Origin of the sequence: Lactobacillus juensis, assembly GCF_036246285.1 — a bacterium.
GTDB classification, from domain to species: Bacteria; Bacillota; Bacilli; order Lactobacillales; family Lactobacillaceae; genus Lactobacillus; species Lactobacillus juensis.
Genome location: NZ_BTTS01000002.1, coordinates 173014 through 403699, shown reverse-complemented (window position 1 = coordinate 403699; position 230686 = coordinate 173014). Strand labels below are relative to the sequence as shown.

Sequence of the window (230686 nt, the reverse complement as noted above, 5' to 3'; positions counted from 1 at the left end):
AACTTGCTCATCACCATATTTGTCAGCAGTAGCTTTCTTGTTTAAGCCTTGCAAGCCGCCATAATGACGTTCGTTTAATCTCCAGCTCTTAGTTTCTGGAACCCAAAGTTGGCCACTTTCTTCCAAAGCATAGTGTAGAGTCTTAATGGCACGAGTTAAAACAGATGTATAAGCTTGATCAAACTGCAGACCATGTTCCTTAATTAACTTACCTGCGTTCTTTGCTTCTTCAACGCCTTTTTCTGATAAATCTACATCAATCCAGCCAGTAAATTTATTTTCAAGGTTCCATTCACTTTGTCCGTGACGAATCAAAACTAATTTTGACATGAAATATCTCCTTTGCAAATTAAATGTTTCACTTACTATTTTACACATTTACATTTTGTTTTCATAGGGTTTAGTGCTAAAAATCGTTTTTTAAATACAAGTTTTACGATACAATAGATATAATGATGATTATAAGAAAAGAGAATATCTAACTCACTATGAAATTCAAAAAATTATTAATGGGCTTGAGCCTAATTGCGGCACTTGCTGCAGGCGGATGCTCCAAGCAGAAAAAGCAAAGCGAACCAATTCTAACTAAAAGCCAAGTAATCAAATGTTCACAGAAATCATTTAAAAGTGGCCAAGCCAAGCAGGTCGTAACCTTAGGAACCGATACTTCCAAACAAATTGTTACCACAACTGCTCTTTTTGGTGGCAACCCTACTGTATTTCAACTCAACTACCAAACTCAAGCCAAAGGTAAAACACAATCTTCGCAGGAGTGGGTTGATAATTCCAATCACGTTTATATTAACGGCTCAAGTGACTGGTATAAAGCTGATTTTAACAAATTAACGGGGCACTCTTATGCTGATTTACTGGATTCTATAGTTAATAATTCAATGTTAATGGATCCACCTAAGGCTCTGACTAACGCTTATAAAATGACTAGAAAAGGCCACACTTATACTTTAAAAGCGAACATCACAGACCAGAAAACGATGAAAGATGCATTAGATCCGATCTTTACCACCAACACTCAAAGTCCCAAGCAAAAAACTATCTATCATAAATTAGTCAAAATGGGTAAAATTAAAGGCATGACTGCCAAACTTGTGGTTAAAAATAAAAAAATGTATAGCTTTCAATACCTAGTTAAGGTTAAAGTAAATAAACTAATGCAATTCAGTGCTGGACAAAGTTATGGCAACATGGGCAGCAAAGACTTCTTAAAGATACCTACCAATGCCCTTAATGCCAAACCGCTGCCTAAAACAAACAAAAAGAAAAAATAGTTCTAAGTAAAATATAACGATTACTCCGAAACGAAAAATTTCGGAGTTTTTGTTATACAAAATACCTAATATAGTTGATGACCCAGTGGTAAAACCCTGATTTGCAAAATCTAATTTATGTAAAAAATTAAAAAATCATACTCTCATTAATATACAAAACGATTCTTATCATTTTTAAACTCTACTAAATCAAGGATGCAATTGTTACGCTGAAAAAAATCGGACAAATTTTTATATCAACTTGACTAAAAATGCTATATAATTTCCTTAAGGTAAAATAAGAATATTAAAAAGGAGATGTCCACAATGAAATTGAAGAAATTTTTGACGGCTATGTTATTGTCTGCCACTTTAGTTGGTGGTGGTCTAACTCATGCAAAAACAGTCGATGCAGCATTATCAAAAAAGCAGGCTATTGCAATTGTTAAAAAGAAAGAGAGCAACCAAACTAGTGGCCAATATACTACCAGTACAAAGATTAAAAGTGGTAAGCAAAAAATAAATTTCGACTCTCATGGTGCTTTTACCACCAAGCCTGAACTAGTTCAAGCCACTACCAAAGTAAAATCTGGCAAACACGCTGAAACAGTAGAGCAATGGATTGATATGGACGCAAAACGTGTCTACACCAAAGCAGATGGCAAATGGCAATATACACCTATTGCAGACGCTGATACTGCCAAAACTGATATAAAAAAATATAGCAGCGATCTGAAGAAATTTGCTAAAAGCATCACTACTGATTTGAGCAAAAATGCCAAACTTAGTCATAAAGATGGAGTTTATACCCTCAAAAGTAACGTCAATATTACTAAGGCAAGTAAATTTCTGAACAAAATTTTTAAAGACTATAAGGTAGATCTCAAGTCGTTCAAAAAGCACGTTAAACTCAGCAAGTGTAATGTTACTTTTAAAATCAAAGATAAAAAAATAACAAGCACTGCTACTTCTTTTAAAATGAACTACGACAAAAAAATGCCAGCTTCATTCAACTTTAGAATCTTTGGCTTCGGTAATTTCGACTCTTTGAAGTTACCAGATGAAGTCAAGAACGCCACTCCAGCTTCTGCAAACTAATTTGAGCAATAAAGTAAAGGTCTTTATATGAAAACAACTATTTTTAGTAAATATTTAACTATCATAATTATGGTGCTTTTAGGTTACTTAATGAGATAAAATGACTATAGAGTCGTTTAAATATTTTCATTAGTAATCGGAGGTCCAAAAATGAAATTAGGAATTATTGGCAGTGGTAAAATTGTTCACGATTTTTTAACGACTGCTGCTAAAATTAAAGGCCTTGAACTTGCAGCAATATCCACTACTCAACGTAGTCAGCCTATTGCCAAAGACTTAGCTAAACAATACAACATTAAAGAGGTATTTGCTGATAACGGGCAGTTGTGTCACGATGAAAATGTCGATACAGTTTATGTAGCCGTGCCTAATTCTTTACATTATGAAATCGTAAAAGAAGCTCTTCTTGCAGGCAAAAATGTTATTTGTGAAAAACCATATGTAGAAACTGTTGCTCAAGCTGAAGAACTTAAAGAAATAGCTGATAAAAATGGTTTAATCATTGTTGAGGCCATCACAAATATTCACCTGCCAAATTTCAAAGCGATTAAACAGCAATTAGCTGAAATTGCACCTATTCACATTATTTCTTTAAACTATACGCAATATTCCAGTCGCTATGATGATTTTTTGCAAGGAAAAATTGCACCTGTATTCGATCCTGCTAAAGATGGTGGAACTCTCACGGATTTGAACATTTACAATATTCACTTAGCAGTTGGTTTGTTCGGTAAGCCGGAAAAAGTGCAATATTATCCAGTAATGCAAAAACAAGTTGATACTTCGGGCATACTTAATTTAGTTTATCCTGATAAACAAGCAGTTTTAATTGCTGCAAAAGACAGCTATACTACTCCAAGATCATTTATTGAGGGTGAAAAAGGAACTATCTACTTTGATGGTTCAACTGGTGTTATTAAAAGCTTCATGGTTGAACACAGACATGGTGATAACAGTAAGTTCAACTTCAATCAGTTTGATCACCGAATGGCAAGTGAGTTTACAGATTTTGTGAAAATTATTGATACCCACGATACACAGAAAGCAAATGATTTGTACGAGCATAGCATAGCTGTCATGGATGTATTAGCTAAAGCAAAGCAATCTGTTTCTAATAATTAATATTAATGACTAAAAAACGCAATCAGTTCTCCAGTTGAGAAAGTTGCGTTTTTTTGTATCAAAAAAGAGGCCGGAGAATTTTGAAAAAACTGTAAAAGCAAGTTTTTCAAAAAACTTCTAAGACCTCTTTAATTATGATATTAAATTTACTCAATAATTTAATATAAAAAGCAAATTAATGATTACTCATTACTTAGAAGGGGTTGAGCTAGCTGAACCGTTGGATCCGGTTGAACCAGTTGAACTGTTGGAACCAGTAGAACCGTTTGAGCTAGTTGAACTATTTGAACCAGTAGAACCGTTTGAGCTAGTTGAACCATTTGAACCAGTAGAACCGTTTGAGCTAGTTGAACCATTTGAACCAGTAGAACCGTTTGAGCTAGTTGAACCGTTAGAACCAGTAGAACCATTTGAGCTAGTTGAACCGTTAGAACCAGTTGAACCATTTGAACCAGTAGAACCATTTGAACTAGTTGATGGGGTTGAAGTTGGTGTTGTTTCAGTCTTCTTCTTAGCTAAAGCACTTGCTTTAATGTATCCTGCTGAAGTTGAGTAGTACTTCTTGCCCTTAATTTTGACAGCCTTACCAAAGACTCTAACCTTTTGTCCCTTGCGAACCTTACCGTTCTTCAAAGCCTTGCCACTTCTGGTAACTAAAACTGTGTTCTTAGCTACTTTAGCAGCCTTACCAGTAACATTAACAGCCTTAATATATTGGTTCTTGCCAATCTTGTAGTAAACCTTGCCTTTAACAGTCTTTTTGCCAAGAACTGTTACTTTTTGACCAACTTTAACTGTTTTCTTAGTTTTAACTACTTTCTTGCCCTTTAGCTTGTAAACAGCAGAATTGGCGCCAACCTTCTTGGTCTTAGCGGCCTTCTTAGCTGCACTAACTTCAGTTGGGGCACTACTTAAAGCGTTAGTTGGTAACTGATTAACACCAACAGCTAATAATGTTGCACCAGCTACGGAAACTATCATTTTCTTATAAAAATTATTTTTACTCATTTTTCTGAGCCTTCCTTTTTCCATTGACAAATTCGACGCCCCTAGCTATACAGACTTAAGAACGCTATAACTCTTATTGAGTTACATAGGATTTATTTTAGCACTATAAACACCCAAAAAAAAGACTAGAGTTTTAATAAATTATTATTTTCTGTCATACGTGTTCGCAAAAATTATTCTAATTTTTGCTCTTTTAATAGTAAGTGTTTTGTATATTACAATTAAGTAATTTGCTTTTTAATAATATTAAATTATTTCCTATAGTTTTACAATTTATCAAAACGTGTCAGTCAAAAAGGACTAACTCTTGTGCTATCCTTTAAGTTATTCCGTAGTTAAATTCTAATAAAGTGTCTCAAATTCAGTTATCATAACAGCAAACCGCTTTTTAATTGATAAAATTACTTATTGCCGATAACTCTGCGAATACGATCAGCAACCTGATACTTAGCAGTAAATATCAATTCGTCTCCCATTTCAATAACCGTATGTCCATGCGGGACCAGCCATTCTTGTCCTCGGCGAATACGACTGACAGTGATGTCACTTGCTATATCCCAATCCATTAATTGAAGGCCTGAATACTGCCTGTTGCGGACAACAACAGAATAGACCGCATTTTTGGTATCGCTCAGCACATTATAAACAGCGGGCGATTCTATCAGTGCTCGCAGCAATGAAGAAGTAACATTGCTTAAGTCAAAGACTTCCATGCCGTTGCTGCGCAATTGTTCAACCTTGGCAATGTCAGCACGCTTCTGACAAATAATAATCCGTTTGAAATTACCTTTAGCTTTTGCCAGTTGTCCCAGTCGTAAATTGGTTTCGTCAGATCTCATAGCCGCAACAAATATATTCCCGGTAAAAACATCAGATTGACGCAGATTTGCTTCATCCAGTTTTGGTAATAATTTTAAATCCGGCACACGACTCTTATAAATATTATAGTGTTCATTACTAGTAGTATACATTTGAACTGAATACCAATTATCATGCAAATCAAGCATGACTGGAACTGTTAAAGCATTGGTGCCTAAAATCACCACTTTTTCCTTGATACGATCCTCAGCTTTTAACTTAAATATTGCATTAAAAAGTATCGGACAAAAAATGCAAACTATTACTGCAGCCAAGATAAAAACATCTGATTGCAAGCGTGTAATAACATTTAATTTTCTGGCCACTGCTAAAGTTGGTAAAACAATGGTGATCGTAGTCGCGGTCAAAAAGCCACCCGCAAAACCATTTCTTAAACCAAACTTTTTGGCATAAACTAACGCAACAGGCAATTTTGCCAGAAATAAAAACAGCACTAATATTGGTAACAGAATTAAAGAGTTGGGATGTGCCAAAAGTGATCTTAAATTGAGTTTAACCCCCGTCATAATAAAGAAAATAGGAATAAAGAAGCCATAACCAATTGAAGTCAATTTATCAGCAGTTTCCTGACTAGGCTCCAACAACTTCATGACAATGCCAGCTAAAAAGGCCCCTAAAATATTTTCTACTCCGACTCTTTCAGCAACTGTTACCAAAGCAAAAATTAAGAAAAAGGCTAAACGAACATCTAACTGCGTAGTTGACTTAGTCACTTTAACAAACCACAGATATGGCTGCTTAAAGTGCCACAACAGCAAAATAGCTACGCCAAAAAGCAAAATAATAAGCCACAATTGTCCGGTATTGCCACCATTAATCGCAGCATAAACCGTCAATAGCATTAACGGAATTACTTCTCCTAATACTGCAGTTAATAAAATCGTCTGACCTATCGGCCTATTTAAAATGTCCTTTTCTTTTAAGGTCGCAATTACTACTCCCAGTGCAATCGTCATGAAAATAATGGTTGCAAGCATCGTATCGCCAAATAAACCAAACCATTTTAAAACTAATGCCAGGCAGACAGATAACAGGGCTACGCCTAAAAACGCCTCTAATGCAATTTTAAAGGGTGAAATTTGATCCTGCTTTTGTTCTTGCTTATGCTTTGGTTTTAGCAAATCAAAATTAATTTCCATACCCGACAAAAACAATAGCAAAATGACGCCCAAGTTTGATAAAAACGCGAGATCATGTGTTGGCTGTACAATGTTAAAACCACTGGCACCAAGAATAATACCAATGATAATTTCGGCAACGGCCGTAGGAACAGCATTTACCTTTAATCGTGCCATTAAAATAGGAACAATTAGAGCAAACAAAACAACTAGGAATAAAGACAACTGTGCCACCAGGATTACCTCCTCATTTATTCTTAGTCGATTATACAAAATATTGACGAGCAGAGAAAATAAAAAGGGACAGCAAGTATTCAATAAATTAAAATCTGCTGCACATGCACATAAAAACAGGTCACGATAATTATCATGACCTGTTTACTTAATTAAAAATTGGCTGCTTTAACAAAGCGATTAGTGTCAATTGGATAGTACTTATTACCATTAATATTGACGCGGCCGCCATATGTCCGAACGGATTTGCCCTGCAAAAGCTTGGTAGTGCCAATACGAATTCCGGTAGTATCGTAAATATAAGCATTATGAGTTAACACCCGCTTGGAACCAACAATATTGCTAGCCACAACGTATTCATTTTCCCCAACTTGGAGGTATTTTTTACCATTTATTATTTTTTCTTGTGCCACGGTTACCACTGTCCCGGCAGTTTTTAATGCTGCATCAGTACGTTTACCTTGAGCATCATATGTATAAGCATCATGCATCAAAGTTTTCTTACCAGTCGGCGCTTGAGAAACAGGGTCGGAATCAGTAGCAGGAGTATTCGTGGATTCAGTTGAATCAGTTGGGTCAGTTGCATTTGCTGGATTTGACGAATCGTCAGTAACTGTGCTGTCATCAGGAACGTTGGACGTGACGGTTTCTGCTGCCTGCAAATTGTAATAGTGCTTCAAAAGTGAGTAAAAGTCATTCATTGAATAACCCCATTTTTTGAAGTAGCCGTCAGGATCGGTATGGTTAGTACCCCCTAAAAAGCGCGATACAGCATGATGGGACCAGATTGTCCCTTTACCAGTATTAGATGCATTAGAAGGCTTGATGTTATAGCGGTGCAACAACTTAGCCGCATAAATGGCATCGTTATTCACACTTTTAGCAAATTTCTTTCTGCTAGTTTCTTGACAAAGTTCAATTTGAATAAAACGGTTGTTGGCTACTGCTCCAGCGCCCCAGACACCATAGTTAGGAGTCATCATTTGGATAACCTGCTTGTGATCTACAAAAGCGTGAACATAGGAGTACATATTTTTCCATTCACGGTTAAAATAAATGGCCTCATTATATGCGGATGCCCCGGGGGTTGCAGTTTCATGAATAACAATACCCTCCGGCTTTCCTTTTCTGTACTTAATTTTATTCCCATGAGCGTAAAACTTATTATACTTAATATTCTGCGTTTGGAGCATTTTATGTAAGAAAGTAACGCCAACATAGCTGTTTTGTTTAGCAATTGAGTTAATGGAGGCAGCCTCTACCATCTGAGACTGATTAACGTTAAAAATAGGTGCAACTAAACCTACTCCGATAGCCACAGTAGTTATTAGTTTCTTTATCTTCATCTAATTTTTTCATTCCTTATTTTTGCTTGTTATAATTTAACTTTGTCTAGAAATTGCCTTTCTTAACATACTGGTGAATACCTACCCGATAATACTTAAGTCCATATATTGAAACTGCTTCACCATAGGTTGCGACAGATTGACCCTTCTTTAACACCTTTTTATTGTCACGATTGCCGTAATCGTTGTAAACAAAAGCATTTTTCTTGATCAATCTCATAGTGCCGTCAATATTACCACTGGCAATGTACTGATTTTCACCAATGCGATAATATTTTTTACCCTTAATAGTTTTAGTGCCGTAGGTAGCAATCACCTTGCCGGTATTGCCTACTTTAATTGCCTTGGCCTTTTTTACGCGTTTGCCTTTAGAATTGTAAATATAAGCGTTATGCATCAAGGTCTTGTTAACTTTCTTTTCACCTTTTGGAGCTTGAGAAGCTGGTGGAAGAGCACTGCCCATATTTAAAATAGTATCGTTAACCCAGCCTTTACCAGCAATATACAAGCGCTTTTTGCCATTATAAAAAGTAATAGTCTTAGTTACAGTAACTGCATCACCTTTAGCAACTGAATCGGTTTTGGCAGATACTGAGTGGTCAGTTGGCCAAGCATAAGTGGCACCTGCTTTTTTAACAACATAGGATTTACTAGTGTTCGAAATCTTAGGATCGTATTGCGTTAAGTTCGAAGTTGTTATCCTAGTGTTTAAAATAGTGTTGTAATTATTGGCGGTAGCGTATGTACCAGTTAGAGCCTTGGTGGCATCTGCATAAGAAGCAGCATTTTCAAGCCATGCTCCTTTGTAGCGTTCTGGCTGCCAAGTAACACCTAAGCGAAGTTTTTGACCATTATCATCAAATGAATCCTGATAAGTATTGTATTTCCTAAACTTCGCTGTCACGTAGTAGCTCTTGCCATTTTTGTCTTCTTCACGTGTTTTAGAAGAATAGGTTGCTCCTTGCCAGCTGTCATCAGCCTTCATTCCGAATAAATTATTGGCATTAACAGCCAGACCGGATTTGCCCCAGTTAGATTCCACAATTGCCTGTGCAATCATAACTGAAGGGTATAACCCATATTTTTTAGAAACTTTTTGTGCCTGCTTAACAGCAGTATTTAAAAAGGTTGTTTCATCTGCGCTGGCTGCAGATACTGTCTCAGCTTTTGCTGGAGAATTGGCAATTAAGTTGTTGGTAACTGGCATCAAGAGCGATGCACCAAGCATAGCCGCTGAAAAGCCAGTGATTAGTCTTTTTTTCATAAATAAAATTTCCTCCTTAACCGACATCTTTATTGTATCGGGCAATTAAAGTATTAACAATAGAATCCGCTTATTTGTAGTCAAAAAGTAATATTGCTGATTTTAATATTACAAATAGTAATTTATTTGTCTAAGACTTTCCGTAAATGATACAAAAGATCTCGTTTTAATCTTTGCAGCTGCACTCGATTGATACCTGTCTTTTCAGCTAAAGCACTGATTGTTTGACCACCGAGCAAATGATCAAAAAACAACATAAGTTCTATCTGCGTCATTTGCGCTAGCTCTTTTTCAAGTGCCAAATGATTATTCCAGTTAGCGAGCAAGCCAACCTGCTCTGCGGAATCAAAAACAATTTCTTGCTCAGTTATCCGTTTTTGCTTACGCAATAAGTCCAAAGTATGCCAGATAATTTTGCGAAAACTAAGGCGATCAACTTCAGTTCTTTTTCTGCCTGTTAACCTCGTCAACATTTCTGCGTAAATTATTATACCCTCTTGCAAAAAGTCTTCGTAATTAGTATAGTCCATTCTGACGTGGGCGGACCTCAGTGCGCCTCTGACTAATTTTTGATTGTGCCAGGCAGTTATAAATGCTTCTCTACTAATCTTCATTGGTGACATTCCTCTATTTCAAATATGTCACAAGCGCTTGTGCTCTTATAGATTAGCAAGATTGCTTAAAAATTAAAAAACACAATATTAAGTTTTTAACTGCTAGATTAACAAGTATTTAACTTTTACTTTCATTTTCTTCAGGCTTGTCTCATATATCATAGTTGCAATAAATTTACGGGTAAAAAAAGAGTAAAAAAATACACGAACTTCGTAAAGATCGTGCATTTTCTTAAAATAGAGTATCGGGACGTTTACTGTTTGAATAGGCAGATTTGTGAGCATCAGAAATTAACGGTAATTCATAATAATCAGCCAAATAATTGCCATATCGCGCATGCTTTTTATCTAATAATTCGGCCATTACCTTTTTTAATGATACTTCTTCTAGAGATTGGTGGGGATGAAAGTAAGAAGATTGGTCAATGAGAGAATCTCCGACAGAACTTTTAACCCGCCAACCCAAATTACTTTTTAAATGTACTGTACCCAGAAGGTAAAGTGCGTGATTAAAAAATAAACTATCGCTTACTTTACGGGGAATGTAACGACTGCAGTTATCATATGTAAAAATATAGCTAAAGCGATTAGTGGTTACAGATTTAAAAGCAGTTACATTATTTCGCAGTGACTCAAAACTTGCCATATTATGCAAAGCAACCCAGTCAATATTACCAGTATTGTAGCTACGCAAGGAAAAATACGCTAAGCGACCTGTGGCAATCACATTGTGCCCAACTAAATTAATCTTACGCGAAAATTCCCTTTGAAATTCTAGCCCAGCCAATAGACAATTCTGAGCAAAAGACGTTAGGTGCGCTTGAGTGCTACGGCAGCTTAAAACAATCCCCAAATTATAATCAAAAATTACGCTTTTGTACTTGCCTAAAAGTGGCTGTTTCTGAAACTGGTATAAAGCAATAGTTGCAGGATTTACACAATAAAATTCATCTTCAACCAAGTATTTATCTATTTCCTGATCTATGCCAATTCTCTGACGTAAAAGCTTTTGCGACCAAAAACGATATTTATGCCCACTAGGCAGGTTCCAGATATCACTTTCTTTTTTTGACAATTCATTCCTCTCCTTTAATTAAAGTAGACGAATACTATTATACCGGAAATGTTATCGCTTGCATAGCTCAATCACAGGTAAACATATTTAAAAGCACAAAAAAACAGAAGCGATATAATCGCTTCTGTTTCTTAATTAGCTATAAGACTAATTATTTAGCAAAGTTTGCAACCTTAACGTATTGCTTAGCAGGTCCACCAATTCTGTAGTAAGCCTTACCATTCTTGAATGTGTAAGGTGAACCATAAGTAGTAACTTGTGAGCCAGCCTTCAATACTTTTCTGTTAGCACGCTTCTTGCTGGTCTTGTATACATAAGCGTTGTGGCTTAATGTACGTGAAGTACCATCAATGTTGTCAGCCATTACGTATTGGTTGTCACCAATTCTGTAAACTAAGCTGCCATCAGCAAGCTTAGATGCTTTACCAAATACATCAACTGTAGTGTAAGCAGCTAAAGTCTTAGTACCAACACGCTTGTGATCCTTGTCGTAGATGTATGAGTTGTGCATAATCGTCTTAGATTCTTTAGCTGCTGGTTGGTAAGAACCATCAACATATTTACTTTCTACGTAAAGGTTTGAATCTGAGCTGTTAACACGAGTGTATGACTTGTCGCCAACCTTGATTGGGTCACCAAATGTAGCAATGATGTCACCATTCTTAACAGTAGTCTTAGAATCAGTTACAGTGTTACCTTCAATCTTGTAAACTGGAACATCACCATCAGATTGAACAGTCTTGTATTCTGCACCCTTTACACCAACAGTCAAGTAGAATACAGCCTTAGTAGTCTTACCTTCAGCGTTAGTTGCACTTACAGTAACTGGGTATTTACCAGCAACCTTAGTGTTAACTTTACTTACATCAACAGTAGGTGTCATTGGAGTCTTGTCAGTAGAACTTACGGTTGTTGCAAATGCTTTAGCAATAGCATCAGTGTCTACAGTACCGTTAACAGGAACGTAGTTGAATTTAACGCTGTCTGGAAGCACATCAATGTTCTTAGTACCATTAAATGATTTGTTACCGTTGTAGTCAGTAAGTGTCATTGCTGGGAATGAATCGTCACCCTCAGTTGGGTTAGGATTTACTGTTACCAAGAAAGTGCCAGTCTTACCATTTGTAGCATAGAAGTGTAAAGTAACTGGGAATGAAGCTGCAGGTTTGTCAAAGCTCTCGTTAGCATCATTCTTAGTAGTTACACCAACAGCTTTAAGAGCGTCACGAACGTCCTTCTTTACGTCAGTAAAGTGAGCTGTTGCTGGTGTAGTACCATTAGTAGTAGTAACGCCAAGAGTGTACTTGTTCTCAATAGCTTGAGTAACTCCTAAAACGCTGTAGCTGTTTGATGAAACATCAACAGATCCAGCATCTACAGCTCTACCAGTAGTTATGTCCTTAACGTAAGGAGCACCAGTAAGGGCTGTGTTAGCAAGATTAAATGTATCACTTACTACAGGAGCATTAGAAATAACACCTGATTTATCTGACTTCCTGGTATATTCAGTAGTGCCAGACTTAAGTGTATAATCAGTTTCAGCCTTTAAGCCAGTAATAGTTACATATACAAGAGCGCGATAAGTTTCTTTAACAGAAAGATTATTAGCATTCTTGCTGTCATCAACATCAGCTGCAAATGCTGGTGTACCATCTGATTTAACACCAGTCAATTGGGTACTTGTAAACACCTTAGCTGATGAAGTAGATACAGCAGCGCCAGCTGGTAATGTTGGGTTTGCTAATGAAACAGTTAACTTAGATGCTGGATCACCATCTGTCAAACTCAATGGGTTAGTAACACTAAGCTTAAAAGCTGCTGTAGTAGAACTATTATTAGTGGTTCCACCAACAACAGTAACATTAGTATCAGCAAATACTGTTGATACACCGGTTGCAGCAACTGGAGCAACAGCTAATAAAGCAGCTGCAGCAGCACTAACAATTCTTAAATTTTTCTTCATGTGGTCTTTCCTCCTTGTGTATATACAAAATAGTAATAGGCTATAGGTTCAGTCGTAATGAGCCTACATTGTTACAACACCCTTCAAGCCGAATTCATAAGTTTATAACTCTTATGAGGTAGCTTTCGAGCTGAAGAACGCGCATGCGTACAGGCTTCGAACCTGAAGCATAGCTATTACTTACCACATTTCTTATTGTACCTACCTTTTGCTTAAATTGCAAGACATGTAGTTATTTAACATACTTTTGTAATAAACGCTTACAGCTTTGTAAGCCACTTTTAATTTTACCAGAATTAACAAACCCCTTAACAGCAATACATTCAATGTTTTTCTGCACTAAAAAAGTTATTTTATTTCCAATTAAATTTTACAAAATAATAACAAAATAATTCGGAATAAAGTAAAAATCACGCCAAACTTGCCTTGACGTGATTTCCTATCTGTACTGATTATTTTTGCCTAAAAAACTGTTTGATTTTAATTATCGTTTCTTTAATCGTCTCCAAAAACTGCAGGTTACATTGACTGACCCTGAGTATTATCGAACAAACCAGTAACAGTTCGTTCAACATATGAAGCAGATTGTGGAGTTTTATACAGATCCACTCCTTCTTGCGCAAATGCTTTTGCATTTGCTATTGTTTCCATTGCATTCTTTACCTCTGTACCTGCCAAATTTGTGGCAGCATCCGGTAAAGACAAATTAACCTTTTTGTTTGCACCGTTTAGAAATACTAATTGTAAAGTTTTGGTCTTAGTTACCATATTATTTGCTCCTGTCTTAATCATTTTTTGTTGCGAAATTTTATTATTCATCACCAATAGGAATACCCTGTCTTTGAATTAAAGTCGCTGCACCCAGATCATCACCCTGCAATTGTGCTAAAGCTGCACCTACTTTAGCCAAACTGCCAGCTGTTGCTCCTTCTTTAACGTTCTTTAGAATTCGTGATTTAGTACCGTCTTTGCTGTATTTGGAATTTAAAAATGTGTATTGGACTGATTGTTCTAATAATGCAAAATTCATATTATTTTTTTCTTCCTTTTCTTAATAGTGTAATCAACCCGCGCGCCAGATGTCTTACACTATTACTAACGAAAATGGACGGCAAAATGTAACATTTTTTCTTAAAAAATGGTCACGTAAAGGTGAAAAAACACCATTGAGTAGTCAAATCTGCTTAAACCATCTATAATTAAACTAAGTATTAGTAAGGAGGATAAATTCCTATTATGAAAAAAACGACAATTGGTACGATTGTAGCAGTAGTAATTATCGCTATTGGTGGCGGCATTTTTTATGCAACACAAAAATCCAATAATGATAAAGTTGAAGCTTCCTATAATAGTGCAATGACTACTGGTAAAAATGCGGTTGCTGATAAAGACTATTCAGAAGCAAGCTCTGCATTTGCCAAAGCTTTCAGTATCAAGAAAACTGACCAGGCTAAAGCTTATAAAAACCAGTCGGACAATATGATTTCCGCAATTAGCGCAACTAAAAAAGGCAAATATAATGATGCGTTAAATGAAACTGCCAATGTAATTCAAAGAAAAAACGGCTATGCAGTCCTAGTAAAACAAGGTAAAAAATTAAAGACTACTATCGAAGATGTTCAGGATAATTATGAACATGAAATTCAACCAATCTTCCTCGCTGCATCCCAAGCAGAATTAGCTAAGCAATATCTTAAAGCAGCTGACCAATACCAAAAAGTGCTGGATCTGCCTTATATTGATGAACAATATTACAGTCAGTACAAGAAGAAGGCCGAAAAGGGATTAGCAAATAACCAAAAAGCTGCTAAAGAAAATAATAATGGTTCTTCAAGTCAAAGCTACAATTCAATTTCAGGTAAAGGACCAGATACTGGCAATGCTGGTAAAACCGGTGAGGGTTCCATGGGCAACCACAAGGTACATGGTAAAACAGTTACTAATAAGCAAATAGCACAACTACGTAAACGTGTAGGCAAGTTTGGCTATGATTCAATGTCTTGGAGCCCGCAAGATTTGATTGATCTTTACAGAAAGTCTGGTCGAACTAAACCAAGCAAAATTACCAAACAAGATATTCAAAACTATCTTAAGCCGTAACAAGCAGTAATAGACTAAACTTAATATACTGAACCGTCCCGATTACTACATGGGACGGTTTTTATTTAGCCGGTTTATCTATTTTATTGCAGTTGCGCAAAATGCTATAATTTTATTAATATAATTAAAAACTACCATATATAAGAGGTTAAATTGCTTCAATAGTTGCTTTTATAGCCTAAACTCTGTAAAATGACTATTGACTTTCACGTTTCCTATTTTTATTAAAGGAGTGTCTGCTTTGACTGAAAAAGAAAATAATAGCAAAGAAAAAGATAACGAAAAAGAACAAGAAAAAAAGGATAAAGAAGAAGAAATCAAGGTTGTGATGCCTGACGCTGAATGGACTACCATGCCAGAAGAAGAGTTTAAAGAGCAACCCGATTACCTTAAAGTTTTCGCTGACTTTTACATTGCTCAGTTTAACCAACGCGATTTGGAAATCATGAACTTATATGATACTAATTCCAACATGGTTGACATCAACCACTATCTGCTTAATAACATTAAATTTACTCGCAAAGAATTGGTTAAACATGTTTTGCAATATCATGCTCAGAATTTCCAAAGCATAATTGACGAAATTGCTGCTAAAGATGGTGTTGATGCAGAAAAAATGACATCATATAAAGACTGGAATAACTGGTACGAAGAGCGTCGCAGTAAAATTTCAACTTCTTTATCATAATTTACTTGTACTAAAGCAAAAAAAAGAACAAAATAGATACTTGAACGAGAATGCCACATTGACATTCTCTTTTACTTAAAAATGAATATTTCAATATTGTCTATGGGAGCACATAATTACTATGGATAAAAAGAAGAAGCGGATTTCGGCTGCCGGTCTGTTAATTACCATCGGTATCGTTTATGGTGATATCGGAACTAGTCCGCTCTATGTAATGAAGTCAATTGTTACGGGTAACGGTGGGATTGCCAATGTTGATCGTGATCTGATTTTAGGATCAATTTCACTAATTTTCTGGACAGTAACATTACTTACCACCGTTAAATACGTTATGATTGCGCTCAGAGCTACCAACCGTGGTGAAGGTGGTATTTTTGCATTATATGCTTTGGTACGTAAACGAGCCAAATGGCTGGTCATGCCGGCACTGATCGGTGGGGCTGCCCTCTTAGCTGACGGGACATTGACGCCGGCCGTAACTGTCACAACCTCAATTGAGGGACTGAAGAACATGCACTTTGGTTCCCATGTTCCCGTTCCTAATCAGAATGCCGTCATCATTATTACGATCGCTATCCTGCTGGTACTTTTTTCAATTCAAATGCTTGGTACCAGCAGCATTGGTAAAGCATTTGGTCCTATAATGTTTGTCTGGTTTACGTTTTTAGGCGTTATTGGTCTCTATAATATGGCTAATGACTGGTCAATTTTAGAAGCACTGAATCCTGTTTGGGCTGTTAAAATTCTTTTTAGTCCATCTAACAAGGCCGGCATCTTCATTTTAGGTTCAATCTTTCTGGCCACTACCGGTGCAGAAGCACTCTATTCTGATGTCGGTCATGTTGGTAAAGGCAATATTCGCGGATCATGGCCTTATGTTTTTCTCTGCTTATCTTTAAACTATCTGGGCCAAGGTGTTTGGATTCTGCAAAATCCACATTACCAAACAAACGGTGGTGAACTGAATCCATTCTTTGAAGCTGTACCAGGAGATTTACGACTTTTTGCCATCATTTTGGCTACGGTTGCCGCAATTATTGCATCTCAGGCACTGATTACCGGTTCATTTACATTAGTATCTGAAGCAAGTGGTCTGAAATTTTTACCACGGATGAATATTAATTATCCTACTACTAAGCATGGACAAATTTACATTCCTTCCGTAAACAAAATGATTTGCGTGGCAACTATCGCTATCGTGATTTTTTTCCGGACTTCAGAACATATGGAAGCAGCTTATGGTCTGTCAATCACAGTCACAATGTTAATGACGACATTGCTGCTCTTTGAATACTTAGGTTCAAAGCATCACCCATTAATTTTACGCCTTTGCTTTTTACTAGCCTTTGGCTTTATTGAAGGCATGTTCTTGATTTCCAGTTTGACCAAGTTTATGCATGGTGGTTACGTCACTGTTTTAATTGCCGGTTTCATTGGCGTCATTATGTTCATCTGGTACTTTGGCAATAAAGTGCGTGACAAGCATGAAGGTGCTCATACCTACGTTCGTTTGGACGAATACACTGATATGCTGACGGATCTAAGCCATGATGATGATTATCCCACATACGCTACTAACTTAGTTTATATGGCAAAAGTTAAATATAATAAGTTTGTCAAACGTGAAATCATGTACTCCATCTTGGATAAAAGACCTAAACGTGCTCAGGCCTATTGGTTTGTAACTGTCAACATTACCAATGAACCTTTCACAGCCAGATATGCTGTTAATACTTTTGGCACTAAGAATGTCATTAACGTTCAGCTCTATCTTGGGTTCAAGAAACAAACCAGCGTTAACGTTTATCTGCGCCAAATTGTCCATGATTTAATTAAAGATGGTACTATCGAGGCACAACCGCAGGAGTACACTACAACTCCCGGTCGTAAAGTGGGTGACTTCTCATTTGTAATTGTTAATGAAGTCGTCAGTCCTTTAACCAGACTTAAAGGCTTTGAAAAAGTTATGCTAAAGGCACGAGTTTGGTTACAAAACCTGTCTTCTAATCCAGCCTCATGGTTTGGGTTGGAATACACTGACACTGTAGTCGAGGAAGTACCTCTCATTTTAGGTAAACCAAGACACAACTTACACATTAAGCGGGTTGCACCACGTGACTATTCCAACTTAAAGAATAAAGAAACTGAATAATATAAATAGCCGTCCACGACTTGTTAGAGTCGGGGCGGCTTTATTTTAAGCAAAAAGCGTTTATAATAAGTATTATGAAGAAATCATAACTAATTAGTAAAAGTCTAGTCAAACAGATAACAGTTGATCAAATTAAGATAGTGAGTTGTAAGTACAATGGATAGAAATATTTTTCTTAAGCAAATGATCGCATTTGCTGTGAGTAAAGGCATAAATGAAGACCAAGCCCAGCGAATTATGAATAAATATATTGATAAGCTTGAAGTGAGTGACCCCATTGTACAACACATTGGACCTGAATATTATGCTTATCAAATATTAATTAAAGAAAAACTAGTAGATTTTGTAGCTCTTTAATTTTCAAAAATTAATAAAACAATGAGAAGGCACATTGGCTCCATTCAGAGTAATGTGTCTTTTTTAATACAATAAATATCAAAAAAGAAGGATTAAAAATCCTTCTTTTCACGTATTGAGTTTCACCTCACGCTAGATATGCCCTATCTTACCTCAAGGGTTGGTAGTCCTGTCATTCTTTCACTTCTATCTGAAGCCCACAGGCGGGTGCAAGTTATATCCACTAACCCACAGATTTATTTACCGCAATACTAAATAAAAAATTTGTCAAATTGTCTGATACTTTTAATATTAATTACCAAATATGTACTCGTTTCTCTGGGTCAAGCCACATGCCATCTTCAGGCTTAACATCGAAGACTTTGTAAAAGTCATCTTGACATTGGCTTTGAACGTTGGCACGTAATGGACCAGGTGCGTGAACGTCAACAGCGGTTTGACTCTTAATTGATTCAGTCAGTTGCTTATTAGCCCAAATGCGTGCAAAGTTTTCAAACAGTTTCTTCAAATCATCATTTTCATTCTTGGCAGCTTCAACAGCAGCAGTTAAACCACCCTGATCAGCAATATTCTCAGAAACTATTTGCTTACCATTGAGTTTAACTGGTCCATATTCTATACCGTCAAACAAGTCAATTTCAGCTTGTGTCCGCTTCTTGAATTCAGCATAATCCTCATCAGTCCACCAATTAGTCATATTGCCTAATTCATCAAACTGTGCACCATTGTTATCAAAGGCATGGGAAACTTCATGAGCAATTACGGAACCAATGCCGCCAAAGTTAGCTGCTCTGTCTTGCTTCAAGTCATAGAAAGGCTTTTGCAAAATGGCTGCAGGGAAAGTCAGATCATTTCTTTGAGGGTCATAGCAGGCGTTGACTAAGTTACCCGGCATTGCCCAAACGGTTCTGTCTACTTCCTTATGCAATTGTTCAAAATTATATTTTTGCTCAGCAATCGCAAAAGCACGTTCATTAGAATAAAGACTGCCACCTTGACTAGCTGGAATAACCTTTAAACGATTATAGATCTCTTCAATTTTATCTGGATAACCAATCTTTAATACCAAAGCATCGAGTTTAATGATTGCGCGTTTCTTAGTTTGCTCAGAAAGCCAATCGTTATTCTGCAGGCGTTCTTTGTAAACATCAAGCATACGGTGAATCATGTCTTCAACGTCTTTTTTGGCATCTTCACCAAAGTAGGTTTGGCCGTAATAAACCCCAACTACTTCGCTAAATGAACCATTTGCAATGTGATAAGCTTGTTTTTCACCACTTGACAATTGTGGTTGACCGTTAAGAGCCTGAGTAAATGGAAACGCTGCTTCACGAAAATCTTGTGACAAAACATCGGCAACATCATTAATAAAGTTGACCAGCATCCAGCCTTTAATTTCGGCAAAATTGTCCTTATTGATGATCTCATTAATATGATCCAGGTAGCGTGGTTCCTGCACAATAATTCTGTCAGGTTCTTCACCAATTACTTCCTTCAGGAAATAAGAAATTTGGAAATCTGAGAATTTAGCCTCAAAATCGGCAATCTTCATTGGATTATAAGTAGCTGGATAATCTGCCCATTCTTCTGTAGACTTAACAATCTTAGATAGCTTAGCATCAAACTTAATAGCATCTTCTGCATATTTTTCTGCCTTTTCTTCAGCTATACCTGCCATAGTTAACAGCTTAACTGATTGCTTTTGCAAAATATCTAACAATTGAGGTGCATCAGGAGTTTGATAAGTTGTAGTGTCAGGCAAGAAAGTTCCAGGACCTGCAAAATTCAACGCATTAACTTTGGTGTTCTTCATGTCAGGCTCAACATCAAGACCAAAAGGAATTGCAACAAAAGTTACTAAATCTGGTGCATTTAAATTAAAGTCAGAAAAATCTTTTAAACCATCAAGAAGTTCCAAGTCTGACTTAATTGGTGCAGCTCCATCAGCGTTTCTTTTATCGAAATCTCTAGCTAATTTGTATAACTTAACGGCTTCATCAAAATTAGGTACATTTGGTAATTCTTTTTTTCCAGCAGCAAAATCAGCAAAATCTTGCATCAAATGCTTCTCAACGTCAACATCGATACCATCAAACGAGGCCATTCGTGACCGGTCTTCCGGAATCTTGGTTTTTTCAATCCATTCTGAGTTAACAGCCAAGTATAGGTTGTCCTGCGGGCGTGCATCAAGCTTAGGTTCGATGATATTACCACTACCGCCTCGAACTGCGAAGTTTTTATTCATTCAGAGAGTCCTCCCTTTTCTATCTAAATTAAAAATAGACTAAATTAATATTATCATTCTAATTATACCCTTAACATTAAAAAAATTTTACAAAATTACTTATAAAGCGTGATATGCTTACGCAATTTTGCGTGCAAGGGCAATAAAAGCAATACCATCAGAAAAATGCCACAGGCGGCAATAATGAAAAACGGAATGTAACCCGCACGATCAATTATCATACCGCCAAATAAGGGGCCAAAAGCCTGACCAATGCCACGGGCAACATTAATTTCACCTTGATACTTGCCCTTGCTGTTTGCCGGAGATAAATCGTTAATGTATGCCGGAACCGCTGGAAAAGCAGTTGCTTCACCCAAAGTCAGAATAAACATTGATAGTGCAAAGTGAGCAAAATCTTTGGCAAAAATCAGTGTGGCAAAAGAAATGGCAAACATGAGCGTGCCAAAAATAATTTGTTGGAACAAGTTCTTAAATAAATTAGGATAGCGGGCTAAAATCACTTGAATAATGACTATTACGGCACCATTTAAAGTCCATAACAAGCTATACAAATGGAAAGGTATTCCCAGTGAAACCATGTAAACCGACAGGTTTGACTCCCAGTTCATGTACATTAGCCATGTCACAGCCAAGGAAACCAAGAATCCGACCATTAACATCACGTTGTATTTGGGCATAGGATCAACTTTTTGTTTTGCACCCTTTTTAACACCGTTCTTTTTACGCTTTTGGTGAAAAGTATTAATCGGGCGGTAATGAATCGCTGCATTAATACAGGCGATGGCAAACAGTGAAGCTGCTAAAATAAATAAGAACTCAATTGAAAAGTCGTAAAGATATCCTACCAACAGTGTTCCTGTGACAGTACCGACATTTTGGGCAAAATAAATTAGGTTAAAAACATAACGCCCTGAATATTTACGCAAACTTGTTGCTATTGAGTTAATTAAGGTACCATTCCAACCACTGATGCAACCGGTGAGAATAAGCCAAAACCAATATTGCGGCCAGCCATGGAAAAAAGCCATCATGAACAAAACAAAGGCATCCAGTCCTAATCCTGTAACAATTAAGGGGTATGGGTTCAGACGGTCATATAAGCGGCCAGCTAAAAGGGAACCCAATACATTGCTGGCACAATTGCAAAATAAAACAACCCCTATTACAGAAAGGCTGATGTGTAATTGCTTGTTTAAATAAACCGAAGTCAAGGGCCAAACAAAACTCGACCCGATCCACGTGGCCAGCTCCCCCAGTAAAAGCCAGCGTAACTTAATTTCTGTTTCTTCATGAGATCCATGTTTAAGTTTCATTTATTCAGTCCTTTCTCTTTTTAGTTTCCATTTACCAGTTTAGCAAGAAGTATTAAAAAAGAACACCCCCATTTAAAATAGCTGAACTGATATTTTACATACAAAATAATAATTTTATTCTTAGAGAAAAAAGATGATCACCAGTAATTTGCTGCAATCATCTTTATTGCTATTTAATTAATGCAGGGTTTAAAAGAATTGACCCTTATTTTCTTGATAATACTTTTGATAGCGTCCTTTATAATTATGGAACATATATTTCAACAGCAGCCACCGTTTAAAATTGCGGTCATGATCATAAAAGACTGTTGTACCATAACGGCCTTCATGAATTAGCTCCTCAGCCATTCTCTTTGCTTCATTATCAACGGCGTATTGCTTAAACACATTGACAGGTATGCCTAACCACAATTTATGTTTTGACTTTAATTTATTACCGTAAACCGGCTCCTTATCGTTTAAGCTGTCATAAACATAGTCATCCACATACCATTTTGCCAAATTATAACCATTAAGAGTCACATAAAAGCTTGAACGACCTTGGCGCAGATTGATTTCAAAGAATTTATATTTACCATCTCGCGTATCATACTTAATGTCAAAGTTGGCCATCCCCGTATAATTGATTTTTTCCAAGAATGATTCAACTTGCTCGTAAAGTTTTTCGTCATAATCAGGTAAAATTGCCATATAATTGCCAATTGACTGTGGTGTCGGATCCTCCAGCAACGGGTGACCCATGCACATCATCTTGATATGATGTTCCTTATCAACATAGGCGTTTAATACTCGCATGTAGGAATCATCACCGGGAATGAAATCCTGCAAAATCAAGTCTTCTTGATAGCCATTTTCATAAATCTTGGTGACAATGTCACGCAATTCAGTTTCATTATGAATGGTAAAAGCTTTTTTACGACCTTCAAACTGCACATCAAGCCAGGAAACAGGATCTTCCGGCTTGAGTTCCAGAGGATAGCCAAAAGGAAGTGCCAGATAATTTTCTGCCTTGTAATCAGCCAGCGTCACAATCTTGGTTTTAGGGTATGGCAGACCACATTCTTCAGCTATCTGGTAAAAGTTTTCTTTTGAAATTAGTTTTTGTAATAAATCGTAGTCAACATAGGGAACTACAAAAACTTGTTCCAATTCTGCTTTATGTTTGGCAAGCAGTTCAGAATAGCCGTCTCCACACGAAATCAGAATTACCGGTTCTTCATGATCCTGGTAAATTTTCATTTGCTCACGCATAACTTCAATAAAAGTAGGATCCTCACTGAAGCCATGATGTAACTCCACACTGACAATTTTAGAATAACGTGTTGCCGCCAGCTGACTGTCAGCCAGCGCCTTTACGCTAATACCGTATGCCTCGTTAAACGATCGGGCCATGCCGTAAACATTAATGTCACTGCCAAGTAAAATTGGCGTAAAGTTTCGTTTCATTAATAAATTGTTCTCCTCATTAAACCAACTTGCCCTGCTTAATCAAGCTGGCAACTTCTGGTTGAACATGCTGGTATTTGGCAACTGTGCCGTCATAATCAACAAAGAATAATTTATACCATACCAAAAATGTATAAATAGTCCAAATTTGTCGACGATGGGAACCGTCACCCTTGTAGTTTTCATCAAGCAAGGCCAAAATTTTATCCTGCTCAAAAACGTCTTGTACGAAGTCTTCACTGAATAATTCACGCACTTGTTTATAAAAACGAGGTTCTTGCAACCATTCTTTGATTGGGGTTGGAAAGCCTAATTTTGGTCGTTTAGCCCATTCATCCGGTAAAACTTTTTCTGAAGCCTTCCGCAAAGCATACTTAGTGTCATGCTTGTTCACCAAGTAATCAGTTGGAATTGAATTGGCTCTTTCTGCAACCTTTTTATCAAGGTATGGCACCCTTAACTCCAGGGAATGGGCCATAGAAATTTTATCCGCTTTTTGTTCAATATCATTTAGCATAAAGTGGTGCAGGTCAATGTACTGCATCTGCCGGACATTGTCGAGGTCTTTTACCTTTTTGAAGTCACTCTGGTAAATCCCGTTGACAGTTAATTTATTCCGATAAGATGGCTTTAAAACACTGTTAGCATCTTCAGATGTAAAAATAGTCGGGTAATCCATGTCATAAATTACTGATTGACCAACGTAAAATTCACTTGGTTCAGCTAAATTGGTGTACAAATGAACTTTCCCTGGGAAGTTCGGCATTTTTTTAATTCTATGTGCCAGTTTAACCCTGGTCTTCTTCGGCAACTTTTTGCATTGGGAAGTAAAAACTTTAATAACGCTGTTGTGCGTGTGCATCCCGTAGTTAACGTAACCTGCAAACAACTCATCCGCACCTTCGCCAGACAAAGCAACTGTCACATGTTTACGTGCCATCTTGCATAAATACCATAATGGAATTATTGACGGGTTTGCATCCGGCTCATCCATATGGTACTGCATTTCCGGGAAGTCATGCATGGCCTCATCTGCCTTAACCTTGTCAGAAAAGAAATGCCAGCCCTTCATATCAGCCAAGGCTTTGGCTTTAGAAGCTTCATCATAAGTTGCATCATCAAAAGAAATTGAGAAGACATCATCCGGATTTAATATACTAGTGATATAACTTGAATCCACGCCTTCTGATAAGAAGGCACCAACTGGGACATCGGCAATATGGTGCAATTTAACTGACTCGTGTAAATCTTCGTCAATTTTATTGACAGTTTCTTCAAAACTTAAAGTATTGGCCTTATATTCTGCATCCCAGTACTGATGGGTTTTCATTTTACCATCTTTATATTCGAACCAGTGACCGGCAGGAAATCTATAAATTCCCTTGAAAAAAGTTTCATGCAAATCATTATACTGGTTCATCAAATATGGTTTGACTGCTTCAATGTTTAAGCGGCGCTTAAAACCAGGCATTGCCAAAAAGCTTTTGATTTCTGAGCCTATCGTTAAATGACCATTCTCATCACTGTAATAAAGTGGCTTAATACCAAAGAAGTCGCGCGCACCATATAGCGTCTGGGTATTGTCATCCCAAATCGCAAAAGCAAACATGCCGCGAACACGCTTGAGCAAGCCATCCATGCCCCACTCTTCAAAGCCATGCAGAAGAACTTCTGTATCGGACTTAGTGGTAAAAGTATGACCCGCAGCAATTAATTCATCTCTCAATGGCTGGAAGTTGTAGATTTCACCATTGAAGATAATGGCCATTGTTTTGTCTTCGTTGTAAATTGGTTGACTGCCGCCACGCAAATCAATGATTGATAATCTTCTAAACCCTAAAGCAACTTTATCGTTGGTATAAAAACCATCTGAATCAGGACCACGATGCATAATTGCCGCCATCATTTTACCGATAGCGGCTCGTTTATCATTTATTTCTGGATTATAAAATGCAACAATTCCGCACATTGCTTATCTTCCCTTAATTTATGTTACTTTGTATATTTTTGTCTTTAATTTAACTTTTCTATTATATGCTAAAAGCCGGGCAATTTCCAAATTGCCCGTCGCGATTTTACTAAATATAAAAAATTCTGCGTTTGCTGGCAGCACCATAACCAAAAGCCTGAATATAATGCCTTTGTATGTCAATATTCACAATATAACCCGCAAATTCGGTTTGGTGATCAATTTGTCTTTTCCAATTCTTGTTATATTTAGTGGTTAAAGCATGATTAGGACCCATCAGTGCCGAACAGTTAAACAAGATATACTGAATTCCGTTAATGCGGTATTGGTCTTCCCTGTGTCTATGACCGCAAAAGTAGGCAATAATGCGCGCATTTTTCACATTAGTAAAATCAAAGTCATTAGCTAAACGAAACTCTGGTGGAATTCCGTGGCTGGAATGCATCTGCCCTTTTTCACCCTGATTAAAAGCAACTAGTAGCTCGTGCAGAGAACGGCCATTATACTTTAAAGCATTTGAACCCTTACGATTAATCGGATTAGCATGACTCATAAAGATAATTTGCTTATTTGAGGACTGCTCCAGTATTTCAATGATTTCTTCAATTTGATCTTCTCTCACAGCCAAAGTAAGTTTCACATCATATTTTTTTCTGCCTTGTGCATCCAAGTAGTAAGGCAAATCAGACGTATTAACGGAAATAAAACGCAAATCGTCCACATCATAATAAGAAACTCCATGTTGCCGGGTAATATAATGAATGCCTTTTTGTTTATACAAAGCAGGCCACATAATCCCTTCAAACTCATTTTCAGGAAAAGAGGCGCTTAAATCATGATGTTCATCAAATTTGTCATTTTCATCATGATTTCCCTTAATAAGCATATAAGGCACTTTGTCGGAAACAAATGAATCACGCAACTTAGTTAATTCACTTTCACCCAAAAAGCCAGTATCAGAGCCATCAATCCAGTCGCCCAAATGAACTTTTAAACTTAACAATCCTGCGTCGTCAAGGTAAGAAAATTCGTTAACGTGAGTTAAGCCGTTCCAGCCATAAAAGTCCATACTGTTGCGGTCTTTATAATGGGTATCAGTAATAACGCTGACATTAACAGAGTTTTTTCCTGTGCGAATGTGGCCTTTGACTCTTTCAACAAAGCGATCCAAGTATTCTTCTACAACGTAGCGTCTGCCAGTTTTGCGGTTGACAAAAGCACGGTAGCGCTGCAGTTCAGGACTGAACCTGCGGACATATTCAGGTTCTAATTTATCCGTACTTTCCAAGCTGAGAGCTTGATGCAAAATTTTTTCTTCATCTTGGTAAACTGTCAGAGTATACGGCTGATCATTAGGTGTACCCTGTTCACCATCAACATGATACTCTCCCACAGTTAAATAATTTTGCATAGGATCAAGCTGTGCATCTTTTTTCTTAAATAAAGAACGTAACCTAGCCCCGTTTATCTTATCAGCTAATCCTTTAGTATACTTTAAAACACCCATATTTTGCCTCAAGCAGAAAGAAAAAGAGCTGAACACACATTCAGCTCTAAAATTATAAACTTTTTTCTAAAGCGTGTGCCGCTAAACCAATTGACAGAAGTGCATCTTTAGACAAAACCCCTTGTAATGTTTTTGGCGCTACTTCTTCAACGGCTCCAATTACTTTTAAACTGTAACTAACGACATGAAAATCTACCAAGTTATTGTAAAAACCATCCTCATAGGGATTTTCATGATTATAAGTTAAATTAATTTCATTTTTATCAACAAAACCATCAACATGGTTAGTTAAAATCCGATCCTGCAAATCGGTTAATTGCTCTGATAACTTAATTAAAGTCAGTTTATGATCACTTTCAGTGTCGTAGTATTGTTCTTGAGTCATGCCGAAGTATTCTTTTATTGGCTTATGCAAAACGTGCAAATTATCAATTACACGATAAACTGCCTCGGCATCAAAATCTGTTTCTTTATTTAAAATACTTTCTTGATTTGCGGCCAAGTCATCGGCCAAAGTTATTATTTCTAACTTCTCCATGGTATCCTCCTAAAGTTCATTATATATTATACCAAAAAAACAGCCATTGCACTTTTTGAAGGAAAAGTTTCTGATATTTTAGGAAAAAGAAAACAATTAAAAAATTCCAACCAACAACTGACCAAATTGTTTTTAAAAGAATAAAAATCTTTTGGCGTATTTATTTATGAACGTTAATATATATTTAAGGAGAATAAGACATGAACAATATTACTCGTTGTCCTTGGAGTGACCACGATGATTCCTTACTTAAGGATTACCATGATCATGAATGGGGTAAATTAAACTTAGATGAACGCTATTTATTTGAAATGCTGGTGCTGGAACTGTTTCAGTCTGGTCTTAGTTGGTCTACAGTTTTGCATAAACGGCAAAATTTTCGGCAGGCTTTTTGCAATTTTATTCCCGCAGAAGTTGCACAAATGACTGAACAGGATCAGGCGCTCTTATTGCAAGACAAAGGAATCATTCGCAATCAAAGAAAAATAGCCGCTGCAATCACCAACGCACGCGCATTATTAATTATTGACGCTAAATACGGCAATTTTGCCCATTATTTACAAAAATTTATTCCCACTCCTATTATTCATCATCCTCAGACAAGTGATGAAGTACCAACAACAAACAAGATTGCCCAAAAACTAGCAAGGCAGATGAAACAAGACGGTTTTACTTTTGTTGGTCCTGTAATTCTATATTCATTCCTGCAGAGCGTTGGCCTAATCAATGATCATTTAGAAAATTGTCCCTTTAAATATCACGGCTAAAAAAAGTGAATCAAGCTGAAATTTACATACTTGATTCACTATATTCAGATATTTTCGTTTTTAGACTAATTTTTTACGGATCCAGCCCGAAATCCAGTCAATGATCACAACCATAATGATGATACCGAGTAAAATGATACCAACTCGGTTCCATTGACGGTACTGCAACGCAATGATTAACGGGTAACCAATACCACCGGCTCCAACTAAACCTAAGATAGAAGCAGACCGAATCGAAACATCAAACCGGTATAACGTGTTTGAAATTAAAGCCGGCATTAAATTAGGCAAAGTAGAAAACATAATAATATTTGTCTTTGAACCACCAACAGCTGTAACTGCTTCGTTAGGACCATCCTCCAGGTTTTCAATTGCTTCAGAAAAGAGCTTGGCCAGCATCCCCACTGAGTGAAAGCCTAGTGCCAAAACACCGGCAGCAGAACCTGGTCCGACAGCTTTAATAAACATTAAGGCTAAAACAATTTCTGGAAATGATCTGATTACTGCCAGCACAATCTTGCCTGACCGTGAGACATACCAGTGCTTGTGTTTAGTATTTGCGGCCCAAAAAGCAAAGGGCAGTGAAATAATGGCAGAAATGAATGTTCCTAAAAAGGCAATGCAGACAGTTTCCCATAATTGCGACAGCAGGTCTTCACCTGAGCCGTTATAGACATAAGACCAATCAGGATGAAAAATGCCAGAAAAGATCGCACCGGCAATTTGTCCGGCTGTTTCTTTGATTCCGCCAAAATCGATTCCTGTGCATGACCAAATAATTAAAACTGCGGTAACAATTGCTATGAGCCAGTGCAAAACACGTTTTTTAACATCTATGGGCCTAGGAGGCAATTTTTTCATACTTGTATCCATTATTGCATCAACGCCTCCCGTGATTTAGATGAAACATAATCAATTAGTACCACTACTATAATGATCACGATAATAATTGTACCCGTCTTAGGATAATCAAAGATTTGCAGTGTCTGTTGCAGATACAAACCAATACCACCGGCACCGATATAACCTAAAACGGTTGAAGCACGCACGTTAATTTCAAATGCATACAAGCAATAGGAAATAAAATAGGTAATAACCTGAGGCAAAACCGCAAAGACAATGATTTGCAGCTTATTAGCACCAACAGCAGTCAAGGCTTCAATTGGACCCGGATCAATAGTTTCAATTGCTTCGTAAAACAGTTTGACCACAATCCCGAACGTACAGATAGCCAGGGCTAAGACACCGGCTACTGGCCCTATACCGACAATAGCTACGAAGATAGCACCTAAAAGCAGGTCGGGAACTGTTCTGATGATATTCATAATGATCCGCAATATCCCCGTAAGTGCTTTGTTTTTCACAATATTGCGAGCAATAAGCAAAGAGTAAATAAAAGCAATTACAGAACCGATTGCTGTACCCAAGATCGCCATCTTAATAGTTTCCAGCAAAAGTGGTACTACTGTACCCAGATAAGACCAGTCAGGATGCAGCATTTGCAAGAAAATGTCGGCAAACTGCCCAAAGTTGGCAAACAAGGCGCCTAAGTCAGTTTTGGTTTCATTAGTAGAAATGAATAATCCAGCAATAAAAAGCAGTACCCAAAGCAAATTTAAGATTTTAAACTTTTTCTTAGGCAAAGCCTTCAGCTTTTCTTGCTCTGTGCTACTCATCTTGATCACCACCGGAATAGATCTGATCAAACGTTGTTGCTGGAGTATCAGACATCTTGCCGTCATAGATAATTTCACCAGCACGAACGCCAATGACCCGCTTGCCAAATTCCTGTGCCAGTTGCACGCTGTGCAGGTTAATGACAACAGTCATGCCATGCTTTTCATTAAGCATCTGCAAGTCTTTCATCACCCGGCGTGAAGTCTGCGGGTCAAGTGAAGCCGTTGGCTCATCTGCCAGAATAATATCCGGGTTTTGGGTCAAGACACGCGCAATCGCTACCCGTTGCTGCTGTCCACCGGACAATTCATCAGCCCGAGAGTATACTTTGTCTTCAAGATCAACTTGTTGCAAAGCGTCATAGGCGCGCTGTTTATCTTCTTTAGTAAAAAGGTTGAGAGTGGACTTCCAAGTGGGATAATATCCAACTCTGCCAGTTAAAACGTTACGCATCACACTTGAGCGCTTTACCAAGTTAAAGCTTTGGAAAATCATCCCAATATGACGACGCAAAGTTCTTAACTTTTTACCTTTGGCCTTAGTAATAGATTCACCATTAATTAAAATATCACCCTCGGTAATATCAATTAAACGGTTAATCGACCGCAAAAGCGTTGATTTGCCGGCGCCAGATAGACCAACAATAACGACAAATTCACCTTTATTGATAGTTAAATTGACGTCTTTTAAACCAACAACATCTTTGCCATAAACTTTTTTAACGTTTTTTAATTCGATTATTGGCTTAACTGCAGAATCTGCCATTATATACTTCCTTTGTATTCCCTATTTTTTGGTCGATTCAATAACTTTTTCATATTTACGCACAACGTTAAAATCACTGTCTTTAGTGTGAACGTATCCTTCATGGGTGTAAATACTCTCGATGACTTTTTTACCCTTCTTAGACTTGCCAATATCGATAAATGCCTTGGCCAGCTTCTTTCTGAATGAATCAGACATGCTGGGAACAACGGAAATAGTATCGTTTGGAATAGGTTTAGTAAAGTAAATTGGTACTACTTGACTCATGATTTTAGGATTGTCATCTTTCACAATTGTCCGTGCATCTTCAAATACAAATGCGGCATCTGTGTCACCATTGAGGACATTCAAAACAGCTTGATCCTGACCAGTCACAGTGACTAATTTGCAACTCTTGCGTACATCAAGACCTTTTTCCTTCAACTCGGCAATCGGGAAAACGTAGCCGGCTGAAGAGGTTGGGCTTTGAATAGAAATTGACTTGCCTTTTAAATCTTTCCAACTCTTAATTTTAGAATTTTTCTTAGCTACAATCTCAGCACGATAGAAGTTAACCAGTTCCTTTGTTGGACGTCCGTTTGGTTGTTTAACCCCATATCTTTGTGCTTGCAGCAACACATCTGCTGCTCCTTGCTTATGAGCTAAAATGTAACCATTTGGCGGCAAAAAACCTACATCAACTTTCTTAGACTTCATTGCTTCTACCACGGTGTTATAGTCGGTAGACATTGAAACGTGAACTGGAATACCTAAACGGTCTGACAGCATCTTTTCCAGTGGCTTTGCACGAGACTCCAACTTAGTTGCTGCCTGACTAGGAACGAATTGGACGTTCAATGATTTGGGCGTGCCGCTATCTTTGCTCTTTTCCTTATTTGAGCAAGCAGCTGCCATTAATGCTACTAAAAAAACAGCAGCACAAGCTAATATTTTTCTAAATTTTCTCATCATGCCCTCCCAGACATAAAAAAAGACTTTAGCCAAAAACACAAACGTGAATTAAACTAAGTCTTTCAATAACACTTTTACTAAAAAAGCGAACAATACCTTTTTGAAAGGAACGAAAAGGCTTTTTTGCAAAAACTTCAATGAACGCTAGGCGCCGTTGATATTTTTGCATTACCTTCACTCTCCTTTCGCCATACTGTATTTATTCTATCAAATAATAGCAGAAATGTTTTATTTAGAAAAGAGAATTGACTATAAATCTTATTTTGTTTAAGAAAGTTTATTTAATTCCTATTATGTAGCCTTTTTAGATTTTTAAAATATTGGGCAAACTATTTCTTAGTAGAAGCAATTACTTTATTATATTGACGAATAATGTCGTAGTCACTGTCTTTTGCGTAAGTATAGCCTTCTTGGTTATAAACATTTTCAATAATCTTCTTACCTTCTTTAGACTTGCCGATAGCGATAAATGCTTTAGCCAATTTCTTCTGGAAGGATTTTGGCAAACTTGGGATAACTGAAATAGTATCGTTAGGAATACGCTTGGTGAAGTAGATTGGTACTACCTTGCTCATAATCTTTGGATCATCATTCTTAACATTATTACGTGCATCTTCAAATACGAAAGCAGCGTCAGTATCACCGTTTAAAACGTTTAAGACACCTTGATCGGCACCCTTAACAGATACAGTCTTGCAACTCTTGGTTACATCTAATCCCTTTTGCTTTAATTCAGCAACTGGGAATACATAACCAGAGTCGGAAGTGATGTCTTGAACAGAAATTGACTTGCCTTTTAAGTCCTTCCAGCTCTTAATTTTTGAACCCTTCTTAACCAGGATTTCACCACGGTATGAATTAACTAATTCTTTGGTTTGAACACCATTTGGTTGCTTAATACCATAACGAACTGATTGTAAAAGCAGGTTAGCTGCTTTTTGCTTGTGAGCCATAATGTATGCGTCTGAAGGCAAGAAACCAACATCAACTTTCTTTGACTTCATAGCTTCAACTAAGCCATTGTAGTCAGTTGACATTGAAACATGGACTGGGATGCCAAGGCGCTTGGACAAAAGTTTTTCCATTGGCTTAGCCCGTGCTTCCAACTTATTGGCAGCTACGCTGGGCACAAACTGAACGTTAAGTGATTTTGGCGTATTACTACTTGAACTAGACTTCTTACTTGAATTGGAACATGCTGTCACACCGACTGTTAGTAACAAAGCAAAACATGCTATCAGAAACTTTTTAATTTTGGTCATTTGTTTTTTATACTCCTAATCAATATATGCTTACGATATTTCTTGTTTTTGAGCATAAACTTAGTTGTCACATTAATGGCAATACATTTATGTAGCTTTTCAAATAAAATTGACCTGAATTAACTTCCACTGCTATTTTCCATTGCACCCTCCTAAAATTGAGCAAATAAAAAGGCAAAATATGACTATGTCATATCATGCCCTTGAAGATATTTTGAAAGAAAAACGAACGGTTAACGAAGCTAGTTGAAAAGTATACAAATAGGAAAAGATATTAAAAATTTTTCCATTTACTTTCATTGCCCTCAACCTTCCAAACAGTATAATTACGTTCATTCATTGAAAATGATACCATAAATATTCGCAAAAACGCAATAAAATATCGGATTTTATTTTGCTTTTGTATTATGAAAGTTAATTTTACGAACATCAATAATACAATATTTTTTAAGGTTCCTTATTTTGCACAAAAAAGACACACGAATTATTTATCGTATGTCTTTTATTTTAGAAACCTATTTGTTGTCCTTTCCTGGCTTAATTGGATTATTGTCAATATCCGTTCTGACAATTAAAACATCAGCCAAAGCATGTTGATTAACATATTCTGTAACAGAACCCATCAACATTCTTTCAACTGCATTTAAACCAGTTGCACCCATAATAATCAAATCATTATGATGGTCTTTAATAAAGTCATAGGAAATAATTGCTTTCGGGCTGCCATAACGAATGTGGTAATCAATATCATCAAAACCCAAATTGTCATGAGCCCATTCCTTTAAACTCTTGAGGTATTTTTCCGAATCTTGCGTCATCTGATAAACGGTGTCGCCTGTAATCAGCGTATCTTGCATCTCACCTAAAAACTGTCTGGTATCAATTACGCTTAAAACATCAATGTGGGCATTTTCCGTCATTGCAATTTTAACTGCTTTATCAAAGGATCTTTCTGCCGACTCTGAACCGTCGACTGGAACTAAAATACTAGCTTTTTTCGTTTCCATGTTCTCACCCTTTTGAAATATATTGTTCTTTTGTTTATTTTACCATAATTTCGATATACTCTTGGCTTTTTTTATAATTGTTTATATACTTGTTTATTGCTAAAATTAGGTGTAATCGTCAAATGTAAAGGTGGAGGTATCATGACCCAAAAACTAAAAAATCAATTAATTGGCGTAAAAAGTGGCCGTAATTTTCGCGAGCTTGGTGGCTATCAAACTAGTAGCGGCAAAACCGTCAAAATGCACAAATTGCTTAGAACCGCTAATTTGGCATCGCTTGATAAGACTGATCTGAAGTTTTTACAAGATTATGGCGTAAAATACGTTGTTGACTTTAGGAGCAAGGACGAAGTTGACCGCGAACCTGATCGTATACCTGAAGGTGCTATTTATAGCTTTGATCCAGTATTTAGCGAAGATTTGACTGAATCTTCTAAGGGAATTGATGAGATTCTCAGCGAAAAGCATCAGGATCCTAAAGCTGGATTTGACCACATGTTTTTAGCCTATGATGACATGATTAAAAGTGAGTCTGCCCAAAGAGCCTATCGCCACTTTTTTGACGTGTTGCTGGCTAATGACCAGGAAAATCAAAGTGTGATTTTTCATTGTACTGCTGGAAAAGACCGGACTGGTTTTGCGGCATTATTAATTTTATCGGTTCTTGGTGTGCCCTTTGAAACAATCAAAAAAGATTATCTGTTAACAAACGTTGCCACCAAAGACTTTGTTCATAATTTTTTACAAAAAGCTAAAGATGAAGGAGCAAATGACGCAACCCTAAACATCTTAAAAGACTTGCAAACTGTGCATTCTGAATACATTGACTTTGTACTTACAACTATAAATAAAAATTATGGTAGCGTTGAAAACTACTTACGTGATATTATGAGATTAACTGATGATGAAATCAGTAAGTTGCGTGAAATTTATTTAAATTAGGTTTAATGGTAAGGAGAAATTTTATGACTAAAACAAAAACTGTTTATTTTGGTGCCGGTTGGTTTAACGATAAGCAAAACGATGCTTACAAAAAGGCAATGAAAGCTTTAGAAGAAAACCCAACCATTGACCTGGAAAACAGTTATGTTCCTTTGGATCATCAATACAAAAACATCAGCGTTGAGGAAAATCCTGAATATCTGCGTGATCGTGAATGGGAAACTGCAACTTACCGTGGCGATTTAACCGGTATTAAAGCCAGTGATGTTATGATCGGAGTATATCTACCTGATGAAGAAGATGTAGGTCTTGGTATGGAACTGGGCTATGCTTTATCACAAGGTAAATACATTGTGTTGGTCATCCCTGATGAAGACTACGGCAAACCAATTAATCTAATGAGCTGGGGCGTTTGCGACATTGCCCTTAAAGTGAGTGAATTAAAAGATTTTGATTTTAATAAGCCTCGCTTTGGCTTTTATGATGGTGCTGTTTATTAAACAGAGCTGTGTTTAAGCAAAATTAAATAAGACATATAAAAACCGTTTCTAGCGAAACGGTTTTTGTGTGAGCAAGCTATGATTGTTCAAGGCACTTTAGCTTAGTGCGTAAGATTAACTGCATATTGTTAAATTAATGCTAGCTTTGAAATTTAAAATGTCTTTATTAATATTGCTCTATAATACTTAATTGCACCATAAAGGTATCCATGCTAGAATACATATGTAAGAAAAAGGAAGACTTACGCCATAAGTCTTCCTCACGTAGAGCCGCCACAAAGGACGGTAACTGCGCTTATAATATTTTTTGTTTTACATTAAAACCGCCCAGCTAGTATCTAGGACGGGTTTTTGATGCGATTATTTATCATGATGCTTGTCAATAAAAACCGTTTCTAACGAAACGGTTTTTGTGTGAGCAAGATATGTCTGTTCAAGGCAGTTTTGCTTAGTGCGTAAAATTAACTGCATATTGTTAAATTAATGCTAGCTTTGAAATTTAAAATGCATTGTATTCTTTTACGCTATGAATTCTGCTCTAATACTTAATTGCACCATAAAGGTATTCATGCTAAAATACAGTTGTAAGAAAAAGGAAGACTTACCTCAATAAGCCTTCCTCACGTAGAGCCGCCACAAAGGACGGTAGCTGCGCTTATATTAGTTTTACATTAAAACCGCCCAGCTAGTATCTAGGACGGTTTTTTGATGCGATTATTTATCATGATGCTTGTCAATAAACATTAACAAGGTCAAGATAAACATGCCAAAGTTAAGCATTAAACTTAACGCTTCGGCAGTGCTCATCAACTGCTGCTCCTTTCTTTTGGGAGACTGAAGTATGAATCAAAATTGTTCATAGGCCTCACTTCCTTCATGAAAGCGGCAGCTACCGTCCTTTTAACTTTTCTACGCTAATTAAATTATAACAAACCAATCTCAAATATTAACCAGATTTTAGAAAAATTACCTATAATCATATACACCAGGCCACTAAAATGGTTTGGTTTTTATTTTGAAGGTTATTTCAGTAGTTACAATACTTATTAATGCACGCCCCAAATGCTAATCATGCCTCTGCCATGGTATCTGCCGTTTATAATTTTGAAGTAAGGTCTGCCCCAGCAGATAGTTCGTTTCTCGTAGTATAGCAATTAAAGTTATGGGAACAAATAAAGCGACACTCTTTAAAACAAATTTTCTATATCTAAATTATTTATTCTGTCAAATAATCTAAAATGCGAAACATTGCCCTTTTATTTTCCTTAGGAACAGGATGCTCAATAATTTGCTTAGCTGTTTGTTTCAACACCGAACCGGATAGATATTGCGCGTCGTTGACCACAATTTCTTTGATATTATCTGTTTCTGGTTCTAAATGAAACTGCAAACCAACAGCTTGTTTTCCCAAGACAAAACCCTGATTTTGTAAATTATCATTGGCAAATAAGACCTCAGCTTCTTCTGGTATTTCAAACATCTCTTCATGCCAATGTAATACTTCTAAACTTTCAGGTAAACCGCTAATTAATTTGGACTGCAACTTGACCGGACCCCAGCCCACTTCTTTAACTGGGGCCTTTTTAACCTGATAGCCTAAAGTTTTAACAATTTGTTGTGCACCAAAGCATACTCCTAAAACGGGCTTTTTTTCTTGAAGTAGCTGCTTAATTAACTGACGCTCCTGCTCAATCCATGGCAGATCATCATTTGGACTCATAGGACCGCCTAAAATAACTAGTAAATCTGTTGTGGCAGCAGTAGGCAAAATGCCAAATTGGTAGGGATGATATACATAAAAATCATGCTCATGCAAGTTAGCCCATTCCTGAATTGAACCGGGACCTTCGTTTGGCGTGTGTTGTAATACATTAATTCTCATTATTTTGCTCCTTTTAAAATGATTTAGCATGATAATGTTTTTAATAAAATATTATAATAATGTTTTAATATTATTATAATTTAATGATAAAATCAAATTTAAGTCTATACAGTAAAAAGATTAATTTTTTATTGCGTAGCCTTATTAAATTTAATTTGAAAGGTTCAAATCATGCTGAAATATAAACTTAATCCTAAAATTGCCTTATTTTTAATGGGCATTTTACAATTTTTAATTGGTATTCTTTTTATTTATTATCATAAAGATAAGATAGCTATATATACTTACTTTTTCTTTGGTGTTATATTACTGATAGGCGCTATTTTCATAAAAACCACCCACCCTGTAAAAATTATTCAAAAAGCTAATCTGGATGGCGGAGAAAAGTTTTTCAAGTGCTTATTTTTAGCAACTTTGGCATTTTCGCTTCTAATATTAATTTTTGATAGGAATAATCTAACTTCGTATATTCCACAGATTGATGCATACTTATTTTTTATCCTATTTTAACCTATTGGTTCCAGGAAAAGTAGTAAATAAAAAGTACTGCAACAGCTCAATCAAAACATATAATACTTTTTAATTTCCAATTCCAAAACGAATTGGATTTTTTTTGCATATAAATCCCAACAGCTTTATTTTTGATACTTATAACATAATAGCCCCGTTCTTTAGTTCCACCTTGAAACTCGCTAATTTTCTGGCAGCGATCACTTGCTTTAAGAGAATGTAAAAATTCCGCTGTTTTTCTATTAGTTGCTACCTGGTTAATTTCTCGTGTATCATGATTCCTTATTATGTGATTAACCTGGTATTGTGCTACGTCAGGTACATAATCATTTGATGCCCAATAGTAAAATAAAAAAAGACAAACGGCAACAATACATGTAAATATAACCAATTTTACTTTTCTAATCATAGGCAATCCCTCATTTATAATGTTGAACAAATAATAATTCATTTTATTAAAAAAGCAACATATAAAAATGACTGGCTATCATTCGCATAATGATAGCCAGTCCTTAACTATATATTGATAAGCTATTCTAATTAGTAGAAAAGTTTCCTTTAAATTTTATTAATTTCAAATTTAACTCAGCCAATTATCTATCTTAGATGTTCTAAACATATCCGTTCCCTTAGGATCCAGCGCGTTTTCTATTTCTTTTCCAGATATTTCGTTCCCATTTTCTTTTATTTTCTCAAGCTTATCTTTGTTAACTATATTTATAATGAACTGATACCCACCTTTTTTATTATCCCTATTTACATATTTATTATCTACTTTTTTATAAATGGTAAAGTATTTTCTAAAGCCAAAATTTTTTTGTTCTCTAACTAAGTTATATCTTTCGTCATTATCTATTTTTGCTTTATAAAAGTGATAGCACTCACTTAACCTTCTTATGTATTTTTTTCCTTTCTCCCCGATACATTCCTCAGGATCGCCAAAAATCCTATTAGACTTTTTTTCGTTGCAAGGCTCACAAACTAATGCCCAGTTTTTATAATAATCATTGCCGCCCTCTTTTTTAGGGACAATATGATCTATTTGACTATCAGTAAAACAAAGATCTTTACTACAATAAGCACATTTTCCGTCATATAAGTAATAAACAATTCTTTTTTCTTGTTCATTTAAAGGCGGGGTATTATTAGGAACTTTAAAACCAAACCTGCTGTGATATTCTGCTGCCCCAATAATTTTGCAGCCATTTTCTTTCATTCTATTGAGAATCGTATTTTGATTTTCAAAGTCTGCTTTTTGCATATCTTTTAAGACGTAATCCTCTTCAACAACAATAAGAAGTTTACAATCTGCTTTGGTAGAAAAGTCTTGAATATCTTCAAATACTTGCTTTACATGAGATGCAGTTTGACTTTTACTGGATTTCGTGCATAATATTTCGCCATTATGAGTGGAATATAAATAAGAAGAATTCCTCCCCATATAGCCAATTGCATTAAATTTTGTTAAGTCAATGTCATTAATTTCTTTAATCTTGCTACAAGGTAAACTCGAAAAAGACATATTCCTTAATTTGTGTAGTAAATTAATTTTTTTATTGCACTGAATCATGACTATCACCTGTTCTTAAATTTGGATTATTATTTTGTCACTTTTATAATAGCATATTATTACTATACATGTATTTAAAACGCTTATTTTGATTTTTTATCAAAGTTAAATAGCTTTATTTTTATCATAGAAAAAATGCTTCTTATAATTAGATTACTAATCTATTAATAGAAGCACTTTAACGTTAAAATTCTTATTACAAATTATTTTATGCTTTTAATAACTAATCGTTCAAAGCAACTTTTCTGAATATAAAATATACTGCTGCTAGTGCACATACCTGAACTACTCCAAGAAGAATGCTGACACTGTTTAAAGCAGTAAAATTCTTAAATAGCAAGTAAGATACAACTGGGGGTATAACAATAATTGCAACCGCTACACCCGCAAAAATTTTGTTAAGAGCTTGCAGTTGCTCTCTTCCTGTATATTCCATTCCAGCAAATAATACAAGAAGTAAAACCATAATCCACAACATTTTTTACCTCATAAATACTTTATCGTTTATTTTGTTGATCGACGATCTTTAAACATATAAAAGAAGCCTAACAGAATAAGCAAAACTATTAGAGAATAAAAAGACGGTATAATTTGGCCAAATTGAAAATTATGTATTACTAAGTCATAGGCTAATAAGGCAACGGAGGTTAATATCAACACCATCCCGCGATTAGTTTTAAGAAATTTGATTATTGGTTTATCTTCATAAATTTTACCAAAACACCAACATGCAATGATCAAAGCTGTAGTTGCTATAATTTCAGTCATGTATTATCCTCCTTCCAAACAAATGTATAAAAGACATATTCTTACGTCGTTATATGTAAGATAACGACTTTTTAATCAGCGAAATAAACCAAATATAATTATTGATTTATTTCTAAACTAAGAATAACATTAAATCATTATTAATAATGTGCAAAATCAGCACATTGTTTTAAGAGTAATAAACTTAAAAAGAGTGCAACCATGAGTAATTTTGGCAAAACAATTCATAAACTTAGAACTACACGTAAAATGACCCAGCAAGAATTAGCACAGGATTTGTTTGACCGCAGTACAATTTCTAAAATTGAAAATGCTGAATTATCAACGACTTACGAAAATGAACTTAAATTAATAGAACGATTGGGTCTAAACCCTAATGAGTTTGAATATATTAGTAATGGTTATCATATCAGTACCAAAAATCAGCTATTGCATCGGTTTTTAAACCTTGACGGCAGCATTGATCAAGACGAAATAAAAAATTTGCTAGAGGATTGCCTTTGGGTCAAAAACGATAATGATATTAAACGTATTGCCATTATCCTTAAATCCCTATTATTAGTTGATAAACCAAAGGGATATACTCATGCACAAGAACTTGTTCAACCAATCTGGTTCGACTCCCTTAGTGATCTCCAAGTTTTCACAGTTACAGATATTACAATCCTTAATTCCATCTTATTTGCTTTTGATTATCGAACAGCAAACGAAATTATTGCCAAGATTATTGCAAATATAGACAATCATTATCCGTTTATGAAAACTCTGAAAACCAATACGCTAATTAATCAGGCAATAATACAAATGACGCATCACAAATTTAAGTTAGCTGTCACTACTTTAAATAGTTTAAAACCTTTATTAAAGAGTCTAAGACAGTATGATAAACTACTTGTTGTTAATGCTCGAATTGCAATTTGTCAAAAGCACAAATTAGAAGCACTAGAACAGATTAGTTTATTAGAAAAAATTGGTTCTGATAATTTAGCAAGGCATTTAAAACAGGAAATCGCAGAGTTTTTTTAAATAAAAACATTAATGCCCACTTCTAATGTTACTAACAAAAGCCATCTAAAAATAAACCTTTGAAATTTCAAAGGTTTATTTTTTATCTTAAAAAGTTAATGGCACAGTAGCTAATCGTCATCAAAATGAAACATACCTTTTTTTATTTACTATTGCCTATCACCTAAAAAATCTAATATCATATATTGTATAATATATGTGAAGATAGTATAATACTGTTAATAATAAACAAGCAAAATTTTTATTATTAAAAAATAGAATATGTTTTCATACTATCGTAATTGATTTAACTAACTATTGAAAGTCAGCTCGTTTAAATTAAAATGAGGGGGTAATTATAATGAAAAAGATTTTTAAAATTGGCATTTTTTGTGGAATTGTTGGTTTTCTTACATTCGCAGGTTTGAAAATAGATAGTGCCTTACAAAAGCCTCAAGTAGCAGAAGCCAAAACTAATCAAACTACCAAAAGAGTTTACACAGTTAAAAAATTTAATAAAATTAAATTTTCTTCTTACAGACCCAATACTATTGTTACTTTAGGTAACAAATACCAGGTCAAAATTAAAGCTAAACGTGGTGGAAATGCACAAAAAATTAAAACCAAAGTAAAAAATAAGCAACTGACTATTTATGATAAGTCAGAAAAGCACTTTAAGGATGGCTATTATGAAGTCACTGTTACTGTACCAAGTAAAAACGCTTTGAAAAAGGTATCAGGATATTTACGAGGAGGTTCCGTGTATTTAGAGAAGTTAAATGTCCCAGTAATAAATCTTAAGTCAAACATTGCTTATTTAGCTCTGGATCATATTTCTTCTCAAAACGTTAAGTTAAAGATTAAACATCAAGTTTTAGACATAATGGATTCAAATTTACAAAATTCTTCCATTAACATTGGCAAAGGCAATATAGCTTTTAACGATAGCAAGATCAAAACTAAAGTATTCATTGCCAAAGGCGGCATGCTTATTAATGATTGTACTTTCTTGGGTGATAGCTCGTTTACTCTTAACAAAGGAGTATTTTCGATGACCGGTGCGCCAAAAATCAGTTATGATTTGCGCGTTGATCCTAAACATAAAATTGTAACGGATACTAAAGATCATCGTAATCGGCTTCTTATATCCGTACCAAACAAGCCAACCGTTAAAGTAACCAGCAAAAATGCAAATATAGAATTTTTTAAATAAGCTTTACTTGTTTAAATTTAATATAAGTATATTAAGGAAATAAAAATGAAAAAGATTTTTAAAATTGGCATTTTTTGTGGAATTGTTGGTCTTCTTATTTTCGCAGGTTTGAAAATAAATAGTGCTTTGCCAAAGAATCAAGTTACAGAAGCTCAAACCAATCAAATTACCAAAAGAGTTTACACAGTTAAAAAATTTGATAAAATTAAATTTTCTTCTTACAGACCTAATACTGATGTTACTTTGGGTAACAAATACCAAGTCAAAATTAAAGCAAAACGTGGTGGAAATGCACAAAAAATCAAAACCAAAGTTAAAAATAAGCAACTGACTATTTATGATGAACCGGAAAAACACTTCAATGATGGCTATTATGAAGTAACTGTTACTGTACCAAGTAAGAATGCTTTGAAAAAGGTATCGGGATATTTACGAGGAGGCTCCATATATTTAGAGAAGCTAAATATACCAGTAATAAATCTCAAATCAAACATTGCTTATTTTGCCTTTGATCATGTCTCTTCTCAAAATGTTAAGTTAAAAATAAAACATGAAGTTTCAGACATAATGGATTCGAATTTAAAGAATTGTTCTATTAATATCGGTAAAGGTAATATGACTATTGATGACAGTAAAATCAAAGCTAAAGTGCACATTAGCAAGGGTGGCATGACAGTTGTTGGCAGCACTTTCATGGGTGATAGTTCCTTCACTCTTAATAAAGGATTATTTTTGATGACAGATGCTCCTAAAATAAGTTATGACCTGCGCGTTGATCCTAAGCATAAAATTGAAACTGACAATAAAGATTATCATAAACATCTATCTATTATCGTACCGAACAAACCAACTGTTAAGGTAATTAGTAAAAATGCAAATATAGAATTTTATAGATAGATTCAGTTTGTTTTAATTAGAAATGAAGAAATTAACTATGAAAAGATTATATAAATTAGGCAGCTTTTTAGGAATCGCCGGATTATTGGTGCTCATTGGCTATAAGGCAAGTAATTTCCTACAAAATTCTCAGTATCAAGATGACAAAGTCGTTTTTGCCAAAAAGTCAAGATCTCAAAATAAAGTCAACAAAAGTTTTAATGTTAAAGATTTTGATCAAGTCAAACTTAACACTAATAGGCCTGATATCAAATTCGTTGTAGGTAAGACTTTTAGTGTACAAGCCAACGGAACTAACAGAGCTCATATTGAGCTTACCAGAGTCAGCGTTAAAAACAGAAAACTAACTATCTATGACAAACCTACCGGTCATCATAATTATGGCGGATATACAGTTACCATAACGGTTCCTAATAAGAACTCTATAAATAAGGTTACTGGGAATTGTGATATCAGTGATATCTACTTCAACGGTTTGAATATTCCAAGTGTTGATGTCAAAACAGGCTATGGCGATGTTATCCTTAATCACGTCAACTCTGAAAATGTTAGTGTCAAGCAAACAAATGGTGACTTGAAAGTCTTAAATTCAACAATTAAAAATAGTACAGTTAAATTAAGCGTTGGAGATTTAATAATTAAAAATAGTAAATTCAAAACAAAGGCCAATTTAGCTTTAGCACCTGACTTCAAATATAGTAGTGTCAAAATTCAAAATTCCAGCCTTTTAGGAAATAGTTCAATTAATTTGGCTATAGGTGACTTTGTTATGACGGGTGCTCCGAAAATCAGTTATGATTTGACAACTAAACCAAAAGGTAAAATCAAATTTCAAAGCAGACATTACACTCATCAATTTTCTAAGACTGTTCCTGATCAACCACTTCTTAAAGTTAACAGCAGAGGAAATATTAAAATAGATTAATTAAAATGAAGGTAAATTAGAAATGAAAAAGTTTTATCAAATATGTGGCAGTATCGCTACTTTAGCAGCTCTTCTTTTTGTAGTTGGCAAAGCAAACAACAATTTTTCGAAAACTGGAATCGTTGATGCAAAAGCCAGTAAAACTACAAGAACAAATAGTTACAAAGCAGTTGTCACAACAACTAAGAAAGGCAAAATCAAAAAAACTTATGCTGTTCCTCAATTTAACAGAATTAAGCTTGCCTGTTACAGACCAGATGTAGTCGTTGATTTGGGCAAAAAATTTAAAATCACTGTTATAGGAGAAAAAGGAGCCGATGTTAATAAAATTAATACAAAAGTGGACAACAATCAGCTTACTGTTTATGATGAACCCGAATATAAATGCAACGATGGTGACTATCAAATAAATATTACCGTTCCCCACAAAAATAGCGTAAAAGAAATAACTGGTTTCAATTATGAATATGGTGTCATAATAGATAAATTGAATATTCCCAGTATTAATTTAAGCTCAACTGCAGGATCCCTTTTTATTTCAGATGTTAAAGCAAATAATGTGACCTTTACAGTTAAAAACTATGACGCCAAACAAAATCATGACAAGGATAATGAATGCATAGATGTCTTTGATTCTAAATTAAAAAACAGTAATTTCAATGTAAATAAAGGAAACATTTATATTTATAGTAGTAAGCTAAAAACTAATACTTTTATCAATCATGGCAATTTTAATTTTGGCAGCAGTAAAGCTATTGGCCACAGCACAATCGATCTAAATACCGGTAATTTTAGTATGTTCGATATGTTTGATTTGCCAAAAATCAATTGTGACCTTACAACTGATTCTACACAAAAAATCAAAGTCGGTAAAAAATACTATTCTCATCATTTTTCTACTTCTTCCCAAGCAAACCCATTGCTTAAAGTTACCAGTAAAACTGGCAAAATTTCAATATCTAAGGATTAAGCTATATAGTCTAGCGTCAAAACTCACACAGTAAAATTAATCAACTCAATTTGATATTCATTGCACCTATTTACAAACTAAATATAAAATAGAATAAAATCAGAATTTAGGAGACCAAATTGATCATAGATACTAAGAAACTGCAAAAAGCAGTCATGGAAAATAAGAAAAAACACGGTTTCAATACCACGGATATTGAGTTCGAATTATTACGATTACATGGAGAAGCTAATGAGTTATTTGAAGCCTGTCGCAAAAATGATAAACAAAACATTAATGAAGAATTAGCGGATGTGGGAATATTCTTATTAGGCATTGCGGAAATGCTTGACAGTGATTTGGGCGAAGACATTGTTAATAAAATGAAAATAAACGAAAAAAGAAAATACAAAAACGGTGTTAAACGCAGTCATCATTAATTAGGAAGCAATTAAAAATTTTGTTGCTTTTTTAATTATCAGGGTTTAATATATCCAAATATAATATAAATACCATCTTTGATATCAAGTTATATACAAGATTATTTGATAATAGAGAAAGCGTCATAATGTTATGGTTTTAAAAAACTTATCTTATAAAACTAAACATATAATATCTGGTTTTATACAAATTCTGCTAGGCCTCTTTGCAATTTTTGTTTTAAAACACAAATTTTATGTCATAGTCATATTTTTAATTCTTGCTCTCTTGGATTTTGCAAATGTTCTTTTTGAAAAGGATCCAGCCGATAAACCTAAAAAATATTCTGAAAAAGTCTATAGGAATAGGCAGATATTTTCGACTTGCGCAGGTTTAGTTTTGCTTTTTATGGCTCTAATAGAACTTATAGATAACCCGAGAAGTGGCTTAGGTCTTGTCTATATGGAATCCGGCCTGCTATGCGTACTATTCCCCTAATAAACATTTAGAAATAGCTATTTTAGAAAAATGCAGTCTTGACTGAATAGTCTTGAAGAATTATTTTTTATAGACCAACAAAAAGACATTGAGTTTAATGCTCAACGCCTTTTTCATATACATTTCTTCTTAGTCTTGACACTGGTTTTTTTGCATCTTAAATGGATCTATGTATAAAATTTGTGAGTCTGCCCTTCTTTATATGATTAATAATCTAATTTTTTAAATTATTTCGTTCTATTTATATTTCCAATAGCACTTTAGTTTTATGGTATGAAAAAATGTAGATTAATCCATAAACTATTAAAAATAGTAAATATGTTTCAATAATTGGCTTCCCCACAATTTGAAAGCTTCCTATGAGTTCCACAACATCATTTTCCAAGAAACTGTATCTAAAGCCAATAAAAGCTATTAGTCCATTTAATAGGCCCATCACTGCGGGAGGAACGAAAAGCAATAAATTACTAGCACTAGCTATTTTTTTCAATTGTTTTCTACTATAACCAATATTATCTAAAAATCTAAACTCGTCAGTTACTTCTATAGTTTCCATTAAAGTAGTAAAGTAAAGAATACAACCGATAAAGACAAAAAATAACACAGAAATGAAAGCTTCCATTAAAAATGTTGCACTATTATTGTCAACCGCATCTTTATTCTTTTTATAAGCGCTTAAAAACCTAATGTTCATATGCTTAATATCTTGATAAAGCTGCTTGTTATCTCGTAGATTAGGCCCATTAACCGTATAAACCATTTTAGCTGAATGATGTTTACTTATTTTTTTAAAGTCTTGATTGTTCAGCACTATATATGCATAGCCATATCCAGCATTCATAGGCCACATGTGCATTTCTTTTAAATTAAGCTTGATACTATTAATATTTACCTTCCGCCAAGATTTGTTTGGCTTATAAAAGGCATAAATATATCCAGTTCCCTTAGTAAATGCAAGGTTTGGGACTTGCTTATTACCTTGTAATTTAAACAGCTCTTGATAATCCTGTTTATTAATAACTTTGCATTTTTTGGTTGACTGCTTTTTGTTTACCATTATTGGTTTATCAGAAATCAGTTTAATTACCTTTGTTGCTTTAAATTTACCATCATATTTTCTAGTTATTTGTTTTACCTTGGTTACTTGATTAGGTTCAAGTTTCTGATTAATTTCAATAGCCGAAGGTATAGTTTTCATAAACGAAGCTTTTGGATAAGTTAAAAGCATGAAAGTCGTGCTGGCAAGACCAATAACAGCTGAAATAACTAAGGACAGTACAACCAATAAATTTGATTTAGTTTTTAGTTTAAACAGTGATTCTGGTAAAAAGATATTGTTTGTCGGTCGGTACAACTGACGGTGATTATTAATTTTCCGATTAATAAAATAAGCCAAAGTGCTTTTGATAATTAAGAATGTGCCAATTATTACCAATACTAATGAAATCATTGCCATTGGCGCAAAACCAATTTTAACCCATAAAGATTGTTGCTGTTTAACGAGATCTAAAACTAAGAAATAGGCTGTTAATAACGAAACTATTCCTAAATAAGCTGTCCAGGACTTGGTTTTGACTACTTTTTCGCTAACTTGATTTAAATTAGAAATATTTAAGATAGATAAGCGCTTAATCAAATGGTAATTATCAAAAAAGATAACTAACAACATAAAAATTGAAAGTACTACTGTAATTATGAATGGTGACAAGGTGAAATGTGTTAAATATGGTATATCAAGCTTTAAAGCTACAATCAAAAGTACTTTTATTAAACTATAAAACAAGATACTAATAAGCATTCCAACAAAGCAGGCAATTCCAATAATAATGGTGTTTTCTGTCATTAAAATCGAAGTAATGTTCTTCTTTGACATACCCAGCATTGAATAAATTCCCAGCTCTTCAGCACGTTGCTTTAAGAAAAAGCGGTTAAAGTAAATAATAAAGAAGATTGTAAATAAGGTAAACAATACCGAAGTAACATAAGACATGAACTCCACTTTGGCTGAGCTCGATAAAGAATCTGCAATTACATGGTCCTTGGCGAAAATTTGCAGAGTGTTGAATAATCCTAGAATTAAAGAAAGCGATATAAAATAATTTCGGTATAGGCCAAAACTATTTTTGATATTATTTTTAGCTATTACTTTGTAATTCATAATTAATTTCACCCCCTATGCTTCTACTTCGGCTAATTTCCTTGCTAGCTCCCGTTGAAAGGCATCATTGCTATCTTTTTTAACGATTTGGTCAACAATTTTGCCATCTTTTAGAAAAATAACTTTATTAGCGTAACTAGCTGCTAAGCTATCATGAGTAACCATTAAGATAGAAGTATGAAATTTTTGATTTACTTTTGCTAAATACTCCATGATTAATTTTGCTGCTTTTGAATCTAATGCTCCTGTTGGTTCATCAGCTAATAATAGTGCGGGATTTTTAATGATGGCTCTAATAATTGCTACACGCTGTTTTTGACCACCCGATAAAGTAACGGGGTATTTTTCAAGTTGATTACTTAATCTAAAATATTCAGCTAATTTATCAATCTTTTGATCTATTTCTTGGTCATCCTTACCCAGTAATGACATAGGAACGGCAATGTTTTGTCTTACCGTTAAGCTTTTTAATAAACGATAGTTTTGAAAAACAAAGCCTAATTTTGTCTTGCGAAAGTTGGCAGCTTCATCATCAGATAATTTTGAAATTTCATGGCCATCAACATAAATTTTGCCACCAGAAGCTGTGTCTAAAGTCGAAATCATATTAAGCAGAGTAGTTTTGCCTGAACCAGACGCACCCATGATTGCCACAAATTCGCCAAAGTTAATTCCAAAGCTAATACCTGATATTGCCTGATATTGTTTTTCATAAATTTTAGTAACATTACTTACTTGCAAAATTTCAGCCATAGCTAATCCTCACTTTCTGTTCCTTTGTACTATTCATCTAGTACACTAGATCTAATAAAAAGCGTTGTCAATAAGTACAATTAAAAAGATGACTAAATTTTAAAAAGCTTTACTTTGAATCATTAAAAATTTAAAAAAGGTTCAAAATTAATTTGATGAATGTATCGAAATTGAGTTAATTTTGGGATATATTAATACTAAATTTATCAACAAGTATTCACAGCAATACAAATAAAAATGCACCCAATAGCTGATTTTTACTATTAGGTGCATTTAAATTATTTAGTTCTCTTAAAATTATTTATTTGGCCGTCTTTGGCTTAGCATTTTGCTGTGCTTCTTCTGCTGTATTAATTGGGCTTAATTTGACACCAGCAATAAATCTAACATCACTCGCTTTTACATAGCCGTCACCAACATCAATTGAATCTGGTCCTTTACCACCTGGTAGGTCAGAGGCATAAAACTCATGACCTTTTAAATGGTAAAACAGTTCTGCTTTATTTTCAGCTGGCACCCAAATGTAAAGCAATTTATCTACCTTTAAATTTCCGCCTTGTTTCCTAATTCTTTGTCCTTTGTGATCTTGCTTGGTGCCATCGGCATTATAGACATCTGTATCTTGATAAAATCTAATATAAGAATAGTGCTCATAATCATAGTAATGAGAAGGCAAATCTTTCTTAACTTTAACGTCTAGGCAATACAGCCAATTATTCGTCCCTTTAATACGATAAATAACTGCATTTGGTATAGCCAATTGGCTAATTTCTTCAGCGTATCCTTGTTCTTCAGCACGATCGACTACGAAGGTAGTGCCTTTTTTTGCCTTTTTAGTAGTTTTAAGACCATTATTGATCTCATAAATTGGAGCACCACCATCTCTTGTTACTGTTGCGATCGTTTCTTCGGTGTTTGAAGCGGTGATTTTGCCCAAGTTGCTGGCTCTTACATATTGCTTTGCGGGACCACCAATGCGGTAATAGCGCAGACCGTTCTTAAACTTCACAGTACCGCCATAAGTTGTAATAGAAGCTCCCTTTCGAATTAAGCAGTAGTTAGCCCTGCGTGAGCTGGTAGCGTAAACATAGGAATTATGCTTAACTGCACGTTTAACACCGTCAATGTTATTAGCTTTGATAAATTGTTTTTTACCGCTAATTCTATAATATGGTGCGTATGGTTCAAAATCTAAGATAACAGGTTTTTTATCAACTTCAATTCGGCGAAAAGCTAGATACTTAGCATCTGCCTTTTGTCCGTTCTCATCGTATGCTTGTGATGTATACATAACGGTTCTTATAGTGCTGGGAATCTTTGCTTGAACAGTATGGGCTTGATAATTAAATGTCCAAATTGCAGTAAGTCCTAAAAAACCAGCTGCTAAATAATGAGTAAGTTTCTTATTCATATTTTTTAACCTCTCTTCTCAAAAAAATGCTATCTCTATTTTTGATTCTCTAATTTCTGCAATCAAAACAAGAAATTATATAATTTCATTCTGTACCTTTCTTAGTGATTAATGAAGGTAAAAAATGATGAATTAAATTAGGCAAATATCTTAATAAAAAATGCATCCAATAGCTGGCTTTTACTATTAGGTGCATTTAAATTATTTAGTTCTCATAAAATAATTTATTTGGTCGTTTTTTGCTTAACAGCTTGACTTGCTTCTTCAGCTGTGTTGATCGGGCTTAGTTTTACGCCGTCAATAAATCTAACATCACTCGCTTTGACATAGCTATCACCAAAATCTACTTCACTACCGCCACTTCCGTCTGGCTTATTAGTGGCATAAAACCAATGACCCTTCATATGATAAAACAGTTCGGCTTTATTTTCGGCTGGTACCCAAATATAAAGCAATTTATCTACCTTTATATTACCTCCCTGTTTCCTGATTCTTTGTCCATCATTATCTTGCTTGGTGCCATCAGCATTATAGACGTCTGTATCTTGATAAAATCTAATATAAGAATAATGCTCAGAGTTATAAAAATGATGCGGAAGCTCTTTTTTAACTTTAACGTCTAGGCAATTGAGCCAATTATTCGTCCCTTTAATACGATAAATAACTGCATTTGGTATAGCCATATTGGTTATATCGTCGGCATATCCTTCTTCTTGAGCTCGGTCGACTATAAAAGTAGTACCTTTTTTAGCCTTTTTAGTAGTTTTGAGACCATTATTGATCTCATAAATTGGAGTCCCACCGTCTTTTGTCACTGTTGCGATAGTTTCTTCAGTGTTTGAAGCAGTGATTTTGCCCAAGTTGCCGGCTCTCACATATTGTTTTGCAGGACCACCAATGCGGTAGTAGCGCAAACCATTCTTAAACTTGACGGTACCACCATAAGTTGTAATTGAGGTTCCTTTCCGAATTAGGCGGTAGTCAGCCCTGCGTGAACTGGTAGCATAAACATAAGAGTTACGTTTGACCTTGCGTTTAACGCCATCGATATTATTAGCTTTGATATATTGTTTTTTCCCGCTAATTTTATAGTATGGGGCATAGGGCTTGAAAGTTAAGATTAATGGTCTTTTTTCAACTTTGACCTGATGAAAAGCTGGATACTTAGCTTCAACCTTCCGTCCATCCTCATCGTATGCTTGTGATGTATACATAACTGTTCTTATAGCACTAGGAATCTTTGCCTGAACAGTATGGGCTTGATGATTAAATGTCCAAATAGTTGTTAAGCCTAAAAAACCAGCTGCTAAATAATGAGTAAGTTTCTTATTCATGTACTTTAACCTCTCTTCTTCAAAAAGTTGCTATCTTTATTTTTGATTGTCTAATTTCTGCAATCAAAACAAGGAATCATATAATTTCATTCTGAACCTTTCTCAGTAATTAATGAAGGTAAAAAATGGTGGGCTTAATTAGGCAAATATCTTAATAAAAAATGCATCCAATAGCTGGCTTTTACTATTAGGTGCATTTAAATTATTTAGTTCTCTTAAAATAATTTATTTGTCTGCCTTTTGCTTAGCGTTTTGCTGGGCTTCTTCTGCAGTGTTACTCGGACTTAATTTTAGGCCAGCAATAAATTTAACATCTTTTTTCTTAACATAGCCATCACCAACATCTATTACAGAGGTTCCTCCTCCTCGTGAGGCAGAGGCGTAAAATTCATGGCCCTTCAAGTGATAAAATAATTCAGCTTTCTTTTCAGTTGGTACCCAAATATAAAGCAATTTATTTACTTTTAAAAACCCACCTTGTTTTCTGATCTTTTGTCCGTGATGATCTTGCTTAGTACCGTCTGCATTGTAAACATCTGTATTTTTATAAAACTTAATGTAAGAATAATGTTCAGAATCATAGTAATGTACAGGCATTTTCTTTTTGGCTTTAACTTCACTGCTCAATAACCAATATTTTGTACCCTTAATATGATAAGTAAATATTTGGGGATCATCTTCATCTCCTCCATTATTTTCAGCATAGTCTACCGTAAATTTTGTACCCCTTTTGGCTTTCTTGGAATAAGTATCGTCTTTAATAAAATCATAAAGTCCAGCTCCTTCTTTTGCAGTTACTGTCACAGTTGTTTCTTCTGTATTAGAACTAATAATCTTACTTAAGTTGCTGGCTTTCACATATTGCTTTTTTGGTCCACCAATGCGGTAGTAACGTTGCCTGTTTTTAAATTTGAAGGAATTGCCATAAGTTGTTATTGTCTTGCCCTTTTTAAGCAAACGGGAGTCAGCCCTCCGAGAGCTTGTAGCGTAAACATAAGAGTTTCGTTTGACCTTGCGTTTAACACCGTCAATGTTACTTGCCTTGATATATTGCTTTTTACCTTTAATTTGATATGCGGGTGCAAACGGCTTAAAAGAAAATGGAATTGGTTGATCATCTAACTTAACCTGAGTGTAAGCTGCATATTTTCCTTTTACTTTATCACCGTATAAATCATAAGCCTGGGCATCGTGCATTACGGTTTTAACAATACTTTTAGCTTCTACAGTATTAGTTTGTTGGTTAAGCACCAGACTTGCAGAAATGCCCAATATAGCAACTGCTAAATAACGAAAAGGTTTTTTAGTCATATAATTTTTACTCCTTTCTCTTAAGACAGGCACTGTTGTTACTGCATCGCTCTTATTTCATAAGAATGCAAAATAAATGATAGCGCAAACATACTCGCTATAATTCATTCTGAACCTTTCTTAGTGATTAATGAAGGTTAAAAATGGTGGGCTTAATTAGGCAAATATCTTAATACAACAGGATGATAATTAATCTACAGCTTTTCTAATAAAAAGAGATACTTGATGGCTTTAAATCATTTGAGCATCCCGCAAACACATAAGTATCTGCATCCGTAGCTGGATCAGATTGGGATAAAACAATGAAAAAACCAAACAGTTTGTTCGCTGCTTAGTTCTTTTCATTTACTCTTTATCAACAAGATGTTTGACAAGAAACTCGTATTTATTTAATTGACAGTTTTAATTTTGCCAGTTGTCGAACACTTTTATAATTAACAAAGTTATAACCATAGTTAAAATTAACGGAATAATCATTTTCCAAGCCGTCAGAGTTTGTACTTGACTGCTAATCGTAGCTTCCCAAAAAGTGATTAATCTTATTTGCCATGCCCAAGGAATCACGGGCCAGATAAAATCAAAAAGACTGGTAATGCTTAAGCCTGAGATTACAACACCAAAAAAGCCCAGAATCATGGCACCACCAACATTAAGCTTTAATACTATCCATTGAGCAAGCTCGTATTGAATAAGACCCAAAAATGCAAAAATAAAACTGGTTAGTAAAATTTTAATAAAGGATATATTATTTATCTGAAAAGCAAATCTTAAAATAAAGAAATAAATTAAACTCATTCCGATAATTTCAAAGAAATATAATAACCAATAATAAAATAGCTGCAGCCCAATAGTTAAGCCTTTTTTGCCGGAATTAGCCAACCAATTTTTACAATGACCAGCTTTTTCTTCGCGATCAAAAACCAGACCGATAACAATGCTAATAACTAGCGGAGAAATAAGCGCCAGCAATTCGTAAAAAGTTATTATCATAACGGATGAGTTTACAATGTTTTTTCTTGTACCATAATAAAATCCCATTAATAATGGATAAGCAATTAAAGTTAACAAATGTAAATATAATAAAAAACTCCGCTTAAGTTTAACGTTTTCTGACCGAAAAATATTTTTAAGCATTTTTAATTACCTGCTTCTTAAATGATCTGGCAGCGAGATAACTGAGCAAAATGAAAAGCAGAATAGCTGCTGCTATAATCCAGTAATTATTTGAACCTGCCACATTATGACTTAGAGGTAATCCGTTAATATTCATTCGTCCAATCAGAACAGTTTAGACGAGAATAAGATAAAAATAGAATCAAGCAGTTTATTAGCTACTTGATTCTTTTCATTTACTCTTTATAAACAAAATTTGACAAAGAAATGTTTTTGCCTTTTCTTTCGGATTTTAAAGTAATAGCAAAAGTTGCAATTTCATTTTGATCTCACATACTTAAATGAACACTTTCCTTTCTCAAATGATATTCTATTTGTACTATTATTTGAGTACTACTTATACTTCTTAGGTTCTTTTTAAATAATTTACTTGGCCGTATTTTACTCAGAAATTATCAGCAAATTTTATATTTAGTGAAATTTGTAAAGTCAATTTATATGGTGGTATTAATTTTTATTACTTTATAAATTTTAATATATATACAAATTAGCTATACTGATGCATCTTTGTATAACTGACACTTTTCTTGTGTTACCATAGGATACAATGAAAGTGCTACAAACGCTTTCAGATACTGATAAAAAGGGGATTTTTTCAATGAATCAAAAAGTAGTCATCATTGGTGCTTCTCATCCAGGTCATGAGGCAGCCATCGAATTATTAGACAGATATAAAGATCTTGATGTCACTATTTATGAAGCAAGTGATTTTGTTTCATTTATGTCTTGCGGAATGAAGCTCTTTTTAGAAGAAAAAACTACCGGACAAGACAATGTACGCAATTTTTCACCTGCTGATCTGGAAAAATTAGGCGGTAAGATTATCAATAATTCACAAGCAGTTGCGTTAAATCCGGCAAATAAGCAAGTTACAATTAAAAATACCCAAACTGGTCAGACTGAAGAAGTTAATTATGACAAATTAATCTTGTCTCCAGGAGTTGATCCACTTCAATTACCTGTTCCAGGGGCAGATTTAGACTACGTTTATTTAATGCGGGGTTACAGTTGGGCTAAAAAGATCAATGAAGCTCTTCATAATGATGAAATTAAAAATATCGTTGTGGTGGGTGCTGGTAACGGAATCGCTGCCGTTGAAGCTGGTGTTTTAGCTGGTAAAAACATGACCTTGGTTGATGCCAGCAACCATATTTTGGCTAATTATTTTTCAAAAGACTTTACCGATGTTTTTGAACAAGAAATGCGCGACAAGGGTGTCGATTTAAAGCTTGATACCAAAGTTACTGGTTTTACCAATGATCACCTAGTCCAAACTGATCATGGTGACATTAAAGCTGATTTAGTCATAGTTGCTGCCGGCATTGTTGCTAATACTGACTGGCTTAAAGATACTATTAATTTAAACCAACGCGGTTATATTGAAACAGACGAATATTTGAGGACTAATCAAAAAGACGTTTATGCTTTGGGTGACGCTATTTGGCCACTGTCAATCCCAGCTAATAAAAGGATGCCAATCCCTTCAGCAGTCGCTGCTCGCCACGAAGCAAATTACTTAGTACAACATTTGTTTGAAGAAAAACCAAGCCGTCCATTCCCAGGTTTAGTGGGCGGACAATTACTAGAATTTGGTGATGTACATGCGGTAGTTAGCGGCCTCCCACAAAAATCTGCTGAATTTGCCGGCATTAATGCTGCAACTAGCATCTACATCGATCATTTGCGTCCAGACTTTATTCCTGCAGATGATAATCCGTTAGGATATATTTCCTTAACTTATAATAAGGACACTCATCAGATTCTGGGAGGTTCAGTTATGTCCAAACATGATATCACCGCTCAAGGCAATGTCTTAAGTTTAGCAATTGGTCATAAATTAACATTAGAAGATTTAGCTGAGCAAGACTTCTTCTTCTCACCAAGTTTTGATCGGCAATGGAATATTTTAAACTTAGCCGCACAACATGCGCTAGGTTTACACAAGTTTTAATTAATTTTAATAGGTGCTAAACCTTGTAAAATACCCCATTTTAGTGTCTTACTATGTTTAGTAAATTTAATAAAAAAAGAAGTTTTGCAACTCTTTAAAAATAATTAGCCACTTGATGTGTGGTTAGTTGATGAAGAAATAAAAGACTGTCCTTAACTACGAAATGAGTTCCGAAAGTTTTCTAACTCTCGGGACTCATTTTAATGATTTTCTTTTTTTCTTCTTAATTTGGATTATTTATCATATCACATATTTTTGTAAAAAAGTTTTGATACAACCTTCTATTTTTAAATAGTGACTTAATTATTTTTTCCCATAACTAAATTATCAGAATTAGCAATCAAAATCCGGTATCATTTCACTGCTGTACTTTTAACTAATTGGGATTAGCTGCTTATCTTCTAATTTGTAGGCATGGGTGAACTTACTTTGCAAGTCCTCTGGAATATGGTGATCAATCTCAACCACTGTCAAGTCGGAAGATAAAATCATTTCATGAATTTCATGAGCAGTTTGTGGGTCAAGGGATGCGGTACCCTCATCAATCAGTAAAAAGTTACGATTATATAAAAGGGCACGAGCAATTTCTATACGTTTCTTTTCCCCACCTGACAAGTTAGTTCCGTCTTCTTGAATTACGGCGTCAAGGCCAATCTTTTGCATTAATGGCGTTAAACCCGCTTCTTGAATGGCATGCTCAATCTCTTGGTCAGAAAAGTCACGCCCCAAAGTCAGGTTAAAACGCAAGGTATCATGAAAAATATTCGAATCCTGGTTGACTTCTCCAAAGTAATCAGGCTGAGGAGAAACAACCTTACCATTTGGTTCAACTAATTCCACTGTTCCCTTGTTCGGTTGGATAATATTTGCCATTAATCTGAGCAATGTGCTTTTACCCTGTCCGCTGCGGCCAGTCAGCAGAATTTTATCACCACGATTAACCGTCAAGCTGGCATTTTGAATAATAGTCTTATCCTGATAGCCAAAAGTCACATCATCGAGTTGCAAGTCTTTGAAATTTATTGTCGTCATCTTGTCACTCAGAGTAGATTGTGGTAATTCCTTGATATCAGTCAGCTTTGTTAACAAAGGTTTAGCCGAGTTAATCGTTGTCATTGACCGGTTGATTGCTAAGATAGAATTCACGATCCAAGAACTGGAATACTGAACCATAATAAAGGAAGAAAGAGGCAAGCGCTTGTCTAAAACAAATAAAATACCAATCCCAATGGGCAGAAAAGATAAAGTATAAGCCAAAATACCTGCCAATAAATTGCTCATGGCAATCGTATTTTCCCGTTTCTGCTTCGCTTCAGCTGTTTCAGTAATTGCCTTCTTACCTTTCAGTAAAAAGAAAGGCATCGCATTATAATCCAAGATTAGGTCAATGTGCTTGAGATAATCCGACATAAATCCTGTGTATTTGCCCACACTAGCACTCCAGGCTTTAGAACTTTCCATAACCCGTTTGGCCATAATTTTTGGGGCAATTGCTGAAATAACTGAAAAAAGCATAAAAACAAGAGTTAGGATAAAGTTCGCATTGATAGCCATAGCCAAACATAGCAGCAGGTTAACAATACAAGTGATTAAATTAAATACTTCTTTGACGTAATTATTTTCTACCAACTCTAAATCATTGGTGACAAATGACAATTTATCAGAAACTGGTCCTTGCTGTTTAATAAAATCTGAAGATAGCAGATCACTGCGCACGTTTTTATTGAAGAGGTAGATGTTCCGATTTAGCGTCCTCTCGTAAAAGTAGCGGGCAACAGTTAATAAGAAAATAATCAGAACAATCAAACAGACTTCTAGAACTACTCGTCTTTTATCACCAGCTTCAACCATGGCAAAAATTTGCGAATAAGACCACGTATTAAAAGGAGTAGCAAGACCTACGATCAGGGTCAACAAAAAACATAGGATTACGCTTTTGTTATCAAAATATTTTTTCATAATTGTTTTTACCTTTCATTTATATTTAACATATTTTGCTAAAATGGTCTTGTTCCATAGAAGCAATATGATCTATCTTGTTTAAATCTTTTCCGTTACTATTTGTTCTTTTAATTTAATCATAATTTTATTTTAAAGTATATATTTATTTTCTAAGAGGTAATTTTTAGTGGCTAAGTGGTTATTACTAAAAAGCTTCCAATGTTAAAAATAAATTTAACCATCAGAAGCAATTAGGAGTTGTTTAGTTCAAAAATACTAACGTTTACCTTTAAAATTTAAATATTATATTAAAAATCATGATTCTAATTACCAAGATAATTTAGGCAAAATAATACACTCAAATTTATTCTAAATTTGAGTGTATTATCAAGACCTATAATTCTTTTTTAGTTTAACTTGGTAATTTTTCTGCTACTTAGTTTATAAACATTATCATGTAATGCCGCAATTTTTTTGTCATGCGTGACTGTCAAAATTGCTTTTCCTTCATCTTTTATCTTTTTAAATAAATCAATGATTGTCTTGGCATTCTCTTCATCTAATGATCCAGTAGGTTCATCCGCCAATACAATGTCTGGATCGTTAATTAAAGCCCTTACTGCAACGGCCCGTTGCTTTTGCCCACCTGATGGGGCTTGCAGGAGAACTTTTTCCCCGGAATCAATTTTTAGATTAACATTGGCAAAAATTTTCTGTTTACCCTGACTAACTCCAGCATCAGTCAATTGTAATGATTGGAACGTATCTGAAGCAGTTGCAGTATTGCTGCCCTGCGGCTTTATCAGCAAGTCGATTTTTTTGATTTTTTGCAAAATCGGTTTTGCCGTTTTAATATCGTTAACTGACCCAAAAATACCAACTACAGGATTAATAAAATTATTAGCCAGTTGTGCGATCATCATAAACGTGCCTAAAGTCAGCCGACCGCTAACAATGAAACTAATACCAATGGCAAAAGGAAGGAACATACTGAAAATATATGCTACTATCATAGTCATCTCATTAGACATACCTTTAGTCCAATTGGTTTTGAAAAGAGCAGTTTCCATTAGCTTCGCTGCTTTAATCAGCCTGTTAACCATTGAAAATTGAACATCATAGATGTTAGCCATTTCTGCTCCAGAATGAGTTTCAATAACAGTATTTGTATAGTTGCTATTGGATTTTTCCCACTTTTCAGAATTTTTTTCGATCTTAGGGCCAAAAACAGACTGAATAACGGCAGGAGTAAATGAAGCCATTAAAAATACCAGCGCAATAATCCAAGAACTAACAAATGCAGAGATTACAGCTGCCAAAAATTGAATTAAATCAGAAATGATTGAAAGCTCTGCCTCAATACTATTAGTTTCAATTTGCTTGAGATCATTAGTCATAAATGAACTGTCAATTTCGTTATGGCCAGCATAGTTATTAACTAAATAATTGGCAGATGCACTTTTTAGGTTAAGATTAATTTCTTCTATAATTTTATAATAGAAATACTGATATATAACGCCGACTATTCCAAATATTAGCAGACCACAAACAGCAAAGACAGTCAGCTTGATTAAGCTGCCTTGAGGCTTTTGGGCGAAATCAATAAATTTTTGAAAAATGAAGGCAACAAAAACAACCTGAAGCGATTTCAAAAAAGCAAAAAAAACGTATAAGGCTATTTTCCATGGGTGTGAGTATTTTATAATCATAGTTTTCCCGTCCAATATTTTTTAAATAGCATTTTGTTAGTCTAGTTCTTCGCTTATAGTATGTATACTCATTTTTAAATTCAATATTGCTCTTAAGCTTGTCCAATAAGCCATGTGAAGAAATTTTTAGCTTAATTATTAAAACTCAGGCTTTTAAATTAATAAAAAAATAAATATTAGATAACCAAAATAATAAGGTTTTAATCTTTAAAAGTCAATAAGATAATTTTATTTTCTTTTAATATTTATACTGAACAATTTCCCGTTAGCACTAATTTTTTCCTTAATCCTATTTTGTAACTGTTAAAAAGAAGATTATAAATGGCAACATGCAATCCCTGACTCAGTCCACTTGTGCAAAATTAATTCAGTCATGATATAATGTAATCATAAAGAAAAGAGGCCTTGCCACTAACAAGACCTCTTTGAAAACAAGCAGCCGCTCTAAAGGCGGTTAGCTGCGTGAGAGATAAAGACTATCCCCAACTTGCTAAAGTATTATTGGGACGGTCTTTTTTATTTCTTGTGATTATTGATATAATCCAACAACACAATAATAAACGTGGCGAATGCCAACATTATTTGTAATGCCTGGTAAACGCTCATTAACTGCTTCTCTTGCTAGCTATGCTAGTCCTATGCTAGTCGCAATCATTACTCAGCCCGTTGTGCAAAATTAATTTAGTCATGATATAATGTAATTGTAAAAAAAGAGGCCTTGCGCTAACAAGACCTCTTTGAAAACAAGCAGCCGCTCTAAAGGCGGTTAGCTGTCTAGGTAATAGAAGACTATCCCTAACTAGCTAAAGTATGATTGGGACGGTCTTTTTATTTCTTGTGATTATTGATATAATCCAACAACACAATAATAAACGTGGCGAATGCCAACATTATTTGTAATGCCTGGTAAACGCTCATTAACTGCTTCTCTTTCTAAAAGATTTCGTGCCATAGGCACCATCTCCTTTCCGGATCAACAGCCAACCGCCCTCAAAACAATTTGCTTGAATTCTAAATTAATTATAACAAATACTGTTTGCATATTGAATAAAAGAAGAGCCAGATAATTAACTAAACGGCTTGGTGTAAATAACTTTCACTCACCTTCACCTTATTAACTTAGTATTAAACTGTTTGAAAACCTATTCAAAGACAGGCTATTATTCTATACTGTATGTAAGGTATTTAATCAATTTTTGAGGTGATTACATGAAATTAAATAAAAAGTTTGTTTATGCTTCCATAGCAAGCATTCTTGCTATTAGTCCTATGATACCCGCAGTAATGCCAAGCAATACAGAAGTATTAGCTGCTAAGACTGATACTCTCACGTTGAATCATAATTCTTATGTTTATACGGCTCAGGGCAAGCGTACTTATTATAACGGTAAAGGAACATTGCGTATGGGCACCACTGTAAACGGTAGTGCCAAAACTACTTCTATTAATGGTAAAAGCTACTATCCTTTAACCGGTGGTGCCTACGTTAAGGCGGCTAATGTTGGTGTTGTCAACAAACAGGTACAAGATGGCAACTTGGAGCTCAATTACAATTCTTATGTTTACGATAAGAATGGTAAACGGCTATACAAATTCCGTGGCAGTAAAAAGAATACGCATTTGCGCAAAGGCACCCCTTTGAAATACTCTGGCTCTGTAGAAAAAATTGACCGGAATAGCAAACAGTATTTCCTAGTCAATGATGACAACTATAATCAGTCATGGCTCCCTTATAAAAAAATTGGCGGCAAATACTACTACAATATTGGAGCCGGTGGCTATGTTAATGCGGCCAATGTTGGGCAGATAGATAATAAACCACTTTACACAACTGATGTAAGTGTGAAAGTTAATACAACTAGTGCTATACGGGTTGGCACCGGTAAAGAGCGTACAAGTATTAAGCCTGGAGAAAAGGTCAAAGTTGATCGCGTCTCTCAAGTATTGTCTGGACCATCATACAGAGCTAGTTATCGCATAAGCGGAACAAAGACAGGCTTTTTCGCCACATCAATAGTAAACAAAAAGCCAAGACAGCAGCTTCTTAACTATACATATTTTACTTATGTTTCTGCCAGCAAGAATATCGATGCTTATGATGCCAACGGACAGGCTCGTTCAAACCTAACGGCAATAAACGGTGCAACTACTTCTTTTGCTAAAGGCACTTTCATACCCGTTGATGAGGTACTATACATTTGGAATAACAAGGAAAACAAGGCTGAGTTATATTACCACCTTGCTCCAAATACAACTGTGAGTGACATTTCTCTCCAGACAATTAACAAAGACAGTATGACTTTTGTTAAAGCAGCTGACAGCAAATTTGTTTCTGGACCATTGTTAAAGCCTGTTAATACAGTAAATGAAGCCAAAACAGATGCCAAGGCAGCTACTGAAACTGATAAACAAGACTTGCAAAAAGCAATCAATCAAGATGAAAAAGTTAAAGCAAGTGAGAATTATCAGCAATACAGACATGAAACATATGATGCAGCTTTAGCATATGCAAAGCAAATTAATAGTTCAAATACAGCCAGCCTGCAAGAGGTTAAACAAATTACACTCACCTTAAAGAATCAACAGAATAGTTGGTTTCTTCCAGCTGATGAATTAAAAGTTAATAGTATGCTGGCTTTAACGAGACCATTGTAAATACTTTTTACCCAGTTTGATAAGCAAAATTATCAAAAATTTAGTTAGATGAGCCATAAAACAAGTTCACATTTTATTAAAAGGAATAATTTTTTGATAGTGTGCTGTAATTTGGGACTGTTTATTAGATTCCAATTGAGGATTAATTTCCGATATTTAACGAAGTTAGTCCTTGAAGTGACCTCCAAATTTAGGACAAATTTGGGGGTTATTTTTTAAGCTTTTTAAAAAATTTGCGACATTCATTTTTGAGCGAAAAAAGAAATGAGTTTGGCAGCTAGATCATACAGCTTATCGCCAAGAAGTTGCCCATTTGATAGGGAATCAGGTGTAAATAAAATATACCCGAGGGCAATAAAAAGGTTTACAAGGATCAAATCAGGCAAGCTGATGTTAGTAGGCTAAAAGAGAATAAAAAATAAATATATAAAAAGCGATCCTCGTGGACCGTCTTAGACGTCTTACAAGTGACTTAACTTGCTTACACGTTTAGTTAAACATGTCTGACGTTATCTAATTCTCTTGTATCATGTAATTACCACAATTCGAGATGTGTTTAATATCGTCAAAGATATTCTTAACGAACTACTTAAGTAGTATAAAAGTGAGACCTAAGATTTTATCTTAGGCTACTTTTATAGGTGTAAATAATTGAGCAAAATTAATTAAAGATATATAATCTCTATATTAAAATATTAATTTATTAAAATGTTATATTATTATAACATTTTAATATACATTATAGGAGAATTAATTATGAAATTTAAGTATATTGTTGGATTAAGTGTTGCTGCTGCAACCTTTGCGACAGTTGCAACTCCATTAGCAGTAACAAGTGTCAAAGCTGAGGCAACAAGTGATAGTGTAAGCAATAACTGTGTATCTGTTAAAGCAGCTAACGCAAGCGATACAAAGACTGTAGTCAATGATAAGGGTGTGTCTGATAAAGCATGGTCTAACAAATTGACTAAAGCTGGTTATGTTTTCAAGTTAGCTAAAAATGTAGCTACTGCTGATGGCGGATTGTTTCAAAGAAAAAATGGCTTACTTAAAAAATATAGTTTGAAGCATGCTAAAAAAATTTTTGCTAAAAACATGTTATTCAAAATAGATCGTGTTGAATCGGAAAAAAATGGTTCCTTAGTTCATATTGTGTCGCAAAATGGCAAATATAAGTTTTGGACTAACTTTTTAACTGGGACATACAATGTAAATGGTCTGAGAAAATCGCTTAAGCCATTAACAAAAACCGAAGCAGAAATAATCAATAATACTTCTAAAGAGAAAATAGCAAAGAAGCTAGTCACTGCTGAAAAATTGGCTAATAAATTAAAGGGTTCAGATAAAAAATTGGCTCAAGAATCAATTACTCAATTGAAGCAATGGATTGATAACGAAGTTTATGCTAATATTCCTGTTCTTCTAATTGGTAACCTGTAAGATAAGTGAACAAGTTTTTTATTTACTGCTGCTATCAAAGTGATTTCTTATTAATTTATGAAGCACATGGAGCAGCTTAAAGTTGAAGGATTAAAAGTAGCAAATAAGCTGAAATGAAGCAATTGGTCTAATTGTGAAATTACCAGGTAACGAAAAAAAGGGAAGACTGATTTAACAGCCTTCCCTTTTGCTATATGGCTTAAAATCCACAAGTATTTATTTGCGCAGTTTTAAGCCTTGTAGCACTAGGTTTCGTAGCAATTTCGCTTAATGAGTATTATGAAAACTAGTGATTGGTCTAATTGGGCTTTTAACTTTTTAATTATAGATTGAAAAGAATATGTATGTTGAAATAAATGGGAATTAGTAGACATTAAAGAAAATAACTATTAAAATTTTAACAGAGAGGTAATTAAAATGAGAAAAAAGAAATTATTTATTAGCATAGCAGCCGGAATATTGGCAGTGACTTCTATATCTACTGTAGCAATAGATGGATACCAAGCTCATGCAGCACAAACTACTAACCAAGATGAAGATGAAAATCAAGAAGTACTGACACTAAATCATCGTACACGAATTTATAACAAAAAAGGCAAAAAAGTATATTCTTACCTTCGAACTAACGGTTTATTACAAAAAGGTAGCTCAATTCAGTATGCTGGTAAGGTTCAAACGACAACTGATGCAATGGCTGAACGTTATTCATTTCATGATATTAACTGGAATTGGTTTTATTTACCTTATGTAACAATTAAAGGTAAAGAGTATTATAATATCGGTCATGGTGGTTATATCAAAGTTGTCAATGTTGCAAAAATAAATGGCAATGATTTATATACTAATGAAGCTTCTGTGACTACTAAGCTCTGGTCAACACAAACTAAAATACCTCTTTACGATAATCAAGGTAAACAGCTTGATAAATATTTAAGTGGTGGACAAAAGATAGTTCTAGATAAAGAAACTAATTCAGAAGAGTTTGGTCCAAAACGTATTAATACTCCACCTGCTATACAAAAATTATATCGGATTAAGGGTACAGATGAATTTATTGGTAATGTCTATATTAAGACCACTCCAAGACAGCTATTACCTTTTTATAGTGTTTTTACACAAGTATATGCTGTAAACGATGCAAAATATTATGATAAAGATGGCAAAGCATTTACAGGTACACTTCTTCGAAAGGGAACAAGCGTATCAGTAAGTACGGCTATTAAAATAATTAATCCAGATAGCAAAAAAGAGGAGCTATATTATCAGCAGGCAGATAATCCTAGATGTTTCTTTAAAGCGTCAGATATCAAGTATCTAGCTGGGCCTAAATTATCGGAGCCGAATAAATAGTTTTAAAGTTTTAACTTTTAATAAAAGGCAAGAAATTTTCATGAAATTTCTTGCCTTTTTGCTTGCTTAATTGTGGATCTATGATCAACAGGAATTTAAGTAAATCTCCACCAATGAACTTATATGGTTCAGGTGCTTATAATGCTGGTGGACATACTCAAACTTAGGAATATACAAATAGATCAAGATCATGGCTGGTAAGTACTAAACCTAAAGACAGTTGGTAATCACAAATTGCTAGAGTTCAATTTCCTTCTTCTAGCAGAGTAAGTCATTATTATAATACTGAAATACCAAGATTATCTTAGCTTAATCGTGCTAGTCGAGAATTTGGTATTAGTTATCAAGACTTGCTTATTGCGTTATCAATGCAAATAAAATACCTTGATTGCCAATGAGGATAATCAGGGTATGAAAGAAAGCTAATCTCTAACTTTTGCAGGGTCATAGATTAGCTTTATCAAATAAATCAAGTATAACAAAGATACTAAAAATTCAAGTAATGAAGTTAAAAGACCTACTTATCACCTATCATTGATGTGTGTACCCAAGAGATTATTTCCTATACTATTTCTTTTAATCCTAATCTTAAGCAAACAATGGACATGTTAAACTGGGCTTGGTACAAATATCCGGTCTAGAATGGTTTAATCATCCACACCGATCAAGGCTGGCAATACCAAAATGCCCAGTTTCAAGCGTGGCTGAAAAACCATGGCATTAGCCAGTCATTGTCACGCAAGGGCAATTCGCTTTATGATGGGTTAATGGAAGGCTTCTTCGGGATACTCAAGCGAGAAATGTTTTATGGATTTGAAAAGCAGTTTAAGAATCTCACTGAACTGGAAGATGCAATCAGAGACTACATTGAGTATTACAATCAGAAAAGAATCAAGATCAAACTAAAAGGACTAACTCCGCTTGAATATCGGCAGTTAGTTCTCACTTAGCATTTAATAAAATGTCCTAATTTTAGGGTTCAAATCACCTTTTTGTTTTGATCTAGTTCCTTTCAACTGAGACTTTTTATAACTATCCACTTGCTATTTACAATAAAAACAGAAATTAGCCTGATCATTTGATTATAGATTGTGATCTCCAAAATTAGGAGAAGTTTGTATCATCTAAATAGGTTATTTGTTTAATTTTAGGTTGGTTTTTAGATTATTTTGACTTTTAATTATTTATCTGCCTATAATTTATCTATTAACCACAGGCTAGTTATATTAATATGTAATTTTATTTGTAAGGACTTACTTATGGCAAATAATCAGAATAACGAAAAAAATGAGAAAACAAAACAATTTTACGATTTTTTAAAATATACAATAGTCTTATTTGCGATTTTTATTTTAATTAATTTTTTGCTGACAAAATATTTGATAGTTAAGTGTTCCGTGTCTGGCATCTCGATGCAACCAACTTTTGAAAATCAAGAAAGAGTTATAGCTAATCGCAATAGCAAATTGAAACGAAATGAAATTGTCATTTTAAAGGCTCCGGATGAACGTAATTCCTTTTATATAAAAAGAATTATAGGATTACCGGGTGAAACTGTTACTGGAAAAAATAATAAGATTTATGTTAATGGCAAAAAAATAAATCAAGACTATTTAAAACCAGGATTTAAGCTGACGGATAATGAAGACGGCTTTTATGGTACTAAATATTCTTATACTGCTGACTTTTCAATTCGTTCTTTAGCAAGAACAAAAGAATATAAAAGTATTTATTCCCCTTCTCAATTAAAAGAAATGAAAAATACTAACAAAGTTCCCAAAGGTTCATATTTTGTAATGGGTGATCATAGGAGCGTTTCAAAAGATAGTCGTTATATAGGCGCAATCCCTAGAAGTAAAATTGAAGGCGTTGTTAAATATCGCTATTGGCCACTTAACAGAATCAAAGTATATTAAAAAGGATTAAGTCCAAATTTAGGACTTAATCCTTTTTCCTTTCACTTTTTATAACTCTGCTAATCGTTTTTCATCTAAATGAAACATAATCATGCAATAAAGTAATAATATTGCAGTCATAAACACCACCACATAGATGTTAGTAGTTCCAGGAAGTTCACGTAAGAAATCAGCCGGTGAATAACTTATAAAATATGGCAAATGGATAGTTGCATTCATTAATAATAAAATTATCTGCAAAACTAAACCTGTACACATGGCAGCAAACTTATTTTTAATCCATAAAGAAGTAACCATTGCAAATACAGAGAACAATCCACCCCAAAGAGAAGAAAATATAATTGATAAAATAGCGTGGACAACCGGATGGGAATAATAAAGGGAGACAAACAGCATAGTAAAATTCATAGCACCAATATTAATATTAAGTAAGTTATCGGGCTTAATATTAGGTAATATCATAAACCAAGATAAGAAGTTAAACAGTAAAGGAACAGCGATCACAATAAAACCTGTCATAAATGCGATTTCTAGGTATCCTAACAAGATTTGTTTAATGGACTTCCCCATCTTTAATTTATAAAAATAGCCGTTGGTAAAATCTTCTTTTAACAATGTACTGGCAGGTAAACTTGCTATTAAAGGTAACAAGATAAAAAATATAGTAGGAACAAAAGTAAATCCATCTATTGATATCCACATAGTATAAGGTGAGTTTGCCGCAGGAATATTCTTAGACACAGAAACAGCACATTGTACAACGCTAATACTTATTCCTATTGCCAATGCCAAAAATAACCATAATTTATTCAAACGTGACCACAAAAATTTCATTTTATTCTCCCTATTCTAGCAGAAGCGAATATTTGACATAGTGTTTCTTAGTTGGTACCAAGAAACTGAAACGTAATTTTTGATTGCGCATGTCATATGAATAACGCGGAATGGTAAAAAATATTGTAAAAGGCTGCTTGCCGTGTGCCAATGCTTTATCAGGATTAATACTGTGGAGACTTTTGTCATACAATTTTATTGAGGGATTGCTTATACCATAAGGATTATTTAGATACATATTTTCTCTAAAATTAGGATTGTTCTTTTTCTCGCCATAGAATGACTGACCAGTTTGACGTATATGAAATTTGACTTTGGCTTGTACAGCGTCCTTACTTTTCTTAACTGCAGCTTTATGAACAATAAAGTCAACGTGATAGGCTTTTACCAATTCATTTTTGTGAAAAAGCTGTTCTTTATTCACACCATACTGCTGAGGATGGGCGTTTACCTGGCGGTAGCGATAAAAGCCCACGCAGCCAACTACAATTATTATTACCACGAAGAAGCTCCATAATATTTTTTTATTTTTCATGATTAATTGTTCCTTCTTGTACATATAGCTTTTGCGTGGCGACTTTGTTCACAAATTCATGATCATGCGAAGCAATAACAAAGGTTGAACCTTTACGGTTATAGCCGTCAATCAATCTGATTAATTTACCTATACTTTCATGATCCAGCGCATTGGTGGGTTCATCCAGAATAATTAACGGATAGGCTCCGAGAAAAGCCTGTGCGATTCCTAATTTCTGCTTCATCCCCAGTGAAAATTTCTTAACTTTTTGTTTAGGGAACCTGGTTAAATCAAAGTACGCCAATAAATCATTAATCTGCTTTTCTTGAATATCTGGATCTAATTTCGCTAATAGTTCTAAGTTTTTATAAGCAGTAAATTCTTCTATTAAACTGGGATTTTCAATTAAAATTCCCGCTTTAATTGGATAAGGCTCTTGGACCTTCATCTTCTTACCATTAACTATGACTTCCCCACTAGTTTTTATTAAACCTAAAATTGCTTTTAAGATTAACGTTTTACCAGAACCATTTATTCCTTCTAAAACAGTGATACTGCCTTCTGTAATATCTGCACTAACATCATGCAATAGTGGCCGTCTTTTCACTATTTTTCCTACTTCATTTAATTCAATAAAACTCATTTTTTGCTCCTTACTCTACACTAAAGAAATGGTCAATAATCCCATAAACAATCACCATAATCAAAGTTGCCAGCAATAATAATAAAAAGCCAGGGAAATTAAATCTCATGATTATCAAGCAATTCAAAGGATTTAATTGCCATTTTAAAAGAGATGTCATTATCAAAAGTGAAGCTGGAATAATCAGACCCAATGCCGAATTAAACTTTCCAATTGTACCTTGCAAAAGAAGCGTCAGATATATTCCCAAAAAATTGTTTATGAAAAGTAGTGGGATTGCCTGCCAGTCAGTTAAATCAAAAAAAGACAAAGAGGGCAATTTAAATAAATCCGTAACAAGCAACATAACTAAAAGTGTAACAAACACATAGACAAAAGCTATTACTCCCATTAATAACATAGTGACAACAGTAAAATTTTTCGGTGGAATTTGTAATCCTCTTAGGTGCATAATGGTAGTTTGCCAAAGCAGTTTAAAGCTATTTAATACAATAAGCAGCGGTATTAAGAAATAGACCAGCCACAAAATAAAATTAAAAGATGCACCTTGACTGGTATCGGCAAAGAAGAGATTAAATATAGAAGTATTTGAACTGTTAATTAGCTGCGCACTGAGAAAAATAATTGAAAAGCAGATCAAACTTAGCCAGCAAATAAAACGGAAGCGGATTATTTGCCATAAATATAGTAATTGATTCCAAAACAGACGTTTCATAAAGACCTTCTTTTTAAGAGTGAGGACAGCCGCAACAATAAAGATAAATTAATTTGACTATTATAAATAGCCAGTTTTTGTTTCTTAGTTTTTAATTATCGTTTAATTCTATACGTTCATAGTACCATTTTAGAATTATTAAAAATAGTAGAATTAGACTTTTAATAATCCGGTTCACTGTAACGGTCAGTAATTAAATAGACAATTAGCATTAATAGCGTTGTAGCTAATAACAGCAGAATATTGTTCTTATTGACCCGCAACAACATTAAACTATTGAGCGGATTATATTTCCAAGTGGTGTAAACAGTCATTATAAGCCAACTAAAAGGAATAATTATGCCCAGTGGAGCATTGAAGCGACCGATAGTGGCCTGAATTATCAACAACAGAAATATTCCTAAAAAATTGATAATAAACAATACTAATAAAGCTGGTAATCCGTGAAATTGTAATAGCTTAAAATTTCTTAGCCAGGAATAATCAGTCACTAAAGCCATAATTCCTTCTGTTAGTACCACATAGATGATGGTGATTAATCCCATTAATCCAACGTTAACTGCAGCGAAACCTAAAGGAGAGTATCTGAGTCCTCGCAATTGCATTCCCCTTGCTTGCCACAATTGTTTAAAACCGCTTAAGACTATTAATAGCGGTACTACAAAATAAACAAACCAAAAAACAGGCAAAATAACTTGGCGTGATTTAACAGCGTTAAAATCAACACCCATGAAAAAAATAGGAACTATAGCAGAATTCGGCATTAATTTCAACATCAGTATTACAAAGCTTATTAAGCCTAACCAAAAAAGAAAGCGCGATTTTATTAGTTGCCACAAAAATAAAAATTGGTCCCAAAATAAATTTACAAGAGATGCTTTTGAGTCTACCGCTTTAGAATGCAATTGTTCTCTCCTTATTTGTTTACACTCGCACTAGTCAAAAATGAAAAAGCTTACACTAATGATACCACTTGTTCAGAATTAAAAAAACACTATTAAATTTGGCAGTACAACTTTAATAGTGCTTTTATTATATCTAGACATACAAAAGAGCTTCCTAATTATTATTGAGAGCGCTAAAATAACTTTAACTCATAAAGCAATAAATATAAGAAAGGAATTTTCATGATTAGAAAATGTGAAGTTGCTGACAGTCCAGCTATTCAAAAAATCAATCAAATTGAACTAGGTTATGATTATCCTGTAGAAAAAACGGCTGCCAACATTAAAAGGCTGCTAAATGATCCTGCGCATCATTATCTCTGGGTCTTTGAAGATGATAATACCAAAAAAGTTGAAGGTTATTTGCATGCAGAAGTTTTTGAAGAAACCTATTTTGACCCCATGTTCAACGTTTTAGCTTTAGCAGTAGATTCTTCTGTGCAAAAGAAAGGCATTGGCAGTCAACTTATGCATACTTTGGAAAAACAGGCTAAAAATTTAGGCATGAAAGAAATTAGGTTAAATTCAGGAGAATCACGTTTAGGTGCTCATAAATTTTACGAAAAACTGGGCTATACTAGCAATAAAATGCAAAAACGATTTGGTAAAAAGTTGGATTAACAACTTAATAATATAGCACTTTAATTTAAAATATTTTCCAAACAAAAACCCGCCTTATCTACATGATCAAAGACGGGTTTTTATAACATGAATTTTTATTAATTATATTAGCATTTGCGTGATTTCCAAAACTACTGGTACAACTATTACGAATAAAACTGTTGAGGTAGTCACAACGTTGGTAGCGTATTGCACATCTCCGTGCGATTCACCCACTAAGATTGGCAAAACTGCCAAAGCAGGAGTAGCAGATTGCACAACTAAGGTTTGTTTAGCTAGACCTGTCAAGGATGGCAACCAATTTGCACCAACAACAATTAAAATCATCATTAAAGCCGGTACTAAGATAAAGCGGCCAAGCAATGCCCAAATGGTATCGCGGTCAAGGTGGATTGACTTCAAACCGGCATCTGCCAATATAATACCAATATAAATCAGTGACATTGGCGTGACGATGCCGCCAACCATGCTCAATACAGCCGTAATCCAGCTAGGAATTGGTACTTCAACTAATAAGCAAATTAAGGCAATGAGAAAACCGACTAATGGTGCTGGCAACAATTTTTTCCAGTTGAATTTTTGCTGTTTTCCTTTTTGTTCAGTTGGGTCATCGCTAGAAATGAAGAAGACACCAATTGCCCAGGTAGAAACCGTATTTAACACATAATAAATTAAAAAGTACGGCATACTTTTTTGCCCAAATAAGGCAATGTTTAAAGGCAGCCCAATAAAAATAGTATTGGCATTCGTAATGGCGTTAATGAAAGTACCGCGGCGACCTTTGCGGATCCGCAAAACCTTACATAATATCCAGGCGAACAAATAGCTGAGAGCAAAACAGATAATGGCATAGATCAATCCGCCTGTTAAGCCAAACAATTTTTGCCGGTTCAAGTATTTTAAGACCGAAACAAAAATTGAAGCTGGTAAAGCAATATTCATAATTAAATAGGAAATATTGCCCTTAAACTGATCGCCCAGTTTGCCACTGGTTCGCAGCCAATACCCTAAAGCAATTACAAGCAACAGTTCAACAACGCTAGTTAATGAAGTAATAAAGGCTTGCATTTATTCTCACTCCTGCTCATCTTTATATTCAGGCGCCCAGCGAAGTGCAGCCACTGCTTTGTCACCATCTTGAAAATCATTTTGATTGAGGTGATCGGCAATTGCCTTGTTAGCCACAGCTTTTGCTACAGTTTGAGAAAAGACATTTAGTTTTTCAACTGGTGGCAAAACTGCTGCGCCTGGTTTACTGGAATCAACAATGCCGCCAAGTGAGTGGGCCGCTACACTAATCATTTCATCACTTAAAATCTTAGCATTAACTGCCAGAGCGCCAAGGCCAAGTCCCGGATAGACCAAAGCATTGTTGGCTTGTCCAATTTCATACTTAGTGCCCTCATAATCAACTGGATCAGCAGGAATACCAGTTGCTACTAAAGCCTTGCCTTTAGTCCAATGAATTAAATCTTCTGCTTTTGCCTCCGCTAATTGAGTTGGGTTTGACAATGGGAAAATAATTGGCCGCTCGGTATGGGTTGCCATTTCCGATACAATATCCTGAGTGAAAGCACCTGAACGAGTTGAAGTTCCCACTAAAATATCAGGATGAACTGCTTCTACAACACTCTTTAAATCTTTAAGCTGGTCAGCATTGCTGAATTCAGAACGTTTCCTGACAAATGGTTTCTGAGCAGGTGTTAGTTCAGGCGTATCTTCAAAAAGCAGACCTTGTTTATCTACCAAGTAAAAATGCTTGCGCGCTTCTTCAGGTTGTAAGCCTGCTTGCAGCATCTCGGCATAGACTTGCTCAACGATTCCTGTGCCAGCTGTTCCGGCACCAAAACAGACATACTTTTGATCTGTTAATTTCTGACCACTAATCTTCAATGCTCCGAGAATTCCGGCCAAAACAATGACACCGGTGCCTTGAATATCATCATTAAAGGTTAAAATATGATCACGATAATGTTTTAAAATATTATCAGCATTATCCCGGCCAAAATCTTCAAAATGTAAATATAGTCCCGGAAACAATTTTTCTACAGCTTGTACAAAGCGATCAACAAATTGATAATATGGTTCACCGCTTACGCGACGCTGATGATTACCTAAATAAAGGGAATCATTAAGTAATTTGTCATTATTAGTGCCAACATCTAGCACTACTGGCAATACACACGCCGGGTCAACACCAGCTGCAGCAGTATAAACCATCAACTTGCCAACAGAAATGTCAACTCCCTGTGTACCCCAGTCACCAATTCCTAAAATTTCTTCACCGTCAGTAACCACTATTAGTTTTATATCACGGCCATCAGCCGCATTTTTCAAACTATCTTCGATTTGATCAGGTTCATTAATTGACAAAAATGCGGCATATTGCGGATTTACAAACAAATGACTGTAATTTTCGATAGTCTCAGCTATCGTCGGGTCATACACAATCGGCATAAATTCGGTAACATGCTCACTGAAGACCTTAAAAAACAGCACTCTATTAGTATTAAAAACAGTCATCAAAAAAATGCGCTTTTCCAAATTAGTTGATTTTTCCTGATACTGCAGGTAAACTTCCCGCGCCTGCTCTTCTAATGACTGCACCTTAGGAGGTAACATCCCTGCCAGCTGATACTTTTTTCGCTGTTCTTCTGTAAAAGCAGTACCTTTGTTTAAAAATGGGTCATTCAACCTATCTTGTCCTGTTTTAGCCATTTTTTCACTCTCCGTCTATTTAATTATTATTAGCACGTACTATATGATTAGACTATAACCAGCATGTAAAAAGTGCAATTAATTAAGCTTATATTAACAGCATATAGTATATAATATGTGCTTAAATATAGTTTTTATAAAAAATTGTGCAAATAAAAAAACCAGTTCAAGTTAATGAATTGGTTTTTTATTCTATATAATAATTAATAAGCTGCTTTATGCCTGGTAGCGTGACTCACCATTTAAATAAGTTTCACTTAAAGTCATGTCAGGGTTTAATACTAAGAAATCTGCGTCCTTATCAGGTGCAATTGAACCACATTTATCGAGTACGTGCGCACTCTTAGCCGGAACATAAGAAGCCATCATAACAGCTTCTTCAGGGGTAGCAACATTCCAGTCAACAACATTCTTGACCGCAGTCTTTAATTGCAAAATACTGCCGGCTAAATTATTGCCACCTTTCAAACGAGCCATGCCCTCTTTAACATAAACGGGCAATTCACCTAACATATAGTCACCGTCAGGCATCATTCCAGCTTCCATACAATCTGTGATTAAACAAATGTGTTCAGCACCTTTAAGCTGAACCAATGCTCGCACCATTTCTTTTTGAACATGGTGACCGTCACAGATCAACTCATCAGTAACATTATGCAGAGCCATCGCAGCGTTAGAAATTGATGTATCGTGGTGTGAAGGATCAGGCATTCCGTTAAAAGTATGAGTAAACATTGTTGCACCAGCTTCAACACCGGCTTTAGCTTCTTCAAAGTCAGCACTCGAGTGCCCCAAAGAAACAACTACACCCTCTTTAACAGCAGCACGGATAAATTCCCGGGCACCTTTTCTCTCAGGCGCAAGAGATATTTTATTCAGCAGCCCTTTAGATTCTTCACGCCACTCATTAAATTGATTAATATCAGGATCAATCAAATATTTAGGGTTTTCTGCACCAGCATGTTCTGCAGTAAAGTATGGTCCTTCAAAATGCAGCCCTTGAATTTTGGCCCCAGTTTCTTCACCCTTATGGGCGCCAAACATCTGGCAAATTTTGCTTAATGTATCTGCACCGGCAGTATAAGTCGTTGGCAGCCAGCTGGTAACGCCAGACCGTAAAAAGCCTTCTGACAGACGGTTGATTCCCGCCCAATCACTTTTCATCACGTCTTCTTTTAGTGAACCGTGCACATGTGTGTCAACCAGTCCTGGTGCAATCCATTTGCCTTTATAGTCTACTATTTTGCCTTCAGGTTTTTGATCTTCAGTATAATAAAAGCCAAATTTGCCGTCATCTTGAACTTCTAGGTAACCACCTTGTTCTGTCACATTTTCAAGAAAGAATTTATCTGCATGAATATAATAAGTCATAATATTTTTGCCTTTCTTTTTAAAATAAAACTCGTATTTATAGCTTAATTTTAGCTTAATCAACTGGTCTTTACCAGTTCAATTTCAAATAGTACAGAAACTTTTTATTTTTTAGTTATAATAGTGGTATAGGTAACTAATTAGGAAACAAGAAATATGATTCAAAATATACAAACAAATCAACATCAACTAGGAGCACTTACTGGTGCCAGCAAGTGTGACCACTATTACGAATTACATTTTGCCACGGGCGAAATTGCGCGCTTTTACGTCTTAGCTGACGGCATTTTTCGTCTTTTAATTGATCCAGAGCAAAATTTTACTGAAAATCGAACGGAAACTATTCACTTAGCCCAGTTTGATAATTCTGCCTTTGCAAAGTCGCAGGTCAGAGCCACCAATGATTCCTTAATTATCCATAATGGCAATTACCAAATTATTTTTGGACAAAATCCAGCTGTCATAAGTATTTTTGATGAATCTTTGCACCATAACAGGATGCATCAATCTCAACCACTTGAACTTAGTTCTACCAGGACCCGTGAGTTTTTAACAGAAAATAAAAATGAATTTTTTTATGGTGGCGGCTTGCAAAATGGCTATTTTAGTCACAAAGGGCACAAAATCGCAATTAAGCATGACCAAATAACCGGTAAAGGTGGCGTCATTATGCCTGTCCCCTTTTTCTGGTCGAATGCTGGTTATGGCGAATTAAGAAACACTACTGCAGCCGGAACTTATGATTTTGGCAAAACTAAGAGAGGAGTTACTGTTCTCACCCACCAAGATGCAGTTTTTGATGCATTTTACCTTCTTGGTACTAATCCTCAGGAAATTTTGCAGCACTATTATACTTTAACGGGTAAACCAATGTTACTGCCCAAATACGCCTTAGGCTTGGGTCATATTGGCAATTTCTGCACAACCTTATGGCAGCCAAGTCAGGCTAAAGAGCGCAATGCCAGTAAAATTGGCAATAATTATTATACTCGTACAAAAGATGAAAAAGCCGCATCGGGCAAAGCTTCACTTAACGGCGAAGAAAACTACCAGTTTTCCGCGCGGGCACTAATTGATCGCTATCACGCCATGCATTTTCCTTTGAGCTGGTTTGTGCCCAATTATGGTGTTCAAGCCAACAATCAACAAGCTCTCAGTTTCTTTAATGAATATGCGTTAAACCAAGACGTTCATCCCGGATTTTGGCACCAAAGCGAAGTCGAATTACCGGAAAAAACTGCTTTTACTTTTACTACTAATGAAATAGCGACTAAAGATAAAGCACAGCTTCAAAGCGATTCACAAACAAAGCGTTCACTAATGCTGGCTGATAGCGGCAGTACCGGCATGCAAAAAAACGCCGCACTGATCTTCGGTGATGTTGGCGGCAACTGGGGCAATGTTGCTACACAAGTAGCTGGTATGCTCGGAGCAAATCTTTCAGGTCAACCTTTAGTTGGTGCAGCGGTTGATGGACTAGAAGGCGGTGGCAATGCACAAATCAATGTCCGTGATTTTGAATGGAAATGTTTTACCCCACTGCTCTTTAACTTCGATGATCAGGGCAACTTCAGTAAAAACCCATTTGCTTATAATAGGAAAATAACCGACATTAATTTGGCTTACCTCAAATTGCGCCAGCATTTGACTAACTACCTATATACACTAAATGAACAGGCAAAAAATGGCGCGTTAATCATGCGTCCCCTTTTCAGTGACTTTCCAGACGAGCTGGCTAATTACACAGCACAGTTTGGCAATGAATTCATGTTAGGCTCCGATTTGTTAATTGCACCAATTACTAATGGCCGTGAAGATGAAAACGGAGATTCACGCAAAGATAATCTGTATTTACCCGGGAAGAAGACAATGTGGATTGATCTTTTTACAGGTAAAAAATATGCCGGTGGCAAGGTCTACAATAATTTATCTTTTCCATTATGGCACCTGCCAGTCTTTGTTCGCGGTGGCAGTATTTTTGACTGGGGCAATCGTGATTTTCTGCTTTACCCACAAGATCAAAGTGAGACAGTTATTTACAACGATAACTCTCAAGCCGCTGAATCCAATGGTTCTACCACAAAAATTTTCAGTAAAACTGAAAATGAAACGTTGCTGGTAACTATTCCACCAGTTGAAGGCAACTGGGAAAACCAAGATGTTGAACAGCCTACTAAGTTGACTATTTTGTGTGATTCTTACCCTGATCGCATCACTATTAAAATTAACGATCAAGTTGTCCCAGTGGAAGAATACGGCTCGCTTGACGCTTTCAACCATGCTCGTGAAGGTATTTTTTACAATACTAATTATGGCTTGGATGAATTTAAGCAATATCACAAGAACACGCAAACTGCCCTGCAAATAAAATTAGCAAGTCGAGACATTACCACAACTAAAATCGAAATTACAGTGCACAATTTTAATTATGGCAAGAAAGTTTTAGTACATGAAATTACCAGTGGCGTATTGCCTTCACCTAAATTGCCGGCAGTTGATTCAAGTAAAATTTCAGCTCATTCGTTCGAACTTGCCTGGCCTCATGAAAGTGCAGTTCAGATAGAAGTTAATAATCTCCTTTATGTGGGCATTACCGGCAAAAATTTCACTTTTCACGAATTAACTCCCAATACTCGCTATATCATTAGAATGCGGTATGTAATAGGAAATAAAGTTTCTGAATGGTCTGATCTTTTCGGCGTTATTACCAAGCATGCTGCTAAAGATTATGCTATTGAAAACATTGATGTGACTAGCAACTATACCAGCAAAGAAAATCATCCCCTGTCTTATTTAACTGATCTTAAACTGGCAAGCGAATGGCAAACTAGGCAAACTGTTTCACCTGAACAACCACTGGAACTAACCTTTACTTTTGAAAAAGTTGAGAAATTAAGCAGAATGGTCTATGTGCCACGAAATATTGATCATAATGGTGATCCTCTTGCAATATCAATTGCTGTTTCAACGGATGGCGAGCAATATACTACCTATGCAGACCACTTGCAGTGGAAAGCTGACACGAAAAACAAGGTGGTTGGTCTGCGAGATGTCCGTGCTAAAAAAGTGCATTTGACTATCTATCAATCATCCGGTCCGATCATTGCTGCAAGAGAAATTATCTTTTTCAGAGCAAAAAGGTAAATAAATATAAACACAAAGTTAATATGTACTGAGCCTCCAAAAGTTGTCCTAAACTTGGGGCTCTTTTATTTAAAAAATATATTAGACATTTAATTAAGCTTTTGGCTCATGATTTGTCTATGTATTTTAGTCTTAAGGCTTTATCGCATTGAAAATATTATATTAAATGTGCTAAGTCGCTATTAAGACTATATTGCTGCTTAAAATCAAGATCACCTAAATTTTCCAGAGACATAATCGAAATCTCATCGGGTGCGGTGTATACTTGTACTAACATAAATTAGGGAGCTAGTATTAATGAAAAAGAAACTGGGTAACTTTGTTGCTAGAAAAGTTGGTAATTCCATAGTCCTCACGGTTCCAAGTAAGGCGGGGGTTAAACTTGGTGAACGATTTGAATTGTTTCAAAAAGATAACGATACTTTAATCTATAAGAAAGCTATTGACTCTAATCCGTGGTTTAATGGAGAATACGACGATATTGATTTTAAAAAAGAAATTGAACAAGTAGGTAACCCTGATACTATGCAGGCTGGTAAGGAGAATATTCCGTGGTAGCACCCAAACAAGGAGATATTATTTAAATAGATGCTGAATCACATGCAGGACGAGAAGAAGGCGGTCATAATTCCCAATCTGGCAATATTCAAAGACCAGCGATAGTTATATCAAATAATGCATATAATCAAAAAACAGGACTCGTTATCTGCATGCCTCTTACTCATGATCTTAAAAAAGATAATCGTGGTCTATACTATCGTCTTGCTGATATCGGCAGTGGGATATCTGGTAGTGTAGTTACTTTTCAAATGCCTAATTATGATTTTTCCGGTCGAAATGGTAAAATTGTTGGACATGTTAGTGATAAAGACTTGGATAACTTGCTATCTAAAGCATATCAAATTTTAGATAAGCATTAATTTTTATCAAAATATTGCTTAATTCAAACAACTCAAATAATAAAAATAGTTTCACTTTAAAAGCACCTCAAGTTTAACCTGAGGTGCTTATGTTTTTTTACTTATCCGTATTATTTTTTGAAAAACCAGTGATACATTTTCCCATCGAGAAAGTCACCAATCACAAATATCAACGTCCACAAAACAATTCCAATAATGCGCACAAACAAGGATGTTACATAATTATTCCAACTATTATCATATGGCAGAAGAAATAAAACAACAGGAACTACAAGGAAGAAGTACTTAACTTTAGTCCACCGTAAATGCTCCTTCTGATAAAATTGGATAAGTTTAGAATTCTGCGGTGTTCTGTGTGTTAATCTGATGCAAACTAGATATATTAAGTAAATAGCATCCACTATTAGCAAAATCAGAACAATATCATTAAGCATAAATAATCCCCTCCTATTTACAATTTAAGTCAAAAAAAATTTTAAACAGATGATATTTTTATTATTTAACTTAATTCTAAAGACAAACCTATACTTTTACAATATTAAGTAAAAATAAATTTGGTATGCAAATATAATAAACTGCTTTTTCAAAGCAGTTTTTAATTTAAAACTTTTTCTGGTTTTAAACGAATCTGTCCTTTTTAATTACCCGGTAAACTGAAATAACTAAAACTAAAATTGCGCAAAGCATTGCCACATAGGCCATGGGTCCGACACTAATGGCAGCCTGAGCTTGACTGCTGGCCATACGATTTTCGACAGCGTATTCTACAATCCACTTACTCAATAAACGAGGAGTTAATACAAAGCTGACAGTAGCTATGATTGAAGCTACCAAGGCCGTATTGCGCGAATATGGTTCCCGAAAAAATTGTGCTAAAACGCAAAATGCCGGTGCAATCATTAAGAGCAGAACCCACATAATAATTAAACGACCTGCGCCACTGCTCATCATTTGCGCACTGTTAGCCGCATAACGATATTTACCCCACAGCTGTCCACCAGTTAGGGTATTTAATAAACTCAAGAAGTATGATCCCTGTTGACCATAAACGCCACCACGATTAGACAAGATGCCCTGAACGACTTGCAAGCCATCAGTCGAACCAGCTGTGGAAAAATTAACTGTTGCCACTTTTTTCATATAAGTAGCCAGAAACATGATAATCGAGCCACCAAATTGCAAAGCTCGTAACATGCTTAATTTCCGGGATGACTTCATTTTAAATTCGAGGCTAAGTACACGGTTAGGATGATGACTGCGGCCAATCACAAAGATGCCAATTGCGACCACAATTGCCAGCGCAGCAAGAAGCCACCAGAGTTTAGCCATAACTAAGAAAATAGCCAAAACAACTATTGCCACCGCGATGTATGGCCGATCTGCAAAAATATCCCAGAAATTTAACTTTAAATGGCGGTAGTCGGCACGAGTTTTAGAAGTATTATTTTCTCTAATCGTTGCCTTTGGCGCCTTGTTTGTGTGCGACTGGGATTTTTGGCGGTATTTTTGACGGTATTCCTGCCTAGTTAAGTGCGAATCTCTTCCCATACCAACATCCCTTCCTTTCAGAAATAATATCCTAACATGTTTAATATGAAAATATCATCTATTTAGCAAATTCTTAGCAAATTTATTGTGCTAAAATAGAAAAGATATCATATTTTTTAGAAAAATATTAAAAAGAAAGCGAGGACGTTTTGACAGTTTCCGAAAAATTTCCGGCTGGCTGGCATAAAGCTTTTGTCACTTTATGGCTAGGCTGCTTTATCACAGGCATGGGCTATTCCATGACAATGCCCTTTATCTCACTATTTATCGCTGATCTGGGTCACTACAGCAAGTTGCAGATTAGCATGTATTCCGGTCTTGCATTTGCCATGACCTTTATTGCTCAGGCAATTGTTTCACCTTATTGGGGCAACTTGGCTGACCGCAAGGGTCGTAAATTAATGTGCATGCGGGCCTCTGGCGTCATGGCTTTAACCATTACTGCTACCGGTTTTGCCCCTAATGCTATTTACATAATTGTCATGCGTTTTATTCAGGGTGCTTTTTCCGGCTACATTAACAACGCTACCGCCCTGATCGCAGGAGAAACTCCCCACAGAAAAAGTGGCTGGGTAATGAGTCAAATGATGACTGCCGGTACTGCTGGAAACTTAGTCGGACCACTTTTAGGTGGTGTTTTGTCAAATTTCTTCGGTAATTGGCTTGGTGGAGTCTGGGGCTACCGGATTCCATTCTTCATCACCGGCTTTTTGATGGTGCTCGTCTTCTTAGGGTCGACATTCTTAGTTCATGAAAACTTTACCCCAATTTCCCGCGAAGAAATGAAGCCGATGAAAGAGATCATGCACTCTCTACCCAATGTTAAATTGATTGTAGTCATGTTCGTGACTACCCTGTTAGTGCAGGCCGCTAACATGTCAATTGATCCAATTGTTTCTTTGTATGTCAAATCGATGATGCCTAATAGCAAAAACATCGCCTTTGTGGCGGGGATCGTAGCCGCAACCCCAGGTCTCGGAACGCTGCTGGCTGCTTCAAAAATCGGACACAAAATGGATGAAATTGGACCACTAAAAATTTTACGCCTAGGTTTAATAGTAGGAGCTGTTCTCTTTATTCCTATGGCCTTAACTCATTCGCCTTGGGTGCTGGCAGGATTGCGTTTTCTGCTGGGAATTGCCAGTGCTGCAATGTTACCGGCTGCACAGACTGTTTTGACATTGAACACTCCGGCCGAAAGTTTTGGCCGTATCTTTAGTTATAATCAGTCTTTCCAAGCAGTTGGCTCTGTGTTTGGTTCAATCATGGGTTCCACCATTTCCGGTCTGTTCAACTACGCTACAGTTTTCTGGACTACAGGTTTCACGCTACTGATTAACTTTATTCTGATTATCTTTTTCAGCTTGAGAAAAAGTGTTAATAAATAAGAACTAACTTACAACTAATTAAGTATCCTAATTTTGGTGGTCACATCATATTCCGTTCAGGATACTTTTTTGTCTGATCTTTGTAGATAAACATTGTATAATTTTTAGGATATACATTGTTTATTTTTTTCAGGGGGGAAAATATGATTAGAGCTGCCCTATCTAATAGCGTAAATCTAAAGACATGCTATTAAGCCAAGCAGTCTTGCAAGCATTAAACGCTACTTTAGGAGATCATTTAAACATTAAAATTGAGGACATCAAAGTAATAATGGCAAAACAAGAAGATACACATGTTTTAACTTTTGAAGAACTTTTTAAAGATTATTCAGGGAAAGAATTTGATACCAAAATTAAGTTACCGAATGAGAGAAAAGGAAATGAAATGTGGTAATTAAGCAAGGATCTATTCTATTAATGATTTACGCCTTAAGCAGTGGCATGAACAATCTAGCAAACGACCTTATTTATATTTAAGCTATAAAGAGGTTGAAAAATACGCTCATATTGCTGTGTTTGCTCCTATATCAACTACTAAAAAACGCTACCCATTATCCTGCTGCATCTCAAACAAAGGGCGTAGTCATGCTAGATCAGCTAGTTACAATCGATTATCATAATCGACCATTTCAGTATTTAGAGCAACTACCTGATGACTATATGGGAAAGATACTCAAAATTGTAAAAGTAGTTTTTCAGAAAGATTAGCAAGCAGTTTTTCTGTAGATAATTCCATAATGTGTTGTGAAGCTAACAATGGTCTTGTTTTTAAAAAACACATATTAATTGCAATAATCTGAAAAAGGGAAAAATTATGATTGTTCAAGCAAAAATGATATCTAAAAACCAAATTACGATTCCAAAAGAAGTAAGAAAAAGACTGCCTTTGAATAAAGCAGTGATGTAAACCCTAAAATTAGAACACCTTATTAACTACTAACGGAGAACTAACTTTCGATATTCAATCGAAGTTAGTCCTTTTAATTTGATCCTTACTCTTTTCTGATTAATAACATCCAATGTCGCAATATCGGATTAATGCGTCATTTTATATTGAACTCTTTTCAGATTAAAAGAAGCAATATAGCCAAGATTTTCAGCCGAACAAAAAACCATCCAACTAAGTTAATAAGCCAGATGGTTCCAAAAATCGTACGCAAATGTTACAATGTTACTAGGAAATTAATTAACATTGTTAATCAATTAGGCTGGCAACATTTGGCACGTTAGCGCTCTTGATTTTGGTGTACTGAAGATACACCACCAGCCAAGCGCATAAAAGAACGTCCCCAAATAGAGTCACGACCTTTCTAAGTTTGCTTGTGCATTGGTGGTCGCCAGTGCACTTTTTTATTATAGCAAAAATTATCCTACACGAAATATTACACTTCATCAGGATATCTTTTTATACTTATTAATATTTTTTAGAAAGAAATAATTTTGAGTGTAAAAACAAGAAAACTAACAATCCATTTAAATCCGAAAAAAATATAAAAAAATACGGTGATTATGAGTCCCTTTAGTTTTGATTACAAAACTGCTACAATAGCTAACTGTAAAAGCGGTAATACTTATCATAATGCTAAAATTATATGACCCCCGAATTAAGACAATTTCAGAGGTCTTATTTTTATGCCTAGATTAGCCAAACAAATAGAATTGAAATCAATCATATTTGTAATGATTAACAAATTAGATACTTCAAATTCACCAGCCAAATGGTTGCTAGTCCCCTTTTTGTGCGGATTTTCTCATCACCAATAAGGTAATTACAAAGAGCAGAATACTGACGATAAACAGGCCCCAAAGAGAATAGATGACGCTTGTCACAGCCGATAAGGTAGTAAAAGCAGTTGTCATTAAGGGACTGGCAATTAATAAAATCGTATTAATCAGACCAACAGAGGACGCCAAAATTTTATGATCAACTGCACCTACCATCCATTGGGTTAATTTTGGAGTAGCAGTTCCTGCAAAGAAGCCTAGGATACAATAAGTTATTAAACAGAACCAAATTTGTTTACTTAAAATGGCAATTATGACACTTGCTCCAGCAATATTGGCAAACATAATGATGATATAAAGGCTAACATTTTTAAATAGATTAGTACCAAAAATACTGCCTAAAGCAGCGCCAATTCCCGCCATAGCACCGATTAACGCGATTGTAAAACTATAGGTGCCAATGACCATCACCTGACGATTGCCCGCAATGACAATAGAAATCAAGGGCTCGATCGTGCTGAGAACTCCGTTTAAAACGGCGATAACCAGTACGGTAGTAATTAAGCCACTAGCCTTTTTAACTTGCTTTAATGCTAAGGCCAAGGTGGACCAAAAACCACGATCATCGACTTCTTGTGTAACAGTTGAATTGCCTTTTTTACGTTTACTCCTGGCAATATTGCAATAGATCAACCCTGCCACAACGAAAGTCAGACCGTTAATTACAGCCAGCGCAGAATATGACATAAACAATAAAAGACCTGATCCAACAAACTGACTAATCAAAGTGATTACTTGCGAAACACCGCTAGTAAAACCTTCAGCTTCAGCGATCTCATCCTTTTTAACCAGACTAATAATTAGTGGTGTAGTCAGTCCACCAGAATAAGTTCCAGCTGTATCAGAAATAAAGTTGATGATAATCACCATAATTACCAGATTCCAGCCAGCGATGTTCTGGCTAAAAAGAAAGCCGACTAGTAAATAGAGCGCTCCTCTGATCATAGCCATCCAGACTATTTTTTGAAATTTATTCTGTGTCCTGTCAGCTAGATAGCCACCAACACTGGAAAACAGCCTGGGAACTGATTCCGAAATAGCAATTAATGATAAAGCCAGCGAATAATTTTTGAGCCGACTGGCATAAGTCATCAGCGCTAAATAGAATAAAATATCTCCCGCACTGGATAAAATACTGGCAATTGAAAACTTGCGATATTCTTTGTTTTTAAAAAAGATAGTCATAATTTTTTCTCCCGTTTAACTCTCTTCTTTTTTAATTGTACTTGAGCTAAAATTAAGAATAATAAAATTTCATATATGACACAAAAATTGGCAAGTGAGGTAAATTATGACTATTGGTGCGTTACTTAAGCAGTATCGTCTAGAAGCTGGCAAAACTCAACGCGCATGGATTGGTGACGTTATCAGCCCCTCTTTTTACTCCAAAGTAGAAAAAGATCTGACGCGCATTTCAGCGGCAGACCTAATTGAATTATTACGGCAAAATCACGTTGAAATTGCTGGCTTTTTTAAACAACTTGATTACCAAGCTGAAAATGAGACTAATTTAAAAAATAAGATTGATACGCAAATTATAGATGCTTACTATAATTTTGATATTAAGCGCCTAGAAGAAATCAAACAGGCAATTGCCAATAGCAGGCTTGCTAGTAAAAATGAGTTAATGCTAAGTGTGAATGCAATCTTAGCTATTATAGATGGTACCAAAGAAAAATTAAGTACTGCAGAAATCCAACAATTAAAAAATAAATTTTTTAACGAGGAGAACTTTACTCGCAAAACACTCACAATTTTCCTGAATTGTATGTATTTCTATGATTTTGACAGCAACTTGATTATTACTAACAAAATTTTTCACCAATTTAAAGACAGCGATAATAATAAGGTACAGTTTACGGTATTGGGAGTTCTAATCAATATGATTAGTATGTGCCTAGATAAAAATAAATACCAAGAAGCCAGGAATCTAATAGCAAAGTCCCACGAAATTCATACTCAGCCAATAACTTGCTTTAGTAAAATGTCACTTTTAATTTTAGAAAATATTATTGACTATCATTTTGACCCTAAACAGGTTTATTTGGATAATTGCGCAAGACAAATAGAAGAATTTTACTTAATTGGCATGACTGAACTTAGTAAGCAATGGCAAAAAGTGGTAGATGAGCAAATTGGCAACTAAACCCTATTTCACATTTGCCATCAATTTAATTTTTGAGTAAAACAAAAACCAGGCTTTCTAAACGAAAAGCTTGGTTTTTCTACACGCAGCAATATGTTCTAACGTAGAAATGTGACGTAATAATCAATTATTTTTTAACAAACAACTGCGCTACTTGATCTTTAGCAGCAACTTTACCATTTTCTAAAACTTTGACATCTAACAATCTGTCAGACAGAGTAGCTACGAAAATAACGTCAGTTGCTTTTCCAGCAGATTTAATTTCTGTTAAATTCATCTCTGCCAGTTTGTCGCCCTGATGGACTTGTTCTTTTTCAGAGCAAAGAATTTTGAAGCCTTTGCCTTTAAGCTCAACAGTATCTAATCCCATATGCAAAAGATACTCAATGCCATTTTCATCTTTCATGCCAATTGCATGTTTGGTAGGAAAAATAGATGTTATTGTGCCATCAATTGGAGCATAGATATTGCCGTTTTCAGGCAAGACTGCAAAGCCTTTACCAACCATTTCTTTAGAAAAGACCCCATCATTTAAGGTTGGCAATGATTCCAATTGTCCATCAGCAGGAGCAAATAGTGCGATTTCTTGACTCGGACCCGTTTCAACTGACTTTTGAACTTTTTTATCGTCTGAATCTAACTTCAAACTTTTTACTGGCTTAACTGCATTTGTAACATTTTTTGGCGCTCTGCCACTATTAATCAAATCCATTACATTTGTTTTAATGTTGCCGACAGTGGTGCCATAAATTACCTGAACAGACGCACCGTTAACTACTGTTCCGGCAGCTCCCGTTGAGGTTAAGGTTTCTTTATCTACTAAATTGCCGTCTTTAACTGTTACCCGCAGCCTTGTGGCACAGTTGTCAACATTCACTAAATTATCAGTTCCACCTAGAGCTGCTACTATTTCATAAGCTACTTGCTCATCCTTAGTTAGAGCAGTGAATTTCTTGTTATCAACATAATCTTTCTTGGTTTTTAAAGTAGTATCTTCTTTACGACCAGGCGTATTGAGATCGAACTTAGTAATTACAAATCTAAACAAGAAGTAGTAAACAACGAAATAAGCAATACCTAAGAAGATAACTGGAACCCAATTAGTTCTAGCATTTCCGGGTAACACACCGTAAAGAATAAAGTCTATTAAGCCACCGGAAAAGGTAAAACCTACTCCCACTTTCAGCAAGGTCACAAAGACTGCAGAAAAAGCGAAAAGTACACAGTGAACGCCAAAATATAAAAATGGTGAGGCAAATAAAATAGTAAATTCCAGTGGTTCGGTAATTCCAGTTAAAATGGAAGTTACTGCAGAAGATACTAAAAGTCCCTTAATTTCACTTCGTTTATCTTTACGGGCTACAGAATACATTGCCAGGGCAGCTGCTGGTAAACCAAAGATCATTTCCGGAAATTGGAAGGAAAAGAATCTGGCAGCTTCATACGAAATCTTACCGCCAGCAGCCAATTGTGCAAAGACAATGTTTTGGGCACCTTGTACGGTATGTCCAGCAACAACAGCCGTTCCACCTACCGCTGTTTGCCAAAATGGCAAATAGAAAATGTGGTGTAAGCCAAATGGTATCAACATTCTGTAGATTAATCCGTATAGAAAGGAACCAACTACTCCTGATTTAGCAATAAAGAAGCCCAAAGTAGAAATTCCTGCAGCAAAATAAGGCCAAATATATGAAAGCAAAATTCCTATTATTACGCCAGAAACCGCAGCGGCTATTGGCGGAAAGTGAGTACCGCCAAAAAATGAAATTACATCAGGTAGTTTAATATTGTAGTACTTATTGTGTAGCCATACGACTATTAAACCAATGATAATGCCCCCAAACACTCCCAGGTTCATGGTATTGTTAAAACCCAACACATTTGTAATTAAGCCATTAACCTTTTTTAGCTGACTCAGGTCTCTGAGATTTTTAATTGAACTGGTTAAGGAAGCGTACATTAAAAAGTAGCCTACAACCGCAGAAAGCGCAGCGACCCCTTTTTCACTTTTTGCCATTCCCAACGCTATAGAGACAGCAAATAGCAACCCTAGATTGTCGAAAACAACGGAGCCACAGTCATTTAAAATGCTTAAAAACCTATTTAACGGCATCCCTGGCGATAAAATGCTCTCCAAGTGATACAACTTTATAAAAGTCGGACCGGTAAAAGAAGCACCCAATCCTAGAAATAATCCCGCTATCGGAAGCAACGAAATTGGCAACATGAATGTCTTGCCAACCTGTTGCGCCTTAGCATAAATTTTTCCCTTCATTATTTTCCTCCTGTATCTGTTTAAATACTCCAGATCAGATGTTCTCATTAAGACAAAATATAAACAATCCTTTGTGAATCGTAAAAACTATTTTTTTCTGTATTTATAATGAAATGCTTTTTCCTATGCTTAATATCCTTCAAATTAATACTAACCTGACCTGCCTATTTTTAAAAAATCTTTCTATAATTTTTCACGCAGAACTATCAAAATAACTATTATTTTATAATTTTAAAAAATATAGCTATATTTTAAAATAGTTCTTTCGCTTATAAAATATTTAGCATATAGCGAGAAGACATAGAAGAATTTAAAATAATTAACTACTTTTACTTATGTTTTTTAGAATAGAAAGGATGTTTATATTAATAGAAAAGTGTAAAAAAGGTACAACAACATTGTTAAAGTGATTGATGATCACTTTTGATTTTAGAAAATATTATTGACTATTATTTTGACCCTAAACAAGTTTATTTGGATAATTGCACAAGGCAAATAGAAGTGTTTTCCTAATCGGCATGACTGAATTTAGTAGGCAATTGCAGGAAAAGACCGGTGACAATTTAGTATAAACAACAGTTAGTTTCACCATTTAATTTGGAACTAGCTTTTTTTAATTAATAATATTTTTTCTAATTACCTGTTCCAGCACATCACTAATCCAGCCAGCGTTACCTGGTTCATCGTCTCTAAGATAAGTCAGCCCATAATAATAAATACTTTTATATTTTAAGGGGCGATAGGAGACAAAGTTAACATTTTTGTTAATGCAAAAATTGGGAATTATTCCAACGCCTTGTCTTGCCTTAATAAAGTCATACATTAAAAAGTACTCATCCACCCATTTAATCTGATCAGGTCCTAATTTAGACAAAACTGTTTGATTAAGCTGATAAATATCTGGCAAAGAACGGTCAGTATACGGTAAAAGAATTTTTTGACGACAAAGTTGGTTAAGGGAAATAGTTTCATACTTTTCTAGAGGATGGCCAAATGGTAATGCAACCCAATATTTGACAGGTACATACGGCTTAAAAACGACATCATCTGAGTCCTTAATTACATCACTGGTTAAAAGTGCCAAGTCTATCTTGCGCTCTTGCAACTGGGATAAATAATCAACCAAAAAATTAATGATGAAAGTAAAGTCGTAATCCTTACACTGTAAATTAAATTTTTGCAAAAACAAAGGGATAATGTAGTGTTCTAAGGGATTAGCCGCCATCCCTATCCTTATCTGAGTGAGATCAGCAGATGCCGACCTATGTTGTAAATAATCTACAGCACTATCTCTTTTTTTTAAGATATCTAAAGCTATTTGATAAAAATATTTGCCGGCATCTGTAACCATTAATTTATGGGGAGAGCGATCCAGCAACTTTACATTAACTTCTTTTTCCAACTCCTTGATGTTTTTGGAAATAGCTGACTGTGAAAAGTCTAATTTACGAGCTGCCACGGTAAAACTTAAATTGTCGACAACATAGATAAAACAGCGCAATTGTGAAAAATTCATATTTTATTATTCCTTTTTGTACTTTCTTATTCCATTATGCGTTAAGAAAGTGCCTTTAGCAATGATACTATGTGATTAAATTCATTAAGGAGGTAATTTTAATAAATGAAACAGAAAGTTTATCCGTGGCTAATTGTCCTGTTTTCCGGATTGATGTGTGCGGTGATTGCCAATACTTATACTGTCATGATGAGTCTCTTTTTAGACCCATTAGTACATGCATTGCATGCACCTTTATCAGCAGTATCATACTTCATGACTATCACCATTATTTCAATGTCATTTGGATTCGTTCTGGTAGGTCGCTTTATCACAAAAGTCCATTTTAATTGGGCATTAGCATTAGCCGTCATCATGACAGCCGCAGCGGTAGCAGTTTTATCACAAGCCCGCAATCTAATCGTATTATATTTAACTGCTGTAATCATAGGATTAGGATGTGCCTTCACGGGTTATATTGTTCAAGGCATTTTGGTTAATAATTGGTTTGTTGCTAAGAAAAACTTTGCATTTTCATTGTGTGCCGTTGTTGTTTCTGTTTATCTAATGTTTTCTAGTTCTTTTACTACTATCTTAATCACCAAACTGGGTTGGCGTTCTGCACTTCTGACACTAGGATGTATTAGCCTAGTTATTGGCTTACTTGGCGCTTTCATCATGAAACTTCGGCCTGAAGATATCGGGTTAAAAGCATATGGAGCTGAGCAAGTTCAAGGTAATACAGAAACAGCGTCTATTCATGCAGCACCGCAAATTAAAACCAAGTCTGTTATTTTTTCAGCAGCTTTTGTTTTGGTGTTACTATTCTATGCCTTGGTCGAATTTGGGGGCAATATTCAAAGTTTAATCCCGGTTTTTACAACTCGTAGTGGTTTTGGCCCTACTGCAGGAGGATTAATTATTACTCTAATCAGTGCAGCTGAAATTTTTGTTACTCCCCTTTTTGGGATTACTACAGATAAATGGGGTAGCAAAGCCGTAGCTGCTTGGCTGATATGTCCAATAGCAGCAATGTTGCTCTTCATTTTAGCTGCTAACACAAAATCTTTTGTTTTACTGTACTCTGCTGCCTTACTAACAACTGCTTGTGCGACAGTCATGGGAACTGGTGAGCAAGTATTTGGTGCTGAAATGTTTGGGCCAGCGTTTGATATTGGCTACTCTAATGTTAGTGCCATCACAGGTGTTATAGGAGCATTTGCCACTCCGATCTTTAGTTACATTTATGAAGGCAGCAATTCATTCATAGTAGTTTTCATTGTAGTAGCAATAATTTATTTCATTGCTTTAATCATCCCTCTAATTGGACCAAAATTCCGCTTAAGATTTGAAAATAAAGGAGAATAAATATTATGACTAAAAAATATGACGTGATTATTATCGGTGGTGGTCTTGCAGGTTTCGCAGCAGCCACAGATGCAGCAGACAGAAATTTAAATGCCCTAGTGCTAGAAAAAGGCAGAACAACTGGCGGAACTGGTAATTATGTTGAAGGTGTTTTTGCTGCAGAATCAAAATTGCAAAAAGAGGCAGGAATTGATATTAAGCGTGAGCAAATTCTTCAGTTGGAAATGGACTATTCACACTATAAGGCTGACCATGAAATGTGGCGCCACTATATTGACCACTCTGCAGAAAATGTCGCTTGGCTCCAAGAACACGGTGTTCAGTTTGATAAAGTTACAGAAATGGGCACTGATTTGCCAACTTGGCACTTATTCACAGGTCATGGTAATAAGGCAATCCATGAAGCATTAGAGCCGTACGTTGAAAAAAATAATATTGCGATTAAAACTTCTACTCAAGCAGTTGACTTAAAGCATGACGCTGACGGCAGTTGGACTGTCATCGCTAAAGACTTAGCAGCAGGCAAGGATATTACTTTACAAGCTAAAAACGTAATTTTAGCTACTGGTGGCTATTTAAATAATCCTGAAATAATGAAGAATGCCAATAAATTCAACCCTGAACGGATTGTACCAGTTAACTCTGGCAAATCTACAGGTGATGGTCTAAAAATGGCATGGAAGCAAGGAGCAAAACACTTTTTTACCGGCATGACAATGAATTTTGGTGGTCAAATTCATGACTCACAAACTCCGACATTTGAATTTGCATCATGGGATCTGGGCAGCGCTGTCTGTGATGAACCTATTTTATGGGTAAATGAAGCTGGTAATCGTTTTACCAATGAGTTTGATTGCGTAAGTAATTGGGCTAATGAAGGAAATGCTATGATTCGCCAAGATCGCGTTTTTGCCATTCTAGATCAAAAGACTATTGATGATTTTACTGACAAAGGATTTCCACTAGATTTACACCCCTTTTATGAATTACCCAATTATCCGCACTTGCGCGACAATGTTAAAGAAGCCATCACTAAAAACTACGACTTTATGAATTCTGCTCCAACGCTAGCGGAACTGGCAGAGAAGATCGCCGCTCCTAATCTTGAAGAAACGATTAATCATTATAATGATCTTGCTGAAAAAGGCGTTGACACTGATTTTGGTAAGGATAAGAAATACTTACTGCCAGTTGCACAAGGTCCGTTTTACGCAATAGAATTGGCTGTGGGTGCCTTTACCACCGGAGACGGTTTAAAAGTTAACTTGAATAATGAAGTATTGAACGACAAAGGTCAGCCAATTGAGCATTTATATGCAATCGGCAGTGACGGCTCAGGCGTAATTTATGGCGATACCTATGGCGTTAAAGTTCCTGGTAGTCATGCCGGTTACTGTGTTTACTCAGCCAGAAATGCGGTTAAAAATTTAACGACTAATTTGTAAAATAAGCACTGATTAAGATATTTAGAAAATAAAACCAAACTTTCTTATTGAAAAGTTTGGTTTTTATTTTTGCGGGAATTAGACAGACAAGTTTTAAACTTCGTTAATTAATGCAAAAATGCTAAAGCATTTTACTATATCTAATCAAAATTGTAGTTACCATACCATTAAAATAAATATAAATATTGCAATATTTTAGTAAGCTGACAAAACTTTTCTTTTTAAAATATAAGCTTCATTAATCAATACTTAAAATTGATAATAGTTGTATAATATATTCATATAAGGAGTTTAAGATTAAGGAGTTAAAAATGAAAAAAGTAAAAATAAAAAAACTGTTTTCTCTTGTGATTATCTTTTTCGGGCTCGGTACTTTAGGTTTAACAACTGCGGTTATGCGTGCAAGTGCAAACGGTGAAAATAAAGTAGAAACTGGTAATAAATACGGGTATTTAAAAAAGCCCGTCTTTCCTAAGAGCTGGAAGGGCTATTGGGGAGGAAAGAGTAATTACCGCTATATTATCCATGAAAAATATGGTGATATTCTTGGTAATTGTGGTATTGCAGAATACGGTTATGTAAAAGGGACTCATAAATATCCTTGGCAGATGTCTGCAGAATGGAAAAGAAAATGTACTGAAAAAAGACTATTTCTTCACGCTTATCGGAGAACATGGACTCATCATAATGGAATCAAATGGGCTATTTTAGGTAATCCTTTATCTAAACCTATTCAAAAATATGATTTTGCTATTACCTGTCGCACTGAAACGATTAAAGGCAAAAAATACCGTGTGTTATTTGAAGCTAGCCCAATAAGCTTCAAGACAACTAGTCAATATTTCAGAACAAAAAAATTAACAAAAAAATATGGTCATCATCAGTTTAAGGATATGAAATATTCAGCTAAATTTAAATAATTATAAAGCAAAAAGGGCGGCAAAGGCCGCCTTTTTAGTTGTAATTATAACTTTTTATTTTGGCTTTATTTCACTAAATTTAAAAAGCAATTGAACCTTCTGAATTTATCTTCAAGACCATGACAACTAAAAAGCCCCGAAATTGAGATGTCTTAGTTTCGGAGCTCTTATTAATCTGTCAAATTTACCCTAAATCAGCACCGTTAGTAGAAATAACCTTCTTGTACCAGTCAAAAGACTTTTTCTTGTAGCGCTTAAAGGTTCCGTGGCCTTCATCATCTTCATCAACATAGATAAAACCGTAACGTTTCGACATTTCACCAGTTGAAGCACTGACCAAATCAATACAGCCCCAAGGAGTATAACCCATAACATCAACGCCATCGTCTATTGCCTGGGAAATAGCTTCGATGTGTTCACGCAGGTAGTCAATCCGGTAATCATCAGCCACATAATGATTTGCATCAGGCTTGTCTACTGCACCCAGACCATTTTCAACAACGAAAACTGGCTTTTGATAGCGATCGGACAATTGGTTTAAGGCAATTCTTAATCCTGTTGGATCAATTTGCCAGCCCCAGTCGCTGCTCTTTAAGAATGGGTTCTTAACGCCGCCCGTTAAGTTGCCGTTAGTAGTTTCTTGGTTTTCATGGGTAACGTCAACTACAGATGACATGTAATAGCTAAAACCAATATAATCAACTGGGTATTGAGCTAGCAATGCCAATTCATCATCAGTGTAATCAATGTCAGATAATTGCACACCTTGACGAGCTAATAAGCTCTTAGTATAAGCAGGATAATGTCCTCTTACTTGAACATCGGCACAGAAGAAGTTATTAGCCTGATTATCTTGCAGTGTAGCCAATTGGTTCTTAGGATTTGAATCATAGCTGTAAGTAGTAGCGTATAAAATCATGCAACCGATTTTCATATCAGGATTGAGTTCATGGCCAATCTTAACAGCCTTTGCACTAGCAACAAATTGGTTATGCCATGACTGGTAAATATTTTTCTTATCGTCAGCGCCATTACTTGTCGTTAAGCCTTGACTCATTATTGGAAAGTGAGCAGCACTGTTAATTTCGTTGAAAGTCATCCAGTACTTAACTTTGTCTTGATAACGAGTCAAAACGGTGCGGGCAAAGCGCTCATAGAAGTCAATTAATTTCTTATTCTTCCAGCTGCCATACTCAGTAATTAAATGAAGAGGTAATTCATAGTGAGAAATAGTAATTACAGGCTCAATATCATGCTTTAAGCATTCATCAATTAGTGAGTCATAAAACTTAAGTCCCTCTTCATTAGGAGTTTCTTCATCCCCATTAGGAAAAATTCTGGACCAGGCAATTGAAAAGCGGTAGCACTTAAAGCCCATTTCGGCAAAAAGTGCAATGTCCTCTTTATAATGGTGATAGTGATCAATACCAATGTGGTTAGGATAAACATAATCTGAATTAATCTTAAAATCAAAATCAGGTGAAGCAATGATTTTCATTCGGTCCTTACCGCCAGGTAAAACATCTGGCAAAGATAAACCTTTACCTCCTTCTTGGTAAGCACCTTCTAATTGATTGGCAGCAGTAGCACCGCCCCATAAAAATCCTTTAGGAAAATTATTTGTAGTCATTGTTATCTCCTTTCGTTATTTCAGGTCTAATAATGGATCCCCGATAGTTATTGTACCATTCGCAACGGTATTAACTTCATGGTAATTATTAGAATTAGTAACAATTACTGGTGTTGTAGTTTCAAAGCCAGCTTTTTTAATAGCTTCAAGGTCAAAATTAATAAGAGGCTCACCTTTTTTGATACTCTGACCTTTTTTAACTAAAGTAGTAAAGCCTTTGCCATCAAGCTCAACAGTATCCATACCAATATGAATCATTACTTCTGCGCCACTAGTCGATTTAAGACCAATTGCGTGACCGGTAGGGAAAACCATTACTACTTCTCCATCAAGTGGTGAACATACTTTACCTTCTTGTGGTTCAATCGCAACGCCTTTACCCATTGATCCACTGGAGAAGACTTCATCTTTAACCTCGCTTAATGGCACAACCTGTCCATTTAACGGAGCTACCAATTTTTCTTCCTTATTATATGAAACTTCTGGTTTAACATTTGCGGAACTTGCAGAATTGTTTGCTGCAGCATTATTATCTGTACCTGCATTTGTAGCTGTCGCTAAGGCAGTTTGTTCAGTTATTGGTGCATCAACACTGTTTTTACCAAATAGCATTTGGAAAGCAAAGCCTAAAATTGTTGCTATAACCATTGCTAAAATTAAACCATAAACGCCAGTATCAATACCATTTTTACCAATAGCGTCTGGAATTGAGAAGATTCCCATTCCGGCCATCTGGAATACTTTTACTTGGAAGAAGCCAATGATGCCGGCCCCAATTGCAGATGCAATACAGCTTAAAATGAAAGGCTTCTTTCTTTCAAGGGTGACACCATAAATAGCCGGTTCAGTAACCCCAAAAATACCAGAAACAAAGGCTGGAATTGCAATACTGCGGGTTTTTTCATCTTTAGTTTGGAAAATAATTGCTAAAACAACGCCTGTTTGGGCAAATGAAGCTGCTAAAGATAAGCCTAAAATTGGATCATAACCTAAAGCAGCAATATTGGTCATCATAACTGCCACAAAGCCCCAGTGAACGCCAAAGATAACAAATACTTGCCAGAATGCTCCCATTAAAATGCCGGCAACAATTGGGCTGAAGTGGTAAACAGCACTGACAGCAGCTGCAATAGCGTTGCCTAACCAGGTAGCAACAGGACCAATGACAATAAAGGTAACAGGAATAGTAATTAGTAAAACCATAAATGGCACTAAGAAAGTTTTGACAACATCAGGAATAATCTTTTTAGCCAATTTCTGCACTTTAGAAGCAAACCAAATTGACAGGATAATTGGAATGACTGATGAAGTATAGTTCATCGAAATTACCGGAATTCCCAAAAAAGTCATGTGAATTGGTGCTTGGAGAATAGTACCCTTAAATACAGTAAACAGAGTGGTTTTACTGCTGGCCATTGCGACAATTGTAGGATAGCAAAGTGCAGCACCAATTGTTGCACCTAGATAGCCGTTCATGCCGAACTTTTTAGCTGCTGAAATTCCTAAAATAACTGGCAGGAAGTAGAATAAACTGTCACCAATGGCATTTAAAATAATGTAAGTACCAGAAGTTTGTGCTTCCCAGCCAAAAGCTAAGAACATAGCATTAAAGCCCTTGATCATACCGGCAGCACACATTGGCCCTAAAATCGGGTTGAAAATGCCAGAGATTAAATCAATAAACTTATCTGCTAAACTCATGTTGCTGGTATCTTCATAATCATCGGGTACGCTGCCGCCACCAGAAAATCCGCCTACTTTAACCAGCGTGTCATAAACATCAGCGACATTATTGCCAATCACAACTTGGTACTGACCACCGGATTTCACAATAGAAATTACGCCATCAGTGGCCTTTAATTTGGCATCATCAGCCTTTTTCATATCTTTTAATTTAAAACGCAAGCGCGTAGTACAGTGAACAACACTGATCACGTTATCTTTACCGCCAACATCAGCGATAATTTCACGACTTAGATCCTCGTAAGCCATTTTTTCCTCCTAAATATCAAAACCCGAGAACCTCAAGAAAGCACCTCACTAATTTGCTGTGAGATTTTCACCTGAAGTTCTCGGGTTAATGCCTGTAAACAGTAACACACCGTTTAAACTTATAAATTATTAAAATATAGTAAATTTAATTCTTCTGCGATTGAGCATCTTTTTGTCTATGCGTTACCCGCCAGACATGAAGAGTTAAATATACCTGATCGTCAGGCTGCAATTGCCAGCCTGCCTGCTTGTATAAGTACGTGCCGATTTTTTGAACAGTATCATACGCCTTTTTGTACTTGACTTTCATTAATTCAATCAAGGAATGATCAAGCTCACTGCCTGAATCCTGGTCGCTTTCACCACACATATGCCTTACCATAAAGGCACGTAAATGGGTCATGAACCTGTTGAAGTTAAACGATTCAGTATCTAGCTGCATTCCGTATTGATATTGAATAATATCAATTACTCCCTTAATCAGTTTAGTAATTTTAATCGTGTCCTGCAGCTTTGTTTGACCAGAACCTGCATTAATGAAGTGATACGTCAGATAAGCTGCTTCGCTTTGAGGAAAATCTAGCTTGGTTTCTTCCTTCATTAACTTTAAGGCTTCCTGAGCCGTGCCATATTCCTTAGGAAATATTTTTTTCATTTCCCAGCCAAGCGTATCTTGGCCTAATTCAATATTTCCTGTAGCACGGGTTAACATAAAATCAATGTGATCAGCTAATACCAAAAATTCATAATCAGAAAAAGTGATCTGTAATTTTTGGCTTGCCAAATTAATCACTTCAGTCGTTAACTTCAAGGTTCGCTGATCAATATCTTTCACACTGTCAATCATCTTAATGTTCTTTTCAACAGCTACGAAACGGCGTGAAATTTTGTCCTCATCAATGGGATCGCCGACTTTTTTGCCAAAGCCAATCCCGTTGCCAATCACCACCCAATCTACTCCAGCCTTATCAGACACCAAGGCAGCGTTGTTGTTAAAATTTTTAACAAATTTCACTTCAACTACTTCCTTTCCAATAAAAAAACCTACAAACAGTACCAAAAAAGTATTGTTCATAGGTAATGCCTGATCAAATCAGTAACACGTCTACTTACAGCTGATATTATAAATCAGTATTAAAGCGATTTCAATACTTATTTGATTATTTTTTTTAAGTGTTTCAATTCGAGATAAATAATTGTACTTTACGCAAATTTATACTTAAATAGTAGCAGAAGACTAATAGTAGTTTAAAGAAAAGGGATCAAATGGCAAGTAAAAAGCAAGCAAAATCTTCAAAACAGCAAATATGGTCTACTATTCGAGTGTTACTTTTAGGTGCCCTTTTTTATCTGGGCGTAACTTTAATCTTTTTCGGCTCCGGTTTTGGCAACTCATATGTAGTTCAGCAAAATGCGGAAAAAGCAAATACCACTTTAACACAAAAGAAAGCAGATAGAAATAAAAAACGCAAAACAAGTTATGATGCCAGCAAAACCAAATCAGTTAGCGCAGCCAGCGTCCTTAGAGCCAAGCAAATCAAGGCATACGCTATTGGCCGCATTGCTATTCCTGCTGTTAATATTCATAATCCCCTTTTTGCCGGTTATGGCGATCAAAACCAGAACTTGGAATACGGTGTCGTTACCTGTCTGCCGGATCGCGTCATGGGCGGCGCTAATAATTATGTGCTTGCAGGACACTATATGGGGTCTTATGGTCCTGCAGTTTTGGATAATTTGCATCTGGCTCACCCTGGTGACCTCATCTATGTCACAGACTTGCATCATATTTATGTATATAAAATAAAAAGGATGTCTTTTGCCATCAAACCAACTCAAGTTGAAGTTGAAAACAATGTGCAGGATAAGAGTATGATTACCCTAATTACATGTTCAGACTTTAACACTTCCAAATACGGTTACGGTCAACACCGTACAGTTGCACAGGGCGACTTGATCAGCAAAATGAAAGCAAGTCAGCATAATTTAGCTCTTAGCGAATTGACTGCTAAGCCAAAGCATAGTAAAAAAGAACATCAAGTATCTTTGAAAAACAATAAACAGCACAAGAAAATTAACAAGGCTGTTCAAGTCCGCGCAAATGCTAAACCAAAATTTTATCAAAATATGACTTTCATCAGAGCAGTAATTATTATCTTTAACATTGTTTTTGTCCTGGCCATAGGCTGGCGATTTGTTCACATCTGGTTTTTAAGATAAAGATTAAAAGGTTAACTATATAATAGTAGTAAAATTATCTATTTCGAAATAGTCATCTTTGTTAATCCATGCTATACTGAGGTTAACACAGTATTATGAGGATAGTATTTGGTTGCGGTTACTTTGGTGTAAATAATTATGTTTATTTTTACAAACTTCTTTAATTTAATCATTATAATAATCATGTTATTTCAAAGTAAGCGTTCTATTAAAAGAAAAAGCCAAATTTACTGCTATTTGGATTAGTAAAGAAGATGATGACTAAATGACGACTAAAACCCGAGAATCAAGCGACTTGAATGATACAATTGAGCCTGCATTTAAACTGCAAAATTCTGTCTCAAATTCCAACACACTTGACAGCTGGATGCCAGATAAAGTTTTACAGAAAATCGTGGCCGCTAATTTAGGTCAACCAATTAAGCAAATTACCAAAGAAAGTCTTGCCAATCTGACAGAACTCAGCTTAATCGCACCAAGCGAAATGCCTATCGTTCATGGCAAACGGAAATATGCTATTTCCCCTGCTGAATATCGCTTGCGTTTGCGGCTTAAATCACTGGCCGGATTAGAATATGCAACTAATTTGGTTAAAATAAATCTGGCTCCTGACCGTCAGCTAAACAGTGATTGGTGTCACCGAGCTGTTATTAATTCAACTTTAGCGGATATTTCTGCTTTAAAAAATTTGTATAAATTAACCAATATTAATTTAGAAATGTGCAACTTGCATGATATTTCTGCCTTAGCAAATAAGCCACAATTGGTTCAACTAAATCTCTCATATAATGCAATTACTGATTTTTCACCATTAAAATCGAATAAGCAATTAATTGAAAGTGGTAGTCTAAAGCTAAGAAAACAAATAATATTGGCAGAGCCAGTTCACCTAACTGCAGGAACTACTTCTTACACGTCGGGCCCTTACCAGCTGCTTGATTTTAATGGCAAAAACATGACACTTAAGGTTGAGACTGGTAAGCACCTTAGTTCTAAATATCCAGTCAAGCAATATTCCAGCAATTGGAGTGATCATGTCGGTCAAGTCAATGGTAAACAAACCGTAACATGGGATCTTTCAGGATTACAGTCAGATGATAGTGCAGCAATGACCGTTAAGTTCTGTAGTAGTAATTCAGCGCAAGAGCCAATAATTTCAGGCTGGTACATTATCCCGTTTAGAATTGTCAGCGGGCAACCTATTACTATTCACTTTAAAGATGACGCGGATAATACCATTGCATGTCAGCAGAAACTATATGGTGATGTTAATACCAGCAGTACTATTACTATTCCGACATTTACTGGTTATTCAATTAGTGCCAAAGCAGTTGATGGGACTACGACACCAATTAGTCAGGGCTCTGTCACTGCTACTATTACCGCCCAACCACAAGAAATCACTCTAATTTATACTCGTAACAAGGCAGCAGATATCACCGTCCATTATCAAGATGAAACTGGTAAGCCAATCGCTCCTGAAAGCACAATTAGCGGCGTCTTTAGTGAACAAAAAATAATTCAACCGCAGGATATTTCTGGCTATACACCGAGTCATTATCAAATTGACCACAATGGTATTTCACACCATCCGGGAAGCGTAGCCATTGTACTTAACAATCAACCGCAAGAAATTACCTTCTATTATAATAGGGAAAAAGTTTCAAATGTGATTGTTCATTATCAAGATACTGCTGGCAAAAAAGTTGCTCCAGATGAAATTTTAAGTGGCTTTGTTAATGATCAGCAAACTGCTTCGGCATTAAAACTGCCAGGATATACTGTTAAACTTAAAGACTTTAACGGTTCACATATTGATACTGATTTAAATACAACTGCAATTACGCTTAAGCAAAAGCCACAGGAGCTAACCTATATTTATAATAAAAATATCTTAAGTAGTAACAACACCGTTAAAGAAGAGAAATCGCAAAAATATAAACATAGGCAAAAGACTCATATTAATAGTAAGATACAATCAATAGTTAATAAGAAAAAAGACGTTCGCCAACCTAGTGCTAAAGCAATAAAAGGCTGGCAATTAGGACTGTTAGCACTGGGTTTAATATCATTATTCAGTGTTTTAGGATTAGCTATTATTTATTACAATAGAAAAAGCAAACATTAAAAATTAGCACTCTATAAATGTACTTATAGTGTGCTTTTTATATACAATTTTATCATTACTATGCAAGTACTTAGGACAATCTAGGTGTAATAAATAGTCAACAAGTAACTTGAAATGTAAACAAACTTACACCTAATATACTAGTGAAATGTTTTACATGACAGTTGAATACACAGGTTCAGCTAGTGAAGGTGGTTGGTTAATAGTTCCATTCATGGTAGTTGATTAATTTAGACTATTAAAAAATTAGTCATGCATGTTGTCTCTTTTCATCATATTTAGTAAAGAGCACATAATTTAAGATTCATAAAATATCACTGAAACTATAGTTAATTAGACTGCTGTGTAAAAGCACTACAAAAAGTATCCGAATAAGCTATCCAAGTCACAAAAATAGTAGGAAAATACTTAAAGCAGTCAATATGAGTACTGGGTTTTTAGTCTAGCCTAGCTGAGTTTGACTTTTGCCTAAGCCAGCCATATACTAAACCTATATTAATATGCAGTTTAGAAGAGGAATTATATGAATACACATAAGAATGCTAACAAGCAAGGAGAAAAAATATTGCTCGGCGGCGTGGCCGCAGCTGCTTTAGGCTTAATTAATGCCAAACCCCAGACGGTGAAGGCAGCTAATCAGAATGGCACGCGTGCCACCAAGAAGACTGTGAGAAGAGCAGTCAAGACTAAATTAAATTACCAAACAGAATCCACTGGAACCAATTCGGAAACTGAGGGTGAAACTGCTACTGCCGATAACCCCACTGATCAAAAGAGCGACAATCAAGCAGCTGATAGCGAGACTAATGCGGGTACAGGTAGTATAGGTATCTCAAGCAATACTTCAAAAACTGGACAGAACCAAGCTGATGTTAATAACAGTTCAGCAAGTGAAAATAATCAAGACACAACTGCAGGCAATACCAGCTTTTCAGGCACAAAAGACAGTATAAAAACTGAAAAACTTGAAAAAGCTGTCAAAAGAGATAGCGGAAATCCTACCATATTAACTGGTGTTTGGCTTGGCGTAGATGTAACTTATCAGCCAGGACGTGGAATATACACCATTAAAGGTAATAATCAAACTATTGATGGCATTCCCGGTAATTCTATTAATATTTTTTCACTAGCAAAAGATGGTCCTGGTCTTTTTGCTCACCCACTTTTTTCAGATAAAAACCAAATTAAAGAAGTTGATTTTACAGGTCCTCTTAACTTTAGAGGTACGATGCAAAGTATGTTCTTTGATTTGTCAAGTTTAACCAAAATTACTGGATTAGAAAATCTGAATACATCTAATGTAATTAGTATGAATGGCATGTTTGCCGGTTGCTCAAGCCTTAGTTCAATTGAGGGAATAAATAAATTAGATGCTTCCAAAGTAACTGATATGTCCTATATGTTTGAAAACTGCGGAAGTTTAACTAGCTTAGATTTAAGTGGTTTAAATATCGGTTTAAATATTAACAAGAATGGTAATAAAGATGATCCTATTACCATGAAAGAGATGTTTAGGGGTTGTTCTAACCTTAAAAACCTAATTTTACCAGATAAAATCGATACTTCTCAATTTACTGATATGACAGGTATGTTTTATGGCTGCTCAAGTTTAGATTCTGTAAGTTATCCAAGTTCCAATAATTCAGCAGATCCAGAAAATCCAAAAGTAGACCTAACCAAGTTTAATACTAATAGCCTACAATATATGGCTTACATGTTCAGTAATTGTTCTAGCATAACAGACTTAGATTTATCTAGTTTTGACACTAAAAATGTCACTTTAATGGATGACGCATTTAGTGAATGTAGTAGTTTAACTGTGTTGAATATTGCAAACTTTAATATGGAGAGGGTCGAACATTATGTATCACTTAGTAATCTTCTAAATAATTTGACTAAGTTGAAAAAACTAGTGTTAGGTAAAAATTGTAAGTTTACAAGTGAGGATAAAACTGCTGGTCTTAATACTCCGGGAACGTGGGTTAATGTTGGTAACGGTAACGAAAAGGATCCAGAAATGAGTAAAAAATGGTCTTCCACCGATTTAATGAATAATTATAATGGTGAAACTGATCACGATACTTATATCATGTTCTATGACGGCTACCCTGTAAAAATTCATTACGTATACCTTGATAAAGAAGAAAAACAACACCCAATTTTAGATAAAGATGGAAAATCATATGACTATGTAGTTGCTGGCAATAAAGGTGACTCCAGCAAACCTATTGAGACTAAAAATATATATGGCTATACTATCCATTCCATTTTGGTCAATAAACATGAACAATCTAGTAATGACAAAGTCACAGTCACATTTACTGATCACGAACAAGATGTTGATTTCGTTTATGAAAGAAAACAAGGTAAATCTATTAATGTTAATTATTTATACTATGTGGATGATAAAGGCCATACAAAACCTCTTCTTGATAAAGACAATAAGCCGATGAAGGAAAATGTTGCCGGGGTACTTTATGGTGATCAGAAAGATATTATCCCTAAACCAGTACCTGGTTACACGATTAAGCAAATTAACATCAATGGCGCTAAACAGCCTGGGACTGATAAAGCAACTGTTAGCTACTCTGAGAAAGAGCAAACTGTCGACTTTATTTATGAAAGAAAACAAGGTAAATCTATTAATGTTAATTATTTATACTATGTGGATGATAAAGGCCACACAAAACCTCTTCTTGATAAAGACAATAAGCCGATGAAAGAAAATGTTGCCGGGGTACTTTATGGTGATCAAAAAGATATTATCCCAAAACCAGTACCTGGTTACACGATTAAGCAAATTAACATTAATGGCGCTAAACAGCCTGGGACTGATAAAGCAACTGTTAGCTACTCTGAGAAAGAGCAAACTGTCGACTTTATTTATGAAAGAAAACAAGGTAAATCTATTAATGTTAATTATTTATACTATGTGGATGATAAAGGCCACACAAAACCTCTTCTTGATAAAGACAATAAGCCGATGAAAGAAAATGTTGCCGGGGTACTTTATGGTGATCAAAAAGATATTATCCCAAAACCAGTACCTGGTTACACGATTAAGCAAATTAACATTAATGGCGCTAAACAGCCTGGGACTGATAAAGCAACTGTTGGCTACTCTGAGAAAGAGCAAACTGTCGACTTTATTTATGAAAGAAAACAAGGTAAATCTATTAATGTTAATTATTTATACTATGTGGATGATAAAGGCCATACAAAGCCTCTTCTTGATAAAGACAATAAGCCGATGAAGGAAAATGTTGCCGGGGTACTTTATGGTGATCAGAAAGATATTATCCCAAAACAATTATCTGGTTACACAATTAAGCAAATTAACATCAATGGCGCTAAACAGCCTGGGACTGATAAAGCAACTGTTGGCTACTCCGAGAAAGAGCAAACTGTCGACTTTATTTATACTAAAAAGCCAGACACTAACAACCCTAATACTAATAAAGTTAGAGCAGCAGATGTAACTGTTCACTATAAAGACGAATTTGGTAATACTATTGCTTCCGATGAGATACTGAGTGGCTATGTTGGCGATGGCTATACTACTGAAGCTAAAAATATTTCTGGCTATACCTTAAAGACGAGACCAGATAATGCCACGGGACTCTTTAGCACTTTCCCGCAAGATGTAACTTATATTTATACTACGATAGGTACAAACAAGACACCAAATATTAATGAGCCTACTACTCCTACTACTCCTAATACCCCTAATACCCCTTCTAAAACGCCTAAAGAAAATAATCGGAAGGTAAAAAATGAGAAGGAAAACAAGAAAGAAAAAAAGAAAAAAGCTTTCAAACCAACAGTAAACAACAATTTGTCTCAAAAGCAAGGCAGTTCAAGCGTTACTAAAAATCAAAAAACTGCTGCTTTACCACAGACAGGTACTAATAAGCATTCCAGTTTAGCTATGCTTGCAATAGGAAGCTTAACTTTAGTTGGTGCACTAAGTGCAGCCTGGTTTAGTCGTAAGAAAATTAAATAAAACTCATCAGTAAAAATATGAAGTGAAACTAAAAAGTTAGACATTTTAATATTACGCAAAATTCAATGCACGATTCCGATATTTGATCGGAGTCGTGTATTTTAGTTTGTTTGATCTTCTAATATGATTGAACCAGTAAACATAATCATGCAGTACTCCCACTTTTCTTCTAGTGAATTGATCTTAGTTTTCCCGGTGCATTATCATGACAATTGCCCTTGCGTAATATGCTTTGCTTACGTCAGTCAAAGAGTTTTGGCGCGCGAGATGCTTACAAAGCAGTTGTATATTTAGTCATTAAAAAAGTACTCCCAATAGTTAGATTTATGTCTAAATATTATGAAGCGCTTCAATTTTAACGGGTGCTTTTCTTTTATGCAGTTTGACATTGATTTAGCCGAGCCATATACTAAACCTATATTAATATGCAGTTTAGAAGAGGAATTATATGAATACACATAAGAATACTAACAAGCAAGGAGAAAAAATATTGCTCGGCAGTGTGGCCGCAGCTGCTTTAGGCTTAATTAATGCCAAGCCCCAGACGGTCAAGGCAGCTAATCAGAATGGCACTCGTGCCACTAAAAAGACTGCGAGAAGAGCAGTCAAGACTAAATTGAATTACCAAACTGAAGCTGAGGGTGAAGCAACTTCTGATGATGAGCCCACTGACCAAAATAGTAGCATCCCAGAAACTGGACAAGTCCAGGCTGGTACCAATAGCAGCACAGCAAGTGAAAATAATGCAGATGCACGCAATACCAGCGATCCAAGCACTACAGACAATGCAAAAGCTGATTCTGCTGACTCTGCACAATTTAATTCTGTTAACGCAATTCGTGACAGCAATACTATCTTCTCAAGTACTTGGGAAGATATACCTCTCACGCTTAATAATGGTGTTTTATCACTTGGTGAAAAAGATAAAACCTATACAATTGACAATTCGGCCAATAACAACATTAGCATTAGCCAAAATATTAGTAACATAACACCAGACGATATCACTGAAATTGATATTAATGCCCCTATCACAATTAAGGGATCGGCAAGTCAGCTTTTCTATAAATTAAGCAATCTAAACGTAATTAAAAATTTAAACAATCTAGTTACTAATGATGTAACAGACATGAGTTTTATGTTTGCTAATTGTCTTAAGTTAGCAACCTTAGATCTTTCTACTTTTGATACCACTAATGTGTCTAACTTCAACGGAATGTTTGGTGGAGATACTGATTTAAGTAGTATAAATTTATCAAGCTTCAAAATTACTGATAATAGCAAAATGAACACCATGTTTCGTTTCTGTTCAAATTTAAAAAAATTAGTCTTGGGTAGTGGCTTTAAAATTCCAGAAATTAAAGGAAAACCAGATTCATTTTTGCCTGATTTGGGAACTTGGGTAAACATGGGGGTTGATCAGGGCTCTCCAGCCAAAGGCACTAATAAGTGGTCTTCAGCCGATTTAATGACCAAATATCAGGGCTCTACTGATCACGACACTTATGTTTGTTTTGCTAATCTAGGCGGTACCGTTACTGTCCATTACCAAGATGAAGATGGCAAGCAGCTAGTTGATCAAGATGGTAAGCAAATCCCTGATGAAAAACTTTTCGGTAACATTTCAGACTCAGTAACTGTTGACACCAGCAAGGAAATTGCCGGTTACACCTTCAAAGAAAATAAAAATTCAGATGTAAAAGCATTTATCTCTGACCCGCAAGATATTACTTTGGTCTACTCTAAGAGTAAAACTGATAACACTTGGGAAGGCGTTCCTTTTACCTTTAATAATGGCATCTTATCACTAGGTGAAAAAGGCAAAGACTATTTAATTGACAACATCGCCGAAAAAGAAATTGGCATTAATAATAATATAAATAATATAAATACTGATAATATTACTGAAATAGATATTTTGGGAAAAATAACAATTAATGGGCCAGCTGATTCATTATTTGATACTCTTCCTAATTTAACTCAAATTAACGGCTTAAATAACCTCATTACTTCAGATGTCACTGACATGAGCTACATGTTTGCCAATTGTCCAAAATTAGTTTCATTAGATCTCTCAAGTTTTGATACTAGCAAAGTTGCATTCTTTTCTTCTATGTTTTATGCAGATACTGACCTATCTAGCGTAAACTTATCTAGTTTTACAATTACTGATGATGCTGTAGATTATAGTTTGTTTGATTCATGTACAAATTTAACTAAATTAGTTTTAGGTAAAGGTTTTAAATTCACTACAACGAATGATCTACCAAATGATTCACTTCAACAGCCAGGAACTTGGGTAAACATGGGAGTTGATCAGGGCTCTCCTGCTAAAGGAACAAATATATGGTCTTCAGCTGATTTAATGACCAATTACCAAGGTGATAGAGACCATGATACTTATGTTAGATATACTGGTGGCACAGTAACTGTTCATCGCCAAGATGAAGATGGCAAGCAGCTAGTTGATCAAGATGGTAAGGAGATTCCTGATGAAAAGCTTTTCGGCAACAGTTCAGACTTGGTAACTGTTGACACCAGCAAAGAATTTGCTGGCTACAAGTTCAAAGAAAACAAGAATTCTGATATAAAAGCATTTATCTCCGATCCACAAACTATCACTCTAGTTTATTCTAAAAATAAAACTGATAACACTTGGGAAGGAGTTCCTTACACCTTCAATAATGGCGTCTTATCGCTAGGTGAAAAAGGCAAAACCTATACAATTGACAACACCGCCGGAAATGAAATTGGTATTAATAATAATATAAGTACTATAAATACTGATAATATTACTGAAATAGATATTCTGGGAAAAATAACAATTAATGGGCCGGCTGATTCATTATTTGATACTCTTCCTAAATTAACTCAAATTAACGGTTTAGATAACCTCATTACTTCAAATGTCACTGACATGAGCTACATGTTTGCTAATTGTCCAAAATTAGTTTCATTAGATCTCTCAAGTTTTGATACTAGCAAAGTTGCATTCTTTTCTTCTATGTTTTATGCAGACACCAACTTATCTAGCATAAACTTATCTAGCTTTATAATTACTGATGATGCTATATTAGATGGCTTGTTTGATTCATGTACAAATTTAACTAAATTAACTTTAGGCAAAGGGGTTAAATTTCCTCTAGACGGAGAACAACCTGAAGATTTACTTCAACAATCAGGTACCTGGGTAAATATGGGTGAAGGAAATGGTTCTCTGGCCAAGGGTACTAATCAGTGGTCTTCAGCTGATTTGATAACTAAATATCAAGGTGACAGAGACCATGACACTTACGTTAGGTATACTGGTGGCATCGTTACTGTTCATCGTCAAGACGAAGACGGCAAGCAGTTAGTTGATCAAGATGGTAAGGAAATTCCTGATGAAAAACTTTTCGGCAACATTTCAGACCCAGTAACTGTTGACACCAGCAAAGAATTTGCTGGCTATAAGTTCAAAGAAAACAAGAATTCTGATATAAAAGCATTTATTTCTGACCCGCAAGATATTACTTTGGTCTATTCGAAAAATAAAGCTGATAACACTTCTGACACTTCGGATGGCTCAAATGGTTCCAACAGCTCCGATAGTTCTGATAGTTCTGATAGCTCAAATGGTTCTAACAGCTCTGATAGCTCTAATGGTTCTAACAGTTCCAATAGCTCCAACAGCTCTGATAGTTCAAATGGTTCCAACGGCTCTGATAGCTCTAACGGTTCTAACAGCTCTGAAAGCTCAACCGGTTCTGAAGGCTCGACTGGTTCCGAAGGTTCAACCGGTTCTGATAGCTCGACTGGCTCTGAAGGTTCAACCGGTTCTGATAGCTCGACTGGCTCTGAAGGTTCGACTGGCTCTGAAGGTTCGACTGGCTCTGAAAGCTCAACTGGTTCCGAAGGTTCAACCAGTTCTGATAGCTCGACTGGCTCTGAAGGTTCAACCGGTTCCGAAGGTTCGACTGGCTCTGAAGGCTCACAAGGCTCTGAAGGTTCAACCGGTTCTGATAGCTCTAACGGTTCCAATAGCTCTGATAGTTCCAACGGGTCTGGCTCAAACGGCTCTGGTTCTAATGGCTCAAATGCTTCTAACACTACCGGTTCAATTGTCAACAGCCCAGCAGCCATAGCGCCTGCCGTTACTGTTCACTATCAAGATGAATATGGCAACACCATTGCCCCTGACCGCGTAATCCAAGGCCGGATTGGCGATGGCTATACTACTGGTGCCGAGACTGTTTCTGGCTATACTTTAAAGACTCGGCCTGATAATGCGACTGGTTTCTTCATCAACAGTCCGCAAAGCGTGACCTATGTTTACAGCAAGAATGATGGTAAAACTAATAACTCCACCACTGCCCCAGCTGGAAACCAGACGCCGACTGACAATGAGCCGACTCCAATTCCGACTAGCAAAAAGAACAAGAAAAAGAAGGCACCTAAGAAGGCAATTAAAGGCCTTCATGCCAATAAACAGAGCAAGAAAGCACCTGCCAAATCAATCAAAGGTCTCACAGCTAACAAGCATCAGGCTAACCGCCCTGCTAAACTGGCGGCTGCAGATCGCAAATTAAACAAAAAAGGCAAGCTGGATCAAGACAGCAGCACTGATGCGTTGCCGCAAACTGGTGCCGAGAAGCACAACAGTTTAGCCATGCTGGCACTAGGCGGTTTGGCCTTGGCCACTGCTCTGGGTGCTGCTTGGTTTGAGCGTAAGAAAGACTAAATATATTCCGACAAATAAAAAACGTTCTATATTATCAAATATAGGGCGTTTTTCGGTCTAGCCTAGCTCAGTTTGACTTTTAATAAACTCAGCCATATACTAAATCTATATTAATATGCAGTTTAGAAGAGGAATTATATGAATACACATAAGAATGCTAACAAGCAAGGAGAAAAAATATTGCTCGGCGGCGTGGCCGCAGCTGCTTTAGGCTTAATTAATGCCAAGCCCCAGACGGTCAAGGCAGCTAATCAGAATGGCACTCGTGCCACTAAAAAGACTGCGAAAAGAGCAGTCAAGACTAAGTTGAACTATCAAAGTGAAACTGGTTCAGAAACGGAAGGCGAAGCAGCTGATGATGACCATACTGGTCAAGACAGCAGCAGTCAAACTGCTGGCAATGAGAATAATGCAGGCACTGCAAGCAGCGCCCCAGAAACTGGACAGGGTCAAGCTGGAGCCAATAGCAGCACGGCAAGTGAAAATAGTGCAGATGCAGGCAATACCAGCGATCCAAGCACCACAGACAAAGCAAAAGCTGACAAGCAAGAAGCAAGCTCTTCACAATTTGTTCCTGCTAAAGCTACTCGTGATGGCGCAATTTCAAGCAGATGGAACGATATCCCCGTTACAGCTGATAATGGTATATTAAAAATTGGTTTACCTGACAAGCAATATACTATTAAAAGTGATAGTTTACTTAAAAAAATTGGCATTAATAACAACATACCTTGGGTAGACACATCAAAAATTACAGAGATAGATATATTAGGAACATTAGAAATTGAAGGATATGCTAATAATTTATTCTCTGGACTTTCTAGTTTACAAACTTTTAAGGACTTGGAAAACTTAAAAACAGATAAAGTAACACGGATGGACGATATGTTCGATAGCTGTTCATCACTAACTTCCCTGTCCCTTCCTGAAAGTTTTAATACAAGTAAAGTAACTAATATGGAAAGTATGTTCGGTCAGTGTACTGCTCTAGAAACTTTAGATTTATCATATTTTGATACTTCTAATGTAGATGAAATGATGGATATGTTCAACGGGTGTACTAATCTAAAAAGCTTAAACCTGCAAAATTTCAATACCGACGAGATAGATGATTTTAATGGCTTAAGTTCTATGTTTGAAAATTGTACCAATCTTGAAGAACTAAATATAGAAAACTTTAATATTCCGTCTGCTAAGTCTAGTGATTCAATGTTTGATAATGACCCTAATTTACGAAAATTAGTTTTAGGATCTAAGTGCGATATTTCAAATTCTAATCTTAATGTTCAAGGCACTTGGGTAAACATGGGTCTAGGAAAAGATTCCCCTAAAAAGGGTACATGCAAATGGTACTATCCACAGGCATTCTTAGACGAATTTAATCCTTCGACTCAACATGATACCTATGTATGTTTTGCTGATCTTGGAGGACCAATTACAGTTCATTATCAAAGTGATAACAAAGATATTGCTGATGCAGATGAGCAATTCGGGGACATAGATACTAAACTTGTCAACGACAACTCATTCACTGCTTTTAAGCCCAAAGAAATTAAGGGTTATAAGTTTGACCACGCGGACTTCAATGGATCGACAACGGATATAGATAGCTTTCTGTTCACAAGCAAGCCTCAAACCGTTAATCTCATATACACCAAAAATGGATCATCTACTCCTAATGGCTCTGAAGGCTCGACTGGTTCCGAAGGATCACAAGGCTCTGAAAGCTCAACCGGTTCTGAAGGCTCGACTGGTTCCGAAGGATCACAAGGCTCTGAAAGCTCAACTGGTTCTGAAGGCTCGACTGGTTCCGAAGGATCACAAGACTCTGAAAGCTCAACCGGTTCTGAAGGCTCGACTGGTTCCGAAGGATCACAAGGCTCTGAAAGCTCAACCGGTTCTGATAGCTCGACTGGTTCCGAAGGTTCAACCGGCTCTGAAAGCTCAACTGGTTCTGAAGGCTCGACTGGTTCCGAAGGATCACAAGGCTCTGAAGGCTCAACTGGTTCCGAAGGTTCAGCCGGTTCTGATAGCTCAACTGGTTCCGAAGGTTCAGCCGGTTCTGATAGCTCAACTGGTTCCGAAGGTTCAACTGGTTCCGAAGGTTCAACCGGCTCTGAAGGATCACAAGGCTCCGAAGGCTCGACTGGTTCCGAAGGATCACAAGGCTCTGAAAGCTCAACCGGTTCTGATAGTTCTAACGGTTCCAACAGTTCCAATAGCTCTAATAGTTCTAACAGCTCTAACAGTTCCAATAGCTCCAACAGCTCTGATAGTTCAAATGGCTCCGATAGCTCTAACGGCTCTAACAGCTCTAATAGCTCCAATAGTTCTAATGGCTCTAATGCTTCTAACACTGCTGTTTCAATTGTCAGCAGCCCTGCGGCCATAGCGCCTGCCGTTACTGTTCACTATCAAGATGAATATGGCAACACCATTGCCCCTGACCGCGTAATCCAAGGCCGGATTGGCGATGGCTATACTACTGGTGCCGAGACTGTTTCTGGCTATACTTTAAAGACTCGTCCTGATAATGCGACTGGCTTCTTTATCAATAGTCCGCAAAACGTGACCTACGTTTACAGCAAGAATGATGGTCAAACTAATAACTCCACCACTGCCCCAACTGGAAACCAGACGCCGACTGACAATGAGCCGACTCCAATTCCGACCAGCAAAAAGAACAAGAAAAAGAAGGCACCTAAGAAGGCAATTAAAGGCCTCCATGCAAATAAGCAGAGCAAGAAAGCACCTGCCAAATCAATCAAAGGTCTCACAGCTAACAAGCATCAGGCTAACCGTCCTGCTAAACTGGCAGCTGCAGCCGGCAAATTAAACAAAAAAGGCAAGCTTAATCAGGAAAGCAGCACTGATGCACTGCCACAAACTGGTGCCGAGAAGCACAACAGTTTGGCCATGCTTGCACTAGGAGGTTTGGCCTTAGCCACTGCCCTGGGTGCTGCTTGGCTTGAGCGTAAGGAAACTAATTAAATTCTGACAAATAAAAAACGTCCTATATTATCAATATAGGGCGTTTTTAGTCTAGTCTAGCTGAGTTTGACTTTTGCCTAAGCCAGCCATATACTAAACCTATATTAATATGCAGTTTAGAAGAGGAATTATATGAATACACATAAGAATGCTAACAAACAAGGAGAAAAAATATTGCTCGGCGGCGTGGCCGCAGCTGCTTTAGGCTTAATTAATGCCAAGCCCCAGACGGTCAAGGCAGCTAATCAGAATGGCACTCGTGCCACTAAAAAGACTGCGAAAAGAGCAGTCAAGACCAAGTTGAACTACCAAAGTGAAACTGGTTCGGAAACTGAAGGCGAAACAGCTGATGATGGCCATACTGGCCAAGACAGCAGCAGTCAAACTGCTGACAGCGAGAATACTGCAGGCACTTCAAGCAGCGCCCCAGAAACTGGACAGGGGCAAGCTGGTACCAATAGCGGCACAGCAAGTGAAAATAGTGCAGACGCAGCTGCAGGCAATACCAGCGATCCAAGCACCACAGGCAAAGCAAAAGCTGACAAGCAAGAAGCAGATCATGCACAATTTGATCCTGCTAAAGCTACTAGGGAAAGTTTCCCAACTAAATGGCAAGGGATAGATATCAGTTTCAATGATGAAGGTGATATATTAAAAATTAGTGGTGGCACAATTGATAACAGTGATAATCATTCTATCAGCCTATTCCACTATTTAAATAATCAAAGTCCAGTGTTAGCCGCTGACATTAAAGAAATTGATATCACTGGCAAACTCAAAATTATTGGCTCTGCAAATGATCTGTTTAATAGCCTTGGGGTATTAGAAACCATCAAGGGGTTAGACAATCTTGATACTTCTGATGTTACCAGCATGGAAAACATGTTTAGTGAAAATAAAAAACTAACGAATATCGATTTATCTAGTTCAACTTCTTTCATAACCACAAAAGTGACAGACATGTCATACATGTTTTATGGTGACGAGTCTTTAACCAAGTTAGATTTATCTCACTTTGATACTTCAAATGTCACAAACATGGCGCATATGTTTCAAGAATGCAGCGGACTTCGTAGCTTTGCATTCCCAGCTACTTTTAAAACAGATAAAGTGACAGACATGTCATACATGTTTTATAACTGTAATCAAGTTTGGTCTATTGACGTAACCAAATTCAACACTTCTAATGTTGAAAACATGGCATATATGTTTTATAGTTGTCAAAGTTTTCTTACGTTAGACGTTTCAAGCTTTGATACGTCAAAAGTGACAGATATGTCATATATGTTTGGTGCTTGTCGTAATTTGCTTAAATTAAATCTGCCAACTACCTTTGTTACCGATAGTGTTCAAAACATGAAGGGAATGTTTAGCGGTTGTGAGTACATAACTGAGTTAGACTTATCACTGTTTAATACTGCTAAAGTAACTAATATGGCCAATATGTTCGGAGGTTCTAGCAGATTGACAGACATTAAAGTTTCTGATAACTTTACTACCGCAAATGTTACTGACATGAGTAAAATGTTTTCTGGTATCCCAATTACTACTGATAGTATAAACAAATTAATATCCAAATTTGATACTAGCAAAGTCACAGATATGACGGGAATGTTTGCTTCCTGCTCACAAGTAACTTCACTTGATTTGTCAAAATTTGATACTGCAAATGTCGGAAATGTTTCTGAAAAACTTTCTCGTGCTGGTATGGCAAGTATGTTTGGTAGCTGTGGTAACTTAACTACCTTAGACTTAAGCAATTTTGATACTAAAAATGTCCGTGATATGAGCCGGATGTTTTACTACGACAAAAAATTAGCAAGTATAAAATTTAGTCCTTCTCTTTTCAATACCTCTAACGTTATTGACATGAATCACATGTTTGAGGATTGTCAATCATTAACTAACATTGATGTTAGTCATTTTGATACTGCAAACGTCCTTGATATGAATAACATGTTTAATGATTGTTTTAAATTAGCTGCAATAGATGTTAGTCATTTTAATACTGCCAAAGTAAGTAACATGTCGTATATGTTTGTAAATTGTGAGTCTTTAACAAGTTTAGATGTCACTAGCTTCAACACGGCAGCTGTGAGTGATATGACTAATATGTTCTGGCAATGTTCAAATTTAACCAGTTTGGATCTACACAACTTTAATACCAGAAAAGTTTCTAAATATGATGCCATGTTTCGAGGCTGTGATAAACTAGCAAAACTTGATCTTAGTAGTTTTGATATACAAAATTCATCATCTATTGTTGATATGCTTAGGGTTCTTCCATCCCTTGAAGTGCTTATGCTAGGCAGAAGAAATGATTTGAAAAAAGTCGTAAATACATATGGGGACGGTGGTTTAGGTCACAATCAGGACGGCCATGATGAAGAAGATATCTGGGTTAACATGGGAGTTAATGAAGATAACGGTGGTCTTCAGCCTAAAGCTCATTATTGGACTGGTGCTGATTTAATGGAAAATTATGATGGCAGTAAGGATTATGATGTGTATGTTAATATTAATAAAATTCCAAATCCTTGCAGTATCACCATTAATTATCAATTTGAGGACGATAAAACCGCCAAACTCTCACCAAACGATTATCAATTCGGTACTGCTGGTAATGACGTGGTTATTCCAATCACAGCCAGAAAGTTGCCTACCTATAAACTTGCTTACGTTGAAATTAATGGCAACAAATACGCTACTGATAAATATGAAGATGCGTTGAGTAAACTAAAGTTTACTAATGATCCTCAAACTGTTACCTTTGGGTACGAAAAGAGTAATGCTGGTAAGGGTAATGACTCCGGTACTTCCAGTGGTTCTAACGGTTCTGACAGCTCTAACGGTTCCAACAGCTCTGACAGCTCTAATGGTTCTAACAGCTCCGATAGCTCCGATAGCTCTAATGGTTCCAACAGCTCTGACAGCTCTAATGGTTCCAACAGTTCTGACAGCTCTAATGGTTCCAACAGTTCTGACAGCTCTAATGGTTCCAACAGTTCTGACAGCTCTAATGGTTCTGACAGCTCTGACAGCTCTAATGGTTCCAACAGTTCTGACAGCTCTAATGGTTCTGACAGCTCTGACAGCTCTAATGGTTCTGACAGCTCTAATGGTTCCAACGGCTCCAACAACTCTGATAGCTCTAATGGCTCAAACGGCTCTGAGAGTTCTGACAGCTCTAATGGTTCCAATAGTTCCAACAATTCTGACAGCTCCGATAGCTCAAATGGTTCCAACGGTTCTGAGAGTTCTGACAGCTCCGATGGCTCTAATGGTTCTAACGGTTCTGATAGTTCTAACAGTTCTGACAGCTCCGATAGTTCTAATGGTTCTGACAGCTCTAATGGTTCCAACGGCTCCAACAACTCTGATAGCTCTAATGGCTCAAACGGTTCTGAGAGTTCTGACAGCTCTAATGGTTCCAACAGCTCTGATAGTTCAAATGGCTCTAACAGCTCCGATAGCTCAAATGGTTCCAACAGTTCTGACAGCTCCGATGGCTCTAATAGCTCTGACAGCTCTAATGGTTCTAACAGCTCCGATAGCTCAAATGGTTCCAACAGCTCCAATAGCTCCAACAGCTCTGATAGTTCAAATGGCTCCGATAGCTCTAACGGTTCTAACAGCTCTGATAGTTCAAATGGTTCCAACAGCTCTGATAGCTCTAACGGCTCTAACAGCTCTAATAGCTCCAATAGTTCTAATGGCTCTAATGCTTCTAACACTGCTGTTTCAATTGTCAGCAGCCCTGCGGCCATAGCGCCTGCCGTTACTGTTCACTATCAAGATGAAGATGGCAACACTATTGCCCCTGATCGCATAATCCAAGGCCGGATTGGTGATGGCTATACGACTGGTGCTGAGACGGTTTCTGGCTATACTTTAAAGACTCGGCCTGATAATGCGACCGGCTTCTTCATCAACAGTCCGCAAAGCGTGACCTACGTTTACAGCAAGAGTGATGGCCAAACTAATAATTCCACCACTGCCCCAGCTGGAAACCAGACGCCGACTGACAATGAGCCGACTCCAATTCCGACCAGCAAGAAGACCAAGAAAAAGAAGGCAGCTAAGAAGGCAATTAAAGGCCTTCATGCAAATAAGCAGAGCAAGAAAGCACCAGCCAAATCAATCAAAGGTCTCACAGCTAACAAGCATCAGGCTAACCGCCCTGCTAGACTGGCAGCTGCTGACCGCAAACTAAACAAAAAAGGCAAGCTGAATCAGGACAGCAGCACAGATGCATTACCGCAAACTGGTTCCGAGAAGCACAACAGTTTAGCTATGCTTGCACTAGGCGGTTTGGCCTTGGCCACTGCCTTAGGTGCTGCCTGGTTCAACCGCAAGAAAAACTAATTAATTTAAAAGTTCATTATTTGAACATAAAAATTTTCCATGAGACTTAAAAAGTTACATGGAATTTTTTATAATTGCCATTAATATATATTTAATTTTACTTTACAACTGCCATAATATAGCTATACAATATATGTGTAAATAATTAATGCTATTTTGGAATTAGAAAGGTTTAAAATATGAATAAACATAGCAAGCAAATGCTATTTAGTGGTTTAATTGCCACTGCCCTAGCATTAGTTGCTGTTGGTCCACAAGCGGTTAAAGCTGACAGTGTATCAGGCAGCACATTAGCAGCAAGTCGTTTGAATATCAAAGCAACTGATAAGAAGCAAGTTGTTGGCTTGAATCAGACTCTTGATAAAAGCTCAGAAAATAACACAGTTTTAATTAATGGAAAAAGCTTGAAAAAAGAAAGCAATCATATGCTTCCTGAACAAACTCAAAACCAAAAGCCAAAAGTTGCTACTAAAGCAAGTGAATCGGTTGATTCCTGGATGCCTGATAAAAATTTGCAACGTATAGTTGCCTACAATCTTTATTCCAAAGATTCACCTAAATTCATGCAAAAAATTAATAAACAGGATTTATCTCAGTTGACCACATTAAGGTTAACTGGTGATTATGAACGCACCCACCAAGATTACTATTCTGCTGCCCTTAACATCGAATCATTAGAGGGACTGCAGTATGCAACAAATCTAGAAGTGCTTGATCTTTCCCCTGATATTGATTCAAACATTAATTTCTTTGGAACAGCATATTGGCACAGTCACTTACAAGATATTAGTGCATTAAAGAACCTTAATAAATTAACTGATGTCTACATGGAAATGTGTAGTATTTATGATATTAGTGCTCTAAGCAACAAACCTAAATTAAAGAATTTGGGAATTTCATATAATGGTGTCACAGACTTTTCTCCTTTAAAAACTGATACTAAACTCCCAACTTATGTTACAGCTTACTATCAAACAATATTTAATCCGCAAATAAAAGTTGCTCAATTAAGACCTTATATTACTGCAACTTATAATTTTAAAGATATAGATAGTAGCAACATGCCTATTCGTATAGCAAACGATGAAGATAAGGATTATTATGTTTCAAACTATTTAAGCGATTGGAAAAATCCTGGTACGATTTTAGCTGATGGTAAAACTGTAGAATGGGATCTTTCTAAGTTACCAGTCGGATACAAAGGATATATGACTGTGAATTATGAAGGTAAATTTTTGGGCGAGCCGGGTTATGAATCTGGTGGATGGTTAATTATTCCATTTGTAATTACAGCCAACTAAGGAAAAATATCTTATAAAATAATATTTTTGACAGACTACTAAGAAAATTATTTCTATAAAGTTATCAAATTAAAATAAACAAGAACATACTAATACAGGTGTGAATTTTCCTGCATTCAGTATGTTCTTATTTTTCTTCTGCCATATTTTTGCTGTAGTATACTAACTTTCCTCACCTTGATTTTATTTATTTATGACCATATACTATATTTAGATTATTGTATTGTTAGAAGAGGAAAAAATTTTTATGAAGACACATAAGATTGCTTATAAGCACGGAGAAAAACTCCTGTTAGGAAGCGTTGCCGCTGTTGCTTTGGGTCTTATTAATGGCAAGACTAAAACGGTTAAAGCTTCTGCTATTCCCAGTAATGGCTCAGCCCTGAAAAAACCCAGCAAGACCAGGCTAAAAACTAAACTTAACTATCAGACTGCTCGTTCTAAGCTGGTTAAAAAAGCAGCGGCTCTTGAAGCAAGCGATGAACAAGACACTGCTGAAGCCGCTACAGATAAACCAACTCAGGCACAGGCAGCAGAAACTGATACAACCACTACTGATCCAGCTGACGATCAAGTCTCTGAAAATAATCAAACCGGCTCTGCCACCGGTAATAAAACTCAAACAACGGAAAAATCAGACAAGACTGACATCCCAGAAAAATTCGATCCTACTCAAGCTACTAAAGCTATCCGTCATGGAGACATTAATTCTATACCATTTACTTTTGACACAGATGCTGGAACATTTACACTGATATCTGAAGAAGGAAAAGTAACAGACTTTGGAAAATTCACGCCAGTCATTTCAGGATCAAATATATATGATGGGCAGTCTTACACACCGTCAAAAGATGTCAGAAATATTATTTTTAGCGGCAAGTTTAAAGCAAATCAATCTATTAAAGGAATGCTCGCAAATCTTCCTAAATTAGAATCAATTACTGGATTAGACAACATTGATTTTGGTGAAGTAGCTGATATGCAGGATTTGTTTAAAGGCGATACTAATTTAAAGACTATTGAAGGGTTAGATAATTTAACAAAGGCTTCCAATGTACATGATATGTCTGGAATGTTTCAAGAATGCTCAGCAATTACCTCGCTAGATTTATCCTCAATCAACTTTAACATGGCAACAAGTTTTCAATCAATGTTTGCAAATTGTTCTAGTTTGAATAATTTAATATTGCCTGACAATATCGACACTTTTAATGTAACCAATATGGCCTCCATGTTTGAGGGATGTTCAAAACTATGTACTATAACATTTAGTAAAGCAAATAATGCATCTCAACTTTCTGATACACCTATTAATAACGAAAAAAGGTTAAGCTTAACACGTTTCGACACATCAAATGTGACTGACATGAGTAATATGTTTAAAGGATGTACTTCTTTAAATGGTCTAGATATTAGCAGCTTTAACATGTCAAAATTAACTGACGAAGGAATATCAGATATACTTAACGATTTGCCTTCTTTAAACATTCTTGTTTTAGGAAAAAATTGCAAAACAAAGATTGATAAGTACAATGCTAATCTCGATACAACTGGTACATGGGTAAATGTTGGCAAAGGCAAACTTGAAAAACCAGAAGCAAGTAAAAAATGGTCTTCACGTGACTTAATAAAAAACTACGATAGTGAAAAGGATGCTGACACTTATGTTAGGTACAGTGGTGGTTTAGTAACTGTGCATTATCTAGATCAAGACCGCAAACCAATCCTAGATGATTCAGATAAGCCGATTGTCGATCATTTAGTTGGTAATGTTGGACAAAGTATTCCAGTTGACACAGATAAAAAGATTCCGGGTTATCAAATTGCGAAAGACCAGGACTTTGGTACATTTACGAGTGAACCAAAAGATGTTAATGTTATCTATAACTCTGATTTTGGATATGTCAATGTGCAATATCGAGATGAAAATGGTAAGCCGCTTTTAGACAAAAATGGTAAAGTAATTAAAGATTCATCCATCAAAGCTATAAATGGTCATAATTGGAGCATTAACCCCCAAGATAAAGATTTTCAATTCGATGGTTACAAATTAGTAAAGACAGACGGTAAAACTTCTGGTGTGTTCGATAAAGATAACCCTCCTACAGTTACTTTAATTTACACTGATCAAGGCAAGGTCACCATTCATTATCAAGATGAAAATGGCAAGCCGCTTTTAGATAAAAATGGCAAAGAAATTGAAGATACAATTTTACAAGGAAAAATTGGTCAAGATAAATGGAACATTGATCCCAATGACTATAAGCTTCCTGGCTATGCTTTTGTGAAGGCAGACGGTAAAACTTCTGGTATCTTTGATGCCACTAACCCCACTGTCACTTTAGTTTACACTGATCAAGGCAAGGTCACCATTCATTATCAAGATGAAAATGGCAAGACGCTTTTAGACAAAAATGGCAAAGAAATTGACGATACAATTTTACAAGGAAAAATTGATCAAGATAAATGGAACATTGATCCCAATGACTATAAGCTTCCTGGCTATGCTTTTGTGAAGGCAGACGGTAAGACTTCTGGTATCTTTGATGCCACTAACCCCACTGTCACTTTAGTTTACACTGATCAAGGCAAGGTCACTATTCATTATCAAGATGAAAATGGCAAGACGCTTTTAGACAAAAATGGCAAAGAAATTGAAGATACAATTTTACATGGAAAAATTGATCAAGATAAATGGAACATTGATCCCAATGACTATAAGTTTCCTGGTTATGCCTTTGTGAGTGCAGATGGTAAAACCTCTGGTATCTTTGATGCCACTAATCCTACTGTCAATTTAAAATATACTTCCCAAGCTCAACCTATTAAGGTTCATTATGTAGATAACCAAGGAAAATCAATTAGTGAAGATAGAATCATTTCTGGAACAATTGGTCAAAAAATACCTGTAGAACCTAAAGAAATTCCTGGTTATTCCGTTTCTGAAATCAATGGTAAAAAAATAACAGATAAAGGAAACATAACCCTTTACTTGAGTGATAAGCCTCAGGAAATAACTTATACATATACTCAAAACTCAAGTAGTACGCCCAATAAAGCAAAGGCACCTAATGTTACTGTTCATTACCAAGATGAATATGGCAATATTTTAACTCCAAATGTTGTATTAGAGGGTTATGTTGGTGACGGCTATACTTCTGAAACTAAATCTATTTCAGGTTACACGTTAAAAACCAGACCAAATAATGCTACTGGCTTCTTTACTACTTTTCCACAAGATGTAACTTATATTTATAGTAAAAATGAAACTAATATTAACCAAATCACTGACAAACAACCCGATAATAATAAGCCGACTAAAGTCCCAACTATAAAGAAACCTAAGCGTAAACCAACAAGGCACTTAAGAAATATTAACAGAAGAAAACAACTTGATAAAAAATCAAGCATTCCTACTAAACTAGTGCAAAGAAAGACTATTACGCAACAAGCAAACAGCACAAACAATAAACACTCTAGTTCTTTGCCACAAACTGGGAAAAATCAACATTCCAGTTTAGCAATGCTGACACTTGGAGGCATAGCTTTAATAAGTGCCTTTAGTTTAGCTTGGTTAGATAGAAAAAAAGAATAAATAATTAGTAAACATACTTTTACAGATTAAATGACTGTATAAGTATGTTTTTTATATTTTCTGATTTTGGTTATAGAAATAGTATATTAACGAATAGCATCTTGATTTTACCTGCCTGTCAAACTATACTAAAATTGTATAGATATAAAATTTAGAAGAGGAAATATATGAATAAACTTAGGAACACCAATAAGCAAGGTGAAAAGCTTCTGCTCGGTGGTATGGCTGCTGTTTCTCTGAGCCTTATTAATGGCAAGACTAAAACGGTTAAAGCTTCTGCTATTCCCAATAATGGCTCAGCCCTGAAAAAAGCCAGCAAGACCAGGCTAAAAACTAAACTTAACTATCAGACTGCTCGTTCTAAGCTGGTTAAAAAAGCAACGGCTCTTGAAGCAAGCGATGAACAAGACGCTGCTGAAGCCGCTACAGATAAATCAACTCAGGCACAGGCAGCAGAAACTGATACAACTACTACTGATCCAGCTGATGATCAAGTCTCTGAAAATAATCAAACCGGCTCTGCCACCGGTAATAAAACTCAAACAACGGAGAAATCAGACAAGACTGACATTCCAGTAAAATTAGATCCTGCTCAAGCAAATAGGTCTTCTTTGCAAAGCAAATGGAATGGCTTGGATGTTACTTTTAATAGTGACAATAATGAATTAACTATACAGGGTGGAACAGACACACCGGCCATTATAGACAATTCAGCTACTCCAGATAAACTTATTGGTATAAGTCGCAACATTGATGGCGTCAGTGCAAATTATATCAATATTATTACTATAAAAGGAAAAATAAATTTAGTAGGTTCTATTACCGGTTTATTTGGTGATCTTCATAACTTGAGAACTACCAATGGGCTTGAAAATATAGATACCCAAGGCGTTACTTCCATTGAAAAAATGTTTAGTAATGACTATCACCTATCTAGCTTAGATTTATCTAGTTTTGATACTTCCAATGTTACTGATATGAACTCTATGTTTTATGGATGTTCAGCTCTGAAAAATTTAAAGTTTGATCCAACTAAATTTAATACTGCTAAGGTAACCAACATGTCATCCATGTTTAAAAGCTGTGGCGTCCAAAGTATAGACCTTTCACGTTTTAATACGTCCAATGTAACTAATATGGCTGATATGTTCTCCGGGTGTGCAGTTACTAGTTTAGATTTATCCCATTTTGACACAGCTAAAGTAACCGATATGAGCGGTATGTTCAATTATAATGTTCTTCAAGCTTTGGATGTTTCATGCCTTGATACTGCTAAAGTAACTAATATGGCAAAAATGTTTGCCAACAGCAGAAATTTAACAAGCATTAATTTTGGAACTAAAGGTGCGACCAAGTTTAATACTTCAAATGTAACTGATATGTCAGATATGTTTAATACCAGCGAAAAATTGACTGATATTGATTTATCTACTTTTAATACTGCCAAAGTTGCAAATATGGCCAACATGTTTTTCTCTTGCAAAGCATTAACTGGGCTAGATTTATCTCCCTTAAATACTTTTAATGTTACAGACATGAATGGTATGTTTGAATACTGCAATGGATTAACTTCTTTAGACGTATCTCCTCTTGATACTGCAAAAGTTACCAATATGGCCAGAATGTTTCATTCCTGCCAAAAATTAACTTCTTTAGACGTTTCTACTTTTAAAACCTCTAATGTAACAAGCATGGAAGATATGTTTGACTATTGCAGCAGTTTAACAGACCTTAAATTCGGCAATCCTGGCACCACTACTTTTGACACTTCTAATGTAGTCACCATGAAAAATATGTTCGCTTACTGCTCGGCAATGGTGAATTTAGACTTATCTGCATTTGATACTTCTAAAGTAGAAGTATTCACGCTCATGTTTGATAATTGTTCACGACTGTCTAATTTAAATCTTTCTAGTTTTAAAATTACTGCCAAAACTAATGTAAGTGGCGGCATTAGTATGGATTATATGTTTCGAAATTGTAGTTCTCTAGCAACCATAGATGTTTCTCATTTTGATACTTCAAATGTAGGAAATATGCGGGGAATGTTTGATACTTGTTATTCCTTAACGAGCTTAGACCTGACAAATTTTGTCACATCTAATGTATCAGACATGTCTGATATGTTTAACCAATGTGCAAGCTTAAAAAGATTAAATTTATCCAGTTTTGATACTTCAAATGTTACTAATATGTGGTTTATGTTCGCTAATTCTGGTTTAGAAAGATTGGATATTAGTAACTTTGATATGTCTAACATTTCAAATACAGATAACATGCTGGGTGGTCTAAAAAATCTGAAAATATTGGTACTTGGCAAGAAAAATAACATTGGCACAAGTCCTTTCAATGATAATTTAAATTCTGGATTTAACACTTCAGGTACTTGGACAAACATGGGTAGCGGACAAGTGCCAAAAGATCAGAATTCCTGGTCTGCTGATCAGCTGGTTAATAAATACGACCCAAGTAAAGATTATGACACATATGTCAACTTTTCCGCTCCTTCTCTAATTACAGTTAAATACATAGACAACAATCAAAAAGATATTGAACCTGCTGAACAACTATATGACTTTAAAAATACAGCTTTACTTGACACTTTACCAACATTTAATTTTATAAAGTTAAATAGAAATACGGATTACCAGCTAGAACATATTGAACTTGATGGAAAAACAGTATCTGATCTCAAAAATGTAAAATTTGGTGACATTCCGCACACTATTACTTTTATTTACAACCCAATTTCAGCCGGAGCAATTACTGTCAACTATAAATACAGAGACAAAGATGGTCAATTGCACGATATTCTTGAAAATGGCAAGCCAAAAACTGCCACCATAAAAGGTTATCTTCATGATCGTTCAGCAAACATTAAGTTTGATACGCTTGATGGCTATACTAAAGAGTCTTATCAAATTAATGAAGGAAAGCCAGTAATTAATACTGATGACTTTACTGTTCCACTTACTAAAGATTCTCAAACCGTCACTCTTATCTACAACAGGATTAAAGCTCAGCCAATTACCGTCTACTATCAATATATTGGAAAGGATGTTCAATTACATGACATTCTTGATGAAAACGGCAAGACAATGACAAATACCGTTTCCGGTTATATTAAGGAAAAGCCTACGATTAACTTTATTGATATTAGTGCCTACTATAATAAAAAATCCTATAAGATTAACGGTAAAGAAATAATAAGTACCGATTCTCCCAAGGTTGAACTGATCAACCAGCCACAAACTGTAATCTTTATTTACAACCCAATTTCAGCTGGAGCAATTACTGTCAACTATAAGTACAAAGACAAAGACGGTTTGCATGACATTCTTGATGAAAATGGTAAGTCAAAAACTGCCACCATAAATGGTTATCTTTTTGAACGTTCAGCTAAGATTCAATTTGTTGCACTTGATGGCTATACTAAAGAGTCTTATCAAATTAATGAAGGAAAGCCAGTAGATAATACTGATGACTTTACTGTTCCACTTACTAAAGGTCCCCAAACCGTCACTCTTATTTATAGTCAAACTTCTGGAAACAATAGTTCAAACGGCAGTAATGGCTCAAACAATTCCGGTGATAATGGCTCTGGTTCTAATGGTTCAAACGCTTCAGGTAACGGTTCCAATTCCAACGGCAATGATTCCGGTTCTAATGGTTCAAACGCTTCAGGTAATAATGGCTCTGGTAACAATAATTCCAATAACTCAACTAGTGGCAACAACCCTGGGTCCGGCATTAACAATAGCTCCAGTAATAATTCCGGAAGCAGCAGCAGTTCGGGTAATAATTCTAGTAGCAGTAGTAATAATAATGGTGCTACCGGCAGTATTGGCAACAACTCAGATAACAATTTAAATAACGGATCCAATAATACTGGGTCTAATGTATCTTCAGGTAAACACAAAAATACTAGTAAAAAATTAAATAAACACAGAAATAAACCAAGTTCAAATAATAAAGGTTTTACCAAATTAAAAAATAAATCAAATAAATACAATAAATATAACAATGGTAAAACTAAAAATATGGAAAAAGCTGGTAATTCAAATATTGCTACCCACAAAGAGAAGCAATTACCACAAACTGGAACAAATAAACGCTCCAGCTTAGCAGTACTTGCTTTGGGTGGACTTGCATTAGCAAGTGCATTAAGTGCTATTTGGTTTAACCATAAGGAAGATTAGTTAGTAAAGAGGGTTAAGATTAATATGAATAAACACAAAATTGCTGGTAAAGGTAGTGAAAAGTTATTATTTGGCAGCATGGCTGCTGCTGCTTTGGGTTTAATTAATGCAAAACCAAAAGCAGTTAAAGCCGATTCTATAAATAAAAGTAGGGCTACTTTAAGCAAAGCAAATAAAAGGACGGCTAAAACAAAATTAAATTATCAAACAGCTGTAAATGTTAAGACTGCTGATACTACAGAAGATGATCAAAAAGTTGAAATTAACCAAGACACTAATAACGAAGCTGAAAGCGAAAATAATTATCAATCCAATGTTACTACTCAATATAATGATACAAATACAACACAAGACAGTAATGTAGAAACTCGCACCTACAAATCAGATTCAGCTTCAAATAAATTTGTTTCTGATGAAGCAAAGAGAGATGATGCTAATATCATTCATGCCAGTTGGAATAACTCAAATTCTACAGCATCTCCTTTCAACATACCATTAACCTTCCATTCCGATACAGGTTTAATGGAAATTGGGGAAAAAGATGCTGATTACGAAATCAGTTCTACAGGAAACGGTGATGTGGGACTCAATAGCTTTCATATTTCAGGTATGAATTTTGGACCAAATATAGTTAAAAAAATTAATATTAATGGAACAATTAAATTTACTGGGTCAGCTGAAAAATTATTTCAAAATTTAGCAAATCTTACAGAAATTACGGGTCTGGAGAATTTAAATATTGAAAATGTGACTAGCATGGAAAGCATGTTCGAAAACTGTGCTTCTATAAAAAGTATAGATTTATCTGCGAGTTCAGCTGATAATTTAGGTGCAGATGATAATGGTAAATATTGTTTGAGAAATATGTTTGCTGGGTGCACCAGTTTGACAGACTTGAATATTTCTTCTATCAGTGCAAGCGACGATGTAGATGATGGATCACCAGTAGATATGTTTAAAGGAGATACAAATTTAAGGCGAATAACTTTTGGTGATGGCACAATTGGACTATACAATACCGCATTATCAACCCAGGGAACTTGGGTAAACATGGGAACAAATTCCTACTCTACTCATAAAAAAGGTGATTTAAAATATACTACTTCAGCCGAGTTTATGAATAAATTTAGTGGATTTTACGGTGATACTTACATTTGTTTTAAAAATCTTGGTCAGCCCATTACAATTAGTTATCAGAATGATAGTAAACAAAATATTTCTACTCCTGATCCAGAATCTGATCTGCGATATGGTGATATAGATCAATCATTAATTAATACTGGATTAATAACAGCTTTTCAACCTAAGGAAATTGACGGATACAAATTTTCTAAAGCTTTAAATGCAGATACCGGTGAAGAAATCAAACCTGAGGAAATAAAATTTACGAATAGACCACAAAATGTTACATTTGTTTACACCAGTGATACCAATAGTGGTTCTGACTCCCACGGCTCTGAAGGTTCGACTGGTTCCGAAGGTTCAACCGGTTCTGATAGCTCGACTGGCTCTGAAGGTTCAACCGGTTCTGATAGCTCGACTGGTTCCGAAGGATCACAAGGCTCTGAAAGCTCAACTGGCTCTGAAGGTTCAACCGGTTCTGATAGCTCGACTGGTTCCGAAGGATCACAAGGCTCTGAAAGCTCAACTGGCTCTGAAGGTTCAACCGGTTCTGATAGCTCGACTGGTTCCGAAGGATCACAAGGCTCTGAAAGCTCAACTGGCTCTGAAGGTTCAACCGGTTCTGATAGCTCGACTGGTTCCGAAGGATCACAAGGCTCTGAAGGCTCAACTGGTTCTGATAGCTCGACTGGTTCCGAAGGATCACAAGGTTCTGATAGCTCGACTGGTTCCGAAGGTTCAACTGGTTCCGAAGGTTCAACCGGTTCTGATAGCTCGACTGGCTCCGAAGGTTCAACTGGTTCCGAAGGTTCAACCGGTTCTGATAGCTCGACTGGTTCCGAAGGTTCAACCGGTTCTGATAGCTCGACTGGCTCTGAAGGTTCGACTGGTTCCGAAGGTTCAACCGGTTCTGATAGCTCGACTGGCTCTGAAAGCTCGACTGGCTCTGAAGGTTCAACCGGTTCTGATAGCTCGACTGGCTCCGAAGGTTCGACTGGCTCTGAAAGCTCAACTGGTTCCGAAGGTTCAACCGGTTCTGATAGCTCGACTGGCTCTGAAGGTTCAACCGGTTCTGATAGCTCGACTGGCTCTGAAGGCTCGACTGGCTCTGAAAGCTCAACCGGTTCTGATAGCTCGACTGGCTCCGAAGGCTCGACTGGCTCTGAAAGCTCAACTGGTTCCGAAGGTTCAACCGGTTCTGATAGCTCGACTGGCTCTGAAGGCTCGACTGGCTCTGAAGGCTCACAAGGCTCTGATAGTTCCAACGGGTCCGGTTCTAATGGCTCCAATGCTTCCAACACTACCGGTTCAATTGTCAACAGCCCAGCAGCCATAGCACCTGCAGTCACAGTTCATTATCAAGATGAATATGGCAACACTGTTGCTCCTGATCGCGTAATCCAAGGTCGGATTGGTGATGGCTATACTACTGGTGCCGAGACTGTTTCTGGCTATACTTTAAAGACTCGTCCTGATAATGCGACTGGTTTCTTCATCAACAGTCCGCAAAGCGTGACCTACGTTTACAGCAAGAGTGATGGCCAAACTAATAATTCCACTACTACTCCAGCTGGAAACCAGACGCCGACTGACAATGAGCCGACTCCAATTCCAGCCAGCAAAAAGACCAAGAAAAAGAAGGCACCTAAGAAAGCAATTAAAGGCCTTCATGCAAATAAGCAGAGCAAGAAAGCACCAGCCAAATCAATCAAAGGTCTCACAGCTAACAAACATCAGGCTAACCGCCCTGCTAAACTGGCGGCTGCAGGTCGCAAATTAAACAAGACTGCTAGCTCTGACCCACAAAAAGGCAAGCTGCATCAGGACAGCAGCACTGATGCATTGCCGCAAACTGGTGCCGAGAAGCACAACAGTTTAGCCATGCTGGCACTAGGTGGTTTGGCCTTGGCCACTGCCATAGGTGCTGCTTGGCTTGAACGTAAAAAAGACTAATTCAAAACCATAACTTTCTAAGCGTAGGATTATAGCCTATATTTATATAGTTCACTAAAGTAATCATAAAAGGCATTATGATTTCCAGTTAAGCAAGTATCGAAAGAAAGCTAGCTTTTATTAATTAGCAAAAGCACATTTTTTATAAACGTCTCTCAAAAAATTTTAGTAATTGAGAGACGTTTTTATATGCTATAAAAACTTTGTCCTAAATAATATATGAAGAAACTTTTTACTATTTTTTTATTTTACATATATATTTATTTACTAGTATCGCTGCTACTGTTCTATGTTTACTTGCAACTAATCCTGAATCTGTTAAGGCTGATACCTTGTCTCATAATGGCAATATGTATCCTAATTCTACTAAGAATATTATTAATACGGATGCAAATAATACTGAAAATGACTCAAATACTTCTATAGCAACCAAAACTTCAGAGAGTTCTAGCTCCATTAGTTCTGCAGAAGATGATAATACTAATAACAGCACCTTAGACATCGATAGCGCTAATACGAAACCTTCCACAGTAACTACAGGATCAAAAATTCTAACTCTCCTATTACTTTGAAGATGAAACTAAAAGGACGCCACTCCTACTCCTGATCTAAACTGGAATGGGATAAAACACAAGGTTTATTAACTGTTTACAATGGTACTATTCATAATGAAAATAATGATATAGACTACGCTTTTCACATTAAGGGAGTTAAAAACGATACTGATATCAAGAAAATTAAGTTTAAAGGAAATATTAAAATTTACGGACCTGCCAGTACACTTTTTAATGGACTTAACCAATTAATCGCAATATAAGGACTTGACAATCTCGATACTTTTGAAGTTACTGACATGTCTAATATGTTTGCTTACTGTAACTCATTGCAAAAGCTTGATACCAGCAATTTTGACATAACAAATGTGCCTGTTGATTTGACGGGCTTGAAGAATAAGGACAAGAATAAAACTATAAACATACTTGCAGGATTGGATAGTTTATGCGCTATAAGTATCAGTAGAACAAATAAATTTGAAGGTATAAGTCTACTTACTAATGGCTATACCAATACATGGATCAACGTGGGTAATGGAACTGAAAAAGAATCTGAAAACAGTCTATCCTTAGATTCGCCAAAATTACCTGGGACTTTACAAGACATAGTAGACAATTATTAAAAAATAACTAAGGATGAATTTATTCGCTATAACGTTATGGTACATTATGAGGAAGAAAGCGGAAACCAAATTTCACCAGATGGTTATGTATTCGTGGATAAAGACCCTTTTGAAGTGCCAGTTAAGAATATAGCTGGTTATACTTGTACTGTTGCAAAATCTATAAAGATAAATGATATCCAACCGATCCAACTAAAATATTAGAGCACATATATACAAAGAACACAAATAGTGGCTCAGTCAGCAACATTTCAGGTGTTCAACGTAAACTGAAACACAATGCTTATATTTACACTAAAAAGCCAAACCGATTAATAATAAATTATTAAAGAAAAATCAACAGATAAAAGTGTATTACAGTACCATTAAGTTTAACAATTAATTTTACTATATCATAGATAAGAGCCAATTTGTTAAGAAAGTAATCTTTTACAAAGTAATAATATATTACAAGAGTTCAATCAGTAGTTAGTTCTGCTTATTGAGGTCTTTTTTTATAACTTAAAATAAAAATAGTAATTACTTTTCTTAATAATTCAATATCTACTATTAGACACTAAAAAATCAGCATAGCTAAACTTGCATTTTATCACAAATTAGCAATATTAGTATATTTGTATAGTAATTATTCATCTTTTGGTGTGTGTGCAAAAAGGACAGTTAAACTTTAAGTAAATAAAATAACGTTCTATCAAATTTAATATAAAATATTTTTTATCTCTAAAAGTCGCGTTGACTTTCAAAAAAACCCGCAATATACTAAATGCGTAATAAAAACCTGATTATAAGAGGATTTATATGAAAACACACAAGAATATATATAAACAAGGAGAAAAGTTGTTTGTTGGGGGCATGACAGCCGCAGCTATAGGATTTTTCAGTGCTAACCCCAAGACTGTTAAAGCCGATAGCTTATCGGCAGGGTATTTAATGGCACAAAATGTCCAAAATAGCAGTAAAACTCAGCTTTCTAAAGCAGTTCTTACGGAATCTACTTCGACTGATTCTTCCGAAACAGAACAATCAGAAACTATGGATAAAGATGCTGCTAATGATCAACAATTAAATAACAGTAATTCAAGTCAAGAGACAAATGATAGCAACAATATCAACGGCAATGACAATTCAGCAAATTCGTCTGCTGCTTCTGAGAAAAATAATACTGATTTAGTTCATAGTGATATTAGTAAAAGAGATACTGAGAACCCTAATATTGTCGAAAGCACTTGGAACAATATAAAAGTCAGTTATGATACCACTCAAAAATCGTTGACAATTTATGGCGGCACCAAAGAAAAGCCAGTTGCAGTTAATAATCCTAACCCAATTTTGGGAACCTCAGATAAGGGATATATTGCAGGAGTTAATCCACTAGATATTACTGATATCAAAATAGACGGTCAACTTAAGTTATCTGGATCAGTCAACTTCTTATTTCATGGCTTAACCAAATTAAAAACGATTGAAGGCTTGGATAATCTTGATACTTCAGAAGTAACAGATATGTCGGAAATGTTTTCCGATTCAACAATGTTGCTTAAATTAGATTTATCAAACTTTAATACTGTCAAAGTGACACGCATGTACAACATGTTTCACAATTGTATTAATTTAAGGTACTTAGATATTCACAGCTTTAATATGACTAACACGTCAAACGTCGCGGGAATGTTACTTACCTTGGAAAGCTTAAAAGTATTGGTATTAGGAAAGGATAATAAAATTGGCCTTTCCGATTTTCAGAATAAAGCGCGCTGGAACAGCTTAGGATCTGGAAGTATCAGTAACCCAGCAGGTAAAGAAAATTGGACTTCAAAACAGGTTGAAACAAATTATCACAGTAATAACATTTCTGATATCTTTATATCAACCATAGCTAATCCAGTTTTTGTCCATTTTCGTGATGAGAAAGGTAATCAGGTTACTGATCAGAATGGCAAAATTGTACCTGATACTGTTGAGGTCGGTGAAATAGGAACACAACCTAAAGCTGCTGAAGAATTTGACTGTTATAAGAATGCACATATTACTAATTACAGTTTAAAGAAGATTTTAATTAACGGAAGCGAAGTTACACCTGGTTCAGCTGAAGATATCGTTGATTTCAAACTATTAATTAATGATGACGGACCTGATATTTACGCTAATCAAGATGTTACTTTTGTTTTTGCCAAGCAGCCTCAAGGCCAAGTCCTTATCTCCTATCAGGATGAAAGCAAAAATGACCTGCCTGATGCTAACGGCAAGACTTCTGATCACGGCACTGTTGAGTATGGCGAGCAAGGCAAGAAGTTCACGGCTCCTGAGATTGCCGGCTACAAGCTGAGCTATATCCTAGTCAACGGTGAGAAGGTGACCGGCACTGATACGGCCAGCCTGGACTATAACAGCAAGGATCAGACTGTTGTCTTCGTCTATGCCAAGCTTCAAGGCCAAGTCCTTATCTCCTATCAGGATGAAAGCAAAAATGACCTGCCTGATGCTAATGGCAAGACTTCCGATCACGGCACTGTTGAGTATGGCGAGCAAGGCAAGAAGTTCACGGCTCCTGAGATTGCCGGCTACAAGCTGAGCTATATCCTAGTCAACGGCGAGAAGGTGACCGGCACTGATACGGCCAGCCTGGATTATAACAGCAAGGATCAGACTGTTGTCTTCGTTTATAAAAAAGACAAAAAGCCTGAACCAGATAACCTCAAAGATACTGTTACTCCAAACTATCGCCAAAAAGCTGCACCAGTTACTGTAAAATATCAAGACGAATTCGGCAATACTTTAGCTGAAAACATAGTTTTAAATGGTTACGTTGGCGATGGCTACACAACTGGTTCTGAGCCTATTGCGGGCTATACTTTAGAAACTAGACCAGATAATGCCACAGGCTTCTTTAGTGCTTATCCACAAAGCGTAATTTACGTATATGCCAAAGACAATCAGGATAGTCCCCAAACTAATGATGGTGATACGGGTAAGGATAAAACTAATAAAACTGATAAAACCGGAAAGTTCAATAAGGTAACAGAAACCGGAAACCATAAGCGTAATAATAGTGGTAAAAATAATGATAGTTCCGGTAATTTAATTAATACTGACAGCCATAATGGTCAAACTGCTACCAAAGTAGTAAACAATAATAATGCAAAAAAGGATGAAAAGATACCACAAACTGGATCTGATGAACATTCACAATTGGCTGCTTTGTTACTTGGTTTTATGGCAACTATTAGCAGTACAGTAGGTGCTTGGTTTAATCGGAAAAAGAAAGAATAACTAAAATCAATACTAATTGCAAAAATGCTTCGTGAAGTATATATCGCTTTTCGAAGTATTTTTTTATGTAAACATTGACTTATTTATATATTAAAAAATGTTTATTTGACCTGTAATTTCTATCCTAATATACTATTTATGAACACTTTTTTATATTAGTAGTATAGGAAAAATTATGAATAAACAAAAAACATTATATAGCAGTGTAGCAGTCGCAACATTGGGATTGTTTGGTATCAATTCGCAAGTTGTTCAAGCGGATAAATTACCGGAAAACCAGGTAACTAACAGCACTTTGACTAAGAAAGTTGTTAATCCTAAATCTAATTCCACTTTAGCTTCTACCAAAACAAACAATGACGCAGTTTCTGCCGATTATCTGAGTAATAAATCTAATTCTGAAATTGACAATTCCGCGATTAAAAGTGAATGGAATAACTTGGAAGTTAGTTACAATAACCATGTTTTAACAATTCACAGTGGTACTGTTACAAATCCCAAAAGAATAGCTGGTAACATTAAAGGTGTTGATACAAGCCACATTACGAAAATCAAACTAGATGGTAAATTAACAATTAATGGTTCGGCACTTGAGCTATTTAGTGAGCTTAATAATTTAGTATCAATTGAAAATCTCAACCAGCTTGACACGACTAATGTAACTGACATGTCATATATGTTCGCTGGTTGCCTTAAATTACAAAACATCAATGTAGCTAGATTCAACACTACAAATGTGACCACCATGCGAGCAATGTTTGCTACTTGTGATAATTTAACCAACTTGGATTTATCAAATTTTGACAGTAGCAAGGTAGTAGATATGTCATATATGTTTGCTTCTAGCAGGAAACTAGCAAACATAACTTTCTCCAGCAGGTTCAATACGAGTGTTGTCACCAATATGTCCAACATGTTTTATGACTGCCAAAGCCTTGATGGTCTTGATTTAGCCAATTTCAAGACAACAAGAGTTGCCAATATGCAAGCAATGTTTGCGTATTGCTCAAAACTAACTAATTTGAATTTATCTAGTTTTGATACGAGCAGAGTTTATAATATGCAAAAAATGTTTACAGGTGACAAAAATCTTAAAATCCTTGATATTAGCAAATTTACTATATCTAATGGTGTTAATACAGGTGATATGTTAGCTGATTTAGCCAATCTTAATACTTTAAAACTCGGCTCTAATACAGTTATTAAAAATACAGGATTAAATACACCAGTCACATGGTCATATAATGGCGAAAAGTTCTCATCAGCTGAGCTAATTGCACAATACGATGGTTCAAAACCTGGTACTTATACTGCTGTTTCAACCACAAATCCCGGTCCTAAACCTGTTGATCCGACACCTGTTATGCCCGATCCTAAACCAAAGCCAACTCCGGTTAAACCCAACTTGTCCTCTTCATCCTTGCCTTCTAAAGTTACTTCATCTATCGTTGTTCATTATCAAGACGAAAATGGCAACGAAATTGCTCCAAACAAAATTATCACTGGATATGTAGGTGACGGATATGTCACTTCTGCTGCAACTGCTGCTGGCTACCTTTTGAAGGTTCGACCAAACAATGCTGTTGGTTTCTTCACCAAAAATCCGCAAGATGTTGTTTACGTTTATGCCAAGGCATCAGAAAATGAAATTAATCAAGCAGATACCCCACCTAATACAACACCTACTGATAAAAACGGGCAAAACTATACTCCTGAATCTAACCTGAATCCTGAAGTAACAGATGATAATTCCTCTACTAAAATAACACCATCATTAAAATCAACCAACCTTCCTAATAATGAAAATGGCGTTAAAACTGTAGCTGCTACTCATAAGCAAAATATTAAAACTTTACCGCAGACTAGTTTAGATGAAAAAAGTCGACTAGTTGCCTTATTTTTCGGTAACTTAGCCATATTCATCAGTTCAATTGGAACTTGGTTTAATCGCAAAAAAGATTAATTTAGACTTAATTACATCTAATATTTACTGTGAATAAGCTTATTTTATGAATGATGGGCAAATTTTATTTACTTGTAGTATGCAAAAATATTAAATCTATATGAAAATACCTATAACAGTATTGAATTTAACAAGATATATGGATATACTTAATAATGGTATAATGAGATTTAGATGGTATAAATGGAGGAGAAACATGAGTAAACATAACGATTTTTATCATAAAGGTAAAAAGGTACTATTCACTAGTATGGCAGTTGCTGCGTTAAGCGTAATTGCAGTTAGTCCTGTTGCAGCTAAGGCTGCCGAAGCACAGAAAGAGCAACCTGTTAAGCCAGCTGAAACTAAGTCAACAACAAATAATGATAAAGACCAAAAAACCGATATAGAGGATCATACTGCCGAAGACGATTCACACAGTCTATGGGCTTCAGCATGGGTCAAAGGATCTTACAGTTATGACGAAAAGACTAAGACTTTTACCATTAAGATTCCAGGTAAGCCAGGTGAACCTGGTGTATTTAACAATGAATACACAGTTATTGGCGATCAAGAACAACCACCTATCAATCCTGCCCAAATAGCTTGGAATATTGATGATGTTAACACAGATGAAATTGAAACCATTAAAATTGACGGTCCCTTTAATTTCAAAGGTGATGCCAGTTCATTATTTGCTAATTTACCAAACTTGAAGAAAATTGAGGGATTAAAGAAGCTCGATACAAAAGAAGTCACTAACATGAAACAAATGTTTGCTAATGATCCTAAATTAACTTCATTAGACCTGTCAAAATTTGACACTTCTCGAGTAACCGACATGATGGGTATGTTTACCAATGATTCTAGTTTAACCTCATTAGACGTATCAAGTTTTGACACTTCAAGCGTGACTGATATGTCATACATGTTTGCCCAGGTTGATGCATCTAATGATGACGATAAACCAAGTAAAGACGCTGCTCCGAAATTGACTGAAATTAAAGGCTTGGAAAAGTTTGATACTGCCAAGGTAAAACGAATGGGCAATATGTTCACTAACCAGAGCGCTTTAACATCTTTGGACATCAGTAGTTTCAAAACTCCAGAGAAACCAGTACCAGTAAAAGATGAAAACGGAAAGACAGCTTATAGTGAACCCGCTGAAACTGATATGCTAAAGGGACTGGACAGCTTAACCTCTCTAAAACTTGGTAAAGACAATATTATTAAAAGTTCTGGTCTTAACACAAAGGGTACATGGAACCTGAACGGTAAGAACTTAACTTCCGAAGAACTTATGCGGAAATTTGACGGTTCTAAGGATGCAGGTACCTTAACTTTAACTCCTGCAAGCACTCCTTCAACCCCAAGTACTCCAACTACACCAAGCACCCCTTCAACTCCAAGTACTCCAAATACACCAAGCACACCTTCAACCCCAAGTACTCCAAATACACCAAGCACACCTTCAACCCCAAGTACTCCAAATACACCAAGTACCCCTTCAACTCCAAGTACTCCAAATACACCAAGTACCCCTTCAACTCCAAGTACTCCAAATACACCAAGTACCCCTTCAACTCCAAGTACTCCAAATACACCAAGCACACCGACTACTCCAAGTAATACTACTAACACAGGTAACACCAACACAAATACTACGACTGGCAAGCCAGACGCTAATAAGACGGATACTAACAAGCCAGACACTACCAAGCCTGCTGCTGACAACAAGAAGCCAGCTAAGAAGGCCAAGAAAGGCGTTAAGAGAGTTGTTACCCACAACGCTTATATCTTTAACCAAAAAGGCAAGCGTGTAAAAGGTGAATACTTCGTTGGTAAAACTATTACTACTTATGGTACTAAGACCATTAACGGCAAGAAGTTCTACGCTTTAGGCAAGAACCGTTTCGTTAAAGCTAATAATGTTACTGGCATCAACCGTAAATTAAAGCACAATGCCTTTATTTACACTAAGAAAGCCAATAATAAAGTTAAACGTTATGGTCACAAAGTCCTTAAGAAGAATAAGACAGTTAGAACTTACGGTGGTGCTGTTAAGATGCACAATAAGTTATACTACATCGTAGGCAAGAACCAATTTGTCAAGAAAGCAAACTTTTAAAGATTAAGAGATTTACTTTATCAATAAAAGAACCTAGCCAGTACTTAAAGTTACTAGTTGGGTTCTTTTTCTCCACTCAAAAATTAAACTATTCCCTAACCGGCTCTAAATGAACAAGCTAAATTTACTGCTTTGTAGCAATTATCATCAGTAAAGCAGGTGCTGGTTTAATCTAGCTAAATTTAATACTGATTAAAAAGTACTTTGTAAGGTGCGATTATCTTTTGCGGAGTATTTTTTATTCGAATAATCTCCTTATTATTCAACTGCCAAAGCAAAAAACTTTTCACAATTAAAACAAGCTTAAATATGGAAACGTTAACCATAAGTAAAATATTAAGAGCTATTAATAATGGAATTAGCCGAGTTAAACAGCATTATTACGGTATTTTTAAGTAGTTTAGCCTTGTTTATTATTTCAGTTAATGCTTGGTTTTGGCATAAAGAAAATTAGCCTATCCTTAATTAAGTCCATTTTTTATTTGAATAAGCTTATTTTATGAATGATGGGCAAATTTTATTTACTTGTAGTATGCAAAAATATTAAATCTATATGAAAATACCTATAAAAGTATTGAATTGTCAAAGACTTATGTATATACTTAATCATGGTATAATGTAAACCATGGTATATGAAATTTAGATGGTATAAATGGAGGAAAAATATGAGTAAGCATATTAATTTTTATCATAAAGGTAAAAAAATATTATTTAGTAGTATGGCAGTTGCTGCCTTAAGCGTCATAGCTGCCAATCCAGTTGCAGCTAAGGCTGCTGAAGCACAGAAAGAGCAACCTGTTAAGCCAGCTGAAACTAAGTCAACAACAAATAATGATAACGGCAATAAAAAAGATATAGAGGATCATACTGGCGAAGATGATTCAAATATGCTATTGCCTTCAAAATGGACTAAAGACAATTGCAGTTATGATGAAAAGACTAAGACTTTAACTATTAAAGCCGGTACAATTGACAATGATTACAAAGCTAGTGAAGATAACCCTATCAATCCTGCCCAAATAGCTTGGAACATTGATGGTGTTGATACAGATCAAATTCAAACCATTAAAATTGATGGTGCCGTTACTTTCAAAGGTGATGCTAGTTCCTTATTTGCTGGTTTACCAAACCTGGAGAAAATTGAGGGATTAAAGGATCTTGATACAACGGGAGTCACTAACATGAAACAAATGTTTGCTAGTGATCCTAAATTGACTTCTTTGGACCTATCAAACTTTGACACTTCTAAAGTAACTGACATGATGGGCATGTTCTTTGATGATGAAGCATTAAGTACTTTAGATGTATCCAAGTTTAAGACAGATTCAGTAGAAGATATGTCTTATATGTTTAGTAATGATTCAAGTTTAACCAAAATTGATGGCTTGGAAAAATTCAACACCGAAAAAGTTACTAAGATGTGGGAAATGTTTAAGGGTGATAAGGCTTTGACATCCCTAGACATTAGTAGTTTTAAGATGCTTGAAAATAATGAAACCATTAAAGATAACGTTTCTGACACTAACAATACCGACGATAATAAAGGTACTACAGCGGAATCTCATCAAACATATACGATTGATCAAGATATGTTATCAGGTATGGATAGCTTAAATGATATTAAACTTGGTGCAGGCAATATCATTAACAATTCAGGACTCCCTGGTTCAGTAGAAGAAAGTCTAACTGGTGGAAAGACTAAGACTACTTGGTTCTTAAAGGATAGTAAGGACAGTAAGGACAAAGGATTAAGTTCAGTAGAACTTATGCAGAAGTTTGACGGTAAAAATGATGTTAAAGATTATGTAGGTGAATATACTACTACCAAGTCTACTGATAACAACAATAACAATAATAACAACAATAATAATACGCAAAACACACCGTCAACTCCAACTACTCCAAGTAATACTACTAACACAGGTAACACCAACACAACTACTACTAACACAGGTAACGCAAACACAAATACTACGACTGACAAGCAAGACACTAATAAGCCTACTACTGACAACAAGAAGCCAGCTAAGAAGGCCAAGAAAGGTGTTAAGAGAGTTGTTACGCACAACGCTTATATCTTCAACCAAAAAGGCAAGCGTGTAAAAGGTGAATACTTCGTTGGTAAAACTATTACTACTTATGGTACTAAGACCATTAACGGCAAGAAGTTCTACGCTTTAGGCAAGAACCGTTTCGTTAAAGCTAATAATGTTACTGGCATCAACCGTAAATTAAAGCACAATGCCTTTATTTACACTAAGAAAGCCAATAATAAAGTTAAACGTTATGGTCACAAAGTCCTTAAGAAGAATAAGACAGTTAGAACTTACGGTGGTGCTGTTAAGATGCACAATAAGTTATACTACATCGTAGGCAAGAACCAATTTGTCAAGAAAGCAAACTTTTAAAGATTAAGAGATTTACTTTATAAATAAAAAGAACTCAACTAACAGTTAAAAATGCTAATTGAGTTCTTTTTCTATGCTCAAAATTTAATAAATTACTTCAACATTTTGTGCTTAAATTACTAATTAGTGTAATACCTCCAGCAAATAACGAAATTAAATTTATAAATCAAAAACAGTTTTTTGGTGAGCTAATTATTTATTCTTGCCAAACAAGGTGAAATGTATAAATAGTGTTATTAAGTTTAATGAATTGTATAATAAGGGAAATAAGGTATAAGAAAAATATTAATCATGTATATGTTTATTTTATAATCAAGGAATGAATAGCAAAATGAGCCAGAAAAAGAAACCTATGCGAACAAAAACAGCAATAATGTTTTTCAGTGTTGCTACAGCAATTTTAAGTTCACTAACTGTTAACTCTATAACAGTTAAAGCAGATCCATCTCTGCCCTCTCCTGCACAAATTAAGAATAAACAAATTAATAATACCAATTATGCTAATTCTAAGTTCATTAGCAAAGAGCAACCAAACTCTCAAAAGCAACCTCAGCCAAAAAATGCAGAGTCTAATTCTCCAAGTGCTGCTAATTTTAAATGGGGCAACCTTGATGTCAGCTATAGTAACCATGTAATTACCGTCCCCAGTGGCAGTGTAGGTCAACCGGATTCTTTAGCTCACATTAATGGCATTAATAGTGACGATGTGCAAGAAGTTAAATTTACCGGTCAACTAAAGATTGGTTCAGCTTCTGAAATATTTAAGGACTTAACTAATTTAACTAAAATCACTGGTTTGGAAAATCTGGATACATCTGCTACCAGTGATATGCGGTACATGTTTGCAAATTGCCAAAATTTAACCAGCATAGATGGCATTGATAATTTGCAGACCAGCAAAGTTACTAACATGTCTTTTATGTTTGCGGGCTGCAGTAAATTAGCTAGTCTAGACTTATCAAGTTTTAATACTACTAATACTAGTCAGGTAGAGAGCATGTTTCAAGATTGTGAAAACTTACAGAACATTAAATTTTCACCTGATTTCACAATAGCCAAGGTGGATGATATAAGTCACATGTTCAGTGGATGTTCAAGCTTAACTGCTTTAGATCTGAGTATGTTTAATACGCATCAAGTTAAATCGATGATTTGGACTTTTAAGGATTGCTCCAGCTTAACCAAGTTGGATTTATCATCCTTTGACACTTCTAACGTAATTGATATGAATGGAATGTTTAATAATTGTAGTAACTTAAAAGAACTTGATCTCAGGAGTTTTGTCATAGATCCTAATATTGATAAAGGTTATATGCTAGATGGACTTGATAAATTAAACACCCTTAAACTAGGTAAAAGTACATATATTAATGATACACATCTTAACACTCCTGGAACTTGGGTCAATATCGGCAATGGAAACGAAGATGCACCACAAGCAAACAATAAATATCTGTCTGAAGACTTAATTGCCCATGCTCACGACATTCTTGGCGACACTTATATTCGACCAGGTAGTCCTATTACTATTTCTTACTTGGATACTAGTAAAAGACCACTTACACCTGATATTAGTTTGAAGGGCAAAATTGGCGCTGATTATAAAGTGACTGCGAAGACAATTCCGGGATATATCGTAAAGGAAGTCCCGGATAATGCCACTGGGGTTTTCACTGATCAGCCACAGAACGTCGAATTTATTTATTCTTCTGATCCAGAATCTAACTCTATAATTACACCAATTAAAGCTGCAGATGTTACCGTCTATTATCAAGATGAAAACGGCAATCAAATTGCACCTGAAACGGTATTACAAGGTAATGTGGGTGACGGCTACACCACTGGTATTGTTGAGATCCCAGATTATACTTTAAAAGTAAGACCTGAGAATGCCACCGGTTTTTTCAGCACTGAACCGCAAAGCGTAACTTATATTTATGCTCGAAATAATGCCATCCCTGAAGAAAATGACCAAAATAGTCCAACAAATTCATCCAGTAATAACCCTAGCCAAAAAGGGACTTCACAAACTAATGAGTCCCAAAATAAACACAAGTTCCGCACTAATGGTGTTACTGAGAACTATACTATTTTCAAATCCTCTGACAGTGATTCTGACTCCACTAATCCAGTACTTATCACCAACAATGGCCAAGAAGAAGAGTTGCCACAAACTGGCACTAATGAACGTTCACAAATAATCGTGCTACTGTTAGGCTTTTTGTCGGTAATTTGCAGTCTACTTGCCAGCTGCTTTAGTAAAAAGAAAAAAGGATGATTGCAAATTCAAAAATTCCGTCAATTATGACGGAATTTTTTGTCTTGCATAAAAATAAACGAACCGTTTTAATAAGAGAAGAAATTTTTTAAAAAAAGGAGTAAAAATGGGACTTAATAAACCACTTTTATTTGCGCTTAGCGATACTAAGCCTGGACCAAAAAACTTAATTACAGATGTTGCGGGCATTACAGTTGGCCACAAGACGGTTGTCACTGACAGACTCAGGACTGGTGTTACTGTGATCAACCCCTGCCCAGATAATATCTTTCGGGAAAAAATGCCGGCAGCTGCACATGTGATTAACGGCTTTGGCAAAAGCACAGGACTCATTCAAGTTAACGAGCTGGGTACAATTGAAACACCACTGGTTTTAACCAATACTCTCAGCGTGGGTACCGCATCAATGGCTTTAGTCAAAAGAATGCTGGCTGAAAATCCTGAAATTGGTCTGTCAACTGGCAGCGTCAATCCGATCATCATGGAGTGCAATGACAGTTCGATTAACCATATTCGCGATTTAGGTGTCACCGAAGACGATGTGAATGATGCTTTTGCAGCTGCTAGTGCAGATTTCGCTGAAGGCGGAGTTGGCGGTGGCACAGGAATGCGCTGCTATGAACTTAAGGGCGGTATTGGCTCGGCTTCAAGACAAGTCGAAATTGACGGTAAGACCTTTACAATGGGCGCATTTGTTATGTCCAATTTTGGTCTTAGCGCTGATTTGAACATTTATGGCCATGCCATTGGTAAAAAGTTTGTGGATAACAAGGATAGTAAGGAAAAAGGCAGCATTATCACAGTAATTGCTACTGACATTCCGTTTAACTCAAGACAACTAAAACGCATTGCCAAGCGTTCCGGTGTTGGTATCACACGCAGCGGTTCATTTAGCGGTAACGGTAGTGGCGAGATTACTCTGGCTTTTTCTACTGCTAACCGTGTAAGTCATTTCCCCGACCATGAGTTGAGCACAATTCAGGCAATTACTGATGACAAAATCGACCGTTACTTTAGGATTACGGTAGATATTGTGCACGAAGCCATTCTCAGTTCTTTGGCTCATGCCCAAACAACGCCTGACCGTGACGGTAAGCCCATGTTATGTCTAAAAGATGCCCTATTGCAGCTTGGTGATGATAGAGAGGCAGTGCAATTAATTGCAGATTTAGGACTTTAATCAGATACCGGTAACAATATTTTGCCCCATCTTGCAGTGTTATAATTAACTGAAAATGTGAGCGATTGCAAAGGAGAATTAATATGACACCTTGGTGGAAAAAAGCAGTAATTTATCAGATCTATCCCAAGTCTTTCCAAGATAGTAACGGTGACGGTATCGGTGACCTGCCCGGCATTATGAGTCGCTTAGACTATTTGCAAAAATTGGGAATAGATGCAATTTGGCTTTCACCAATTTATAAATCCCCTGGCATCGATAATGGGTATGATATTGCCGATTATGAAGCAATCGATCCACAATATGGCACCATGCAAGATATGGACAGGCTGATTAGTGAAGCTAAAAAACGCGGCATTCGAATAATCATGGATTTAGTCGTTAATCATACTTCTGATCAACATCAATGGTTTATCAAGGCACGCAAAAGTAAAGATAATCCTTACAGAGACTTTTATATCTGGCGTGATCCTGTTGCTGGTCATGAGCCTAATGATCTAAAGTCTGATTTTTCAGGTTCTGCCTGGCAATTCGATGATAAAACGGGTCAATATTACCTCCACTTTTTTGCCCCGCAACAACCAGATTTGAATTGGCAAAATCCGCAATTACGGCACAAAATATATGACATGATGAACTTTTGGTTCGATAAGGGTATTGGCGGCTTTCGCATGGATGCGCTTGAACTAATTGGTAAAGATCCGGATCGAAAAATTCGCGAAAATGGTCCCCAGCTTCATCATTATATTCAGGAAATGAACCAAGCTGTTTTAGCTAACCGCGATGTAGTCACTGTTGGTGAGACCTGGAATGCTGATCTCGATAGTGCCCGGAAATATTCTGATCCTGACCGGCATGAGCTCTCTATGATTTTTCAGTTTGAAGATCAAAACATTGATAAGCAGCCGGGAAAGACAAAATGGGATCTTAAAACATTTAAGGCCAGTGATCTTAAAGAGGTCTTGATTAAATGGCAAACACAAATTGATTATAATCATGGCTGGAATAGTTTGTTTTGGGAAAATCATGATCTTCCCCGTGTCATTTCTCGTTGGGGCAATGATAATAAATACAGGGTACAATCTGCCAAAATGTTTGCCATTGCCTTACATTTAATGCGGGGTACTCCTTATATTTATAACGGTGAAGAAATTGGCATGACCAACTGTCCGGTCAAGGATATCTCTGAAGTTGAGGATCTTGAAAGTGTCAATATGTATAATGAGCGAATCAAGCAAGGTTATACCAAAGACGAACTTATCAGGTCAATCAATGCTAAAGGGCGCGACAATGCCCGCAGACCCATGCAGTGGTCAGCGTCTTTTGCTGCTGGTTTTACTACTGGCACTCCTTGGCTGGCACTTAATCCCAATTATCAAGATATTAACGTTCAAACGGCTTTAGCTGACCCACAATCAATTTTTTATACCTATCAAAAACTCATTAAATTACGTCATGAAAACGAAATTATAGTTAATGGCAACTTCACTCCTGCTTCTGCCAGTCCTAACGTCTTGGCTTATTACCGTGAACTTGCTGGCGAGCGCTGGTTAGTCGTTGCTAATTTGACAGGCAATGAAGAAAGATTTTCTGCACCTGATGCGATAAAGCAAGTTATCATTAGTAACTATCAAGCACCCAAAGCGCTCAATGATATTAAATTAAGACCATATGAAGCCTTCGCTGTGGTCGTAAAATAAATAAAAGCCGTATTTATGAAGTTAACCTCAAATACGGCTTTTTAATTTGCTCAAGTTGATTCTTTTTACCTGCGATAATATGTTTCATTAATTGCTGCACTAATATAATTTTCATCAGTATATGCTCTTAATTAACTCATATTTAACCTTAAATGTTCGAATACGACATTTTTGCTAATTTTTATTATACCCAAGTTATAACTTAAGTATAAAAGTTTTACGTTAGGAGCTACAAAATCATGGACGTTTTCGCAAAAAATAAGAATTATCGCAAATTTACAATCGCCAGCTTTTTATCTGGTGCAGGCAACATTTTATTTTACCTGGCACTTATTACTTACGCCAGTAAATTAAGAAATTATGCTTTAGCAATTTCGTTAATTTCAATTTCTGAATCAATCCCTGAAATACTGCAAGTTTTTAGTGGTTATTTAGCTGACCGCACTAAAAATAAATTTAAGTTAATGGTTTGGCTAGCCGTTATCCGTTTTGGACTTTACTTAATCGTCGGTATGCTTTTCGCCAGCGGCTTTGCTGGTTGGAATCTTGTTTTAACTGTTATTGGCATCAACCTGGTGTCAGATATTGCCGGTTCATATTCTGGTGGTTTGCAAACTCCACTAATTGTTGCTATTGTTGGAAACGATGACCTCGCTGAAGCTGAAGGTTTTGCCAGCGGTATTAACAGCCTTATTAATATGATCGCCCAATTTATTGGATCAGGTTTATTACTATTTATGTCCTACTCTAGCCTGGCAATCTTTAACGCGTTAACATTTTTAGCAGCAGGTGCTCTTTTTGCCAATGTTGGTTTCAATTATCACAAAAATCATTCTCAAAAAGAAACTGTTCAGGTTAACGAGCATGGCTTTTTTAAGACGATTGCTTTGTCATTCAAAGAAGTTAGAAAAGCTAATGGACTATTAACTGTTGTTTTAGTAATTGCCTTGCTAAATGGTATTTTAGGCACTATTGAACCTTTAATTTCAATCGTAGTTGCAGGCAATAAATCCTCTATGATTATCGGAACATATAGTTTTACCATTGCTCTAATTGGAGGTGTAATGACTGCCGGCATGGCTCTTGGCAGTATCGTAGGCACTAAATTATTTAAAAACATGTCATTATTTACTGTAGCAATAATTGCCACTGCCCTAAGCACAGCAGTTGTAGGCAGCATGCTTATTAAAAATATTTTCATTTGCTTACCTGTTATGGCAAGTCTTGCAGCATTTATTGGTACTGCCAGTCCTAAATTAACGCAGTGGCTGGTTGGTGCCGTTGACCAAGATATTCTATCTTCAACGATTGGATTGTTGAACACAATTTTAATAATAACCAGTCCTGTTATGACTACCATTTTTACTACAATTACTGCTTCGCTTAATGTTACTACTGCATTAATACTACTGGGAATCACAAGCTTAATAGTACTCGTAATAACGGTCAAAGTTGCTTGCTCAATTAACAAAAAGCCAGCAATTGAGGCAGCATAATTTGGAAATGCTTATTGGCAATTAAAAGCCATCCTAGTTAACGGCTGGATGGTTTTTAACTTTTACTCCAAATTTTTTGCTTCTGCTTGGTATAACTGGGTTGTTTTGGAATCAAAGGCACACATAATAACTTCCATTTGATAATCAGAATGTTGAATGAGCCAATTTTGCACGGCAGTAAAAGCAATATGTGCAGCAGCTGCAGCCGGAAAGCCGTAAGCCCCTGTAGAAATTGCTGGGAACGCGATACTATGTAAGCCATGGCTTTTGGCTAAATTTAGGGAGTTGATATAACAACTTTTCAATAACTTATTATCTTCCGCAGACCCTGAATAAATTGGTCCCACAGTATGAATTACAAACTTAGCAGGTAACTTGTAGCCCTTGGTAATTTTAGCCTGCCCCGTTTCACAGCCATGAAGCTGGCGACACTCTGCCAATAATTCAGGCCCGGCTGCCTTGTGTATTGCCCCATCAACTCCCAAGCCACCTAGCAATGTCTTATTAGCAGCATTAACAATTGCATCTACCGTTAATTTGGTTATGTCCCCTTGAATTATTTTGATATTTTCCATAAACAAAGCCTCTTTTTTATTTCATTTTAAACCCAAATTATTTTTTGCCCAAACAAAAAATGCGACTCTTAAGAGCCGCATTTTTCTTACTATGTCCTATCCCTTTTCTGCGCCAGCTGTAATACCATTGACGTAAAACTTCTGCATGAAGACGAATAAGATCGTAATTGGAATAGCGATAATCACACAACCAGCAACAAACTCCGCAAAATATGCGGTAGCATTGCCTTTAGTATTGTGCACCATGTTATAAAGTCCGTATGCAATTGTGTATGTTTTAGGATTGCCAGACGTTGACAAAATAATTCCCGAGAATATAAAGTCTGTCCACGGACCAATAAAGGCTGTTAACGCAGTGTAAACTATCATAGGCTTAGCTAATGGCAAATCAACGTGCATGAAGATTTGCCATTTAGTGGCCCCATCAATTTCAGCAGCTTCATCTATTGAAAATGGGACCGTGTCAAAGAAGCCTTTGGCAACGTAGAATCCCAGTCCAGCACCACCGACATATACCAGTAGCAGGCCACCCAGGTTTAACATGTTCAAGCCCTTTAAAATGTAATAAAGAGCAATCATTGACATAAATCCAGGAAACATTCCTAAGACTAGTGCAATCTGCATGAACGGTTTTCTAAACGAAAAGCGTAACCGTGACAAAACATAAGCAACTGAAATCGTTAAAAAAGTAGAAATGATCATTGATAGTATAGAAACAATCAATGTGTTAATAATCCAGCTGACCAGTGGGTACTGTGAATTGGTAAAAATACCAATGTAGTTGTCAAAAGTAAATTTGTCAGGCCAAAAAGTTGAAACAAATCCCGTATCATTATAGGAAAAACTGGCTAATATTATCCAGATAATTGGTAAAATCCAAACCACAGCCAGGATAATCAATAATAGATAACGAAAAATGAGTGAAAGGCGTTTTTGATTTTGATATGATTTCATTTTTAGCCCTCCTTAAAAGCATTGGTATGGCGGTATGCAATTAATGAAAATACAGCACTAATAATAAAGATGAGGATGCCTAAGACCGCTGACGCATTGTAGCGCTGCTCCTGACCAAAGGTTAAGTTGTACAGCCACGTTACCAATAAGTCGGTAGAACCTGCACCATTATACTTATTATTCATTGGTGCTCCTCCAGTTAACAGGAAGATCACGTTAAAGTTATTAATATTACCAATAAACTGTTGAATAAGAGAAGGTGCCATTACAAATAATATTTGTGGAAAAGTAATTGATTTGAATACTTGTAACGCATTAGCACCATCGATTTTAGCAGCTTCAATTTGATCAGTTGGTAAGTTTTGAATAATCGCAGTTGAAACCAGCATTGAAACCGGGATACCGATCCACATATTAACAATAATAACCGTTATTCGTGCCACCAAAGGTGATGCCTGACTGTCAATAAAATGTAACGGGTGAGAAATCCAGCCGATATTCATTAATATATTGTTGAGCGCGCCTTGATAATCTAAGAACTGAGCCATCATTAACAAAGAAACAAACTGAGGTACAGCCCAGACAATCACAAAGATTGTCCGCCAGAAACCTTTATGTCTTATTCCTTTAGATTCAATCAGCAAGGCAAGCAAAACTCCAAAAAAGAATGTTGTTGCCGTAGCAGCTACTGCCCAGATAAGTGTCCAACCCAAAACCGGAAAGAACGTACCTGAAAGGTCACCACTAAGTACATTGCCAAAAGCTTGAAATCCTGTCCAAGAAAAGGCAATTGGGTGTTGCCGGTCATAGTTTGTAAATGCCATTGAAATCATAAAGATTGTCGGCAAAATGGTAAAACAGAGAATGCCAATAATTGGGAAAGTCATCAGAGTGTCATGCAAACGAGAATCAAACAAGTTTGCCAGTTCTTCTTTATTGGTTAAAATATGTTTGCCATCCCGCTTGAGCACATAATTTTTTCTGGTAGAACGCAGGTTAACAATATACAAGTAAACCATCGCAATACAAACAATAATTGCCAGTAAGCCAAACAAAAGAATCAAAACGGAGTTTGAAGGTTGCTTAGTAATATAAACGCCTTGTGCGCTATCATAAACAACCTTTTTACTTTTAATTGGTCCCAAGCTTGACATCATACTAATTGCGGATATGCCACTAAAAACAAGCCAAACAATAAAGGCTGCTTCTGCCAGCAATAATGCTATGCCTTTTACCCACTGCTTATTTGCCAAAGCATTGGAACCCATAATAAAGAATGACAATTTGGTAGCCATATTGCCTTTAGACCATACTTCCTTAAAGGTTGCCTCAGGTGCCGCATGTTTTTTCTTTCTAAACATAATTCTTCCTCTTCTTGAACAAAAAGGTTGGGCACTACTTGTCCAACCTTTAAGTAATTTAATTAACTATTTCTTTGATGAGTGCTTAGCTAATTTATCAAGTTGTGCTTTATATTGATCAGGTTTAACTTTACCATCATATGCACCATTGATTAGAGGAGGAACATCGTTCCAGAAGACAGACATTTGTGGTAATTTAGGCATCAAGACTGAATTGCCAGGTTTAGACATTTCAATTACCGCATCAGCAACTGGATCATTCTTAATTGCTGAGTCATTAACTGCCTCTTTAAGAACTGGGATTTGACCAGCTTCTTTGTGAGCAATTAATTGTGACTTTTTATCTGTGATAAATGCTGCTAATTGTGAGGCAGCCTTAGGACTCTTGGTATGAGCATTAACGGCGAATCCTTCGATTCCTAAAAAGGCTTGCATTTGCACATTCTTGCCACCAACATTAATCATTGGGTACTTAGCAACAGCAAAGTTTTTACCTAAAATCTTCTTAATGTTAGCTGCGTTCCAAGGACCATCCAAGATAGCTTGAGCATTGCCCTTCTTCAATTGGTTCAAAGCATTAGATGTCTGCATTACGCCCTTATTATTCTTCTGCTCAGCAAACCACTTCAATGCGTTAACACCTTTAGCAGAATTAAAGGTTGAACCCTTCAAATCTTCACCACTGTCACCATAAAGCTTTGTACCAGCAGAGAAGAATACCGGCCACATAACATAAGCGTTAGTAAAGTCTGTTGCCACAACTCCCTTTGAAGTTAAAGTCTTCCAATCTTTTACATCGCTTGCTGATAATTTAGACTTGTTGTAATAGATTGTTTGTGCCTGTTGTGCATAAGGATAAGCATAGATCTTGCCCTTCCAAGTTACACCTTTAGCTGCAACGTCAATGTAATTAGATTTAATATTGTTACTGTCTTTTGGTGACAGAGGATTAATATAACCGGAATCTGCCATTTGACCTAATTGATCATTAGGTGCTTCAAAAACATCGGCTGCTTTTGAAGGGTCCTTGCCCACATCAGTTTTGGCATTAGCTGATCCGGTTGGATTTTGTGTAACGCGAACTGAAATATTCTTATGTGATTTAGTAAAATCACTGGCAATTTTCTTATAATACGATACTTGGTTAGTATCAACCCATAAAGTCAGCTTGGTATTTTGATTACTGCTACTGCTTGATGAGGAATCTGATTTACTATTAGAACACGCTGCAAGTGACATTGCAGCTAAAACTGCTGTACTTCCTAAAGCTACTTTCTTCCAAATACTCATGTTATTTACCTCCTAATATAAAACAACATGTTTTTATATCAATGACAACTAAAGCCACTGATTTTATTCCCTAATTAACTACCGCCAAGGTTGTATCCTTGTCGAAAAAGTGTGCTTTGTTCAAATCAAAGCCCATCTTGACTTTTTGCCCTGGCTGATAAACATCGCGGGCATTGATGTTAGCAACAAACTCAGTTTCATCTACTCTTTGGTAAAGCTGAATAGTCGCTCCCAAGAGTTCAGAAACAACGACTTCAGATTCGACCACCGCATCAGGCCAAGTTTCTAAAAAGGCCTCTTCTGCGTGAATATCCTCTGGCCGAACGCCCAGTATCAAGTCGCGGTCATTATATCCCTGCTCATTAAGCAGTTTTGACTTACCTTCAGGTATACCCAGATTAAGACCCTTGCCATCAGATACCTGACCATCGTGATAGTGGACATTAAAGAAATTCATTTGCGGTGATCCAATAAAGCCAGCGACAAATTGGTTGACCGGATGGTTATATACTTCCTGTGGTGTACCAATCTGTTCAATTTTACCAACTGACATTACCACTACCCGATCAGCCAAGGTCATAGCTTCAGTCTGATCATGAGTAACGTAAATTGTAGTTGTCCCCAAGTTCTGGTGCAGCTTGGCAATCTCTGCCCGCATGGAAACTCGCAGTTTCGCATCCAAGTTGGACAGCGGCTCATCCATCAAGAAGATAGGTGCATCCCGCACAATTGCACGTCCCAGAGCAACTCTTTGCCTCTGACCACCAGAAAGTTCTGCAGGCTTTTTATCCAAATATTCACACAAATTAAGAATCTTGGCAGCATTTTGTACTCTTTTATCAATCTCATCTTTATGATAATGGCGCAGTTTCAAGCCAAATGCCATATTATCGTAAATTGACATGTGCGGATAAAGCGCGTAATTTTGAAAAACCATAGCAATGTGACGGTCTTTGGGTGCCACATCATTCATTACCTTGTGATCAATTTCAAGAGTACCTTCGCTAATATCCTCTAATCCCGCAATCATTCTTAAAGTAGTTGATTTACCGCAACCTGAGGGGCCGACAAAAACAATGAATTCTTTATCTTTAATGTGTAAATCAAAGTCTTTCACTGAATAGTGATCATTGCCTTCATACTTTTTACACATATGGTTTAAGTCAACTTCAACCATATCTTTAACCTACCTTCTTATTATTTTTCTTAAATACAGCCACAATTTTATCCAGCTTTAATTCTTTTGTAGATTTAACGATATAATCAGCTCCTTTAAGTATTTGTTTATCTCCAATTCCCACTGCAAACTGGTGCGCAGCCTTAATTGCCGCAACACCGGCAGCCGCATCTTCAAAACTAATCACCTCATCATTATGCAGCTGCAATAATTGCTGTGCTTTTTGATAAATTTCCGGGTCCGGCTTACCGCGTTTCAATAAAGCAGGATTAACAATTTGATCAAATTGATCAGCAATACCTAGCTTACTTAAGATTTTGGGGGCATTTTTAGAAGCAGAAGCAATGCACATTTTCAGACCTGCTTTTTTGGCATCTGCCAATAATTCTGTAATTCCAGGCAAAATATCGGCTGGCGTCATGGTTTCAACTTGCTCTAAAAACTTTTCATTTTTCTCTGCCGCAAATTCTTCTTTTTGGGTCTCAGTGTACTTATTTTCCTGCTTTCCATACTTCAGAATTAAATCAAGAGAATCCATTCGTGATATTCCCCGCAGAGAATCTAACTGTGCACTAGTCAACTTAATGGTCAATTCTTGAGCTAAATTATTCCAGGCAGCAAGGTGAAATTTGGCTGAATCCGTGAGGACACCATCCAAATCAAAAATCAGGCCTTTAAGCAATTTTGTTCACCCTCTTTTAAAGTAACCTTTTGCTCTTTAACTAAAATTGTCAGTTCCTGTCCGCTAATTAACGTAATGCAAGTTTCCTGCTGCGTCACTTTTACCTTAATTAAGCGTCCACGATAATTAATTTTAAAACTATACCCTGTCCAATTATCTGGAACAAAAGGATTAAATCTCAATTGATTGTGACCATACCGCATGCCGGCAAATCCCTGGACTATTGACAACCATGAACCGCTCATTGAAGTAATGTGTAAGCCGTCATCCGTGTCATTATTATAATTATCAAGGTCTAGGCGTGCCGTACGTTCATAAAATTCTACTGACTGCTTTTTACGCCCTAATTCCGCTGCCAAAATTGAATGGATACATGCAGAAAGCGAGCTTTCATGCACCGTCAACGGTTCATAAAATGCAAAGTTACGCTCTTTTTGCTCTCTGGTAAATCTGTCATCCAGGTAATAAATACCGTGTAATACATCGGCTTGCTTTATGAAAGGTGACCGTAAAATTTTATCCCAAGACCAATGCTGATTTATTGGTCTTTGGTCAAGCGGAATTTCTTTAGCTGGTCTAATATCTTTATCCAAGAAGTCATCTTGCTGCAAGAAAATGCCGCGTTCTTTATCTTCAGGCAAATAAATATTTTCAATAATGTCTTGCCATTTTGCCTGTTCTTCTTTAGTTACGTTTAAACGCTCCTGGGCCGCCTTATCCGCAAGTGGCAGTCTTTCTAAAGTATATTGCAGTACCCATTGCGCCATAATATTGGTAAACCAATTATTATCAACGTTATTGTCGTATTCATCAGGTCCTGTTACTCCGTGAATAACATATTTCTGTCGCCACTTGGAATAATGGACTCGATCAGCCCAAAATCTGGCGGTGCCTACCAGGACATCCATGCCTTCGTTCTTAACGTATGATTCGTCTCCCGTATAACTAGTATATCGTTTAATTGCAAATGGTATATCTTCATTACGGTGTATTTCTTCAAAAGTGATTTCCCACTCGTTATGACATTCAATCCCATTAAAGGTTACCATCGGAAAAAGCGCTCCGGCTAGACCCTGCTGTTTAGCATTGTAATAGGCACCATCAAGTTGATCATGTCTGTATTGTAATAATGCCCGCGTGACATTCGGTTTAGTAATACAAAGATACATAGGAAAGATGAAAGCCTCTGTGTCCCAATATGTGGCTCCACCATACTTTTCACCAGTAAAGCCTTTAGGACCGATATTAAGTCTCTTATCTTCACCGTAATATGTCATGAATAACTGTAAAATGTTAAAACGAATACCCTGTTGCGCTTCATCATTGCCAGTAATAACTACATCACTTTTAGTCCAGCGATCCTGCCAAACTGCAGTATGATCGGCCAAATTTTCTGCAAAGCTTTTTGACTGCAATTGTTGCATTAACTCATCTGCACGATCGCCTTGCTTTTCAGGTGCTACATCACGACTGGTAATTACGATTACGTCTTTTTCTAGAGTGTAACTTTCACCAGCATTTAGAGTAACTGCCAGTTTCTCGCTTAACTTTGCTGTTTCAGTTTTAACAGTACCCTTAACAACACGATTATTATTTCTTAGGCCTGCTTTTAACAAAACCGTAAATTGGGGCACATCGTAAGGATTAGGCTTGGTTATAACTTGAATAGAACGCTTTTCAGCATTCTCATTGCAGCTAAGCCAAAAATGTTCATTATAGTTACTATCTTCATTAGTAACTGTGCCGTCAAGCGTTGAATTAAACTCAATTTGTGCCTGACCAGCAAGTACAGTAGCCTTAACAGTAATTAAAGCCGCTTCCTTTAGCCTGATATGTAAAAAGCGCTGAAATTCAAACTTAACTTTAGTAGCCGCACCTTCATAAATAAAACTGCGACTAAGCAAGCCTTGGTGCATATCTAATTCAAAATAAAAATCTTTAAATTTAATCTTGGCTAAGTCAATCTTTTCATTATTAACCGTGATGCCAATCCCAATAAAACTAGGGGCATTGATGGTTTTGCCAAAATATTTAGGATAGCCGTTTTTCCACCAGCCTACTCGCGTTTTATCTGGAAACCAGACACCTGCTAAGTATGTACCCTGCAGTTGATCTCCAGAATATCCTTCTTCAAAATTACCGCGCATCCCCATATAGTCATTGCCAATCGCAGTAATGCTTTCCTGCAGCCTTTTATCCACCGGGGAAAACTTGTGTGTGGCAACTTTCCATGGGTCAACCTCAAAAATTCGTTTCATTTACTTTCGCTCCCTCTTTGGTGAGGTTTTTTGTTTACGCTTTCATTATTCGCAAAAACGGGGTATTTGACAATAGCAAAATCGCTGTTAACGGTATCAGAATCATGTTTTAAAAAAGTCTGGGAAGAAATAGTTTCTCCCAGACTCTTTAAAATTAATTTGCAAGTTCAATGATAAATCCGTGCTCAGCAAGTTGTCCATCTGCAAAATTCTGACTCAGTACTACCTGACCGTTTGTGGAAACGGCAATCTTATCAGGAGTTGTATTAAAAAGAGCAGTGATCTTTTCTGCACCAATTCTCTTAACTTTAATTAAGCCGGTAGAAGTAACACTTAGACTGATTGTGCCATTACCTAAAGTAGCAGCATGGTTATTTCTAAAAGTAATCAACTTTTGCACTTCATGCCAAAAAGGCGTGCCCTTTTTTTGCCAGTCCATTGGCTTGCGACAATCGGGGTCTTCTCCTCCTGTCATTCCCATTTCAGTACCATAATAAATGCATGGGCTGCCAGTCTGCATGAACATAAAAGTCAGGGTTTGCAAAGCCAGCGCTTTATTTTCACCTGCAAGTGTCAGTAAACGGGCGGTATCATGAGAATCAAGCATGTTCATCATTGCCTGATTCGTGCAGTCACGATACATCATTAGTTGATCAGTAAGAGCCGCAACCAGTTCCTGAGCTGTTTTTGTTTTATGCAGGAAATGCTCTTCAATCTGTAAAGTATACGGATAATTCATCACTGCAGAAAATTCATCACCGTTGAGCCAGGGCCGTGCACAATGCCATATTTCACCTACAATATAAAAATCTGGCTTAATTGCAGTAACCGCATCATGAAATTTTCGCCAAAAATGATGGTCTACTTCGTTAGCAACATCCAGCCTCCAGGCATCAATATCAAAATATTTTACCCAGTAAGTTGCAATTTCCAACAGAAAATCTTGGACTGCAGGATTGGCGGTATTTAATTTGGGCATTTGTCCTTCAAAAGCAAAGGTATCATAGTTTGGGCCGCCTGCCTCAGGTCCTTGATATGGTTTAACTGGAAAATGATTAATATGAAACCAGGATGCAAACCGCGACTTAGCACCATTTTCTATTACATCTCGCCACTGCATTGACTGTCCACCAAGATGATTAAAGACAGCGTCAAGCATTACTTTCATTCCCCTTTTATGAGCTTCACTCACAAATTTGGCAAATAAATCTTTGTCACCAAAATCAGGGTCAATCTGCAGATAGTCAATCGTATCATACTTATGATTAGAACTTGCCTTAAAGACTGGGCACAGGTATAACCCACCAACTCCCAGTTCCTTTAAGTAGTCCAGATGGTCAATAATGCCCTGTAAATCGCCCCCGTAAAAATCTTCTCGTCCGGGATGATCATGCGGATTCCAGGGTTTTGTGCCTTGAGGATCATTATTTTTATCACCGTTTGCGAAACGCTCTGGGAAGATCTGATACCAAACAGTATTTTTAACCCAGTCAGGGGTTTTGGTTTGATCAATTTCATGCAAGTAAGGCAATTTGAAGTAGCTGCTGTCAGCTGCTAAATTTGCTGCAGTAAAATCTTTAATTCCGCGGTCCCCAACAATTTTATGACTGTCATCTTGACCAATGACTTCGAAAGTATATTTAAGGCGGCGATAAGGAGCATTCAAAGTTGCTACCCAATAATCAGTTGCCTGCCCTTGTCCCGCTTTAGTCATTGTCACGGTTTTATCAGTCTTGGTATCAAGATAATTATCAGTATAGTGAACTATTACTTTTTTAACATCATTTTTGGCACTGTGGAACCGGATCCGCACGTGATGCTGACTAATGACAAAACAGTCTTCGCTTTCTGTTCTATGTTTTAGGGCTGCTAATTGCATTTTTTCCTCCATTATTTACTTAAAACCACACCAGAGTATGGCATCAAAATTAATTCATCATTATTCAAATAATGCTGTCCTGCTGTTAATATGACTTTCCTGTATTCACTAGGTACTTTAATTTTTAATTTTTGACTGCTCAGTGAAACAGCCACGATTGCACTATCATTTGCTAAATCGCGTTGATAAACATAACTGTTATTAGCGGTTGCTAACAAGTAAAAACTACCTGATTGAAACAAAGCTGTTTTTTTCAAACTAATCAATTTTCTGTAGAAGTTAAACATACTGGCAGGATCATCCAGTTCAGCCTGAACATTAGCGTCATTTTGGCTTTGACCTTTAAGCCACGGACTCAATTTTGAAAAACCATAATTTGGCTTTTTAGCTGTCCACGGCATCGGTCCTCGTGCTGGCATTTTGTGCGCTTGACTGACCATTTTTAGTGCTTTTGCTTTTGTTATGCCCCAGTCTGCAGCTTTCGTGATAAAACCTTCCGCCTCTTGATCATTAAACTCTTCTTCAGCAGTAAAAAGCAGGTTTTTTAAACCCAACTCTTCGCCATAATAGATAATTGGGATTCCCCGTTGCAAATACATCAGCATTGCCAAGCTGCGTGCCTGAGTTTCAGTCTGCGCTATTCTGGTAGCCAGCCGCGGCATGTCGTGATTACTCCAATATAATGTAGGTTGAGAAACCTGCGACAGAGTTTGCTGCCAAATAACCTGCGTTTTTTTAAAAGCATCCCAGTCAAGCCCTTTAAGCTGAAAATCTGCTGGAAAGTTAGGAACAATATGACTCTGATCATCCTTAAAATAACGAAAAGTAACAACACTATCTAAAAGATGATGATCTTTTGCCGTATAGTCCGCTGCCAAGTTAACATTAGCGCTGGCAGCTTCCCCCAAAAGGAAAGCTTCAGGATAATCCTTTTTTATTTGCTCACAAAATGGTCGCAGCCATTTCTGAACTTGAGGCAAATTAGCAAAAAACGGTTCTGCAACTATTGTTTGGTCGTCATCGTTTGCTATTTTCTTTACGGGAAAACTTTGCCGTAAATCTGCCTTAGCAATATGAATAAAAGCGTCAAGTCGCAGTCCATCTATTCCTTGAGCCAGCCAAAATTCCGCAATTTTGAGCATTTCTTGTCTTACTTTGGGATTACGCCAGTTCAAATCAGGCATGTGTTTGTCAAATAAATGGAAATAAAATTGTCCCGTTCCTGCCGGATCCGGCTCCCAAACGCTGCCGCCGAAAAAGCTGCCCCAGTTATTCGGACGCTGATTATTTGCACCTGCAAAAATATAGTAGTCGCGGTATTGACTGTCAGGATCACTTTTGGCCTTTTGAAACCATTCATTTTGATCAGAAGTATGGTTTAAAACAAAATCTAAAAGCACATGAATCCCTGCTTGGTGACAAGCAGCAATTAAAGCTGTCATGTCTTTCATTGTTCCCATTCGCTGATCGATTTTAAAGTAATCCGCCACATCATAGCCGTTGTCAACCTGTGGCGAAACAAAAATAGGATTTAGCCAAATAGTATTAATGCCCAGTTGTTGCAAATAAGGTAATCTCTGCCTGATTCCATTTAAATCACCAATACCATCACCATTGCTATCCTGAAAAGACTTGGGATAAATTTGGTAAATTATTGCATGCTCATACCAATGCGTCATAAATCTATACCTCCACCTGTAGTTTAGCGGAGAAATCTCATACAAGGCAACTATATTAATGATGTTACCGCTATCAGAAAAATACTTATTATTTCAGTATAAACGAGCGTGGTTCGTTACATTCATGTGAATTTCCCAAAAAATATTTTATTTTTATGTTTACGGGTTCACAACAATCTTGAAATCGCTAACAGATAAGAAGAATTTTTTGAAAATAAAAGCTGCTGTTGTTAATAAAATGGAAGATTCTTTTGAGATTGAAGATAATATTGATTTTCACGAAGTAGGGCCAACAGACTTGCAAATTCTTATGGTGGCAAGCAAAATCTGCCACTCAGATGAAACCTTGCGCAGCAATAGTTGCAGCAGCTCAGAACCTGACTATTTCTAATTTGAACGATCTTTGTGTAGATGATAAAAAGTAGTGGGCTTTAACATGGACGATGCCATTCCACAAGCTGACATACCAAGATTGCTTGAGTTCTATCAATTAGGGAAGTTTCCTTTTGATATCAGTTTTTAACTATTAAAAAAGCACATAATAATCTTTCTTCTGTCCGATTAGTATGTGCATTTTTGCTTGTGTTTAAATTGTTTTACCTAGTGGATTCTCTCTTAACTAGGGAAGGCTTAATTAATGCTTCTCCTTGAGGAGATCCCTTTTGATTAATTTTCCGTAAGAGCATGTTGGCCAGCAATTCTCCCATTTTAAAAATTGGCTGTTTGACAGTAGTTAACTTTAAGTTGGAAACCTGATCGAGAAAAACGCCATCATAGCCAATCACACCAAAGTCAGCCGGGACTTTAGCATTTTCATCCAGCAATTGTCTGACTACCCCCGTAGCAATGCGATCGCTGGCACAGATAAAACAGGTATCTTTAGGAAACTTATGGAAATTATTTTTAATTACTTCTTGCGCTGCATGACTATGATTAGCAATGCGATAGATTTGAGGCACCTTTTTATTCTTCTGTAAAGTATTGACGTAGCCCGTTTCACGTGAATACTCAAATGGCTCTCTGACATCAATGCCAATGAAAATAATATTTTGGTATAACCGCGAAAGTGCATATTTTGTCGCTAATTCTCCACCATACTGATTATTATTATCCACATAATCATAACCATGGTGATTTTCACCAAATAAAATAAAGGGCTTTTTAAGGTTGTCAAAAAAAGCATAATCGCTGGAGCGGGCGCCGGTAATGAGATAACCGTCAAAGTTGCCATCCTCTATCTGACCTCTATCAGTAACAAGTTGAATAGCGTACTGCTTTTTAGATAACCCACGTGCTATGCCGAATAACAGGTTCATATAATATGGCTCTGTCGTATCTATATCCTCCAGCGTGACAAACTTAACAACATTTGTACGCTTATTTACCAAAGCCTGGGCAACATAATTAGGATGATAATCAAGTTCATCCATCGCCTGCTCAACCAATATACGTAGTTCCTCTGTTACCTGCTCGGGATGATTAATTACACGAGAAACCGTCATCTTTGAAACATTAGCTTTTTTAGCAACATCAAGCAAGGTTACCATCACGATTCGCCCCTAATCTAAGTACATTCGTTTTAGTTGAGCCAAGTCATCATCATTAAAGCCCAATACTTTTTTGAAAAAGGTGGGAAAATCGCCCCAGCCGCCACGGACTGTTTCTGTAATGCCGCGAATAGCTATACCTTCACCTTTAGTTACATTCATTTTTGAAACCATTTGCGTAATTTCATCATTACTTGGCAATTGGCGAGAAACAGCAAAATCATATAACTCGTTAGTTAATAAATAATCGCGGGCGATGGTATCATCATCTACTCCAAGTGCCATTAATATTAAAGCCGAAACCATTCCTGTTCTGTCCTTACCAGCACTGCAGTGATAAACCAGTGCTTCATCTTCGGGCAATTCCAGCAACTCCGCAAAAACACGGGCAAACATTTCCTGACTGTGCGAACTAAGCAGAGTTTGCTGGTAAATGCGACCAATAAAATTATTGTGCATATCAGGAATATGGTGCAAAAAACGGTAGATTGAACGATTGTTTTGGGCATCATTGACGTTATCAGAATATACCGGCAAGTCCACATATTCCACATCGGGCCAAGAAATATCCGGTGAAGAGGACTTCTCGTATTCAGAGCGTAAATCGCAATCAACAGTGACACGCATTTTAGCTAATTTAACTTGATCCCTGGCCGTTAAAGAACTAAGTGAATCTGAACGATAAATTTTATTCCATTTAACTGTTTTACCAGTCACACTTTGATAACCGCCAACATCACGAAAGTTCATCGGACTATCTAGTGCAACTATTCGGTCATGTGTCAATTTCTTGTCCCCCTTTTTTAAATAACTTATTCACCATGTGCAAAAACCTGAGTAGCTTTTACGGCCTTCTTCCAGCCTTGATACAAATGTTCTTTTTCACTTTCAGGCATTTGAGGTTCAAAGGTCTTGCCCACAACAAAAATATCTTTTAATTCAGCCACATTTTGCCAATAGCCGACTGCCAGACCAGCCAAGAAGGCTGCGCCCATTGAAGTTGTTTCCAATACTTTAGCACGTTCGATTTTAATGCCCAGGATATCAGACTGGAATTGGAGCAAATAATCATTATTGGACGCTCCGCCATCAACGCGCAAGGTTGGAATTTTAATGCCGGAATCAACCTGCATCGTATCCACCACATCCCGTGTTTGGTAAGCCAGCGATTGCAACGTCGCCTTGATAAAATCCTTATCATTTGTTCCACGTGTAATTCCAAAAACGGATCCACGTGCTTCTGAATCCCAGTACGGAGCACCTAAACCTGTGAATGCCGGAACAACGTAAACCTCATTTTCAGACTTCGACTGCCTGGCCGCCTTTTCTGAATCTGCAGCTGTCTTAATCATTTTTAACGAGTCACGCAGCCACTGAATAGCACTGCCAGAAACAAAAATAGAACCCTCTAAAGCATAGGAAATTCTGCCATTTAAGCCATAAGCAATAGTCGTCAACAGATTATTGTCCGACTCTGTCGGCTGGTCACCGGTATTCATGACGATAAAGGAGCCAGTACCATAAGTATTTTTAACCATTCCTTTTTTCAAAGCCAGTTGACCAAACAAGGCTGCCTGCTGATCTCCGGCAATACCGGCAATTGGTACTTTGCCACCAAAAAAAGTATAAGACTTGGTATAACCATAGATTTCAGAATTGGACTTAACTTCTGGCAACATTACTTTGGGAATATTGAGCAGTTTCAAAATGTTGTCATCCCATTTTAAGTCGTGAATATTAAACAGCATCGTTCTCGAAGCATTAGTGTAGTCAGTCACATGGACTTCACCATCAGTTAAGTTCCACAAAAGCCAGCTGTCAATTGTACCAAAAAGCAAATCACCATTTTCGGCCTTTTCTTGTGCACCAGCAACATGGTCTAAAATCCAGCGAATTTTGGTAGCACTAAAATATGGGTCAATTATTAGTCCCGTCTTTTTATGGATCAATTCACTATAGCCATCGGTCTTTAACTTTTCAGCCAAGTCGGTTGTCTGCCGTGACTGCCAAACAATTGCATTATAAATGGGTTTGCCGGTCTTTTTATCCCAAATTACCGTTGTTTCACGCTGGTTAGTAATACCAATTGCTGCTATTTGCCCCGGTCGCACGCCAGAATTAATAATGGCATTGGCAATTGTTGTTTGAACTGCGTGCCAAATCTCTTCAGGTTTATGCTCTACCCAACCAGGTTGAGGAAAATATTGGGGAAATTCCTTTTGTGATGAAGCAATTTTTCTGCCCTGATGATCAATTATCATCGCCCTAGTTGAAGTAGTTCCCTCATCGATTGCCATAATATATTGTTTTAGCATATTGTCTCTTGTATCCTCTCCGACAGAAAGCGGTTTATACTAATTTTACTACCCGGACTTGCTTTTACAAGAAATTATTATAACATTATCCTTATTTTAAGTTATACTGGTTACATAGAGCTTACGTTAAAAAGAGGATACATGAAAATGAAAAAAGAAATTATTGCTTTAACAATAGCGGGAAATGACAGCGATGGCAGTGCGGGGATGACTGCTGATTTACATTCATTTTATGCCCGTCAAGTATATGGCATGGGGCTTTTAACAGCTGCCGTTGCTGGTAATACAACTGGTATATATGCACAAGAAGTTATGCCTATTTCTTTTATTCAGGAACAATTTGACGTACTAAACGATGATTTTAAAATTGACGCACTTAAAACCGGTATGCTGGCTAACAAGGACGTAATTGCCTGTGTTGCTGCTAATTTGCACAAATATGATATGGGTAAGATCGTACTCGATCCGGTTATTATGACCAAACACGGTGATACCTTGCTTGATGACGATGCCTACCAGGCTTTTCTTGAGCAGTTAATGCCATTAGCCGACATTATTACGCCTAACTTTTACGAACAGAAAAAATTAACCGGTTTGAATTTAGCTACCAAAGATGAAATTCATCAGGGAGCCAAAAAATTGCAGGATATGGGAGCCAAAAATGTTTTAATGAAAGGCCGTCATGATGATTCTGCGCAGTCGCAAGTAACAGATATTTTACTCACTGCAGACGGAAAATTTCACGAATTTACCAAGCCGTTTATTAATACAGATAGAATTAATGGTACAGGTGACACACTATCAGCAGTAATTGCTGCTGAATTAGCAAAAGGACAATCAATTATTGCCAGCGTACAAACTGCTAAAGATTTTACTTATGAAGCTATTGCTCACCCCATTGCAGTTGGCTCCAAATATGGCCCAATTAATCATTTTGCAGCGCAGCAAAATCTTAAATAACTATTCTTTGCCCACTTCTAACTATTAAGATATACTTTAAACAAGAAAATAGGGGTTGGTAAACAATGGCGAACAAAATAATCAAGATTGCATATTTATATGAAGACCTGATGAACACCTATGGTGATTCCGGAGATGTTAAAATCATAAGTTTTTTACTTAAAAAGCAAGGCTATACTACGCAAGTGGATAATATTTCTCTTGGTAGTGAGTTCAATGCTTTTGACTATGATTTCATCTTTTTTGGCGGTGGGCAGGACTTCGAGCAAACTGTTATTGCCAAAGATTTACCGCGTCATAAGGAAACTTTAACCAAGTACATTAACGCAGGTAAACCTATGGTAGGCGTTTGTGGCGGCTACCAACTCGTTGGCACTTATTACAAAACTAATGCCGGTGTGACTATCAAGGGGCTAGATATCCTACCCTTCCATACTGTTTTTAAAGCAGATAAGCGCATGATTGGCGATACCCGCTATATGAGTGAATGGGGCGAAGTCAAGGCCTTTGAAAATCATTCCGGGCAAACTTATTTTGACGATAAGGATAAGCTGCATCCCTTAGGAGAAATGATTGAAGGCTACGGCAACAACCCGCAAGACCACGTTGAAGGCCTGCGTTATCGCAATTTCATTGGTACCTATTCTCACGGACCGTTGTTAAAAAACTTGAATGTCGCTAACGCCATAGTGAAGATGATTCTTGAATGGCATGATGAGCGAATAGCAGCTAAAACAAATTAATTACAAAAAAGCTACTAGGCGTAGTAAATGATATGACCTCGAATTAAGACAATTTCGCAGGTCATATTTTTATGTCTAAATTGTTTAAGCAAGATAAAACTGAAATCTATTATCTTTGGCATGATTATCAAATTGGCACTGGTGAATTAAGTTGGCGTTAAATGTATTTTTATTGTTTAGTGAACTAAAACTCATATATTCTTCTTTACTATTTTGAGTTGATCAAAACATTGTTATAGATATTAAGCAATTAGGCAAATAAAATTTTATATTCTTTTGCTATAGAAGAATTTCGCTCTGCATATTTGAAAATTGACATGGGTTAACTCGTTGATTTGTTCAAAATCTATAGAACGTATAGAAGTAATGGTTATTTTGTCATTATTTATTTAATTACTACATAAAAATACTCCTAGCAAACAAAGTTGTTAGGAGCATTCTTTATTAGAAATAAAATGGCGAGGCTAAAGCATTTTAACCAATCTCTTTGACTTAAAATTTAATTGTTAAATTTATAGATCTCCACCATATTTTTTACGCATCTTTAAGTCATAATGTATTGCAATAAGTAATATCAATGTCCAAACGGCGCATATTACAATTAATGGCCACACATCAACTACTCTTTGAATATATACTGAAACATTAGCTTTAATTGGAAATATGAAGTACATGAATAATGCGCCCCATGGAACCAAAAAAGGAATACAAGATAAAAATATTTCAACATTTTTAGGATATAGTCGTGGTCTACTATAGACTTCTTTTTTGTGTCTACTTACATAAAATATACCTGCTATCACAAGGATAATTAATGAAAGTTGACCTACATGAAGTATGAATTGTATAACTGGTGAAGTAGCCATTTTTGAGCCCCCTTAACATACAAACTATATGATAGTCTGTAATGTTTTTAGAATTTTAATCGTGCCAAACTCCTTCGGAGTCTTGTGCAGCCTAGTTTATATCTTGATAAATTTCTGATTTTCTATAGCTGGCATTAAAGTTAGATAAATTAGTTGCCCAGGTTTGTGCCCTGTTTTGTACTATAGCCGAGGCATTTTGCTAAAAGTGCAAGCTTTTATTTAAAAACCACATAACTGAAAATGTAATAAACATTATAAATTCCTTCTATAAAGAATTTATATATATATATTAGAAATTATGTTAAATTTAGAACTCTATTTTTAATTTTATTCCTACTTTCATAATAACATTGATTTTTATGAAAATGTGTGCAAAGCCTGCACAATAAGGAAAAAATATTGTTTAATAAAACTAATTAAGGTAATTAGCCGGTATGAGTAGATTTGGTATAACTATTAGAAAATTGAGAATATCCCGCAGAATAACACAACAAGAGTTGGCAAATGATCTTTTTGACCGCAGTGAACTTTCTAAGATAGAACATAGTGAATTAGCTGTTTCTTATGAGAATGAAATCGAACTGATTAAACGACTAAGTCTTACACCAGATGAATTTGAATACATTAGTAATAATTATACTTTAAGCTTTAAGCGACGACTATTACACCGTTTTTTTGAACTTGAAATGAGTACAGATACTGCCAATAATAGTATCGCTGATATAGAAGCATTGTTACAAGATTGCTTTTTGGTAGAAAATGACGGGGACATCGAAAGAATTAAAACAATTTTAGAAGCTTTATTATTAGCCAATAAACCTAAAGGGTTAGCCAAAGCTAAAAAGATGGTGCAACCAATCTGGTTTGATTATCTGGCTAAAACTAAAATTCTCACAATCACTGATATTTATGTTCTAAATACAATTTTATTTGCTTTTGATTATGAAACTGCAAATGAAATTATTGCTAAAATCATTATGGTAATTGACAGAGATTACCCTTTTAAAAAATCTTTGAAAATTAATACTTTAATTAATCAGGCCATGATAGAAATGCTGGATCATAAATTTAAGCTGGCAGCTGATAATATGCTTAAGCTAAAGCCGCTAATTAAAAAGCTTGGTCAATATGATAAATTGCTTGTAATAAGGGCAAGAATTGCGGTTTGTCAAAAAGATAAAACTAAAGCTTTAGAACAAGTAAGTTTACTAGAAAAAATTGAGGCGCAACAATTAGCAAATAATTTGAAATCAGAAATCAATGAATTTCTTTAAATTTATTGAACATAGTCTAGTGAACACTTATTTCCTCTATAATCATATAAATTCTAATATATTCGCAAAAGTGTACTTTATCTCCCATATATATTTTAATGGGAGTTACATCGTTGCCTTTGACCTCCATAACTACTGCGCTGTCAATTGTTGCTATATTTTTATATGTTGCGACAAGCTCAAAAGGCTCTGCAGATGTATTATTCATCTCAGGCATATTATCGTATTAAACAAGGAAGCAAAAATGAAAAAAACTATAATTGTATTTATTTTAACATTTCTCTTTTTAGGCATTGGAATGGGCTTTATACATTTTTATAGAATTAATTCTTTAGAAAAAACCGTATATCTTAGTGCTGGCGAAAGAAAATATTCATATAACTTAGACACATATAAATGCTTACATAATAAAAAAATTGCTTCTGTTAAAATAACTACTGATAATCAAGGATCTTATGATACGCTTTATTATGTCGGAAAAATTAATAATAGATATTATGGCTTTCTATTTAAAGATCGTGGCATATTAAGAAAAGCAAAATTAATTTATATTAAAAAAATTGATGAATAATAGCATATTAGCTTTTAATATAATGATTTTAACAATGCGAAATGACTGAACTAAAAAGGCAGCTTAAACTTGGTAAGCTGCCTTTTCTATAAATTAATCATAATATTGATCCTGGTCTAAAGCAGTTGCATCAAAATCAACTATCATAAATTCATAGTTTGAAAAACACTCCATCCAGTTGTTATAATAGTCGTTCTCTCTTTTTAGCGCCTTGCTATTTTCTTCTCCTTCTATTATAAAAGGCTTTGAACGTATATTAAAATTTGCATGTATTGCACCCAGTAAATTCAATAAACACAAGAAATCTTTTGCGGAATCCACACTTACATGAAAGGATTTAAACGAATTATTATTTTCGCCAAGATAACTTTTTGCCCTATTATACTCAGCAGCAGATTCTGTTTTAAAATTTTCAACGCTATTTACATTCTCTTCGATAATAGCTGTCGGAGCTTGTTTTTTAAAAAAATCTAGTATCTTTCTTAATTTAAAAAATTGTTCATCATTCATTTTTATTATTCTCATTTAAAAGGCGGTGCTCGGAAACATTATATCTCCTATGAAGCAATCAATTTTACCGCTTAAAGTGGCATAGCCATGTCATCTACGAATGCAAGAATAAGAATATTGCGACTAAGTTTGGCATCGGCCTATACCGCGAGCTCTATAACTGACGGTTCTTGCTTTTTTGCTTCCACTAGCATAGTAGTGCATTGTTAGCTCTCCAGACCAATTATAGACTAGAAATACAGGTTTAAGATTAGTTGCTTTTAGTGCATAATATATGCTGCCACTAGTAACCCACATTTTAGAAATTCCTAAATCACCATTAACAGTACTAGGTAAATCTACATTATTATAAAATAAATATATCTTATTTTCTCCAAGTTGCACACTTTCCTGGGACTTTGAACAATAATTACATTGTCCAATATCAAAATTTTATTATGAAATTGACTAAAGACAAGTAAGAATAAAATAAAAGCGGTTTTTACAGAAGTTACTTCCAATCTTGCTTTTCATAAGCCATCTGCCAAAACTGCAATTCATAATAGCTGCTGCGCACAAACGCAGTTTGCATTTGCTCAAGTTCTTCATTAGTCGCACTTTCAGCCAAAGAATTGGTTAAATGCAACATTTTTGCTACGTTGGCGCCATACCATTCGCCATCATAAGTATCAATCCATTCCTGATAATAAGAAACCGGTGAGCCCTTTTCTGCCATTTTTTGGCCAATTTCCTGATAGAGCCAGTAACATGGTAAAAGTGCTGCAACCGCTGGTTTAACACCAGATCGATTTAATGTCATATGCATATGGTTAACGTAGTTATAAGCTGTTGGCGCCACCGGAGTTTCAGCAATTTCAGTCGCAGTTATGTTTAATTCTTCAAAAAAATGGCCTCGCACTGATATTTCGACATCTTTCAAGTCTTGTGCCCCTGCCAGTAAAAATTCCTTTACTTCCTGATTATCCGTTTTTGCCGCAATTAATTTATGCAACTTGCTGAATTCTCTTAAATAATAGCGATCCTGCAACAGATAAAATTTAAAAGTTGCAATTGGGAGTTCGCCACTTTGTAACTCCTTTATAAAGGGATGCACCATACTTTCATGCCACAATGCCTTCCCCGCTTCGTGCAGTCGATCCGTAAAATTCATGAATATTCTCCTTCGAGTTAAATAATATTGTAAAATGACAGTTAATTATTACTAATTACATTTTACTAAAGATAAACTCTAACCACTATACTGTTTTTGACTGTTATGCACAATTTTTTAATAACAGTCAAAGTACCAGCATATATAGCGTAAACAGATATCAACTTTATCAACCTACTATTGTAATCAGTAATAAATTCCGTTATAATTGTAAGCGATAACACGAGGGGTGCCTTTTTGGCTGAGATGAAAATTTTTCAGACCCTTTGAACCTGTAAGTTAATACTTGCGTAGGAACGTGTCAAAACTGCTTAAGCTTTGGCATTTCCATATGCCAAAGTTTTTTTATTAGTCAAAAATTTTAAGGATATTAAATTAGGAGTAATAAAATGCAGTTAAAATTATTAGACAAATTGCGAGCAGAAAACCCGGTTATTTTCAATATTGCTAATTTTGTAACAGTTCAAGACGTGGCCAATGCTGTTAATGCTATTGGTGCTTCACCAATTATGAGTAATGAAATCGCTGAAGCTGAAGAAATTGTGCGGATGGCTTCCGCCGTGGCAGTTAATATTGGCTGCTTAACCAAGCAGCAAATTAACCACATTAAAAAAGTGGAGGATTTAGCGCGCCAATATAATAAACCCATAGTATTTGATCCCGTTGCCGTTGGCAGCGTGGAGTACCGTTATAAAATCACAGAAAAATTATTATGGGATTTTCATACTAGTATTATTCGGGGCAATATTGGTGAGATAGCTGCCTTAGGTGGCTTTGATTGGAGCTCAAAGGGGATTGATGCAGGCTCTGGTTCTGGTGATATTGATGAAATTACTGCAAAAACTGCTCAAAAATATCGTTGCACAGTCATTGCGAGCGGGCCTACAGACACAATAAGCGACGGTAAAAGAATAGCCCATGTTCATAACGGCTCACCCCTTTTTAAAACTCATGTCGGCTCAGGAGATATGTTAACCAGTATTGTCACAGCTTTTACAGCAGTTGCTGACGATCCTTTTGAAGCAGCTCAAATAGGTGCTTTAGTTTTCAGTTGCGCTGGTCAATTAGTAGTTCAAGATCACCCTAATGTCGGGCCCGCTACTTTTGGCATGTATCTCATGGATTATTTGTATAAAGTAAAAGTTGCTGATATTGAACGAATTGCTGATTTTGATTAAGGAACTTTATGATGACTGAAAAAATTAATTCTTTTCCCCAGGTTTTAACTATTGCCGGCACAGATTCAGGTGGAGGTGCCGGAATCATGGCTGATTTAAAAACTTTTCAAATGCAAAAAGTATTTGGTACAGCTGTTGTAGTAGCAGTGACAGCACAAAACACTTTGGGCGTCCAGAAATCTTTTTTACTGCCTTTAGAAATGATCGATGCCCAATTCGCCTCTTTGGCAGAAGATTTCCACATCCGTGCTTGTAAAACAGGAATGTTGGGCGATGCAGATCACGTTCACCAAGTTGCACTTAATTTGCAAAAGTATGACTTTGGTCCTATTACCATAGATCCAGTGATGATTGCTAAGGGGGGCGCACCATTATTAAGTCAAGATGCTGTCGCCACCGTTAAGAACGAGCTGCTGCCTTTAGCCGATCTAATAACACCCAACTTGCCAGAAGCGGAGACTTTAACTGATATCAAGGTACAAGATCAAGCCCAATATCCAGAATTAGCTCATAAATTACAAGATATGGGAGTTAAAAATGTGCTAATTAAAGGCGGTCATGCAAGTAGCGAACAAGTAAAAGATTATGCTTTATTTGCTGATGGTTCCGATCTTTGGGTCAGCAGTTCCAGAATACATACCGAGCGCACTCACGGTACAGGTGACACCTTAGCTGCAGCAATTACAGCTCAACTGGCTTTAGGTCAAAGTTTACCGTCAGCAATTAAAATTGCTAAAAAGTACGTTACCAAAACTATTAAGGAAACTATTCAAGTTGGTCATGGTCACGGTCCTTTAAATCATTGGGCTCAGTAATTTAGGAGAAATAATGAAAGACTTTAACACTGATTTTTTACATGCTTACTTTATTTGTGGCAGTCAAGACGTTCCAGAAGGTAAAACTTTACCGGGCATAGTCGAAGAAGCACTTGCTGCAGGTATTACTGCTTTTCAATTTCGAGATAAGGGACCTAATTCAACTTTAAGTGAAGCTGAAAGACTCCCCATGGCACAAAAGCTACACCAATTGTGTTATGCGTATCACGTGCCCTTCTTCATTGACGATGATGTTCAGCTTGCACAACAAGTTCATGCCGAAGGCGTTCATGTTGGTCAAAGCGATGAAGAAATCAGACAGGTCATTAAAGAAGTTGGCGCTCAAATGATTATCGGCTATTCCTGCTCGAATTTAGCTCAAGTTGAGCAAGCCAATAAAATTAGCGGAATTGATTATTATGGCAGTGGCCCAATTTATGCCACCCAATCTAAAAGTGATGCCGACCCCGAAATTGGTATTGCCGGCTTAAGCAAACTGGTCAAAAGCACAACCCGGCCAATTGTTGCTATTGGTGGGATTACCGCTAGCGACTTAGAAGCAATTGCTAAAACTAAAGCAGCTGGAGCTGCGGTAATTTCTTTGATTGCTCAAAGCAATGATATTAAGCAAACCGTTAGTCAAATGCTCACAGCGCCATGGGTGAAAAATGACTAGTATATTTTAAAAACAAAAAAATGATTCTGCACTTGGCAGAACCATTTTTTTATTGATGATAAACAGTTATAAATTGATAAAAATATCAGTTAATTTTTGGAATTAACTTAGCTGGGCAATCTTTTGCAGTGTTCTGATCATTTGGGCTACAAAGCCGGACTCATTATCATACCAGGCGTAACCCTTGACTAGTTGTACCCCATTATCTCCAGTTTCAACTTGGGTGAGAGTTGGATCAAATACCGAACCAAATTCAGTGCCAATAATATCTGATGACACAATTTGGTCGTCATTATAGCCAAAAGAAGCATTGCCTTCAGTATGCTTTTTAATTCTAGCGTTAAATTCTTCAGCTGTAACTTTTTCTCTTAAAACGGCAGCTAGTTCAGTAATAGAACCAGAAATAACAGGGACTCGTTGAGCAATACCCGTAAGTTTGCCATCCAGTTCAGGTATAACTAGTCCAATAGCTTTAGCTGCTCCAGTTGAATGCGGAATAACGTTAGCAACTGCAGCACGGGCATTACGGACATTGCCACCACGATCAGGTCCATCTTGTAACATTTGTGAAGCAGTATAGGCATGCGTTGTAGACATAATTCCCACCTGAATGCCAAATTCATCGTTCATTGCCTGTGCTAATGGTGCTAAACAATTAGTGGTACATGAGCCTGCGGAAATAATTTGATCAGAGTCAGTTAATTGATCATCATTTACGCTATAAACAATAGTTTTCATATTGCCTGCAGGAGCAGAAATTAATACTCTTTTAACACCGGCATCAAGGTGAGCTTGGGATTTTGCAGTTGAAGTATAAAATCCAGTGCATTCAAGTACTATTTTAACTCCATCGTTTTTAACCCACGGAATTTGACTGGCATCTTTTTCCGCATAAACCGGAATATTTTTACCATCAATTACAATACTATTAGTTGTAGCAGTTACTTCATGATTAAATTGACCATGCGCAGTATCATATTTTAATAAGTGTGCTAACATAGCTGGTGAGGTTAAGTCGTTGATTGCGACAATTTCGATGTCATCACTGGCCACTTCATAAATTCGCCGTAAAGCAAGCCGACCAATGCGACCAAAACCATTAATACCAATTTTTGTAGTCATAATAAGTTCCCCCTTTAGATTACAAAATTAGTATATTAAAACAAATTCACTCTGCATAATCCGAGATTGTAATAGGGTTATCACTTTTAATGATATGGAGTATTATGAATTTTAACGATTTATATATTTACCAAACAATTTATGAAACTAGATCACTGAATAAAGCGGCATTGAAATTGGGCTACACTCAATCCAATATTACGGCCAGGCTCAAAACAATGGAGCGAGAACTGAAAACGCCACTTTTCGTGCGTTCTAATTTAGGAGTCAGACCAACTAAAAATGGGCAAAAAATGTATCATTTTGCGACTAAAGCACTACAAAACTATCAAGATTTAAAAGACGATTTAACCAGTAACAAACCAAAAGTTTTAATCTCTGAGTTGCTTTTTGGCTATATTATTACCCAAAAGAAACAGTTTGCACTTGATCAATATGAAGTCATCATTAAAAGTACTAATGAAATTCAAGAATTATTGACTAAGCATCCCTATGACATGGTCTGGGCCTTTACTCCGATCACTTTACCCCAATATTCGTTAATCAAGAAAAGCCATTTACAAGCCTGTTTTTTAAAAGGCAAAAAGCAGGAAAATAAAAGAGTACCGGTTGCCATAAACGCAGACATAAATTGTCCGTTTCGTAACTTGACTCTCAAATTAACGCAGAATAAAAACAGCGTCACTGAAATTGATTCACTGGAAATGATTTTAGAGCTAGTCAAAAAAGGCCAGGCAACTGCATTATTGCCTAAATACTTAATGAATGATGATTTAGTTGCAGCTGATTCGCATAGCTGGAATATCCCCTATTATTTTTACCGCTATCAATTATAAACAAGTAAAAAGATGCCATTATTCGTTGGTTAAAATTTTGGCAAAATTAAAAGTAGCAAACCGTTTCCAACTTGATACTCTGAATTAACCAATTTTATAGTATTAAGAGAAACTAACTTTGTTTCTTAAACAACAGGTGTACACCGCCGTCTGCTAATTTTTTGGCACTTACAAAGGCAAATGAATCATCAATGTATTTACCTAAAGTATTGAAAGCAGATTTTTGTTGGGAATCTTCATTCACATGTGGTGCAACTACTAAAGAAATTTCATCAACTAAGTGTGCCTTTAAAAAGACGCCGTCAATAATTGAGCCACCGCAAACCGCAAGCGTTGTGATATTAAAATGCTGTTTTAACTTAACCAGAACTTCTGTTAAGTTAAATTCTTGCTCACCACTAATAATATAAGGAATTTGTAAGGTACGTAAGTAGGCTAAATAATTTTTACTTGCCTGCTTAGTAACTATTTCAATTGCACGCATCTTATAACCATTATATTCGAAATAGTTTTGTGTCCAGTTGCATTTGCCCTTGCGATCAAAAGAAACCGACCAGGTTTGTGACTTAATATCCGGCAGCCAATCTTCGTATTCAATTTTATCTGCAGGATATTTGCTTAAATCAATCTGTGCATTAGCTGGCGTGGCATACATTTGAATAGTTTCACGACCATTAGCATCAGCATTGCTTAATTCAAATAATTCGTCTGAATAATATTGACTAGAAATACTACTACCGTATTCACCATCAATTTTGCCATCAATTGAAACATACATGTGGACAATAACTTTACTACGTTTCATGCGTATACCAGTCTTTCTATCACTTTTCATTTTATTATAAACAGTTTGGTTTTATCGCTTTTAACACTAACCAAAGTTGTTCATCCGACGATTAGATTAATGGTAATACTTCAAGTGAACTTTAAGTCAATATGAATTTTTTCTATCTAATTAAAAAACGACAAACTATTAATAGCTTGTCGTTTGTCACCTGTTTAAAAAAGTTCCTTTAAATACGTTTCATAAACTGGACACAGATTAAACGCATACTTTCTGTAAGTCCGCGTTGCTAATGGGTCTGTAGAGTCAAATTCACCACTTAAAGTTTGATATTTTGCTTGTGCCCAATTTAGCAATTGCTGTTGCAATTGGTCTAATAAATTAGGCTTAACAGCACCCATCCATCCTAAAGTCAATTTTTGAGGGGTATCCTCAAAAGAAAAGCAATAAGCCTTAATTTGTCCAGCAGCAATTAGCGCTAAGGGGGCGTGTTCAAGTTGATCAGTGAAAATGGTTTTGCTCCACTCACTAAGAGGTATCTTTGCAACAGGATTTGCTAAATGATTTTTTTGATAATCGGAGAAACTCACCTGTGCCAGCCTATTCATTATTACAGAATCTTTTTTTATTTTGTGTAGAGTGACCATCTGCAAATCAGTATCAATTAGAATATTTTTCAGTGCCCTTTTCAAGGGCATCTGGGGTTCTACAGTAGTTCTGATTAATTTAAAACCATTTTTTTGACCAATAGCATTAAAGAGTAACTGCGGTGCATAATCATAAGTAATTAATGCGTTTTGGTGATTTTTTTGGGCTTTTGCCGTTAAATCCGTCAGTATTTGCTCATAAACCTGCATTTGTTCACCGCTGGTTAATCTAGGTGCAAGATAGCCCGCAAAATTTAAGGAATAAGGGTGAAAAGCATTTTGCCAACAGGTCATTAACCCGACTGGCTTATTTTCGAGATAATAGGCTTGTGTATGTTGAGGAAATTGTTCTACAGCTTCCTTAATTTTTCTATCTGGACTTACATTGGCTAATAATGAGCCATACATAATTAATAATCTCCTTTATGGGCTATTTTTTCGCCCGTAAAATTTTGGCCTTGGCATCATTGTAGCCGTCAATGTAGCGCTCTATTTCAATTGCTTTATTCTGGGTAACACGATTAACTAAGTTAACACCTTTTTTAGGAAAATCCTTGAAAGAATGACTCTCTGCATAGTCCTTTTTGGCTTGTTCATAACCCATTTGATAATCACTGAGAGAACTCTTTTTCACAGCAGTTTTTGCTGCATTATAGGTATAATCATTGGTATCATGCCATTTTTTATACGCTTTTTCAGCATCTTTATAGTTTTCGGCTTCATAATTTTCTTTGACATAATCATGTAATTGTTTTAAATTAACCATTTTATTTTTCCCAAAGTTAAACATAATTAACTTCCACATCACCCATGCTGAAATGGCCTGTTAACATTAATGTAGGACCGCCACCAGTAGATCCGTCATCAATATCTAATTCTCCCAGAGCTAAGTCTAAGTTATCACTATTGACTCTCCATGAAGTTGGAACGTAAATTTCAATCTCACCCATAGTGCCACTAATGTCAACAGTCACTACATCGCCTGCAGCTTTAGCTTGATCAAGGTAGACTTCAACTTCACCCAAAGAAGAATTAATTGTTATACTGCGTAAATTTTGTGAATGAACGTAGCGCGAAACTGATGACAAGCGCTGATTGATTACTATATCTTCGCCATCAACTTTTCCAGTACCGCTACTGAATACGTTATTATCTATTCTTGAATGATTATTACTAAAGTTCTTCCATTTGCCGTCTTTTTTTTGGTTAAAATAGACTATTCTGGGAAACCAGCTTCTCTTAAAAATCAGCGTCAAGCCTAAATAAATTAATAACGCCGCCACTAGGACCGTCCATGGTACAATTTTGGTAATATGCAAGGGTTCAGCGTAAACAATTAATAAAAAGGCAATGGAAAAAGTTGTACCAAACAAACTTTTATTAGCCACGCTTTCGATCAGTGCCGCTCCGAATATGATAGTCCAAATAATCATGCTGACTTTTAAATGAAATGAAAGCAGATGCAACTGATTAAGGACTAAGAATACGGCAGCTGCTACTAGAGCAATGCCCCAAAATACTTCTCTAAGTTTAAATTTTTTCATTATGATGACCTTCTCTCGTTTAACCTATCATTCAAATTGTGATAGTAGTGACGTGAAACATAGACAGTTTTATAAGAATCGCGAAAATTAATCTTACAGTTAGAAATCGAACGTGTTAACGCATAAATTTGATTTAAATTTAAAATTGTTGACTTAGATACCCGCATGAACTGATTATTTAATAAATTTTCTAGTTCATAAAGTTTGTAATCCACGGTAAAGGCATCCCTGGCAGTATGTGCAATCACTTGTTTATCTTCTGTTTCAAAAAATAAAATCTCATTCATGCTCAAGTAATAAGACACATTATCTTTTTTGCCTTCTATTTGGTCAGGATGTTCACTGATACCTTGAAGCTGCTTATAAATTTGTTCAACTTCCGGCGTCACAGATTTAGCATGAATTGTTACACTGGTATCGTCATCTTCCATATCCGGATTCAGTTCTATTTTTATTTTCACGCTTCTCACCTGCCCTTCATCACTTGATGATTTAATTAAACGCTTATTTTAATGTAAAATCTAGCACTTTTAACTAAGTGGCAATTATAAGAAACCAAGTGGCATATTTTTTTGATTCAGAAGAAGCCAAAAAATTCAAGAGTACTTAAAAAGCCGTAATTCGCTTTAATACGAAATACGGCTAAAATTTCTTAAATGAATATTGAACAAAATATTTAAGAAGTAAAAATTGTACTTAGTTGACCCAGCTTTTTAGCTTAGCAATTGTACCGTCATAATCAACTTTACTAAAATCTGAAACATTAAGAAAAATTGTTTTACCTAATTTAAAAGTTGAATATCCTCTTTTTTTATTAAAACTTTCAAATTCCTGTTTTGTTTTTTGGATATCCATTTTTGTCCTGTCGGTTAAAGTATCACCTTTATGATAATGGTTCATTATGAATCCTAAAGGACGATCAGGATCCAAATCACGTTTTCTTTGTCTTTCATATAAAATATCTGAGTCACAAGTCAGCGTAATTGTAATTATTTGAAAATGATACTTGTTAGCTAATTTTTCTAAGATATCGTGCTGGCGATAAGAAAATGGGTAATCAGAAATAATTGATTGACCTTTTTGCATAAAGTTTGCGACATTTTGGTAAAACATATCATACGCTTGATTGTCTAACTCGGTTTTTTCAGATGGATTATCAAAGCCTCTACTTTCATAAAGCTGCTCTTTAAACAGATCTATAGAAACTTCATTAAAATAATCAGGAATGGCCTTGCATATCAGATTCGCTAAATAAGATTTACCGGTACCAGGACAACCAGCCAAAAGCAACATCGTTTTTTTCAACGAGATCACCCTTTATTCATGAATAATTCAATTTTATGTTTAATAATGTTATGAACGCTTTCGTTACATGGAATAATGTTATTCCTTAGAGATTCATTAACCTCGGTTTTGCCAAACATCTCTTTTGCTTTCTTCGTCCATGAAACTAATAATTCAGTACCGACGTTAAACTTGCGAATACCATTTTCGGTCAGTCTATGGTAATCTTCCTCGTTAACTCCGGTTCCACCATGGATAACCATTGGCTTATCCAGTTTACTATGTAATTCTTCAATAAGTGGAAAGTTCAATTTGGTTTTAGATTGAAATTGACCGTGATGTGTACCAACGCCGACAGCTAAAGCATCAACGTCACATTCTTGCAAAAATTTAACAGCATCTTCAGGACGGGTATAGTTTCCTTCTTTAACGGTAAAACCTTCTTCAGTTCCACCGATAGTTCCAATTTCACCCTCAACTGAGACACCGCGTTTATGGGCATATTCTACAACTCTCTTGGTCTTGGCAATGTTTTCCTTAAATGAAAGTAATGACCCATCAAACATGACCGAACTGTATCCGGCTGCAATTGCTCTTTCAATGTCTTTAATATCACGGGCATGATCTAAGTGGAGCACAACATCCACCGCTTCGTGTTCTGCCATGCTTTTGCAAACAGCTACAAAGTTTCTCATCCCCTCTGTATCAGCCGTACCAACAGAAGTTTGAATAATAATAGGAGCGCCTTCTTCGTGTGCAGCTTCAATCATAGCCGGAACCATTTCCAAGTTATGAGCATTAAACGCGCCAACCGTGAAATCCATTTCTTCTGCTTCTTTTAGTACTTCTTTTAACGTTTTATAAGCCATTTTTTCTCCTTTAATTGCGAATTTTAAATATATAATCTGGAAATTTATTTAGAACGCATTATTTTCTTTGATAATGCTGTCAATTCGTCACCCTTGTTGAGCCATTTTTGTATTTCATCATTATTCTTAGCATAAGCAGCTTTTTGCCGTTTAATATCATAAAGCTTAAGCAAACCGTCAAAAGCCGGACCAAAATCCTCGTTGAGTTTCAAGCTTTTTTCATAAGCATCAATAGCATCATCAACATTACCCAGCTTTTGATAATTTTCCCCCAGCTGGGTTAAAACAGTAGCTTTTTGTTTATTGCTTGCTACTGACTCTGAGTCGTTGTCATTAAGTTGTTCAGTTAAGTCTTTGATTTGACTCTTGATCTGTTGCTTTTCATCATCTGTTAACTGGCTGCTTGTTTCATTAGTTTCTTTATCTGCAGCTGAATTACTTTCCGTTGCATTTGATTTAAAAATTTTCGACCAAAACGACATTATTAAACACCTCCAAAGTAATTAGCCAAAGGCATGAAAGGCCGGTGCAATAACCCACAGATATAATAAAGCAGCGGTAATGGTATCAACATCTGTAGCTGTGGCGTTTACAAAGCCAACTGATGATAATGCGCCAACCAAAAGTGCTGGAAGCAAGGTAATAAACAAACCATGTGCAATACCACCAACGATGGCACCACGTTTGCCGCCAATTGCATTACCAAAGATTCCTGCAGTACCGCCCGCAAAGAAATTGGTAGTCATACCTGGCAAGATAACTGCTAGTCCTACTAATGGGGACAAGAACATGCCAATCACTGTCCCAATAGTTGTCGTTATGAAGCCAATAATGACTGCATTTGGTGAATATGGGAATAAAACTGGACAGTCAAGAGCAGGTACTGAGTTAGGAACTACCTTCATAGCAATACCACGAAAGGCAGGAACAATTTCACCTAACATCAAACGAACCCCTGAAAGCATTACATAAACACCAACTGTAAATTCAATAGCTTGTAAAAAGGCATAAATAATGTAGTTTACGCTTCCTGCAGCTCCTCCAGCAGCTTTAATGGACCAGTAGGGACCAGCAAAAGCAGCAGTAATAATGTATAAAGGTACCATTACTACCATAATAGAAAGGGAATTATCCTGTAAAAATGACATACTCTTAGGCAGCTTTACGTGTTCCCAAGAATCTTTTCTTTCCTTAATGTTAGTTACGTGTTGATCAACTTTGCGGTCTCTAACTAGCCAGGCCACGCCTGCCTCAACTAAATATCCAATTGTACAAAAGTGACCCAGGGCAATTGCATTGCTGCCAGTAATTTTACGTACAATTGGTTGCGCTAATGCCGGCATTGCAATGGCAAAAATACCACCTATAATACTACCCATTAAGATTAACGGAAAACCTTTTAAGCCGGCAAAGTGACCACCAATAACAGTCATAGTTGCCATCCACAATAAAGCTTGTCCGGTTAAAAAGACATACTTCCATTTAGTAAATCTGGCTATGATAATGTTCACAATGAAAATACCTAAAAGAGTTAAGGCAATACTATTACCTAAACCCAACTTGTTCATTGCCTGACCATTAATGGCTTCAATACTAGGTACAATACCTTTGGTATGAAAACCATGCTGAAAAATTACTGCAAAATAAGCTAAACTTTGTTGAATAATTGTCGAACCAGCGGACAAAACTTCAAATCCAAGCAAAGTTTTAAGCGTACCACTTATGACCGCTCCTATTTTTTTACCTTGTAATATTAATCCCAGCATCGCAATTAATGAAATTAAAATTGCTGCCTGAGTAAGGATATTGTTAATTATCCATTGAATAACGACCATTTCTCTCACTCCTTTTTATAAACTTAACTACCTGCAATTTGTTTCACAACTGGTAAAACTTTTTCTTTAATTTCGTCTTTATCCACGATATTGTCTAAATAGACAAATTTGGTTTTGGGATCAATTTGCATATTGGCAAATTGAGACTCAAAATTGCTTGCTGAAACAATAACATCGGCATTGAGTGAAGGTGCATCTGAAATCGAATCATGATCTGAATCAACTTCGATACCGGCTTCACTAAAAACATCATCTGCTTCCATCTGACAAGCTAAGCTTGAGCCCAAGCCATTGCCGCAAATAAAGAACACTGTAGGTACTTTTGCCATATTTTTACACTCCTAACTCTATTATTTTTCTACGCCAAACAAGGTCTTTTTAAAACTTGCTTTATCTTCCTTATTAAATAGTTCTTCAATCTTATTTGGCTTATTTATTAAATCCACAATTGCTTTTAGAACATTTAAATGTGAGTAGCTGTCAATTGCTGATAAAACAAAAATGATTTTTACTGGATCGTTTGCTTTATTACCAAATTTTATTGGCTCAGCCAGTGATGCTACACTAACATCCAATTTTGCAACCCCGTCCTCTGGTCTTGCATGGGCCAAAGCAATTCCAGGACCTATGACAATATACGGCCCAAATTTTTTAACTGATTCTTCCATTGCAGCAACATAATCTTCATTAATTGATTTATTTTTTATTAGCGGTTGGCTAGTCTTTTCAATTGCTTCACGCCAATTATCAGCTGTTATGTGTATTTGGATCTTATCATCAGTTAACAAATCTTGAAGCATTGGCCTCACCTCCCTCTCTTTTATTTCAATATGATGTTCAGAAAAAATTTCAATTAACTTGTCTACCAAGCGAGCCGAAACATTTTTTCTGGTTTCTGTCTCAATTAGCGAAATGGTGTCTTTAAGTAAATTCTTCTTAACTGAAGGACTTTGTTTTAAAGACAGCATATGTTTTTTTATGTCTGCTTTGGCAATAAATTTCTTTAACTCTTGATAGTCTTGCTTTCTCGGCACAGGAGGCATTTTAAAGCTGGGGACCATTCCCGATGATTCATTGATTGTCTTAACGACAAAATCTATGTTTAGCTTTCTTAAAGAATTTATATCTTGTAATCCCAAAACTGCCACAACTTCAACATTCATGTTTCGGGAAATATTGGCAGCCAAAAGTTGACCGGTAGCCTCACCATAATTGCAAAGAACAGCAATTCTATAAAAGTTGTTTTCCTTAACGCTTTCTTCATAATACGTACTAAAGTAAACGGTTATAAAAGCTCTCTCTCCTGCTGAAACATTTTTACTGTATTTGCTTTCAAAAAAAGCTGAAATATCTTGATAAATAGTTGCATAATTGGTCTTAAGCACATCAGTTAACGGATTAAATACCTCAATATGATTTTCCTGCCTTTGCAAGAATGCTGAAATATGTGAATTAAGCTGTTCATAAAGTTGTTCAGAATCACGGTAATTAATTTTTTCTACGTCACTCATATAATCTATTAGCCGTAAAGTCAGAAGTTCCGATTCCGCCCACTTGTCAATTCTTACCTCTTTCTCACCCAAAAATGTTTTAAGAATAAAAGTCATATAGCTTTTTTCATTTTCCGGAACTGTCAGCTCCAACTTATCCAGCAAATTGTTCACAGAGTTCATAATTCTAGTATTAGCAATTTCTAAATTGGAAACCTGACTGTCATCAAGATATTGCTTTTCCTGCAAGCGTCTAATCCAAATGGCCATTAAAACAGAAATTTGTGCTTCTCTAGCAGAAACTCCTTCGTAACGACCACCAAGTATTAGTTCCTTAGCAACTTTATTAGTTTGCTCAAGTATGTTGGGATTTAAATAATCAATTACTATTTGGTAACTATCACTTCCTTCAAAGCTGCCTTTTTCCGTTAATTGCGAAATATCAATATTTTCAACAATCAATTGTTGAATCATTGTTCTGATATTTCTTTCAGCACCTTCAATTTTTGCTCCTTGTTGCGTATCTAAGGTCAGAGAATATTTAGCAAGAAATTCTCTAACCTGACGCATATCCTTGTCCATTGTGCTTTTACTTATATTCAGCCGCTTTTGTTCTTCATAAATTTTTACCTGGCGAGGAGCTTTTAAAAAACTGATAATGATATGAAGTTGCCTTTCTTTAGGATCAAGAAATGTATCCGAACTAATTTTTAAAGAGTGAGATAAGGAATGTCTGGCATCTAAATCCAGACAAAAATAAAGCTGTCCCCGCTTATTAGAAATTCCCGTAATCGAAAGGTCACTTAAAGTTCGGTTAATATCATCCACATCATTTCTGATAGTTCTGGAAGAAACATTCAAGGCTTGACTCAATTCATCGATTGATAAATTTTCTTTATCAAGCAATTCATTTATTATCAGTAATTGCCGGTCTTTCATATTCCTCACCTCAATTCAAATAATACGTTACCGCTTACATATAAAAAAGAGTTTATTGTTTCCAATTTCTTTTGAAAAATAAGACACATAGTCTACCTACTTTCAACAAAATTATGCAAAAAACTACACTAAAAAAGAAGACACCTTGCGTTAACAACTATTGTGTCTTCTTTAAATACTCTATTTTGCGCTAAATCTATGATTCTTTTATTATTTTTAGACTTGCACTTGCCCCTAATCTAGTAGCTCCACTAGCAATCATTTGGCAGGCTTCAGCTTTAGTATGAATGCCGCCTGCTGCTTTGATGCCCATTTTAGTTCCGACGGTTGCGGCCATAATCTTAACATCTTCTGCTCTAGCTCCATATTTTGCAAAGCCAGTTGACGTTTTCACGAAATCAGCACCAGATTTTTCTGCTATCAAGCATGCTTTTTTTATTTGCTGCGAATTAAGAAAACAATTTTCAAGAATTACTTTTACCTTTTTTCCCTTTGAATGTACCGCTTCGACAACCGCTTTTTCATCTTTAAGCACCACATCATAGTCTTCTGAAAGAAATGCTCCAATATTTTGGACCATATCACATTCATCGGCACCATTTGCGACTGCTTGTGTTGCTTCAAAAACTTTAGTTTCAGTAGTAGTTGCTCCTAGGGGAAAACCAATCACCGTTACAGTATTAATTTTTGTTCCTTGTAATTTTTCACTCACATATTTTACCCAAAAAGGATTTACACAGACAGACGCAAATTGATATTTTTTAGCCTCTGAAATCACCTTATCAATTTGCTCTTGAGTCGCATTTGGCTCCAATAAAGTATGATCAATATATTTATTAATTTTTTCCATTACTTTTTCTCCCTTTCTGCAAATAAAGTAGTTATAAATATAGATTAATTGGTTAAGAAATTTTTTAAAAGCACTTTCTTTTTCAAAATTTTCAGGTAAATTCATAAACAATGTTCCAGTTTAATGATTACCAGGTTAACTTGCCCTAACTTCATAATACAAAAAGCAGGTCATAAGTTTTAACCAAATTTATGACCTGTTTTAAATGCTTATTAAATTCTTGATAAATATCTATTTAATTTTGCTTAATGCATCCCTGACAGCATCTTTTAATCCTCTTGTAGTATTAGAGGCGCCCGAAACTGCATCTACGTCAACCTTATTTTTATCGACCATTTTTTGAGGTAATTCGTTAATTGCTTTTTGGCCATAATCATCAGATTCAGCTTGTTTCAGCACCTCAACTTTTTTGAGGTTCTTTTGCTTATCAGCTGTTACTCTGACAACTATTTCATCTCCCATTCCTTTAGTAGATTTGCCGATATATTGTTCAGGTCCAGTTGGAAACTCTTCTTTCTTAATATCAGAATCAAGTGGTCGTGGCTTCACAGGTTTTGCAGGCTTAGGTGCAGATATGTTGCCTTCAGCAACGTCATCTTTTGGGTGAGCAGCATTTTGACCGGCAATTTTACCAAAAATCAAACAGTCGCCCAGATCAGAACCCCCTTGATACAGATTAGCCATGTTACTGCCGAGTTCACCGGCACCATATAAATGAGGAATCGGCTTGTGCTCAGGATCAAGAATTTCAGCTCTAGCATTTCTCCTAGGACCAGCTTCGGACCAGCCAATAGTTTGTACTAATGGAATTGCATAATATGGGCCGCTTTCTGAAAATGCACTTAATGTTGCAGGTTCACGATGGTAAGCATAATCATGCTTCTTTTCAGCAAAGAAGTTAAATTCATCGATCGTACTTTGCAGTTTAGCGGCAGCAACTCCCATTTTTTCTGCCAATTCAGAAATAGTATCAGCTTTAATAACCGAATTAAGTGCTTTATTATCAGGAAAAGTATCAATTTCACTTATTTTGTCATATTGCTTTTGATCAAAGACAAAGTAAGGGTGAATTGGATTCAACGGTTTATACCATGAACCATGATTTTCTACATAGCCTTCACGTGCTCCTTGATCTTCCTTAAAGTAGCGTGTTCCATCATCGCCAACTGTAAAGATACTACCAGTAAAGAAGACAGGGTTGCCCATATAAAACGGAGCACGCTTCATTCCGGGTTCATAAAAGGCAAAAGCTTGTTCCATTCCGCCAGCTGCATACATTGACATATGCCACATATCTGCTCCTGCTTCGTGAGCAAGGTCAATGCCCTTACCTTTATTATAAAGCGAACCCAAAGGTACCAACTTGTGTGAGCCAATATAGTCTTGAATCATTTGTGGATTATTTTCGATACCACCAGTGGCTAACACCACTCCATTTTTGGCATAAATATTTAATAAAACATTGTCACGTTCAATTTGGGCTCCCACAACTTTCTTACCAGGAGTCTGGAGAATATGCTTAACAGGTGCAGAATACCAAACATCTATCTTATCACTGCGATCCAATACTTTTTGCCGTAGAATGTTCCACAAAGAAGCGTTAAAAATACCCTTCTCCATTGTAATCATGTCATAGCTTTTGGCACCCGGTAAATTAGGATGATCGGCAATTACAGCGTCTTCTGGCAATCCTAAAATGGTTTTATAGCTAACGGGATTAGCAACATCCAGGTACTTTTTGAAATATTCTTTCATGTGTGTAATGCCATGAACAACTGTGTCTTCTATTTCAGGGTCAATATTAAAGTGTTGTGCCAAATGTTCATAGTAGGACCGATAATCCTCTTCGCTGCTACTGTAACCTACAAGTTCAGCAGCATATCTTGTATTACCACCTTCATGACCTTCCGGAGCAGAATCAACCAGCAGCACTTTTGCACCACTATCAGCAGCAAAGCGAGCTGCGGTCGCACCGGCTCCACCGAAGCCCAAGACTACTACATCATAACTTGCATCGTAATATGTATGTTCATTAACTATCATAATTGACTACCTCTTTTAAAAGAATCTTATTTTAGCTTAAAAGACTTAAATTTTTGCCTTTCAGCCTTTAAATATTATCTAGTGTTTATGTTAATAATATCACATAATCGCTTACATTTTTTATTTATCAGCAATTTAAATTCCATGACAAAAGCAGCTCACTATTAAGTGAACTGCTTTACTAATTATTTATTCTAAACCAACTTTTTTAAAGATTTCATCAACATGACGCAAATGGTAATGATAATCAAATGCATCACTTACATCATCTTCTGAAAGATAGTTCATGATTGGACTGCTTTCAACTAATTTTCTAAAGGAAATTCCTTCGTTCCAAGATCTTGTGGTTAACTTCTGAACCATATCATAAGCATCTTCACGAGAAAGACCTGCTTCATCAATCAGTTTTAATAATAAGCGCTGTGAATAAATCAGACCATAAGTTTTATCCATGTTCTTAAGCATGGTTTCTGGAAAAACATCAAGGTTAGTCAAAATGCGATTAAAACGATCAAGCATATAATCAATACCAATTGTAGTATCAGGTAAAATTACACGTTCAGCACTGGAATGGGAAATATCGCGTTCATGCCAAAGTGATACATCCTCATAAGCAGTTATAATATGACCCCGTAAAACCCGTGCCATTCCGCAAAGATTTTCTGAGCCAATAGGATTACGTTTGTGAGGCATTGCTGAAGAACCTTTTTGCCCTGCACGGAAATGCTCTTCTACTTCGTGAATTTCAGAACGTTGCAAACTTCTAATTTCGGTTGCCCAATTTTCAATAGTTGTGGCTATTAACGCCAAAGTAGCAATATATTCAGCATGCAAATCACGCGGCAATACTTGACTGGTAATTGGCTGCTGAGTTAAGCCTAGCTGCTTTAAGACACTGGTTTCAACAGCTGGTGGTACGTTAGCAAAAGTCCCAACGGCACCGGAAATTTTTCCTGATTCTACTCCTTTTGCTGCATGTTCAAAGCGTTCGATATCACGCTTAATTTCCGCATACCAACGAGCTAGTTTCAAGCCAAAAGTAGTGGGTTCAGCTTGCACACCATGCGTGCGCCCCATTTCCACCGTATTTTTATATTTACGTGCTTTTTCAGCAATCGTCTTTTTTAGTTTGTGCAGATCTTGACGAATAATCTCATCTGCCTGTTTTAAGATATATCCTTGTGCCGTATCAACAACATCCGTCGAAGTCAGACCAAAGTGTACCCACTTTTTCTCTGGACCCAGGCTTTCAGAAACTGTTCGTGTAAAAGCAACCACGTCATGATGAGTTACCTGCTCCAATTCTGCCACCCGCTCTAGCGTGAAGCTGGCATTTTGAGCAATTTTAGCAGCATCTTCTTTTGGGACTTCGCCTAATTCACTCCAAGCATTGGTAGCAGCAATTTCTACTTTTAGCCATGCTTCATATTTATTTTCATCAGACCATATTTTACCCATTTCAGGGCGAGTATAACGTTCCAGCATAAATTACATTTCCCACGGATTTTGTAAAACAATCGTTTGTTCACGATCAGGGCCTACCGAAACAGTAACTAAAGGTATGCCCACAAGTTCTGAAACGCGGTTTAAAAACTTCTGTGCGTTTTCTGGCAAGTCAGACCAAGTCTTAGCACCTGTAATATCTTCTTTCCAAGCAGGTAATTCTTCGTAAACAGGTTGGCAGCGGTCTAATTCTTTTAGACTTGCAGGATAGTAATCAATTTTTTGACCATCAAGTTCATAAGCAGTTGCAATTTTAATAGTGTCAAAACCGCTAAAAATATCAAGCAAGTTAAGACTTAAACCATTGATGCCAGCAACACGTTTAGCGTGACGTAAAGCGACTGAATCAAACCAGCCCACGCGCCGAGGACGACCGGTAACTGTGCCATATTCATGAGCAGTTTCGCGAATACGGTCACCAGTTTCATCTAATAATTCGGTAGGAAAAGGACCAGCACCAACGCGAGTGGTATAAGCTTTGCAGACACCGATGATACTTTTTACCCGGTTGGCACCAACACCGATACCGCTGGCAATGCCGCCGGAAATGGTGTTCGATGAGGTTACAAAGGGATAGGTTCCTTCATCTATATCAAGCATAATTCCCTGTGCACCCTCAAATAACACTTTTTCATCATTATCCAGAGCATCATTAACTAACACTGAAGTGTCCGTGACGTATTTCTTCATTTTTTGACCATATTCATAATACTTAGTGAAAATGTCATCAAATTTCAGTGCCGGCTTGCCGTAAATCTTAGTGAAAATGTCGTTTTTCTGAACCAAGTTAGCACGTAATTTTGCTGCAAAAGTATCTTTTTCAAGAAGATCACAAACACGAATACCAATTCTGGAAGCTTTGTCCATGTAGGCAGGACCAATACCATTTTTAGTAGTACCGATTTTTTGATCGCCTTTTGCTTCTTCTTGATATTCATCTTGCTTGATATGATATGGCATGATGATGTGAGCACGATTGGAAATTTTCAATTTGCTAGTGTCAATTCCCTTTTCAGTCAGATTTTTTAATTCACCAAATAAAACTTCAGGATTAATAACTACGCCATTACCGATTACGGCCCCTTCTTTTGACGCAAAAATACCTGATGGAATTAAACGCATCTTAAAATCTTGACCATTGATTTCAATAGTATGGCCAGCATTATTACCACCATTGGAACGAACAGTATAAGCTGCTTCATTACTCAAAAAATCAGTAATTTTGCCCTTTCCTTCGTCGCCCCATTGGCTACCAACGACTGCAACTGCTGTCATTTTTATTCACCTCATTAAATTTCTACAAATATCACGTAAATAGTCTAGCAATTTACCATTCTTTAGTCAAATTTAAATGCGAATTATTATAGCAAGTTTATTTTTAATAGTTCGATTTTTATATTGACAAAAAAAGCATTTTTGATTATAGTTACTTCGTTTGTAAAGATATTTATTTAGGAGCCGATTTACTTATGAGCAATTATTTCAGTATGGAAGCCTTTAATTATGATGATATCCAGCTTGTTCCGAATAAAGGGATCATTAAGAGCCGTCATGATGCGGATACCAGTGTTAAGTTCGGAAACCGAACATTTAAAATACCTGTCGTACCTGCCAACATGGAAAGCGTCATTAACGATGATTTGGCGGTTTGGCTGGCCCAAAACGGCTACTACTATGTCATGCACCGCTTTCAACCGGAAAAACGACTCGCTTTTATCAAAATGATGCATGAAAAAGGCCTATTTGCTTCTATATCTGTTGGTATTAAAAAAGGCGAATATGATTTTATCGATCAACTAGTTGCTGAAAACATTAAGCCTGAATATATCACGATTGATGTAGCTCACGGTCATTCTATCTATGTTATTGATATGATTAAATACATTAAAGAAAAATTGCCAGACACTTTTTTAACAGCGGGCAATATCGCGACGCCAGAAGCAGTTCGTGAATTAGAAGGTGCAGGAGCAGACGCCACAAAAGTTGGTGTTGGTCCTGGCCGTGCTTGTATTACCAAGCTTAAAACCGGTTTTGGCACCGGTGGCTGGCAACTCGCTGCATTAAGAATGTGCAGTAAAGTAGCAAGCAAACCGCTGATTGCCGATGGCGGCATCCGTTATAACGGCGATATAGCGAAGTCAATTCGGTTTGGCGCTACAATGGTTATGATTGGTTCAATGCTTGCAGGGCATGAAGAGTCACCTGGTAATGTAATCAAAATTAACGGTAAAACCTATAAGCAATATTGGGGCTCTGCTTCGGAAGTCCAAAAAGGAGCTTATCGCAATGTTGAGGGTAAACAGATGCTCGTTCCCTACCGCGGTCATATTGCTGACACGCTAAGAGAAATGCAAGAAGACTTGCAATCCTCAATTTCATATGCCGGGGGCAGAGATCTTAGTTCAATTAAATTAGTTGATTATGTGATTGTTAAAAATACAATCATGAATGGTGACAAATAAGTAAGTTATTTTCTTATCTCTAAATTGTTAAATATGGTAGTAGTTTGTATTTCCTGTTAAAATAATGTTATCCCAGTTCTGTAAATAGTCAGTGCTGGGATTTTTTGTATTCAAATTTGAAGAAATTGTTCCCTAGTTAAAGTCTATTCTACTGGCAGCAATCAGAAAGAAACTCACACATTTTCAATTAGTTGCCTGGTATTTCTTTATTTATGCTTTTTTATCCGTTTTAAAGTGTTACACGAAGCATAGAAAGCGTATAATTTGTTTGTAGTGAAGTTAAATTTTGTATAGAGGTAATAAAAAATGAAATTTAAAAAAGTGATTATGTTGGCAGCCGCCTTAATAAGTGTTGGCACGATTGGGAGTTTTATTAATACGCCAAGTAATGTGCAAGCTAAGCAAACTAAGGCAGTTTTTCCTAAAAGCTGGCGTGGAACATGGTACTCATATAATTCCAAGACAAAGAAAATCGATAAGATGACATTCACTAAAACAAAACAAATATATTACGAAAATGGCCACCAGTATCCTAAATTGTTAAAAGCTAAACCTAAGGTCATGCCTAAACCTAGTAAAAAAACAAGATCTTGGGTTTATTTATCAAATAAAATGACTCAGAAAGGCTATACTTGGACAGGAGTTGGCATTTGGGGTCACCCTGACGAAGGTACGCTTGATTGGTATAATGTTGCTAAATTAGATGGAAATAAAGTTTTAGGTTATGCAGAATATCAGAATGTTTATTGGTATGTAGATAGTCACTGGTACCAGACAGCTAAACTTGCCAAAAAGTTAAAAGATCGCAAATATCCAAATTACGACTTTATTATTGGCGGTGATGACTTATAAATTTATCCATATATTCTTATTTTGTTTTTAAAGGGAATAAATAATGAAGAAAAAGAGTTTTATTGCAATAATTGCCAGTATTTTAATATTACTAGGTACTGGTTCATTTAGTGATCCACAACCCGTATCTGCTGCGAAACATCAAATATTTGTTTCCAGCAAAACATATGTCTATGATCACAAGGGTAAGAAAACCAAAAAAGTATATAAAAAGAGTAGGAGCCTTTATTATACTTCTATTAAAAAGATTAAAGGCTATAAATATTATCGTATCGGTAAAAATAAATACATTCACTATTACGATGGCTTACCGCTTAATATAGTCAAAACTCCAAAAAATAGGCCTGCTAAAAACGGGGCAAGTTTGATGGATTTTATGGCAAATGATACTTCGCTAACTACTGCTCAAAGACAAGAAGCACAAAAAGCAGCCACTTTACTAAGAACAGGCAAAATTGATAGTCAAGCGCAAAAAGGTGCACCATCATGGTTCAATACTTATGTCAAGTTAGGTGGCAAAGATGATGCTACCAGCAACGTTAATATTAAAGCTTCTCTTCAGAGTCTTGCTAATGCAAACAAGGAAAGAAAAAGAGCTGGAGTTGGTGAGCTAAAGATTTCTCCAACTTCTACAGCAATTTCAATGATTGATGCGGATTATCAAAAACAGGGTTCCTTAAATCATCCGGGCTTTTACGGCTATCATTTCAACCTAGAAAATCTTTCTGCCGGTGCTGAGCCAATTAGCAACTGGATGACTGAAAAAGTAGCCTGGGAATGGAACGTAAAGAAAAGCCCTAGCCTAGCGCCCTATGAGTTCACCCCTAATTGGAAAGATCCTGTATATAATCAGGCCGTTTTAGGAACAAACGGTTATAGAATGGCAGGACACTATACTAATTTATTAAATAAGGGACATCGCGTAATGGGCATGGCTCACATGACTCAAACTCCTTATGGTGCTGCTGATGCTTTTAACGCAACTAGTGAAGGTGAAGATGGCGCAATTACCTTAAGCCAATATAAGGCTATAGTAAAAGAATGGTTAAAGAAATAAACACCTTCATTCTTAAGTATGAAAAAATCTGTTAGTTTATATTGTGAAATCTCACAATATCTGACTAGCAGATTTTTTGGTCATTATTTAATTAATTTTTTCACTCTCTACTTAATTTCTTCAAAAAGTGGAATCTTTTTCTGACTTTTGACTTCAAATAGACCCTTATCTGAAATTTTAATGGTTGGTGAAACCAGTAAAGACAAAGTAGAAAATGACATAATCTCGTTAGGATTTTTATACCCTAGTTCCTGCAGTGTTTTGCGCACCTTGCCTATTTCTGTGCCTAAAACAGACATTGGCTGATCACTGGCAACACCGCCAATAGCTAATTTTGCATTGGCAACTATTTTATCACCCTTTGCTGCAATATAGCCACCCTGCTGTTCAACCAGTTGATTCTGAATCTTGAGCATTGCGGTAGTATTCGTACCCATGATCATTATGTTGTGGTGATCATGAGCCCAAGTCGCTCCTACCGCACCGTCTTTTATAATACCACGGTCAACGAAGCCAAGACTATAATGTCCGCTGCCGCTATAACGGTCCTGCACCATAATCAGTGCTAAACCGGCTTTCTGCCATTGAACCATGTGATCTTTTACCTCGAGTTTTTCTTGAATATGGTTAGTAAAAGTACCCACAGGATTAAGTTGAATAATATTTGCCAATACTTCGCCGTTTGCGACTAAATCTGTTTTAACCACAAAGTCATCAGGTAATAATTTAGGCGCATTAACCGAGTGACGCAACTTTGGCAAAAATTGGTAACCTGTCTGCTCTTTGATATCTGCTGCATTAATCCCATTTTTATAAACAGCCGTGATTGACAAATCCTGCAGATCATCTAGGATAACAAAATCAGCCACTCGGCCAGGAGCAATTGCACCTCTATCCCATAATCCCATATGGCGAGCCGGTGTATAGGTAGCTATATAAATTGCTTCTTCTGGTGTCATCCCCATTTTGATTGCTTTTTTCACCAAATAATTCAAATGACCATGAAGCAGAGTGTCAGGCATAGAATCATCAGTCACCAGGGCAACATGTTCAAAGTAGTTGTTCTTAATGATCGTGTCAATTACTTCCTGCAGCATTGATTTCAGTTGCACCTCGACAAACATGCCATTAGGAACTTTCTCATTAACTAAGGCAGCTGTCTGTTCCGTATGATCAGTAGTAACTCCAGCGTAGATAACTTTAGACAGATCTTCACCAGCATATGCCGGCACATGACCTTCAAGAGGCATTGTAGGTTTTTCCTCACGACAAACTTTGATAATGTCTTTGATCAAGGTTTTATGCGGAGAAGTCATATCCTTAAAGTTCATCACTTCGCCTAAACAAATAAAGCGCGGATCTTTAAGCAGTTCTTGTACTTCTTTCACGCCAATTTTGCCACCTGTCGTTTCCATATCTGGATTCGTTGATGGAACTGAAGATGGAATGCCAAAGAAAATATCAATCGGTGACGGCTCTGCAATGAAATTTTTTAGTCCCTTGATACCAGCAACATTTGTTACTTCATGATCGTCAGCAATAATCGTTGTTGTACCGTATTTTAAAATTGTTTGTCCCATAATCGCAGGAGTAGTCATCGATGAATCAATATGCATGTGGGCATCAACAAATCCTGGGATTAGATACTTACCCTTGAGATTAATTGTCTTTTTAGCCCTAATTCCTGGTAAATCCTGGTTAACCCAATAGAATTTGCCATTTTTGACTGTAACTTGAGTATCAACAAATTTACGTAAAAAAACATTAAAAACATGGCCATTTTTTATTAAAAGATCAACTTGTGTCATTTTTCTCCCCCATAAACAACGAAAGAGTTGAAATATTCCAACCCTTCATTTTTAAATTACTATTTACCGATTCATAATTTTATTCCATTGATTAACCCATGAAGACAAATGGCTATTAACATAGAAGAAATTCATGCTCTTTGCGCGTTTAGCCACATCCCCATAAGTCTTATTAGCGGCTTCAGCCGGTGTTAACTTAACTTGCGAGTTAACTGGGGCGTTATTAAGTGATTTTGCACTGGCACATCTCTTTTGAATAGCTTCACTTAGTCTAAAATTAATATACTTATATGCAGCATCTGTATTCTTGCTATTCTTTAAAATGGCAACAACGTTGCTGTTAGAATATGTGCCTGATGCTGGAACAATGTATTTAAGGCCTGGATTAGTAGCCTGCAACATGCTGATAGCATAGTCACCAACAACGGCCACACTGATTTCACCTGTTTTGAACATATTGGTTAAATCTGAACTTTGGTCGTATGTCTTAACCACATTAGGCTTCAATTCTTTCATAGCCTTAAAAGCTGCTTTACCACCGTCGCTTGGGACATCGACTTTAGCATGGCGACCCGCAATATACAGCATTGCAGGGCCAAAAGTTGTTACTATATCAGGAATTGCAATCTTGCCTTTTAACTTTTTAGACCACAGTTGATCCCATTCTGTAATATGAACTTTTTTAGGATTATAAATTATACCTACGCTGTTAACAGTATAAGGAACGGTGCCTGTGTCTTTAGCCAGCTTTTGTTCACTACTGGATAAATATTTAAAATCTTTGATTTTAGAAAAATCTACTTTTTTATACAACTTCTTTTTCGTACCCGCATAAGCATTCTTTTGTGCCACTTCAATCACGTCAACTGAAGAGTTAGGATTATGCTCAATTTGGGTTAAGCTCGTAGTTGTATCTGCAGCAAATTGTGCGGAAACTTTAACGTTATTTTTCTTGGCAAAAGGATTGAGTACATCTGATCTCATTTGCTTAGTCAAGATGCCGAACGTAGAAACAACTAACTTGCCACCGTTTGCTTTAGAAGAACAAGCTGAAGTAGCAATAGCTGCTCCCGCAACAATTAAACTTGCTGCCATTAAACATACTTTTTTAATTTTCATAATAGACCTTTCCGAAAATCATACTTGCCTTATTAATGAAGACAAGTTCTTTTTTGATAATTATTGGTTCATAATTTTATTCCATTGACTGATCCATGAAGGCATCTGCTTGTTCACGTAATAAAAGTCAATAGTTTTTGCTCTTTGTGCAATTGCACCATATGTTTTATTGGCAGCTTCAGCAGCAGTCAATTTTACTTGTGAATTAACCGGTGCATTATTAAGAGATTTTGCACTGGCAACTTTCTTTTGGTTAGCTTCACTTATACGAAAGTCAATATACTTATATGCCGCTTGAGTATTCTTACTGTTTTTTAAGATTGCAATATTATCGTAGTTAGCATATGTTCCTGAAGCTGGTACCAGATACTTCAAACTAGGATTAGTGGCCTGCAGCATGCTGATTGAAAAATCACCTACAACCGCTGCGGTAATTTCTCCCGTTTTAAACATATTGCTTAAATCTGAACTTTGAGAATATGTTTTAACAACGTTCGGCTTTAACTGTTTTAACGCTTTGAAGGCAGCCTTGCCATCATCCTTGGTTACGCTGACTTTAGCATGATCCCCTGCCACATAAAGCATTGCGGGACCAAAAGTTGTTACAATATCAGGAATTGCAATCTTGCCCTTTAAGTTCTTAGACCACAGGTCATCCCAACTTTTAATGTGTACCTTTTTCGGATTATAAATAATGCCAAAACTATTAACAGTATACGGAACAGTATTAGTGTCTTTTGCCAGCTTTTGCTGGTCAGCGGATAAATACTTGAAGTTCTTGAGTTTGGAGAAATCCAATTTTTTAAAGAGTTTCTTTTTGGCTCCTGTAATTGCATTGTTTTGTGCCAATTCAATGACATCTACAGGTGAATTAGAATTGTGCTCAATCTGCGTTAGGCGAGTAGAACTGTCCCCAAACTGTGTAGACACCTTAACATTGTTTTTCTTAGCATATGGATCAAGCACGTCCGAGCGCATCTGCTTAGTTGCTAAGCCAAAAGTAGAAACCGTCAGCTTACCGCTGCCAGCACTAGACGAGCAAGCTGAAGTTGCCAAAGTTGTGCCGGCAATGATAAAACTAGCTGCTAACAAACAAGCTTTTTTAAATTTCATAACAAAACCTTTCTAAAGAATGATTATTCTGATAACGGATGAAGATGTTTAGCAGGAAGAGTTAGCGTTACTTCTTCTCCTGAGCTGCGCATCTTTTGCCGTGCTTCCTCAACTTGAAAGTCCCCTATAGCTGAATGAATGGCATACTTAAAACTTTGTCCTAAATATTCACGACTCATGATAGTACCAGTAAATGAATTTTCAGAAGCATCCGCTAAATTCAAGTGGATGTTTTCCGGACGAATAGTCAGCACTTTTGCATCTTGATTTGGTTCAACCGTATTTAAAACTGTTTCGCCTACTTTGATATGATGCTCATCCTGACGATTAGCAGCAGTGACAGTAATAAAATTGTCATAGCCAATAAAACGGGCAACATATTCTGTCCGAGGATGATGAAAAATATTTTGTGGCGTATCAAACTGATCAATGCGTCCTTGTTTCATAATTAAAACCTTGTCGGAAATTGCGAAACATTCTTGCTGATCATGTGTTACAAACAGTACTGTCATTTTAAGTTTTTGCTGCAAGTCACGAATTTCTTCACGCATCTTCAGCCGCAATTTTGCATCAAGATTGCTTAATGGTTCATCCATTAATAACAATTCTGGATTGGTAACCAGAGCCCTTGCTAACGAAACTCTTTGTTGCTGCCCTCCAGAAAGCTGCGCTGGAAATTGTTTAGATAGTTGACTTAAGCCGGTAGTTGCCAGCATATCAATCACTCTTTTCTTGATGGCACTTTTGTCAAGCTTGCGCATTTTCAGTCCAAAAGCAACGTTATCAAAAACATTCATATGGGGAAAAAGTGCGTAACTTTGAAAAACCATCCCGAAATTTCTCTTATAAACAGGTACTTTAGTAATATCTTTACCGTTAACTAAAACTTGTCCTGCAGTTTCTGGAATTAAACCGGCAATAATTCTAAGTGTTGTTGTTTTGCCACAGCCAGAAGGACCGAGAATTGAAACCAGCTCTCCGTTATTGACAGCAAAAGATATATCTTTTAAAACTTTAGTTTTGCCATCGTATGATTTTGCTAAATTTTGAACTTCTAAATTTGCCACTGCACTACTCCTCTACTTTGTAATATTTTTAATACCAATTGCTTTTTCAACCAAGAACATCATTAGTGCCGTAAAGATCATTAACAGCACAGAAATTGCTGATACAGTAGGGTCATAATTATTTTGCAAATAATTCAAAATTGCCGGCGGCAACATGGTAAGAGAAGGTCCGTTCATGAATAAAGAAACCGGAATGTTGTTGAAGGAATTGATAAAGCACATCATAAACGCAGCAATGATACTGGCTTTGATATTAGGTAAAACAATCAGAAAAAATCCTTTTTTACGAGAACAGCCACAAATCCAACCCGCTTCTTCGATATGACTGTCCATTAGCAGCATGCTGGCTGTAATTAAGCGAATGACATATGGTAAACAAAGCAGAAAATGTCCGACAATCAAGCCGATAAATACCGGAATTCTCATAGTAATGACTGCAGCTTGATAGAGTGCAAACCCAATAACAATTTCAGGAATTAAAGTAGGACTCAGGAAAAACGACTGAAACCAAGCAGCATGATGAATGTTGTAGCGCGTCAAAGCGTAGACAGCAGGAATACCAATTACTAAAGCCGAAATGCTTGCAATCAAAGCAACAATTAGACTTGATTCAAAACCTGAAATAAAATCAGGCTGTTGGAAAATATTGCTATACCAAGAAAGGGTAAAGCCGGTAATTGGTAATGAAATTGAACTTTGCGTATTAAAGGATGTAATTACGACTAAAATCAATGGCAACATGATTAAAGCCAAAATAATAATCGAAATCACTGTCAGAGTTTTATTTTTACGATCAAGCATTAATTGGCCTCCGATCTAAATGATGGCTAAGTCTTCTCATGAGCCACATTGAAAGAGCAGAAATAACAATTAAAATTAGTGAGATAACGCTGGCATTTTGCCAATTGCCTAATGTCATTGCTTGCTGATAAATCAAAGTCGCCATTACCAGATGGCGGTTGCCACCAAGAATTTCTGGGGTAGTATAGGCTGTCATTGTTCCGGCAAACACTAAAATGCAGCCAGTTAAAATGCCAGTAGTTAATTGAGGAATGATCACCTTAAATAATGTTCGCCAAGGACTGGAACCAAGAACGGCTGCAGCTTCTTCAATCTCCACATTTAATTCAGCCACGCTGCCAATTAATGAATTAATCATAATTGGTAAAAACAAGTAAACTGAACCAATAATAATAGAGGTATTAGTGTAAAGAATATTTAGCGGTGACTTAATTAGATGCAATGCCAGCAAAGTTTTATTGACGATTCCATCATGGCCCAAAATAATAATCCAGGCAAAGTTTCTTACAACTGCATTGGTTAACATGGGAAAAAGGATTAGCAAATTTAGTATTTGTCTAACTACTGTTTTTTGTCTTCCTATCCAGATAGAAATAGGCACTCCAAGGATCAAAACAACAATCACCGTTACAATTGCTATTAGAAAACTACGTCCAATGACTGCCCAATTAAAAGAACTTTTTAAAAATTGCGCGTAAAGTGAAAAGAAGCCACTTTTACTTTGGAATGTTGGTATTGCAATTTGAATTAAAGGGAAAAAAGTGAATACCAATACTCCCAAGAATGCAGGAATTAACAACCATACTGCTGTTTTGCGATTCATATATTACCTCCGCTTTGTATATTAGGTTATCTAATTTTTAATCTGCTGTCAACATCGAATACGAATAAAATTTATACATACTCAGTAAATAGTTTGTATTTTTTAGATTATGAAAGTGCTTAAGATTACCATACGCGTATAATCAAGAGCATTACGAACATTAAACAAAAAACTCTTTTAAAATGAATTAAATCAGTTTAAAAGAGTTAATTTTTATATTAAATATTGTACAGTCCAAAGTTTGGCTTATTTATTAAGAAAAACATTACTTATCAGGGACACGCACCAGATTATCCCTGACTAAACACTCTGCAATTTCCACGGTATTGCTGGCAGCACCCCTTAATAAGTTATCAGCAACTACCCACATATTAAACGCACCAGGATTTTCCTGGTCTGGACGAATACGGCCAACAAAAGTCTCTTTTTTGCCTGCTGCTAAAAGTGGTTGCGGATAAATTTGGTTTTGCGGATCGTCTTGTAAAACTAACCCGGGAGTCCGCTCAATTTCCTGCTTTATTTCGGCAGCAGTCGCTGACTGATCTTTTAAGGTGAAATAAACTGTTTCACCATGACCAATCTCAACTGGCACACGGACACAAGTAGCAGTGACTTTTATTTGCTTTGAATCCTGATCATTAAACAAAATTTTTTTAGTTTCATGAATCATTTTCCATTCTTCGTGCGTATAGCCATCATCTTCAAAAACATCAATCTGAGGCAATAGGTTAAACGCCATAGGGTAATGCTTTTTAGCAGACGCAGTTGGCAAAATTTTGGCTTCAGTTTGTTGATTATTCAGCCTATCTTGTGCTTGTCGCAGCAGTTCATCCCAGGCCGCTTTGCCAGCGCCAGAAACAGCCTGGTAAGTTGAAACAATAATTTGCTTAATACCCCATTTAACGTGAAGCGGATAAAGCGCGGCTACCATCTGAATGGTCGAGCAATTAGGATTAGCAATAATGCCATGATGATTAACTAATTGGTCATCGTTAACTCCAGGAACAATTAATGGAACATCATCATTCATACGGAAAGCACTAGTATTATCTACACATACTGCCCCCCTTTTTACAGCTTCAGGCAACAACTTTTTTGAAACAGCACCGCCAGCAGATGATAAAACCAAGTCAACGCCAGTGAATGCCTCAGGTTGTGCCTCTTCAACTGTAATTTCTTGCCCTTTGAATTGTAACTTCTTGCCTGCTGAATGCTTGGAAGCCAGCAACTTAACTTGCTTGACTGGAATTGCTGCTTTTTCCAGCTCACTAATTAAACGTTGACCTACTGCACCTGTAGCGCCCAAAATTGCAACTACATACTCTCTCATCAATTTTCACCCTTTTCTGTTAAAAACTTTTGAATTCGACTCATAGCCGTATGTAGATTTTCGTCACTGGCAGCATAAGAAAAGCGAATGTAGCCTTCTCCGCCAGGACCAAAAGCATTACCCGGAGTGCCACCAACTTTGGCTTTATGGGCCAAATCCAGTGCGAAGGCTTCATCATCCTTACCATAACTTGCCGGTATTTTGGCAAAAACGTAAAATGCACCCTCACTGGCATGAGTTTCTAAACCCATATTATTTAATGCACTAACAATATAATCACGCCGTTTTTGATAAATTGGTCGTGCTTCTACCGGATCCTGATCACCATTTTCCAAGGCCTCAGCTGCTGCTGCTTGTGCCGGATTTGATGGAGCTGTAACCAAGAATGCATGCATTTTTGCAATTAAGCTAATTAAATCGGCCGGTCCAGTTACATAACCCAAACGGTAACCGGTCATCGCATGAGACTTGGATAAGCCATTAATTAGTAGGGTACGATCGGGTAAATAATGCGCAATCGATACGTGATTAAAGTTATAAGTCAGCTCACTGTATATTTCATCAGAAACCACATAAAGGTGATGCTCTTTAATGATTGGTGCTATTTGCTCTAAAACAGAACTGGGACATTCCCTGCCAGTTGGATTAGTAGGATAATTCAGTAAAATTGCTTTAGCATGAGGGTGCTCATCCAGTGTCTTTTCCAAATCTTCGGGAGTTAACACAAAATTTGTTTCTGCTGTATTAATAGCAACCAACTCAGCTTTAGTGTATTGAATTAATGGAAAATAAAGGGCATAAGAAGGAGTAGGTACAATAATTTCATCCCCCGGTTGAAACAAAGCCAGCATTGTTGCGGCTATAGCTTCAGTTGCACCCACTGTAACTACAATTTCGCTGTCAGGATCATAAGTTAAGCTCTGCTTGCGCTGTAAAAAGTTGCTAATAGCCTGACGCAATCTGGGTGTTCCTTTTTGAGCAGAATAATGTGAATCATTATCTAAAATGCTCTGAGCAGCTGCTTTTTTAACATGTTCGGGTGTATTTAAATCAGGTTCTCCTAAAGTCAGTTTTATTAAGCCGGGAATATCCTCAACTTTTTGGGCAAAAGCACGTATACCAGAAGGAGGGATTTTTTCTAATGGTGTATGAATAATAGAAGTTAAATCAGTAGCTAATTGTGGCATTTTTGTTCTCCTTATAAATTATAAAATCTGGTCTAAACCGACCACTAAATCTGGTAAATCCATTACCCGACTCAAGGCCACTTTCACGCCCTGCATAAATGAAGAACGAGAAAATGAATCTTGTCTGATAGTTAAAGCTTCTCCGGAACCGCCAAAAAGCACTTGTTCGTGAGCTACATAGCCTGGTAAGCGAACGGAATGTACAGGAACACCATCATAATCAGCACCGCGAGCTGCAGAATCATTCGCAGATTGAGAGCAATTTTCTGGGTTACGACTAGCTGCTATTAATTTTGCAGTCGCTATTGCCGTTGCACTAGGTGCATCCCTTTTATCAGCATGATGCATTTCAATTACTTCTGCATCAGGAAAATAACGGGCAGCTTCTTGTGCAAACTTCATTAATAAGACAGCCGACAAACCAAAATTTGGAGCAATAATGCCACCAATTTTTTCTTTTTGTGCAATTGCTTGCAGCTTTTTTGTTTGATCTGGGGTTAAGCCACTTGTTCCAACAATGGGGTGCATATGGTGTTCCAAAGCAAATTTAGTATTTTCATAAACGGCTTGTGGGGTGGTAAAATCAATCCAAATATCGGCATCAATATCGACAGCAGTCAAATTGTCAAAGCATTTAACTGAAGCTCCAAATTCTGAACTTTTAGATGCCGTTGGAGCTAAAACAGCTACTAATTGACAATCAGTTAATTTATTAACTAATTGCACTGTTTGTTTTCCCATAGATCCTGTGGCCCCAGCTACCAAAATTTTTTTCATATTATACTCCTAGTTCTAACGGCAGTTTATGCAATAAAGCTGATTCATCTAAACCTAAATGAACAGCTAATTGCCTTTTTTCTGCTTCATTTAAATCCATAATAGGCAGACGACAGCCACCAGATGGTAAGCCTTGTGCATTTAAGACAGCTTTAACTGGAGATGGTGAAGGATACATGAATAAGGCTTGCATCTTCGGCATTAGTCGTCTTTGTAATTTCCCTGCTGCAGCTACTTTACCCTGATCTAAATCATCATACATTTCACGCATGGCCGAACCATAAACATGTGAAGCTACCGAAATCACTCCTTTTGCACCTAAAACTTTAGCAGTTAAAGATTGCAAGTCTTCGCCTGTATACACTAAAAAGTCACTTGCTGCGTGTTCAACAATATATTCTAAGTCTTCTAACTCCGCACATTGCTTAACACCAGCAATTTTAGGATTATGCGACAGACTAACCAAAGTTTCTTTACTAATCTTAATTCCTGTTCGACCTGGAATGTTATAAATAATAACTGGTACGGGAGAATTTTCTGCTACTTTTTCAAAGTGGGCTATAATGCCTCTTTGATTAGGCTTGTTATAGTAAGGCGCTACTACCAAAGCCATATCAATGCCAGGAATTTGTCCCACTTCTTGGGTAAATGCAACTGTCTGTGCAGTATTATTACTGCCCGTGCCCGCAATTACGGGGACTCGTCCCGCAATTATTTGAGCAAATTTAGTATATAGTTCTATTTTTTCGTCATGGGTCATTGTTGCTGTTTCCCCAGTGGTGCCACCAATCACAAAACCATTGCTGCCGGTATTAATTAAATGTTCTGTCAATTCTTTCAGTCCGAGATAATCAACTTTACCTTCTTTATTAAAGGGCGTAATTATCGCGGTCAATAAATCTGCTTTATCAAAATTAGTCATGTTTTTTCTCCTTTTGAGCTACATATGACTCAGTAAAAAACCTACCATTGCTTTAATTCCTGTTACTATTGCTTCTTCGTGTGGGTTAAATGTTGCAGAATGGAGTTGAGAATTATCGTTCACACCCAGCCAGAACATGGTACCGGGAATTTGTGCCAGTAAGTAGCCAAAATCTTCCCCTGTCATAGCCGGTTGCATCTCTTGGTAATCAATTTGAGGATTTTTCTTCATATAATTAATGAATTCTGCTGTAATTTGGGGGTCATTTTCAACTGGCCAATAGCCACCCTGATTAAGCTGCAAATCAACCTTAGCATTAAAACTTTGTGCTATTCCTTGAGTCACATCCTGCAGGCGCTGATCTATTCTTTCAATCATTTTTTGGGTTAGTCCGCGAATAGTCCCTTCTAGATGAGCATGACCTGCAATAGCATTTCTAACTGTTCCGGCCCTGACCTTTCCTATTGTAATAACTCCGCTTGCAATGGGATCAATACTACGTGAGACAATTGTCTGAATTTGTTCTATTAAAGAAGAAGCAGCTACTACCATATCATTGGCTTGTTGTGGATATGCGGCATGCCCATCTTTACCATATAAATCAATATTGATTTCAGTTGTTCCCGCAAATAATGTTCCTAAACGGCAGCCAATTGTGCCAGTAAGTAAGTCAGGAGTAACGTGCAAGGCAAAAAACTCGTCTGGACGCCATTTGCCAGTAAAGATTCCAGCCTCATAGGCTTTTTTACCGCCACTTTCACTTTCTTCAGCTGGTTGAAAAAAGAAAAGCAAATTATCCTGTGGCTGATGTTCACAAAAATAATCCAAAATTCCCAGTGCCACTGTCATGTGAATATCGTGACCACAGGCATGCATTTGACCTTGAGTTTGGGAGGCAAACGGCAAAGACGTTTTTTCTTCAATAGGTAAGCCATCAATATCTGCTCGATAACCGATTGTTTTTTGCGGTTTACTTCCCTGAACTCTGACCAATATTGCTGTGGGCAGATCAGGGCAGGTGCGAACTTCAATATATTTTTGAGTAAAATTGCCAATAATCTGTAATAAATATTTTTGTGTTTGGTGTTCATGCAAGGCTAATTCAGGGATTTGGTGTAAATCTCGGCGAATTTTAACGAGTTGCTCAGAAGTTAACATTAATTAATTCACAGCTTTCTTAATCCCTGTTCAATTCCTGTCTTAGAGGCAGTTTTTTGATCACGCATTTTAACAACTTTTGCCGGCACTCCGGCTACGACACTATTTGCTGGGACATCTTTAGTTACTACAGCACCTGCTGCTACCACTGCATGGTCGCCAACTTGGACTCCTTCTAAAACCACGGCGTTAGCACCAATCAAAACGTTTTTGCCAATTTTCACAGGTTGTGCTGAAGCCGGTTCGACAACTCCGGCAATTACGGCACCCGCTCCAACATGACTGTTAGCACCAATGATTGCTCTACCGCCCAAAACAGCATTCATATCAATCATGGCATTTTCACCAATTTCCGCACCAATATTAATGACTGCACCCATCATGATTACAGCATTTTTCCCTATCTCAACGTTTTCACGGATAAGCGCACCAGGTTCAATTCTGGCTGAGACGTTTTTTAGATCTAATAAGGGAATAGCAGAATTACGACTGACATTTTCCACTTGATAATATGTTATCTTTTCTGCGTTTTTTTCTAAAAAGGGTTTCAATACTTGCCAATCTCCAAAAACGACACCGGTGTGAGTTTCATTAAAAATTTTGCAATCTTCAGGCCAGTCCAGTTTAGCCATCTCACCTTTGACATATACTTTAACTGGTGTTTTTTTGGTTGAATTAGCAATGAAATCAATGATTTCAGCAGCCGACATTTTTTTCATATTTATTAATTATCCTTTCGTTTGATAAAAGCGATCATGGCTGATTAGATCCGCATAAGTTTCACGTGTAACTACTACTTGTGCTTGACCATTTTCTGCAAATACAACGGCTGGACGTGGAACACGGTTATAATTTGAAGCCATACTATAGCCATAGGCCCCAGTAGCCAGAACTGCAATTACATCACCTGGTTTACTTTGAGGCAGTGACATTTCGTTAATAAGAATATCGCCTGATTCACAATAGCGCCCTGCCAGTCTGACAGTTTCTTCAGGCTCTGCATGAGGATTTTCTGCTAATAATGCCTCATATTGTGCTTGATAAAGTGCCGGTCTGATATTATCTCCCATACCACCATCTACTGTAACGTAAGGCAATAGTCCCGGTACTTCTTTGCGTGCACCAACTGTATATAAGCTATAACCAGCCTCCCCTACAATTGAACGACCCGGTTCTATCCAGATAGCCGGCATTTTTAAGTGACTTTCTTGTATGCATTTTTTGACTGTCTGCACTATTTGGCTGATAAAAGCTTGCGCAGTCAAAACTTTGTCCTGTTTGGTATATCTAATGCCAAACCCGCCACCTAAATTTAAGACTTGAGGCTGGTAATCATATTTTTGTTTCCAGTTATTGACCAGTTGCATAAGTTTTTCAACTTCCAGCTTAAAACCAGCTGTTTCCAAAATTTGTGAACCGATATGAGCATGGAGGCCGATCAAGTCCATCTGTTTATTAGCTTTTACCTCTAAAAATGCCTGCTCGGCTTGGCCTGATCTAATATCAAAACCAAATTTACTGTCCTCTTGACCAGTTTGATCATACTCGTGAGTATGAGCTGAGACTCCTGGAGTTAGCCTCAGCATTACTTGCACTTGAGCATTTGTTTTTTGCAAAATTTGCGTCAGCAACTTAATTTCATAAAAATTATCCAAAACAATGACACCGACATGGTTTTGGACGGCCATTAATAGCTCATCTGCGGTCTTATTATTACCATGAAAACTGATTTTTTCTGCCGGAAATCCTGCTTCTAGAGCTGTGTACAATTCTCCGCCCGAAACAACATCAACGTGTCCACCCAGTTCATTAATTACCTGATAAATCGCAATTGTAGCAAAAGCCTTACTGGCATAACTAATTGCATAATTTACACTTTCTTCTGCGAATGCCTTTTGGAAAGCCTGAAATTGCTGTTTGATTTTTTGTACGTCATAAACAACTAATGGAGTACCAAATTCTTTTGCCAGTTTCAATGCATCTACTCCACCAATTGCCAAGTGACCTTGAGCGTTAGTCTGGTAATAATCATTAGCAGCCATTTAAGTCTCTCCCTTTTGTTAAATAAAAAAGGCTCTTTTGTTGTGCCTAACAAAAGAGTCCTTCAAGTTATTATCTGGTATCAATTTTGTCGATAGCGCTCCGCGAATATAAAATTGCGACAGTCCGTAACCTGTTAGATTACGTCCCAGCTAATTAATTACCGCAATAATTAACGCTTCGGCAACCGCCCCTTTGACTGGTTTCTTAGTTTTTGCAGAAACTCCATCAGCTACTTTTGTTGGTTGCAACCTCTTCGATTTATTAAAATATTATTATTAATTAATATGATTGTCAACCATTTTTGCCGGTAAATATTTTTTAACTTTCAAATCCTCAAAATTATTTTTTGCAATTAATTGTTTCAAAATTGCAACAAAGGCTATTATATTCGGCATTTATCGCCAGCATTTTTACGACAGTTTTCTTAAGAGAAATAATAGCGTTATTAATTAGCAACTTTCTTTTTCGGTTGAAGATTAAAATTTTAATGTTAAAATCCAATACTAATTACTTAAATTAAATTTAATTGTGAAAGGTATTAACATGAAAGTTGTAAAATTTGGTGGTAGTTCTCTAGCTGACGGAGAACAATTTCAAAAAGTTTTAAAAATTATTAATGCTGACCCGGCTCGTAAAATCATAGTTACCTCAGCGCCAGGAAAAAGATATAAAAATGACACTAAAGTAACAGATTTATTAATAAAATATGCCCAGGAAACAATTAATAAACAAAATTATAGTGAAACTGTTACAACAATTTGGTCCAGGTATCATGACATTGCCGCTTATTTTAAAATACCCGAACAATTATTAAAGCCTTTATTGCAAGAATTACATAATCTACCTCAAGTTTCTTATCCAAGTAAAGATTTTTTAATGGCAGGCTTTAAAGCGCATGGGGAAAAACTAAATGCTCAGCTTTTGACTTTAATTTTACAAAGTCGTCATATACCAGCTCGTTTTCTCGACCCTAAAGAATCTGGTTTTATTGTGACTGACAACCCTAATGACACCCAGGTTTTGCCGGAAACTTACAGCAATTTGCAGAAGTGGACTCAAACTTCAGACTTATTAATTGTTCCTGGCTTTTATGGTGTTACTCAAGACGGTTTAATTGCTACTTTTTCTCGTGGTGGTTCTGATATTACCGGAGCAATTTGGGCACGGGGACTTGAGGCTGACCTGTATGAAAACTTCACTGATGTCGATGCTATTTACGCTGCTGATCCTAGAATAGTTACGCATCCCAACGCTGTTAATATTATGACATACCGCGAGTTGCGGGAACTGTCATATGCGGGCTTTTCAGTTTTTCACGATGAAGCTATTATTCCTGCAATTGAAGGACAAATACCAATTAATGTCAAAAATACCAATCACCCAGATTTACCGGGAACAATGATCGTACCTGAAAATAACTTTCAGCCTCAAAGTACAATTACAGGAGTAGCTAGTTCTGGTCATTTTGCAGCACTATATTTACATAAGTACTTGCTAAATAAACAGGTTGGTTTTACTCTTAAATTACTACAAATTTTTTATAAATTTAATATATCTTATGAGCACATGCCTTCAGGAATTGATGATTTAACTGTGATTTTTGACAAACGCCAATTTAACGAGCAAATTCGCCAGCAAATGTGTCTTGAAATTCAACAGACACTTAAACCTGACCAATTAGAATGGATTGATGACTACGCCATTATCATGGTTGTAGGAGAAGGAATGAAAAACAAAATTGGGGTAATGAAGAATATCACGCTGCCTCTGGCACAAAAGCATATTGCAATTCATATGATTAACCAAGGTGCTTCACGAATCTCAATCATGCTGGGTACTAAAAAAGCGGACGCAGCAGCTGCCGTTAAAGAAATATATTATAAGTTTTTTAATTAATTTAAGGAGCAATTTTATGGTACAACTACAAAAAGTTCACGGTTCACAGAATAAATTTTTTCTACTAGATCAAACGCAATTGCAAACTCCTTTAACTAAAAATGAATTAGTTAATTTGGCCCAACAAATAACTAGCTCTGACACTGGATTATTAAACGGGGCTGATGGCCTGTTAGTGGTCAACAATTCGCAGCACCCACAAGTTTTAGGTAAAATGCAGGTCATTAATGCTGACGGTTCTTTTGCTTCCATGTGCGGCAATGGCTTACGGACTGTGGGCCGCTATCTAGCGCAAAAATACCACAAGCAATCTTTCAAAGTCGAAACAATGCAAAGCGATTTGCGTGTCAGTTGTCAGCCAGACTGGGCTCAAAACGTTAAAGCAGTTAGTGTCGAAATCAGTCCGGTTAGTTTTGCAGCTGCAGATCTTCCTTTTACTAACTTAGGTTGCTCTGAACTACTAAACCAAGTAGTACCTGAATTTGCCCCCAAGTTAACCTTTTCAGCAGTTGCTGTTCCCAATCCTCATTTGATTAGTTTAGTTTCAGATGATGTTTTAAAAAGTGACTTGTTAGCAAATTTAGGAACAAAATTAAATCAGAAAAATCCTTATTTTCCAGACGGAGTAAACGTCAGTTTTGCTCAGGTTCTGAGTTCTGACCACCTTTTCGTCCGCACTTTTGAGCGCGGTGTAGGTTTTACCAATGCTTGTGGTACTGGCATGTCTGCAGCAAGCTTAATTTACGCTTTGAATAACAAGTCACAGGATCTGTTTGATAAATTGCTGACTGTTTCAAATCCCGGAGGATTTGTCCAAACAAAAGTACATCGCAACGCCAATAGCTATTGGATTGAATTAATTGGAAATGCGACAGTTACACATTATATTGACGTTGCAGAAAATGACTTGCACCAGAAGCAGCCCGATTTTAATAATTTTAAGATTACAACTACTTCAGAAAATGAAGCATATCAGAATTTTATTGCTGTGAATAATAACTAAAGCAGCTGATATTTTAAAAACCAAACTTAAACAAGTTTGGTTTTTTATGGCTTATATTTACAGTATTTGTTTCATTAATTTAAATTAATATATAAATCATATATAATAATTAATAAATTTAAAATAGAATTAAAAAAGATAACCAAATCTAGAAATCAATTCACTATCCTTTTTATCTATCTTGGCAAACGTTCATTTCTCAATAAAAAGCGTTGAAATGGTTGATGAGGCTCAGTTTGATACCAATAAGCTACTGTTGCAATATCATCTGAACGTTCAAACAGACCAATATCATCATTACCTATATCTTGAAAAGTAACTTTTAATTTTTTAGTAAAAGCTATTGGATCAGGCAAATGCCATCGGTACAACCCATGTTCTGGTAAGCCATCATTACCACAAGCATGAACAGAATTAGGATCTGGTTTTCCTGCACTAAACATATCCCGCGAATGGTCTTGAGTTTCGTGAAACGGATAACCTTGATAGGCAGTTGAAAATGTATGAGTTTCTGGCAAATGACCATATTCCTGTTTTTGAAAAGCCCAAGCACCACCAAAATAATCTTCTGCCCCAGTTGAAGTTACAGTAGGATATTGATTATCTTCATCAATATAAAATTTAAATTCACCTTCACCCCACCAATATCTTTGTAAAGCACAAAGAGCCATATATGTGCCCACGTAATAGCCTTTGCCCTTTACTCCATCAAGTAAAGTATAATCTTGTCCTATTTTTACTGGATTTTCGCGGTTCCAAAGCGCATGAAAATACAACAAATCTTCAGTTTTGGCTTTTTTAACATAATTTATAGTATAGAAAAAGTGTTTAAGAAATCCAGGGTGTTCATTTGTAATAGTAATTTTTGCATGTTTGTTAAAGGGCATTTTAAAGTAAGAATTCATGCCACCAAAGGGATTTACAACAATTGGTATAGAATTAACTATACATCTAGTTCCAAAACCATTACAGAAGAAGTCACCCAATGGGACTTCTACAGAAGGATTTTGCTCATTGTCCCAGTAAATTCTCAACACTAAATCCCTCAAAACAAAACTTCCCTTAGTTGTCTTGTCTGTAACTGTAAACCACATATGGCGAATTTCTCCTGGCCCAATAATGTCAGCTAATGTTACTGTTTCTCCCTGTTCAAGTGAAATATCAGCACTTCCTTTTCTTTGTGGTCCTAGCTTGCCGGTTGCCATTGCTGCCTTTCCAGGAGCCCCTGTCTTATTTTCGGCAGAAATAGTCCTGCTTTGTTCATTTTTAAAATGTAATACATCATCTAAAGAGCTCATTCTTTACCACCTACTCATCATCATTTGAATCAGTTATATCATTTACTGATACTTGTAATAACTGCTGTCTTGCTTGATTAATTAAATTAGTGATATTAATTGGCTGATCATTTTTAACTGCAAGAGCTAGTGCTAATGCAAAGGGTAGATTAACCCCAGTGATTATATGAATCTTAGCAGATGCAAATTGACTCATAACTTGATTTACACTGCCAAAACTTAAGTCAGTAAGTATATAAAATTCGTCCGAATTATTTAATATCTTGCCAACTTTTTCCTTTAATTCATTTGTTCCTTCATTATTCATATAGGCACAAATGGCTGTGACAATTTTTTTATCTCCTGTCAGTCCAGCAAGGGTTTCTTGATAGCCCTGTGCAAGTGTATAGTGAGTTACAATAATAATCTTTTTCATTATTTTTCCTTACCTAATTATTTTAAAAAGCCAAATGCTGCCCCAAACATTGCTATTACAATAAATAGTAAAATCACCCAAGTCATGTTCCACTTTTTAGATTTTAAAAGCTTATAAGCTAGCCAAACTAATAATGCTGGAATTAATTGTGGTAATATTTTATCCAACATAGGTTGAATTTGCATTGTAACTTTTCCAAATTGGAATTTTAGTGGCGATGTAACAGATATAACGGATCCAATCAAAGAGCCTACAACTGTGATGCCTAAAACAGAAGCAGCTTCAGTTAAGTAATTTATCTTATCACCATATTCTGTAATAACTTTAGAGCCTTGTCTATATCCAAACTCAAAACAATGCATACGTAGGAAAAAGATAATTGCTATTAAGATACCCCACAGAATAATACCGAATGGATTATTTTCCAAAGCCATATAAGCTGCTATTGAACCCATGATAGTTGGAATCATTGTCATTAGAAGAGAATCTCCTATTCCAGCTAGTGGTCCCATAGTACCAACTTTAAAATCATTAATAGCACTTTTAGCAGCTAACCCTTGTTTTTCTTCCATAGCAACACATGCTCCTAGAACAATAGCGGCTAACCATGGTTGAGTATTATAATATTGAAAGTGATTGTCTAAAGCTTCTACATAATCATCATCTTTTTGATATATTTTACGTAAAATTGGGGATAGAGCATATGCAACAGAAGCCCCTTGTTGAGTCTCGTAGTTAAATGTCTCAACACTCATTAGCCAACGATAATTAGCTTTACGCAAATCTTTTTTTGTTACTATTGGGCCATAAATATTTTCGTCTTCTTCTTTAGCCATTTTATTCGTCCTCTCCTATACCTGAATTTGTATTTGCAGCCATGGCTTTAGCTTGTCCTTCTTTTTCAGCTTGCTTATAGGTTGTAAATGCAGCTGCAAAACCAATAATTGCAGCACCGATAATTGGCACTTTTAGAAAAGCAGCTAGAAAGAAACCAATTAATAAGTAATTAACTAATTTACCTGTCGGCATATAATTTAACAGCATTGCAATACCTACGGCAGGTAACATTTCACCTGCTATAGTCAGTCCTGTCATGAACCATTTTGGCATAACTTGTAAAATAAAGTTCACGGCTGATTGACCTAAAGTGACGGCAATGAAAACTGGAATTGCTGCTGAAAGGCCAAAGAATAATGGTCCTAACCAAGTAACTGCACTCATTTTTTTAAATTGACGAGAATCTGCATAACTTTTTGCTTTTTTAGCCACGAATCCGTTTAGAATTTTAACAATAACATCTAATTGAACTCCCAGCATTCCAACAGGTAAGCCTATTGCTAAACCAGCACTTTTACCCATTGAAACTCCAAAAGCAGTAGCAATGATCGCTGTTGTACCATAGTCTGGTACTGACGAACCACCAAAGCCAGCGACTCCTAATGACATTAGCTGAACTGTACCACCTACTAATAATCCGGTTTGTATATCTCCCATTATTATTCCGGTAAAAAGCCCCCAAAAAACAGGATAATTAACGAATAGCATAGGAATACCATAGTAATCAACGTGCTTTATAAAAGCTAAAAGCGTTAACAGAATAATTTGTAATATTGAAAAATGCATTTTAACTATTAACCTTACTTTCTAAAAACTCCTTAGTAACTTCTATTTCTTTATCAGCTGGAACATATTGAGAAAATAACTTGACGCCTTTATCAATTAATGACTCATATACTGTTATTTCATGACTATCAGCAAAAGCTCGCTTAGAAATTTCTATGCCATTATCACGAGCTGTAGTACCGCCAATATTCAATTTTTCAATTGGAACACCGATTTTCACCAAATCCAAAAAAGTTTGTGGTTCTTTAGCCAGAACAAGTAGCTTTTCAGCATCATACTTACCATTTTTAAAATTAGTCAAAGCCTTTTCTTCTGTAATAATGGAAATTGCATTTCCAGCTGGTCGTGCCATTTTCATAGTTGCCTTACTTATTGAATTATTTGCTGTTTCATCATCAATTACCATTACCCTGTTAGATCCAGATTGTGGAGCCCATTGAGTAACAATTATGCCATGAAGCAGTCTATTATCTATTCTTGCTAAAACAATACTCATTTTATTTTCCTTTCAAATGATACTAATGACTTCTATATTACAATCGCTTTCACTAATTAATTAGCAAAAAGTGTGCCAATTCAGTGTCAAAAAGCAGTTTGGCTTGATGTGAACCCTAAAATTAGAACAAACTTGCGGGATCATATCACTTTTCCGCAATCTGCTTTTTATATTATTTATTCCAGTTTAATACTATGATTTGGACACTATATCTAGGAATTATAAATAGTGTCTGATTATTATCTATCATAATTAAAAACTAACTCATATATATATTTTAGCTCTGTCTTAGGAATTCTAATATTATAGATTTCTTCAAGTGGGTGTAAAGCTAATTTTATTGTCTCAATCCCTTTTTCTTTTTCCTTACTGTCTGTAAAATTTCTTGGACTGTTCTCTAAGGACTGGTTGCGAATAATTCTTTCAATCATGCAACTAATATGCACATAAAGTGCCATTGTTGTTTGGTTTGATAATCTTTTATTGAGATAATTATTCATTTTTTCAAGACAAAAACTAATGTTTTTTATAACTGCTTTAGTATCCAAAATTGTTAAGGAATTAATTACTCTTTCTATACTAAAGTTTTTAAGAATAGAATCATTAAATTTATATAAATCTTGTTTGCTTAGGATACCCTGTAAAGAATCTTTTAATGTAGTTAATTTAGATCCATTTACAAGTTGATCAATTGAAATATATGGGATTTTTTCATATCCAGGGTTCACAGTACCTATAATTGTCAGAATATTATATTTTCTTTTAAGAGTATTTTCCTGGTCTTCTATCTTTAATGAGTCGTAAGAATATGCCTTCACCATTATTTTGGCTTTATTTGGTAAGCTATCTTTAATCATTGTTTTTATTTTTTCAGCCGTTCCTATTCCAGTTGTACAGCAAACAATGATAACATTCTGCTTGATCATCTTAGGATATATAATACGATAATCATTATGAATAACTTGATTTAAATTTTTAGCCATAGCTGACAAAGGTTTTTTCTTTTTAATATACTCAGCAGCAAACAATGCTAATTGGGTTGATACGTTATTAAAAATAACTATAGGAAAGTTTATTTCCGTTTTTATTAATTCAGGTATCTTTTCTAAGGAACCCATATCTGCCATTAATATTATTCCCTTAGTGACATGTCTTACACGAATATAGTTTGCTACTTTTTGAGCTATATCTTCAGGTTTAATATCAATTGGCATATCAAAAGAATCCAGCAATGGTTCACCTATTATTTTGTTAACCGTGTCAGCAATACTGCTTGCAGTGGAATAGCCATGTGCTAACAATATGCAATGAATTAAATTAGAATTAATATTTCTTTTTATACTTTCAAGATAAATAGTCAGAAACATTCTGTCTACTTCATCAGTATACAAGTTCAGAGTTTTGCTTATAGTATCCAAGATTACCTGCACAATTTGCTTAACGTAGGTTACTTCATTTAATTTCGCAGTGATTTCTCTAATCAATTGGTTTTCTTTAGAAGAAATTGGCCAGTGATTCTCCTGTCGAAAATAAAAGTAATAAGAAATAGCTACAATAATGTTGCCATTAAAGTCATTATTAAAATCATTCCGCAAATAGCCTACTTCTTGGTTAAGTGTGTTTTTTATCAAATTTAAGGGTAATTCTCCTATGTTCAAGTCATCTTTCTTAAAAATTAAATAATCACACAGAGAGTTAACAACATCAAAAGCTTTTGATCTAAACTGTAAAAAGTCCTCTTTTTGATATAACAAGTATATCTTTTGGATCGCTTTATTAATATAATTAGTGCTATTTTCGCTTTCAATAAAGTCAGTAATTTTACTAGTAGGTTTAATATTCAAGTCCGCACTACTTTTGACTGAATTATTATTTTCAGCTAAACTTGAAGGCAAAATATCTTGTGGCAAATCCGCAAGTTTAATACTTATAATTTTAGAATTAATATCTTTTTCCAAAGCACTGGCAACAGACAATAAAATATCATTTTTTAATTGTCCAATATTATTTTGATAGTTAATATTGCTCAGCGTTAAGAAAACTTGATTATTAATTTTAAAGCTTTTGTTGATCTTTTGAGCATGTTGAATATAAAAATAAATAATTAAAGCACGAATCTCATTTTGTGTACGCTCTTTCAAAGGAGGCATTGAAATTTGAACTGGGATTCTTCTAATAAATGTCTCTAGGAAGCTACTCTGAATATCTTCTGTAGTCGCACAAATTAACCTTACATTTACTTTTTTCTTATTTCCTGCATCTCCTAAAGCTGAAATACTGCCACTATCTAAATATGAAAAAAGTTTTTCTTGTCCTTTGGCATCTAGTCTGTGAACTTCATCTAGAAAGAGCATGCCTCCATCGGCTTCATCAAAAAGCCCAAGATGATTACTATCTGCGCCAGTGAAAGCTCCCTTTACATAACCAAATAGAGTTCCCGTCAGCAGTTCTGGATTATCCGCATATTCCGCACAATTAAAACTGACAAATTTACCATCTTTAGAAATGTAATCTTCTGCTACACAATATTCGAAATACTTTCGTGCGATATAGCTTTTACCTGTTCCTGTTTGTCCATTAATAAGAATTGGTAAGCTTCCTGGGTATGATGCAGCTGCTTTGAGTTTTTTTATTTGGCTATAAAGTGATTTATCATGTCCAATTACGTTATTAAAGACATCTTCATCACGATACTTTTTCTGTAACTCTTTTATACTGCTATACTCATTGTCTAATACACATCCTGATTTTTTCTCAGCAATTTTTTTTAAAATAAATACTGCTGGGCGTGTATTAATTTTTATTAATTCATTTTCTTTAACTAACTGATTTAGATAGTGACTAACTGTATTACGTTTAAGGCTAAGTTTTTCTGCCAAATCAGTAGTTGATAAATACTGATTGTTTTCCTGTTGGCTTTTTTTAATTAAAGTTAACACTTTTTGCTTTACATTCATTTAAATACCCCATATTTACTTACCAATTATGTTAGTTGTTTTATTAAAGCTGTTCAAGTTATGATAATTGATGTTTAAAAATTAGTACTTATTTTTATAAGAATTAACTATTAAAAAGTACCTTTATTATCACTTTAAAATGATTTTATAACCTTCTTTTTTACTTATATTGAAGTAAAATATAATATTAAAGCGATTACAAAAAAGGAGAGCTGTAACATGTCAGAACCTGATTATCGAAAATTAGTTGAAGAAACACGAATTGCAATTAAAAAAGGTGATGATCAGCGCGATGCTGGATTGCCAACACAAATTCCGGAAGTAGAACGGTTTGATAATATTTCCTATGGTAAGGATCCCAAGTATCAGATACTTGATGTTTATTTACCAAAGAATAGAACCAGTGCTAAATTACCGGTAATCGTGAATATTCACGGTGGTGGCTGGATATATGGCACCAAAGAAACCTATCAGTTTTATTGCTTGGCTCTGGCTAAAGAAGGATTTGCCGTAGTTAATGCCAATTACCGTTTAGCACCAGATGTGGTCTATCCCGGAGAACTAGATGATATCAACCGTGTATTTCACTGGGTAGCCCAAGAGGAAAATGCGACAAAATATCAATTCGATCTAAATAATGTCTTTATTGTTGGAGACAGTGCCGGCGGCCAAATGGGAGAACAAATTTTAGCAGCTTACACTAACAATGAATACCGCAAGTATTTTGGCTATTCAGTACCCCATTTAACAATTAAAGCTGCCGCTTTAAACTGTGGCGCCTATTTCCTAACCGAAATTCCCTCATATACTGGGGCACCAGAAGCCTACTTCCGACCTGAAATTCTCTTAAATAAGCATGATGAATTAAATGCCGAACAATTTTTGACTCAAGCACTGCCACCGCTTTTCTTAATGACATGCACAAATGATTTCTTGCGTGATAATGCCTATATGCTTTCAGGCTACCTGAAGGCCAAAAATATTTACCATGAACTTCATTTCTATGGTGATAAGAAACATCCACGAGGTCATGTTTTTCATGTTAATCAAAAAGATGAATTGGCTAAGAAATGTAATGAAGATGAGCTAAACTTCTTCCGTAAATACATTAATTAACAGCGCAAAAAACCGAACTAGCATTGTCTAGTCCGGTTTTTTTACTGTAAGTTTTTAAATTTATTGCTGACTGTTTCTTTCTTTTCTCGAAAACCAAAACATAAACAGCGGCAAAATTATAAAGCCAAAAATCATCATGAAAATCGCATACCAGTTAACGCCAACGACTTTGCCATTTTCAATAATACCAAACTGAGCTTGCCAATTATATTTAACTAGCAAAAAGATTACTAAAACAATTGACAATATTGGTACAAAAATATCAGTCAATATGTTTTTAGGAGCTGGTAAAATTGGCTGCTTATTTTTACCATAGTAAAAGCAGATTACTGCCAGGGGAACAATGATGAAGCCTAGAAATCGGACCATGGCACTCAACGTAATTAAGTTAGTCATGTTATATTGAAAAGCTAAGGGTACTAAAATTGCTAGTGCTTCAGAAATAAAGAAAGTTTTAATGGGAAAGTTGTTTTTAGTCCTTTGGGTTAAAGTAGCTGGCAGTTGATGTTCACGGGCCATTGCCTCCAAAATACGTGGTGCATTAAAACTAGAGGCAACATTTATTCCCAGCATCGAAATAAGCGCTCCAACTAAAATTACATCCCGCAATATATCATTTTTAAAAATCGCACTGATTGCCACCACTTGTTTAGTCGTCATCAATGCCTTTGGATCTAAAACCATCGCTACGGCTACTACTCCTATATAAATAGCAGCGATAACCAAAATTGCTAGTGGAATAGCCTTAGGTAAGTTCTTTTCTGGTTCTTGCATATCTTCCGAACCAGAAGCAACTGATTCAAAACCTGTAAAAGCATAAAATGCAGAAACAACAGCCATAACAAGACCGGTAGTAGTTAAAGCCGGTACTATTTTATGCCCATTTTGCGTTATTTGGTCAACGGATGACAAGCTATGGCTGGCCCCAGTGGTAATAAGTAAAACAACTCCAGCTACAATAATCAAAATTAATGCAGCTAATTTACCAGCTGTAGCCATGTTCATTACAAGTTTCACAAATTTTTGCCCAAATAAGTTAATTACAGTTACTGCAACCATTAATATAATAAAGCCAATGGTGACATTTAAAAATTTGTCAGGATTTCCACCAAAAATAGAAATAGTTGATTTGATTACACCGACAGCCATTACTCCCCAAGCAACGCTAGCAGAAAAATAACGCAAGATACCGACGTAAAAGCCAACATTGTCACCAAAGGCCGCCTTAGAATAAGCATAAGAAGCGCCAGACTTAGTTACGTATTTGGCTGCTGCTGAAAATGAAATAGCTAAAATTGAAGCAAAAATTGCAGCGATGAAATAGACAATTAGGGCTTTGCTCCCTGCTTGACTAACCACGCTCCCAGGAGTTAAAAAAATACCCGAGCCAATAATCGAATTAATTGCTAAAAAAACAATTGACCAAAAGCCTAACTTATCCCCAGCGTTTTTATTTTGATTCATTATTACTCCTTACTTGGCGTTTTTAACCACAAATTTAAATAAATTATTCATATACTTAGTATTAGGATTATTATGTAGCATTTCGGGGTGCCATTGAATTGCTAGAACCGTACCCTGTTTATTTTCAAGTCCTTCAGGCACGCCATCACTTGCATCCGCAACTTCAAGCAAATCTGGCGCTACGTTTTTAATTAATTGATGATGAAAAGAATTAACCATGCATTCAGTTTTACCTAAAGTTTTAGCTAACAAGCTGTTTTCCTTAATTGTTACTTTATGAGTAGGTAAATCAGGCGTATGACCTTGCTCGTGTTTTATAGTTTGCTCTGAGCGATAACTAATATCTTGGTAGAGACTGCCGCCATGTGCTACATTAATAATTTGTGCTCCGCGGCAAACTCCTAGAACGGGTTTATTAGCTTCTTCAGCAATTTTTAATAAAAGCATATCAAAGTGATCTCTCTGGGGCCAAATAGGCCCTATTTTAGGCATTAATTCTTCACCATATAAGTGAGAGTCAACATCGTGACCGCCAGTTAAAATCAATCCTTGAACATGAGTCATCTGGCTTTTAATAACTTCATCATCTTCAGTAAATGGAATTATAAACGGAATTCCGCCATTTTTAACAACAGAATCCACATAGTCTTCATTAACATAACTACGTCTATAACCTGGAAACATCCCACCAGAATCAATCATCTCAGACCCGGCAATGCCAATAATTGGTTTCATCATTTTTTCTCCTCATTTAAGCTGATACTATTAGTTATTAATATTATAATAGTTATTATCGATTTAAGTGTATCTTTTGTTTTTATCAGAATATGGCAGTAAATTGTAGTCTTTCGTGTAAAAGCTAACTATTATTTACTTTTCGTAGTAAAATATTTAAGTTAAAAATTTTGAGCAAGTTATTTTTTAAAAGAGTGATGCAGCATGAAAATAGTCAATAAAATCATTAAGCAGCAAAAAATAATGTGGGTTACTCTTTTAATTTTATTTTTAATTTGTATGATTTGTCGCACTTTGCCAAAACTGTCTGATGTTAACTGGCAAACAATTTTATCTTTATTTAGTTTAATGCTTGTCACACAATATTTGATCAACATTAAGGCATTGGACTATTTAAGTCAAAAAATCATCAATCTAGCTCATACCCATAGACAAGTTACTCAGTTATTAGTTCTATTAGCAGGATTTTTAGCTATGTTTTTAACTAATGATGTAGCTATCCTAAGCTTAGTACCATTATTTTTAGTTATTCACAAGCAGGTTCATGGGCCATTTACTTTTCCTTTGGCACTAATCACAATTGCAGCAAATATAGGAAGTGCATTGACTCCTTTCGGTAATCCGCAGAACCTCTATCTCTACAATCACTATCAGCTTTCTACGGCTAATTTTTTCAAAATTTCACTCCCATTGTTCCTAGTTAGTTTTGTTTTAATTTTGTTAACAACATTTGTAATTCCAGCAACTCCGCTTCCAGTTTTAAAACAAACAGACTATGAGGTAAAGCCAATTTCTCTAATCATTGCTTTTGCACTACTAATAGTTACACTTGCAGGAGTACTTCATTTCGTACCGCTAATTTATACCACAATAGTAGTAACAGTAGCCATCATAGTCATAAACCATTTGCTTTTTACAAAAGTCGATTATGGTACTTTAATTACCTTTATCGGTTTTTTCTTAATAGTCGGCATTTTGGGCAGGCAAAAGCTGATTATTAACACTGTCACCCAACTATTGCATCAGAATTCTCTTATCACTTATCTGACAGGTATAACATTAAGCCAAATAATCAGTAACGTTCCAGCTACTTTTCTCATGACTCGATTCAGTACAGACATAGTCTCAATTTTTCTTGGTGTAAATGTTGGCGGTCTAGGGACTCCTTTAGCTTCATTTGCTAATTTGTTAGCATTAAAACAGGCACATGTCCATAGTAGTCGAATATTAATAGGCTTTTTAGCCTTTAACTTTATTTTATTAATTCTACTGGCGGGAATAGTCAAGCTACTGCTACCTCAATTAATAGAACTTAGTTCTCTTTAGAGACTTTATTTATTTTTGAGACTATTTATTTCCTGGGAAATATTTTCAATGTCAGTAAATGAAGCGTTAGGATCAGAAATCAGCTGGTCTAACTTAAATTGTAATAAACTGATTTGATTAGCAGTCTTAGCTTTTTCTTTACTGGAGAAATCACTAGGAGTTATTAACTTGTGATTTTTTATTTTCCAAGAAGTAAAGTTTAAGTTTTTTAACAGGTTCTGATCGTGAGAAACTACAATAACAGCAAACGGATAGTTTCTTAAAAATTCTTCCAAAGCATTAATAGATGAAATATCTAAAAAGTTGTCCGGCTCATCAAGTATCAGCAAGTTATGCTCACCTAAAAGCACTTTTGCCAATTTATAACAAACCAGCTGGCCTCCACTCAAAGCACTAACTTGGTTATCCAAAGACCTTTGCAAATGTAAATCACCTAAAAGCTGCATTGTAGTGGTTTTATTAAAAATGCTGTTTTGATATATTACCTCTTTTACTGTAGCTGTTTCTTTAGTTTCCTGGGCCATATTCTGTTGGAAATAACCCATTTTTAGCTGTGGATTAAGCCAGACACCCAGTTTTTTGTGAAATAGTTTTGCTAAAAAAACCGATTTTCCAGCACCATTTTTTCCGGTTAACGCTATTTTTTCTTTTCCTTTGATTTTCAGCTCTTTAGTTATAGCAAATAATTGCTTTTTATGGACAGTAACACTTTGAGTCTTGAATCTGACTATGCTGCTTTTCTGTGATAACTTCAAGTTCTTGTTTTCAATATTGCCCAAAGTAATTGGATGATGAACTTGCGGCTTTTCCAACGTTGTTTCTGCTTTAGCTATACGCCTTTTCAGTAAAGTGCTTTTACGAAAAAGGCTTTTCTCTAAACCGCTGCTATCTTTTATTTTCCAATCGGACCAAGAAATATTTTTCTTTTTCTTAGTAGATTTTTTAGCCCTAGTTTCGTACTCCCTTTGATCTTTTTTTAGCCTTTTAATTTCAACTTGCTTTTGAAAATACTCAGTATTCTGCCTTTTTGCTTGCATTCTAAGAAATTGCTGGTATTCGTCATAAGTACCTTTAAATTCATAAATCTGCTGGTTCTTAATCTGCCAGATAACATTGACAAGTTTACTTAAAAAAGCCTGATCATGACTTATTACTAAAAGTGGTTGTTTTAAGCCGTTTAAGACTTTAATTAACCATTGCTGTTGCTCAATATCTAAATTAGATGTTGGCTCATCCAAAATTAGCAGAGAATTCTGAGTTTGGTTTAACTGCAGTAATGCTTGAACAATAACAGCCTTTTCCTTTTCTCCACCACTTTGCTCATTGTTATTTAAAATTTGTGGTACTAAAATAGTATGACAATTTCGTTTAACTTGCCCTTCTATCTCAAAAATTATAGGCTTTTCAGCAATAATGTTGACTAACGTAGTTTTACCTACACCATTATCACCTATCAAACCAACTATTTGTCGGTCTTGAACATTTAAATGTGGAGCTTGAAATAAAACCTCACCTTGATACTCTACTTTCAGATTAGTTATTTTAATGTATTCCATGTTAACACCTGCTTTTTGCTAAAGAAAAAGCACTGATAACCAAATTGCCCATAATTTGATTAGCAGTGCACAAAAAGCTAGTGAAACTAAAGAATCACCATAAAGAGACAAAACTAATTTCTGATTATCGGCAAAAAACATGACAAAAGCTTTGGCTATCAAACTTTTTGCTTACTAATAAAACCAGAAATTAATTCTCCATTTTGGCAATAACCTCTTTCTCTAAATTATTTTAACTATATCATATTTTTTTCATTTTGCAACGTCCCAACTAATCAATCTTTGCAAAAGTTTCACAAACCATTGGCGCTTGAGGACAAAATTTTTGACCATTAGCTTTAAATTCTTCTTCAAAAAATTGATCATGAACCTTACGCCAATATTGATAACTGCGATCTCCTTCTCCTTCATGATAAGCATGCTCTGCGGAAATTTGATTATACGGAATAATTTCTACAGCTTTGTCTTGGACAACACAGACGGGTTTACCGTGACCATCGAGAATTATGTTCCAATCGCCAACTTTAGGCATATCTTCATCACCTGGTACATATTCTGAAGTTGTGGCAGTTTTTATGCCTCTCCTAACTAATTCAGCCAATTCATCTGCATCTTTTTCACTATCACCAAAAGCCCAAGCGTCAACTTTAGTGCCGGCAGACAAATTGTGCTTTAGGCAAAAATCCTGCCAAAATTGTTTTACTTCTTTATCCATTATAGCCACCATTGCGGGGTTAGTTCGCCCATTGTAGCGATTTTGTCCTTTTCATAATCCAGCATAATTTCAACTTGCTGATAATCCTTTTCCATTAACTGAACAATAAATTCGCGACAAGCACCACAAGGGGCACCATTTTTACCATTTGCCATTAATGCTAAAACTCTGCTAATTTTAGTTTCACCATTGGTAATCATATTAAAAAGAGCACTGCGTTCCGCGCAGACACCTAATCCACAGGCTGTGTCAATACAAACTCCCGTATAAATTTTTCCTGATTCAGCTAGAACAGCAGCAGCAACTCCACCAGCTTCCATATGAGGACCAATGGCAGTGAACCCCTGTACTTTTTTCGCTGCCTCATACATTTTTTGCCATGTTTTATCCATAATTTTCACCTTCAATTCTTTCATATAATATCTATAAAACTAAACTCAAATTTTCTTTGCCATAATATTGAATTTATAGATGCCGCCATTTGAATGCACATTTTCTGTACCTGTTTGGACATAACCTGCCTTTTGATAGACTTTAATTGCGCGCAAATTAAAGTCAGCAACCGCTAAAATAATCACTTGGTAATCATAGTTATTTTTAACGTAATTTTCAATAACTGACATAAATTGGCTGCCCAAACCACGACCAGTTAAATTTGGAGCTAGGCCCAAGCCAATTTCAACTTGTTCTCTTTTCTCCTTATCTGGATCAAGACAAAAGAAAGCGACCAAGTTGTCGTTTTTATCCAAAACCTGAAAGTAATTATTTTTACGTAACTTGGGAGAAACTATTTCATCATAATCTTCTCGATCATTTTTCATATCGTAAAAAGCATATTGTCCGTCATAATGCCACTCGTCTGCGATAATCCTGGCATTTTTTTGAGACAAAAGTGTTATTTTTTGAAAAATACTTTTATTCATTTCTTCACCTCTATTCTTTAGATATTAAAGACTAATTAATTATTTAATATACTGAAGCCCTAACCAAAAAGCAAATTTTGCATAAAAAAATCCGCTTTTGCTTACACGGAAGCAAAAACGGAAATTAAATTTAATTTATTATCCTTTAATTAATAGCTGGTCCACCTGTAGCACCATAAACTTGACCTGTCACATAACTGGCCAAGTTTGAAGCCAAGAAAATATAAACATGAGCTATTTCATCAGGCTGTCCTGCGCGTTTCAACAGCACTTCTTGACCAAATGTGGCAAGAGCATCAGTTGGCTGACCACCACAAACCTGCAAAGGTGTCCAAACTGGGCCGGGAGCAACACTATTGACGCGAATTCCTTTAGGAGCAAGGCTTTGAGCCAAATTAATAGAAAAGCTGACAATTGCTGCTTTCGTAGCAGCATAATCAAGCAATATTGGTGACGGGCTGAATCCTTCTAAAGAAGTCGAAGTCAAAATTACACTGCCTGGTTTCATATGCGGTACAGCCGCTTTAGCCATTTCAAACATCGAGATGATATTAACTTCAAAGGTATCGTGAACTTGATCCATTGACAAATTCTCTAAACCATCAACATTCTGTTGGATAGCAGAGTTCATCACCAGCAACTCAAGGCTGCCGAATTCTTTAACAGCTTTTTCAACAACTTCTGTTGCCTCACCGCGTTTACGAAAATCAGCTGGCAACAAAACTGCTTTACGTCCAGCCTTTTTAATCAATTCGGCTGTATCTTTAGCATCAGATTCTTCTTCTGGCAGATACTGAATTGCGACATCGGCTCCTTCTTTAGCAAAGCCAATTGCTACAGAGCGGCCAATACCAGAATCACCACCTGTGACAAGAGCATGGCGATCTTTTAATAAGCCGTGGCCTTCATAATCAGCCATGTCGCCTGCAGGTGCTGGGGCCATTTTACTTTGCAGTCCCGGATATTCCTGTGATTGCTTAGGAAAATCGTCATGATGATAGCGCTTTAACGGGTCTGATAATTTATTGTCCATTTGTACTTTCTCCCTTCAATAAATTCAATTTCAAGATACCGCTTTTATAATAATAAAACAAAAATATTGCTTATTAATTCACAAAAAATACATTATCTTTGCTCTATTAATTTCTTTGTTCTATGATGAATTTATGAGGTACAAATAGGAGGAAAAATTCAATGTTTAAATCTTATAAAAAATTTTGGCAGAATATCTTTAATTTTTCTGGTACTGCTAATCGTTCTGAATATTGGTGGCCGGTAATTATCAACTGGATATTAGCTTTTATTTTAATGCATTTAGTTGAAGGCTTATTAGGTCATTCAATTAATGATATTTATACTTGGGGCGACTGGGGTATTAAAACCAGTTCACTTATTATTTCCTTCATTGTTTGGATTGCAATGCTATCCTTGCGCTTTCGCCGTTTACATGATACCAATCGCTCTGGCTGGTGGGTTCTAATTATGATAGTACCAATCATTGGAGATATTTGGTTTATTATCTTAATGCTGCTGCCGTCAAAAGCAAATAATTACGATTAAAATAATGTTAATCCTTTGCTTCAAACCTGCCCAAACTACTCTGTTTAAACTTAAATAATATAAATTATGTGTAATACTGTACCTTTAGTGCAGTTATTGCACTTTTTCTTTTCCAGCCAATATTTCCGCTAACCACTTTTTTGCGCTCATCCCTGCATACGTCCATACTATTTTTTTGCAGCTTCATCATAAAAATTAAGCTTATGATTAATTACTTCCATTGATTTATCCAGTACCCTCATTTGTTCTCTCACTTTTTGTTTCTGTTTTAAAAACATTTCCTTGCGCTGTTCAACCGTATCAATACCATTCTCTGCTAGTTGAAGATAATTTTTGATTTCCTTAAGTGGCATTCCCGTTTTTCTTAGATAAATAGTCATACTAATCGCTATCAGATCATTTGGTTCAAATTCACGAATTCCATTTTCGTCACGTTTAACAAACTTTAATAAACCAATTTTTTCATAGTAGCGTAAAGTATATATACTAATTCCCAGCAATTCGCTGACATCTTAATTCTAAATTTTTTCATTAGTATCTCCTTTTTAGCAACTTCACCAAGATAGGATAAAGCACTTATTTTTTATATTTCACTTTTAACTAAACTAAACAACATTTATTAAAAAATTTGACTTAGAGTTGCTCGAACCCACTATACTGAACATTAATTACAAAAAGGGGTATAATTATGAATTTCTTAATTTTAGCGGCTAATGGTCAAATAGCTCGAATCGTTGAAAACCGCATACTTTCTGAAGATAATTTCCAAGATATCAATTTAACACTGGGTTTGCGCACTCCACATCGCTTATGTTTATTGGAACCCAAAGCCCGAATGATGGAAGTTGATTTAAATAACAATCAAGCTGTCAATAAAGCTATGTATAAACAAAATATAGTTTTCGTTAACGTTATAGATCATACTAAGGATAACATCATCACTAAAAACGTAATTAAAGCGATGAAAATTAACCATGTTTCACGTGTAATTTTTGCCAACATTCTTGGCATATATAACGAAGTTGGAGGTGAATTTGGCCGGTGGAATCACCAATTTGTTATGCCGGGACTAAAGGCTGCCATTAACGCGGACAAACTTTTAGCAAGATCTGGCTTGCATTATACTACTTTACGTTTACCCTGGCTCAATGATCATAATGAAATCAAATATTCTATTACTACTCATAATGAACCTTATATTGGTGTTTCAGGTTCACGCAAAAGCATTGCAGACGCAATTTTAAAAATTGTTCGCAATCCTGCATTATATGATAATGACAGCATTGGAATTGCCGATCCAGATACACAGGGAAAAGATCGACCTGTTTACTAAAGAGTCAGTATAAATGAAAACAGAAACATTTATTAAACCAGGCAAAATAGAATTAAAAAAATATCCTATGACCAAACTTCAACCAGAAAATGATGCAATTTTAAAAGTTGTTTGTTCCTCTGTATGCGAATCTGATTCATGGTTACTCTGTGATATATCAAAATTGCCGCAAATTGAACTACGAAGCATGAAACATTGGGCATTGTTGAAAAAATGGGCAAAACATGCTGTTGATATCCAGCTGGAGACTTTGTCATTGCATCATTTACACATAGTCGTGGTCAATGTTCAATCTGTTTAGCAGGATTCGATGGTAATTGTCTACTAAAGGTCATTTTAGAAATAGCGTTTATCAGTTAGACTATTTTAACTTCCATTACTCAAACTCGGTATTAATCAAAATATCGAGGAAGCGTCAATATTATAATTATGTTTCACATGAAACAAGAATTGACTATCGTGCATTAAACCAGTGATAAAAGTCTGTATAATCTGTAATTCTTTAACTGCTAAATTTTTACCTTTTCAGCAAACAAGTAGCTGACTATTACTGAGTCTAACTGCATTTATAAACAAAACTTTTGCCAGTACCTACTGAAAAATTGATTCAGTCAAATGATAATATGTAATTTAGTAATTGTTTTTATTATAAAAGCAATTCAATTTTTTATTTTAATTTGTATATTAGCTTGATCTGATAGCAGCTTTTTCAATATTTATAATATACATTATCTTAATCGTATATAAAATATTGATATAATTATCATAAGATAAATAATATTTATATTAAATTAATCACTTGTCTATGATTAAAATTTTTATATAATTTAAAAGGTACCGGTACAAAAATTAAAAAGCAAAGGAGCGATTAATTTAAAATTAAAAAAATGGCAATCTCAGAAGTGACTGCTTTAGCTTTAAGCCAGTTGCAATTTTTATGTTTAAAAAATAGAGTGTAATTATGGAAATAAATAAACAAAAACTAACAGCAAATCAAAAAAGATCAAGAAGTAAGCCCAAACACTTTAAACTTTATCAGTTTTTTGCATACTTTTGCTCCATAATGATAAGCAGCATTTTGGTTGAAAAATTTTTACCGAATTGTTGGCCATTTTGGGCTAGTGGTAGAAATCTTCTGATATTTTTAATTTGTATTGCAATATATTTTATATTTTTTACTTTTACAGATAAAGCTCTTAACTATTTCTGTTCTAAAAACAACATTTAAACTATAATTTCGGGTGCAGATAAATCATCAAAATGTGATTTATCTGCTTTTTTAGTAATTTCAATAATTTACTTTTCAAAATATAAAAAAGTATTTTATCGCGTATTCAATAAATTCAACTACATGTTGCCGAAATTTTTGAAAATGAAGGCAAACCATGACTTTCAATCAAGGCTGGCAGGTAATTAATATTAGCTAGTCCAACCTTTAATTCACCAAGACCAATTTAATCATGCTAAAGCTGATAAATTTTAATTTTATCTTAGCTAATTTAGCCATAAAAATACCTCCAGATTTGTCCTGAATTTTGGGTCACATTATTTTGTAGTTACTTTTCATTCAAATATTAATACCTACCCTTTAGCAACATATTTTGATATAAAAATTATAAAACACGAACTTTGATAACTTAAATAACATTTTTGTTCTTGCATAGTTACTAATTTTATTTTATTCTTATTATTGTCACATATGATAATAATAAAACAAAAAGTGAGGATACAATGTCAAGTTTTCAAAAATACTACGCTAGGCTATCTGAAACTGCTGAATTTTTACTTCATAATCCAGAGCTTGGTTATAAAGAATTTAAAACATCTAAAAAGATTGAAGATGAGATTAACAAAATTAGCCCTGAATTAAAAGTCGAACATTATCTAAGTACAGGTTTAAAAGTAACGTTAACTAATGGCAGCCAGAAAACTATTGGAATTATCGCTGAAATAGATTCACTCTATCAGCCCAATCATAAATTAGCAGATACAAATACTGGTGCTGCTCAAGCTTGTGGCCATTACACCCAAGTCACTACTGCACTTGCAATTTTGAATGAAGTAATTACTAATCACCGACTTGAGGATTTTGGGGCCAATCTAGCTTTTATCTTCACTCCGTCAGAAGAGTTTGTTGATCTTGCTTGGAGAAAACAACAAAAAGAGGCAGGTAAAATAGATTACTTCGGTGGCAAGCAAGAAGCTATCAAACTCGGCATCTTTGACGATATTGACTATTGTGTTTCAGTTCATGCAATTGGCGAAGATTTTGATGAACGCACTATCGAAATTAATTGTGATCTCGCAGGCTTCAATTTTGAATATTTTGATTTTTATGGCAAAGCCAGTCATGCAGCTTTTGCCCCTGATGCAGGTATTAATGCTCAAAGTATAGCAACACTATTTAATACTGCTTTAGCCTTACAGCGTCAGCAAATTAAGGACCCCAATCGTATAAGGTTTAATCCAGTAATTGTTGGAGAAAATCATGAATCAATTAATGTTATTCCTGATCATATTAAAATGGGTACAGATTTAAGATTTTTCGATATAGATAACGCACAAAAACTAATGAGCCGGTTTAAACAGGCAGCAGAAGGCTGTGCCTCAGCACTTGGCGGCTCTGTTGAATCTGAAAGGCAAGTTGGCTACCTGCCTTTGATTTCCAGTAAGAGTATGAGTGCTATTGTGAAAGACGTCTTCTCTGCAGATGAAAAAATTCCCGGTTTAATCGAAAATCGGGGTTACACAATGGCCGCAGGTGATATTGGAGATGTCAGTTTCTTAATACCAACCATCCAAATCGGTTATGGCGGTTGGAACGGAACAATTCATGGTGATGATTTTACTTTAGTTGATCCTGAATTTGTACTAGCAATTTTCCCTGAATTTGTCTTTAACAGTATTCTTAAGATTTCAAATAACTTAGATCAGGTAAAAACTTATAAGAAAACAAAAGAAGAATATCTAACTGAATTAGAAAAGATGGCAAAATAAAATGAAATATTTAAAAGCATATGGTCCGCTAATCATTTTAGTGTTGTTAATAGATACAGTTTCTGAAATGATTAGTACCCAAGTATTTAAAATCGGCAAAATTGAAATCTCTATCTTACCTCTAGTGTTTGCGGTAATTATTGCTATTTTAGTTTATTTAATCCCAGCAAAGCCTATTAAAAAACTTTACAATGATAAGCGGGTGAAATTTGCCGGTAAATACATGATTCTTATCATGTTGCCTTTAATGGCACGCTATGGTGCTAATGTGGCTCCTAAAATCAATGAAATTATTTCTGTTGGTTGGGTTTTTCTGGTCCACGAATTAGGTAATTTAGGGACGATTATCTTCGGGTTACCTGTAGCACTACTACTTGGCTTAAGAGAAGAAGCTATAGGTTCAACCTTAGGCTTAGGCCGTGAAGGTGAACTAGCATATATTAGTGAAAAATACACGCTAAATTCCCCTGAAGGTCGTGGCGTACTTGGAATTTATTTAATTGGTACCATTTTTGGTTCAATTATCTTTTCAATCCTTGCTCCACTTCTTCTAGGCATGGGCTTTAACTATAAAGCTGTTGCAATGAGTGCCGGTGTTGGTTCTAGTTCAATGATGACTGCAGCTTCATCGTCTTTAGCAGCTTTGGTACCAAAACACAGTGACACTATTTTGTCCTTTGCCGCGGCCAGTCAATTGCTAACTAGTTTTATTGGCACTTATATCATGTACTTCCTAGCAGTGCCTCTGCAAAGATTCATGTACACACACATCACCAGCCTACTAGACAAAAAGAAAGAAGTTTATCCAGATCATGACTAAAGAAAACAATTTATATGAATTATTTAAAGATGCAGTCATTCTTTTACTTAGTGTTAGCTTAGTATTATTTGTTCAATGGGTTAAATTAATTAGAAATCCCAAAAGCACACCAATTACTACTGACACATTCATTGGTTTAGGTATGTTATGGCTTTTTTCACTACTAGGCATAGTTATCAGTATGCTGATGAAAAAAGTACCTTGGAAAATCATTCAGGG

General features: G+C 36.0%; 190 protein-coding genes, 2 pseudogenes and 2 riboswitches (2 of these 194 running past the window's edge). Of the genes and pseudogenes, 77 read left to right on the top strand and 115 right to left on the bottom strand.

Going from position 1 to position 230686, the window contains the following annotated elements; translation table 11 throughout:
* A protein-coding gene (locus AAA926_RS06055) for a 2,3-diphosphoglycerate-dependent phosphoglycerate mutase (RefSeq protein WP_034978190.1) crosses the window boundary here: on the bottom strand, window positions 1–330 show its beginning. 363 nt of this gene lie to the left of the window's left edge; only the first 330 of its 693 coding nucleotides appear in the window; its start codon is at window positions 328–330; its stop codon lies beyond the left edge, outside the window.
* Window positions 331–488: 158 nt separating this feature from the next.
* Here AAA926_RS06055 and AAA926_RS06050 point away from each other — a divergent pair, with 158 nt between their 5' ends.
* From AAA926_RS06050 to AAA926_RS06040, 3 genes are all read left to right on the top strand, one after another.
* Window positions 489–1286 (top strand): hypothetical protein, encoded by a 798-nt coding sequence (locus tag AAA926_RS06050; protein ID WP_338206796.1) that lies wholly within the window; start codon window positions 489–491, stop codon window positions 1284–1286.
* 306 nt (window positions 1287–1592) lie between these two features.
* Window positions 1593–2363, top strand: a complete 771-nt coding sequence (locus AAA926_RS06045; protein ID WP_198179782.1) for a hypothetical protein — start codon at window positions 1593–1595, stop codon at window positions 2361–2363.
* A 150-nt stretch (window positions 2364–2513) separates the two neighbouring features.
* A complete protein-coding gene (locus tag AAA926_RS06040) occupies window positions 2514–3485 on the top strand; it encodes a Gfo/Idh/MocA family protein (RefSeq protein WP_338206794.1) in 972 nt (323 codons plus the stop codon).
* A gap of 189 nt (window positions 3486–3674) precedes the next feature.
* On the opposite strand, the gene AAA926_RS06035 is transcribed toward AAA926_RS06040, so the two are convergent.
* The 9 genes from AAA926_RS06035 to AAA926_RS05995 all read right to left on the bottom strand — a co-directional run bounded on the left by AAA926_RS06035 (window position 3675) and on the right by AAA926_RS05995 (window position 14016).
* Entirely contained in the window at window positions 3675–4493 is an 819-nt protein-coding gene (locus AAA926_RS06035; RefSeq protein ID WP_338206793.1) for an SLAP domain-containing protein, read from the bottom strand.
* Window positions 4494–4894: 401 nt separating this feature from the next.
* A complete protein-coding gene (locus tag AAA926_RS06030) occupies window positions 4895–6724 on the bottom strand; it encodes a cation:proton antiporter domain-containing protein (protein ID WP_338206792.1) in 1830 nt (609 codons plus the stop codon).
* 152 nt (window positions 6725–6876) lie between these two features.
* A complete protein-coding gene (locus AAA926_RS06025) occupies window positions 6877–8070 on the bottom strand; it encodes an SLAP domain-containing protein (RefSeq protein WP_338206791.1) in 1194 nt (397 codons plus the stop codon).
* Window positions 8071–8116: 46 nt separating this feature from the next.
* Complete coding sequence (locus AAA926_RS06020; RefSeq protein WP_338206790.1) at window positions 8117–9334, bottom strand: SLAP domain-containing protein; 1218 nt, start codon at window positions 9332–9334, stop codon at window positions 8117–8119.
* A 122-nt stretch (window positions 9335–9456) separates the two neighbouring features.
* Window positions 9457–9948: a sigma-70 RNA polymerase sigma factor region 4 domain-containing protein gene (locus tag AAA926_RS06015; RefSeq protein ID WP_198179770.1), complete on the bottom strand. Its 492-nt coding sequence runs from the start codon at window positions 9946–9948 to the stop codon at window positions 9457–9459.
* Window positions 9949–10180: 232 nt separating this feature from the next.
* Complete coding sequence (locus tag AAA926_RS06010) at window positions 10181–11023, bottom strand: hypothetical protein (protein WP_338206787.1); 843 nt, start codon at window positions 11021–11023, stop codon at window positions 10181–10183.
* A gap of 151 nt (window positions 11024–11174) precedes the next feature.
* Entirely contained in the window at window positions 11175–12986 is a 1812-nt protein-coding gene (locus tag AAA926_RS06005) for an SLAP domain-containing protein (protein WP_338212113.1), read from the bottom strand.
* Window positions 12987–13505: 519 nt separating this feature from the next.
* A complete protein-coding gene (locus AAA926_RS06000; RefSeq protein ID WP_370466818.1) occupies window positions 13506–13754 on the bottom strand; it encodes a DUF2922 domain-containing protein in 249 nt (82 codons plus the stop codon).
* 43 nt (window positions 13755–13797) lie between these two features.
* A complete protein-coding gene (locus AAA926_RS05995) occupies window positions 13798–14016 on the bottom strand; it encodes a DUF1659 domain-containing protein (RefSeq protein WP_198179763.1) in 219 nt (72 codons plus the stop codon).
* Between the two features lie 206 nt (window positions 14017–14222).
* Here AAA926_RS05995 and AAA926_RS05990 point away from each other — a divergent pair, with 206 nt between their 5' ends.
* From AAA926_RS05990 to AAA926_RS05975, 4 genes are all read left to right on the top strand, one after another.
* Window positions 14223–15086, top strand: a complete 864-nt coding sequence (locus AAA926_RS05990) for a hypothetical protein (protein WP_338212111.1) — start codon at window positions 14223–14225, stop codon at window positions 15084–15086.
* Between the two features lie 241 nt (window positions 15087–15327).
* On the top strand, window positions 15328–15774 hold the full coding sequence (locus AAA926_RS05985; protein WP_338206783.1) for a hypothetical protein: 447 nt from the start codon (window positions 15328–15330) through the stop codon (window positions 15772–15774).
* A gap of 121 nt (window positions 15775–15895) precedes the next feature.
* Entirely contained in the window at window positions 15896–17926 is a 2031-nt protein-coding gene (locus tag AAA926_RS05980) for a KUP/HAK/KT family potassium transporter (protein ID WP_198179760.1), read from the top strand.
* Window positions 17927–18082: 156 nt separating this feature from the next.
* A complete protein-coding gene (locus AAA926_RS05975) occupies window positions 18083–18283 on the top strand; it encodes a hypothetical protein (RefSeq protein ID WP_338212110.1) in 201 nt (66 codons plus the stop codon).
* A 295-nt stretch (window positions 18284–18578) separates the two neighbouring features.
* On the opposite strand, the gene AAA926_RS05970 is transcribed toward AAA926_RS05975, so the two are convergent.
* The 6 genes from AAA926_RS05970 to AAA926_RS05945 form a co-directional block, all read right to left on the bottom strand.
* Window positions 18579–20528, bottom strand: a complete 1950-nt coding sequence (locus tag AAA926_RS05970; protein ID WP_338212109.1) for a M13 family metallopeptidase — start codon at window positions 20526–20528, stop codon at window positions 18579–18581.
* A 95-nt stretch (window positions 20529–20623) separates the two neighbouring features.
* Window positions 20624–21844, bottom strand: coding sequence for an MDR family MFS transporter (locus AAA926_RS05965; RefSeq protein ID WP_338212108.1), 1221 nt, complete (start codon window positions 21842–21844; stop codon window positions 20624–20626).
* Window positions 21845–22033: 189 nt separating this feature from the next.
* A complete protein-coding gene (locus AAA926_RS05960; protein WP_338206778.1) occupies window positions 22034–23290 on the bottom strand; it encodes a carboxylate--amine ligase in 1257 nt (418 codons plus the stop codon).
* A 19-nt stretch (window positions 23291–23309) separates the two neighbouring features.
* The gene (gene asnB, locus AAA926_RS05955; protein WP_338212107.1) at window positions 23310–25259 is read right to left on the bottom strand and encodes an asparagine synthase (glutamine-hydrolyzing); all 1950 of its coding nucleotides are present in this window, start codon (window positions 25257–25259) and stop codon (window positions 23310–23312) included.
* Window positions 25260–25368: 109 nt separating this feature from the next.
* Window positions 25369–26766 (bottom strand): metallophosphoesterase, encoded by a 1398-nt coding sequence (locus AAA926_RS05950; RefSeq protein ID WP_338212106.1) that lies wholly within the window; start codon window positions 26764–26766, stop codon window positions 25369–25371.
* A gap of 52 nt (window positions 26767–26818) precedes the next feature.
* Window positions 26819–27304 (bottom strand): hypothetical protein, encoded by a 486-nt coding sequence (locus AAA926_RS05945; protein WP_198179750.1) that lies wholly within the window; start codon window positions 27302–27304, stop codon window positions 26819–26821.
* A 200-nt stretch (window positions 27305–27504) separates the two neighbouring features.
* Between AAA926_RS05945 and AAA926_RS05940 the strand changes: the two genes are divergently transcribed.
* On the top strand, window positions 27505–28071 hold the full coding sequence (locus AAA926_RS05940; protein WP_198179748.1) for a DNA-3-methyladenine glycosylase I: 567 nt from the start codon (window positions 27505–27507) through the stop codon (window positions 28069–28071).
* A gap of 60 nt (window positions 28072–28131) precedes the next feature.
* Here AAA926_RS05940 and phnE (AAA926_RS05935) read toward each other — a convergent pair whose 3' ends face one another.
* The 7 genes from phnE (AAA926_RS05935) to AAA926_RS05905 all read right to left on the bottom strand — a co-directional run bounded on the left by phnE (AAA926_RS05935) (window position 28132) and on the right by AAA926_RS05905 (window position 33733).
* Entirely contained in the window at window positions 28132–28944 is an 813-nt protein-coding gene (gene phnE, locus AAA926_RS05935) for a phosphonate ABC transporter, permease protein PhnE (protein ID WP_198179746.1), read from the bottom strand.
* A complete protein-coding gene (gene phnE, locus AAA926_RS05930) occupies window positions 28944–29747 on the bottom strand; it encodes a phosphonate ABC transporter, permease protein PhnE (protein WP_198179744.1) in 804 nt (267 codons plus the stop codon). Before phnE (AAA926_RS05930) ends, phnE (AAA926_RS05935) begins: the two co-directional genes overlap by 1 nt.
* On the bottom strand, window positions 29740–30513 hold the full coding sequence (gene phnC / locus AAA926_RS05925) for a phosphonate ABC transporter ATP-binding protein (protein ID WP_198179742.1): 774 nt from the start codon (window positions 30511–30513) through the stop codon (window positions 29740–29742). Before phnC ends, phnE (AAA926_RS05930) begins: the two co-directional genes overlap by 8 nt.
* A gap of 21 nt (window positions 30514–30534) precedes the next feature.
* The gene (locus AAA926_RS05920) at window positions 30535–31461 is read right to left on the bottom strand and encodes a phosphate/phosphite/phosphonate ABC transporter substrate-binding protein (protein ID WP_198179740.1); all 927 of its coding nucleotides are present in this window, start codon (window positions 31459–31461) and stop codon (window positions 30535–30537) included.
* A gap of 28 nt (window positions 31462–31489) precedes the next feature.
* Window positions 31490–31633 carry a hypothetical protein gene (locus AAA926_RS05915; RefSeq protein WP_198179738.1) on the bottom strand — a complete coding sequence of 48 codons (144 nt, stop codon included), beginning with the start codon at window positions 31631–31633 and terminating at the stop codon, window positions 31490–31492.
* Between the two features lie 160 nt (window positions 31634–31793).
* Complete coding sequence (locus AAA926_RS05910) at window positions 31794–32726, bottom strand: phosphate/phosphite/phosphonate ABC transporter substrate-binding protein (protein ID WP_198179736.1); 933 nt, start codon at window positions 32724–32726, stop codon at window positions 31794–31796.
* 515 nt (window positions 32727–33241) lie between these two features.
* A complete protein-coding gene (locus AAA926_RS05905; protein ID WP_198179734.1) occupies window positions 33242–33733 on the bottom strand; it encodes a universal stress protein in 492 nt (163 codons plus the stop codon).
* 141 nt (window positions 33734–33874) lie between these two features.
* On the opposite strand from AAA926_RS05905, the gene AAA926_RS05900 reads away from it, so the two are divergent.
* Together AAA926_RS05900 and AAA926_RS05895 are read left to right on the top strand one after the other, a co-directional pair.
* Window positions 33875–34675 carry a tyrosine-protein phosphatase gene (locus AAA926_RS05900; protein WP_198179732.1) on the top strand — a complete coding sequence of 267 codons (801 nt, stop codon included), beginning with the start codon at window positions 33875–33877 and terminating at the stop codon, window positions 34673–34675.
* A 23-nt stretch (window positions 34676–34698) separates the two neighbouring features.
* Window positions 34699–35175 carry a nucleoside 2-deoxyribosyltransferase gene (locus tag AAA926_RS05895; RefSeq protein WP_109586793.1) on the top strand — a complete coding sequence of 159 codons (477 nt, stop codon included), beginning with the start codon at window positions 34699–34701 and terminating at the stop codon, window positions 35173–35175.
* 714 nt (window positions 35176–35889) lie between these two features.
* Here AAA926_RS05895 and AAA926_RS05890 read toward each other — a convergent pair.
* Window positions 35890–35982, bottom strand: a complete 93-nt coding sequence (locus AAA926_RS05890; protein WP_081945322.1) for a putative holin-like toxin — start codon at window positions 35980–35982, stop codon at window positions 35890–35892.
* A gap of 409 nt (window positions 35983–36391) precedes the next feature.
* Window positions 36392–37057: a type 1 glutamine amidotransferase gene (locus tag AAA926_RS05885; RefSeq protein WP_338212105.1), complete on the bottom strand. Its 666-nt coding sequence runs from the start codon at window positions 37055–37057 to the stop codon at window positions 36392–36394.
* A gap of 171 nt (window positions 37058–37228) precedes the next feature.
* On the opposite strand from AAA926_RS05885, the gene AAA926_RS05880 reads away from it, so the two are divergent.
* Window positions 37229–37567, top strand: a complete 339-nt coding sequence (locus tag AAA926_RS05880; protein ID WP_265892984.1) for a hypothetical protein — start codon at window positions 37229–37231, stop codon at window positions 37565–37567.
* Between the two features lie 46 nt (window positions 37568–37613).
* On the opposite strand, the gene AAA926_RS05875 is transcribed toward AAA926_RS05880, so the two are convergent.
* The 4 genes from AAA926_RS05875 to AAA926_RS05860 form a co-directional block, all read right to left on the bottom strand.
* Window positions 37614–37976, bottom strand: coding sequence for a hypothetical protein (locus AAA926_RS05875; protein ID WP_265892983.1), 363 nt, complete (start codon window positions 37974–37976; stop codon window positions 37614–37616).
* A 171-nt stretch (window positions 37977–38147) separates the two neighbouring features.
* On the bottom strand, window positions 38148–39137 hold the full coding sequence (locus tag AAA926_RS05870) for an HNH endonuclease (RefSeq protein ID WP_338212104.1): 990 nt from the start codon (window positions 39135–39137) through the stop codon (window positions 38148–38150).
* A 223-nt stretch (window positions 39138–39360) separates the two neighbouring features.
* Window positions 39361–39615, bottom strand: coding sequence for a hypothetical protein (locus AAA926_RS05865; protein ID WP_034978277.1), 255 nt, complete (start codon window positions 39613–39615; stop codon window positions 39361–39363).
* A gap of 26 nt (window positions 39616–39641) precedes the next feature.
* Entirely contained in the window at window positions 39642–39905 is a 264-nt protein-coding gene (locus tag AAA926_RS05860) for a hypothetical protein (protein ID WP_338212103.1), read from the bottom strand.
* Between the two features lie 201 nt (window positions 39906–40106).
* Here AAA926_RS05860 and AAA926_RS05855 point away from each other — a divergent pair, with 201 nt between their 5' ends.
* The 6 genes from AAA926_RS05855 (at window position 40107) to AAA926_RS05830 (ending at window position 45334) form a co-directional block, all read left to right on the top strand.
* Window positions 40107–40931 carry a helix-turn-helix domain-containing protein gene (locus AAA926_RS05855; RefSeq protein ID WP_338212102.1) on the top strand — a complete coding sequence of 275 codons (825 nt, stop codon included), beginning with the start codon at window positions 40107–40109 and terminating at the stop codon, window positions 40929–40931.
* A 340-nt stretch (window positions 40932–41271) separates the two neighbouring features.
* Window positions 41272–42123, top strand: a complete 852-nt coding sequence (locus tag AAA926_RS05850; RefSeq protein ID WP_122052973.1) for a DUF4097 family beta strand repeat-containing protein — start codon at window positions 41272–41274, stop codon at window positions 42121–42123.
* Between the two features lie 45 nt (window positions 42124–42168).
* Entirely contained in the window at window positions 42169–43020 is an 852-nt protein-coding gene (locus AAA926_RS05845) for a DUF4097 family beta strand repeat-containing protein (protein ID WP_338212101.1), read from the top strand.
* 37 nt (window positions 43021–43057) lie between these two features.
* Entirely contained in the window at window positions 43058–43945 is an 888-nt protein-coding gene (locus tag AAA926_RS05840) for a DUF4097 family beta strand repeat-containing protein (protein ID WP_338212100.1), read from the top strand.
* A 22-nt stretch (window positions 43946–43967) separates the two neighbouring features.
* On the top strand, window positions 43968–44915 hold the full coding sequence (locus AAA926_RS05835; RefSeq protein ID WP_338212099.1) for a GIN domain-containing protein: 948 nt from the start codon (window positions 43968–43970) through the stop codon (window positions 44913–44915).
* 119 nt (window positions 44916–45034) lie between these two features.
* Entirely contained in the window at window positions 45035–45334 is a 300-nt protein-coding gene (locus tag AAA926_RS05830) for a MazG nucleotide pyrophosphohydrolase domain-containing protein (protein WP_046332677.1), read from the top strand.
* Window positions 45335–46053: 719 nt separating this feature from the next.
* Here the strand turns inward: AAA926_RS05830 and AAA926_RS05825 are convergent.
* The 7 genes from AAA926_RS05825 to AAA926_RS05795 form a co-directional block, all read right to left on the bottom strand.
* On the bottom strand, window positions 46054–47970 hold the full coding sequence (locus tag AAA926_RS05825) for an FtsX-like permease family protein (protein ID WP_338212098.1): 1917 nt from the start codon (window positions 47968–47970) through the stop codon (window positions 46054–46056).
* 15 nt (window positions 47971–47985) lie between these two features.
* Entirely contained in the window at window positions 47986–48723 is a 738-nt protein-coding gene (locus tag AAA926_RS05820) for an ABC transporter ATP-binding protein (RefSeq protein ID WP_338212097.1), read from the bottom strand.
* 301 nt (window positions 48724–49024) lie between these two features.
* The gene (locus AAA926_RS05815; RefSeq protein WP_338212096.1) at window positions 49025–50134 is read right to left on the bottom strand and encodes an SLAP domain-containing protein; all 1110 of its coding nucleotides are present in this window, start codon (window positions 50132–50134) and stop codon (window positions 49025–49027) included.
* A 224-nt stretch (window positions 50135–50358) separates the two neighbouring features.
* Window positions 50359–51468, bottom strand: a complete 1110-nt coding sequence (locus AAA926_RS05810; protein WP_338212095.1) for an SLAP domain-containing protein — start codon at window positions 51466–51468, stop codon at window positions 50359–50361.
* 225 nt (window positions 51469–51693) lie between these two features.
* The gene (locus tag AAA926_RS05805) at window positions 51694–52779 is read right to left on the bottom strand and encodes an SLAP domain-containing protein (protein ID WP_338212094.1); all 1086 of its coding nucleotides are present in this window, start codon (window positions 52777–52779) and stop codon (window positions 51694–51696) included.
* A 402-nt stretch (window positions 52780–53181) separates the two neighbouring features.
* Window positions 53182–53913, bottom strand: a complete 732-nt coding sequence (locus AAA926_RS05800; protein ID WP_338212093.1) for an ABC-2 family transporter permease — start codon at window positions 53911–53913, stop codon at window positions 53182–53184.
* The gene (locus AAA926_RS05795; RefSeq protein WP_338212092.1) at window positions 53906–54049 is read right to left on the bottom strand and encodes a hypothetical protein; all 144 of its coding nucleotides are present in this window, start codon (window positions 54047–54049) and stop codon (window positions 53906–53908) included. Before AAA926_RS05795 ends, AAA926_RS05800 begins: the two co-directional genes overlap by 8 nt.
* 501 nt (window positions 54050–54550) lie before the next feature.
* Between AAA926_RS05795 and AAA926_RS05790 the strand changes: the two genes are divergently transcribed.
* Complete coding sequence (locus AAA926_RS05790) at window positions 54551–55903, top strand: FAD-dependent oxidoreductase (protein WP_198179696.1); 1353 nt, start codon at window positions 54551–54553, stop codon at window positions 55901–55903.
* 372 nt (window positions 55904–56275) lie between these two features.
* On the opposite strand, the gene AAA926_RS05785 is transcribed toward AAA926_RS05790, so the two are convergent.
* From AAA926_RS05785 to AAA926_RS09825, 4 genes are all read right to left on the bottom strand, one after another.
* On the bottom strand, window positions 56276–57862 hold the full coding sequence (locus AAA926_RS05785) for an ATP-binding cassette domain-containing protein (RefSeq protein ID WP_338212091.1): 1587 nt from the start codon (window positions 57860–57862) through the stop codon (window positions 56276–56278).
* A gap of 389 nt (window positions 57863–58251) precedes the next feature.
* Window positions 58252–59553: an ABC transporter transmembrane domain-containing protein gene (locus AAA926_RS05780; RefSeq protein WP_338212090.1), complete on the bottom strand. Its 1302-nt coding sequence runs from the start codon at window positions 59551–59553 to the stop codon at window positions 58252–58254.
* Window positions 59554–60069: 516 nt separating this feature from the next.
* Complete coding sequence (locus AAA926_RS09830) at window positions 60070–60159, bottom strand: putative holin-like toxin (protein WP_081945396.1); 90 nt, start codon at window positions 60157–60159, stop codon at window positions 60070–60072.
* 222 nt (window positions 60160–60381) lie between these two features.
* Window positions 60382–60444 carry a putative holin-like toxin gene (locus AAA926_RS09825; protein ID WP_366125402.1) on the bottom strand — a complete coding sequence of 21 codons (63 nt, stop codon included), beginning with the start codon at window positions 60442–60444 and terminating at the stop codon, window positions 60382–60384.
* A 318-nt stretch (window positions 60445–60762) separates the two neighbouring features.
* Between AAA926_RS09825 and AAA926_RS05775 the strand changes: the two genes are divergently transcribed.
* From AAA926_RS05775 to lepB, 5 genes and pseudogenes are all read left to right on the top strand, one after another.
* Window positions 60763–62208 (top strand): SLAP domain-containing protein, encoded by a 1446-nt coding sequence (locus AAA926_RS05775; protein WP_338212089.1) that lies wholly within the window; start codon window positions 60763–60765, stop codon window positions 62206–62208.
* A gap of 756 nt (window positions 62209–62964) precedes the next feature.
* Complete coding sequence (locus AAA926_RS05770; protein WP_338212088.1) at window positions 62965–63648, top strand: hypothetical protein; 684 nt, start codon at window positions 62965–62967, stop codon at window positions 63646–63648.
* Window positions 63649–64065: 417 nt separating this feature from the next.
* On the top strand, window positions 64066–64998 hold the full coding sequence (locus AAA926_RS05765) for an SLAP domain-containing protein (RefSeq protein WP_338212087.1): 933 nt from the start codon (window positions 64066–64068) through the stop codon (window positions 64996–64998).
* 512 nt (window positions 64999–65510) lie between these two features.
* Window positions 65511–65948: pseudogene (locus AAA926_RS05760) on the top strand (transposase); the annotation flags it as partial.
* 309 nt (window positions 65949–66257) lie between these two features.
* Window positions 66258–66914 carry a signal peptidase I gene (gene lepB / locus AAA926_RS05755; protein WP_046332697.1) on the top strand — a complete coding sequence of 219 codons (657 nt, stop codon included), beginning with the start codon at window positions 66258–66260 and terminating at the stop codon, window positions 66912–66914.
* Window positions 66915–66962: 48 nt separating this feature from the next.
* On the opposite strand, the gene AAA926_RS05750 is transcribed toward lepB, so the two are convergent.
* The 5 genes from AAA926_RS05750 to AAA926_RS05730 form a co-directional block, all read right to left on the bottom strand.
* Window positions 66963–67748 carry a hypothetical protein gene (locus AAA926_RS05750; protein ID WP_187159632.1) on the bottom strand — a complete coding sequence of 262 codons (786 nt, stop codon included), beginning with the start codon at window positions 67746–67748 and terminating at the stop codon, window positions 66963–66965.
* A gap of 10 nt (window positions 67749–67758) precedes the next feature.
* A complete protein-coding gene (locus AAA926_RS05745) occupies window positions 67759–68283 on the bottom strand; it encodes a hypothetical protein (protein WP_338212086.1) in 525 nt (174 codons plus the stop codon).
* Entirely contained in the window at window positions 68273–68908 is a 636-nt protein-coding gene (locus AAA926_RS05740; protein ID WP_338212085.1) for an ATP-binding cassette domain-containing protein, read from the bottom strand. The genes AAA926_RS05745 and AAA926_RS05740 overlap by 11 nt, the downstream gene beginning before the upstream one ends.
* 10 nt (window positions 68909–68918) lie before the next feature.
* Entirely contained in the window at window positions 68919–69623 is a 705-nt protein-coding gene (locus AAA926_RS05735; protein WP_338212084.1) for a hypothetical protein, read from the bottom strand.
* A 161-nt stretch (window positions 69624–69784) separates the two neighbouring features.
* Window positions 69785–70387, bottom strand: coding sequence for a rhodopsin (locus tag AAA926_RS05730; RefSeq protein ID WP_338212083.1), 603 nt, complete (start codon window positions 70385–70387; stop codon window positions 69785–69787).
* A gap of 363 nt (window positions 70388–70750) precedes the next feature.
* Here AAA926_RS05730 and AAA926_RS05725 point away from each other — a divergent pair, with 363 nt between their 5' ends.
* Window positions 70751–71188: a GNAT family N-acetyltransferase gene (locus tag AAA926_RS05725; protein WP_338212082.1), complete on the top strand. Its 438-nt coding sequence runs from the start codon at window positions 70751–70753 to the stop codon at window positions 71186–71188.
* 102 nt (window positions 71189–71290) lie between these two features.
* On the opposite strand, the gene AAA926_RS05720 is transcribed toward AAA926_RS05725, so the two are convergent.
* From AAA926_RS05720 to nagA, 3 genes are all read right to left on the bottom strand, one after another.
* Entirely contained in the window at window positions 71291–72256 is a 966-nt protein-coding gene (locus AAA926_RS05720; protein WP_122053008.1) for an AEC family transporter, read from the bottom strand.
* Between the two features lie 6 nt (window positions 72257–72262).
* A complete protein-coding gene (locus tag AAA926_RS05715) occupies window positions 72263–73906 on the bottom strand; it encodes a malolactic enzyme (protein ID WP_338212081.1) in 1644 nt (547 codons plus the stop codon).
* A 216-nt stretch (window positions 73907–74122) separates the two neighbouring features.
* On the bottom strand, window positions 74123–75277 hold the full coding sequence (gene nagA, locus AAA926_RS05710; RefSeq protein WP_034981109.1) for an N-acetylglucosamine-6-phosphate deacetylase: 1155 nt from the start codon (window positions 75275–75277) through the stop codon (window positions 74123–74125).
* Window positions 75278–75433: 156 nt separating this feature from the next.
* On the opposite strand from nagA, the gene AAA926_RS05705 reads away from it, so the two are divergent.
* The 3 genes from AAA926_RS05705 to AAA926_RS05695 all read left to right on the top strand — a co-directional run bounded on the left by AAA926_RS05705 (window position 75434) and on the right by AAA926_RS05695 (window position 79341).
* Entirely contained in the window at window positions 75434–78421 is a 2988-nt protein-coding gene (locus AAA926_RS05705) for a glycoside hydrolase family 31 family protein (RefSeq protein ID WP_338212080.1), read from the top strand.
* Between the two features lie 297 nt (window positions 78422–78718).
* Entirely contained in the window at window positions 78719–78979 is a 261-nt protein-coding gene (locus tag AAA926_RS05700; protein ID WP_338212079.1) for a hypothetical protein, read from the top strand.
* A 26-nt stretch (window positions 78980–79005) separates the two neighbouring features.
* Window positions 79006–79341 (top strand): type II toxin-antitoxin system PemK/MazF family toxin, encoded by a 336-nt coding sequence (locus tag AAA926_RS05695; RefSeq protein ID WP_338212258.1) that lies wholly within the window; start codon window positions 79006–79008, stop codon window positions 79339–79341.
* A 110-nt stretch (window positions 79342–79451) separates the two neighbouring features.
* Here AAA926_RS05695 and AAA926_RS05690 read toward each other — a convergent pair whose 3' ends face one another.
* Complete coding sequence (locus AAA926_RS05690) at window positions 79452–79775, bottom strand: hypothetical protein (protein ID WP_338212078.1); 324 nt, start codon at window positions 79773–79775, stop codon at window positions 79452–79454.
* Between the two features lie 184 nt (window positions 79776–79959).
* The gene (locus AAA926_RS05685) at window positions 79960–80889 is read right to left on the bottom strand and encodes a cytochrome C5 (RefSeq protein WP_338212077.1); all 930 of its coding nucleotides are present in this window, start codon (window positions 80887–80889) and stop codon (window positions 79960–79962) included.
* A gap of 149 nt (window positions 80890–81038) precedes the next feature.
* Between AAA926_RS05685 and AAA926_RS05680 the strand changes: the two genes are divergently transcribed.
* From AAA926_RS05680 to AAA926_RS05670, 3 genes are all read left to right on the top strand, one after another.
* Complete coding sequence (locus tag AAA926_RS05680) at window positions 81039–82277, top strand: MFS transporter (RefSeq protein WP_338212076.1); 1239 nt, start codon at window positions 81039–81041, stop codon at window positions 82275–82277.
* Window positions 82278–82548: 271 nt separating this feature from the next.
* Window positions 82549–82671: a hypothetical protein gene (locus AAA926_RS05675; RefSeq protein ID WP_338212075.1), complete on the top strand. Its 123-nt coding sequence runs from the start codon at window positions 82549–82551 to the stop codon at window positions 82669–82671.
* A 191-nt stretch (window positions 82672–82862) separates the two neighbouring features.
* A complete protein-coding gene (locus AAA926_RS05670) occupies window positions 82863–82985 on the top strand; it encodes a hypothetical protein (RefSeq protein WP_338212074.1) in 123 nt (40 codons plus the stop codon).
* 1017 nt (window positions 82986–84002) lie between these two features.
* On the opposite strand, the gene AAA926_RS05665 is transcribed toward AAA926_RS05670, so the two are convergent.
* Window positions 84003–85247 carry an MFS transporter gene (locus AAA926_RS05665; protein WP_338212073.1) on the bottom strand — a complete coding sequence of 415 codons (1245 nt, stop codon included), beginning with the start codon at window positions 85245–85247 and terminating at the stop codon, window positions 84003–84005.
* 106 nt (window positions 85248–85353) lie between these two features.
* On the opposite strand from AAA926_RS05665, the gene AAA926_RS05660 reads away from it, so the two are divergent.
* The gene (locus AAA926_RS05660) at window positions 85354–86208 is read left to right on the top strand and encodes a helix-turn-helix domain-containing protein (RefSeq protein ID WP_338212072.1); all 855 of its coding nucleotides are present in this window, start codon (window positions 85354–85356) and stop codon (window positions 86206–86208) included.
* Between the two features lie 127 nt (window positions 86209–86335).
* Here AAA926_RS05660 and AAA926_RS05655 read toward each other — a convergent pair whose 3' ends face one another.
* Complete coding sequence (locus AAA926_RS05655) at window positions 86336–88483, bottom strand: PTS sugar transporter subunit IIABC (protein WP_338212071.1); 2148 nt, start codon at window positions 88481–88483, stop codon at window positions 86336–86338.
* Between the two features lie 613 nt (window positions 88484–89096).
* Complete coding sequence (locus tag AAA926_RS05650; protein WP_198179643.1) at window positions 89097–89999, bottom strand: LysR family transcriptional regulator; 903 nt, start codon at window positions 89997–89999, stop codon at window positions 89097–89099.
* 105 nt (window positions 90000–90104) lie between these two features.
* Between AAA926_RS05650 and AAA926_RS05645 the strand changes: the two genes are divergently transcribed.
* The 3 genes from AAA926_RS05645 to AAA926_RS05635 all read left to right on the top strand — a co-directional run bounded on the left by AAA926_RS05645 (window position 90105) and on the right by AAA926_RS05635 (window position 93711).
* Window positions 90105–91346, top strand: a complete 1242-nt coding sequence (locus tag AAA926_RS05645; protein WP_338212070.1) for an MFS transporter — start codon at window positions 90105–90107, stop codon at window positions 91344–91346.
* A gap of 5 nt (window positions 91347–91351) precedes the next feature.
* Window positions 91352–92791: a vinyl phenol reductase gene (gene vprA, locus AAA926_RS05640; RefSeq protein ID WP_338212069.1), complete on the top strand. Its 1440-nt coding sequence runs from the start codon at window positions 91352–91354 to the stop codon at window positions 92789–92791.
* 311 nt (window positions 92792–93102) lie between these two features.
* Window positions 93103–93711: a hypothetical protein gene (locus tag AAA926_RS05635; RefSeq protein WP_338212068.1), complete on the top strand. Its 609-nt coding sequence runs from the start codon at window positions 93103–93105 to the stop codon at window positions 93709–93711.
* A 184-nt stretch (window positions 93712–93895) separates the two neighbouring features.
* On the opposite strand, the gene AAA926_RS05630 is transcribed toward AAA926_RS05635, so the two are convergent.
* The 3 genes from AAA926_RS05630 to AAA926_RS05620 all read right to left on the bottom strand — a co-directional run bounded on the left by AAA926_RS05630 (window position 93896) and on the right by AAA926_RS05620 (window position 98348).
* Window positions 93896–95341 (bottom strand): glycoside hydrolase family 1 protein, encoded by a 1446-nt coding sequence (locus tag AAA926_RS05630; protein WP_338212067.1) that lies wholly within the window; start codon window positions 95339–95341, stop codon window positions 93896–93898.
* Between the two features lie 15 nt (window positions 95342–95356).
* The gene (locus AAA926_RS05625) at window positions 95357–97333 is read right to left on the bottom strand and encodes a beta-glucoside-specific PTS transporter subunit IIABC (protein ID WP_338212066.1); all 1977 of its coding nucleotides are present in this window, start codon (window positions 97331–97333) and stop codon (window positions 95357–95359) included.
* Window positions 97334–97478: 145 nt separating this feature from the next.
* Window positions 97479–98348 (bottom strand): PRD domain-containing protein, encoded by an 870-nt coding sequence (locus tag AAA926_RS05620; RefSeq protein WP_338212065.1) that lies wholly within the window; start codon window positions 98346–98348, stop codon window positions 97479–97481.
* A gap of 251 nt (window positions 98349–98599) precedes the next feature.
* Between AAA926_RS05620 and AAA926_RS05615 the strand changes: the two genes are divergently transcribed.
* The 3 genes from AAA926_RS05615 to AAA926_RS05605 all read left to right on the top strand — a co-directional run bounded on the left by AAA926_RS05615 (window position 98600) and on the right by AAA926_RS05605 (window position 105684).
* Window positions 98600–99553 carry a class A sortase gene (locus tag AAA926_RS05615; protein ID WP_198179631.1) on the top strand — a complete coding sequence of 318 codons (954 nt, stop codon included), beginning with the start codon at window positions 98600–98602 and terminating at the stop codon, window positions 99551–99553.
* 265 nt (window positions 99554–99818) lie between these two features.
* Window positions 99819–101681 carry a MucBP domain-containing protein gene (locus AAA926_RS05610; protein ID WP_338212064.1) on the top strand — a complete coding sequence of 621 codons (1863 nt, stop codon included), beginning with the start codon at window positions 99819–99821 and terminating at the stop codon, window positions 101679–101681.
* Between the two features lie 523 nt (window positions 101682–102204).
* Entirely contained in the window at window positions 102205–105684 is a 3480-nt protein-coding gene (locus AAA926_RS05605; RefSeq protein ID WP_338212063.1) for a MucBP domain-containing protein, read from the top strand.
* Between the two features lie 51 nt (window positions 105685–105735).
* On the opposite strand, the pseudogene AAA926_RS05600 reads toward AAA926_RS05605, so the two are convergent.
* Window positions 105736–105919: pseudogene (locus AAA926_RS05600) on the bottom strand (IS3 family transposase); the annotation flags it as partial.
* A gap of 213 nt (window positions 105920–106132) precedes the next feature.
* Between AAA926_RS05600 and AAA926_RS05595 the strand changes: the two are divergent.
* The 18 genes from AAA926_RS05595 to AAA926_RS05520 all read left to right on the top strand — a co-directional run bounded on the left by AAA926_RS05595 (window position 106133) and on the right by AAA926_RS05520 (window position 147509).
* Complete coding sequence (locus AAA926_RS05595; RefSeq protein WP_338212062.1) at window positions 106133–110404, top strand: MucBP domain-containing protein; 4272 nt, start codon at window positions 106133–106135, stop codon at window positions 110402–110404.
* 138 nt (window positions 110405–110542) lie between these two features.
* Entirely contained in the window at window positions 110543–113395 is a 2853-nt protein-coding gene (locus AAA926_RS05590; protein WP_338212061.1) for a BspA family leucine-rich repeat surface protein, read from the top strand.
* A gap of 132 nt (window positions 113396–113527) precedes the next feature.
* Window positions 113528–117760 carry a BspA family leucine-rich repeat surface protein gene (locus AAA926_RS09870; RefSeq protein WP_338212060.1) on the top strand — a complete coding sequence of 1411 codons (4233 nt, stop codon included), beginning with the start codon at window positions 113528–113530 and terminating at the stop codon, window positions 117758–117760.
* 179 nt (window positions 117761–117939) lie between these two features.
* Window positions 117940–119061, top strand: coding sequence for a leucine-rich repeat domain-containing protein (locus AAA926_RS05580; RefSeq protein ID WP_338212059.1), 1122 nt, complete (start codon window positions 117940–117942; stop codon window positions 119059–119061).
* Between the two features lie 247 nt (window positions 119062–119308).
* Window positions 119309–122656: a MucBP domain-containing protein gene (locus tag AAA926_RS05575; RefSeq protein ID WP_338212058.1), complete on the top strand. Its 3348-nt coding sequence runs from the start codon at window positions 119309–119311 to the stop codon at window positions 122654–122656.
* Window positions 122657–122823: 167 nt separating this feature from the next.
* Window positions 122824–126855, top strand: coding sequence for a BspA family leucine-rich repeat surface protein (locus AAA926_RS05570; RefSeq protein WP_338212057.1), 4032 nt, complete (start codon window positions 122824–122826; stop codon window positions 126853–126855).
* Window positions 126856–126879: 24 nt separating this feature from the next.
* A complete protein-coding gene (locus AAA926_RS09865) occupies window positions 126880–129930 on the top strand; it encodes a MucBP domain-containing protein (protein WP_338212056.1) in 3051 nt (1016 codons plus the stop codon).
* An 862-nt stretch (window positions 129931–130792) separates the two neighbouring features.
* On the top strand, window positions 130793–131107 hold the full coding sequence (locus AAA926_RS05560) for a hypothetical protein (protein ID WP_338212055.1): 315 nt from the start codon (window positions 130793–130795) through the stop codon (window positions 131105–131107).
* A 36-nt stretch (window positions 131108–131143) separates the two neighbouring features.
* Window positions 131144–131311 carry a hypothetical protein gene (locus tag AAA926_RS09885; protein ID WP_502254969.1) on the top strand — a complete coding sequence of 56 codons (168 nt, stop codon included), beginning with the start codon at window positions 131144–131146 and terminating at the stop codon, window positions 131309–131311.
* Entirely contained in the window at window positions 131305–131436 is a 132-nt protein-coding gene (locus AAA926_RS09860; protein ID WP_440590315.1) for an SLAP domain-containing protein, read from the top strand. Before AAA926_RS09885 ends, AAA926_RS09860 begins: the two co-directional genes overlap by 7 nt.
* 469 nt (window positions 131437–131905) lie before the next feature.
* Entirely contained in the window at window positions 131906–134377 is a 2472-nt protein-coding gene (locus AAA926_RS05555; RefSeq protein ID WP_338212054.1) for a MucBP domain-containing protein, read from the top strand.
* A 175-nt stretch (window positions 134378–134552) separates the two neighbouring features.
* A complete protein-coding gene (locus AAA926_RS05550; RefSeq protein WP_338212052.1) occupies window positions 134553–136340 on the top strand; it encodes a BspA family leucine-rich repeat surface protein in 1788 nt (595 codons plus the stop codon).
* Between the two features lie 196 nt (window positions 136341–136536).
* Window positions 136537–138447 carry an SLAP domain-containing protein gene (locus AAA926_RS05545; RefSeq protein WP_338212051.1) on the top strand — a complete coding sequence of 637 codons (1911 nt, stop codon included), beginning with the start codon at window positions 136537–136539 and terminating at the stop codon, window positions 138445–138447.
* A gap of 665 nt (window positions 138448–139112) precedes the next feature.
* Complete coding sequence (locus tag AAA926_RS05540; protein WP_338212050.1) at window positions 139113–140855, top strand: BspA family leucine-rich repeat surface protein; 1743 nt, start codon at window positions 139113–139115, stop codon at window positions 140853–140855.
* A 331-nt stretch (window positions 140856–141186) separates the two neighbouring features.
* Window positions 141187–143133, top strand: a complete 1947-nt coding sequence (locus tag AAA926_RS05535; RefSeq protein ID WP_338212049.1) for a MucBP domain-containing protein — start codon at window positions 141187–141189, stop codon at window positions 143131–143133.
* A 106-nt stretch (window positions 143134–143239) separates the two neighbouring features.
* On the top strand, window positions 143240–144313 hold the full coding sequence (locus AAA926_RS05530; protein ID WP_198180526.1) for a P1 family peptidase: 1074 nt from the start codon (window positions 143240–143242) through the stop codon (window positions 144311–144313).
* A gap of 83 nt (window positions 144314–144396) precedes the next feature.
* Window positions 144397–146013, top strand: coding sequence for a glycoside hydrolase family 13 protein (locus tag AAA926_RS05525; protein ID WP_338212048.1), 1617 nt, complete (start codon window positions 144397–144399; stop codon window positions 146011–146013).
* Window positions 146014–146252: 239 nt separating this feature from the next.
* Window positions 146253–147509: an MFS transporter gene (locus AAA926_RS05520; protein WP_338212047.1), complete on the top strand. Its 1257-nt coding sequence runs from the start codon at window positions 146253–146255 to the stop codon at window positions 147507–147509.
* A gap of 62 nt (window positions 147510–147571) precedes the next feature.
* Here AAA926_RS05520 and AAA926_RS05515 read toward each other — a convergent pair whose 3' ends face one another.
* From AAA926_RS05515 to AAA926_RS05475, 9 genes are all read right to left on the bottom strand, one after another.
* Window positions 147572–148084 (bottom strand): O-acetyl-ADP-ribose deacetylase, encoded by a 513-nt coding sequence (locus tag AAA926_RS05515; protein ID WP_265893491.1) that lies wholly within the window; start codon window positions 148082–148084, stop codon window positions 147572–147574.
* Window positions 148085–148180: 96 nt separating this feature from the next.
* Window positions 148181–149038, bottom strand: coding sequence for a sugar ABC transporter permease (locus AAA926_RS05510; protein ID WP_045928744.1), 858 nt, complete (start codon window positions 149036–149038; stop codon window positions 148181–148183).
* A gap of 2 nt (window positions 149039–149040) precedes the next feature.
* Window positions 149041–150399 (bottom strand): carbohydrate ABC transporter permease, encoded by a 1359-nt coding sequence (locus tag AAA926_RS05505; protein ID WP_265893490.1) that lies wholly within the window; start codon window positions 150397–150399, stop codon window positions 149041–149043.
* A 66-nt stretch (window positions 150400–150465) separates the two neighbouring features.
* Window positions 150466–151689, bottom strand: a complete 1224-nt coding sequence (locus AAA926_RS05500) for an extracellular solute-binding protein (protein ID WP_265893489.1) — start codon at window positions 151687–151689, stop codon at window positions 150466–150468.
* A 70-nt stretch (window positions 151690–151759) separates the two neighbouring features.
* Window positions 151760–152866 carry an ABC transporter ATP-binding protein gene (locus tag AAA926_RS05495; RefSeq protein WP_265893488.1) on the bottom strand — a complete coding sequence of 369 codons (1107 nt, stop codon included), beginning with the start codon at window positions 152864–152866 and terminating at the stop codon, window positions 151760–151762.
* Window positions 152867–152870: 4 nt separating this feature from the next.
* Window positions 152871–153548: a beta-phosphoglucomutase gene (gene pgmB / locus AAA926_RS05490; protein WP_265893487.1), complete on the bottom strand. Its 678-nt coding sequence runs from the start codon at window positions 153546–153548 to the stop codon at window positions 152871–152873.
* Window positions 153533–155806 (bottom strand): glycoside hydrolase family 65 protein, encoded by a 2274-nt coding sequence (locus AAA926_RS05485; protein WP_265893486.1) that lies wholly within the window; start codon window positions 155804–155806, stop codon window positions 153533–153535. The genes pgmB and AAA926_RS05485 overlap by 16 nt, the downstream gene beginning before the upstream one ends.
* A gap of 154 nt (window positions 155807–155960) precedes the next feature.
* Window positions 155961–157685, bottom strand: coding sequence for a glycoside hydrolase family 13 protein (locus tag AAA926_RS05480; protein ID WP_265893485.1), 1725 nt, complete (start codon window positions 157683–157685; stop codon window positions 155961–155963).
* An 11-nt stretch (window positions 157686–157696) separates the two neighbouring features.
* Complete coding sequence (locus AAA926_RS05475) at window positions 157697–159364, bottom strand: alpha-glucosidase (RefSeq protein WP_265893484.1); 1668 nt, start codon at window positions 159362–159364, stop codon at window positions 157697–157699.
* A gap of 208 nt (window positions 159365–159572) precedes the next feature.
* On the opposite strand from AAA926_RS05475, the gene AAA926_RS05470 reads away from it, so the two are divergent.
* The gene (locus tag AAA926_RS05470; RefSeq protein ID WP_370466795.1) at window positions 159573–159755 is read left to right on the top strand and encodes a hypothetical protein; all 183 of its coding nucleotides are present in this window, start codon (window positions 159573–159575) and stop codon (window positions 159753–159755) included.
* A gap of 205 nt (window positions 159756–159960) precedes the next feature.
* On the opposite strand, the gene AAA926_RS05465 is transcribed toward AAA926_RS05470, so the two are convergent.
* From AAA926_RS05465 to glpK, 3 genes are read right to left on the bottom strand one after another with little or no spacing between them, the layout of a single operon-like run.
* Window positions 159961–160911 carry a LacI family DNA-binding transcriptional regulator gene (locus tag AAA926_RS05465; RefSeq protein ID WP_265893503.1) on the bottom strand — a complete coding sequence of 317 codons (951 nt, stop codon included), beginning with the start codon at window positions 160909–160911 and terminating at the stop codon, window positions 159961–159963.
* Window positions 160912–160923: 12 nt separating this feature from the next.
* Window positions 160924–161697, bottom strand: a complete 774-nt coding sequence (locus AAA926_RS05460; RefSeq protein WP_338212043.1) for a tyrosine-protein phosphatase — start codon at window positions 161695–161697, stop codon at window positions 160924–160926.
* Between the two features lie 26 nt (window positions 161698–161723).
* Window positions 161724–163226, bottom strand: coding sequence for a glycerol kinase GlpK (gene glpK / locus AAA926_RS05455; RefSeq protein ID WP_338212041.1), 1503 nt, complete (start codon window positions 163224–163226; stop codon window positions 161724–161726).
* Window positions 163227–163373: 147 nt separating this feature from the next.
* On the opposite strand from glpK, the gene thiD (AAA926_RS05450) reads away from it, so the two are divergent.
* Entirely contained in the window at window positions 163374–164186 is an 813-nt protein-coding gene (thiD, locus tag AAA926_RS05450) for a bifunctional hydroxymethylpyrimidine kinase/phosphomethylpyrimidine kinase (RefSeq protein WP_122053145.1), read from the top strand.
* Between the two features lie 65 nt (window positions 164187–164251).
* On the top strand, window positions 164252–164929 hold the full coding sequence (locus tag AAA926_RS05445; RefSeq protein ID WP_198180538.1) for a type 1 glutamine amidotransferase: 678 nt from the start codon (window positions 164252–164254) through the stop codon (window positions 164927–164929).
* 512 nt (window positions 164930–165441) lie between these two features.
* Here the strand turns inward: AAA926_RS05445 and AAA926_RS05440 are convergent.
* Window positions 165442–165795, bottom strand: coding sequence for a hypothetical protein (locus tag AAA926_RS05440; RefSeq protein ID WP_338212039.1), 354 nt, complete (start codon window positions 165793–165795; stop codon window positions 165442–165444).
* Between the two features lie 434 nt (window positions 165796–166229).
* On the opposite strand from AAA926_RS05440, the gene AAA926_RS05435 reads away from it, so the two are divergent.
* Both AAA926_RS05435 and AAA926_RS05430 read left to right on the top strand, forming a co-directional pair.
* A complete protein-coding gene (locus AAA926_RS05435; RefSeq protein ID WP_338212038.1) occupies window positions 166230–167069 on the top strand; it encodes a helix-turn-helix domain-containing protein in 840 nt (279 codons plus the stop codon).
* A gap of 244 nt (window positions 167070–167313) precedes the next feature.
* On the top strand, window positions 167314–167640 hold the full coding sequence (locus AAA926_RS05430) for a hypothetical protein (RefSeq protein ID WP_338212037.1): 327 nt from the start codon (window positions 167314–167316) through the stop codon (window positions 167638–167640).
* Between the two features lie 93 nt (window positions 167641–167733).
* Here the strand turns inward: AAA926_RS05430 and AAA926_RS05425 are convergent, their stop codons facing one another.
* The gene (locus AAA926_RS05425; protein WP_338212036.1) at window positions 167734–168150 is read right to left on the bottom strand and encodes a hypothetical protein; all 417 of its coding nucleotides are present in this window, start codon (window positions 168148–168150) and stop codon (window positions 167734–167736) included.
* Between the two features lie 490 nt (window positions 168151–168640).
* On the bottom strand, window positions 168641–169300 hold the full coding sequence (tenA, locus tag AAA926_RS05420; protein WP_338212034.1) for a thiaminase II: 660 nt from the start codon (window positions 169298–169300) through the stop codon (window positions 168641–168643).
* A 215-nt stretch (window positions 169301–169515) separates the two neighbouring features.
* Window positions 169516–169614, top strand: a riboswitch (TPP riboswitch).
* 75 nt (window positions 169615–169689) lie between these two features.
* Here tenA and thiM point away from each other — a divergent pair.
* Genes thiM through thiE form a run of 3 tightly spaced genes read left to right on the top strand, consistent with a single transcriptional unit; the run spans window position 169690 to window position 171969 of the window.
* Complete coding sequence (thiM, locus tag AAA926_RS05415; RefSeq protein WP_338212033.1) at window positions 169690–170478, top strand: hydroxyethylthiazole kinase; 789 nt, start codon at window positions 169690–169692, stop codon at window positions 170476–170478.
* Window positions 170479–170489: 11 nt separating this feature from the next.
* A complete protein-coding gene (thiD, locus tag AAA926_RS05410; protein WP_198180544.1) occupies window positions 170490–171293 on the top strand; it encodes a bifunctional hydroxymethylpyrimidine kinase/phosphomethylpyrimidine kinase in 804 nt (267 codons plus the stop codon).
* Between the two features lie 10 nt (window positions 171294–171303).
* A complete protein-coding gene (gene thiE / locus AAA926_RS05405; protein WP_370466813.1) occupies window positions 171304–171969 on the top strand; it encodes a thiamine phosphate synthase in 666 nt (221 codons plus the stop codon).
* A gap of 102 nt (window positions 171970–172071) precedes the next feature.
* Here thiE and gap read toward each other — a convergent pair whose 3' ends face one another.
* On the bottom strand, window positions 172072–173091 hold the full coding sequence (gap, locus tag AAA926_RS05400; protein ID WP_198180554.1) for a type I glyceraldehyde-3-phosphate dehydrogenase: 1020 nt from the start codon (window positions 173089–173091) through the stop codon (window positions 172072–172074).
* Between the two features lie 104 nt (window positions 173092–173195).
* Here gap and AAA926_RS05395 point away from each other — a divergent pair, with 104 nt between their 5' ends.
* Window positions 173196–173927, top strand: coding sequence for a LysR family transcriptional regulator (locus AAA926_RS05395; protein WP_338212032.1), 732 nt, complete (start codon window positions 173196–173198; stop codon window positions 173925–173927).
* 112 nt (window positions 173928–174039) lie between these two features.
* On the opposite strand, the gene AAA926_RS05390 is transcribed toward AAA926_RS05395, so the two are convergent.
* From AAA926_RS05390 to AAA926_RS05320, 15 genes are all read right to left on the bottom strand, one after another.
* Window positions 174040–174732 carry a dihydrofolate reductase family protein gene (locus tag AAA926_RS05390; RefSeq protein WP_338212031.1) on the bottom strand — a complete coding sequence of 231 codons (693 nt, stop codon included), beginning with the start codon at window positions 174730–174732 and terminating at the stop codon, window positions 174040–174042.
* Window positions 174733–174926: 194 nt separating this feature from the next.
* Window positions 174927–175766: a hypothetical protein gene (locus tag AAA926_RS05385; RefSeq protein WP_338212030.1), complete on the bottom strand. Its 840-nt coding sequence runs from the start codon at window positions 175764–175766 to the stop codon at window positions 174927–174929.
* 22 nt (window positions 175767–175788) lie between these two features.
* Window positions 175789–176124 (bottom strand): hypothetical protein, encoded by a 336-nt coding sequence (locus AAA926_RS05380; RefSeq protein ID WP_265893475.1) that lies wholly within the window; start codon window positions 176122–176124, stop codon window positions 175789–175791.
* Window positions 176125–176140: 16 nt separating this feature from the next.
* Entirely contained in the window at window positions 176141–176902 is a 762-nt protein-coding gene (locus AAA926_RS05375) for a LiaF transmembrane domain-containing protein (RefSeq protein ID WP_265893474.1), read from the bottom strand.
* Entirely contained in the window at window positions 176902–177363 is a 462-nt protein-coding gene (locus tag AAA926_RS05370) for a LytTR family DNA-binding domain-containing protein (protein WP_265893473.1), read from the bottom strand. Before AAA926_RS05370 ends, AAA926_RS05375 begins: the two co-directional genes overlap by 1 nt.
* 235 nt (window positions 177364–177598) lie before the next feature.
* Window positions 177599–178207 (bottom strand): P-loop nucleotide/nucleoside kinase family protein, encoded by a 609-nt coding sequence (locus AAA926_RS05365; protein WP_265893472.1) that lies wholly within the window; start codon window positions 178205–178207, stop codon window positions 177599–177601.
* Window positions 178208–178212: 5 nt separating this feature from the next.
* Window positions 178213–179055 carry a class II fructose-bisphosphate aldolase gene (locus tag AAA926_RS05360; RefSeq protein ID WP_265893471.1) on the bottom strand — a complete coding sequence of 281 codons (843 nt, stop codon included), beginning with the start codon at window positions 179053–179055 and terminating at the stop codon, window positions 178213–178215.
* Between the two features lie 44 nt (window positions 179056–179099).
* Entirely contained in the window at window positions 179100–179537 is a 438-nt protein-coding gene (locus AAA926_RS05355; protein WP_198180570.1) for a tetratricopeptide repeat protein, read from the bottom strand.
* 21 nt (window positions 179538–179558) lie between these two features.
* On the bottom strand, window positions 179559–180890 hold the full coding sequence (locus tag AAA926_RS05350; protein WP_198180572.1) for a PTS sugar transporter subunit IIC: 1332 nt from the start codon (window positions 180888–180890) through the stop codon (window positions 179559–179561).
* A 23-nt stretch (window positions 180891–180913) separates the two neighbouring features.
* On the bottom strand, window positions 180914–181219 hold the full coding sequence (locus AAA926_RS05345; RefSeq protein ID WP_338212028.1) for a PTS sugar transporter subunit IIB: 306 nt from the start codon (window positions 181217–181219) through the stop codon (window positions 180914–180916).
* 21 nt (window positions 181220–181240) lie between these two features.
* Window positions 181241–183319 (bottom strand): BglG family transcription antiterminator, encoded by a 2079-nt coding sequence (locus AAA926_RS05340; protein WP_338212027.1) that lies wholly within the window; start codon window positions 183317–183319, stop codon window positions 181241–181243.
* Between the two features lie 196 nt (window positions 183320–183515).
* On the bottom strand, window positions 183516–184169 hold the full coding sequence (gene deoC / locus AAA926_RS05335; protein ID WP_338212026.1) for a deoxyribose-phosphate aldolase: 654 nt from the start codon (window positions 184167–184169) through the stop codon (window positions 183516–183518).
* A gap of 231 nt (window positions 184170–184400) precedes the next feature.
* Window positions 184401–186212, bottom strand: a complete 1812-nt coding sequence (locus AAA926_RS05330) for an FAD-binding protein (protein ID WP_338212025.1) — start codon at window positions 186210–186212, stop codon at window positions 184401–184403.
* Between the two features lie 189 nt (window positions 186213–186401).
* Entirely contained in the window at window positions 186402–187697 is a 1296-nt protein-coding gene (gene purB, locus AAA926_RS05325; protein WP_338212024.1) for an adenylosuccinate lyase, read from the bottom strand.
* Window positions 187698–187700: 3 nt separating this feature from the next.
* Window positions 187701–188990 (bottom strand): adenylosuccinate synthase, encoded by a 1290-nt coding sequence (locus AAA926_RS05320; RefSeq protein WP_338212023.1) that lies wholly within the window; start codon window positions 188988–188990, stop codon window positions 187701–187703.
* Window positions 188991–189184: 194 nt separating this feature from the next.
* Here AAA926_RS05320 and AAA926_RS05315 point away from each other — a divergent pair, with 194 nt between their 5' ends.
* From AAA926_RS05315 to AAA926_RS05305, 3 genes are all read left to right on the top strand, one after another.
* Window positions 189185–190177 carry a GMP reductase gene (locus AAA926_RS05315; protein WP_338212022.1) on the top strand — a complete coding sequence of 331 codons (993 nt, stop codon included), beginning with the start codon at window positions 189185–189187 and terminating at the stop codon, window positions 190175–190177.
* A 306-nt stretch (window positions 190178–190483) separates the two neighbouring features.
* Window positions 190484–191029 (top strand): hypothetical protein, encoded by a 546-nt coding sequence (locus AAA926_RS05310; RefSeq protein WP_338212021.1) that lies wholly within the window; start codon window positions 190484–190486, stop codon window positions 191027–191029.
* A gap of 43 nt (window positions 191030–191072) precedes the next feature.
* A complete protein-coding gene (locus AAA926_RS05305) occupies window positions 191073–192086 on the top strand; it encodes an SLAP domain-containing protein (RefSeq protein WP_338212020.1) in 1014 nt (337 codons plus the stop codon).
* Between the two features lie 107 nt (window positions 192087–192193).
* Here the strand turns inward: AAA926_RS05305 and AAA926_RS05300 are convergent, their stop codons facing one another.
* From AAA926_RS05300 to lysA, 13 genes are all read right to left on the bottom strand, one after another.
* Window positions 192194–193894, bottom strand: a complete 1701-nt coding sequence (locus tag AAA926_RS05300) for an adenine deaminase C-terminal domain-containing protein (protein WP_338212019.1) — start codon at window positions 193892–193894, stop codon at window positions 192194–192196.
* 63 nt (window positions 193895–193957) lie between these two features.
* Window positions 193958–195013: an ABC transporter substrate-binding protein gene (locus AAA926_RS05295; protein ID WP_338212018.1), complete on the bottom strand. Its 1056-nt coding sequence runs from the start codon at window positions 195011–195013 to the stop codon at window positions 193958–193960.
* A gap of 60 nt (window positions 195014–195073) precedes the next feature.
* On the bottom strand, window positions 195074–196126 hold the full coding sequence (locus tag AAA926_RS05290) for an extracellular solute-binding protein (protein ID WP_338212017.1): 1053 nt from the start codon (window positions 196124–196126) through the stop codon (window positions 195074–195076).
* Window positions 196127–196149: 23 nt separating this feature from the next.
* Window positions 196150–197193 carry an ABC transporter ATP-binding protein gene (locus tag AAA926_RS05285; protein ID WP_338212015.1) on the bottom strand — a complete coding sequence of 348 codons (1044 nt, stop codon included), beginning with the start codon at window positions 197191–197193 and terminating at the stop codon, window positions 196150–196152.
* Between the two features lie 12 nt (window positions 197194–197205).
* A complete protein-coding gene (locus tag AAA926_RS05280) occupies window positions 197206–197994 on the bottom strand; it encodes an ABC transporter permease (protein WP_034978376.1) in 789 nt (262 codons plus the stop codon).
* The gene (locus AAA926_RS05275; RefSeq protein WP_034978378.1) at window positions 197987–198817 is read right to left on the bottom strand and encodes an ABC transporter permease; all 831 of its coding nucleotides are present in this window, start codon (window positions 198815–198817) and stop codon (window positions 197987–197989) included. Before AAA926_RS05275 ends, AAA926_RS05280 begins: the two co-directional genes overlap by 8 nt.
* A gap of 265 nt (window positions 198818–199082) precedes the next feature.
* Window positions 199083–200150: an aspartate-semialdehyde dehydrogenase gene (locus AAA926_RS05270; protein WP_338212014.1), complete on the bottom strand. Its 1068-nt coding sequence runs from the start codon at window positions 200148–200150 to the stop codon at window positions 199083–199085.
* Window positions 200147–201334 (bottom strand): aminotransferase class I/II-fold pyridoxal phosphate-dependent enzyme, encoded by a 1188-nt coding sequence (locus tag AAA926_RS05265; protein ID WP_338212013.1) that lies wholly within the window; start codon window positions 201332–201334, stop codon window positions 200147–200149. Before AAA926_RS05265 ends, AAA926_RS05270 begins: the two co-directional genes overlap by 4 nt.
* Before the next feature lie 18 nt (window positions 201335–201352).
* Window positions 201353–202111, bottom strand: coding sequence for a 4-hydroxy-tetrahydrodipicolinate reductase (gene dapB / locus AAA926_RS05260; protein WP_338212012.1), 759 nt, complete (start codon window positions 202109–202111; stop codon window positions 201353–201355).
* Window position 202112: 1 nt separating this feature from the next.
* Window positions 202113–203033, bottom strand: a complete 921-nt coding sequence (gene dapA, locus AAA926_RS05255) for a 4-hydroxy-tetrahydrodipicolinate synthase (RefSeq protein ID WP_338212011.1) — start codon at window positions 203031–203033, stop codon at window positions 202113–202115.
* Window positions 203034–203051: 18 nt separating this feature from the next.
* The gene (locus tag AAA926_RS05250) at window positions 203052–204191 is read right to left on the bottom strand and encodes an N-acetyldiaminopimelate deacetylase (RefSeq protein ID WP_338212010.1); all 1140 of its coding nucleotides are present in this window, start codon (window positions 204189–204191) and stop codon (window positions 203052–203054) included.
* A gap of 8 nt (window positions 204192–204199) precedes the next feature.
* Window positions 204200–204910, bottom strand: coding sequence for a 2,3,4,5-tetrahydropyridine-2,6-dicarboxylate N-acetyltransferase (gene dapD, locus AAA926_RS05245; RefSeq protein ID WP_034978410.1), 711 nt, complete (start codon window positions 204908–204910; stop codon window positions 204200–204202).
* Between the two features lie 9 nt (window positions 204911–204919).
* Window positions 204920–206233: a diaminopimelate decarboxylase gene (gene lysA / locus AAA926_RS05240; protein WP_338212009.1), complete on the bottom strand. Its 1314-nt coding sequence runs from the start codon at window positions 206231–206233 to the stop codon at window positions 204920–204922.
* A gap of 84 nt (window positions 206234–206317) precedes the next feature.
* A riboswitch (Lysine riboswitch) is annotated at window positions 206318–206496 on the bottom strand.
* 281 nt (window positions 206497–206777) lie between these two features.
* Here lysA and AAA926_RS05235 point away from each other — a divergent pair.
* Both AAA926_RS05235 and dapF read left to right on the top strand, forming a co-directional pair.
* On the top strand, window positions 206778–208130 hold the full coding sequence (locus tag AAA926_RS05235) for an aspartate kinase (RefSeq protein WP_338212008.1): 1353 nt from the start codon (window positions 206778–206780) through the stop codon (window positions 208128–208130).
* A gap of 16 nt (window positions 208131–208146) precedes the next feature.
* Window positions 208147–209133 carry a diaminopimelate epimerase gene (dapF, locus tag AAA926_RS05230; protein ID WP_338212007.1) on the top strand — a complete coding sequence of 329 codons (987 nt, stop codon included), beginning with the start codon at window positions 208147–208149 and terminating at the stop codon, window positions 209131–209133.
* A 176-nt stretch (window positions 209134–209309) separates the two neighbouring features.
* Here the strand turns inward: dapF and AAA926_RS05225 are convergent, their stop codons facing one another.
* From AAA926_RS05225 to AAA926_RS05200, 6 genes are all read right to left on the bottom strand, one after another.
* Window positions 209310–210431 carry a glycoside hydrolase family 172 protein gene (locus AAA926_RS05225; protein ID WP_198180617.1) on the bottom strand — a complete coding sequence of 374 codons (1122 nt, stop codon included), beginning with the start codon at window positions 210429–210431 and terminating at the stop codon, window positions 209310–209312.
* Window positions 210432–210441: 10 nt separating this feature from the next.
* The gene (locus AAA926_RS05220) at window positions 210442–210846 is read right to left on the bottom strand and encodes a PTS sugar transporter subunit IIA (protein WP_198180619.1); all 405 of its coding nucleotides are present in this window, start codon (window positions 210844–210846) and stop codon (window positions 210442–210444) included.
* A 17-nt stretch (window positions 210847–210863) separates the two neighbouring features.
* Complete coding sequence (locus AAA926_RS05215; protein WP_198180621.1) at window positions 210864–211682, bottom strand: PTS system mannose/fructose/sorbose family transporter subunit IID; 819 nt, start codon at window positions 211680–211682, stop codon at window positions 210864–210866.
* A gap of 1 nt (window position 211683) precedes the next feature.
* The gene (locus AAA926_RS05210) at window positions 211684–212469 is read right to left on the bottom strand and encodes a PTS mannose/fructose/sorbose/N-acetylgalactosamine transporter subunit IIC (RefSeq protein ID WP_187154132.1); all 786 of its coding nucleotides are present in this window, start codon (window positions 212467–212469) and stop codon (window positions 211684–211686) included.
* Window position 212470: 1 nt separating this feature from the next.
* Complete coding sequence (locus AAA926_RS05205) at window positions 212471–212965, bottom strand: PTS sugar transporter subunit IIB (protein ID WP_198180622.1); 495 nt, start codon at window positions 212963–212965, stop codon at window positions 212471–212473.
* 239 nt (window positions 212966–213204) lie between these two features.
* Window positions 213205–215922: a sigma 54-interacting transcriptional regulator gene (locus AAA926_RS05200; protein WP_198180623.1), complete on the bottom strand. Its 2718-nt coding sequence runs from the start codon at window positions 215920–215922 to the stop codon at window positions 213205–213207.
* A 219-nt stretch (window positions 215923–216141) separates the two neighbouring features.
* Here AAA926_RS05200 and AAA926_RS05195 point away from each other — a divergent pair, with 219 nt between their 5' ends.
* Complete coding sequence (locus tag AAA926_RS05195) at window positions 216142–217038, top strand: alpha/beta hydrolase (RefSeq protein ID WP_198180624.1); 897 nt, start codon at window positions 216142–216144, stop codon at window positions 217036–217038.
* A 60-nt stretch (window positions 217039–217098) separates the two neighbouring features.
* Here AAA926_RS05195 and AAA926_RS05190 read toward each other — a convergent pair whose 3' ends face one another.
* Together AAA926_RS05190 and AAA926_RS05185 are read right to left on the bottom strand one after the other, a co-directional pair.
* Window positions 217099–218502 (bottom strand): APC family permease, encoded by a 1404-nt coding sequence (locus AAA926_RS05190; RefSeq protein ID WP_198180625.1) that lies wholly within the window; start codon window positions 218500–218502, stop codon window positions 217099–217101.
* 9 nt (window positions 218503–218511) lie between these two features.
* Window positions 218512–219240 (bottom strand): gamma-glutamyl-gamma-aminobutyrate hydrolase family protein, encoded by a 729-nt coding sequence (locus tag AAA926_RS05185; protein WP_198180626.1) that lies wholly within the window; start codon window positions 219238–219240, stop codon window positions 218512–218514.
* A gap of 201 nt (window positions 219241–219441) precedes the next feature.
* Here AAA926_RS05185 and AAA926_RS05180 point away from each other — a divergent pair, with 201 nt between their 5' ends.
* The gene (locus AAA926_RS05180; RefSeq protein WP_198180627.1) at window positions 219442–220563 is read left to right on the top strand and encodes an SLC13 family permease; all 1122 of its coding nucleotides are present in this window, start codon (window positions 219442–219444) and stop codon (window positions 220561–220563) included.
* A gap of 5 nt (window positions 220564–220568) precedes the next feature.
* On the opposite strand, the gene AAA926_RS05175 is transcribed toward AAA926_RS05180, so the two are convergent.
* The 5 genes from AAA926_RS05175 to AAA926_RS05155 form a co-directional block, all read right to left on the bottom strand.
* Window positions 220569–222119: an ATP-binding cassette domain-containing protein gene (locus AAA926_RS05175; RefSeq protein ID WP_198180628.1), complete on the bottom strand. Its 1551-nt coding sequence runs from the start codon at window positions 222117–222119 to the stop codon at window positions 220569–220571.
* A gap of 271 nt (window positions 222120–222390) precedes the next feature.
* On the bottom strand, window positions 222391–222834 hold the full coding sequence (locus AAA926_RS05170; RefSeq protein WP_198180629.1) for an ASCH domain-containing protein: 444 nt from the start codon (window positions 222832–222834) through the stop codon (window positions 222391–222393).
* Window positions 222834–223226: a cytidine deaminase family protein gene (locus AAA926_RS05165; protein WP_232347643.1), complete on the bottom strand. Its 393-nt coding sequence runs from the start codon at window positions 223224–223226 to the stop codon at window positions 222834–222836. The genes AAA926_RS05170 and AAA926_RS05165 overlap by 1 nt, the downstream gene beginning before the upstream one ends.
* Before the next feature lie 45 nt (window positions 223227–223271).
* Window positions 223272–223757, bottom strand: a complete 486-nt coding sequence (locus AAA926_RS05160; RefSeq protein WP_198180631.1) for a GNAT family N-acetyltransferase — start codon at window positions 223755–223757, stop codon at window positions 223272–223274.
* Window positions 223758–223902: 145 nt separating this feature from the next.
* Entirely contained in the window at window positions 223903–224790 is an 888-nt protein-coding gene (locus AAA926_RS05155) for an SDR family oxidoreductase (RefSeq protein WP_198180632.1), read from the bottom strand.
* Window positions 224791–224951: 161 nt separating this feature from the next.
* On the opposite strand from AAA926_RS05155, the gene AAA926_RS05150 reads away from it, so the two are divergent.
* Entirely contained in the window at window positions 224952–225317 is a 366-nt protein-coding gene (locus AAA926_RS05150) for a DUF805 domain-containing protein (RefSeq protein WP_198180633.1), read from the top strand.
* A 167-nt stretch (window positions 225318–225484) separates the two neighbouring features.
* On the opposite strand, the gene AAA926_RS05145 is transcribed toward AAA926_RS05150, so the two are convergent.
* Entirely contained in the window at window positions 225485–225817 is a 333-nt protein-coding gene (locus AAA926_RS05145) for a MerR family transcriptional regulator (protein WP_198180634.1), read from the bottom strand.
* 188 nt (window positions 225818–226005) lie between these two features.
* On the opposite strand from AAA926_RS05145, the gene AAA926_RS05140 reads away from it, so the two are divergent.
* From AAA926_RS05140 to AAA926_RS05120, 5 genes are all read left to right on the top strand, one after another.
* Entirely contained in the window at window positions 226006–226650 is a 645-nt protein-coding gene (locus AAA926_RS05140; protein WP_198180635.1) for an NAD(P)H-binding protein, read from the top strand.
* Between the two features lie 13 nt (window positions 226651–226663).
* Window positions 226664–226951 (top strand): hypothetical protein, encoded by a 288-nt coding sequence (locus AAA926_RS05135; RefSeq protein ID WP_198180636.1) that lies wholly within the window; start codon window positions 226664–226666, stop codon window positions 226949–226951.
* A gap of 1430 nt (window positions 226952–228381) precedes the next feature.
* Window positions 228382–229647 (top strand): M20/M25/M40 family metallo-hydrolase, encoded by a 1266-nt coding sequence (locus AAA926_RS05130; protein WP_198180637.1) that lies wholly within the window; start codon window positions 228382–228384, stop codon window positions 229645–229647.
* A gap of 1 nt (window position 229648) precedes the next feature.
* The gene (locus AAA926_RS05125; RefSeq protein ID WP_034978475.1) at window positions 229649–230467 is read left to right on the top strand and encodes a DUF3100 domain-containing protein; all 819 of its coding nucleotides are present in this window, start codon (window positions 229649–229651) and stop codon (window positions 230465–230467) included.
* A protein-coding gene (locus tag AAA926_RS05120) for a hypothetical protein (RefSeq protein ID WP_045928807.1) crosses the window boundary here: on the top strand, window positions 230460–230686 show its 5' end (the start). It continues 259 nt past the right edge of the window; only the first 227 of its 486 coding nucleotides appear in the window; the start codon lies at window positions 230460–230462; its stop codon lies off the right edge, out of view. Before AAA926_RS05125 ends, AAA926_RS05120 begins: the two co-directional genes overlap by 8 nt.

Coding starts and splice junctions, on each gene's coding strand:
- AAA926_RS05905 (WP_198179734.1), bottom strand. CDS start 33,733: ATGGAAACGAAAAAAGCTAGTATTTTAGTTCCAGTCGACGGTTCAGAG.
- AAA926_RS05840 (WP_338212100.1), top strand. CDS start 43,058: ATGAAAAGATTATATAAATTAGGCAGCTTTTTAGGAATCGCCGGATTA.
- AAA926_RS05555 (WP_338212054.1), top strand. CDS start 131,906: ATGAAAACACACAAGAATATATATAAACAAGGAGAAAAGTTGTTTGTT.
- AAA926_RS05885 (WP_338212105.1), bottom strand. CDS start 37,057: ATGAGAATTAATGTATTACAACACACGCCAAACGAAGGTCCCGGTTCA.
- AAA926_RS05550 (WP_338212052.1), top strand. CDS start 134,553: ATGAATAAACAAAAAACATTATATAGCAGTGTAGCAGTCGCAACATTG.
- AAA926_RS05235 (WP_338212008.1), top strand. CDS start 206,778: ATGAAAGTTGTAAAATTTGGTGGTAGTTCTCTAGCTGACGGAGAACAA.
- AAA926_RS09830 (WP_081945396.1), bottom strand. CDS start 60,159: ATGAGCGTTTACCAGGCATTACAAATAATGTTGGCATTCGCCACGTTT.
- AAA926_RS05315 (WP_338212022.1), top strand. CDS start 189,185: ATGAGCAATTATTTCAGTATGGAAGCCTTTAATTATGATGATATCCAG.
- AAA926_RS05960 (WP_338206778.1), bottom strand. CDS start 23,290: ATGAAACGAAACTTTACGCCAATTTTACTTGGCAGTGACATTAATGTT.
- AAA926_RS05615 (WP_198179631.1), top strand. CDS start 98,600: ATGGCAAGTAAAAAGCAAGCAAAATCTTCAAAACAGCAAATATGGTCT.
- AAA926_RS05700 (WP_338212079.1), top strand. CDS start 78,719: ATGAAAAAGAAACTGGGTAACTTTGTTGCTAGAAAAGTTGGTAATTCC.
- AAA926_RS05880 (WP_265892984.1), top strand. CDS start 37,229: ATGCTGAAATATAAACTTAATCCTAAAATTGCCTTATTTTTAATGGGC.
- AAA926_RS05725 (WP_338212082.1), top strand. CDS start 70,751: ATGATTAGAAAATGTGAAGTTGCTGACAGTCCAGCTATTCAAAAAATC.
- AAA926_RS06045 (WP_198179782.1), top strand. CDS start 1,593: ATGAAATTGAAGAAATTTTTGACGGCTATGTTATTGTCTGCCACTTTA.
- AAA926_RS05355 (WP_198180570.1), bottom strand. CDS start 179,537: ATGTCGTTTTGGTCGAAAATTTTTAAATCAAATGCAACGGAAAGTAAT.
- AAA926_RS06050 (WP_338206796.1), top strand. CDS start 489: ATGAAATTCAAAAAATTATTAATGGGCTTGAGCCTAATTGCGGCACTT.
- AAA926_RS05280 (WP_034978376.1), bottom strand. CDS start 197,994: ATGCTTGATCGTAAAAATAAAACTCTGACAGTGATTTCGATTATTATT.
- gap (WP_198180554.1), bottom strand. CDS start 173,091: ATGACTACAAAAATTGGTATTAATGGTTTTGGTCGCATTGGTCGGCTT.
- AAA926_RS05395 (WP_338212032.1), top strand. CDS start 173,196: ATGAATTTTAACGATTTATATATTTACCAAACAATTTATGAAACTAGA.
- AAA926_RS05650 (WP_198179643.1), bottom strand. CDS start 89,999: ATGAATTTTTCACAATTGCGCTGTTTTATCTATGTTGTCGACAATTTA.
- AAA926_RS05860 (WP_338212103.1), bottom strand. CDS start 39,905: ATGACTGAAATTATAGCAACTACAGCTTTGATCATTGCATGTTGGTGT.
- AAA926_RS05850 (WP_122052973.1), top strand. CDS start 41,272: ATGAAAAAGATTTTTAAAATTGGCATTTTTTGTGGAATTGTTGGTTTT.
- AAA926_RS06025 (WP_338206791.1), bottom strand. CDS start 8,070: ATGAAGATAAAGAAACTAATAACTACTGTGGCTATCGGAGTAGGTTTA.
- thiD (WP_198180544.1), top strand. CDS start 170,490: ATGACTGAAAAAATTAATTCTTTTCCCCAGGTTTTAACTATTGCCGGC.
- AAA926_RS05975 (WP_338212110.1), top strand. CDS start 18,083: ATGGATAGAAATATTTTTCTTAAGCAAATGATCGCATTTGCTGTGAGT.
- AAA926_RS05215 (WP_198180621.1), bottom strand. CDS start 211,682: ATGGCTAAAGAAGAAGACGAAAATATTTATGGCCCAATAGTAACAAAA.
- AAA926_RS05815 (WP_338212096.1), bottom strand. CDS start 50,134: ATGAATAAGAAACTTACTCATTATTTAGCAGCTGGTTTTTTAGGACTT.
- deoC (WP_338212026.1), bottom strand. CDS start 184,169: ATGGAAAAAATTAATAAATATATTGATCATACTTTATTGGAGCCAAAT.
- AAA926_RS05510 (WP_045928744.1), bottom strand. CDS start 149,038: ATGAAATCATATCAAAATCAAAAACGCCTTTCACTCATTTTTCGTTAT.
- AAA926_RS05795 (WP_338212092.1), bottom strand. CDS start 54,049: ATGAATATTAACGGATTACCTCTAAGTCATAATGTGGCAGGTTCAAAT.
- AAA926_RS05250 (WP_338212010.1), bottom strand. CDS start 204,191: ATGTTAACTTCTGAGCAACTCGTTAAAATTCGCCGAGATTTACACCAA.
- AAA926_RS06040 (WP_338206794.1), top strand. CDS start 2,514: ATGAAATTAGGAATTATTGGCAGTGGTAAAATTGTTCACGATTTTTTA.
- glpK (WP_338212041.1), bottom strand. CDS start 163,226: ATGCTAAAACAATATATTATGGCAATCGATGAGGGAACTACTTCAACT.
- AAA926_RS05520 (WP_338212047.1), top strand. CDS start 146,253: ATGGACGTTTTCGCAAAAAATAAGAATTATCGCAAATTTACAATCGCC.
- AAA926_RS05995 (WP_198179763.1), bottom strand. CDS start 14,016: ATGAATTTTGCATTATTAGAACAATCAGTCCAATACACATTTTTAAAT.
- AAA926_RS05495 (WP_265893488.1), bottom strand. CDS start 152,866: ATGGTTGAAGTTGACTTAAACCATATGTGTAAAAAGTATGAAGGCAAT.
- AAA926_RS05655 (WP_338212071.1), bottom strand. CDS start 88,483: ATGAAGGGAAAAATTTATGCTAAGGCGCAACAGGTTGGCAAGACATTC.
- phnC (WP_198179742.1), bottom strand. CDS start 30,513: ATGGCAGATTCTGCAGTTAAGCCAATAATCGAATTAAAAAACGTTAAA.
- AAA926_RS05810 (WP_338212095.1), bottom strand. CDS start 51,468: ATGAATAAGAAACTTACTCATTATTTAGCAGCTGGTTTTTTAGGCTTA.
- AAA926_RS05190 (WP_198180625.1), bottom strand. CDS start 218,502: ATGAATCAAAATAAAAACGCTGGGGATAAGTTAGGCTTTTGGTCAATT.
- AAA926_RS05865 (WP_034978277.1), bottom strand. CDS start 39,615: ATGTTGTGGATTATGGTTTTACTTCTTGTATTATTTGCTGGAATGGAA.
- AAA926_RS05170 (WP_198180629.1), bottom strand. CDS start 222,834: ATGGATAAAGAAGTAAAACAATTTTGGCAGGATTTTTGCCTAAAGCAC.
- AAA926_RS05705 (WP_338212080.1), top strand. CDS start 75,434: ATGATTCAAAATATACAAACAAATCAACATCAACTAGGAGCACTTACT.
- AAA926_RS09870 (WP_338212060.1), top strand. CDS start 113,528: ATGAATACACATAAGAATGCTAACAAACAAGGAGAAAAAATATTGCTC.
- AAA926_RS05610 (WP_338212064.1), top strand. CDS start 99,819: ATGACGACTAAAACCCGAGAATCAAGCGACTTGAATGATACAATTGAG.
- phnE (WP_198179746.1), bottom strand. CDS start 28,944: ATGGATACAAGTATGAAAAAATTGCCTCCTAGGCCCATAGATGTTAAA.
- asnB (WP_338212107.1), bottom strand. CDS start 25,259: ATGTGCGGAATTGTTGCATTTTATAATCCAGAAATAAATGATAAACGA.
- AAA926_RS05915 (WP_198179738.1), bottom strand. CDS start 31,633: ATGCAAAAATATCAACGGCGCCTAGCGTTCATTGAAGTTTTTGCAAAA.
- AAA926_RS05570 (WP_338212057.1), top strand. CDS start 122,824: ATGAATAAACTTAGGAACACCAATAAGCAAGGTGAAAAGCTTCTGCTC.
- AAA926_RS05165 (WP_232347643.1), bottom strand. CDS start 223,226: ATGGATAAAACATGGCAAAAAATGTATGAGGCAGCGAAAAAAGTACAG.
- AAA926_RS05690 (WP_338212078.1), bottom strand. CDS start 79,775: ATGCTTAATGATATTGTTCTGATTTTGCTAATAGTGGATGCTATTTAC.
- AAA926_RS05965 (WP_338212108.1), bottom strand. CDS start 21,844: ATGAAACTTAAACATGGATCTCATGAAGAAACAGAAATTAAGTTACGC.
- AAA926_RS05390 (WP_338212031.1), bottom strand. CDS start 174,732: ATGAAACGTAGTAAAGTTATTGTCCACATGTATGTTTCAATTGATGGC.
- AAA926_RS05595 (WP_338212062.1), top strand. CDS start 106,133: ATGAATACACATAAGAATACTAACAAGCAAGGAGAAAAAATATTGCTC.
- AAA926_RS05980 (WP_198179760.1), top strand. CDS start 15,896: ATGGATAAAAAGAAGAAGCGGATTTCGGCTGCCGGTCTGTTAATTACC.
- AAA926_RS05375 (WP_265893474.1), bottom strand. CDS start 176,902: ATGAAAAAATTTAAACTTAGAGAAGTATTTTGGGGCATTGCTCTAGTA.
- AAA926_RS05445 (WP_198180538.1), top strand. CDS start 164,252: ATGGCGAACAAAATAATCAAGATTGCATATTTATATGAAGACCTGATG.
- AAA926_RS05540 (WP_338212050.1), top strand. CDS start 139,113: ATGAGTAAGCATATTAATTTTTATCATAAAGGTAAAAAAATATTATTT.
- AAA926_RS05525 (WP_338212048.1), top strand. CDS start 144,397: ATGACACCTTGGTGGAAAAAAGCAGTAATTTATCAGATCTATCCCAAG.
- AAA926_RS05750 (WP_187159632.1), bottom strand. CDS start 67,748: ATGAAATTTTTGTGGTCACGTTTGAATAAATTATGGTTATTTTTGGCA.
- AAA926_RS05730 (WP_338212083.1), bottom strand. CDS start 70,387: ATGCCGAATTCTGCTATAGTTCCTATTTTTTTCATGGGTGTTGATTTT.
- AAA926_RS05350 (WP_198180572.1), bottom strand. CDS start 180,890: ATGGTCGTTATTCAATGGATAATTAACAATATCCTTACTCAGGCAGCA.
- AAA926_RS05160 (WP_198180631.1), bottom strand. CDS start 223,757: ATGAATAAAAGTATTTTTCAAAAAATAACACTTTTGTCTCAAAAAAAT.
- AAA926_RS05735 (WP_338212084.1), bottom strand. CDS start 69,623: ATGAAACGTCTGTTTTGGAATCAATTACTATATTTATGGCAAATAATC.
- AAA926_RS05775 (WP_338212089.1), top strand. CDS start 60,763: ATGAAATTAAATAAAAAGTTTGTTTATGCTTCCATAGCAAGCATTCTT.
- AAA926_RS05855 (WP_338212102.1), top strand. CDS start 40,107: ATGAGTAATTTTGGCAAAACAATTCATAAACTTAGAACTACACGTAAA.
- AAA926_RS06015 (WP_198179770.1), bottom strand. CDS start 9,948: ATGAAGATTAGTAGAGAAGCATTTATAACTGCCTGGCACAATCAAAAA.
- AAA926_RS05835 (WP_338212099.1), top strand. CDS start 43,968: ATGAAAAAGTTTTATCAAATATGTGGCAGTATCGCTACTTTAGCAGCT.
- AAA926_RS05990 (WP_338212111.1), top strand. CDS start 14,223: ATGAAAAAAACGACAATTGGTACGATTGTAGCAGTAGTAATTATCGCT.
- AAA926_RS05155 (WP_198180632.1), bottom strand. CDS start 224,790: ATGGACAATAAATTATCAGACCCGTTAAAGCGCTATCATCATGACGAT.
- AAA926_RS05950 (WP_338212106.1), bottom strand. CDS start 26,766: ATGGGTGTTTTAAAGTATACTAAAGGATTAGCTGATAAGATAAACGGG.
- phnE (WP_198179744.1), bottom strand. CDS start 29,747: ATGAGTAGCACAGAGCAAGAAAAGCTGAAGGCTTTGCCTAAGAAAAAG.
- AAA926_RS05425 (WP_338212036.1), bottom strand. CDS start 168,150: ATGAATGATGAACAATTTTTTAAATTAAGAAAGATACTAGATTTTTTT.
- AAA926_RS05545 (WP_338212051.1), top strand. CDS start 136,537: ATGAGTAAACATAACGATTTTTATCATAAAGGTAAAAAGGTACTATTC.
- AAA926_RS05225 (WP_198180617.1), bottom strand. CDS start 210,431: ATGAGCTCTTTAGATGATGTATTACATTTTAAAAATGAACAAAGCAGG.
- AAA926_RS05485 (WP_265893486.1), bottom strand. CDS start 155,806: ATGAAACGAATTTTTGAGGTTGACCCATGGAAAGTTGCCACACACAAG.
- AAA926_RS05435 (WP_338212038.1), top strand. CDS start 166,230: ATGAGTAGATTTGGTATAACTATTAGAAAATTGAGAATATCCCGCAGA.
- AAA926_RS06035 (WP_338206793.1), bottom strand. CDS start 4,493: ATGAGTAAAAATAATTTTTATAAGAAAATGATAGTTTCCGTAGCTGGT.
- AAA926_RS05175 (WP_198180628.1), bottom strand. CDS start 222,119: ATGGAATACATTAAAATAACTAATCTGAAAGTAGAGTATCAAGGTGAG.
- AAA926_RS05465 (WP_265893503.1), bottom strand. CDS start 160,911: ATGGTAACCTTGCTTGATGTTGCTAAAAAAGCTAATGTTTCAAAGATG.
- AAA926_RS05135 (WP_198180636.1), top strand. CDS start 226,664: ATGAAAACAGAAACATTTATTAAACCAGGCAAAATAGAATTAAAAAAA.
- tenA (WP_338212034.1), bottom strand. CDS start 169,300: ATGAATTTTACGGATCGACTGCACGAAGCGGGGAAGGCATTGTGGCAT.
- AAA926_RS05140 (WP_198180635.1), top strand. CDS start 226,006: ATGAATTTCTTAATTTTAGCGGCTAATGGTCAAATAGCTCGAATCGTT.
- AAA926_RS05720 (WP_122053008.1), bottom strand. CDS start 72,256: ATGCAAGCCTTTATTACTTCATTAACTAGCGTTGTTGAACTGTTGCTT.
- AAA926_RS05870 (WP_338212104.1), bottom strand. CDS start 39,137: ATGATTCAGTGCAATAAAAAAATTAATTTACTACACAAATTAAGGAAT.
- AAA926_RS05125 (WP_034978475.1), top strand. CDS start 229,649: ATGAAATATTTAAAAGCATATGGTCCGCTAATCATTTTAGTGTTGTTA.
- AAA926_RS05480 (WP_265893485.1), bottom strand. CDS start 157,685: ATGCAATTAGCAGCCCTAAAACATAGAACAGAAAGCGAAGACTGTTTT.
- AAA926_RS05305 (WP_338212020.1), top strand. CDS start 191,073: ATGAAGAAAAAGAGTTTTATTGCAATAATTGCCAGTATTTTAATATTA.
- AAA926_RS05660 (WP_338212072.1), top strand. CDS start 85,354: ATGACTATTGGTGCGTTACTTAAGCAGTATCGTCTAGAAGCTGGCAAA.
- AAA926_RS05635 (WP_338212068.1), top strand. CDS start 93,103: ATGAAAAAAGTAAAAATAAAAAAACTGTTTTCTCTTGTGATTATCTTT.
- AAA926_RS05765 (WP_338212087.1), top strand. CDS start 64,066: ATGAGAAAAAAGAAATTATTTATTAGCATAGCAGCCGGAATATTGGCA.
- nagA (WP_034981109.1), bottom strand. CDS start 75,277: ATGACTTATTATATTCATGCAGATAAATTCTTTCTTGAAAATGTGACA.
- dapD (WP_034978410.1), bottom strand. CDS start 204,910: ATGAAAAAAATGTCGGCTGCTGAAATCATTGATTTCATTGCTAATTCA.
- vprA (WP_338212069.1), top strand. CDS start 91,352: ATGACTAAAAAATATGACGTGATTATTATCGGTGGTGGTCTTGCAGGT.
- dapF (WP_338212007.1), top strand. CDS start 208,147: ATGGTACAACTACAAAAAGTTCACGGTTCACAGAATAAATTTTTTCTA.
- AAA926_RS05440 (WP_338212039.1), bottom strand. CDS start 165,795: ATGGCTACTTCACCAGTTATACAATTCATACTTCATGTAGGTCAACTT.
- AAA926_RS05820 (WP_338212097.1), bottom strand. CDS start 48,723: ATGGCTGAAATTTTGCAAGTAAGTAATGTTACTAAAATTTATGAAAAA.
- AAA926_RS05265 (WP_338212013.1), bottom strand. CDS start 201,334: ATGCCACAATTAGCTACTGATTTAACTTCTATTATTCATACACCATTA.
- AAA926_RS05745 (WP_338212086.1), bottom strand. CDS start 68,283: ATGAAAAATAAAAAAATATTATGGAGCTTCTTCGTGGTAATAATAATT.
- AAA926_RS05130 (WP_198180637.1), top strand. CDS start 228,382: ATGTCAAGTTTTCAAAAATACTACGCTAGGCTATCTGAAACTGCTGAA.
- AAA926_RS05475 (WP_265893484.1), bottom strand. CDS start 159,364: ATGACGCATTGGTATGAGCATGCAATAATTTACCAAATTTATCCCAAG.
- AAA926_RS05910 (WP_198179736.1), bottom strand. CDS start 32,726: ATGACCAAAATTAAAAAGTTTCTGATAGCATGTTTTGCTTTGTTACTA.
- thiM (WP_338212033.1), top strand. CDS start 169,690: ATGCAGTTAAAATTATTAGACAAATTGCGAGCAGAAAACCCGGTTATT.
- AAA926_RS05180 (WP_198180627.1), top strand. CDS start 219,442: ATGAAAATAGTCAATAAAATCATTAAGCAGCAAAAAATAATGTGGGTT.
- AAA926_RS09885 (WP_502254969.1), top strand. CDS start 131,144: ATGGTACATTATGAGGAAGAAAGCGGAAACCAAATTTCACCAGATGGT.
- dapB (WP_338212012.1), bottom strand. CDS start 202,111: ATGAAAAAAATTTTGGTAGCTGGGGCCACAGGATCTATGGGAAAACAA.
- lepB (WP_046332697.1), top strand. CDS start 66,258: ATGGCAAATAATCAGAATAACGAAAAAAATGAGAAAACAAAACAATTT.
- AAA926_RS05800 (WP_338212093.1), bottom strand. CDS start 53,913: ATGCTTAAAAATATTTTTCGGTCAGAAAACGTTAAACTTAAGCGGAGT.
- AAA926_RS05295 (WP_338212018.1), bottom strand. CDS start 195,013: ATGAAAATTAAAAAAGTATGTTTAATGGCAGCAAGTTTAATTGTTGCG.
- AAA926_RS05430 (WP_338212037.1), top strand. CDS start 167,314: ATGAAAAAAACTATAATTGTATTTATTTTAACATTTCTCTTTTTAGGC.
- AAA926_RS05785 (WP_338212091.1), bottom strand. CDS start 57,862: ATGAAAAAATATTTTGATAACAAAAGCGTAATCCTATGTTTTTTGTTG.
- AAA926_RS05575 (WP_338212058.1), top strand. CDS start 119,309: ATGAAGACACATAAGATTGCTTATAAGCACGGAGAAAAACTCCTGTTA.
- AAA926_RS05920 (WP_198179740.1), bottom strand. CDS start 31,461: ATGAGAAAATTTAGAAAAATATTAGCTTGTGCTGCTGTTTTTTTAGTA.
- AAA926_RS05515 (WP_265893491.1), bottom strand. CDS start 148,084: ATGGAAAATATCAAAATAATTCAAGGGGACATAACCAAATTAACGGTA.
- AAA926_RS05220 (WP_198180619.1), bottom strand. CDS start 210,846: ATGAAAAAGATTATTATTGTAACTCACTATACACTTGCACAGGGCTAT.
- dapA (WP_338212011.1), bottom strand. CDS start 203,033: ATGACTAATTTTGATAAAGCAGATTTATTGACCGCGATAATTACGCCC.
- AAA926_RS06005 (WP_338212113.1), bottom strand. CDS start 12,986: ATGAAGAAAAATTTAAGAATTGTTAGTGCTGCTGCAGCTGCTTTATTA.
- AAA926_RS05290 (WP_338212017.1), bottom strand. CDS start 196,126: ATGAAATTTAAAAAAGCTTGTTTGTTAGCAGCTAGTTTTATCATTGCC.
- AAA926_RS05345 (WP_338212028.1), bottom strand. CDS start 181,219: ATGGCAAAAGTACCTACAGTGTTCTTTATTTGCGGCAATGGCTTGGGC.
- AAA926_RS05210 (WP_187154132.1), bottom strand. CDS start 212,469: ATGCATTTTTCAATATTACAAATTATTCTGTTAACGCTTTTAGCTTTT.
- AAA926_RS05675 (WP_338212075.1), top strand. CDS start 82,549: ATGGCAAAACAAGAAGATACACATGTTTTAACTTTTGAAGAACTTTTT.
- AAA926_RS05685 (WP_338212077.1), bottom strand. CDS start 80,889: ATGGGAAGAGATTCGCACTTAACTAGGCAGGAATACCGTCAAAAATAC.
- AAA926_RS05300 (WP_338212019.1), bottom strand. CDS start 193,894: ATGACACAAGTTGATCTTTTAATAAAAAATGGCCATGTTTTTAATGTT.
- AAA926_RS05185 (WP_198180626.1), bottom strand. CDS start 219,240: ATGATGAAACCAATTATTGGCATTGCCGGGTCTGAGATGATTGATTCT.
- AAA926_RS05195 (WP_198180624.1), top strand. CDS start 216,142: ATGTCAGAACCTGATTATCGAAAATTAGTTGAAGAAACACGAATTGCA.
- AAA926_RS05845 (WP_338212101.1), top strand. CDS start 42,169: ATGAAAAAGATTTTTAAAATTGGCATTTTTTGTGGAATTGTTGGTCTT.
- AAA926_RS06020 (WP_338206790.1), bottom strand. CDS start 9,334: ATGAAAAAAAGACTAATCACTGGCTTTTCAGCGGCTATGCTTGGTGCA.
- AAA926_RS05770 (WP_338212088.1), top strand. CDS start 62,965: ATGAAATTTAAGTATATTGTTGGATTAAGTGTTGCTGCTGCAACCTTT.
- AAA926_RS05670 (WP_338212074.1), top strand. CDS start 82,863: ATGCTAGATCAGCTAGTTACAATCGATTATCATAATCGACCATTTCAG.
- AAA926_RS05780 (WP_338212090.1), bottom strand. CDS start 59,553: ATGATTATAAAATACTCACACCCATGGAAAATAGCCTTATACGTTTTT.
- AAA926_RS05630 (WP_338212067.1), bottom strand. CDS start 95,341: ATGACTACAAATAATTTTCCTAAAGGATTTTTATGGGGCGGTGCTACT.
- AAA926_RS05505 (WP_265893490.1), bottom strand. CDS start 150,399: ATGTTTAGAAAGAAAAAACATGCGGCACCTGAGGCAACCTTTAAGGAA.
- AAA926_RS05590 (WP_338212061.1), top strand. CDS start 110,543: ATGAATACACATAAGAATGCTAACAAGCAAGGAGAAAAAATATTGCTC.
- AAA926_RS05875 (WP_265892983.1), bottom strand. CDS start 37,976: ATGATTAGAAAAGTAAAATTGGTTATATTTACATGTATTGTTGCCGTT.
- AAA926_RS09865 (WP_338212056.1), top strand. CDS start 126,880: ATGAATAAACACAAAATTGCTGGTAAAGGTAGTGAAAAGTTATTATTT.
- AAA926_RS05150 (WP_198180633.1), top strand. CDS start 224,952: ATGTTTAAATCTTATAAAAAATTTTGGCAGAATATCTTTAATTTTTCT.
- AAA926_RS05805 (WP_338212094.1), bottom strand. CDS start 52,779: ATGACTAAAAAACCTTTTCGTTATTTAGCAGTTGCTATATTGGGCATT.
- AAA926_RS05945 (WP_198179750.1), bottom strand. CDS start 27,304: ATGGAGAAGTTAGAAATAATAACTTTGGCCGATGACTTGGCCGCAAAT.
- AAA926_RS05385 (WP_338212030.1), bottom strand. CDS start 175,766: ATGTATGGCTCATTATTAGCCAATGTAAGTCCAGATAGAAAAATTAAG.
- AAA926_RS05790 (WP_198179696.1), top strand. CDS start 54,551: ATGAATCAAAAAGTAGTCATCATTGGTGCTTCTCATCCAGGTCATGAG.
- AAA926_RS05940 (WP_198179748.1), top strand. CDS start 27,505: ATGAACAATATTACTCGTTGTCCTTGGAGTGACCACGATGATTCCTTA.
- AAA926_RS05275 (WP_034978378.1), bottom strand. CDS start 198,817: ATGAATCGCAAAACAGCAGTATGGTTGTTAATTCCTGCATTCTTGGGA.
- AAA926_RS05200 (WP_198180623.1), bottom strand. CDS start 215,922: ATGAATGTAAAGCAAAAAGTGTTAACTTTAATTAAAAAAAGCCAACAG.
- AAA926_RS05535 (WP_338212049.1), top strand. CDS start 141,187: ATGAGCCAGAAAAAGAAACCTATGCGAACAAAAACAGCAATAATGTTT.
- AAA926_RS05900 (WP_198179732.1), top strand. CDS start 33,875: ATGACCCAAAAACTAAAAAATCAATTAATTGGCGTAAAAAGTGGCCGT.
- AAA926_RS05740 (WP_338212085.1), bottom strand. CDS start 68,908: ATGAGTTTTATTGAATTAAATGAAGTAGGAAAAATAGTGAAAAGACGG.
- AAA926_RS06000 (WP_370466818.1), bottom strand. CDS start 13,754: ATGGTAACTAAGACCAAAACTTTACAATTAGTATTTCTAAACGGTGCA.
- AAA926_RS05825 (WP_338212098.1), bottom strand. CDS start 47,970: ATGAATTACAAAGTAATAGCTAAAAATAATATCAAAAATAGTTTTGGC.
- AAA926_RS05645 (WP_338212070.1), top strand. CDS start 90,105: ATGAAACAGAAAGTTTATCCGTGGCTAATTGTCCTGTTTTCCGGATTG.
- AAA926_RS05340 (WP_338212027.1), bottom strand. CDS start 183,319: ATGAAAGACCGGCAATTACTGATAATAAATGAATTGCTTGATAAAGAA.
- AAA926_RS05580 (WP_338212059.1), top strand. CDS start 117,940: ATGAATAAACATAGCAAGCAAATGCTATTTAGTGGTTTAATTGCCACT.
- AAA926_RS05605 (WP_338212063.1), top strand. CDS start 102,205: ATGAATACACATAAGAATGCTAACAAGCAAGGAGAAAAAATATTGCTC.
- thiD (WP_122053145.1), top strand. CDS start 163,374: ATGAAAAAAGAAATTATTGCTTTAACAATAGCGGGAAATGACAGCGAT.
- AAA926_RS05500 (WP_265893489.1), bottom strand. CDS start 151,689: ATGAGTATTTGGAAGAAAGTAGCTTTAGGAAGTACAGCAGTTTTAGCT.
- AAA926_RS05715 (WP_338212081.1), bottom strand. CDS start 73,906: ATGGCTAAAACAGGACAAGATAGGTTGAATGACCCATTTTTAAACAAA.
- AAA926_RS05330 (WP_338212025.1), bottom strand. CDS start 186,212: ATGATAGTTAATGAACATACATATTACGATGCAAGTTATGATGTAGTA.
- AAA926_RS05360 (WP_265893471.1), bottom strand. CDS start 179,055: ATGGCTTATAAAACGTTAAAAGAAGTACTAAAAGAAGCAGAAGAAATG.
- AAA926_RS05625 (WP_338212066.1), bottom strand. CDS start 97,333: ATGGCTTACGAGGATCTAAGTCGTGAAATTATCGCTGATGTTGGCGGT.
- AAA926_RS05665 (WP_338212073.1), bottom strand. CDS start 85,247: ATGACTATCTTTTTTAAAAACAAAGAATATCGCAAGTTTTCAATTGCC.
- lysA (WP_338212009.1), bottom strand. CDS start 206,233: ATGGCTGCTAATGATTATTACCAGACTAACGCTCAAGGTCACTTGGCA.
- AAA926_RS05310 (WP_338212021.1), top strand. CDS start 190,484: ATGAAATTTAAAAAAGTGATTATGTTGGCAGCCGCCTTAATAAGTGTT.
- AAA926_RS05560 (WP_338212055.1), top strand. CDS start 130,793: ATGTTTGCTTACTGTAACTCATTGCAAAAGCTTGATACCAGCAATTTT.
- AAA926_RS05530 (WP_198180526.1), top strand. CDS start 143,240: ATGGGACTTAATAAACCACTTTTATTTGCGCTTAGCGATACTAAGCCT.
- AAA926_RS05890 (WP_081945322.1), bottom strand. CDS start 35,982: ATGAGCACTGCCGAAGCGTTAAGTTTAATGCTTAACTTTGGCATGTTT.
- AAA926_RS05895 (WP_109586793.1), top strand. CDS start 34,699: ATGACTAAAACAAAAACTGTTTATTTTGGTGCCGGTTGGTTTAACGAT.
- AAA926_RS05970 (WP_338212109.1), bottom strand. CDS start 20,528: ATGAATAAAAACTTCGCAGTTCGAGGCGGTAGTGGTAATATCATCGAA.
- AAA926_RS05380 (WP_265893475.1), bottom strand. CDS start 176,124: ATGGTTAATTTAAAACAATTACATGATTATGTCAAAGAAAATTATGAA.
- purB (WP_338212024.1), bottom strand. CDS start 187,697: ATGCTGGAACGTTATACTCGCCCTGAAATGGGTAAAATATGGTCTGAT.
- AAA926_RS05320 (WP_338212023.1), bottom strand. CDS start 188,990: ATGACAGCAGTTGCAGTCGTTGGTAGCCAATGGGGCGACGAAGGAAAG.
- AAA926_RS05205 (WP_198180622.1), bottom strand. CDS start 212,965: ATGAGTATTGTTTTAGCAAGAATAGATAATAGACTGCTTCATGGCATA.